The organism is Aquirufa aurantiipilula, from assembly GCF_019923745.1.
GTDB classification, from domain to species: domain Bacteria; phylum Bacteroidota; class Bacteroidia; order Cytophagales; family Spirosomataceae; genus Aquirufa; species Aquirufa aurantiipilula.
Genome location: NZ_JAANOG010000005.1, coordinates 1 through 230686, shown reverse-complemented (window position 1 = coordinate 230686; position 230686 = coordinate 1). Strand labels below are relative to the sequence as shown.

General features: G+C 37.7%; 211 protein-coding genes, 2 tRNA genes and 1 pseudogene. 148 read left to right on the top strand and 66 right to left on the bottom strand.

The window, feature by feature from the left end; translation table 11 throughout:
* Positions 1-244: 244 nt before the first annotated feature.
* Both G9H60_RS07775 and G9H60_RS07770 read left to right on the top strand, forming a co-directional pair.
* Positions 245-3862 (top strand): alpha-L-rhamnosidase, encoded by a 3618-nt coding sequence (locus tag G9H60_RS07775; protein WP_223143488.1) that lies wholly within the window; start codon positions 245-247, stop codon positions 3860-3862.
* Between the two features lie 89 nt (positions 3863-3951).
* A complete protein-coding gene (locus G9H60_RS07770) occupies positions 3952-4404 on the top strand; it encodes an SRPBCC domain-containing protein (RefSeq protein WP_262899981.1) in 453 nt (150 codons plus the stop codon).
* Positions 4405-4456: 52 nt separating this feature from the next.
* On the opposite strand, the gene G9H60_RS07765 is transcribed toward G9H60_RS07770, so the two are convergent.
* The 5 genes from G9H60_RS07765 to G9H60_RS07745 form a co-directional block, all read right to left on the bottom strand.
* On the bottom strand, positions 4457-4987 hold the full coding sequence (locus G9H60_RS07765) for a DinB family protein (RefSeq protein WP_223143487.1): 531 nt from the start codon (positions 4985-4987) through the stop codon (positions 4457-4459).
* Between the two features lie 118 nt (positions 4988-5105).
* Positions 5106-7292 carry a DNA/RNA helicase domain-containing protein gene (locus G9H60_RS07760; protein ID WP_223143486.1) on the bottom strand — a complete coding sequence of 729 codons (2187 nt, stop codon included), beginning with the start codon at positions 7290-7292 and terminating at the stop codon, positions 5106-5108.
* On the bottom strand, positions 7289-7618 hold the full coding sequence (locus G9H60_RS07755; protein ID WP_223143485.1) for a nucleotide pyrophosphohydrolase: 330 nt from the start codon (positions 7616-7618) through the stop codon (positions 7289-7291). Before G9H60_RS07755 ends, G9H60_RS07760 begins: the two co-directional genes overlap by 4 nt.
* A 280-nt stretch (positions 7619-7898) precedes the next feature.
* The gene (locus tag G9H60_RS07750) at positions 7899-8993 is read right to left on the bottom strand and encodes an ImmA/IrrE family metallo-endopeptidase (RefSeq protein WP_223143484.1); all 1095 of its coding nucleotides are present in this window, start codon (positions 8991-8993) and stop codon (positions 7899-7901) included.
* A gap of 22 nt (positions 8994-9015) precedes the next feature.
* Positions 9016-9348: a type II toxin-antitoxin system RelE/ParE family toxin gene (locus G9H60_RS07745; protein ID WP_317197228.1), complete on the bottom strand. Its 333-nt coding sequence runs from the start codon at positions 9346-9348 to the stop codon at positions 9016-9018.
* Between the two features lie 208 nt (positions 9349-9556).
* Between G9H60_RS07745 and G9H60_RS07740 the strand changes: the two genes are divergently transcribed.
* On the top strand, positions 9557-11650 hold the full coding sequence (locus G9H60_RS07740) for an outer membrane protein assembly factor BamB family protein (protein ID WP_223143482.1): 2094 nt from the start codon (positions 9557-9559) through the stop codon (positions 11648-11650).
* Between the two features lie 5 nt (positions 11651-11655).
* Positions 11656-12063 carry a GNAT family N-acetyltransferase gene (locus tag G9H60_RS07735; protein WP_223143481.1) on the top strand — a complete coding sequence of 136 codons (408 nt, stop codon included), beginning with the start codon at positions 11656-11658 and terminating at the stop codon, positions 12061-12063.
* A 13-nt stretch (positions 12064-12076) separates the two neighbouring features.
* Here G9H60_RS07735 and G9H60_RS07730 read toward each other — a convergent pair whose 3' ends face one another.
* The 5 genes from G9H60_RS07730 to G9H60_RS07710 all read right to left on the bottom strand — a co-directional run bounded on the left by G9H60_RS07730 (position 12077) and on the right by G9H60_RS07710 (position 19585).
* Complete coding sequence (locus G9H60_RS07730) at positions 12077-13207, bottom strand: FG-GAP repeat domain-containing protein (protein WP_262899987.1); 1131 nt, start codon at positions 13205-13207, stop codon at positions 12077-12079.
* Positions 13208-13265: 58 nt separating this feature from the next.
* Positions 13266-16124, bottom strand: coding sequence for a PVC-type heme-binding CxxCH protein (locus G9H60_RS07725; RefSeq protein ID WP_223143479.1), 2859 nt, complete (start codon positions 16122-16124; stop codon positions 13266-13268).
* 18 nt (positions 16125-16142) lie between these two features.
* The gene (locus G9H60_RS07720) at positions 16143-16778 is read right to left on the bottom strand and encodes a 3-keto-disaccharide hydrolase (RefSeq protein WP_223143478.1); all 636 of its coding nucleotides are present in this window, start codon (positions 16776-16778) and stop codon (positions 16143-16145) included.
* Between the two features lie 170 nt (positions 16779-16948).
* Positions 16949-18439 carry a DUF1593 domain-containing protein gene (locus tag G9H60_RS07715; protein WP_223143477.1) on the bottom strand — a complete coding sequence of 497 codons (1491 nt, stop codon included), beginning with the start codon at positions 18437-18439 and terminating at the stop codon, positions 16949-16951.
* Positions 18440-18520: 81 nt separating this feature from the next.
* Positions 18521-19585, bottom strand: a complete 1065-nt coding sequence (locus G9H60_RS07710; RefSeq protein WP_223143476.1) for a DUF3500 domain-containing protein — start codon at positions 19583-19585, stop codon at positions 18521-18523.
* Between the two features lie 114 nt (positions 19586-19699).
* Here G9H60_RS07710 and G9H60_RS07705 point away from each other — a divergent pair, with 114 nt between their 5' ends.
* Complete coding sequence (locus tag G9H60_RS07705; protein ID WP_223143525.1) at positions 19700-20146, top strand: DinB family protein; 447 nt, start codon at positions 19700-19702, stop codon at positions 20144-20146.
* Positions 20143-20610, top strand: a complete 468-nt coding sequence (locus G9H60_RS07700; protein WP_223143475.1) for a GNAT family N-acetyltransferase — start codon at positions 20143-20145, stop codon at positions 20608-20610. The genes G9H60_RS07705 and G9H60_RS07700 overlap by 4 nt, the downstream gene beginning before the upstream one ends.
* Here the strand turns inward: G9H60_RS07700 and G9H60_RS07695 are convergent.
* Positions 20607-21008, bottom strand: a complete 402-nt coding sequence (locus tag G9H60_RS07695; RefSeq protein ID WP_223143474.1) for a hypothetical protein — start codon at positions 21006-21008, stop codon at positions 20607-20609. The genes G9H60_RS07700 and G9H60_RS07695 overlap by 4 nt on opposite strands.
* 10 nt (positions 21009-21018) lie before the next feature.
* Positions 21019-21987: a glycoside hydrolase family 43 protein gene (locus G9H60_RS07690; RefSeq protein ID WP_223143473.1), complete on the bottom strand. Its 969-nt coding sequence runs from the start codon at positions 21985-21987 to the stop codon at positions 21019-21021.
* A gap of 70 nt (positions 21988-22057) precedes the next feature.
* Between G9H60_RS07690 and G9H60_RS07685 the strand changes: the two genes are divergently transcribed.
* The 5 genes from G9H60_RS07685 to G9H60_RS07665 all read left to right on the top strand — a co-directional run bounded on the left by G9H60_RS07685 (position 22058) and on the right by G9H60_RS07665 (position 26991).
* Complete coding sequence (locus G9H60_RS07685) at positions 22058-23317, top strand: YeiH family protein (RefSeq protein WP_223143472.1); 1260 nt, start codon at positions 22058-22060, stop codon at positions 23315-23317.
* 51 nt (positions 23318-23368) lie between these two features.
* Complete coding sequence (locus G9H60_RS07680; protein ID WP_223143471.1) at positions 23369-23821, top strand: nuclear transport factor 2 family protein; 453 nt, start codon at positions 23369-23371, stop codon at positions 23819-23821.
* 6 nt (positions 23822-23827) lie between these two features.
* Positions 23828-24997, top strand: a complete 1170-nt coding sequence (locus G9H60_RS07675; protein WP_223143470.1) for a chromate transporter — start codon at positions 23828-23830, stop codon at positions 24995-24997.
* 106 nt (positions 24998-25103) lie between these two features.
* Complete coding sequence (locus G9H60_RS07670; RefSeq protein WP_223143469.1) at positions 25104-26105, top strand: ThuA domain-containing protein; 1002 nt, start codon at positions 25104-25106, stop codon at positions 26103-26105.
* Between the two features lie 7 nt (positions 26106-26112).
* Complete coding sequence (locus tag G9H60_RS07665; protein WP_223143468.1) at positions 26113-26991, top strand: alpha/beta hydrolase; 879 nt, start codon at positions 26113-26115, stop codon at positions 26989-26991.
* Here the strand turns inward: G9H60_RS07665 and G9H60_RS07660 are convergent.
* A complete protein-coding gene (locus G9H60_RS07660; protein ID WP_262899980.1) occupies positions 26988-28154 on the bottom strand; it encodes a LacI family DNA-binding transcriptional regulator in 1167 nt (388 codons plus the stop codon). The two genes, G9H60_RS07665 and G9H60_RS07660, sit on opposite strands and share 4 nt — an antisense overlap.
* Before the next feature lie 210 nt (positions 28155-28364).
* On the opposite strand from G9H60_RS07660, the gene uxuA reads away from it, so the two are divergent.
* The 3 genes from uxuA to G9H60_RS07645 are packed head-to-tail and all read left to right on the top strand — an operon-like array spanning position 28365 to position 31602.
* Positions 28365-29546: a mannonate dehydratase gene (gene uxuA / locus G9H60_RS07655; RefSeq protein ID WP_262899979.1), complete on the top strand. Its 1182-nt coding sequence runs from the start codon at positions 28365-28367 to the stop codon at positions 29544-29546.
* 14 nt (positions 29547-29560) lie between these two features.
* Entirely contained in the window at positions 29561-30319 is a 759-nt protein-coding gene (locus G9H60_RS07650; RefSeq protein ID WP_223143467.1) for an SDR family NAD(P)-dependent oxidoreductase, read from the top strand.
* Entirely contained in the window at positions 30319-31602 is a 1284-nt protein-coding gene (locus G9H60_RS07645) for an MFS transporter (protein WP_223143466.1), read from the top strand. The genes G9H60_RS07650 and G9H60_RS07645 overlap by 1 nt, the downstream gene beginning before the upstream one ends.
* On the opposite strand, the gene G9H60_RS07640 is transcribed toward G9H60_RS07645, so the two are convergent.
* The 5 genes from G9H60_RS07640 to G9H60_RS07620 form a co-directional block, all read right to left on the bottom strand.
* Positions 31603-32445 (bottom strand): VOC family protein, encoded by an 843-nt coding sequence (locus G9H60_RS07640; RefSeq protein WP_223143465.1) that lies wholly within the window; start codon positions 32443-32445, stop codon positions 31603-31605.
* Positions 32446-32506: 61 nt separating this feature from the next.
* Positions 32507-32998 (bottom strand): hypothetical protein, encoded by a 492-nt coding sequence (locus tag G9H60_RS07635; protein WP_223143464.1) that lies wholly within the window; start codon positions 32996-32998, stop codon positions 32507-32509.
* A gap of 222 nt (positions 32999-33220) precedes the next feature.
* Entirely contained in the window at positions 33221-34756 is a 1536-nt protein-coding gene (locus G9H60_RS07630) for a phosphatase PAP2 family protein (protein ID WP_223143463.1), read from the bottom strand.
* A gap of 13 nt (positions 34757-34769) precedes the next feature.
* Positions 34770-35657, bottom strand: a complete 888-nt coding sequence (locus G9H60_RS07625; protein ID WP_223143462.1) for a hypothetical protein — start codon at positions 35655-35657, stop codon at positions 34770-34772.
* A gap of 72 nt (positions 35658-35729) precedes the next feature.
* Positions 35730-36251: a hypothetical protein gene (locus tag G9H60_RS07620; protein ID WP_223143461.1), complete on the bottom strand. Its 522-nt coding sequence runs from the start codon at positions 36249-36251 to the stop codon at positions 35730-35732.
* 155 nt (positions 36252-36406) lie between these two features.
* Between G9H60_RS07620 and G9H60_RS07615 the strand changes: the two genes are divergently transcribed.
* Genes G9H60_RS07615 through G9H60_RS07600 form a run of 4 tightly spaced genes read left to right on the top strand, consistent with a single transcriptional unit; the run spans position 36407 to position 39426 of the window.
* Positions 36407-36739 carry an ArsR/SmtB family transcription factor gene (locus G9H60_RS07615; protein ID WP_223143460.1) on the top strand — a complete coding sequence of 111 codons (333 nt, stop codon included), beginning with the start codon at positions 36407-36409 and terminating at the stop codon, positions 36737-36739.
* 53 nt (positions 36740-36792) lie between these two features.
* Positions 36793-37638: an arsenite methyltransferase gene (locus tag G9H60_RS07610; RefSeq protein WP_223143459.1), complete on the top strand. Its 846-nt coding sequence runs from the start codon at positions 36793-36795 to the stop codon at positions 37636-37638.
* Between the two features lie 10 nt (positions 37639-37648).
* Positions 37649-38107, top strand: a complete 459-nt coding sequence (locus G9H60_RS07605; protein WP_223143458.1) for a DinB family protein — start codon at positions 37649-37651, stop codon at positions 38105-38107.
* Between the two features lie 11 nt (positions 38108-38118).
* Positions 38119-39426, top strand: a complete 1308-nt coding sequence (locus tag G9H60_RS07600; RefSeq protein WP_223143457.1) for an MFS transporter — start codon at positions 38119-38121, stop codon at positions 39424-39426.
* Positions 39427-39428: 2 nt separating this feature from the next.
* Here the strand turns inward: G9H60_RS07600 and G9H60_RS07595 are convergent, their stop codons facing one another.
* The 4 genes from G9H60_RS07595 to G9H60_RS07580 all read right to left on the bottom strand — a co-directional run bounded on the left by G9H60_RS07595 (position 39429) and on the right by G9H60_RS07580 (position 47738).
* Entirely contained in the window at positions 39429-41111 is a 1683-nt protein-coding gene (locus G9H60_RS07595; RefSeq protein WP_223143456.1) for a helix-turn-helix transcriptional regulator, read from the bottom strand.
* A gap of 313 nt (positions 41112-41424) precedes the next feature.
* Positions 41425-42321: a glycoside hydrolase family protein gene (locus G9H60_RS07590; RefSeq protein WP_223143455.1), complete on the bottom strand. Its 897-nt coding sequence runs from the start codon at positions 42319-42321 to the stop codon at positions 41425-41427.
* Positions 42322-42642: 321 nt separating this feature from the next.
* Complete coding sequence (locus tag G9H60_RS07585; RefSeq protein ID WP_223143454.1) at positions 42643-44412, bottom strand: RagB/SusD family nutrient uptake outer membrane protein; 1770 nt, start codon at positions 44410-44412, stop codon at positions 42643-42645.
* 68 nt (positions 44413-44480) lie between these two features.
* The gene (locus G9H60_RS07580; protein WP_223143453.1) at positions 44481-47738 is read right to left on the bottom strand and encodes a SusC/RagA family TonB-linked outer membrane protein; all 3258 of its coding nucleotides are present in this window, start codon (positions 47736-47738) and stop codon (positions 44481-44483) included.
* 347 nt (positions 47739-48085) lie between these two features.
* Here G9H60_RS07580 and G9H60_RS07575 point away from each other — a divergent pair, with 347 nt between their 5' ends.
* Together G9H60_RS07575 and G9H60_RS07570 are read left to right on the top strand one after the other, a co-directional pair.
* The gene (locus tag G9H60_RS07575) at positions 48086-48967 is read left to right on the top strand and encodes a pirin family protein (RefSeq protein ID WP_223143452.1); all 882 of its coding nucleotides are present in this window, start codon (positions 48086-48088) and stop codon (positions 48965-48967) included.
* A 5-nt stretch (positions 48968-48972) separates the two neighbouring features.
* Positions 48973-49368, top strand: coding sequence for an OsmC family protein (locus tag G9H60_RS07570; protein ID WP_223143451.1), 396 nt, complete (start codon positions 48973-48975; stop codon positions 49366-49368).
* Here G9H60_RS07570 and G9H60_RS07565 read toward each other — a convergent pair.
* Complete coding sequence (locus G9H60_RS07565; RefSeq protein WP_223143450.1) at positions 49365-50399, bottom strand: sialidase/neuraminidase family protein; 1035 nt, start codon at positions 50397-50399, stop codon at positions 49365-49367. The two genes, G9H60_RS07570 and G9H60_RS07565, sit on opposite strands and share 4 nt — an antisense overlap.
* Positions 50400-50533: 134 nt before the next feature.
* Here G9H60_RS07565 and G9H60_RS07560 point away from each other — a divergent pair, with 134 nt between their 5' ends.
* The 3 genes from G9H60_RS07560 (at position 50534) to G9H60_RS07550 (ending at position 53591) form a co-directional block, all read left to right on the top strand.
* Entirely contained in the window at positions 50534-51820 is a 1287-nt protein-coding gene (locus G9H60_RS07560) for a M28 family peptidase (RefSeq protein WP_223143449.1), read from the top strand.
* Positions 51821-51837: 17 nt separating this feature from the next.
* Positions 51838-52548, top strand: a complete 711-nt coding sequence (locus tag G9H60_RS07555; RefSeq protein WP_223143448.1) for a 6-phosphogluconolactonase — start codon at positions 51838-51840, stop codon at positions 52546-52548.
* A gap of 62 nt (positions 52549-52610) precedes the next feature.
* On the top strand, positions 52611-53591 hold the full coding sequence (locus G9H60_RS07550) for a sterol desaturase family protein (protein WP_223143447.1): 981 nt from the start codon (positions 52611-52613) through the stop codon (positions 53589-53591).
* Between the two features lie 12 nt (positions 53592-53603).
* Here the strand turns inward: G9H60_RS07550 and G9H60_RS07545 are convergent, their stop codons facing one another.
* The 4 genes from G9H60_RS07545 to G9H60_RS07530 all read right to left on the bottom strand — a co-directional run bounded on the left by G9H60_RS07545 (position 53604) and on the right by G9H60_RS07530 (position 59461).
* A complete protein-coding gene (locus G9H60_RS07545) occupies positions 53604-54110 on the bottom strand; it encodes a hypothetical protein (RefSeq protein ID WP_223143446.1) in 507 nt (168 codons plus the stop codon).
* Positions 54111-54170: 60 nt separating this feature from the next.
* Entirely contained in the window at positions 54171-55982 is a 1812-nt protein-coding gene (locus G9H60_RS07540) for a glycoside hydrolase family 2 protein (protein ID WP_223143445.1), read from the bottom strand.
* A 77-nt stretch (positions 55983-56059) separates the two neighbouring features.
* Positions 56060-57256, bottom strand: coding sequence for an AraC family transcriptional regulator (locus G9H60_RS07535; RefSeq protein ID WP_223143444.1), 1197 nt, complete (start codon positions 57254-57256; stop codon positions 56060-56062).
* A gap of 681 nt (positions 57257-57937) precedes the next feature.
* The gene (locus G9H60_RS07530; RefSeq protein WP_223143443.1) at positions 57938-59461 is read right to left on the bottom strand and encodes a sulfatase family protein; all 1524 of its coding nucleotides are present in this window, start codon (positions 59459-59461) and stop codon (positions 57938-57940) included.
* Positions 59462-59628: 167 nt separating this feature from the next.
* On the opposite strand from G9H60_RS07530, the gene G9H60_RS07525 reads away from it, so the two are divergent.
* The 4 genes from G9H60_RS07525 (at position 59629) to G9H60_RS07510 (ending at position 63684) form a co-directional block, all read left to right on the top strand.
* Positions 59629-60510, top strand: coding sequence for a sugar phosphate isomerase/epimerase family protein (locus tag G9H60_RS07525; protein WP_223143442.1), 882 nt, complete (start codon positions 59629-59631; stop codon positions 60508-60510).
* A 99-nt stretch (positions 60511-60609) separates the two neighbouring features.
* Positions 60610-61116 carry a gluconate 2-dehydrogenase subunit 3 family protein gene (locus G9H60_RS07520; RefSeq protein WP_223143441.1) on the top strand — a complete coding sequence of 169 codons (507 nt, stop codon included), beginning with the start codon at positions 60610-60612 and terminating at the stop codon, positions 61114-61116.
* A 3-nt stretch (positions 61117-61119) separates the two neighbouring features.
* On the top strand, positions 61120-62823 hold the full coding sequence (locus G9H60_RS07515; RefSeq protein WP_223143440.1) for a GMC oxidoreductase: 1704 nt from the start codon (positions 61120-61122) through the stop codon (positions 62821-62823).
* 12 nt (positions 62824-62835) lie between these two features.
* Positions 62836-63684, top strand: a complete 849-nt coding sequence (locus tag G9H60_RS07510) for a sugar phosphate isomerase/epimerase family protein (protein ID WP_223143439.1) — start codon at positions 62836-62838, stop codon at positions 63682-63684.
* A 31-nt stretch (positions 63685-63715) separates the two neighbouring features.
* Here G9H60_RS07510 and G9H60_RS07505 read toward each other — a convergent pair whose 3' ends face one another.
* Entirely contained in the window at positions 63716-66145 is a 2430-nt protein-coding gene (locus G9H60_RS07505; protein WP_223143438.1) for a TonB-dependent receptor domain-containing protein, read from the bottom strand.
* A 209-nt stretch (positions 66146-66354) separates the two neighbouring features.
* On the opposite strand from G9H60_RS07505, the gene G9H60_RS07500 reads away from it, so the two are divergent.
* Together G9H60_RS07500 and G9H60_RS07495 are read left to right on the top strand one after the other, a co-directional pair.
* Complete coding sequence (locus tag G9H60_RS07500) at positions 66355-67089, top strand: LOG family protein (RefSeq protein ID WP_223143437.1); 735 nt, start codon at positions 66355-66357, stop codon at positions 67087-67089.
* 131 nt (positions 67090-67220) lie between these two features.
* Complete coding sequence (locus G9H60_RS07495; protein ID WP_262899978.1) at positions 67221-69008, top strand: hypothetical protein; 1788 nt, start codon at positions 67221-67223, stop codon at positions 69006-69008.
* Positions 69009-69015: 7 nt separating this feature from the next.
* Here G9H60_RS07495 and G9H60_RS07490 read toward each other — a convergent pair whose 3' ends face one another.
* On the bottom strand, positions 69016-69384 hold the full coding sequence (locus G9H60_RS07490) for a hypothetical protein (protein WP_223143436.1): 369 nt from the start codon (positions 69382-69384) through the stop codon (positions 69016-69018).
* 68 nt (positions 69385-69452) lie between these two features.
* Here G9H60_RS07490 and G9H60_RS07485 point away from each other — a divergent pair, with 68 nt between their 5' ends.
* A complete protein-coding gene (locus tag G9H60_RS07485) occupies positions 69453-70358 on the top strand; it encodes a patatin-like phospholipase family protein (RefSeq protein ID WP_223143435.1) in 906 nt (301 codons plus the stop codon).
* A complete protein-coding gene (locus tag G9H60_RS07480; protein WP_223143434.1) occupies positions 70348-70728 on the top strand; it encodes a hypothetical protein in 381 nt (126 codons plus the stop codon). The genes G9H60_RS07485 and G9H60_RS07480 overlap by 11 nt, the downstream gene beginning before the upstream one ends.
* 10 nt (positions 70729-70738) lie before the next feature.
* Here G9H60_RS07480 and G9H60_RS07475 read toward each other — a convergent pair whose 3' ends face one another.
* The 6 genes from G9H60_RS07475 to G9H60_RS07450 form a co-directional block, all read right to left on the bottom strand.
* The gene (locus G9H60_RS07475) at positions 70739-71056 is read right to left on the bottom strand and encodes a hypothetical protein (protein ID WP_223143433.1); all 318 of its coding nucleotides are present in this window, start codon (positions 71054-71056) and stop codon (positions 70739-70741) included.
* Between the two features lie 23 nt (positions 71057-71079).
* Positions 71080-71610 (bottom strand): YceI family protein, encoded by a 531-nt coding sequence (locus tag G9H60_RS07470; RefSeq protein WP_223143432.1) that lies wholly within the window; start codon positions 71608-71610, stop codon positions 71080-71082.
* 36 nt (positions 71611-71646) lie between these two features.
* Positions 71647-72366, bottom strand: coding sequence for a pirin family protein (locus G9H60_RS07465; protein WP_223143431.1), 720 nt, complete (start codon positions 72364-72366; stop codon positions 71647-71649).
* Positions 72367-72511: 145 nt separating this feature from the next.
* Positions 72512-77212, bottom strand: a complete 4701-nt coding sequence (locus G9H60_RS07460) for a hypothetical protein (RefSeq protein WP_223143430.1) — start codon at positions 77210-77212, stop codon at positions 72512-72514.
* Between the two features lie 898 nt (positions 77213-78110).
* Positions 78111-78695: a Crp/Fnr family transcriptional regulator gene (locus G9H60_RS07455; protein ID WP_223143429.1), complete on the bottom strand. Its 585-nt coding sequence runs from the start codon at positions 78693-78695 to the stop codon at positions 78111-78113.
* A 5-nt stretch (positions 78696-78700) separates the two neighbouring features.
* On the bottom strand, positions 78701-78994 hold the full coding sequence (locus G9H60_RS07450) for a Dabb family protein (RefSeq protein WP_223143428.1): 294 nt from the start codon (positions 78992-78994) through the stop codon (positions 78701-78703).
* Positions 78995-79385: 391 nt separating this feature from the next.
* On the opposite strand from G9H60_RS07450, the gene G9H60_RS07445 reads away from it, so the two are divergent.
* The 9 genes from G9H60_RS07445 (at position 79386) to G9H60_RS07405 (ending at position 97597) form a co-directional block, all read left to right on the top strand.
* Positions 79386-82454 (top strand): SusC/RagA family TonB-linked outer membrane protein, encoded by a 3069-nt coding sequence (locus tag G9H60_RS07445; RefSeq protein WP_223143427.1) that lies wholly within the window; start codon positions 79386-79388, stop codon positions 82452-82454.
* A gap of 10 nt (positions 82455-82464) precedes the next feature.
* Complete coding sequence (locus tag G9H60_RS07440) at positions 82465-83967, top strand: RagB/SusD family nutrient uptake outer membrane protein (protein WP_223143426.1); 1503 nt, start codon at positions 82465-82467, stop codon at positions 83965-83967.
* 39 nt (positions 83968-84006) lie between these two features.
* Positions 84007-86868 (top strand): PSD1 and planctomycete cytochrome C domain-containing protein, encoded by a 2862-nt coding sequence (locus tag G9H60_RS07435; protein WP_317197227.1) that lies wholly within the window; start codon positions 84007-84009, stop codon positions 86866-86868.
* 32 nt (positions 86869-86900) lie between these two features.
* On the top strand, positions 86901-88337 hold the full coding sequence (locus tag G9H60_RS07430) for a DUF1501 domain-containing protein (protein WP_223143424.1): 1437 nt from the start codon (positions 86901-86903) through the stop codon (positions 88335-88337).
* Complete coding sequence (locus tag G9H60_RS07425) at positions 88337-90670, top strand: PSD1 and planctomycete cytochrome C domain-containing protein (RefSeq protein ID WP_223143423.1); 2334 nt, start codon at positions 88337-88339, stop codon at positions 90668-90670. Before G9H60_RS07430 ends, G9H60_RS07425 begins: the two co-directional genes overlap by 1 nt.
* A gap of 4 nt (positions 90671-90674) precedes the next feature.
* A complete protein-coding gene (locus G9H60_RS07420) occupies positions 90675-92132 on the top strand; it encodes a DUF1501 domain-containing protein (RefSeq protein WP_223143422.1) in 1458 nt (485 codons plus the stop codon).
* 10 nt (positions 92133-92142) lie between these two features.
* Entirely contained in the window at positions 92143-94314 is a 2172-nt protein-coding gene (locus tag G9H60_RS07415; protein ID WP_223143421.1) for a c-type cytochrome domain-containing protein, read from the top strand.
* 101 nt (positions 94315-94415) lie between these two features.
* Complete coding sequence (locus G9H60_RS07410; RefSeq protein ID WP_223143420.1) at positions 94416-95069, top strand: hypothetical protein; 654 nt, start codon at positions 94416-94418, stop codon at positions 95067-95069.
* Positions 95070-95173: 104 nt separating this feature from the next.
* Positions 95174-97597, top strand: a complete 2424-nt coding sequence (locus G9H60_RS07405) for a bifunctional YncE family protein/alkaline phosphatase family protein (RefSeq protein ID WP_223143419.1) — start codon at positions 95174-95176, stop codon at positions 97595-97597.
* A 148-nt stretch (positions 97598-97745) separates the two neighbouring features.
* On the opposite strand, the gene G9H60_RS07400 is transcribed toward G9H60_RS07405, so the two are convergent.
* The 3 genes from G9H60_RS07400 to G9H60_RS07390 all read right to left on the bottom strand — a co-directional run bounded on the left by G9H60_RS07400 (position 97746) and on the right by G9H60_RS07390 (position 100925).
* Positions 97746-98171, bottom strand: a complete 426-nt coding sequence (locus tag G9H60_RS07400) for a hypothetical protein (RefSeq protein ID WP_223143418.1) — start codon at positions 98169-98171, stop codon at positions 97746-97748.
* Positions 98172-98424: 253 nt separating this feature from the next.
* Entirely contained in the window at positions 98425-100155 is a 1731-nt protein-coding gene (recJ, locus tag G9H60_RS07395; RefSeq protein ID WP_223143417.1) for a single-stranded-DNA-specific exonuclease RecJ, read from the bottom strand.
* Positions 100156-100364: 209 nt separating this feature from the next.
* The gene (locus tag G9H60_RS07390; protein WP_223143416.1) at positions 100365-100925 is read right to left on the bottom strand and encodes a sugar transferase; all 561 of its coding nucleotides are present in this window, start codon (positions 100923-100925) and stop codon (positions 100365-100367) included.
* Positions 100926-101110: 185 nt separating this feature from the next.
* Here G9H60_RS07390 and G9H60_RS07385 point away from each other — a divergent pair, with 185 nt between their 5' ends.
* The 47 genes from G9H60_RS07385 to G9H60_RS07155 all read left to right on the top strand — a co-directional run bounded on the left by G9H60_RS07385 (position 101111) and on the right by G9H60_RS07155 (position 148893).
* Positions 101111-101650 (top strand): ArsR family transcriptional regulator, encoded by a 540-nt coding sequence (locus tag G9H60_RS07385; protein WP_223143415.1) that lies wholly within the window; start codon positions 101111-101113, stop codon positions 101648-101650.
* A gap of 6 nt (positions 101651-101656) precedes the next feature.
* Positions 101657-102919: a nucleotide sugar dehydrogenase gene (locus G9H60_RS07380; protein ID WP_223143414.1), complete on the top strand. Its 1263-nt coding sequence runs from the start codon at positions 101657-101659 to the stop codon at positions 102917-102919.
* Between the two features lie 394 nt (positions 102920-103313).
* The gene (locus tag G9H60_RS07375) at positions 103314-104504 is read left to right on the top strand and encodes a lipopolysaccharide biosynthesis protein (protein WP_223143413.1); all 1191 of its coding nucleotides are present in this window, start codon (positions 103314-103316) and stop codon (positions 104502-104504) included.
* Positions 104505-104594: 90 nt separating this feature from the next.
* Positions 104595-105746: a LegC family aminotransferase gene (locus G9H60_RS07370; RefSeq protein ID WP_223143412.1), complete on the top strand. Its 1152-nt coding sequence runs from the start codon at positions 104595-104597 to the stop codon at positions 105744-105746.
* Positions 105736-106386 carry a NeuD/PglB/VioB family sugar acetyltransferase gene (locus G9H60_RS07365; RefSeq protein WP_223143411.1) on the top strand — a complete coding sequence of 217 codons (651 nt, stop codon included), beginning with the start codon at positions 105736-105738 and terminating at the stop codon, positions 106384-106386. The genes G9H60_RS07370 and G9H60_RS07365 overlap by 11 nt, the downstream gene beginning before the upstream one ends.
* On the top strand, positions 106383-107408 hold the full coding sequence (gene neuB, locus G9H60_RS07360; RefSeq protein WP_223143410.1) for an N-acetylneuraminate synthase: 1026 nt from the start codon (positions 106383-106385) through the stop codon (positions 107406-107408). Before G9H60_RS07365 ends, neuB begins: the two co-directional genes overlap by 4 nt.
* Positions 107402-108565 (top strand): UDP-N-acetylglucosamine 2-epimerase, encoded by a 1164-nt coding sequence (neuC, locus tag G9H60_RS07355; protein ID WP_223143409.1) that lies wholly within the window; start codon positions 107402-107404, stop codon positions 108563-108565. The genes neuB and neuC overlap by 7 nt, the downstream gene beginning before the upstream one ends.
* Positions 108562-109443: a formyltransferase family protein gene (locus G9H60_RS07350; RefSeq protein WP_223143408.1), complete on the top strand. Its 882-nt coding sequence runs from the start codon at positions 108562-108564 to the stop codon at positions 109441-109443. Before neuC ends, G9H60_RS07350 begins: the two co-directional genes overlap by 4 nt.
* A 1-nt stretch (position 109444) precedes the next feature.
* Positions 109445-110116, top strand: coding sequence for a PIG-L deacetylase family protein (locus G9H60_RS07345; protein ID WP_223143407.1), 672 nt, complete (start codon positions 109445-109447; stop codon positions 110114-110116).
* The gene (locus tag G9H60_RS07340) at positions 110113-111159 is read left to right on the top strand and encodes a nucleotidyltransferase family protein (protein ID WP_223143406.1); all 1047 of its coding nucleotides are present in this window, start codon (positions 110113-110115) and stop codon (positions 111157-111159) included. Before G9H60_RS07345 ends, G9H60_RS07340 begins: the two co-directional genes overlap by 4 nt.
* Positions 111159-111872: an acylneuraminate cytidylyltransferase family protein gene (locus G9H60_RS07335; RefSeq protein WP_223143405.1), complete on the top strand. Its 714-nt coding sequence runs from the start codon at positions 111159-111161 to the stop codon at positions 111870-111872. Before G9H60_RS07340 ends, G9H60_RS07335 begins: the two co-directional genes overlap by 1 nt.
* Positions 111869-112789 carry a Gfo/Idh/MocA family protein gene (locus tag G9H60_RS07330; RefSeq protein ID WP_223143404.1) on the top strand — a complete coding sequence of 307 codons (921 nt, stop codon included), beginning with the start codon at positions 111869-111871 and terminating at the stop codon, positions 112787-112789. The genes G9H60_RS07335 and G9H60_RS07330 overlap by 4 nt, the downstream gene beginning before the upstream one ends.
* Positions 112782-113522, top strand: a complete 741-nt coding sequence (locus G9H60_RS07325) for an oxidoreductase (protein ID WP_223143403.1) — start codon at positions 112782-112784, stop codon at positions 113520-113522. The genes G9H60_RS07330 and G9H60_RS07325 overlap by 8 nt, the downstream gene beginning before the upstream one ends.
* Before the next feature lie 43 nt (positions 113523-113565).
* Positions 113566-114711, top strand: a complete 1146-nt coding sequence (locus tag G9H60_RS07320) for an N-acetyl sugar amidotransferase (RefSeq protein WP_223143402.1) — start codon at positions 113566-113568, stop codon at positions 114709-114711.
* Positions 114708-115319 carry an imidazole glycerol phosphate synthase subunit HisH gene (hisH, locus tag G9H60_RS07315; RefSeq protein ID WP_223143401.1) on the top strand — a complete coding sequence of 204 codons (612 nt, stop codon included), beginning with the start codon at positions 114708-114710 and terminating at the stop codon, positions 115317-115319. Before G9H60_RS07320 ends, hisH (G9H60_RS07315) begins: the two co-directional genes overlap by 4 nt.
* The gene (locus G9H60_RS07310; protein WP_223143400.1) at positions 115319-116095 is read left to right on the top strand and encodes a HisA/HisF-related TIM barrel protein; all 777 of its coding nucleotides are present in this window, start codon (positions 115319-115321) and stop codon (positions 116093-116095) included. The genes hisH (G9H60_RS07315) and G9H60_RS07310 overlap by 1 nt, the downstream gene beginning before the upstream one ends.
* 9 nt (positions 116096-116104) lie before the next feature.
* On the top strand, positions 116105-116611 hold the full coding sequence (locus tag G9H60_RS07305; protein ID WP_223143399.1) for an adenylyl-sulfate kinase: 507 nt from the start codon (positions 116105-116107) through the stop codon (positions 116609-116611).
* A gap of 8 nt (positions 116612-116619) precedes the next feature.
* Complete coding sequence (locus tag G9H60_RS07300; RefSeq protein ID WP_223143398.1) at positions 116620-117699, top strand: sulfate adenylyltransferase; 1080 nt, start codon at positions 116620-116622, stop codon at positions 117697-117699.
* 29 nt (positions 117700-117728) lie between these two features.
* Positions 117729-119162, top strand: coding sequence for a pyruvate kinase (pyk, locus tag G9H60_RS07295; protein ID WP_223143397.1), 1434 nt, complete (start codon positions 117729-117731; stop codon positions 119160-119162).
* A gap of 46 nt (positions 119163-119208) precedes the next feature.
* Positions 119209-119943: a sulfite exporter TauE/SafE family protein gene (locus G9H60_RS07290; RefSeq protein ID WP_223143396.1), complete on the top strand. Its 735-nt coding sequence runs from the start codon at positions 119209-119211 to the stop codon at positions 119941-119943.
* A gap of 4 nt (positions 119944-119947) precedes the next feature.
* Entirely contained in the window at positions 119948-120757 is an 810-nt protein-coding gene (locus tag G9H60_RS07285; RefSeq protein WP_223143395.1) for a 3'(2'),5'-bisphosphate nucleotidase CysQ family protein, read from the top strand.
* A gap of 3 nt (positions 120758-120760) precedes the next feature.
* The gene (locus G9H60_RS07280) at positions 120761-121735 is read left to right on the top strand and encodes a sulfotransferase domain-containing protein (protein ID WP_223143394.1); all 975 of its coding nucleotides are present in this window, start codon (positions 120761-120763) and stop codon (positions 121733-121735) included.
* Between the two features lie 29 nt (positions 121736-121764).
* Entirely contained in the window at positions 121765-123030 is a 1266-nt protein-coding gene (locus G9H60_RS07275) for a hypothetical protein (protein WP_223143393.1), read from the top strand.
* A 223-nt stretch (positions 123031-123253) separates the two neighbouring features.
* Positions 123254-124483, top strand: coding sequence for an MBOAT family O-acyltransferase (locus G9H60_RS07270; protein WP_317197226.1), 1230 nt, complete (start codon positions 123254-123256; stop codon positions 124481-124483).
* On the top strand, positions 124483-125532 hold the full coding sequence (locus G9H60_RS07265) for a hypothetical protein (RefSeq protein WP_223143391.1): 1050 nt from the start codon (positions 124483-124485) through the stop codon (positions 125530-125532). The genes G9H60_RS07270 and G9H60_RS07265 overlap by 1 nt, the downstream gene beginning before the upstream one ends.
* A 70-nt stretch (positions 125533-125602) precedes the next feature.
* The gene (locus tag G9H60_RS07260) at positions 125603-126337 is read left to right on the top strand and encodes a class I SAM-dependent methyltransferase (RefSeq protein WP_223143390.1); all 735 of its coding nucleotides are present in this window, start codon (positions 125603-125605) and stop codon (positions 126335-126337) included.
* Between the two features lie 20 nt (positions 126338-126357).
* Positions 126358-127575 carry a glycosyltransferase family 4 protein gene (locus tag G9H60_RS07255; RefSeq protein ID WP_223143389.1) on the top strand — a complete coding sequence of 406 codons (1218 nt, stop codon included), beginning with the start codon at positions 126358-126360 and terminating at the stop codon, positions 127573-127575.
* Positions 127576-127581: 6 nt separating this feature from the next.
* On the top strand, positions 127582-128334 hold the full coding sequence (locus G9H60_RS07250; RefSeq protein ID WP_223143388.1) for a class I SAM-dependent methyltransferase: 753 nt from the start codon (positions 127582-127584) through the stop codon (positions 128332-128334).
* 34 nt (positions 128335-128368) lie between these two features.
* Positions 128369-129151: a glucose-1-phosphate cytidylyltransferase gene (rfbF, locus tag G9H60_RS07245; RefSeq protein WP_223143387.1), complete on the top strand. Its 783-nt coding sequence runs from the start codon at positions 128369-128371 to the stop codon at positions 129149-129151.
* On the top strand, positions 129136-130209 hold the full coding sequence (gene rfbG / locus G9H60_RS07240) for a CDP-glucose 4,6-dehydratase (protein WP_223143386.1): 1074 nt from the start codon (positions 129136-129138) through the stop codon (positions 130207-130209). Before rfbF ends, rfbG begins: the two co-directional genes overlap by 16 nt.
* Positions 130206-130658, top strand: a complete 453-nt coding sequence (locus G9H60_RS07235; protein WP_223143385.1) for a dTDP-4-dehydrorhamnose 3,5-epimerase family protein — start codon at positions 130206-130208, stop codon at positions 130656-130658. Before rfbG ends, G9H60_RS07235 begins: the two co-directional genes overlap by 4 nt.
* A gap of 6 nt (positions 130659-130664) precedes the next feature.
* Positions 130665-131621, top strand: coding sequence for an NAD-dependent epimerase/dehydratase family protein (locus G9H60_RS07230; RefSeq protein ID WP_223143384.1), 957 nt, complete (start codon positions 130665-130667; stop codon positions 131619-131621).
* Between the two features lie 66 nt (positions 131622-131687).
* Positions 131688-132956 (top strand): hypothetical protein, encoded by a 1269-nt coding sequence (locus G9H60_RS07225; RefSeq protein WP_223143383.1) that lies wholly within the window; start codon positions 131688-131690, stop codon positions 132954-132956.
* 57 nt (positions 132957-133013) lie between these two features.
* Positions 133014-133778 (top strand): glycosyltransferase family 2 protein, encoded by a 765-nt coding sequence (locus tag G9H60_RS07220; protein ID WP_223143382.1) that lies wholly within the window; start codon positions 133014-133016, stop codon positions 133776-133778.
* A gap of 38 nt (positions 133779-133816) precedes the next feature.
* Entirely contained in the window at positions 133817-134812 is a 996-nt protein-coding gene (locus G9H60_RS07215) for an NAD-dependent 4,6-dehydratase LegB (RefSeq protein WP_223143381.1), read from the top strand.
* Between the two features lie 2 nt (positions 134813-134814).
* A complete protein-coding gene (locus G9H60_RS07210) occupies positions 134815-135516 on the top strand; it encodes a sugar phosphate nucleotidyltransferase (RefSeq protein WP_223143380.1) in 702 nt (233 codons plus the stop codon).
* The gene (locus G9H60_RS07205; protein WP_223143379.1) at positions 135513-136376 is read left to right on the top strand and encodes an NAD-dependent epimerase/dehydratase family protein; all 864 of its coding nucleotides are present in this window, start codon (positions 135513-135515) and stop codon (positions 136374-136376) included. The genes G9H60_RS07210 and G9H60_RS07205 overlap by 4 nt, the downstream gene beginning before the upstream one ends.
* Positions 136369-137499: a hypothetical protein gene (locus G9H60_RS07200; RefSeq protein ID WP_223143378.1), complete on the top strand. Its 1131-nt coding sequence runs from the start codon at positions 136369-136371 to the stop codon at positions 137497-137499. The genes G9H60_RS07205 and G9H60_RS07200 overlap by 8 nt, the downstream gene beginning before the upstream one ends.
* On the top strand, positions 137500-139386 hold the full coding sequence (gene asnB, locus G9H60_RS07195) for an asparagine synthase (glutamine-hydrolyzing) (protein WP_223143377.1): 1887 nt from the start codon (positions 137500-137502) through the stop codon (positions 139384-139386).
* Positions 139387-139396: 10 nt separating this feature from the next.
* A complete protein-coding gene (locus G9H60_RS07190; protein WP_223143376.1) occupies positions 139397-140536 on the top strand; it encodes an N-acetyl sugar amidotransferase in 1140 nt (379 codons plus the stop codon).
* Position 140537: 1 nt separating this feature from the next.
* Positions 140538-141173, top strand: a complete 636-nt coding sequence (gene hisH, locus G9H60_RS07185) for an imidazole glycerol phosphate synthase subunit HisH (protein ID WP_223143375.1) — start codon at positions 140538-140540, stop codon at positions 141171-141173.
* A gap of 2 nt (positions 141174-141175) precedes the next feature.
* A complete protein-coding gene (locus G9H60_RS07180) occupies positions 141176-141952 on the top strand; it encodes an AglZ/HisF2 family acetamidino modification protein (RefSeq protein ID WP_223143374.1) in 777 nt (258 codons plus the stop codon).
* Between the two features lie 15 nt (positions 141953-141967).
* Positions 141968-144088 (top strand): bi-domain-containing oxidoreductase, encoded by a 2121-nt coding sequence (locus G9H60_RS07175; RefSeq protein ID WP_223143373.1) that lies wholly within the window; start codon positions 141968-141970, stop codon positions 144086-144088.
* A 1-nt stretch (position 144089) separates the two neighbouring features.
* Entirely contained in the window at positions 144090-145178 is a 1089-nt protein-coding gene (wecB, locus tag G9H60_RS07170; protein ID WP_223143372.1) for a non-hydrolyzing UDP-N-acetylglucosamine 2-epimerase, read from the top strand.
* Between the two features lie 4 nt (positions 145179-145182).
* Complete coding sequence (locus G9H60_RS07165; RefSeq protein ID WP_223143371.1) at positions 145183-146823, top strand: heparinase II/III family protein; 1641 nt, start codon at positions 145183-145185, stop codon at positions 146821-146823.
* Positions 146824-146827: 4 nt separating this feature from the next.
* Positions 146828-148009: a glycosyltransferase family 4 protein gene (locus tag G9H60_RS07160; protein WP_223143370.1), complete on the top strand. Its 1182-nt coding sequence runs from the start codon at positions 146828-146830 to the stop codon at positions 148007-148009.
* Complete coding sequence (locus G9H60_RS07155) at positions 148006-148893, top strand: NAD-dependent epimerase/dehydratase family protein (RefSeq protein WP_317197225.1); 888 nt, start codon at positions 148006-148008, stop codon at positions 148891-148893. The genes G9H60_RS07160 and G9H60_RS07155 overlap by 4 nt, the downstream gene beginning before the upstream one ends.
* A gap of 1 nt (position 148894) precedes the next feature.
* On the opposite strand, the gene G9H60_RS07150 is transcribed toward G9H60_RS07155, so the two are convergent.
* Positions 148895-150367, bottom strand: coding sequence for a capsule assembly Wzi family protein (locus tag G9H60_RS07150; RefSeq protein WP_223143369.1), 1473 nt, complete (start codon positions 150365-150367; stop codon positions 148895-148897).
* Positions 150368-150597: 230 nt separating this feature from the next.
* Between G9H60_RS07150 and G9H60_RS07145 the strand changes: the two genes are divergently transcribed.
* The 4 genes from G9H60_RS07145 (at position 150598) to G9H60_RS07130 (ending at position 154309) form a co-directional block, all read left to right on the top strand.
* A complete protein-coding gene (locus G9H60_RS07145) occupies positions 150598-150828 on the top strand; it encodes a phosphopantetheine-binding protein (protein ID WP_223143368.1) in 231 nt (76 codons plus the stop codon).
* A complete protein-coding gene (locus G9H60_RS07140) occupies positions 150807-151994 on the top strand; it encodes a cytochrome P450 (protein ID WP_223143367.1) in 1188 nt (395 codons plus the stop codon). Before G9H60_RS07145 ends, G9H60_RS07140 begins: the two co-directional genes overlap by 22 nt.
* A gap of 1 nt (position 151995) precedes the next feature.
* Complete coding sequence (locus G9H60_RS07135; protein ID WP_223143366.1) at positions 151996-153366, top strand: MBOAT family O-acyltransferase; 1371 nt, start codon at positions 151996-151998, stop codon at positions 153364-153366.
* 118 nt (positions 153367-153484) lie between these two features.
* On the top strand, positions 153485-154309 hold the full coding sequence (locus G9H60_RS07130; RefSeq protein WP_223143365.1) for a hypothetical protein: 825 nt from the start codon (positions 153485-153487) through the stop codon (positions 154307-154309).
* 6 nt (positions 154310-154315) lie between these two features.
* Here G9H60_RS07130 and G9H60_RS07125 read toward each other — a convergent pair whose 3' ends face one another.
* The 3 genes from G9H60_RS07125 to lptB all read right to left on the bottom strand — a co-directional run bounded on the left by G9H60_RS07125 (position 154316) and on the right by lptB (position 157730).
* Positions 154316-155725: a capsule assembly Wzi family protein gene (locus G9H60_RS07125; RefSeq protein ID WP_223143364.1), complete on the bottom strand. Its 1410-nt coding sequence runs from the start codon at positions 155723-155725 to the stop codon at positions 154316-154318.
* A gap of 87 nt (positions 155726-155812) precedes the next feature.
* Complete coding sequence (locus tag G9H60_RS07120; RefSeq protein WP_223143363.1) at positions 155813-156940, bottom strand: trans-sulfuration enzyme family protein; 1128 nt, start codon at positions 156938-156940, stop codon at positions 155813-155815.
* Between the two features lie 58 nt (positions 156941-156998).
* The gene (gene lptB, locus G9H60_RS07115; protein ID WP_223143362.1) at positions 156999-157730 is read right to left on the bottom strand and encodes an LPS export ABC transporter ATP-binding protein; all 732 of its coding nucleotides are present in this window, start codon (positions 157728-157730) and stop codon (positions 156999-157001) included.
* Between the two features lie 139 nt (positions 157731-157869).
* Between lptB and G9H60_RS07110 the strand changes: the two genes are divergently transcribed.
* Positions 157870-157942 (top strand) — tRNA-Phe (locus G9H60_RS07110).
* A gap of 295 nt (positions 157943-158237) precedes the next feature.
* Here the strand turns inward: G9H60_RS07110 and G9H60_RS07105 are convergent.
* The 9 genes from G9H60_RS07105 to G9H60_RS07065 all read right to left on the bottom strand — a co-directional run bounded on the left by G9H60_RS07105 (position 158238) and on the right by G9H60_RS07065 (position 163344).
* Complete coding sequence (locus tag G9H60_RS07105; protein ID WP_223143361.1) at positions 158238-158555, bottom strand: hypothetical protein; 318 nt, start codon at positions 158553-158555, stop codon at positions 158238-158240.
* A gap of 348 nt (positions 158556-158903) precedes the next feature.
* Positions 158904-159473, bottom strand: a complete 570-nt coding sequence (locus G9H60_RS07100; RefSeq protein WP_223143360.1) for a hypothetical protein — start codon at positions 159471-159473, stop codon at positions 158904-158906.
* Between the two features lie 18 nt (positions 159474-159491).
* A complete protein-coding gene (locus G9H60_RS07095; RefSeq protein WP_223143359.1) occupies positions 159492-160004 on the bottom strand; it encodes an outer membrane protein in 513 nt (170 codons plus the stop codon).
* A gap of 61 nt (positions 160005-160065) precedes the next feature.
* Positions 160066-160293 (bottom strand): helix-turn-helix domain-containing protein, encoded by a 228-nt coding sequence (locus tag G9H60_RS07090; protein ID WP_223143358.1) that lies wholly within the window; start codon positions 160291-160293, stop codon positions 160066-160068.
* Positions 160294-160347: 54 nt separating this feature from the next.
* Positions 160348-160809 (bottom strand): JAB domain-containing protein, encoded by a 462-nt coding sequence (locus G9H60_RS07085; protein ID WP_223143357.1) that lies wholly within the window; start codon positions 160807-160809, stop codon positions 160348-160350.
* 36 nt (positions 160810-160845) lie between these two features.
* Positions 160846-161085, bottom strand: coding sequence for a hypothetical protein (locus G9H60_RS07080; protein ID WP_223143356.1), 240 nt, complete (start codon positions 161083-161085; stop codon positions 160846-160848).
* Positions 161086-161090: 5 nt separating this feature from the next.
* Positions 161091-162059 carry a DUF3871 family protein gene (locus G9H60_RS07075; RefSeq protein ID WP_223143355.1) on the bottom strand — a complete coding sequence of 323 codons (969 nt, stop codon included), beginning with the start codon at positions 162057-162059 and terminating at the stop codon, positions 161091-161093.
* Positions 162046-162900 (bottom strand): ATP-binding protein, encoded by an 855-nt coding sequence (locus G9H60_RS07070; RefSeq protein WP_223143354.1) that lies wholly within the window; start codon positions 162898-162900, stop codon positions 162046-162048. Before G9H60_RS07070 ends, G9H60_RS07075 begins: the two co-directional genes overlap by 14 nt.
* A gap of 66 nt (positions 162901-162966) precedes the next feature.
* The gene (locus tag G9H60_RS07065; protein WP_223143353.1) at positions 162967-163344 is read right to left on the bottom strand and encodes a hypothetical protein; all 378 of its coding nucleotides are present in this window, start codon (positions 163342-163344) and stop codon (positions 162967-162969) included.
* 826 nt (positions 163345-164170) lie between these two features.
* Here G9H60_RS07065 and G9H60_RS07060 point away from each other — a divergent pair.
* From G9H60_RS07060 to G9H60_RS07040, 5 genes are all read left to right on the top strand, one after another.
* Positions 164171-166963: a type I restriction endonuclease subunit R gene (locus G9H60_RS07060; protein ID WP_223143352.1), complete on the top strand. Its 2793-nt coding sequence runs from the start codon at positions 164171-164173 to the stop codon at positions 166961-166963.
* On the top strand, positions 166960-168237 hold the full coding sequence (locus G9H60_RS07055; RefSeq protein WP_223143351.1) for a restriction endonuclease subunit S: 1278 nt from the start codon (positions 166960-166962) through the stop codon (positions 168235-168237). The genes G9H60_RS07060 and G9H60_RS07055 overlap by 4 nt, the downstream gene beginning before the upstream one ends.
* 1 nt (position 168238) lies before the next feature.
* Positions 168239-169735, top strand: a complete 1497-nt coding sequence (locus G9H60_RS07050; protein WP_223143350.1) for a class I SAM-dependent DNA methyltransferase — start codon at positions 168239-168241, stop codon at positions 169733-169735.
* Between the two features lie 5 nt (positions 169736-169740).
* On the top strand, positions 169741-170676 hold the full coding sequence (locus G9H60_RS07045; RefSeq protein WP_223143349.1) for a DUF4268 domain-containing protein: 936 nt from the start codon (positions 169741-169743) through the stop codon (positions 170674-170676).
* A 182-nt stretch (positions 170677-170858) separates the two neighbouring features.
* Positions 170859-171065 (top strand): hypothetical protein, encoded by a 207-nt coding sequence (locus G9H60_RS07040; protein WP_223143348.1) that lies wholly within the window; start codon positions 170859-170861, stop codon positions 171063-171065.
* A gap of 22 nt (positions 171066-171087) precedes the next feature.
* Here the strand turns inward: G9H60_RS07040 and G9H60_RS07035 are convergent, their stop codons facing one another.
* The gene (locus tag G9H60_RS07035; RefSeq protein ID WP_223143347.1) at positions 171088-172203 is read right to left on the bottom strand and encodes a tyrosine-type recombinase/integrase; all 1116 of its coding nucleotides are present in this window, start codon (positions 172201-172203) and stop codon (positions 171088-171090) included.
* 52 nt (positions 172204-172255) lie between these two features.
* Between G9H60_RS07035 and G9H60_RS07030 the strand changes: the two genes are divergently transcribed.
* The 3 genes from G9H60_RS07030 to G9H60_RS07020 all read left to right on the top strand — a co-directional run bounded on the left by G9H60_RS07030 (position 172256) and on the right by G9H60_RS07020 (position 175919).
* Positions 172256-172327, top strand: a tRNA-Phe gene (locus tag G9H60_RS07030).
* 218 nt (positions 172328-172545) lie between these two features.
* On the top strand, positions 172546-173493 hold the full coding sequence (locus tag G9H60_RS07025) for a sugar phosphate isomerase/epimerase family protein (protein ID WP_262899977.1): 948 nt from the start codon (positions 172546-172548) through the stop codon (positions 173491-173493).
* An 8-nt stretch (positions 173494-173501) separates the two neighbouring features.
* Positions 173502-175919, top strand: coding sequence for a glycoside hydrolase family 95 protein (locus G9H60_RS07020; RefSeq protein WP_262899976.1), 2418 nt, complete (start codon positions 173502-173504; stop codon positions 175917-175919).
* A gap of 123 nt (positions 175920-176042) precedes the next feature.
* Here the strand turns inward: G9H60_RS07020 and G9H60_RS07015 are convergent, their stop codons facing one another.
* On the bottom strand, positions 176043-178061 hold the full coding sequence (locus G9H60_RS07015) for a TonB-dependent receptor plug domain-containing protein (RefSeq protein WP_223143346.1): 2019 nt from the start codon (positions 178059-178061) through the stop codon (positions 176043-176045).
* A complete protein-coding gene (locus G9H60_RS07010; protein ID WP_223143345.1) occupies positions 178051-180513 on the bottom strand; it encodes a bifunctional YncE family protein/alkaline phosphatase family protein in 2463 nt (820 codons plus the stop codon). Before G9H60_RS07010 ends, G9H60_RS07015 begins: the two co-directional genes overlap by 11 nt.
* Before the next feature lie 130 nt (positions 180514-180643).
* On the opposite strand from G9H60_RS07010, the gene G9H60_RS07005 reads away from it, so the two are divergent.
* Positions 180644-181054 (top strand): GNAT family N-acetyltransferase, encoded by a 411-nt coding sequence (locus tag G9H60_RS07005; RefSeq protein WP_223143344.1) that lies wholly within the window; start codon positions 180644-180646, stop codon positions 181052-181054.
* Positions 181055-181056: 2 nt separating this feature from the next.
* Here G9H60_RS07005 and G9H60_RS07000 read toward each other — a convergent pair whose 3' ends face one another.
* On the bottom strand, positions 181057-182796 hold the full coding sequence (locus G9H60_RS07000; protein ID WP_223143343.1) for a T9SS type A sorting domain-containing protein: 1740 nt from the start codon (positions 182794-182796) through the stop codon (positions 181057-181059).
* 245 nt (positions 182797-183041) lie between these two features.
* Here G9H60_RS07000 and G9H60_RS06995 point away from each other — a divergent pair, with 245 nt between their 5' ends.
* The 5 genes from G9H60_RS06995 to G9H60_RS06975 all read left to right on the top strand — a co-directional run bounded on the left by G9H60_RS06995 (position 183042) and on the right by G9H60_RS06975 (position 189901).
* On the top strand, positions 183042-184430 hold the full coding sequence (locus tag G9H60_RS06995) for a DUF6056 family protein (RefSeq protein ID WP_223143342.1): 1389 nt from the start codon (positions 183042-183044) through the stop codon (positions 184428-184430).
* 64 nt (positions 184431-184494) lie between these two features.
* A complete protein-coding gene (locus G9H60_RS06990; protein WP_223143341.1) occupies positions 184495-187500 on the top strand; it encodes an amidohydrolase family protein in 3006 nt (1001 codons plus the stop codon).
* A gap of 11 nt (positions 187501-187511) precedes the next feature.
* Positions 187512-188810 (top strand): amidohydrolase family protein, encoded by a 1299-nt coding sequence (locus G9H60_RS06985; protein ID WP_223143340.1) that lies wholly within the window; start codon positions 187512-187514, stop codon positions 188808-188810.
* A gap of 208 nt (positions 188811-189018) precedes the next feature.
* The gene (locus G9H60_RS06980; protein ID WP_109324460.1) at positions 189019-189225 is read left to right on the top strand and encodes a helix-turn-helix transcriptional regulator; all 207 of its coding nucleotides are present in this window, start codon (positions 189019-189021) and stop codon (positions 189223-189225) included.
* Positions 189226-189325: 100 nt separating this feature from the next.
* Positions 189326-189901, top strand: coding sequence for a hypothetical protein (locus G9H60_RS06975; protein WP_223143339.1), 576 nt, complete (start codon positions 189326-189328; stop codon positions 189899-189901).
* On the opposite strand, the gene cysM is transcribed toward G9H60_RS06975, so the two are convergent.
* From cysM to bshC, 4 genes are read right to left on the bottom strand one after another with little or no spacing between them, the layout of a single operon-like run.
* The gene (gene cysM, locus G9H60_RS06970) at positions 189887-190762 is read right to left on the bottom strand and encodes a cysteine synthase CysM (protein ID WP_223143338.1); all 876 of its coding nucleotides are present in this window, start codon (positions 190760-190762) and stop codon (positions 189887-189889) included. The genes G9H60_RS06975 and cysM overlap by 15 nt on opposite strands.
* 1 nt (position 190763) lies before the next feature.
* A complete protein-coding gene (locus G9H60_RS06965; RefSeq protein ID WP_223143337.1) occupies positions 190764-191567 on the bottom strand; it encodes a serine O-acetyltransferase in 804 nt (267 codons plus the stop codon).
* Between the two features lie 18 nt (positions 191568-191585).
* Positions 191586-192611: a tRNA 2-selenouridine(34) synthase MnmH gene (mnmH, locus tag G9H60_RS06960; protein ID WP_223143336.1), complete on the bottom strand. Its 1026-nt coding sequence runs from the start codon at positions 192609-192611 to the stop codon at positions 191586-191588.
* Positions 192604-194166: a bacillithiol biosynthesis cysteine-adding enzyme BshC gene (gene bshC, locus G9H60_RS06955; RefSeq protein WP_223143335.1), complete on the bottom strand. Its 1563-nt coding sequence runs from the start codon at positions 194164-194166 to the stop codon at positions 192604-192606. The genes mnmH and bshC overlap by 8 nt, the downstream gene beginning before the upstream one ends.
* Positions 194167-194273: 107 nt before the next feature.
* Here bshC and G9H60_RS06950 point away from each other — a divergent pair, with 107 nt between their 5' ends.
* Complete coding sequence (locus G9H60_RS06950; protein ID WP_223143334.1) at positions 194274-195410, top strand: PorP/SprF family type IX secretion system membrane protein; 1137 nt, start codon at positions 194274-194276, stop codon at positions 195408-195410.
* 2 nt (positions 195411-195412) lie between these two features.
* Here the strand turns inward: G9H60_RS06950 and G9H60_RS06945 are convergent, their stop codons facing one another.
* Positions 195413-195877 (bottom strand): NADH-quinone oxidoreductase subunit A, encoded by a 465-nt coding sequence (locus G9H60_RS06945; protein ID WP_223143333.1) that lies wholly within the window; start codon positions 195875-195877, stop codon positions 195413-195415.
* Positions 195877-196494 (bottom strand): DedA family protein, encoded by a 618-nt coding sequence (locus G9H60_RS06940; protein ID WP_223143332.1) that lies wholly within the window; start codon positions 196492-196494, stop codon positions 195877-195879. Before G9H60_RS06940 ends, G9H60_RS06945 begins: the two co-directional genes overlap by 1 nt.
* 114 nt (positions 196495-196608) lie before the next feature.
* Here G9H60_RS06940 and G9H60_RS06935 point away from each other — a divergent pair, with 114 nt between their 5' ends.
* The 3 genes from G9H60_RS06935 to G9H60_RS06925 are packed head-to-tail and all read left to right on the top strand — an operon-like array spanning position 196609 to position 202488.
* On the top strand, positions 196609-196992 hold the full coding sequence (locus G9H60_RS06935; protein WP_223143331.1) for a hypothetical protein: 384 nt from the start codon (positions 196609-196611) through the stop codon (positions 196990-196992).
* Between the two features lie 44 nt (positions 196993-197036).
* Positions 197037-201365: a CusA/CzcA family heavy metal efflux RND transporter gene (locus G9H60_RS06930; protein WP_223143330.1), complete on the top strand. Its 4329-nt coding sequence runs from the start codon at positions 197037-197039 to the stop codon at positions 201363-201365.
* Positions 201358-202488: an efflux RND transporter periplasmic adaptor subunit gene (locus G9H60_RS06925; RefSeq protein WP_223143329.1), complete on the top strand. Its 1131-nt coding sequence runs from the start codon at positions 201358-201360 to the stop codon at positions 202486-202488. Before G9H60_RS06930 ends, G9H60_RS06925 begins: the two co-directional genes overlap by 8 nt.
* Here the strand turns inward: G9H60_RS06925 and ispE are convergent.
* From ispE to G9H60_RS06905, 4 genes are read right to left on the bottom strand one after another with little or no spacing between them, the layout of a single operon-like run.
* Positions 202485-203294, bottom strand: a complete 810-nt coding sequence (gene ispE, locus G9H60_RS06920) for a 4-(cytidine 5'-diphospho)-2-C-methyl-D-erythritol kinase (RefSeq protein ID WP_223143328.1) — start codon at positions 203292-203294, stop codon at positions 202485-202487. The genes G9H60_RS06925 and ispE overlap by 4 nt on opposite strands.
* 1 nt (position 203295) lies before the next feature.
* Positions 203296-204288 carry a VWA domain-containing protein gene (locus tag G9H60_RS06915; protein WP_223143327.1) on the bottom strand — a complete coding sequence of 331 codons (993 nt, stop codon included), beginning with the start codon at positions 204286-204288 and terminating at the stop codon, positions 203296-203298.
* Positions 204285-205145 carry a hypothetical protein gene (locus G9H60_RS06910; RefSeq protein ID WP_223143326.1) on the bottom strand — a complete coding sequence of 287 codons (861 nt, stop codon included), beginning with the start codon at positions 205143-205145 and terminating at the stop codon, positions 204285-204287. Before G9H60_RS06910 ends, G9H60_RS06915 begins: the two co-directional genes overlap by 4 nt.
* Positions 205145-206017: a DUF58 domain-containing protein gene (locus tag G9H60_RS06905; protein WP_223143325.1), complete on the bottom strand. Its 873-nt coding sequence runs from the start codon at positions 206015-206017 to the stop codon at positions 205145-205147. The genes G9H60_RS06910 and G9H60_RS06905 overlap by 1 nt, the downstream gene beginning before the upstream one ends.
* Positions 206018-206117: 100 nt before the next feature.
* On the opposite strand from G9H60_RS06905, the gene G9H60_RS06900 reads away from it, so the two are divergent.
* The 7 genes from G9H60_RS06900 (at position 206118) to G9H60_RS06870 (ending at position 211832) form a co-directional block, all read left to right on the top strand.
* Entirely contained in the window at positions 206118-206459 is a 342-nt protein-coding gene (locus G9H60_RS06900) for a DUF4296 domain-containing protein (protein WP_223143324.1), read from the top strand.
* Positions 206460-206503: 44 nt separating this feature from the next.
* Positions 206504-207355: a glycerophosphodiester phosphodiesterase family protein gene (locus G9H60_RS06895; protein ID WP_262899975.1), complete on the top strand. Its 852-nt coding sequence runs from the start codon at positions 206504-206506 to the stop codon at positions 207353-207355.
* On the top strand, positions 207355-208887 hold the full coding sequence (locus G9H60_RS06890; RefSeq protein ID WP_262899974.1) for a GH3 auxin-responsive promoter family protein: 1533 nt from the start codon (positions 207355-207357) through the stop codon (positions 208885-208887). Before G9H60_RS06895 ends, G9H60_RS06890 begins: the two co-directional genes overlap by 1 nt.
* Positions 208888-208891: 4 nt before the next feature.
* A complete protein-coding gene (locus G9H60_RS06885) occupies positions 208892-209344 on the top strand; it encodes a GatB/YqeY domain-containing protein (RefSeq protein WP_223143322.1) in 453 nt (150 codons plus the stop codon).
* A gap of 1 nt (position 209345) precedes the next feature.
* The gene (gene rlmN, locus G9H60_RS06880) at positions 209346-210407 is read left to right on the top strand and encodes a 23S rRNA (adenine(2503)-C(2))-methyltransferase RlmN (protein ID WP_223143321.1); all 1062 of its coding nucleotides are present in this window, start codon (positions 209346-209348) and stop codon (positions 210405-210407) included.
* Positions 210408-210416: 9 nt separating this feature from the next.
* A complete protein-coding gene (locus G9H60_RS06875; protein WP_223143320.1) occupies positions 210417-211001 on the top strand; it encodes a precorrin-2 dehydrogenase/sirohydrochlorin ferrochelatase family protein in 585 nt (194 codons plus the stop codon).
* A 228-nt stretch (positions 211002-211229) separates the two neighbouring features.
* Positions 211230-211832, top strand: a complete 603-nt coding sequence (locus G9H60_RS06870) for a transposase (protein WP_223143319.1) — start codon at positions 211230-211232, stop codon at positions 211830-211832.
* A gap of 231 nt (positions 211833-212063) precedes the next feature.
* Here the strand turns inward: G9H60_RS06870 and fbaA are convergent, their stop codons facing one another.
* On the bottom strand, positions 212064-213146 hold the full coding sequence (fbaA, locus tag G9H60_RS06865) for a class II fructose-bisphosphate aldolase (RefSeq protein ID WP_223143318.1): 1083 nt from the start codon (positions 213144-213146) through the stop codon (positions 212064-212066).
* Between the two features lie 532 nt (positions 213147-213678).
* Here fbaA and rplC point away from each other — a divergent pair.
* The 31 genes and pseudogenes from rplC to G9H60_RS06710 all read left to right on the top strand — a co-directional run.
* On the top strand, positions 213679-214296 hold the full coding sequence (gene rplC, locus G9H60_RS06860) for a 50S ribosomal protein L3 (protein WP_109324432.1): 618 nt from the start codon (positions 213679-213681) through the stop codon (positions 214294-214296).
* A gap of 42 nt (positions 214297-214338) precedes the next feature.
* Positions 214339-214968 carry a 50S ribosomal protein L4 gene (gene rplD / locus G9H60_RS06855; RefSeq protein WP_109324431.1) on the top strand — a complete coding sequence of 210 codons (630 nt, stop codon included), beginning with the start codon at positions 214339-214341 and terminating at the stop codon, positions 214966-214968.
* Between the two features lie 37 nt (positions 214969-215005).
* Complete coding sequence (gene rplW, locus G9H60_RS06850) at positions 215006-215293, top strand: 50S ribosomal protein L23 (RefSeq protein ID WP_109324430.1); 288 nt, start codon at positions 215006-215008, stop codon at positions 215291-215293.
* Between the two features lie 47 nt (positions 215294-215340).
* Positions 215341-216168 carry a 50S ribosomal protein L2 gene (gene rplB / locus G9H60_RS06845; protein WP_109324429.1) on the top strand — a complete coding sequence of 276 codons (828 nt, stop codon included), beginning with the start codon at positions 215341-215343 and terminating at the stop codon, positions 216166-216168.
* A gap of 3 nt (positions 216169-216171) precedes the next feature.
* Complete coding sequence (rpsS, locus tag G9H60_RS06840) at positions 216172-216450, top strand: 30S ribosomal protein S19 (protein ID WP_109324428.1); 279 nt, start codon at positions 216172-216174, stop codon at positions 216448-216450.
* Between the two features lie 39 nt (positions 216451-216489).
* Positions 216490-216867 carry a 50S ribosomal protein L22 gene (gene rplV, locus G9H60_RS06835; RefSeq protein ID WP_109324427.1) on the top strand — a complete coding sequence of 126 codons (378 nt, stop codon included), beginning with the start codon at positions 216490-216492 and terminating at the stop codon, positions 216865-216867.
* 23 nt (positions 216868-216890) lie between these two features.
* Positions 216891-217718 carry a 30S ribosomal protein S3 gene (rpsC, locus tag G9H60_RS06830; RefSeq protein WP_109324414.1) on the top strand — a complete coding sequence of 276 codons (828 nt, stop codon included), beginning with the start codon at positions 216891-216893 and terminating at the stop codon, positions 217716-217718.
* Positions 217719-217761: 43 nt separating this feature from the next.
* On the top strand, positions 217762-218181 hold the full coding sequence (gene rplP, locus G9H60_RS06825) for a 50S ribosomal protein L16 (protein ID WP_109324413.1): 420 nt from the start codon (positions 217762-217764) through the stop codon (positions 218179-218181).
* Positions 218182-218220: 39 nt separating this feature from the next.
* Positions 218221-218412: a 50S ribosomal protein L29 gene (rpmC, locus tag G9H60_RS06820; protein WP_223143317.1), complete on the top strand. Its 192-nt coding sequence runs from the start codon at positions 218221-218223 to the stop codon at positions 218410-218412.
* 69 nt (positions 218413-218481) lie between these two features.
* The gene (gene rpsQ / locus G9H60_RS06815; protein WP_109325446.1) at positions 218482-218739 is read left to right on the top strand and encodes a 30S ribosomal protein S17; all 258 of its coding nucleotides are present in this window, start codon (positions 218482-218484) and stop codon (positions 218737-218739) included.
* Positions 218740-218785: 46 nt separating this feature from the next.
* The gene (gene rplN, locus G9H60_RS06810; RefSeq protein WP_109324411.1) at positions 218786-219154 is read left to right on the top strand and encodes a 50S ribosomal protein L14; all 369 of its coding nucleotides are present in this window, start codon (positions 218786-218788) and stop codon (positions 219152-219154) included.
* Between the two features lie 41 nt (positions 219155-219195).
* The gene (gene rplX, locus G9H60_RS06805; RefSeq protein WP_166229553.1) at positions 219196-219531 is read left to right on the top strand and encodes a 50S ribosomal protein L24; all 336 of its coding nucleotides are present in this window, start codon (positions 219196-219198) and stop codon (positions 219529-219531) included.
* A 44-nt stretch (positions 219532-219575) separates the two neighbouring features.
* Positions 219576-220130, top strand: coding sequence for a 50S ribosomal protein L5 (gene rplE / locus G9H60_RS06800; protein WP_166229555.1), 555 nt, complete (start codon positions 219576-219578; stop codon positions 220128-220130).
* Between the two features lie 39 nt (positions 220131-220169).
* Positions 220170-220439 carry a 30S ribosomal protein S14 gene (gene rpsN, locus G9H60_RS06795; protein ID WP_109324408.1) on the top strand — a complete coding sequence of 90 codons (270 nt, stop codon included), beginning with the start codon at positions 220170-220172 and terminating at the stop codon, positions 220437-220439.
* Positions 220440-220515: 76 nt separating this feature from the next.
* Entirely contained in the window at positions 220516-220911 is a 396-nt protein-coding gene (rpsH, locus tag G9H60_RS06790; RefSeq protein WP_109324407.1) for a 30S ribosomal protein S8, read from the top strand.
* Positions 220912-220972: 61 nt separating this feature from the next.
* Positions 220973-221530, top strand: coding sequence for a 50S ribosomal protein L6 (gene rplF / locus G9H60_RS06785; RefSeq protein WP_109324406.1), 558 nt, complete (start codon positions 220973-220975; stop codon positions 221528-221530).
* 45 nt (positions 221531-221575) lie between these two features.
* Positions 221576-221923, top strand: coding sequence for a 50S ribosomal protein L18 (rplR, locus tag G9H60_RS06780; RefSeq protein WP_109324405.1), 348 nt, complete (start codon positions 221576-221578; stop codon positions 221921-221923).
* Positions 221924-221931: 8 nt separating this feature from the next.
* The gene (gene rpsE, locus G9H60_RS06775) at positions 221932-222450 is read left to right on the top strand and encodes a 30S ribosomal protein S5 (protein ID WP_109324404.1); all 519 of its coding nucleotides are present in this window, start codon (positions 221932-221934) and stop codon (positions 222448-222450) included.
* A 35-nt stretch (positions 222451-222485) separates the two neighbouring features.
* Positions 222486-222665: a 50S ribosomal protein L30 gene (rpmD, locus tag G9H60_RS06770; RefSeq protein ID WP_205753085.1), complete on the top strand. Its 180-nt coding sequence runs from the start codon at positions 222486-222488 to the stop codon at positions 222663-222665.
* Positions 222666-222710: 45 nt separating this feature from the next.
* Entirely contained in the window at positions 222711-223157 is a 447-nt protein-coding gene (rplO, locus tag G9H60_RS06765; RefSeq protein WP_109324402.1) for a 50S ribosomal protein L15, read from the top strand.
* 17 nt (positions 223158-223174) lie between these two features.
* A complete protein-coding gene (gene secY / locus G9H60_RS06760; RefSeq protein ID WP_109324401.1) occupies positions 223175-224494 on the top strand; it encodes a preprotein translocase subunit SecY in 1320 nt (439 codons plus the stop codon).
* A 1-nt stretch (position 224495) separates the two neighbouring features.
* A complete protein-coding gene (gene map, locus G9H60_RS06755) occupies positions 224496-225302 on the top strand; it encodes a type I methionyl aminopeptidase (protein ID WP_223143316.1) in 807 nt (268 codons plus the stop codon).
* Between the two features lie 9 nt (positions 225303-225311).
* Positions 225312-225530, top strand: a complete 219-nt coding sequence (gene infA / locus G9H60_RS06750; RefSeq protein ID WP_092013982.1) for a translation initiation factor IF-1 — start codon at positions 225312-225314, stop codon at positions 225528-225530.
* Between the two features lie 28 nt (positions 225531-225558).
* Positions 225559-225675 carry a 50S ribosomal protein L36 gene (rpmJ, locus tag G9H60_RS06745; protein ID WP_109324399.1) on the top strand — a complete coding sequence of 39 codons (117 nt, stop codon included), beginning with the start codon at positions 225559-225561 and terminating at the stop codon, positions 225673-225675.
* 43 nt (positions 225676-225718) lie between these two features.
* On the top strand, positions 225719-226096 hold the full coding sequence (rpsM, locus tag G9H60_RS06740; RefSeq protein ID WP_109324398.1) for a 30S ribosomal protein S13: 378 nt from the start codon (positions 225719-225721) through the stop codon (positions 226094-226096).
* Between the two features lie 45 nt (positions 226097-226141).
* Positions 226142-226537, top strand: a complete 396-nt coding sequence (rpsK, locus tag G9H60_RS06735) for a 30S ribosomal protein S11 (protein ID WP_109324397.1) — start codon at positions 226142-226144, stop codon at positions 226535-226537.
* A 103-nt stretch (positions 226538-226640) separates the two neighbouring features.
* Entirely contained in the window at positions 226641-227246 is a 606-nt protein-coding gene (gene rpsD / locus G9H60_RS06730; protein WP_109324396.1) for a 30S ribosomal protein S4, read from the top strand.
* Between the two features lie 71 nt (positions 227247-227317).
* Positions 227318-228307, top strand: a complete 990-nt coding sequence (locus tag G9H60_RS06725; protein ID WP_129027430.1) for a DNA-directed RNA polymerase subunit alpha — start codon at positions 227318-227320, stop codon at positions 228305-228307.
* A 90-nt stretch (positions 228308-228397) separates the two neighbouring features.
* Positions 228398-229015, top strand: coding sequence for a 50S ribosomal protein L17 (rplQ, locus tag G9H60_RS06720; RefSeq protein ID WP_223143315.1), 618 nt, complete (start codon positions 228398-228400; stop codon positions 229013-229015).
* An 89-nt stretch (positions 229016-229104) separates the two neighbouring features.
* Entirely contained in the window at positions 229105-230205 is a 1101-nt protein-coding gene (gene carA, locus G9H60_RS06715; protein WP_223143314.1) for a glutamine-hydrolyzing carbamoyl-phosphate synthase small subunit, read from the top strand.
* Positions 230206-230288: 83 nt separating this feature from the next.
* Positions 230289-230645, top strand: a pseudogene (locus tag G9H60_RS06710) (IS3 family transposase); the annotation flags it as partial.
* Positions 230646-230686: the final 41 nt, after the last annotated feature.

The following is a 230686-nucleotide window of genomic DNA, read 5'->3' as shown; positions in this document are numbered from 1 at the left end:
GAAAGTAATAATTAATAATAGTCATAGCAATATCTATATTAAACAGATATCTGAGTCACTAGAAACAATGATACAAGTGGCTGAGGTTCTCGAAGCCACACCCTTGAGGCTCCCGAAGCCACCATGAATGCCACACTATCCTTATCAACCTAAGGATAATTTTATCGCTTAAAACCTAGCTTTCATCGAATTAACTTTCACAACTAAAAATTTGGTTTCATATTGAATGAAAATGTCCCTATTGATGAAAAAACATGTATTATACGTATTACTGTGCTTATTAAGTATAGTAAATCTGCAAGCTCAAAATTCCTTGCAACAATTGAAAGTGGAATATCAATCCCAACCTATTGGTTTGGATGAGCAACATCCCCGATTTTCTTGGCAAATGCAGTCCAAAGATAAATCTAGAGGAAATCAACAACAGGCATATCGGATTGTTGTTCGTGATGCCAAAAACCAAGTGGTGTGGGATAGTAAAAAAGTAAATTCCTCCTTGTCTTTAGGAATCAATTACGATGGTTTGGCTTTACAAGCCTCCCAAAAATACCAATGGGCCGTTCAGGTTTGGGATCAACAAAATAAAATTACTTCGGCTTCTTCCTGGTTCGAAACAGGATTATTAAATACAAGCGCACAAGCTTGGAACGGTGCTGAGTGGATAGGCGAAAATGACCTGCCGCTCTATTCACATTATTTATCCATGTACAAAATCCAATTTGGTATACAGTTGGATGAAGCATCTAAATCCACCAAAGCATCTTTTGTTTTTGGAGCCAATGACCCTCGTTTGCAAAACAAAAACTTAAACATCATGGATGTGGCTAGTGGCCCAAATGCTTCTTACATTCAATTGGAATTGGATATCAATCGTGTTGCGGAGTCTGATTCAGGATTAGCCCTCTTAAATATTTATCGCGTAGGTTACGACAAAAAGGATAGTCCATCCAAGGTTTTCGCTAGTTTTAAAATAGCTAAATCGCTCATTTCACCTGCAAACAAATATCAGAAACACACTATTTTTGCTCAGTGTAATTTTGGCGTTTTTGATTTTTATTTAGACCAAGTTGACCCCGCGCACAAAATAAACGGTGCACCTGCTGGAGCTGCCGCTGCACCCAGAGGAGGCCAATCAGGACTTAACTTGAATCCAGTTGGAAGAGGAAATAACTTTATCAGTTTCCCAATGTTATCCGAAATTGGTTTTCAGGTTCCAGCCAATCAAAAAGCCCTATTTTCAGGGGTATTGATTAAAAACTACCGCTTCCCAAGTAATACCTTATTTGATGCCGCTGAAAACCCAAGCCTATTTACGCAAGGGGCTATTCAGTGGGATGGAAAACAATTCCAAATTACAGCTTCTTCTGGAAATGTATTGGTTTGTGCCAATCCAAGCAGATTTGCTGCTCCTATGTTACGCACGCAATTTGCTAGTGAGCCAAATAAAACCATCAAACAAGCACGTATTTATTCAACTGCTCGGGGTATTTATGAATTATACCTCAATGGTGAGCGAGTAGGAAAAGACTTTTTCAATCCGGGTTTGACGCAATACAATAAAACACATTTGTACCAAACTTTTGACGTAACGAAACAGATTAAATCAGGAGAAAATGCTTGGGGTGCTTGGTTAAGTGAAGGTTGGTGGAGTGGTAATATTACCTTCAGTGGTGATAGTTGGAACTTCTTTGGAGATCGCCAGTCGCTATTGGCTAAATTAGTGATTCAATACACCGATGGTACGGAGCAAATCATTACCACGAATCCAGAGAAATGGACATATAACAGTGATGGTCCAATTCGTTACGGAAGTTTCTTCCAAGGTGAAGTCTATGATGCACGTAAGGAAGCCGCTATTGCGGGTTGGTCTACTGCATCATTTCAAGCTAAAGGTTGGAAACCAGCCGCCAAAATTCCTTTAGAGGGAACGGCCTATGTAGGCGATGTGCCTAATTCCTTAAACTATGCTGGCATGCATTTGGTGGGTCAATTGGATGATGCCGTTCAAGTAAGAAAAGTGATGCAAGCGAAGTCCATGCATGAGCCAAGAAAAGGCGTATTTGTCTACGATATGGGTCAAAATATGGTGGGTTTTCCTAAAATATTCATTCCTAATGGAAAAGCGGGTCAAACCATTACTTTGCGTTTTGCCGAGGTGCTTTACCCAGATTTAGCGGAATATGCTTCACAAAAAGGGATGATTATGTTGGAAAACATCCGTGCAGCATTGGCACAAGATGTTTATATCTTAAAAGGTGGGGATGAATACATTCAGCCTCGATTTACTTTTCACGGGTATCGATATCTAGAAATTACAGGTTTGGATCAAGCACCTGCATTAAGCCAAGTGGCTGGTCTAGTGCTTTCTTCCATTCAAGATATTGGTTCCTACTATGAAAGCTCTGATCCTTTGGTGAATAAATTGTGGAATAATATCACGTGGTCCATGCGAGGAAACTTCCTCTCTATTCCAACTGATACCCCAGCTAGAAATGAAAGAATGGGTTGGAGTGGGGATATCAATGTGTTTTCCAAAACGGCCACATATATGGCTCCAGTGAATAATTTCATGCGCCGTCATTTATTGGCAATGCGTGATGTGCAACGGGCAGATGGCCGCTTTACCGACGTTGCTCCTATGGGCGGAGGCTTTGGTGGAACTTTATGGGGGAGTGCGGGTATCATTATTCCTTGGGAGACGTACCAACAATACGGAGATAAGAATATGTTAATCGAACATTACGATGCCATGAAACGCTATGTTGCATTTTTGGAAACGAAAGTTGATCCAGCCAATGGCATTGTCAATGAAGGACCACTAGGAGATTGGTTGAGTCCAGAAAACAACAAAAATGACAATACCCTATTCTGGATGACTTATCAAGCATATAACTTGAAAATCATGTCGCAAGTGGCAGGTATTTTAGGAAATAAGTCGGATGAAAGCGCTTATCTGGCTCAATACGAAAACAAGAAGAAAGTAATCAATAGCGTGTACATCGACCCCAATACCCACAGAACGGTGAAATCGGGAGTAAGAGCAGCCCGCATGGGCCCTCCAGGTGCGGCACCGGCAGCACCTGCCACGCCACCTGTTTCCGACAAGGGACAATTGATGGATACGCAGGCTTCTTATGCCATTCCTTTGGCATTGGGAGTGATTGATGATAACAACAAACCGTTCATCGTGAAGCATTTGGTGGAGACAGTTCAAAGATCCAACAAAGACGATGAAGGAGTGGCGCGCCCTCCGTATTCCTTAATGACCGGATTTATTGGAACGGCTTCTATCGCCGATGCACTATCTAATAATAATCAGCATGATGTGGCTTATGGATTATTAACGCAGAAAACCTATCCTTCATGGTTGTATTCGGTGGCTAATGGCGCCACGACCATTTGGGAAAGATTAAACTCTTATACCATTGAAAATGGATTTGGTGGAAATAATAGCATGAACTCTTTCAATCACTATTCTTTTGGGGCGATTGCGGCATGGATGTACCAAACTTCCTTAGGGATTCAACGCGATGTAGCTTCACCAGGATTTAAGCATTTCCAATTGCAGCCAACACCGGATTTATCGGGTAAAATCAATTTTGCCAAAGGCTATGTGGAAACTATGTATGGAAAAGTGAGTAGTGAATGGAAAAAGGAAGGGAATGTGATGAGCTATAAATTCACAGTTCCTGCCAATACTACAGCACATCTGAAGCTTCCGGCTAGTTCGGCGAAGGTGACAGAAGGTGGTCAAGATGTTACCAAATCCAAAGGAATTTCAGGCATTAAGCAAGAAGGAAATTTCTTGGAAATGGAATTAAACTCAGGTGTATATGAGTTCAAAGTCAGTCCGCTTAAGTAAAAATACCCCGCCATTAATCAGTCAAGGGCGATTCGCAAGGATCGCCTTTTTTTTAGGGGAAAAGGAGGAGAGGGAAGGATAAAATCAAAATGATTGATAATTTCACGACAGATATACATTCAGATATGACACAAATACAAGTTACAGCCCACATACAAGCAAGCATTCAGCAAGTATGGGATTGTTGGACCCAAGCCGAGCATGTGAAGCATTGGAATTTTGCCAGTGATGATTGGCATTGTCCAGAGGCTCACAATACCTTGGAAGAGGGAAAGGAATTTCATTATATGATGGCTGCTAAAGATGGTTCATTCAGCTTTGACTTTTGGGGCACATTTACTCAAATTGATCCCTTGAAAAACCTAGAAATTACCTTAGGAGATGGGCGCCGAGTAAGCGTACAGTTTATTACAGAGGGAGAAAGTGTAAGGGTCAAAGAGTCTTTTGAGCCGGAAAACCAAAATCCTGAAGAGATGCAACAGATGGGTTGGCAAATGATTTTGGATAATTTCAAAAAGTACGTGGAACAGCTATCTGCATAAAACAAGAAAGGCAACCTTAGAGGTTGCCTTTTCTATGAGTCAAAGGATTTGACTAGAATAATTTCTCTTGTGGAGGTTTTGCCCCTGCCAAACGGATATACACGGTAGTTTGGCCTCTGTGGTGTGCTTGATGCTCTAGGCATTTCGCGATGGCCGCTTCTTTGGTCATGTCGAATCTTCCGAACATTTTCACCGATTCAGCCATTTGAGCGGCAGTCATTTTTTTAACCGAATTGATGACAAAATCGTAGCCATCCATGACCAATTTGGTCACATTAGCTTTTGATTTGTCAGTTGCTTTTTCCGAAGCGCCCATGGCAATAGGACTTTTTTCCCCAGATGCAGCCGATGCGAAGCTGTAATTGGCATCGGTTAGGTGCAACATTTGTTCGGCGAAAGAACGCATTTCAGGAGTGGGTTTTAGGGCATAACCTGATTCAGGCATAGCATCTAGGTATTCTTTGGTATAAGCTTTAGATCTTTCCCAATCTTTGACCATAGCATCAACAGACGATTGAGCCACAGCCATTTGGCATAGGCCTAATACAAATAAGAGCGATAAGAATAAACGAGAACGTTTCATGATTTTTTTAGGTTGGTTGAATCGTCAATTTTCCAATAATTAGTCAAATTTCAAAGGAATTGGGGGAATATTGTGGATGATAATTCTCTACTTACTAGCTTTTGGTGATAGTGTTTTTCTATAACACACATTCAAAAATTCCAATAACTTTTAATTCACTTAATTCGTCAGGTTCAATTATGAGGTCATTATATGCTGAATCATATGAAAGAGGTTTTAAAATAATAGCCTCATGACTCCATTGGTCATCAATTGTTGTCTTTTTACTTCTATATTCTTTAATAGTATAACGAGAGCCAAAGTCAGGATCTTGAATATTAGAATGTTCTACTAAAACTATTTGTCCATTTCTTGAACCACCAGAGTACTTTCTAAATAGACAAATAGAACCGTTAGGAATAACCTTGTTCATTGATTCTCCTGTTACGGTACATGCAAATAAATCCTGAGATGGTTTATATCTAGATGGTATTTCCACCCAATCGCAATCAGATACTGTTTGTAATTCACTAAAGTTTCCAGCCGCTACTTTTAAATCATAAATTGGAACGGAATTCACATAAGGTAATACCTCCGGTTTTGGAATTATTAAATCATGTTTCTCTGTCTTGAAATTTGTAATATGTTTTGAAAAGTATTCTCTCAAATTTTTATCACATACATATACATAGGTACCTTTTATACCTCTTAGCATCACTGTTTTGTAAATATTTATTATAAAGGCTTTTAAGTCTTTTATATCAGAGATACCAACACTGCCATTTCTATCAAAATAATTTTCCTTTACAATGACAATCTCATCTTTTGTCTTGTCATATGTAATTTCATTTCCGAAAATTACTCCTGCATAATTTAGATCATAGGCTTGTGTTGTGTGAATACAACCCACTTCATTAATTGCATTTGGGGAATTTATCCAATCGTCTGCTACTCTATTCCATTGTAATTCTTCCCCTTCAATTTTTATGTCGTATAAAGACTTGTCATTTTTAGAAATCCATGGCCACGAAAATCCTGCAATCAACCGAGATAGCCCATTCTCTGATTCCCTTAGTTTAATTTGTGATACCAAATCCGCAATGGTGTCGAAAAGAACAAACTCATATTCTTTGGAATTGAATATTTCAGATTGAGCAGGGATAGAACAATTCAAAATGTTGTCTATATATTGTACATAATCATTACCTCCTTTTACTCTAAATTGGGATTTTAGGGATTCAACTTTTGTATCCTTTTTAAGCTTAATTAAATCAAAATCTTCCTTTTTTACATCGGAAGGTTTTATAGATTGATTTTCATCATAGAACAATATGGATTTACTAGATTGTAAAAGAATCCAATCAAGCTCGCTGCAGGTATATCTGTCAAGATTTAACTTTTCACAAACAATATCAAAAGCTCCGAAATATGCACCCAAATTAACGCGTCTTCTTAGACGATGAGATTCATCTACGACAACAATGTCATATTTTTCCTTTGCAATTTCTGCAGGCCCAATAACCATATTTGAGTTTAAGCCTTTGATATTTTTAAATACTTTTTTAAGAGTATTTCGAAATGAAGACATTGGCACTACTAATGCCATTTTAGGGCTAGGGTATTTGTTTTTTAAATTTTTGATTAGATCTACAAATTCGGACTCATCTTCACCGAATTCTTTGAAATTAAAATCAACATTATTAGTATTCAGTAATTTGAATAAAAATATCGCTAGTATCGTTTTACCTGTCCCAGCTCCGCCTTCTACAATGAAATTCTTATATCCATCATTTAGTAGATTATTTAATATGACTAACAATCCACTTCTTTGCTCAGAAGTTAAAGTTTTGTATGGAGAGTATTTAAATAAGTCAGAGTTGTCAATGTAATCAATGGAATGCTTTGAAACGCCTTCTGCTCTTAATTTGTCCCAGATTGATTTAAAAATATCCCAATAAACTTCTTTCTTTTGATAATAATTATGATTTGCTAAGCCAACATTTCCATTGATTAACTTATATTGACCATCACCAGAAATGTATTTAATAAGATTAGATTCAATATCAAGGGTTGCCGATTTATTGAATTTTTCACTAGTAATCAGATGAACAGAGGAAAGTTTATTTTTGGCATTGCTTTTCAAGTGGCTGTTCATTCGAGCGTATGTATCAGTTGTCTCACCTACATATGCTTCTTTTATTACCCCATCACTTAGGATATAAACAATTGGCCAAAGATCTTTAGCATAATGAAGATTTTGAAACTCATTAAACAAGTTTGAATTGAAATCATATCGCTTTACTTCAAAAACGTTATTCATACTCATAACTCGGTATATTTTTTAGCAGAACCTTTTGCTTTTTCCACTGGATATTTTTTCCCATTTGTTTTGATTTTGTCTAAAACAATTTCCTTAACATCGAAACCATATTTTTCAGCAAGTAAAAAGGCAAATGAAAAAATATCAGCTAATTCTTCTTTTACTTTATCAGTATTTGCATCTTCTGCTTTCTTCCAAAGAAATAACTCTAAAAGTTCAGACGATTCTATGGTAATTGCTAGGGCTAAATCTTTAGGATTATGAAATTGCTCCCAATCTCTTTCATTTCTGAACTTCAAAAGTGCTTGTATAATTTCTTCGCTTTCTTTCATTACAATTTATGTTTATGCATTGACAAGGTAAATTTATATTCACTATTTCCTCTACAATAGTTTGACAAATTATACCATGGCTAATGTTAATCTTTTAAACAGATTAGAGTCCTAGTATTTTTTGAAGATAGAAAATTGAGAGGATAAATCGAAGTTCCTTGTTTAGTTTAAATTAGATATGTGTATTTGAGAATTATCGAAGTTTAACGAACAGTCTTATCTTAGAGCAATCCCCCTTAATTTGCATGTGCTATCCTACTTTTGATATCCAATACTAAATTTATGAATTAAACAAATCAATTTTGTGCCTCAACCCATTACCCACATGAAAAGGAATGAGCCCTACATGTTGCAACCTACCAATGATCACACCTGTTGGCGTTCTGAATTTATTGGCAAAGGCATATATCATATCTTCATCCAATGGAGCTGCATCAATAATTTGTTGTAGTTCATTTTCTGCCAATAAAAGTTTAGCAGCAAAGGCATTGGCTTCCTCTTCCTTATCTTGTTCCATTTCTGTTCCTGCCACATTCTCTAAGAAAATATCCTTTTTGCCATGTAAAATAATGTGTGCTGCTTCGTGGAAAAAGGTAAACCAAAAATGGTCGTCGGTTTTAAACCTATCCGCCATTTGAATGATGGGTTTGTTGTGAAACCAGCGTGAAGCTCCACTGATGGGAGCTTTAGGTAAATTTTCAGTAAACACTAGCGCCACGCCACAGGTAGCACACATATTTTGTAATGTTTGTGTAAAATCTTCAGGCATCAAAAAAGCTAACTCTTTCATTTCGGTCATTGCTTCTTTGAATTTCTTTTTATCAAACTCGGCTATGTCTAATTCCTTGGCTTGTAATTCACCTTGGCGTAACCAGGCTGAAATAGCATGAGGACTTTGGGTGTGTGCTAATGATATTTTGAAAGCAACAGAAACCTGTTTATCTAAATAAATCCGCTTCCATTCCTCAGCTGATGCGACACTAAAAAATTTCAAAAGCTTGTCCACCACCAGATGCTTCTCTTTCGTGTTGGGTAACCATCCCAATTTTCGCATTTCATCGATTGGAAATGCATCCAGCCAATCAATTTCTTTTTCTAGTTCTTCTCTTTGTTGTAATTCGTATAGTTCTTGTCGGTAGGTATTTTCTCTGGTAAGCCAAAAACTAGCCGCTATGCCCAGCACTTTTTCCAATTGAAAGGCTGTGGAATTAGAAATGGGCTCTCTTCCTTTGATGACATCATTGATTTTTTCCTTGGGTCTTCCCATTCTTTCGGCCAGTTCAGCTTGGCTCATGCCTATGAAATCAATATGTTCCTGAATCGTATCACCAGGAGGGGAAAGTAATGATTTGGCTATTTCGAGTGCTGTTGCCATGTTAATTCTTTTCTTATTTGTTTTAGTGGTAGTCCTCAATTTCCATAATCCGAATTTTGGTAACCTTTTCCCAGTCTAAACCTCCTCCCTCTTTTTTCGGGATGGGTTCATGATTTGGCTCAAATATCAATCGGTAATTAGTAGAAACACTCACGGCTAATTCTCCTTTTCGGTCTCCCGCCAGCTCGTGGCATCTAGCAGCAGGCAGGGTTCGCATCATTGCTAAATTTTCCGCAGCGCTGAGGTCTTTAAGCCTTTGATTGATTGTGCGAGCCAACAGCCCAAAGGATTTTGACATCTCTCGTGGGTCGGTTAATTGCTTTTCAAGTTTTCTGCTTTTGTAATTGATCTCCACCGCAAATATAAAAATTATTAACGAAAAAGGTTAATGATAAATATTTATTATTTTTTAACTTCTTTGGAAAATTAGGTCGACAAAAATGGTAGTTCTCCCATTATGTGCAATTAAAAATAAACCCCTAGCTACTCAAATTTTACAACATCTTAAAGCATACCTATCCATTTTCCCACCGAAACCCTTACATTTGACAAAATCCAAACCCATGAAAAAGCTGCAGCTCATGTTGGGGATATCCATCCTAGGAATCTTGCTGGGGTTTGCCTCTTGGCAAAATCGGATGCGGGTGGATTGGCCAGCGTATCATGGGGGTAATCATCGCAATCATTTTTCTCCTTTAAAACAAATCAATACCTCCAATGTAAATCAATTATCCCTAGCTTGGGATTACGATGCGGGCGGGGCGGATACCCTTACCAATGGGACCCAAATGCAATGCAATCCCATCATCATCAATGGGATTTTATACGGTGTTTCTGCCAATACCCAGGCTTTTGCGCTGGATGCTAAATCAGGCGTGGAACTTTGGAAAACCAACATCAAGATTAAAACCAACAGCACCACCAGTCGAGGCCTAAGCTATTGGTCCAGCGGCAAAAAATCACGCATCTTTTTTGGTTATGGAGCCTATTTATTCGCCTTAGATGCCAAAACGGGCAAAGTCATTCCTAGCTTTGGTCAAGAGGGTAAAGTCAATTTATTGCCCGGTATCCAACGAGAAGGCTCAGATGAATATGTCTCCTTAAATACACCTGTGACCATTTTTAAGAATATCCTAATCGTGGGTACTCGAGTTTCTGAATCCGCTACAGCTCTGCTGGGCGATATCCGGGGCTATGATGCCATTTCTGGAAAATTATTGTGGACTTTTCAAACCATTCCCAGACCGGGGCAATTTGGATATGATTCTTGGGAGAAATACAATTATAAAAACCTTGGTGGCGCTAATAGCTGGATGGGGATGGCATTGGATGAAAAACGAGGCATTGTTTATGCGCCTACAGGTTCCGCGGCCTTTGATTTTTATGGGGGAAATAGAAAGGGCGACAATCTATTTGCCAATTGCCTGCTGGCTTTGGATGCTACCACTGGAAAAAGGCTTTGGCATTTTCAGACGGTACACCACGACATATGGGATCGGGATATTCCTGCGCCTCCCAATTTGTTTAGCATCAACATTCACGGAGAAAAGAAAGATGTTGTTTCTGTCCTAAGCAAGCAAGGCTTTATGTTTGTGTTTGATCGGGTCACTGGTAAGCCTATTTTCTCTATTGTGGAAACTCCTTTTCCTGCTTCCGATGTTCTTGGTGAATTGGCTTCTAAAACGCAACCTATCCCCACTTGGCCAGAGCCATTTACGCGACAAAGTTTTTTCGAAAAGGACATTAATCCTGAGGTGTCTAATCCAGAGGTGATTAAAAAGGAATTCTCCATGTCAAAAGCTGGCCATGCGTATATACCAGTAGGTAAGGAAAGAACCATCTTTTTTCCAGGAACTGATGGGGGTGCACAATGGGGTGGAGCAGCTGTAGACGAGCACCAAGTAATGTACATTCCTGCCAAAGAAAATCCGGTGTATACGTCTTTGATTCCCAATTCCAAAAGTCTAAAAATGACCACCGCCAGTGTGGTGTATGAGCAACATTGCATGAGCTGTCATGGACCCAATAGACAAGGGAGTGAAGATGGATCAGTGCCTTCTTTGTTGCAGGTCCAAAAGAAATATAAGCTCAAAAGCTTTTTGGAATTATTGAATCAAGGAAGAGGAAGAATGCCTTCCTTGCAGCATATTAGTCAGGAACAAAAAGAGGCGATTTGGTCTTTTCTCCAAGGAGAAAATGTGGCCGTAAAAGGCTCTAGTAATTTGTCTATTTCCGATTATTTGATGACGGGCTATAACCGTTGGTTTGATTCAAATGGGTATCCGGTAAGTCGTCCACCTTGGGGAACCCTGACCGCTATCAATATGCATTCAGGAAAAAGGCTGTGGCAAGTGCCTTTAGGGGAATATCCAGAGCTGATGGCCCAAGGAATCCCAAGAACAGGGACGGATAATTATGGTGGCCCCGCCGTAACTGCCGGTGGCTTGGTATTTATTGCGGCTACTAAAGATGAGTATTTTAGGGCATTTGATCGGGCAACAGGGGAAGAATTATGGCGTTATAAATTACCTGCGGCAGGTTATGCTTCGCCCTCCGTGTATGCAGTAGATGGGAAAGAATTTGTGGTCATAGCCTGTGGAGGTGGCAAGTTGAAAACCAAGTCGGGTGACCACTACCTCGCTTTTTCCTTAAATTAAGTTTCATGCAAATTCAAGAAATTCCTATCCAACAGGTATTATTGATTCGTCAACAGGTCATGTGGCCAGATAAAGACTTGGATTTTGTCAAAGTTCCAGGCGATGATGTGGCGATTCATTTAGGGCTAATCGATGATGGTCAATTGAAGTCCGTTATTTCGCTTTTTCAGGAGAATCAATCCATGCAATTCCGGAAATTTGCCACGCTAGAATCGGAACAAGGCAAAGGCTACGGTTCTAATTTATTGAAGCATGTTTTTGAACAATGTAACCAATCTGATATCCAGCTAATTTGGTGCCACGCGCGAGTTTCCAAAGCCAAATTTTATGAGAAATTTGGTATGAAAAAAGTAGGTGAAGCATTCCTGAAAAATGGCATCGAATATGTGAAAATGGAGAAAAGTATGTCTTAAATTTCTTCCAAATTTACCGCCTTTTTTTGAGTTGATTTTCGAACAAAAACACGCCATTTTTATTGGAAATAATGATGTCTGGTTTCTTGTCTTTATTGACATCCATCACTGTAATATTTAATCCTGCTCCAGAATCCTGATCAATCAAATGCTCTTTCCAAAATGAACTAGTATCTTTTTCATTGAAATCAAAATAGAATAACATAGCTGGGTCACTATCTCCAGCATCCCTACCGTGGTGGGCTAAAAAGCGTTTACCCGTAATGTATTCTTTTTTGCCATCTCCATTTAAATCGGCCATAATTGATGCATGGGTTTGGGCCGTCCGTGTACTCATCAAGTGAGTTTTAAAGCTAATCTCTCCATGTTGGTTCACTTGCTCATGCCACCAAACTCCCAAAGCATGTGCCGATGCGCTAACTACGTCGTTTTTGCCATCTCCATTGACATCCATCACTTGCATGTGCGAGCAGACTTCTCCTAGATTGGTCGGATGAAAAGTCCAATCTCCTGATTTTACATCTTTTTTACCCTCAAACCAGCCTTCGCGAATGACCACATCAGGAATTCCATCCATGTTGATATCTCCCATGCCTATCCCATGCGAGAAACTTTCTGTTCCCGGTACTTTTTCTTGACTTAAAGCATGCCTTTGCCATTCAGTTTCCCCTTTTTGAGTGGGCGCTTGAAGCCAAACAATTTGTTTTTTGTCTTTATCTCCACATAAAATATCCAATCGACCATCTTGATCCACATCAATAAAACCCGGAGATTCATTGCTGATACCCATTCCTTGGGCAATGATGTGTTTGGTCCACTGCTCGCTTTTATTTTTGGGATTTTCAAACCAAAATCCAGCTTTACCTGGGAAATCAATAATCACGACATCATTCCAACCGTCTAAATTGACATCCAAACACAGGTTTAGAAAGGATTCAGAATACTCTTTTCTAGGATCAAAAGTTCTGGATGGAGCCATTTCATGTTTTACCCAATAAGGAGCTTCAAACCAATAATATCCCGCAATAATGTCTATTTTCCCATCTTTATTTAAGTCGCCAGCGGCTACTCCCTCCGAAATAAAATCTCCCGTTATTTTTGTTTTTTTAAAGTCGGACGGTGGCTGCGACTGAAAGGCCAGCATGAAAAAGAGTAGGAGTAATTCCAATCCTAAAATGGGGCTATATTTTTTCATTTGAGGGCTATTTTTGGCTTAATATTTTATCCAATAACATACTCACTTCATGGTTCTCATGGGAATGCCCCAATTTGGATTGTAAATCCTTCAAAGAAGCAATGGCCTCATCTGATTTCAAGGCAGCTACGCGCTGAATGGTGTAGTTTAAAAACTTGGGCATTTTAGACTTTACACCCAACTGAATAGCGCGCTTGACATCCAAAGTAGCCAATGGTTCGGCTGCATACCAAAGCATTAATGGCAAATTATGGTCTGCTTGATCTTCTGTTTTTTGAACTAAAGCATCCAATACATTCCAACGCTGTGCAGGATCTAAACGCAATAAGGCAGATACTAAATACAGTCGGACTTGTGCCGACTTATCCGTACGAGCCATGGACTCAAATTGACGCAAAATATCAGCGGAAACCTGTTTCTTTTCGGCGACCAATTGTATCGCCCAGCTTCGAACATTTTCATCTGGATTAGTCAATAATTGGGCGACATCTTTTTCTGTTAAACCTTGAGTAACATGTAATGTCCATAAAGCTCTCAGTTTTCGGGTCACATCGGGGTTTTTATCAATGATGTTTCTCAAGGCAGCATGAACTTGAGGATTGGGCCCTCTTTCTTGTAAAATAGTTCTCGCCTGTCTAACATACCATTCATTGGCATGCAGTTGGTAATTCACTAAATCCATGTCGGTCGCTTTATGTAAATCCACTTGAACCCATTTATCGTTTTCATGTGTGATTTTAAAGATTCTTCCCATGGTTTTATCATGAACGTCCGGGTTAGAGCTATGACATTGGTTTTTATCGTACCAATCGATGGCAAAAACGGAACCACTTGGGTCATATTTAAAATTGAGCCATTGCGACCATGAGTCGTTCATGACAATGAAGTCTTTTTTATGTGAGGCATTGTAGCCTGAACCTTGCCTATTGAGCTGATCTACATTCAATCGAGAGCCATTGATGTTGTTCATGAAGATGTTATTTCGGAATTCTTTAGGCCACGTATTTCCTCCTAAATATATCATAGCACCGGCATGTGCATGGCCACCCCCAGCGGATGCAGAGCGGAAATTACCTGCATGTGGACCTCTGTCGCCTACGTAATGCCGATGGTCAGCAATGGTTTTTATGTCTTCGTAAGTGTATGGATTAAAATGTTTTCCGGCTTGCCGCTCGTATCGTGCTCCTTGTATGATGTGAAACATGTGGGGAATCACACAAACGGTAATGAAAGGATGTCCATAGTCATTGAAGTCGATTCCCCAAGGATTGCTCGTTCCTTCTGCAAATACCTCAAACTGATGACTGATAGGATGGAATCTCCAGACGCCAGCATTAATTTTAGTTCGCTGCTGATCCGAGGCACCCGGTTTTCCTACATTGGAATGAGTAAATACTCCATGATTACCATACAGCCAACCATCGGGTCCCCAACGTAAACTATTTAAAACTTCGTGTGTGTCTTGTACTCCCCAGCCATCCAACAGTTTTTGGACAGGTCCCGTGGCTTTATCCGTCTGAAAATCCGTTGGAATAAATAGTAAATAAGGTGCTGCCCCTAGCCAAACTCCTCCCATGCCCACTTCAATGCCACTGACCAAATTCAGACCTTCCATGAAGACTTTTCTTTTATCCAAGGTTCCATTTCCATCGGTATCTTCAAAAATCAGAATGCGATCTTTTCCCTGTCCTTCGGGTGCAGGAACGGGATAGGTATGTCCTTCTACCACCCATAATCTTCCTTTGGCATCAATGGTAAAACTGATAGGACGAACTATGTCGGGTTCTGCGGCAGCTAAATTAATTTTGAATCCTTTGGGCAAGGTCATGGCTTCCGCCGCTTTTACACCAGACAAGCCAGCATTCAGCACAGGATCTAATGGGGGCAATACAATGATGTCTTTTTGGTGTAATTCATTCGGGTAATTAGGCCGAGTTGCGTGGAATTGAAAGTTGTCAAAATTGATATGAGCCAATTTATCATGCGCCACGTAAGGAATGGGTGTGATACCCGTTTCATTGTCGATGATGCGGATGAAGATTTCTTGTTGCAAATAAGGTTTAAGGTTCGCAACTACGGGTTGTAAAGTGGCACGCCCTTGTCCAGTAGAACGGAAAATGACTTTTTTGCTTTTAGCTGATACTAGTTCTACGCGAGTATCTTGTAACGCTCCTCCAGAAACCCAAAAACTAGCAAAAGGCTGTGTAATTTTAAAGGGTACAGAGGTTAAAGTACCCGTTAAGGCATAGTTTTTTGTGCCACCGCTCGAGATGAAATGAGTTCCTTCTGGACCAATTTTCATGGTCTTATCATGTACAGGAGAGGGGTCTTGATTAAAAATGGGATTTGCAAAGGCTTCTCCTTCCGCTTTCCAATCGTCCAGATTTCCTGTTTCAAAATTTAAGTTTAATGGTTTCCCGTTTTTGGAAGGACGAATACCTTTTACTATTTCAGCGCTAATTGTCCCTTCTACAATTTCAAATTTCCCCACCATGCCAGCCGCTCGGTGACCTGGTATGGAACAGAAATAGGTATCGTTTGACTGAGCAATAAATACAAGGCTGGTGCTGGATCCTTTATCTAAAATAGTAGAACTCTTGATACCCAGTTTTTCCATGGAAATATCATGAGTCATTTGTTCACCATTGACAATGGTAATTCTTACCTTTTTACCTTTATTGGCTTTTAAGGTAGGATTTCGCGTACCATCTTTGGAGAAATAGCCTAACATAGTGGCTTCTAAAGTATAGTCAAAGTCGACTTTTGAAGTATCTTGTTGTATAGTAATTGAGCTTATTGCCCAAGTGGGAATCACAAGAAAAAGACTTAAGATTAGACCTAAAAAATAGCTAACAGATTTGTTCATAGATGTATAGAAATTGTTTTAAGGTAATTCTTGAATACTAATATCTTTTACGGCCACTTGAGCCTTTCCTCCACCATGAATTTGTATCCCAATCAAACCAGATTGAGGAATGGAGGCATCCATTTCAGTATAATCCACACTCATGTGACCGTTAATGTATAATCGGATACGATGGTCGATTGCTTTTATTTCATAGTCATTCCAGTCATTGAATTTGATCCAATTCAGCACTTCTTGGTCATTGGGTTTTACAAGTGTTTTATTTCTTCTTGATTCATCATAGAGACTCGCCCAATAATCTTTTCCAAAATCCGCTTGATATCCAATCATTTCATAGGTAGGATTGCTTAGTCGTTTACTGCGAAATTGAACTCCGGAATTAATAAAACCTTGGTCACCCGTCAGTTTTATTTTGAGTTTAAGAATAAAATTGGAATAAACTTTTTGGGTGCAAAGGAAGTCGTTGTGAGGAACGGTGTTTGTTAAAGAACCTCCTACCAACATCCCTTTTTCAATACGCCAAGTATGTAGGGTATCACCTTCCCAGCCTTGGAATGTTTTTCCATCAAATAAGGACACAGTCTTAGGACCTTGTGCGAAACAAATTGGAATACAGATGAACGATAGGAATCCTATCCAGATCAATGATTTCATGGAGGGAAAGGAATCAATTAATCCTTAGACTTTTGTTTTAGTCAGGATGCGTAGATTCGTTTTTTAGGTTTAGCTTAATTTGAATCTCAATATAAGAGAAAAAACCATAGCTTAAACCTAAACAAGCCCAATAATGTACTATTTATTATTGAAAGCGTACAAAATTATCCTTAAAGAATATTGACCACCACGCGTCGATAACCTGTCAATTCCGGTGTTCCATTGTCTTTTCCTTCAATGATGACGTGGTAAGTTTCCCCAGCTTTTGCGGTGTTTGGTATTTTAACCATGGCTTTATTTCCTGAAATTTGGATGTCTGCTGCACCATTTCCTGCTTCTTTGTAAGGCCAAGCACTCAGTGCAACGGCATGTTTATCTGGGTCGATAGCCAGTAAATTCAGAGAGATTTGTTGTCCCGCTTTGGCATAGACTTTCATCCCTTCTCTCACGGTAATTTGAGGAGCGTGGTTAGCGTCTTTAAAGTCCTTGATGCACCAATCGGCCCTAGCAGCGAAATCTTGTTGAAGGGCAATCAGCCAACGAGTTTGGGCATAATTTATATCCAGTTTACCCAATTCTGGATTGAAATCAGCCGCTTCATCATTGTCTTCGAATCGGTAAGGATTATCTTTCGCTTGTGCAAATCGACCACCCCAACCGCCGTAAGAAGGGTTATTTAAATTGTTTAGGCCCACATCCACTAAATGTAAAAATGCAGGAGAATCTCCTTCGGAAATGAAATCATAAGGTACAAAACTACCCCATTGAGCATTTTTAAGTTTATTCGGATCTCCGTGTATATGTTCATCATCGCCCACTTGTTTTTGACCATCACCATAGGCATAATACATTTTCAATAATGGGCCGTGATTTAGGATGATGTTCTTTGACATGTAGAGTCCTTCAAAATAGGGCTGAGCAGCTTTGGGCATGATTCTTTTCCAAGGATAAGCAAAACTTCCAAATTGGTGGGCATTATAAAATACCCGAATTTTTGGCCAATGTAGACCGATGTATTTTTTATAGGTGGCATCTTGGTCCATGACCGTATAGATGATGGCTTTTTTCGATATTTTTTCTTGAATGATGGGCCAATCTTTTTGTTTGGAATAGGCCTCTTCAATAGATTTTAAAGCTCGAGCAATGGTATTGGTTCCTCCCCAAGCCTGTAAAAAAATAGGCTGAGGATCATTGTCTAATAATTTAGCTTTTATCCATTCGGACCCTGGGGTGATTTGTTCCATTTCTCCCTCGAAGTCGATGTTCCCTACTTTCACTAAACTGTTTAAATAGCTAGGACTAGGATAGGTCTTGGAGTTTTGGCTGAGTTTGGGATAAACTTCTCCATAGGCTTTTAATAAATCTTGGATCCAGTTGACACCCGGCCAGCGAAGGTCAGTTTTAGCTCCATACATTTTCTTGGTCATGTCCATTTCTGAAGTAAACAAAGTACCTTTCCCATCCCCTTTATAATGCCACATGGAGCTAGAGTAAATTAAACCTTCCAAATGAAATTCATTCGAATACAAGAGCATCCGTATAAAGGTGTCCACATCATCAATTTCTCCATCTGTGGTAACAATGGTTCTTGGTAAATTTTCTTTGGCAAAAATGGGCGAGGCTAGTCCCATGAAGAGCATAAAAATGAATATTTTTCTCATTTTATGAATGGCGTATTAAAAATGGAAGAAGGTTATATGGCTTTGTTTTATGTGGAAAATGATGGTTCATATTCCACTTAATCAATGTTTGGATTCAAGATAGTGCATTTTTAGTAAATCTGCGCCAAAATCATTCCCTTTCTCTCGCAAAATAGCATGAATGTGGTTTCCATCATTTTGGAATCCAACATTGTCATATTCAATTAAGAAGTCTGGCCCGTTGATGATGTAATAATGCGACTTATTATTTTCTAAACTGCCTACCCAAGCAAAATGAATTTTATCCATTCCTGTCGCAGCAATTTTGTCCATCATTTGATGTGATTTTTCATGTTCAAAATTGTGGACGTATTCTTGTATCAACATTTTCAATACGGCTTTTTGGGCATCCGTAAATTCTTTTACGGCGATGCCATAATAGGTGTCAATGCGCTGTTGGCTATTCGGATTGGTAATGATGTCTTTAGGAACAGCTTGCTGTAGGATTGCTTTCGATTTTTGTGCATCTGAGAGCATATTGATTAGCATAAAACCATAATCTTCTTCTTTGCTTAACACACGTAAACCCGCATATTTAGAGGATTTTACTTCGGAAGGATCTGTGCCAATGAAATAGGGCGACATGCTTATTTTTTTACCATCAGAAGTTAGGCTGAGTGCCATGTGATGGCCACCAAAATTCATTCCCCAAGGAGCATCGCCAGGTTTGCCAAAGATTGAAATGTAGTAATTTCCATGCGCCCAATTTAGTTTTTGCATTTGGGTTAAGAACTCTTTTTTGATTTCACCCTTATCGTATGCTTCTTGATATAAAGTATTCAAAATATCATCCAACTGCATGATGCTGGTGGTTTTTAAATAACCTTGAGAACTTAATAAAGCACTTAACACGCGGTGAAAAGCCAGTCGACTTTTGTCGGACATTGAGCCATATTGAATGCCAGGTCTGGGAACCATCCCTACTGGTAAATTGGTCCATTTTTTGCGTACACTATCTTGAAATGAATAGTTTACTTTTTTCAGTTCATCCTGATTTAGGCTGGCTAAAAAGGCATTGGCAGCCTGATTAATCCTTATGCTATTTTGTGAAAATAGGCTCAATGGTAAAAATAGAGCAATAAATAGGTAGGTTGATCTTGTTTTCATGAGAAGGAATTTTGATAAAAGTATTCATTTTTAATTAAGATACTAATGCAAGACTCCGCATTTTAGCATACTATTTTATTCTATATTTGATTTTTAACACCTAAGAATTTGAAAATGATAACGGAAGATGTATTAACCCTTTTTTGTCGAGATTTAAACCGCTTAAAAAGTGAAATTTCTCAATATACCGATGAGACCAATTTATGGAAAGTAGATGGGGCTATTTCTAACTCAGCAGGTAATTTATGTTTGCATTTGATTGGGAATTTGCAAACCTATTTTGGGTCTGTGTATGGAAATACGGGCTATGATCGAGATCGTGAAAAAGAGTTTTCTGATAAGGATGTACCTAGAGAGCAATTACTTGTGATGATTGATCAAACGGAAGCCATGTTAAAACAAGTATTACCAAGCATTAGCGAGGAACAATTGGAGGAAGATTACCCGATGCCTGTGTTTGATCATGCCATGAAAACAAGGTATTACTTTATTCATTTGACGGTTCATTTGGGCTATCATTTGGGACAAATAAATTACCATCGCCGTTTATTGGACAAATGATGACTCAAATTCGAATTACTCATTTTGAGCCGGAATATCGAGATGCCATTCGAAAATTAAACTACGAGTGGCTGGAAAAGTATTTCCATTTGGAAGACATAGATAGGGAAGTTTTATCGCATCCTGAGGAGGTAATTTTAGCTCCTGGAGGTAAAATTTTTTATGCTTGGTATGAAGATCAAATTGTGGGAACGGTTTCTTTAATGAAGTTGGAAGAAAGCGTTTTTGAGTTAACCAAAATGGCGGTATCGGAAAAATTTCAAGGATTAGGCATTGGTAAACGTTTGATGGAATACAGCTTGGATTTTGCTAAAAATGCAGGGATTAGGCAGATTATTATTTATTCCAATCGACGATTGGAAAGAGCGGTGGATATGTACCGAAAATTTGGTTTTGTGGAAATGGATTTAGGGCCTGTTATTTACCAAAGAGCTGATATCAAAATGTGTTTGAATATGAGCTAATGAGGAATTTTCTCCAAAGCTATTCGTAAACTTATTAGAGTCAACACCAGGGTGATGGGAGTGAAAATGAAGCGTTCCATGGGGTTCAGTGCCTGCGAATTTCCTAAAGTGTTCAAGAAAAATAGGAGAGGAATGAGCCAAATTACATAGTCGGTTAATTTCGCAATTTTGAAGAAAATCCAACGTGCTTTTATGGCAATGATTAGCGCCATGAAGACCAAGATGATGAGGGAAATGGATTCCATTTTGATTAGTTCATCTTGACTTTGCAAGCGGCCGCCCCATACGATATCAGGAGGCACCAAGCCAGCCATGACCAATAATTGAAACAGAATGGCTAAAAAAATGAATCCCAAAAAGATTTGAACAGAAAGCTTAAATGAGATCCATTTTTTCATCAGTATAACATCATTTGATTTTTTGTGCTTTTACTCCTTCAAAACTAAGTTTTACGGGTAAAATATCCCCTTTTTCATCAAAATACATGGGTTCAATGCAAGTCACCCGATGATTTCTATCTGTTTCATCCAAGGGTCTACGGTGGTAAACGATATACCATTGATCTGTATGAGGTACTTGAATGACGGAATGATGCCCAGCACCTGTAGCCACTTGTGGATCTTGTTTTAATATTTTTTCTTTTCTTTCAAATGGTCCAAAAGGACTATCCGCAACGGCATAGGCCACCGAATAATTTGGACCAGTCCAGCCACCTTCACTCCACATGAAATAGTATTTATTATTTCGGATAAACATGATAGGGCCTTCTACATAACCACTCGGAGTGATTTCCTTAAACAGGTTACCATCTTCAAAAGGGATGATGGATTTAAAGTCTGGACTTAAGCGTGCTATGTTGCAATGCTTCCATCCACCATAAATGATGTAGTATTGACCATCTTTATCTTTAAATACAAATTGATCGATAGGCTGGGCACCATGTTGAAATTGACTGATCAATGGCTTACCAATCAAATCTTTAAATGGCCCTTGAGGCTTTTCTGCCACAGCTACCCCAATACCGCCAAGTTCTTGATTACTTTGGATGTCATTGGCTCCAAAAAACAGGTAGTATTTTTTGTCTTTTTGAACAATGGCAGGAGCCCACATGGCTTTTTTCGCCCATTTGATAGCAGATGTATCCACGATTTTAGCATGCTTTTTCCATGTTATTAGATCTTTAGATGAAAAGGCATCGAAGTATACCTGCTTTTGATACACATCTGAGTAGGTAGGGTATATCCAATATTCCTTATTGAAAATGGTGGCTTCGGGATCCGCATACCAACCAGGGAAGAGGGGATTTCCCGAAGTTTTTTGTTGGGCTTGAACCGAGTGGATTAGAATTAAAAAAATCGAATAGTATATTAATTTCATAGAGTTTTTAATAACTTGTCTGGGCAAAGTTAAAATACTCTTTTAATTTACCTAAACTTATCATTCAACTATGTCAAACAACAAAACGTCATTTAGCTTAACAGAAGACTGGACCGTCGTGGTCTTTGGATTTTTAATTATCGCCCTAGCCCTATTCGGAATAAAAATACCAAGTCCCGTTTTTGCTTGGGAAAACTCAGCAGAACTATTGGAAAAAGTAGTAAACGCTGATAATTTATTGAATGTAGGAAAATTGTTTTTGTGGGTTTATGCCAATGCTATTTTAGCTACCAAAGCCTTGGGAAAAGACGTATCAGCCACGATTAAAGGTTTTCCTATCGTCTTTATTTTAACGACTTTGGCACTTATATTAGCGGGTAATTCTTTTCTCAAAAATTGGAATTTAGAAGCGGTTATTTTCAGCTTAACTATTGGTTTAATTATCAGTAATTTTTCTTCTATTCCTGACTGGTTAAGAGATTCATTATCAACGGAATTATTTGTTAAAATAGGATTAGTTTTATTAGGTACCAGCATCATTTTTGGAGATATTTTAAAGGCAGGATCTTTGGGATTGATTCAAGCTCTTTTGGTGGTTGTTTCTGTTTGGTATTTCGCATTTTGGGTCTCTAAAAAATTAGGGATTGACGAGGAAATGGCCATCATGATATCCAGTGCCGTTTCTATTTGTGGTGTTTCAGCAGCCATAGCTACAGCAGGCGCTATCAAAGGAGATTCTAAGAAGCTTTCTTATGTCATTTCCATCGTCCTCATTACTGCCATTCCCATGATTATCTTTATGCCGATCATCGCTAAAGCCCTAGGTTTATCTGAAGCAGTAACGGGTGCATGGTTGGGAGGTACTATTGATACGACGGGTGCAGTTATTGCTTCTGGGTCACTCATTGGAGAGGAGGCATTGAAAATTAGTACGATTGTCAAATTTTCGCAAAATGTTTTGTTAGGTTTAGCAGCATTTGGGATTTCTATCTATTGGACTTATACTAATAATCAGTCGGAAGTAGCCAAAGAATCCAAGCCAACTTTAGGGATCATTTGGGAGCGTTTTCCCAAATTTGTCATCGGTTTTGTAGCGGCATCTTTGTTGTTTTCATTCGTCATTTCTGGTGAAGTTATTTCGGAAGTAAAAGGCGGTTTAAAATCTCTTCAAGGCTTGTGGTTTGCATTAGCATTTACCAGTATTGGTTTAGAGACTAAGTTTGCTGATTTATTTAGTAGCGAAGGAAAAAAACCTTTGTATGCCTTTCTTATTGCACAAGGATTTAATGTGATCGTTACCTTGGGAATTGCATATTTCTTATTTAAATAGACGACTAAGCTCAAGACTTATTGGGCTTATTTTTCTAGGAATTCATAACCTATGAAAACTCTTTTTTGCAGTTTCTTTTTCATGGCAATTGGTTGGACTTCTTTTGGACAACAAGGAAAATCGACGGAATTATTCCAACGAATTGCCCATCTCGATAGTGCCATGTTTCAAGCTTATAATCAGCGAGATATGCTCACATTTAAACAATACTTTACATCTGATTTGGAGTGGTTTCAAGACAATGGAGGCTTACTTCGGTATGAAACGGTGATTGCTAATTTTCAAAATATCTTTAATCGTGATTATGTATTAACTCGAAAATTAGTTCCAGGTACTTTGGAAGTACACCCCATTCAAAACTATGGGGCTATTCATATTGGTCGACATACCTTTTCTCATATCGAAAATGGCAAATTAGAAGTAGGGGAATTCAAGTTTTTGATGATTTGGGAAAATGATCAAGGAAATTGGAAAATATCCAGAGTGGTAAGTTATGATCACTAAACTTTGATGGAAGAAAAAGCACCTTATTCTTTATGGCAAATAAGTACCTATTTCCTCCATTTAGGTACGACGGGTTTCGGTGGTCCTGTGGCTTTGGTGGAGTATATGAGGCGGGACTTAGTAGAAATTAAACAGTGGATTTCAGAAGAAGAATTTAAACAAGGTCTAGCCTTGGCTCAATTGGCACCAGGGCCTCTTGCTGCACAGCTAGCTATTTATTTAGGTTTTGTACATTACCGTTATTGGGGGGCAACTTTAGCAGGTATCGCCTTTGTCATTCCTTCTTTTATCATGGTGGTTTTATTGGGAATGGCCTATCAAGCTTTTGGTGGTTTACCTTGGATGCAAGCAATCTTTTATGGAGTAGGCGCTGCAGTTATAGGTATCATTTTTCTCAGTAGCTATAAATTAACCACCAAAACCATTGGTTCCATTAGCCTTGCTTCTTTTCGAAAAGATGTCTGGTTATGGTTATTCTTTTTGGTAGGGGCATTGATCACATATATCACTCAAAAGGAAGGTATACTTCTGTTTATTGGTATTGGAATTTTCTATATGTTGTTAAAAGCCCCGCCTAAAGGCTTGAATAAACAGTCCAATTCTTTTTTATTGGCAACTTTCTTTTCATTTGAATATGATTCCAATATACTGTGGAAAATGGCCTTATTCTTTTTCAAAGCTGGGGCCTTTGTGTTTGGCAGTGGTTTAGCCATTGTTCCCTTTTTACAAAGTGGAGTAGTTCAAGAAAACCATTGGTTAACTGAGCAACAGTTTTTGGATGCCGTAGCTGTAGCTATGATTACTCCTGGTCCAATCGTCGTTACCGTGGGATTTATAGGTTATTTGGTGGCTGGTTTCCCTGGCGCAGTTGTCGCTGCTTTAGCTACATTTTTGCCTTGTTATTTATTTACCATATTACCGGCCCATCATTTCAAGAAAATTGCCAATAATGTATCTATTAAGGCATTTGTAGATGGAATAACGTCGGTGGTAGTGGGTGCTTTGTTTGGTGCCGTTTTGGTTATTGCCCAAAGAACCTTATCGGATTTAATAGGTGTGGGAATAGCTTCGTGTTCATTGCTAGTATTGATTTATTTCAAAAAACTGAAAGAACCATATATCTTGTTGGCTGCAGCTGTTTTAGGGTTATTTTTAAAACTGATAATTCAAATCTAAGCTACCCATATGGGTATTTTGAAAATGCACAGAATACTTGTATCTATGTATTGTTTAAGTATCTGATTGAAACAACATTTTATACTCATTCCCAACCATAGAACTAATGAATAAATTTTCTCAATTCTCGCTATTTTGTTTTGTCTTCATGCTGGCAACTTTTTCTTTCCTTGGGGAAAGTTACGCAAGCGCTAAGCCAGCAGCTAAATCCAAAGTGATTCGTACATTGATTGTTGATGGACAAAATAATCATGATCAATGGCCGAAAATCACCTTTATGATGAAGGATTTATTGGAGCAATCGGGAAAATTTAAGGTAGATGTACAGAGATCTCATTTTACTTGGAATGCAGCGGATTTGATTCCCAAATACATGTTGCCAGGTCTAGAAAATACAGTGGCATTGCCCAAGCCCAAAGCCGATTCTAGTTTTCACCCTCAATTCTCAGATTATGACCTAGTGATCTGCAATTTTGGTTGGAATGCAGCACCTTGGCCAGCAGAAACCCAAGTAGATTTTGAGAAATTCATGAAAAAAGGCGGTGGTTTAGTGGTTATTCATGCTGCTGATAACTCTTTTCCTCAATGGCCCGCCTACAATGAAATGATTGGTCTAGGAGGCTGGGGCGATCGTACGGAAAAAGATGGACCTTATGTCTATTATGATTTAGAAGGGAAATTGGTCAAAGATACACAAGCCGGAAGGGCAGGTTCACATGGACCACAAAAGGAATACCAAATAACCATTCGTAACGCTGATCACCCCATCACAAAAGGCATGCCTTTAACTTGGATGCACACCCAAGATGAAATGTATGATCGCTTACGTGGGCCAGCCGTCAATATGGAAATTTTGGGAACCGCTTTTTCTGCGAAGGAAAATAGAGGAACAGGTCGCCATGAGCCAATGTTGATTGTCACTCAATTTGGTAAAGGTCGCATATTTCATACCCCTATGGGCCATGCGGATTATTCGGTTTCTTGTGTAGGTTTTACCACCACCTTATTAAGAGGTGCACAATGGGCGGCAACAGGAAAAGTTGATATCCCAATTCCTGCTGATTTTCCAAAAGCCGACGTTTCTTCTAAACGCGAATACACTAAATAAGCTTTCGATGAAACGTGGTCTTTTCCTTAGTTTATTACTTTTGTTGAATATAGGTTTGGCCTATTCACAAGTAAGAATTCCTCTCTATTCAGGTAAAGCCCCAGGCTCAGAATCTTGGGATTGGAAAGAGGCTGAAAGTAGCTCCAATGGTTTTAATACTCGCTTGGTCTATAATGTCGTGGAACCAAGTATCACCGCTTACTTTCCAGAGAAATCCAAGGCAAATGGGACATCGGTCATCATAGCTCCGGGTGGGGCATTCCATATTTTATCTATCGATAGCGAAGGCATTGATGTGGCTAAATGGTTGAATCAACGAGGTATAACGGCTTTTGTGTTAAAATACCGAGTGGTTCATATCCTTTCCAATGATCCCGTGAAAGAATTGAGTACTAAGATGCAGGATTTTAACAAATTGGATAAAATCAATGCACCGGTAATAAAACTAGCCACCCAAGATGGATTAAAGGCGATGGAATATGTACGAAATCATGCTTCTGATTGGGGATTGAATCCTCAAAAGATTGGATTTATGGGTTTTTCTGCCGGAGGAACATTAACCATGTCGGTCTTACAAACGGCTAGCGATGCTAATCGTCCTAATTTTGTAGCTCCTATTTATCTGTATAAAAAAGCCGTATTAGGTACCCAAATCCCTAGTAATTGGATCCCTATTTTTATAGCTGCAGCCAGTGATGATAATCTAGGATTAGCAACGCATTCTGTAGACTTGTATTTGGAATGGCTGAAAGCAAAACAACCCGCTGAATTACATATGTATGTTAAGGGCGGACATGGTTTTGGTATGCGAAAAATGAATACGCCGTCAGATTATTGGACAATGGATTTCGAACATTGGTTACACTTTCACCAATATATTCCTTAGCCCTTTTTTAGAGAAGATTTTCGAATGATGAGTTGACCCTGAACCAGCACATCTTTTTGCTGTCTTGCCTCTTTGTTTGATATAACATCAAACAGTAAAGCTGCGGCGACTTCTCCCACTTTTTGTGGAAATAAATGAAAAACAGTCAAGGCGGGTTCTACAATCTCAGCCAGGTATTCATCCCCGAAGCCTACAATCCCTAATTTTTGAGGAATTTCAATGCCAAGCTCTTTGGCATATTGAATGATTTCTACGGCATTCAAATAATGTATGGCAAAAATGGCGTCAGGTGGCTCAGGTAATTGTTGCCATGCATCTACACTTGCCAAGGCAAACTCCTTACTGAAATCCCCATGCACCATGTATTCTGGTTTTATAGGTAGATCGTGCTTTTCCAAAGCACTGATGTATCCTTCTTTCCTTTTTTGACTAATCAATAATTCGGGAGGCCCTGCTAATATCGCGATGCGTTGATAACCTTGTTGAATCAAATGTTCTACCAATTGGAATGCCCCCTCAAAATCTTCTTGCCTGATTTTAGGAGTTTCCACTTCGCTACAAATTCGATCAAAATGTACCATGGGCAAGCCCTTTTCAAACAAGTTTTTGATTTGATTGAAGCGCGTAGTTTCTTTGGAATGAGAAATTAAAAGACCATCAACATGGCTGGCTAATAGACCTTGGATGTTGGTAACTTCTGTTTCATAGGATTCATTGGATTGGCAAATCATCACACGATAACCATGCTCATTGGCGACTTCCTGAATACCCGATAAAACGCCTGCAAAAAAGGGTCTTTTGATATTGGGAATAACTACCCCAATTGTTTTTGTTTCTCCTCTTTGAAATCCTTTGGCAAATAAATTGGGATTATAGTCGAGCTCCAAAGCCAGTTTTTGAATGGCATCTCGGGTTTTGGGACTGATATCTGCTTTATTATTTAAAGCGCGCGAAACGGTGGCAATGGAAACCCCCATGATTTGCGCAATGTCCTTGATGGTGGTATGAACCTGTTTTTGAGGACTAGCTTTTTCAGTATGTTCCTGGGTAAAATGATAGTCACAAGATTTACAATGAAAACGTACTTTCCCTCGAATCATTCCTGCCCGAATGACGGCTGTTGATGTGGAGCATTTTGGACAGGTTTCCAATATTTGTTTCAAAGTTTACATGGAGGGTATAATATTTCAAAGAATTTCATCACCTATCGGTAACGTTTACGAAGACTTAAATTGAAATAAAACCCCTATATTAAGCTCAAATTAGGACATTTTCCTGATAAAAGCCTATTTTATGTTTGAAAAATATATGTAATTGCTTTCAGTATAATGTGGCCATATTTGACTTTTTACAAGAAATAACCTCATTGAATCATGCTACATACCATGCGCTGGTTTGGTCCACATGACCTAGTTTCTTTAATGGATATTCGCCAAGCGGGATGCCAAGGTGTAGTGACAGCATTGCATCAAATTCCCGTGGGAGAGGTATGGTCACAAGAAGCCATTCAAGAACGAATTGATATCATTGAGCAAGCTAATCTTCTGTATTCCCCTCTTCATTGGTCTGTCGTAGAGAGTTTACCTGTCCATGAAGCAATTAAAAAAGCATTGCCCGAACGAGAGCAATACATCGAGAACTACCGAATTTCTTTATCAAATTTGGCAGCCAAGGGAATAAAAACAGTATGTTATAATTTCATGCCCGTATTGGATTGGTCCAGAACAAAACTCGATTTTGAGATGCCTGATGGAGCTAAGGCCTTACGATTTGTATGGACAGATTTTGCCATTTTTGATTTATTCATCTTGAAGAGGCCCAATGCCCCGATGGATTATTCAAAAGCCGTTCAAGAGGCTGCAAAATTGAAATTTGAAGGTATGACTAATGCTGAAAAAGCAGAGTTACAAAATACGGTTTTATTGGGCTTGCCTGGTTCTGAGGAGGCCTTTCATCTTGAAAATTTTCAAAGTTTATTGGATCAATACCAGGAGATTGGGGCAGATTCTTTACGAGAAAATTTACATTACTTTATTCAGCAAGTAGCTCCTTTGGCTCAAGAATTGGGGATCAATTTATGCATTCACCCAGATGACCCTCCTTTTCCACTATTGGGATTGCCTAGGGTGGTGAGTACGGAGAGTGATCTAGCTTCATTGATGGAAGCTTCGCCTGTTCGTGCGAATGGTATTACCTTTTGTACAGGTTCTTTAGGAGTTAGGCCAGACAATAATTTGCCATCCATCATCCGAAGATTTGCCGATCGGATTCATTTTATACATTTAAGAACGACAAAAAGAGAGCAGGAAGATCCTCTGATTTTTCATGAAGCGCCCCATTTAGTAGGTGATGTCCCTATGTTTGAAGTGATTAAAGCTATTCATGAAGAGGAAGTAAAACGAGGAGGGGAACAAATTCCCATGCGTCCAGATCATGGACATCAAATGCTGGATGATTTACATAAAAAAACCTATCCTGGATATTCGGCCATTGGTCGTTTGAGAGGATTAGCAGAAATACGAGGCATGGAATTGGCCATTGCTCGAATGACATAATGAATTAATAGAAAATGGAGAACAAATTTTCATTGGCCGGAAAGGTGGCTTTAATTACTGGAGGAGGGACAGGTATCGGTTTTGATATAGCAAAATGTATGTTGGCTAGCGGAGCGAATGTCATCATTACAGGTAGAAGAGAAAATGTCTTGCAAGAAGCCGTTAATAATTTGGGTGCAGGTGCATTTTATTTTGTGCATGATATGGCAGATGTTAGTGCTACGCCTAGTTTGGTGGCTGATATTATAAGTTCTCATGGTAAAATAGACATATTGGTCAACAATGCAGGAATCAACATGAAACGTCCGGCTATAGATGTTTCAAACGATGATTTTGCACAAATTATCCAAGTCAATTTAAATGCGGTGTTTGTGTTAAGTCGAGAGGTAGGTAAGCATATGTTGGAAAGAAAATCAGGATCCATCATCATGATTTCATCCATGGCGGCATATTATGGAATAGATCGAGTGGCGGCTTATGCGTCTTCTAAATCAGGATTGTACGGTTTAGTTCGAGTATTAGCTTCTGAATGGTCGGCCCATGGGGTACGAGTAAATGCCATTGCTCCAGGGTTTATAGAAACAGCCATGAGTAAAACAGCCATGAATTCAGATCCTGATCGTAAACATAAGGCTATGGATAGGACGCCAATGGGCTATTTTGGTAAACCAGAAGATGTGGCATGGGCGGCAGTATTTTTAGCCTCCGATGCGGCTGGATATATTACAGGTGTTTCAATTCCCGTAGATGGGGGTAATTCAATTGGATTCTAATGAAAGAAAAAGTAGGAAATTTTCGCTGGGTAGTAGTAGCCTTATTGTTTTTTGCTACGACCATCAATTACTTGGATCGTCAAGTGATTGGATTACTAAAGCCAACTTTAGAAAAGGAGCTGAATTGGTCTGAAACAGATTATAGTTTCATCGTGATGTGCTTTACAGCCTCTTATGCTATTGGCTTGCTGTTTTTTGGAAAGATTATTGACCAAATTGGTTCCAAATTAGGCTATACCATTTCAATAATTATCTGGTCCATAGCAGCCATGTTTCATGCTTTGGCCAAAAGCTCATTCGGTTTTGGAGCAGCTAGAGCGGTATTGGGCTTAGGAGAAGCTGGGAATTTCCCTGCTGCCATTAAATCAGTAGCTGAATGGTTCCCTAAAAAAGAAAGAGCCTTTGCCACTGGGATTTTTAATTCCGGAGCCAACATTGGCGCGATGGTTGCGCCCATCATGGTTCCATGGTTATTGGGAGCATATGGCTGGCAAGAGGCATTTTTAATTACCGGAGCCATAGGATTTATTTGGCTTATTTTTTGGTGGATTTTCTACGAAATCCCCTCTCGGAAAAAAGGAATTAGTCAGTCCGAATTAGATTATATTCAAGAAGATGACCATGAAGATAATACGCCTATTGCCTGGGGCAAGTTGTTTACCATTCCCCAAACTTGGGTGTTCATCGTTGGGAAGTTTTTTACGGACCCCATTTGGTGGTTTTTCCTTTTTTGGTTACCGTCTTATTTCTCTTCCACCTTTTCTTTAGATCTAAAAAAACCGAGCATTCATTTAGCGGTATTGTTTACTTGTACCTCCATTGGTAGTATTGGAGGAGGCTATATTCCAGGTTGGTTAATGCGCAAAGGTTGGCCAGTACATAAAGCCAGAAAAACAGCGATGTTATTTTTTGCCTTGTTAGCTTTGCCTATCATCTCAGCTCGTTGGGCTACGGATATTTGGCAAGCCGTTATATTAATTAGTATTGCTGCTTCGGCGCACCAGGCTTGGTCGGCCAACATTTTTACCTCTGTTTCGGATATGTTTCCTAAAAATGCCATCAGTTCGGTGGTAGGTATAGGTGGATTAGCGGGTTCTTTGGGAGGGGTTATTTTTCCCTATTTTATTGGAATCATTTTAGATACCTATAAGGCCAACGATAATTTATCAGGAGGATATAATTTAATCTTTTTGATCTGTGGATCGGCCTATTTATTGGCCTGGTTACTCATACATTTTATTTCGCCAAGAATGTCACCGGTAGGAAAAACCAATCCTGAATAGTTAGCCCTTAACGGCCGTTTCAAGAGCTTGAATGTCAATTTTTCCCATGTTCATGAATACCTTCATGAATGTGGGATTATGGGAATGACGCATCAATTGCCCCATATTTTTGGGGATAATTTGCCAGGAAACACCGAATGGGTCTTTGATCCACCCACATTGGCTTGGACTTCCCCCATCTCGAATAAAGCTATCCCAATAAAAGTCAATTTCAGCTTGATTTTGGCAAGTTATCACGAAGGAAATGGCATCATTGAAGATGAATTGATGCATGTATGAGCTTTCTAGGGCAATGAATGACTGCCCATTTAATTGAAATTGAGCGTGTTGAATATTCCCTTCTTCATCCCCGCTTCCTTTGGCATAGCGATCTAATAAATTAATCTGAGAATGAGGGATTAAAGAAGTATAATACCGAATGGCTTTCTCCGCTTTCCCATTATTATGTTGAGTAAATAAAAGTGCAGGTATTATTTTATCTGGAAGGGTATCATGCATCATCAGTTGCCAACTAATGCCATTTTTATCTTCACACCAACCGTATAAACTACTCCAAGGGTAGCTGTTTAATTCCATCAATGTTTTACCCTCATTTGATAAAGCTGACCATTTTTTTTCCAGCTCTTCCGTAGAATGAAAAATGAGAAAAAAGGAAATGGAGGGATTAAATGATACTTGTTTGGCTCCTCCTAAAAAAGTAAAGTTCCGACCAAGAATTTGAACAGAGCTAAGCATTGGATTTTCGGATTGCACAACAAAATCCTCAAAAATCGATTGGTAAAATTCCCTTGCTTCTTGAGCTGTTTGTTTAAACCAAAGACAAGTATGAATGGAGCTTGACATAAATCCCATGTTAAATGTTAGACACAGGAATTTTACGAAAATTATTTCAGAAACCCATTATTTAGAAGGCTATTCCTAATTGAATTGTCAAATTCGCCGAAACGGGTCGATCATTTCCAAAACGTATAGGCATTGGAATGGCTAAGTAATAATTGCTGAATTTATTTTTTTTCAAGACTTTATTTAAGACAGGAGTAATACCATATCGACCGCTTGTTTCAAATGCTACTCGACCAGCAAAGGTGTAGCCTTTACCCAATCGATATAAGATACCGGGGTGAAATGTTACATTATTGACTTTGTGACTACCATTTTCACTGCGAATGGCAGGGATGACCTCAAAAGAAAAGCCTACTTTTTCTGTTTTCCAAATATTGAGAGCAATAGGAAATCCAACCGAATAAGAATTCCCGAAATTTCCTGTTGTACTACCATCAGAAACAGTAATGATGGAATGGGCAATACCAATATGTCCAGCAATTTTTGGAAAATGTTCTTGAGAAAATGCCGTGAAGGGAAATACTAAAAATGAGAGATAGATAAATTTTTTCATAACACAGGATATAAAATCTATGGTTTAAATAGACAAATCAAAATTAGCTCATATTAATTGGTTTAGCAAGGATTTTAAAATAGAATTTGTGTCTAAGGATTTATGTCGTTTGAAATAAAGTATTGGTTTGAAACAAAAATAGCCGACTGAAAACATGTCAGTCGACTATTAAAAATTACCCCTTAATTATATTTTTATAGGCGGATTAAATAAAGATTAAGCTTAAAGCGCACCATCTTGGCTAGCTCGTTTAACGGCATATTGGCCTATGGCTTTTCCGTGTTTTAAGCCCATGGTGCAATCTAATCTCCAATGAATTAGTCCATAAACTCGCGAATCAGAAGCTTGCTGGGCATAGGAATTAAATGTGCTGGCTTTTTGTGGAAAGAAGGCGGATAAAACTTCAGCCCCTGCTGCGGAAAATGTAGAGTGTCCGGAGGTATAGCTGGGAAAGTTGGGTAAACCCACTGAAGTTTTAAGGCCATATTGCTGTGGGCGAGGGCTATAATAATAGAATTTGGTATCCCAGCAGCCTATTCCTGCATCCATTTCTGCTGTACCTAAATAGGCCAACATTCTAGCCATGCGCACTTCACTGTATTTAGCTTCAAAACCTGCATTGGCTCCATAACGATGCCAATGTCCAGGAGGAGTATAGGTTCCAGGACCATCTGCCCAAAAATTAGCAATGGCAGCTTGCTCGCGGGTTTGATTTTTATCGATGGCTACAAGTTCCTCGTAATCTTTTTTGAACTCTGCAGATCCTTCTATATAAGGAATGGCTGGGCGGATGGCCTCAAGGGTGGCACGGTCAAAGTTCCAAGTTTTTACATTTCCGAAAGTCGGAAGCATCGGAGGTCTAGCTGGACTTTCTTGGCTTGTCCAAACGGTAGTGAACCCTAAAGATTTGGAACGAGTTATCATATCAGCTGTAGCAGCTTGATTGTTGGCAGCTCCCATACCATCTGCTCGAGCTCTAACCATTACTTTGGCTGCCACGGCTCCTCCCAAACTAACTCCAGCATTCAGGTCCGAACTTACATTCATACCAGCCCAAAGTCGCGCGTTTTTACACTCTTCCAACTTGGATCTTAGGAAGGGTCCTTCACCAGGAAACATGGCTAATAAAATGACATAGCTGGCTTGTGCTACCACGGCATCTTCTGAAGGATAACTTGGTAAATTACTTACTGGTAATAAGGGTTTAATGGCTTTATCCACTACACTTGGCGACTGGCGGTTGAATTGGTATTTGTATTTCCAGGCGCTAACTAAGGCATCAAATTGGGCCACGCTTAAATAAGCCAAAGCTCTCGATACATATGGAGGATTAGCAAAAGGGAATTTTGGGTCAGCTAATGGATTGGCAGCATCGGGTACGGGATATTTTCCTTCAGCATTAGCGGCTGGTGCCGAATTATATCGAGCAGATAATTCTCTGGCTAATTCATTCCAACGATATACTGCACCTGCTCCCCAATAGGCAACGATTTGTCTTTGCTCATTAGTTAAATTAGGGGCAACAATATTTTTTAACGAATCAATTTCTTTTTGGTAAGTCGGGTCATTGGTTCCTGCGGGAGAGGCAATGCTTACTTCTGTTGGGGAACTCAAGATAAAGGTTTTCCAAGAACCTGCATTTTCATCAATATTGGCAGGTATATAAGGAGCAATTAAAGCTTCTGATGCTGAGTTTTCACAAGAAAGTAGAAAACCAAAGCACAGAATAGTTATCAAATAGTATATATATTTTTTCATGATGTTCGAATGATTATTTAACCTTAAATAGGTACAATAAACCAACAGTTACGTTGGTACTTTGTCCTGCATTTTGCCCGTCTAGGACATACGATACTTTGGCGCTTACTCCAATTGATTTTGGCTGGTATTTGGCATAAGCACCTACAGCTGTCATGGTCATGTCATTGGTCAGAAATGGCATGGAATTACGACGAATATTATCACCTCCTGCACAAGAGAAATGCTCAGCGAAAAGCTCTAATTGGTTTTCTTTTTTGAGATAACCCAAACGAAACATGGCATCAAAAGCATTGGGAACACTTACAGAACTAGAGTTTACTAGTCTTTCTCCATTCAAATACGAGTCGCGATCTACCGTGACAGAACTTCTGACAATGTAGGAGCTAGTAGCACTAATGAATAAGTTGGATGGTAGGTTATAGTGTAATATGGCTCTTGCACTGAAAGTTTTAGCCCCAATTCCGATGGACATTGGCATGAATTCGGTCACGTAATTACTCATGGGAGTACTAACTCCCAATGTAGCATGTCCGTGTAATTGTTTATAGTTAAAAACATTGGCTTTTAACCAAAGACTCACATCTTGTAAGCCTTGCTGGCCCATTAAATTACCTCGGCTTGCCTGGGTTTTTACATAGGGAACCATGACTAACGCATTCACTTTTTTAGTAATGCCATAGGCAATCATGGCGGATAAGGATTCGGTGCTCAGTTTACCGATGTTGGGATTATCTCTTTTTAACGAGTTTTCCCAATAATTGGTCCATGAGGAATTCCCATACATCAGGGCTCCACAGGCAATATTTTTGTTCATGTAGATTTGATCATGAGGCATTTGTGCCATGATCGTATTCATACTCACAAAGGAGATGAATACACACAGTAAAGTATGTTTCATTTTGCTTAATTAATTTGAAATACAACAAACGTGAAAGAAGGGAATTCTTTCAGGCTATTTTTCCAGATTTAATTAAGCTTGCCGTGGAGGAGAAAATAAGGCATCCTGGAATGAGGATGTCTGTAATGGTACATGTTGAGGAGTTGTAGTTTCGTTAGGCCATTCTAAGATGTAGAATACCCAAGCACTACTAGATTGACAATACTCTTTAACGAGCGTTTGAATTAATTTACTTTTTGCAGGAGTTTTTTCTGGCTGATCACCTAAATGTTCATTGACTAAATCTGCCAAATCCAAAAATTGATCTCGAGCGTTTCTATCATTAACAACACGCGTATACAAGGTGTCATTTTCAATCTTTTGATCTAACATTTGATAGAACTCATCCCCTTGCTGCAGGGCCCCTGAAACCTCTTGAGGTATTTCCCTATTGCTAGGATAGGGCAAAGAAATAGGTATTTTCACCACATAGGAATCACTTTCTGACTCACTATTGACAAATTCCGTATCTGAATTGGCTACATAACGCAATGCAAATCCACCCGCCTGATAAAGGAGGATAAATAATAGCATTATGGAGGCCAGTCTTTTCATGAATTCGCAAAACTAGCATAAACTAGTATAATTCCAACTATTAATATGGATTTTGTGTCATCGAACATACACTAGGTCAAGTTTTTTCCAAATATGAAAAGAATTTACAGGTAAATTTTTTAATTCGACATATTCATCGTAATATTGCGATTGATATGGGAGCAAGTAAACTAATTAATTATACTGAAGAGCAGATTTTAGTAGCCAAGTATGCCAAAGCTTTGTCGCATCCTGCGCGCATGGCCATAATGCAATTGTTGTTGGCCAAACAATCTTGTATCTGTGGTGATATCGTCGATGAGTTGCCTTTATCTCAGTCGACCGTGTCACAACATTTAAAGGAATTGAAAGAAGCTGGTTTGGTTCGAGGTCAAATTGATGGTGTTTCGATTTGTTATTGCATCAATGAACCTGAGTGGGCCAAGTTAACGGACTTGCTGGGTCATTTTTTTGAAAAAAGGCATGTAAAAACAAGTAGTTGTTGTTAAATTTTTTTGTTTAAATCAATCGTAAAATTACGATTAATAAAAATCAATATATCATGAAAACAGAACAAGAATTAAAGGAAATTGTGAAACAAAAATATGGCGAGATTGCCATGCAAGGAAAAGAAGAAAATATGGCTTCTTGCTGTGGAGCGGGAGGTTGTTCGACCGAGGTGTATAATATCATGTCGGAAGATTATACCACTTTAGAAGGATATAATGCGGATGCTGATTTGGGATTGGGATGTGGATTACCGACGCAATTTGCCAAAATGAAAGAAGGCGATGTGGTTGTGGATTTAGGTAGTGGGGCCGGGAATGATTGTTTTATTGCTCGTCATGAAGTTGGGGAAAAGGGCAAGGTAATTGGTGTAGATTTTACACCCCAAATGATTGAAAGAGCAAGAATCAATGCTGAGATTAGAGGATTCAATAACGTGGAGTTTCGTCAAGGGGATATCGAAAACATGCCTATTTCCGCCAATGTAGCTGATGTTATTGTGAGTAATTGTGTTTTGAATTTGGTGCCCAATAAAGCTGGAGTATTTCAAGATATTTATCGGGTGTTAAAACCTGGAGGTCATTTCAGTATATCTGATGTCGTGCTTGTAGGCGAATTACCTTCTGGATTACAAAAAGATGCGGAAATGTACGCGGGATGTGTAGCTGGAGCAATACAAAAAGAAGAATACATGCATTTAATCCAAGCGAGTGGATTTGTGAATGTACAGATTCAAAAAGAAAAGGCTATTATTATTCCGAATGATATTTTGAGTAATTATTTGAGCGCTCAAGAAATTGAGGAATTTAAATCAGGTAAAACGGGGATATTTTCAATTTCGGTTTTTGCACAAAAACCAGTCGAGGAGAATGCTTGTAAGCCTGGATCAGGTTGTTGCTAATAAACATTTTATGAAATCAAAGACACAAATTTTACTGGATTTGTGGGTCGAGTCTCGGACTAGATTTACAAAATTATTGGATGGTATTACCGAAGCGGATTTAGCCAAAAAGGTAGGGGATTCACCCAATTCAGCCGGTTTTTTAATTCGTCATATTGGGGATGTGGAATTGCTATTTGCCAAGAATGTGTTTGGAGATACTAGTATTAAGGTTGTGGCAAAAACGGTGATTGATCAGAGGGATTCGGGAGAGTGGACAAATTTGGTTGAGCTAAGGACTTATGTTCAAGATTCGTTTGAAAAATTGCATTCCATTGTTTCCCAGCAAAGTGAAGATGATTGGGAACAAATCATTTCGACCAAAGAATTTGGGACGAAAACAAAATCGGAAGCATTTGGAAGAATTGTTTCACATACGGCTTACCATGCGGGTCAATTGGCCATTGTTTTAAAATACGGTCAAATGTAATTATTCGACATATGGAACAAGTCAAATTGGGTTTGCGCGAAAATTGGAAACAGTTTAGCTTGTTGGTACTAATCAATGCTTTTGTGGGTGGAATGGTGGGATTAGAACGCACCATTTTACCACAAATAGCAGAGAAAGAATTTGATCTTGCAGCCAAAACAGCCATTCTTTCATTTATCATAGTTTTTGGCATTGTCAAAGCCATTTCAAACTATTTCGCAGGAAGTTTAGCCAACCGTTTTGGCCGTAAAAACCTATTGGTTTTTGGATGGATTATGGCCATTCCTATTCCTTTTTTGCTCATGTTTGCTCCCAATTGGAATTGGGTCATTGTTGCCAATGTTTTTTTGGGCATAAATCAAGGATTAGCCTGGAGCTCTACAGTAGTGATGAAGATTGATTTGGTAGGCGAGAAGCAGCGTGGATTAGCCATGGGAATAAATGAATCTGCTGGTTATTTAGCGGTAGCCCTTTTTGCTTTTTTATCTGGATATATAGCGAATCAATTTGGCTTAAGGCCATATCCTTTTTATCTCGGAATTTTGCTCGTCATATTGGGTTTGCTAGGTAGTTATTTTTTCATCAATGATACCCGACAACACGTAATCCAGGAGGAGCAAACGAGTCGTGTACCCCGCCTACAACAAATTTTTTTGGAGACTACCTGGAAGAATCGAAATTTAGGATCAGTAACCCAAGCAGGATTGATTAATAACCTAAATGATGGGATGGTTTGGGGGATTTTCCCCATGTTATTGGCTAGTAAAGGTTTTGAATTGCAACAAATAGGATTGATTATAGCAATATACCCCGCAGTATGGGGATTGGGGCAATTATTGACAGGAAAAATGTCTGATAAATTCTGTAAAAAGGATATGCTTTTTAGCGGGATGTTATTGCAAGGAATAGCCTTAATTTTATTGATTTGGGCCGAAACCATAGTGCAATTCATGGGAATTTCGGCCTTGTTGGGCTGGGGGACAGCCATGGTTTATCCTACTTTTTTGTCGACTTTAGCCGAAAATACACATCCTTTAGATCGGGCAAAAAGTATGGGCATCTTCAGGTTATGGAGAGATTTGGGCTATGCCATTGGAGCATTGATGACTGGCATTTTGGCGGATTACTTGGGGATTCTTTCTGCCGTTATTTTTATCGGTATCTTGACTTGTCTGTCAGCGGTAATTATCAAAGTCCGAATGCGCTGTGGTGAAGGAGATTCTATCAAAATTTGGGATTGGGTAGTGGGGAAGAAAGCCAATTCAACATGTAGTAATTCACACAAATTGATCCAATCCATGGAATACATGGTGGCCTAAATTTAGCCTTTCAAAAAGTGTTGTTTAATGTATTTGCTTGTATAACCTACCCTTTGACTGATCTTTTCGATGGGTACTTGTTTGTTTTTTAAGTCTAGTACGATTTCTTTTTTAATCTGCTTGATTAATTCCAAGGTGTTTTTATCGTGTTTTTTCAATAGTCGATTTAAATGGACACGGGATATTTGGTAATGTTCCGCAATGCTTTCTACACTAATTAAGTGTTCATTTTTAAACATGTCTTCCCTTATTCTTTCAGGAGTTATATCCGTTTTAGGCATACGGTAATTTTCTGGAATTCCTTTATTTCTGTATCGGATAAACACCGTGCTTGCTATGATCACGACGAGAGTAAAGCCTAAAGCAATTGATAGAGACGAATCTAATTTATTTTCGTCCAAAATTTCGGGATCTAATCTCGGTAAAATTTCGTTTATTAATTGCGGGAGATTGATGACATATAGGCCCTCTGTAGAACCTGCATACACTTGTTCATTCCAGCTACTTAAAGCTCTTTTATTGAATTCTACGTTTTCAATAATTTGAAAAACTTCCTTGTTTTGAGTATAGAGAAAAAGCCCTTCAAAACTGGTAATCAAGATATTATTCCCAATAAAAATGGATTGTATGATGTGCTTATGGCGAAAGAGAAGTTGACTTTTTTTGGTTTTTAAATCAAACTCATACAGGCCATCATTGCAGGAAAGAATGATCTGTTCGCCTTTGATGGTGATGTCATAGATAGATGAACCTATGTTGGCAGACTCTAATTTTCTTTTATCAACATCGTAGAGGTATAACTTCCCATTGGCATTGCCTAGTAGGAGCATACTTCCTAGATTTTCCATATCATGAAATTCCGACGTATGCGTAATGACTTTTTTGAGGTTAAGATTTTGCAAGTTAATTGTACCAATAGCTTGCGTGGACTGAAAATATGTCTGATTCCCTATTTTTAGTAGTTTTTTAAAATGTTTGATATCCGTATTCAGTGGAAGTAATTCCCATTGACCATTGCTTAATTGATAAATGGGGTCTGAATTCAAATAATAATGATTGTCAATTTTATTGGTTTCCCCACTGGAAAAATTAGTTCCAGGAATGGGTTTGTTTGAAAAAACTTCATTGGTAGAGTCAATGAATATTCCCGCATATGTGGCTACCACTCGGAAATTGTCATCATGGTAAATATGTCGAATGGATTTGCCACGGTGTTTGATGGAATAAAAATTATGAATTCGGTATTCCAATAGGATTCCATTGTAGGCTAGGTAATATAAATTTCCGATGGATGCTTCCGTCATGTTGTATTGGTCATAACCTGGTAGAATGGTTTCCAATCTACGGTGTTTGACTTGATGGCTCTCTGGAAACTGCAAGGTGCTATACGTCCCGAATACGTCTTGTTTGTCGTTTTTACTTATCCATGTAAAACGGTCGTTCTCTTGTGGAGTAAACTTTAATTCGTCAAAGCGACCAGCGTTGAATTTATATAAGTGATTGTCAGTACGGACAATTAGATTCCTTCCATCTCCATCAATGTTGGCAATTTTTTCAGGTAGGGAATATGTTTTAACAAAAATGGTGTCTTGTGCAAACATATCTTGTGCAGACCATAGGAGAAAGCAAGAGAAGAGTATTCCTTGACAAATACTTAAAACAAGATTTTGAGTATTTAGACGCATTTCATCAAAAGATTCACAAATTTCACTAAAAGTAACACAATTTTACATTTTAGTAACAAATGTTCCTGATTTAGTACTCCTATTTAAAGAATTATTTACGCCCTTTATTTTAATTTTGTAATCCGATTTGTTAGTAATAAAATGAATGAATCGGGAAAAAATAGATTGCATAAAAAAAGATCGATTGTTGGAGGGATTTAAACAACCTTCTTTCATGAAAATTTGATTAATTATTAGAGAAATAAGTAGAACACGGGTTATTAAAGTCTAGACTTGATTCAGGTCTAGGCTTTTTTGTTTTAGAATGCTTGTATTAATTCGACTGATATACATGAACCTGGGAATGCATGGTATATAATCGAAAGCCTTGTTGGGCAGGAACGATGATATTACTGGATTGATTATTTCCAATAATGGGATTTTGAGGGTATTTAGTCCAATGGATAAGGTCTTTTGAAACGGCCACATTACTGGACCATTCACGCCAATCTTTATAAGCGGTAGCGTGATAATAGCCATAATAATAACCTTGGTAGTAGATGACTTGATTCATGGCAACACCATATAAATCATAAGGCTCCGGCCCTTTGTTTAGTACCGGTTGATCTTGTACATTGACCCAGTCAATCAGGTTCTTGGATTTAGCTAACCAAATCCCCAGGTCATCCCGTTCATAAAATAGGTAGTAAAGGCCTTTTACAACAATGACGCAAGGAGTGCCAAAAGACCCTTTTTCGATGGGTTGTCCATTGGTCTTTTTAATGCGAATGTTTCCCAATGCTTTCCAGTTGGTCTTATTTGCAGAAACCAATAGGTGTGTTGTATCACCTTTTCCCTCTGCAAACATATAATATTTACTACCTTTTTTAATGACAAATACATCTTCTATCCATTGCTGGGGATTGATGGGATTGGAAGCATGTCTTTTCCATTGTATTCCATCTTTTGAGGTGGCATAACCTAGATGTTTGACAGGATCGTTTTTAGTATATCCTGTATACCACATGTGATAACCATCTTTTTCTTTTAGGATATATCCTCTTTCGCGAATTTGTTCATCCCAAGTTGGGGACCCCGTGCCTGTAAATATGGCTTCTTGGACCAATGGTTTAAACTTGACTAGTACATCGGGGAATATATATTGACAATGGGCAGCAAATGAGAGGAAGAAAAGGGCAAAAATATAGCGTAATGAATTTTGATTTTTCATGACTTGAACAAGTTTAGAGTAAGCTTCGGCTAATCATCTTGGAAGAAAATAAATCAAAAAAAGTCACATGAATATCAGGTGACTTTTTTGCATTACACTTCATCAACAAACTAAATTCTTAAAATTAATACTCTCAAATTAGATAGATTCTTCTTAATTCACAATAGCTTTTAGGAGAACATTGATTTCCAAACGATAATTTTTTATAAAAATTGTTAAAATCACTCTCAGATTAATGCAAATGGGGAATTTGGCATTAAATCCCTTGTAGATTATAGCAATATTTAAAAAAGAAGCCTACTACATGTAGGCTTCTTTTTTTTACCATCCTGGATTTTGTCCTAGTTTGGGATTAGTAATTAAATCTCCAGCAGGAATAGGGTATAAATAGTGTTTATTTTCCCATTTCCTAGGTATGTTATTGAACCAAGTCAATTCTCCCGAAGTACCATTTGAAAGTAATTGAGGATTAGTCTTTCCACTGATTAGTGGAGAAACCTCTACATAAGTAACTCCTGAAACTTTGGTTGGTAGTTTTTGGTAGAAGGCTACATCCAATTTCCCATCTTCATTTAAGTCTAAAGGAGTATCCAAATTTGGCACATACATTCCATTCCATTCCATTTGCATCAGCTCTCCTCTTCTCCATCTTACAATATCATCAAAGCGGAAACCTTCCAAGCATAATTCAATACCTCTTTCTCTACGTACCTCCAAGATAATCGGATCAGAAATAGCAGGAAAATAGGTTGTTTGGAGGTAAGTGTCAATGACCTTTGGTAAGGTGCTCGTTCCACCTGTTATACCGGCTCTTTTTCTTAATAAGCCAATGCTCGCAGCCCAATCAGCATCAGTTAATGAACCTAATTCTGCTTTTGCTTCAGCATAATTTAGTAATACCTCAGCATAACGGATGATGGAGACAGAGTTGATATTTAAATCTCGAGTATCATAATACATATCATCAAGAGCCCATTTAATAGGTTGATAGCCTGTAAAGGTATAAGAGAACAAAGGAGGAGCTGCTTCTAAAACCCCATTGTTTAATCGCTTGTAATCTCCCGAACGAATGGTTTGTTGTAAACGCTTATCTCGACCTTTTACTTCATCCTTGAACAGCATCGTTTTATATGCAGGATTATTGGTGAAAGGTGTACCATCAATGTTTAAATAAGTATTGATGAAGGAACGAATGAAGTTGGCCTTATCACCATAGGTTCCTGAAGTCCAATACCAGTTACCATCATTTAGGTTATTCAATGCCAAGTCACAAACAGCAGAAAGTATCACCTCGGTTGCTACTGGTGCTGGGTTAATGAACACCTGTCGGTACGATTTATCCACTCCAGCACCATCATATAATTTATAACCAGCTTCATCCATTACCACTTTAGCAGCAGCAGCAGCTTGAGTTAATAGGTTAGCTGAACTGGAAGCTAAATTTAAATTAGTGTGGTATTTTCTTAATGTGCCTTCATAAAGACAAACGCGTGATTTGAAAGCAAATGCCGCATATTTTGTAATCAAACTACGCGTTCCTTCTGTTTTTGCCGTGATATTAGCACAAGCAAAATTCAAATCTGCAATGACAGAGTCCATCACCATGACGCGAGAATCTCTCCCCTTATTTAATAGTTCAGTATCTGAAACATCCAAGGGTTTATTGATCCATGGCACATCACCAAAGCGCTTTACTTTTTCATAATAAAACCAAGCACGAAAGAATCTAGCAATACCAATGTAGTTATTTCGAACCGCTAAAGGAACCTTGGGATCGTTGCAGTTTTTAATGAAATAGTTGATATTTCTTAGATCAGACCAAGACCATCCTGAACTCACCTCCGCACTAAAGTTACCTGGAGTGATGAAAGGTGGGGTGTCTTTTCTGGCTAAATAGTCAGACATCGCATCAGCACGATGTAAGTTTTTCCCATTCATCATGTTGTAGAATGAATTGGTATATAAAATCAGGCCGCTTTCACTACTGAAAATGGGGCCTTTGGTGGTCGTTGCCTCTGGAATTTCTTCCAAACTACATCCAAAAAACAAACTGGATGTGAAAAGTAGGCAGAAGATATAGTTAAGTTTCATGATCTTTTGTTAAAATTTTAAGGTTGTTTTACCGGCTAAGAATTTTCTAATTTTTGACTCTCAGCTCATTAAAATGTAATAGATAAACCAAGTGTTACACTTTTCATCAATGGATAGTTATAACCATCACCAGAGTTTCCTCCGGGAGAGAACACTTGATCAGATGCTACGGCATTTTCAACATCTATATCACGAGTAATATTAAATAGCGGGGAAGCTGTCCAAATATTTTCTGCTGAAACATATACTCGGGCTGCAGTAGAACCAATTTTGGAGGCAACATGACTCGGTAAATTATACCCAATTTGAATGTTTTTTAAACGGATATAACGCACATCTTGCATGTATTTAGTCTGAGGAGCAGAAAGTGTTCCATTGGCATTACTGGCTATACGCGATACGTATCTTGGAAAATAAGCATTGACATTATCTTCTTTCCAAATATTGCCCAATTGGCTTTTTGGAATTCCTCCATAAGGTCGATTGTATTGTCCCCAGAATAAACTAGCCTCTCTACTTGGGTACCAATTTTGTTGGCCTACACCTTGGAAAAATGCAGAGAAGAAGAAGTTTTTCCAATCAGCCCCTAACATGATACCATAAGTATAACGTGGTGTAGAATTTCCGATGATGGATCGGTCTCCAGGATTGCTAACGCGGCTTGTCCCTGGGGTAATACGACCATCACCGTTGGAATCCACAAATTTGATATCACCTGGATACCAAACCCCACTATTGGCACTACGGAACAAATCTTGTTTTGCACTGTTTTTGACATCATCTGCTGAAGTAAAATATCCGGCAGTAGTATATCCCCAAATTTCGCCCATCACTTGTCCTTCATAAAAGTCGCTCAATAATTTTTGAGGATTATTGTATTTTTTTATCACTGCAGTGTAGTCAGATAGCGTTAAACGGACATTGAATTTTAATGGACTAGATGCTACGTTTACTTGATCATTATAGGAAAGTAACATTTCCCATCCTTTAGTTTCTAAGTCAGCATAGTTTCCTTTCGGTGCAGATGCTCCAAATACAGCGGGTAAAGTTAAACCTACGGTAAACATATCAGTAGTAGTTCTGATATAGGCATCTGCATTAAAGTGCAGGCGATTATTCAACATGGAAAGGTCAATACCAATATTTTTTGTAGTGGCCGTTTCCCATGTCAAACCTTCTGGAATGACCGTTGGGTTAGTGGTGAATTGTGGCCTTTGACCGTTCAGCACTAATCCAGATTGAGCAATATTAAACTGCTCTAAATAGGCATAGGAATTGATATTTCCATTTCCTAATGAACCATAGGAAGCTCTTAATTTTAAATCTGTTATTAGCTTTTCTGGTACATTCCAGAATGCTTCTTTGGAAAGTCTCCAACCCAATGAATAAGAAGGGAAGAAGGCAAAACGTTGGTTACTAGGGAATTTAGAAGAGCCATCATATCGGGCATTTACTTCCAATAAATACTTGTCTTTGAATGAATAGTTTAGACGAGAGAACCCCCCCATAATTTTCCAAACTTCCCAACCACCGCTGGTGGTGATGGATTGGCCGAGCGCAAGGTTTATATCATTGGCACCTTCAAAGATTAGTCCATTTCTTTGGGCTGATAATCTTTTAAATCTAGATTCCTCATAATTGTAACCTGCCATCACTTTTAAGTAATGATCTTCATGAAAAGTATTTTCATATTCCGTATAGAAGTTGGTCGTTAGGTAGTTTGTCTCCCTGTATACATCATTGATGAAATTGGTGGTCGTTCCTACATAGGAAATAACCCCAGGTTTTACACTATAAGGAACGGGTACTGCCTTGGTTCTATCATTATTGTCAGTGGTTTGAATGGTGACATCGCCCTTAACACGTAATTTGTTTTTGAAGAAATCAGCTGCAAAACCAGTTGTATTTCTAAACACACGCTTGTCGTTATCAATACCATTTTTTCCATAATAGAAATCTCCAATGTTATAAGCCGCAGAAAATGATAGTGTACCATCTGGATTTAATAATGGAGAAATAGGGTGTCCCTCATCCGCTATATTTCTCCAAATTCCACCACCTTCTCCCACATTGAGTGGATTGTGGTATTTCATGTTAGAGAATTGGGTGAAGTTCGTCACTTTTAACCAAGGATACAGTTGAACGCTTCCCTTTCCTGAGAAATTCAACATTTGGTAGTCGTCCGAATTGTACCTGAATAAACCATCCTGTCCAAAATATCGACCTGTTAATAGGTAACTCGCTTTGTCACTACTTCCAGAGATACTTAGATTATGTTCTTTGGATGTGGTAACCTTTTTATACAAATGTCCATAGTAATCTGTGCTTCCATAATAGACATATTCCCCAGTTACAGGATCAATTTCATAATCGGGTAAACCGCCAACTTCCTTTCTACGCTTAAACTCATTCAAGTAAGCTTGTGAAAACTTTAAAGTTTTATTTACGTTTTGAGGAAAACTTCCTTGGAAGTTGACAAATGACTCCGCAAACATGGAAGCAAAAGTATATCCATCTGTCACTAACTCAGGAACGGCAATCGGGTTTTTCAAGGAATAATTAGATGAGTAAGTAACCGATGTTTTTCCTTTTGTTGGATTTTTTGTGGTGATTAAAACCACTCCAAATACACCTCTTGCCCCATAAATTGACGCAGATGCGGCATCTTTTAATAGCGTTATGCTGGCGATGTCATTTGGGTTTAATAAACTTGGATCACCTTCTACGTTGTCAATCAATACCAAAGCATTTCCTCCTTGACCAATGGATGTGGTTCCGCGAATATTAAAACTTGGGGCTTGATTTGGTTTTCCATCCCCCATTTTGATATTTAAATTGGGCATCACACCTTGAAGACCTTGATTTAAATTGGTTAAAGGTCGGTTATCAAATACTTCACTACTGACTTGATCTACAGCTCCAGTTAGGTTGGCCTTTTTCTGGCTACCATAACCTACTACCACGACTTCTGTCAATAATTTGGTATCAACTTTTAATTTCACGGTAAGAGTGCTTTGACTTCCTACTTCTATTTCTTGGGGGATATAACCCACAAAAGAGAAAGCTAAAATGGATTTTTCATTGTCGACATTGATTTTGAAATTTCCATTAATGTCAGTAGTAGTTCCTCGAGTACTACCTTTTTGCGTAACGGATACTCCTGGAATTGGAGCACCATTTTCTTCCGTAACTTTCCCAGTGACGGATTTGTCAAATGGGGAAGCGCTTGCCCAAGTGGAGTGAACAGCTCCACATAGCAGGACTAAATAGAGAATGCACATTCTCAGGTACGAGACATGTTGTCTCATGGTAAGAGTTTTTTTCATAAAGGATAATTATTAGGTTGATTGGATGTTTCCTGATACTCTAGAATAGAGAAAAGGAAAGGAGGATTAGTTTATATAGTTGGTGTAATTATAGAATATTGAATACAAATTACAGAAAAATAGTAAAATACAAAGATTGATTAGGATAAATTTATTTTTAGGCATGAGGATTGAGGAATTTTCCACAAAAGTGCCTCTGTGATATGAACTAACATGTTTAAGGATATTAAGTAATGGTTAAATTTCTATGGTGGAAGATTCAGGAATTGAATTCATTTTTATTCATCTAGATTAAGTTTTATTCTTTGGCAAAGCCCGTAAATTCGTTGCTATAAATCATATAAGCCATGTCAAATATTCAACTGATTATCGAAGAGCGGGCAGCCAGTATTGGTAATTTTATGGTAGGAAGACTCTTACCTTTTCGTCAAAAAAGAATGATTGGGCCGTTTTCATTTATTGATCACATGGGGCCAACCAAATTAAATGAAAGGGAAAATCTAGATGTTTTGGCCCACCCCCACATAGGTTTATCCACTTTGACTTACTTGTTTGAAGGAAGTATCTTTCATCGGGATACATTAGGTTCCGCATTAGAAATAAAACCTGGGGAAGTAAATTGGATGACCGCCGGTAAAGGCATTGTACATTCGGAGAAGACTCCAGACCATCTGCGCCATTCCGATAAAGTTTTACATGGTTTACAAATTTGGGTGGCCTTGCCTAAAGACTTAGAACAAATGGAACCTTCCTTTGCTCACATAAGCAAAGAAGAATTGCCTACTTGGAATGAGGGGGATTCTCAGTTTACTTTGATTGCAGGAAAAGCCTTTGGGCGTGAATCTGCAGTGCCTGTCTATAGTCCTTTGTACATGATAGAAATCAAGAGTAAAGCAAGAACAGAACTGTCTTTGGGAGATCAGCTTTTTGGAGAATCTGGAATATATATTTTGGAAGGCGGAATTGAAGAAGGGGGAAATACCTTTGGTCCCAAGCAGTTACTCGTAGCGAAGGACCATAGTCTATGTACATTTACGATGGATGCGAATACCACCATTTACATTTTTGGAGGAGAACCTTTTCCAGAAGAACGTTTTATCAATTGGAATTTTGTTTCTAGTGATAAAGCTCTAATCGAAAAAGCCAAAGATGATTGGATCAATCAGCGTTTTGATAAAATTGCTGGGGAGGAGAATGAATATGTTCCTTATCCTAGTTTTAAAAGATAAGTCACATGGGAAAAATTACATCACATCTAGGTAATGCGTTATATCAAGTAGATATTCAAAGTGATTCAGGGAATCGAATAGTAGCGGATGAACCGGTGGAACTCGGAGGGGCTAATTCGGGATTTTCTCCGGATGAACTTTTGAGGGCTGCATTAGCGGCATGTACCACTGCCACTTTACGCATGTATGCCGACCGTAAAGGTTGGGATTTACAAGGTGTGGATTTAAAATTAGATTTTGTTTGGGATAAGGAACTTCTTAAAACCACTATTTCTCGGGAAATACATCTGACAGGGAATTTGGATGAGGCACAAAAAGAAAGGCTTCTGGGAATCGCTAATCTATGCCCTATTCATAAAGTACTTAGCAATCCCGTTGAAATTAAGACTAGTCTAAACTAAGAACCTAGTTTTTGTCCAAATATTTGACCTTGGTTTTCCCAAATAATAAAACCTTGTTGAGTATTGATGGCTTTTATAATTGGAAATCTACCAGCCCCTAAATTTTGAGTGCTTCCTGTCTTACTTGATTTTAGGAAAATTTGTCCCATGTGACTCCAAACCAACCATTGTCCGGAAGAAAGCATGGCGGTAGAAGCATTTTTTCCAGGTCCTATGAGTGTTTCTTCCCCTTTTATTCCAGAGGTATATAGATTTTCTGCTCTGCGCCAAACACTTACAATTTCTCCATTAGGGGCTATATCTAAACTACCTCCATCCATTGGACAAGCATTTAAAACCCAGGTTCCCAATCCCAATTTTTGAGCCTGTCCATAGGTTTTGCCACCATTAGTAGATTGAATCACATACATATCTCTAGATCCTTGTAACCAATTTCGAAACATGATGGCTATGTGATTATCTTTCATCACAATATTGGGCTGGCAGCATTCACAAATGCTTGATTCAGGAGAAGTATATACCAATTGATTTTTTTGCCAGCTTTTTCCTCCATCCAAGGAGGTGCTCGACATTAATTTATTTTTTCTGTCACCTCTTAAATCAAGCCAAATGACTGTGAATTGTTGCTTTTTGTTTGCCGAAATAGCATTAAATCCTTCTTTGGCAATTTCTGGAATATCATTTACTTGGTTTTTTATCCAGCTTCCCGTTTGGGATTTTCTAAAAGCATATACATTGCCTAATTTATCAATCGCTGTAATGATGGTTTCTGATTGAGAGCTTGCGATTCTAGGTCCACGGGAGGCCCCCAAATGTAGTCCAACTAAGGAATCTACTAGACTAGGTTCAGAAAAATGCTTTCCTTGATCTGATGAAAAGGAATAATATAATTTATTTTTTTGGCCAAATACTACCTCTATTTTACCGGATTCTCCAAGACAAAAATCGGGTTGCTGTCCTGAAATGGAGAATAAGGATGTTTGTGCAAAAACGATAGGACTGATCAATAAGCAAAATAGAATTTTGAGCATCTTTTATAGGAGTAGAGTTAGACAAAGAAAATCCATTTACTGCAAAATCGCTAATTAAGCACTAAATCATTGATATTAATTTAATACTTTTAAATCTTGAAATTCATCTAGCTTAGTATAAATCATCCATCAACATGAGAAAAATAAATTTAGTGTTTGTCGGCCTTCTATGTTCCATCACGGCCATAGGTCAGTCGATTGATAAAATTATTAACGTCAAAGAAGTAGAGCGTATTGAACGCTATTTAGCTTCCGATGAATTGGCAGGAAGGAAACCATTTACTCCAGGAATTGAGAAGGCAGCGCAATTTATTTCAGACGAATTTGCTCAATCAAAATTGAAGAAATGGGGGAATTCATCCAGCTATTTGCAGACTTTTCAAATGTATAAACCTACACTCAAGTCCATGCAAGCGAGTTTAAATGGTGAAGTTTTAGATAGTAAAAAAATAGTGGTGATAGGAAAGGAAACGAAAACCATCATCCAAGAAAATACTGACTATGCTCAAGCAACGATAGCCAAAGGAGAAAATTTCTTTCAATCGGCCTATCGATATATTTCAGGTAAAAAACCTACGGTGGTTTGGGTAGATGAGGATTTTGCAGCTTTATTTGCTCGATTGAGTAACCGTAATATGTTGAGAGAGAATCAAGTGAATGTAGCCTTTATTTTATCCAATAAACCAGCCACAAAATTTAAAATTGAAGTGGAAAATGAGATTACCCCCATGCCATTGAGCAATGTAGTGGGAATTATTCCAGGGAAATCGTTGGCGAATGAATACGTTATTTTTTCGGGACATTATGATCATTTAGGGGTGATGCCCAACCGAGCAGTGAAAGGCGATTCCATATATAATGGTGCCAATGACGATGCTGCGGGAACGACGGGTATGATGATGTTGGCCAAGTATTTTAAGAAATGGAATAAAAACGAGCGAACTTTAATTTTTGCTGCCTTTACTGCCGAAGAAAGCGGAGGTTTTGGGGCTACTTATTTTTCAGAGCAGTTTGACCCAGCTGCTGTGAAAGCCATGTTCAATTTAGAAATGATTGGTACAGAAAGTAAGTGGGGAAAAAATAGTGCCTATATCACAGGCTTTGAGAAGACCGATATGGGGGCTATTTTGCAAAAAAATCTGGAAGGGACGGGATTTACTTTTCATCCAGATCCCTACACGGATCAAAATTTATTCTATCGCTCAGATAATGCCACGTTGGCTAGATTAGGTGTGCCAGCCCATACTATTTCTACATCCAAAATGGACAGTGAACCTAATTACCACAAACCGAGTGACCAAATTGAAACCTTGGATTTAGATAATATGACAGCCATTATTAAGTCCATTGCTTTAAGTGCACAAACCATCATTTCTGGTAAGGATACTCCAAGCCGAGTTGATACTTCTCAATTGAAATAAACCTGAAGAATTCCCATATGAAAATTATACCTGTTAAGAATTACGCTGAATTAAGTGAAATAGCGAGTGCAAGTATCGTCCAGTCGGTCAAAGAAAAACCTGATTTGTTATTTTGTGCTGCAACAGGTGGATCACCTACTGGCATGTATGCTCACATGCATCAAGCCCATACTGTAGACCGAAACTTATTTTCAGCCATGCGTACTATCAAAATGGATGAATGGGGTATTATTCCATCCGAGCATCCGGATTCATGTGAAAGCTATTTAAAAAAGCACCTTTTAGGTCCATTGGATATTTCTGAAGATCGTTATTTCAGCTTTGATACCAATCTAAAAGATTATCAAGCAGAGTGTGATCGAGTACAGGCTTATTTGGATGAAGAAGGACCAATGGATATTTGTATATTGGGTTTAGGTAAAAATGGACATATTGCTTTTAATGAGCCTGGAGACTATTTACAGGCGCCATTTCATAAAGCTATTTTAGCTGAATCAACCATTCAGCATGATCCTGCCCTTTCCCAAGGAGCAGAACCTGCATTTGGTTTATGTGTAGGAATGGAAGGAATTTTACAGTCTAAAAAAATCATTTTCCTGATTACTGGAAAGGGGAAGCAAGAGGCTTATAGGACTATCATGGAGAAGAAAATTACGACGAATTGTCCAGCTACTTTTTTGTGGATGCACCCCAATGTAGCGTGTTATGTAGATCAGGAAGCCATATAAATTAGAATTTTTACATCAATTCGCCAGCCATGGTGAATCAACCTATTTAAGAATAAAACAACATGGAAATAGTACAAGCCATAGGAGATTGGATTGTTGGATTTTTTGGATTTGACGATCTCAAGGAATTTCTTTCAACCAAATCATTCGCCGATTTTTTGACTTATGATGGAATCAAAGTATTGATAAGACCTTTATTTCCCATTACGCTAGTATTGGAATTGACTCGAGGATTATTATTCAAAAGCTTTGGTTTGGGGAATTATAAAATCCCATTTTTCAGCTATGTACTGAATGCCTTCATTGGTCGATATTTATCACTAGGAATGACCGCGATTTGCATTGGCTTTTTCGAGCCCAAGGCCCCATTTCAAGTTTCGTTTACCTGGTATTGGTTTATTTATGGTTATATCGTTTGGGAATTTGCCCACTTCATTTACCATTATTTAGCGCATAAAGTTCGCTTGTTTTGGTGTTTACATTCCACGCACCATGCGCCAGAAAACATGAATTTAGCTGTCTCCTATGCCCACTTTTTCTTGGAGGGACCATATGCTGATATCATTCGTGCTAGTATTTGTATTTTGGCAGGACTACCTCCGGCCATGCTTTTTGCCATCATGTTTATTGACGGTACTTGGGGTGCATTTATCCATATTGGGGATCATTTAGTCAAAGATGCTCGCATGGGTAAATTGGGCCATTTTATGTTGAGTCCAGCTCACCATCGAGTACATCATGCTCGAAATGTGCAGTATATGGATACCAATTTTTGTAATTTATTGAATATCTGGGACCGAGTATTTAAAACCTATCAACCTGAATTAGATGTTGTGAAGGTAGAATATGGAATAACCCGTGACATGAAGCCCAATCATTTTTTAGATGCCTATTTTGGAGAAATTGTAGCATTAGCTAAAGATGTATATCATGCACCTGGCTTGCAAAATAAGCTTTTGTATATTTTTATGCCTCCAGGTTGGAGTCATACGGGACAACATAAAACGGCAGCTGCTATGAAAAAAGAGGCAGGAATTGGGTGATTTTGGTTTAAACTATGCCGACTTAGTACGAAAAAACAATGTAGGAATAGATACCAATATATAAATTAGACAGAAACCCAAAATTGAGAATTTCAAGCCGGCCAGCCAGCTTGTCAGGATATATATGATGGGAATGTGAGTTCCTGATAAGGAAATGATCATTCCAGTATTTTCTGCTAGATCACAGAATAGGGCTAAAATTGTCGCATTTTTAAGTAAAACACCTATTTGCTGAACCATCTTACTGCGATGCCTCTGTATGAAAATGGAGAGTGTTATTTGGAAGAAATAGGTGTAAATAGGGATATATAAAAAATCCAGTGCCAAGTTCCAATAAAGCATTTCAATCTCCCAAATGCCTATAATTTTTTCAAAAAGCACTTCCGTTTGGGCAAATTCTAGATGCACAATTCCCATGGGTGTCATGCTATTTTTTAGCGCTGCACCTTGCCATTGCATGAGGTAGGAAAAACCTAGAAATAGGGCAAAACTAAAAATCCATTTTTGATTTAGTTTCATGGGTTAAGTTATTGAAAGAGTCCAAGCAGATTTAAATACTTGGACTCTTTTTATTGTTGATTATTTCAAAGTCTCCCGAATTTCGATATTGGCTTGTCGGATTTTATCTTCCAATAATTTTATCACCTTGCGGTCATAGGTCATCAATCCATTTACTTCAATTTCTACATCCGTGGTTTGGGTATAAACCGCTGCTGAATAGCCAAAAGGAATAAGCTTTTTAAGCTTTTCGGCTAAGTCCACATAGGCCTTAGTTGCTTCTTCACTTGTTTTGTATTGTACATATCCCCAATTGCGATTTGCTTCCCATAGGTGTTGATCCAATGCCAAACCTATGCCACCATATTCGCCTAAAACATTCACACGTTTAGAATCAAACAAGCCCATTTTAGGGTCTGGATAATTGTGCATATCCAGCATATCGCCTACATCATAGTGGTTCCCTCCACTGGCAGGATTAACCAATCGGGAAGGGTCATAATTTTTTGTCCATTCTACTACTTCAGGGGTTTTGAATTGGCCCCAAGCTTCGTTAAAAGGAACCCAAACCACCACGCTTGGATTAGAGAAGGTTAAATCCATGATTTCCTTCCATTCTTTCATGAAGTTTTCTTCAGAAGCTTTGGAGCGGATTAATTCTTTATCATTGAAATAGTTTCTGGTTACCCATTTTGGGTCTTTGTCGCCACTAGGCATATCTTGCCAAACCAAAATACCTTCACGATCGCAGTGAGTATACCATCTAGCAGGTTCTACTTTCACGTGCTTACGGATCATATTGTAGCCAAAATCCTTGGTTTTTTTGATGTCGTAAAGTAGGGCTTCATCAGTAGGTGCAGTATACAAGCCATCAGGCCACCAGCCTTGATCCAATGGCCCTAATTGAAATACATTTTTATTGTTTAATTGAAGGCGATGAATCCCATTGGCATCTATTTTAGTAGAAATTTTGCGCATTCCTACATAGCTTTTCAATTTATCTTTGCTAAGTCCATTGCGAAGAATAGAAATTTCTAGGTCATAAAGGAAAGGAGATTCTGGGCTCCATAATTTGGCATTTGGAATAGCCACTAACACATCTTGACCTACAGCGGCTTTGCCAGAGGAAATCACATTTCCATTTTCTAATACTTTTACTTCTATGATATCAGACGGGATGGTTCCTTCTGTTTTAGATTGTACGCTGATATTTCCTCCATCAATATTAGGTACTGTTTTTAATTGGCTAATGAAGGTTGATTCTACCGGCTCAAGCCAAACGGTTTGCCAAATGCCTGTTACAGGAGTATACCAAATACTTCTAGGGTTATTTACTTGCTTACCACGAGGTTGAAAGCCAAGGTCACTTGGGTCCCAGACTTTAACGACCACTTTTTGTGCTTTATCTTTTTGTAGGAAGGCTGTGATATCAAAGCTAAATGGAGCATATCCACCTTGGTGAGTACCTACTTTAACATCATTCACCCACACATCGGCTTTCCAATCTACTGCCCCAAAATGTAGGATGATATTTTTATTTTTCCAGGTAGCAGGAATAGTAAATGAGCGATGGTACCACAATTCTTTTTGGTCTCCCACTGTTTTTTGAACCCCCGATAGACTGGATTCTACGGCAAATGGCACTAATATTTTGCCTTCAAATTGGCTAGGGATATTGGCTCCTTTGTCTAGTATGGTATAATCCCACAGTCCATTCAAATTTTGCCATTGATCTCGGACCATTTGTGGTCTTGGATATTCAGGAAGTGTATTGTTGGGATCTACTTTTTCAGCCCATGGGCTTTTGATTTTGTTTCCTGCAGGTTTCCAGTTTTGGGCGTCGACAGAGAAAAGCTGCATAGCCAAGGCGGCTATAAATAATAGGTTTTTCATGTTAAGGTATAGATTTGAAAAACCTAAGATATTAAAAAGCTTTTGTTCTTAACTTTTTATAGGATAAAATGATGGTTTTAGTCTGCTTTTTGCTGTTCTGACCAGACCTTTGGGGTACAACCTTCAATTTCTTTAAAGGCTTGGAAAAAGCTGTTTTTGGAAGTAAAACCAGCTTCCTTCATCAATCCCTCCAGTGAAAACCGCTTTTCCTTATCTTTTATTATCAGTTCCTTGACATATTCAATGCGGTATTTATTCTTGATGGTAGGGAAGGGAGTATTTAGTATTTTATTGAAACAGTAAGAAACATGATGTTGTGGTATATTCAATGTCACCACGATATCACGGATGGAGAAACGGGGGTTCAAATAGGGTTTGTCGGTTTCTATGTAGTTTAAAATGATTTGTGAAAGTTCATAGAAGGAGTCATCTACATCTAATTCTGTTTTTTCTGAATTGGATTTTCTCTTTTTCGTTTGAATTAATTCTAGCTCTTCTACTGTTAACTGAGGAATGCCATACAATACTCTCGGAAATAGGAGAATCAATAATGGCATGACAAAAGCAAACATGATGAGTATTCGATAATAAGGTAAATAATCATTCAAATTGCTGAAGTCGCGTTCAGGGCTAAATAGTACTACGAAATTGGACGAAAGTAGAATACTTGCTATGAAAGTGTTGAATGAAACAAAAATAATGAGCCATTGAAAGGTAATACGTTTTTGCATTTCGTATGAATCTACAGATTCTGTCTCTTTTGTTTCACTAGATTTGATCAAAAGCATAATCATCAGCCAGGCATAGTATACGTATAAAAAGTTTCTAACAAAGTCATTGACTAGGCTAGGACTAAATAAATGAATTTGATTGGTATAAAGTTCTCCGGGCTGATTAAGTATTTTGGTCACTAAGGCCAATTTATCTTGGTATGGTTTTAGAAAATAAGGAATCAAGCCTACGATCATATATAGGCTTGGGATAAGGTGCCAAATATCTTTTTGGCTGAGTCCTTCTTGGTCGGTTACGGTGTTACGGACATATATATATGCTGCTGGTCCAATCAGAAAAAACAAGGGAGAAAAATGACCATACAGAATCGCCAATAACCAAGGTAATTGACTATCATAGGTGAATAAATAGTATTTTAAGCTAATTACCCCAATCAGAAAATAAAAAATCGACAAGAAAATAATGCCTCTATTCTTCTTAATATTGAAATAAGCAATGATTATGGAAAAAAGAAGGGATAGAAAGGGTAAGGTTAGGAACATTGATAGGAAAACTTTACTAAACTAGAAATTGAGTTTGCATTTCATTGGATTCCTTCATGAGGTCCTATCATCAGAAAACCGATTAATCAATAAATTGTTAATCGAAATGATGAAAATCATGCAAAAAAATGACTAGTCGTAGTCTGGTTTATAAATTTAGAACGGTAATTTGTTTTTAATGCGTTTAAGTTAGATAAGCTTCGCTGGAGCTAGATTTCTTTGCTTCAATCCTTTGTCCTATTATTCAAAACTTGTACCTAATTTATTAGCGGTTGTTAAAAAAGAAAAAAATAATTTTTTAAAATTAGCCATTATTTTGATAATAAAACTATCCTCTTGGCTTAATTTTTTTATAAAATAGTAAGATGCCTAACCATTAACTCAATTGTTTCTACAGACTTCTTCTTGAGTCAAGCGAGATTAATTAGTATAGAATTATTAAATTATACTAATAATTGAGTTTTAGTTGAAATTTTTATAAGATTTCTCCTACTTTTAGGCTACCGATTTAAAAATAAGAATCATTGATTCAAGAAATTTTAAAAAGGGAATGTTTATAAAATTCATTTTTGAATGATGTAAGCATAAGTTAAGATTAAAGACAGTATACAATTATAGAACACAGGAATGCAAAAAGCCTATCGTTATTAGCGATAGGCTTTTTTATCCTGTGAAACTTTCTTATTGGCCTTTTTGGTATATTTCTAGGGCTTCTTTATCATCGTATTGATTCATTTTTTGCACGAGTTGTTTTTTCAAATCGGCAATAATTTGCGCATTTTCTTTTTTATCGTAGATATTGTGCAAATTTTTAGGGTCTTTTTTGATATCATATAATTCCCAGAAATCTTTAGGCCCATAAAAACGTACCAGAGTATATTGGGCCGTTCTTAAACCAAAGTGTGGATACACATGATGTGGTTGAGGATATTCATAATAGTGATAATAGGATTCATTCTTCCAGTTTTTGCCTTGGCCTTTCAATACTGGCAGAAATGACTTTCCTTGAATTTCAGAAGGTATTTTAGTCTGAGCGATATCAAGTAAGGTTGGAGCCCAATCCACATTGGAAACTACTTGGCTAACTTTAGTGCCAGGTTTGATGGCTCCAGGATAACGAATCACAAAGGGAGTCTTTAATGACTCTTCATAGATGAAGCGTTTATCAAACCATCCATGTTCTCCCAAATAAAATCCTTGATCTGAAGTATAGACTACTACGGTATTTTTGGCTAATCCTGATTTATCTAGATAATCTAGTAATTCTCCTATATTTCTATCTAGCGAGTTGGCAGTAGAAAGATAGTCTTTCATGTAACGCTGGTATTTCCATTCTGCTAGGGCTTTACCACTAAGTTTTTTTTCTTCAAACTCTTTACTGATTTTATTCTCATAATAGTCATAAAAAGCTGGTCTTTGTTGTGGAGTGAAGCGATTGTAATTTCCACCATCTCCTGCTCCTTCATATTTACCATGAATTTTTAAATCTTGACTAAGGATCATGGTTTTATCAATGGTCATGTCCTGATCTGCAGCCGCTAGCCTTCCCGCGTAATTATCATAAAAGGTATCTGGAATTGGGAATGTCACATCATCATAGGCTCCTAAATCTTGAATATCAGGTAACCATGAGCGGTGAGTTGCTTTATGTCCAACCACCATGAAAAACGGTTTATTGGGATCTCGCTGATTTAACCATTCTTTTGACAATTGAGTGATTACATTAGTAACATAGCCTTCATGGCGGGTGGTTTTATTCTGGCTATCTACGAAGTCAGAATTGTAATAGCTTCCATGACCAGGAAGGATATTCAAATAATCAAATCCATGAGGCAATGTTCCTAGGTGCATTTTACCTACCCAAGCTGTTTGGTATCCATTTTTTTGTAACTCTTCAGGAAAAACAGCTTGTTCAATATCAAATTTCTTTTCATTGAATTTATAGCCATTTTTATGACTGAATTTTCCTGTCAATAAGGTGGCTCTACTCGGGCCACATATGGAATTTGTCACCACATTATTGTACAGGATAGCCCCTTCTCTCGCAATGCGATCAATGCTGGGGGTCTTGGCCAATTTACTTCCATAGGCACTAATGGCTTGCGAGGTATGGTCGTCAGAAATAATAAAAATGATGTTGGGTTTTTGCTTAGCTTGTCCCCAACTATAAAAGCTAATTAGGAGTAGAATAAGTGATTTTTTCATTTGATTTGTTTCCTTGGTAAAGTTTTAAATAATTAAATAGAATTTTTCTTACATGTATTTCTGGTTTTTTTACTGTTTTGTATAGGTAAAATACTGATAATTTTCATTTAATTTGGCTGAGTTGTCATGTTCTTTATCCAATTTTCTTCTTATAAAAACCAAACCTCATGAAAAAAATATACGCTTTTTGCCTTTTAGGCTTATGTCTTAGTCTATCTCAAAACAATTTGGCTAAACAGCCAGATAAATATGTACATAAAAAATTAAATACAGTAAAAAAGGCCCCTAAAGATTGGAAGCTAGGAGTAGCCCTTTACACATTTAATCCTTTTTCATTTCCGGAGCAATTGGCCAAGGCTGACAGTGCTGGACTTCATTATATTGAAGGTTATACTTTTGGTAAAGCGGGTGCTGCTTTGAAGGATTCTGCTGTGATGAATTTGTCAAGTACTGGAGTCAGACAATTAAAGCAAATGATTAAAGAAAAAGGATTCAAGATGGAATCTATTTATTTGGTAGGGGGTAAAACCATCGATCGTTGGAAGAAGGAGTTTGATATAGCTAAAGAGTTAGATGTCAATTATGTTACTGCAGAACCCCCAGTACATTTATGGGATGGAGTAGATAGTTTGGCAGGCATGTATAAAATCAAAGTGGCCATACATAACCATTGGAAAGGAACCAGTGTATATTGGACTCCAGACTCCTTACTAATAGCGATGAAAAATCATCCAAACTTTTATGCTTGTCCCGACTTAGGTCATTACCCAAAAAGTGGGATAAATCCGGTGGATGCTTTGAAGAAATTGGAAGGGAGAATTATTGCTATCCATTTAAAAGATATCGCTGAGTACAATAATCCAAAATTAAGGGATGTCCCTGTTGGAACCGGGGTGGTGAATTTTCCGGAGGTTTTTGCAGAACTAAAACGACAAGGTTTTCAAGGAAATATCAACATTGAACGGGATACTCAGGAGAAGCCCAGTAATCTACCTTCGGTGATTCGGACGGTACAATATTACCGAGAACAGCTAAACAAAATAAAATAGGACTTGATCATTTCCTTCATTGGACTTTGTGTAACATCAGGGTAGTGAATGGTAGAAATTCTTGTTTTTTCAAGCAAATTAAATGTGTAATATTTTCCCATGAAAAGAAGAAAGATTTTGCAGTCCATAGCCATTTCAGCAGGTGCTATGGTGATTTTACCTAGTTGGGCTCAAGGCTGGAGTAGAGAAAACCTGTCTACTTCTCAGGTTTTTACCTTAGAGGAAAAGGAGATGCTTCGAATGATAGCTGGAACTTTCATTCCTGAGGGAAAGTCCAAAGGAGCTATTGGAGTAGGTGTGGAGCTTTTCCTCGATAAGCTTTTTAGTGATTGTTATACGGCTGAGGACCAACAAAAAATCAAATTGGCCATTAAAGCATTATCACTTCAGGCCAATTTAAACCATCATCTGGCATTTGGAGCATGTAATACTGCTCAGCGAGAAGCCCTTTTACAGGATTTAGAGAAATCGGCCGAACACCTTTGGGCATATACCACCTTACGAGCTGAGACTATTCGAGGTTATACTAGCTCTGAATATGTTTTGACGGAGCATTACCAGTATATCATGGCACCAGGTTTTTACCATGGTTGTGTAAATATTTAAAATATGGCCAATTTGAATCTAAACATAGCAAAGAAAAACACGTATGATGTGATCGTCATAGGATCAGGTGCTAGTGGAGGCTGGGCCGCAAAGGAGTTTTGCGATCGAGGATTAAAGACCTTGGTTTTGGAACGAGGCCGTCAAGTGAAACATGTGGAAGATTATCCCACTGCTTCTAAAGCCCCCTGGGAATTTGAGCACCGAGGAACAGTAAGCTTGGCTGATAAGCAAGGTTTTTCTGGGAGTGGATTTATGCGGGAAGAAACCAAACATTGGGCATTACCTGATGACGAACAACCAGTAGTTTATGAAAAACCTTTTCGTTGGACCAGGGGATACCACGTTGGAGGGAAGTCGTTATTGTGGGCAAGACAAACCCAACGCTGGTCCGACTTTGATTTTGAAGGACCTGTTCGTGATGGATTTGCTACGGACTGGCCCATTCGATATAAAGATATAGAACCCTGGTATGAGCATGTAGAGAAATTTGCTGGCATTGCTGGTTTTAATGATAATTTGGCAGAATTACCCAATAGTCTGGTACAACCGGGCTTTGAGCTAAACTGTTTGGAACAACATTTTAAAGAAACGTTAACCAAAGTTTACGGTAACCGTTGGGTTATTTCTGGACGATGTGCTCACCTAACAGACCCTCAGGAAATACATTTTCAGCAAGGGCGTGGCCGTTGTTTAAGTCAGCGGCAATGCAACAGAGGATGTAATTATGGAGGATATTTTAGTAGCAATGCCTCCACTTTGCCTTGGGCAGCTAAAACAGGAAATCTAACTTTACGACCTCATTCGGTAGTTCATTCCATTATCTATGATGATAAAAAAAGCAAAGCCATTGGGGTGAATGTAATTGATTCCAATAGCCATGAAATGATTCCTTTTTATGCCAAAGTGATTTTTGTGAATGGCTCTACCATCAATACCAATGCCATTCTCATGAATTCCTTATCCAATCGTTTTCCGAATGGCTTAGGAAATGATTCAGGACTTTTAGGAAAATTCATTGCTTGGCATAATTACCGCGGTACAGCCAATGCCAGTTTTGATGGATTCAAAGACAAAAAAACGGCAGGGGGCAATCCAAGTAATGCCTATATTCCTAGGTTTAGAAATGTGCAACGTCAGGATACTGATTTTTTACGTGGCTATGCGGTGGGTGTAGGTGGAGGAAGAGGAGAGTATTCCAGGCAAATAGGAATTGGAGATACCTTACGGGATAACTTACTGAATCGCCAGTGGGGTAATTGGAATATATCTGCTTGGATGATGGGAGAAACAGTTCCTACAGAGCAAAATCACATTCGATTGCATGGAGATTTAAAAGATAAATACGGAATACCGCAGATAGTATTCTCTTGTGGCTGGACTGAAAATGACGTCAAGATGGTCAAGGATTTTAGGGAGCAAATGCAGGAAATGTTTGAAAAAGCTGGCTTTCAGCAGATTAGAACGGCCGATTCTAAGTCGGCTCCTGGAGCTGATATACATGAAATGGGGGGAGTACGCATGGGTAAGAATCCTGCTACTTCATTATTGAATGAATGGAATCAGTTACATGCTTGCAAAAACGTATTTGTAACAGATGGCGCCTGTATGACATCAACAGGAACGCAAAACCCCACCTTAACATTCATGGCTTTGGCAGCGCGTGCCGCGAATCACGCCGTAGATGAATTGAAGAAAAAGAACTTATAAAACAAAATACACATGAAAAAGAATCGATTGATGATTGCCCTTTTGGGGATTGCCCTCAGTTTTGGAGCTTATGCCCAAAAAGTTTACACCTATCCTTTAGGAGTGCAGGCTTATACATTTAGAAAACAATTTCCACAGGACCCACTTAAAACACTAGATGTTATCAAAGGGATGGGTTTTACGGAACTTGAAGGAGGTGGTGCCAAAGGAATGACATTGCAAGAGTTTAAACAACAATGTGATGCTCGAGGTATTTCCATTCCATCTACGGGTGCTGATTTTGGAGAATTGGAGAAGGATCCCATGGCTGTAGTTCAAAAGGCAAAAGTGTTAGGAGCTAAATTTGTGATGTGTGCTTGGATTCCTCACAAAGGAAATGATTTCACCTTGGAAGATGCTCAAAAAGCGGTGAATGTATTTAACCAAGCGGGAAAGGTTCTGAAGGAAAATGGTATTACTCTGTGTTATCATGACCATGGTTATGAGTTTCATCCATTTGAGAAAGGAACTTTATTGGATTACATCATTCAAAAGACAGATCCAGCATATGTGTCTTTTGAGATGGATGTACTATGGACTTTACATGGTGGGGGAGAGAAAATGCCAGTTAAATTATTGAAAAAATATCCAGGCCGTTGGAAATTGATGCACGTAAAAGATTTGCGCAAAGGAGTGGTGGGAGATTTAACGGGACATACCCCTGCTATCAATGATGTACCTGTAGGAACAGGACAAGGCAACTGGAAAAAAATCATTCAATTAGGTAAAAAAGCAGGAGTGGAACATTGTTTCATTGAAGACGAAAGCGACAATGAGCTGGTCAATGTGCCATTAAGTATTCAGTACTTAAAAGCGTTATAATGCAAGAGCCCCAAAATTAGGGGCTCTTTTTTTAGAATTCTTTTTCGCCGTATTCCGTTTTGGTCGATTTTGTTTTTTGTCCTCGATCATTGATTCGGAAACCAAAACTTAATTGGATTACTCGGTCCCATTTACGGTAATCTGTACTGCTGTAAAAACTAGGTGTTTGTGTAACTATCGTTTGAATATTGGTATTGAACACATTGAGGCATTGTAAATTCACATTGGCCTTATTTCCCCAGAGACTATATTTTAAGCTGACATTGGAAAGTAATAAGTCAGAGTCATAGCCTTGCGTAGTGACAGATTTGGATAAATAAGTAAAATCCCAAACAAACCGAAGTTTCGGACTTAGATCTAGGTTGGTATTTCCATTGACATTGTAATTAAAACTACTTTGTTTCGTTTCTATGCCTCTAAAACTACCCTGAACATCAAATTGATAAAGGTTTCCTGAAAGGTAGATTTTCCAAATCTTACTTGGCCTTATTTCAGTCAAAAATTCCACACCCGTGGATTGTGAATTTCCGGCATTGGTATAAGTCCTACCCAAAATGGTCCTACTATAAATTTCGTTTACTCGGAAGACTTTATCTTGAAGGAAGTTCACATATGCAGTAGCAGTAAATGAAATATGATCAAATCCTTTACTTAAGCCAATTTCCAATACATTCGCAATCTCAGGCAATAGGTTAGGATCACCAGTCTCTACCGTTTCGGCATGTCGGTGATTTTTAAAGGGTGACATGAGTTTGCTGGTGGGCCTTTCTATTCTTCTACTATAACCAATTCGTAAAGTCTTCTCAGCATCTAATTTCCAAATACCTTGCAAGGATGGGAATAGGTAAATTTGATTAAGCGAATAGACTTTTCCAGGTTCCCCCGCATGTGTTAATGTGCGGTCCATCCATTCGGTACGTAATCCTACAGCATATGAAAATTGATTGTTACTGCCGTTTAATTGAATATAAGGAGCATGGATACTTTGAACTAATTCCATGTTGTCTGTATAATTTGGATCAGAGACCCATGTACTCGATCCAGCGGAATATCGTTCAAATAGGAAATCCCCACGGTGATTAATATGCCTCCAATGGTACCCAAATTCCAACTTGTTTTTATTACGAAGTGGAAGGCTATAATCCAATTGAAATCTCCATGCACTCAAAGGGCTAGTCTCTGTAGATCTTTCCCAAAGCAAAAGTTTATTGCTTCCTTCATAGCTATCGTAATTGTTTAATGGACCACCCAGTTTAGAGAATTCATATAGACCTAAAAGACTCAGCTTTGCCTGATTGGCATAAGTATGAGAATAATCGATGTTGTAGGTTTGAAATTTACCCGAACGCACAAATAAGTTTTGGTTAAAAAATTGCCTGTATGGATTTTGAGATACACTAAAGGGAGAAAATAAGTCATTCCCTGCCTTGGTTACGATATAGTCTTGGTAATGCAGGTTAGCGGTGCGGTCTGTTTGTTTTTCACCAATATAAGCGGACCAATTCCATTGATCTGCCGAACTAGCTTGAAAAGTACCTCCAGCGCGCAGAGAGTATTGGAAATCCATGTAGTTTCGAACACCTTGGGAGGGCATGTAACTTAGTGTGTCTTGAAATTTAGTTCTAATTTCTCCTACCCGAAAACCATCGATATCATATCTGCGGTAGTCTGCGGCAGCAAAAACACTCCATTTTTTGTCGGTAAATGTCCACTGCACATCACTACCAAATCGTAGAGGTAAAGTACCTCCATTCATGATATTTCCTGACCAAGCCGTTCCAATCCGGGTATTCTTCTTGGTAATGATGTTGATCATGCCTGCTTTACCATCCGCATCATATTTAGCCGAGGGACTTGTAATAAGCTCAATACTCTCAATAATATTAGCAGGTATTTGGGCTAAAATATCAGCAGGAGTTCGAGTGGATGGTTTACCGTCTACTAAAAGTATGAATCCGGTACTTCCTCTTAAGGCAATTTCCCCTTCTGTATTGACAGTAACGGCCGGTAGCCGTTGCATGAGATCCATTCCTGTACCATTGGCAGCATTTTGGAATTGCTTCGTCTGGAAAGTTTGCTTATCCATTTGCAGGCTTGCCACGGCTTTTTCTCCTGTCACCACTACCTCATTCAAGGTCTTGTTTTCAGGACTTAACAGGACTTCGTTGGATGCACTTTGTGCAAAATCCCCCAAGGATATCGTCTTGGTTTTATAGGATAAAGCTTGGAATTTTAGGTAAGTAATGTTTGCTGGAACCTCAGTAAAAACAAATTTACCAAGAGTATCACTTAGTGTGCCTTTCCATACGGTTGAATCTTTTTTCCACAAGCTGACGTTGGCAAATTCAATCTTTTGACGACTTTGTTGATCAATCAATTGACCTGAAATTGTCTTGCCTTGGCTAAACGCTGTGGAAAGACGAATGACTGTCAAAAGAACGATGAACAAGAAAGTTTTCATAAAGGTTAAGAGCTGTGAGGGGTAATAAGGTACCAAAAGATAGTCAAAACTAATTCAATTTATATCCTAACATATGAGCTTGGAATGAGTTTTTAGAAAAATTGGTTAATCACTCCTTATATACTGAATTTGGTCAGGAAAAATAGAAAAGATTTGGCCCTACTAATTAAACATGTAAATTCGTTTCTTCTGAATACAAGGGATTTACTATGAAATGGACAAATGAATTTGATTTTTTAAAAGGGCCACGGGCCCGATGGAAAGAGCTGATTTTTTCCATTGAAGTACTATTTCAATACATCAAAGGTTTTCGTAACCTTCACTTCATAGGGCCATGTATTACCATTTTTGGTTCAGCCCGATTTGATTCAGAACATTCTTATTATCAAACAACAGAGAAACTGGCTGGTGAGCTTTCCAAGTTGGGCTTTGCCATCATGACTGGAGGAGGACCCGGTATTATGGAAGCGGCCAATAAAGGCGCTACTTTGGCGGGAGGAGTATCTTTAGGTTGCAATATAGAATTACCTTTTGAACAACACGCCAATCCCTATCTGGATAAATTTGTGACCATTCGGTATTTTTCAGTCAGAAAAGAATTGTTGCGTAAATACTCTTCGGGCTTTGTGGTGATGCCAGGAGGTTTGGGTACTTTGGATGAATTTTTTGAAGTGATTACTTTGATTCAAACAGGTAAAATTAATCACTTTCCTGTTGTGGTCATGGGTTTAGAATACCATGAAAAACTGATGGCTTATTTTGAGTCTTTGGTCAATGAGCAGACGGTTGGTCCAAATGATTTTGATTATATCTTGTTTACAGATGACATTCAGATGGCCCTCCAGCACATTCAAACCAAATCAGAAAAACGAGTCCCATCTCGGGAAAATCCAAATAAGCCTTTGTGGATTTTGGGAGAGAAAAGGATTTACAAAAAACGCTAACTCTTAGGTATAAAGCTGTGATTTAGGGGTAAATGCTTATTATAGTGGCATTTAATTAGTTAGCATACCTGACGAAGGTCATAGTTATTTGGTGAATGAGGGCGGAACTTTGCGACAAACAACATTAGATTATGTCTAAAAAGCTCGCACATTCATTCCATATCCCCGTCATGGGATTAGGCTTTACCATCGATACTCCTATCAAAGTGGCTCATTTAGGAATTTCTTCTGTTATTTCCATCATGGATGATCATCTTGTGGAGGAAATGAGAGAAGTACATGCCAAAGCCAATGGCAGGGAGTTTAGTCCAATTTTGAAAACAGAAGCAGATTACCGTGCCAAGCGTATTCAAGCCTATTTGAATTTGGTGAATGATTTGGTCAATGAAAAGATGGAATCTATGCGCCACCAATCCTGGGAAGCGGGTACAGATTTATACCGCTATTTTGAGCTATTACCTGAAACTTCTCTATTGAAACAAACTTATCTTTCCTGGCTTTTGACAAAAGATGAATCGGTAGAAAATTACTTAAGAGAAAGCATTATTCCAGGTTCTATTGACGTGAATATCATGTCAAAAGTAAATAAGACTAATTATAGCAAAGACGGAGAAGCATTGGAAAAGGAATTTGCTGATGCTTTGTCAGCACTTCGGGGATATGCAATGAGTAATCTACAATCATCTGTTATTTTTTCAGCGGGGTATAATCCTTTGTTGTATAGTTATATTGAGCAATTTGAAGATTTCTTCCCCAATGCCCAAGGAGCATTAAAGAAGCAAATCATTTTAAAAGTGAGTGATTTTAGAAGTGCTTTGACCCAAGGAAAATTATTGGCAAAAAAAGGACTTTGGATTTCTGAATTTCGAATTGAGTCAGGATTAAACTGCGGAGGCCATGCCTTTGCTACGGATGGTTTATTATTGGGTCCCATTTTGGAAGAATTTAAAAGTAGTAGAAATGATATGAAGCAGGAACTTTTTGATATGTGTCAAAAAGTTTTGACTGAAAAAGGAGGGATAAATTATAGCGAAATACCTGAAATGCGGATTACAGTCCAAGGAGGAATTGGCACAAGTGAAGAGAATGAGTTTTTATTAGATCATTATCAAACCCAAGGAACAGGTTGGGGAAGTCCTTTTTTGTTGGTTCCTGAAGCCACCAATGTGGATGAGGCCACATTAAATGCCCTAGCTACAGCAGAAGAGTCTGATTATTATATGAGTCATGCATCGCCATTGGGAGTTCCGTTTAATAATTTCAGAAAGAGTAGCTCTGAAAAACAGCGCTTAGAAAGAATCGAAAAGGGAAGGCCGGGTAGTCCATGTAATTTGGAGTATTTGTCTACCAATACCGAATTCACAGAAAAACCGATTTGCACGGCTTCTCGTCAGTATCAACATGCCAAAATCAAAGAGCTAGAGGCTCAGAATTTACCTAAAAATGAGTTTCGCACTCTATTTGATAAGATTACAGAAAAAGCTTGTTTGTGTACTGGCTTGGGTACTTCGGTATTAAAAAATCATGGAATCAAACCCAAGCACCATTTGAATTCCATTGCAATTTGTCCTGGCCCCAATTTGGCTTATTTCTCGGGAGTATATTCCTTGAAAGAAATGGTGGATCATATTTATGGACGTATCAATATTTTGAATACGAATAATCGACCCAATTTATTTGTTAAGGAACTGGGCTTATATGTTGATTACCTTAAAAATGAACTGGCTGAAAGTGTAGAAAACATTAATGTGAAGCAAGAGCGGTATTTGAAGACATTCAAGCAAAATTTATTGGCAGGAGTGGAATATTACAAATCTTTACCTTTTCCCAATTGGAATGATATGCTACCCGATTTGAAACAAATGGAAAGCCGTATTGAGGCTTTGGTTATTCCGAGCTTGGAAAGAAATATGGCCTAAAGTTCGATTAAGGGCATACTTCAATGAAGAGTTTTTTGCTTGGAGTGGGACTATAAGCCAGGCATTGAGCACAGGTATTTTCTTTAGGCGGCTGGATGATTTTAAAGGAAAAGCTATCGCCCTCTTTGATATTGGAAGGAAAAGTGCAGGTACTGGCTAAGGCAAAAACGTGTTGATAGCTTTTACCTGAAGCAGGATTTTTCCATTCAAGGGCCACCTGTGAGGTATCCATGTCTTTATTGACCGCTTCAATTACATAATTCATGCAAATTCCTTGCAACACGAGTTTCCCCTTGTAACAGGTTGGACTGATATTTTCAGCACTTTTGCAGTGCATGAGTAAAGGAAATAAGAGTAATATTGCGTAATGTTTCATCGTTTTAATGGCTAATAAATTACGTTTTTCATTAGGCATTTATTGTATTCAGTAGAAAATTGTTTTCCATGAGTTTAAAGAAAAAAGTACATCTGGTTTTAGGAAGCGGAGGGGCAAGAGGCTTTGCGCATATGGGAGTCATTGATGTACTAGAGGAGCATAATTTTGAGATTATCAGTGTAACAGGCTGCTCCATGGGTGCTGTGGTGGGAGGTATTTATGCAGCAGGTTTTCATGAGGCTTATAAAAAATGGGCTTTGGGATTAACGAAATCCAAGGTATTTAGTTTGTTGGATTTTACCTTAGGCAAGCATGGTTTTGTCAAAGGGGAACGAATTTTTGACGTATTATCTCAGTTTATCAATGTTCCTCAAATCGAAGATTTTCGTATTCCTTTTACGGCCGTTGCGGCAGATATGCATACCAAAAAAGAAGTCTGGTTTCAGTCGGGGGATTTGTACCGAGCACTTCGAGCATCCATTGCAATTCCTGGCATTTTCACCCCTGTTATCGATGGTGAGCATGTGTTGGTGGATGGAGGAGTACTGAATCCTCTTCCTTTGAATGTAGTGAACAGGCAAGCGGGAGAAATGATTGTTGCGGTTGATTTGAATGGAGATGCTCCCTTTTTCGTGTTACCAGAAAAAAATGAATCAGAGGATTTAGCCCTTTTGAAAGGAATCAAAGAATGGCTAGGTAAAAACTGGCCTAGTCCAGCTCCTACAGATTTGTCCACCTTGGCAAGTACAAAATCGCTGAGTGATATTTTATTTTACTCATATGAGATGACGCAGGATAGGGTAACTGAAATGATGGTAGATAAATACCGTCCGGATATATTAATTGAGATACCTAAATCGATTTCTTCTATATTTGAGTTTGACCGAGCGGAAGAATTGATTGAATATGGTCGAGAGGCTTGTTTAAAGGCAATTGTTGCATCGGAGAAAACGATTAATAATCATGAAAAATAAGGTAGAATTTCTGAGTCTTTTACTAGCTATGGGCCTTTTATCCTCTTGTAAAAGAGAAGAATTGTCTAAGACAACCTGCCTAAAAGGGAGATTGGCTCTTAAAGGAATTTGTATGAATTATGTAATTGAGGTGGTAGAAGGGCAAGTAGATAGTAGCCAGGTAGAAATGCTTTGGAAGAATCCTATGAGTGGTAAAACATATACTCAGGCTTTTGCATTGAAGAGCATTTGTTCCTTTCCAGAAAATATCAAGGAGGGAGATGAATTTTATTTCAGTATTTCTCCTTTACCTGAGGATAAAATGTGTGCGCAATGCAAGGCCTTTAGTCCGGTACCAGCCAAGGGGCTTTCCATTGAAATTTGTGAATGATGTTTGTAGCTTAAATGCCCCCAAGTTCTCGATCTAGAACTTGGTTTAATTCTGTTTTGAGTAAGCCACTACCTCCCCCGAAATGCTCCACCGTTTTCAAGTTTGGATGAAATTGTTTAACTAGTTGTTTTACTTCATTTTCCTGATTTAAGCTCAATCCACTACTGATTAGTAAGATGTCGACAGGGCTTATTTGGCAGATACTCGAAATATCTTCTAGTTTACAAGTACCCAGAGCGAAGAGCTCGGGGTACTTATTCACTAGTTTGATCAGCAATTCAACGATTGCTTCGTTCTTTCCTACTACTAAGACATTTTGTATTTTCATGTTGAGTATAGGACAATTACTCCTTAGGCTTTTACTAATTGTATTTCACCAGCGATTTTGATTTCCTCGCTAACTAAGACTCCACCAGTTTCTAAAGCCGCATTCCAGTTTAAGCCGAAATCAGTACGGTTAATTTTAGTATTGATGGTAAAACCCGCCTTTAAATTTCCCCAAGGATCTTTCGCAACTCCACCAAATTCTACATGAATTTTTACGGGTTTAGTCACATCTTTGATGGTTAAATTTCCCAACAAGTTAAACTCGTCATTGCTTGACTTTTCGATACCCGTAGAGTTAAAAGTGATACTTTCAAATTTATCAGCTTCGAAAAAGTCTGCGCTAGCAAGGTGAGCATCACGTTGTTCATTTCCAGTAGTAATGCTTGCCGCTTTGGCTGTGAAACTGATTTTTGCATCAGTGAAAGATTCGTCAGAGCTTTCTGCATTAACATTGAAATCAGTAAATCCACCTGTCACATTTGTGATCATTAAGTGTTTTACTTTAAATTGAATTTCCGAGTGAGTTGGGTCTAATGCCCATGTTAAATTTGCCATGTTTGTTTGTTTTTTTTCGTGTATATCAATTATAAATTAAATGTTCATGGGAACTTCCATAAGAAGGATTTTGGCGTTTTCGGATTTTGCTTTCAGGTCAAAACCTTCAAGCTCCCAAAGTCCTAGTCCATCCCTAGGGTCTAAATCGTAACCTTCGATGGAGAATTGCCCTTCTAGTATAAAGGCATAAACGCCATTTCCTGGTTTTTTTATTGGGTAATGAGCGCTTTTCCCAGCCTCAAAATGGCCTAGGTGAAACCATGCATCTTGATGTATCCATACTCCTTCGTCCTCTGGATTGGGGGAAAGGATTTGCTGCAATTGATTCAGGCTATCCTTATTTTCCAAGGTGATCTGGTCATAACGTGGAGTCACATTTTTCTTATTTGGGAATACCCAAATCTGTAAGAATTTAACGGCTTCTTCTTTATCATGGTTGTATTCACTGTGATAAATACCTGTTCCGGCACTCATTACCTGAATATCTCCTTGACGAATAACCGCCACGTTACCCATACTGTCTTTATGTTCTAAATCTCCTTCTAATGGAATGCTGATGATTTCCATGTTATCATGTGGATGCTGGCCAAAACCCATTCCACCTTTTACCATATCATCATTAAGTACTCTTAGTGCGCCAAAATGAATGCGAGTGGGATCGTAATAATTGGCAAAACTAAAGGTATGAGAGCTTTGCAACCATCCATGATTGGCTTTGCCCCTCGAGTCTGCTTTGTGTAAGATGCTCTTTGTCATATTGTTTCGAATTAACAATACAAAGGTCCGAACGAAATGTCCCCAAAATCATAATCTAGATTAAGAAAGCAAAAGCGGTGAAATCCCTATAAATACAAAGCCCGTTCAATTGAACGGGCTTTGTTAATCATTAGCATGTTGATTATTATTCTCCTACAACCTTACCGCGGATAATTTGTCCTGACTGTTGGAACAGGTAGATGTAAGTTTGTAATCCAGAACCACTTGGAACAGTATATTCCACTTGTTGTTCTTGATTTTCTGACATCTCTCCATCAAATAAATCCGCAACTTTAAGTCCAGATAGGTTATACAAACCTAAGGTAGCACGTCCATTTAATTTGGCTTTAATTAAGAACGATACTTTATTTACAAATGGATTTGGATAAGCAACTACAGTTGAAATCACATCCTTATTCTCTGTTTCAGTACGGAACATGGTTTCATCAGAAGTAGAAGCCGTTTTGTATGTACTTGGAGCCTCTTGACTTACCAAATAGCGGCATTGATCAAAAGCATTATTTATTTGATCAACCGTGTTGAAAATGTCGCTTAATGAAGGGTCACTTCCACCTAATGATCCACCTAGGGCTCTATTAGCTAATTTCAATAAGTCGTTTACGCTATATCCAACCAAACTAGGAGTTACTGTTGTGGTAGAAGCACTTAAACCATCAATTTTGGTAGTACCGCAATCTGGTTTCACCGTTTTGAATGATTTTGGTAAAGTCCATGATCCTAATCTAGAAGATGTTTGGATATTCAGCCAAAGGGTGATCGTTTGAGATAATAAATTGTTGACGATTTTACCTTTGTTGTTTACCGGGCTTTTCGAATCGCTAGATGCAGTGGATGTCCAACCATTGGCATTGGTATTTAAGCTGGTAGGGGTACCTCCACCTGGAAGCATTTTAAAGATATTGCTTGAAGTGCTCGCTACATCACTAGCACGGAAGACGAAGAACTTGCCTTTTGAACGATCTCCGAAAGTAACATCTGAAACGCCTGCATTATTGAACGCCGATTTTAAACGTTCTAATGTTGTGCTCTGTCCTAATGAATTTCCCGTTTCTGGATCAATACCATTACAACTCATACCACCTGTATTTCCATAGTATCCTTGTGTGTAAGTACAAAGAACTTGGCAATTCGATACGTTGATGGTGATGGTAGTTGAATTGCTGCAAGATCCATTCGAATACTCGTAACGTAATGTCACGTTTTCGGAAGAACCTCCAGCAATATAATTACCTCCGTTGATACTTCCACCACCACTAATTACAGACCAGGTGCCATTGGCAGGAGATGCTCCCGCTAAACTTAAGGAGATGCTGTTATTGGTACAAACGGTGAATGAAGATCTAGAGACAGACACAGAAGGGACTGGATTAACCGTTACTGTAGCTACGGCCGTACCAGTACAACCATTGGATGTTCCAGTTACAGTATAGGTAGTAGTAGAACCCGGTGAAACCGTAATACTTGAACCCGTAGATGAGTTTGACCAAGAATAGGTAGTTGCACCACTGGCTGTTAAGGTTGTGGAACCTCCAGCACAAATTGTCGTACTATTTACAGAAACAGTCGGAGGGTTATTGACAGAAACGGTTGTAGTCGCTGTGCTGGTACATCCATTAGCAGCAGTACCTGTAACGGTATAAGTTTTAGTTTCAGTAGCTGTGAATTCTGTTCCATTAGTGATACCATTATCCCAAGCGTAGGTAGCAGCACCTGAACCAGATAAGGTTACTTTAGTTCCTGCACAAACAGTTTGACTTTGAGTGGCAGTAACACTTGGTAATTGATTGACCGTAACAATTGTAGTCGCTGTGCTAGTACATCCATTGGCAGCAGTACCTGTAACGGTATAGGTTTTGGTTTCAGTAGCTGTGAATTCAACGCCATCCGTGATGCCATTATCCCAAGCATAAGTAGAAGCACCTGAACCAGATAAGGTTACTTTAGTTCCTGCACAGACAGTTTGACTTTGAGTGGCAGTAACACTAGGTAATTGGTTGACCGTAACGGTTGTAGTCGCTGTGCTGGTACATCCATTAGCAGCGGTACCTGTTACTGTGTAGGTTTTAGTTTCGGTAGCTGTGAATTCAACGCCATCCGTGATACCATTATCCCAAGCATAAGTGGAAGCACCCGAACCAGATAAGGTTACTTTAGTTCCTGCACAAACAGTTTGGCTTTGAGTGGCAGTAACACTTGGTAATTGATTGACCGTAACAGTTGTAGTCGCTGTGCTAGTACATCCATTGGCAGCAGTACCTGTAACGGTGTAGGTTTTGGTTTCAGTAGCTGTAAATTCAACGCCATCAGTGATACCATTATCCCAAGCGTAAGTAGAAGCACCCGAACCAGAAAAAGTTACTTTAGTTCCTGCACAAACGGTTTGACTTTGAGTAGCCGTTACACTAGGTAATTGGTTGACCGTCACAGTTGTAGTCGCTGTGCTGGTACATCCATTAGCAGCAGTACCTGTAACGGTGTAGGTTTTAGTTTCAGTAGCTGTGAATTCAACGCCATCCGTGATACCATTATCCCAAGCGTAAGTAGAAGCACCCGAACCAGATAAGGTTACTTTAGTTCCTGCACAAACAGTTTGGCTTTGAGTGGCAGTAACACTTGGTAATTGATTGACCGTAACAGTTGTAGTCGCTGTGCTAGTACATCCATTAGCAGCAGTACCTGTAACAGTATAAGTTTTAGTTTCAGTAGCCGTGAATTCAACGCCATCCGTGATACCATTGTCCCAAGTATAGGTAGAAGCACCTGAACCCGATAAGGTGACTTTAGTTCCTGCACAAACAGTTTGGCTTTGAGTGGCAGTAACACTTGGTAATTGATTGACCGTAACAGTTGTAGTCGCTGTGCTAGTACATCCATTGGCAGCAGTACCTGTAACTGTGTAGGTTTTGGTTTCAGTAGCTGTGAATTCAACGCCATCCGTGATGCCATTATCCCAAGCATAAGTAGAAGCACCTGAACCAGATAAGGTTACTTTAGTTCCTGCACAAACAGTTTGACTTTGAGTAGCCGTTACACTAGGTAATTGGTTGACCGTAACAGTTGTAGTCGCTGTGCTGGTACATCCATTAGCAGCAGTACCTGTAACGGTGTAGGTTTTGGTTTCAGTAGCTGTAAATTCAACGCCATCAGTGATGCCATTATCCCAAGCATAGGTAGCAGCACCTGAACCAGATAAGGTTACTTTAGTTCCTGCACAAACGGTTTGACTTTGAGTGGCAGTTACACTAGGTAATTGTTTGACCGTCACAGTTGTAGTCGCTGTGCTGGTACATCCATTGGCAGCAGTACCTGTAACGGTGTAGGTTTTGGTTTCAGTAGCTGTAAATTCAACGCCATCCGTGATACCATTATCCCAAGCATAGGTAGCAGCACCTGAACCCGATAAGGTGACTTTAGTTCCTGCACAAACAGTTTGACTCTGAGTGGCAGTAACACTAGGTAATTGGTTGACCGTAACAGTTGTAGTCGCTGTGCTGGTACATCCATTGGCAGCAGTACCTGTAACTGTGTAGGTTTTGGTTTCAGTAGCTGTGAATTCAACGCCATCCGTGATGCCATTATCCCAAGCATAAGTAGAAGCACCTGAACCAGATAAGGTTACTTTAGTTCCTGCACAAACAGTTTGACTTTGAGTGGCGGTAACACTAGGAAGAGCATTTACGGTTACTAGTGCAGTTGCAGTTGCAGTACAACCATTTGCATCTGTTCCAGTAACCGTATAGCTTGTAGTAGTGGTAGGTGAAACGGTAATGCTGGCTCCTGTTGCGGAGTTAGACCATGTATAAGTAGATGCTCCAGATGCGGTTAAAGTTGCGGAAGCTCCTACACAAATGGTAGCGTCATTCACCACTACTGTTGGTAATGTATTGACTGTCACAGAAGCTGTTGCTGAATTACTACATCCATTGGCACCTGTACCTGTTACAGTATAGGTAGTTGTTGAACTTGGAGAAACAGTGATACTGGCACCCGTAGCTGAATTCGACCAAGAATAGGTGTTAGCTCCACTGACTGTTAGCGTACCGCTAGAGCTAGGACAAATGGCAATATTAGAAACGTTTAGAGTTGGAATGTCTTTAACTTGTAGGTTATAAATTTCTATTTTTCTACAATTGTCCGTGTTGTAAATGACTTTGTATTCTCCAGCTGTAGAAACAGAAATGCTAGAAGTGTTTTCTTGGAATTTGTTTCCATTAAGATACCATTTATGGCCATTGCCACCTTCAGAAGAAATGGTAGCAGATGAGTTCTTACAAACATAAACTGTTTCATTTGTTTCTACTGGTGTAGGAACCTGTATTGCAACTTGTCCACAAGTAACGGTTCCTGCTTTTCCTCCCCAACGTAGAATACTAAATCCGTCAGTAGGTAAAAAATGACCATTCAAGGTTAAACGATAATAATTGGTAGTTCCACCGCCATTGTAATTGAATTTCAGCAGGGATCCAAATCCGGTTTGACATTCCGTAGTACTACCATCTGTCGTGTTCATTTTGTCGGCAGAGATCGTCTCCCACTCATTGGTTCCATTAGGGGAATTTTCCCCTTTAATACCAGAACCGGTTGGTAGACAAAAGTTTTGAATGACAAAATGGCTTAAGCCAGTTTGCTGCCCTTCCTTCTGAGTAATCTTGTACAAGAAAGTGGATTTGTTCGTGGTGCTGTTGTATGAGCTACTTTCAAGCGATACATTGAAACCAACATCAGCTACCTGCTTATTGGCAGCTAACGATTGAATCGTAGTTGCCAATAACAATAGCACATTTAGAACATAGAGATAGGAATACTTAGTAAAATTGTTTTTCATCGAATATAAATTTTAATAACACAGAGCACTCTTTTATCGGAAAATTCATGGAGCAACAAATGCTCAATGACAAAACCCTTTCAGATTTTTTATATTATAATCACACGTGGAGGATTAAATCGGACTAGGTTCCTTCACAGAATTTGTATTCCATGGTTAAGAGATGAACCTTGTCGTCTTTAATAAGACGGATATTGATTATAATTTAGAAACACGTTGAGAAATTGCACTTTTTGGTGTTTGTATATCAGGCTTTTCGCAGTTTTGTATTTTTCAAAGCCCCAACAATTTAGGTAACCCAGTTGAAAGATACGTTAGGAGATTTTGCCCTCTATTTTCTCAAGTGTGCAAATATAGTATCATAAAAATGATAAACTGTATCTACTAGGTCGGAACGGTAGACTTTATGTGCTCTTAAGTAAGCTTGTTATTTTAAAAAGAGAACAATTGCTGGAATGAGCCACGTGATTATGTCTGATTTTGAGCTATTTGGGCAATTTTTTTCTTGAAATTTGAAGATATTTATTTTTGATTTGTATTTAAAATCTAGCACAAATTTTAATTTGTTGGAATATGTTTATACGAATTTGCCTACTCTCTTTCATTTTATAAAAAAAGTGTCGGTTTGATATTTACCATCAAAAAAGACCGTTTTCTGGGGGCCAAATTATTCAAAAATAGCTTTTTAGATTATGATTTTTGATTTTCCCAATGAGTTGACTCAGTCAAATATATGAGAATTATCAGGTTTGCATTATTCTTCTTTCACTTGAAATGGCCATATTCTCTACCATGATTTACGATAGAAATAGAATTTTTCTTAGATAGAAAGGAAAGGGACGCAGGGTGAAATGAAGGAAAATCAGGTTAGAAAATAGTGGAAGGTTCCCTATTAGATTTACAAGTTTCGTAAATACTCGCTGCGCATTTTGCTAAGAAACTCCGGAGTAACTCCAATGTAGGCCGCAATTAGCTTTTGAGGGATATCATTGATTAGCGTAGGAAAGGTTTGGCAAAAATTGGCATAACGCTGCTTGGCACTTAAGCTCAGATTGTCTATCAGCCTTTGTCGATATGCTACCAGGGAATTTTCTGTCAAAATCCGAAAATATCTTTCCAAAGCCGGTATTTGGTCAAAAAGCATTAATTGATCTTTCCTGCTGAGTAAAACTACTTCGGAATCCATGATGGCCTGAACACTGAGATCACCAGGTTTTTGGGAAATAAAACTGTACATGTCGGTTATCCACCAATTCGACGGGGCAAATTGCATGATATGTTCAAATCCATTTTCATCCAATGAAAAGGATCTTAGGCAACCAGAAATGATCAATGCTGCATCTTTAGTCACTTCCCCGCGTTCAAATAGAAATTCTTTTTTAGCGAGTTTGACCCTTCTCCAAGTATGTTCAATTAAATCGCAATCAGCCTCACTCAAGTGAATGTGTTTTTTGATGTTGAGAAGGGCTGGATTTTCTGACATGTGTTTTAAGGAATGATGGTGTAATCTATTTCCTGAAAATTAGCTACCGATGGTATCCATACGTTCTCTACAAAATGAACATGGTCAGGGTGCTGGGTATATGCTTCATAGATCTGTTCGGTTTCGAACTGCATGATTAATCCATATTCAAATGAATTTTTAGGACTTATCTCTTGAAGACATTGAAAGGATTGGACTCCTGGAATATGAGCTAATTTTTTAGCCTCTGAAAAGAAAACATCTTTTTGCTCCTGGTGTATATTGGCCTTGAATTGAAGAAAAACAGAATGGTAGATCATACATATAAATTAATGATCAAAGGTAGAAATATTTTATATATCTCAGTTTTGAATCTTGAATAGATGCTATTTTTTCTAATATGCGTTGGGTCATAATAGCAACCTATTTTCTAGGTCTAAATCAGTTATTTCATTTTATTTTGAAAAAATTGGACTATTTCTTTTTGAGTATTCTTTGATCGCTAACCGTATAATCATCATTTATTCGCTTTTGCCTGATTATCAAAAAGATACAATAGTTTATAAATAATTTTAATAAGGATAGTTAAGGACGGTTGACTTTACTCAATTGAGTTAGTTGGGTGTAATAATAGTATTGATTCTATAAATAGTACTATTTGAAAAGCTAACATTATACAACCCATTTACAACCAAACTCAAACCTCTTATTATGAAAAAACTATCATTACTAATTTTTTGTATGCTCCTGGTTTACCAAGGACTTGCTCAAAGTGTGCAAGTCCGAGGTAAGGTAAGCACAACCGGTGGAGTAGGCGTTCCCGGCACTTCGGTGTTAGAGAAAGGAACGAATAACGGTGCAGTAACCAACGCAAGCGGAGAGTATTCCATTCGGGTATCCTCCAAAAATGCGATTCTAAATTTTTCATCTGTAGGATTATTACCTAAGTCGGAATCTGTACAAGGTCGTACGGTAATCGACGTCCTATTGGAAGAAAATCAAAAAGAATTGACTGAAGTGGTGGTCGTAGGATACGGTTCTCAAAGAAAACAAGATATTACTTCCGCCGTTTCGGTAATTGGCATGAAGGATATCGGGGAACAGCCTGCAAGTAACATGAACCAATTATTACAGGGCCGAGCCTCTGGGGTAGTGGTGAAACAAAAAGCAGGAACACCGGGTGGTGCTTTTGAAGTACGTGTCCGTGGTATAGGTTCATTAGGAGCTGGTAGTGATCCATTGTATGTAATCGACGGATTTCCTGTTGGAACAAACGTAGGAACCAACTTCAATCCTAATGATATTGAAAGTATTTCTGTTTTGAAAGATGCGGCTTCTACCGCAATTTATGGAGCAAGAGGATCAAATGGGGTGGTTTTAATCACAACAAAAAATGCACAAGAAGGCAAAGTGAATGTTAACTTTTCATTGGATTATGGGGTAAACAGTATTCCTGATTCTCGTCGTGTAAAAATGTTGAATGGTCAGGAGTTTGCTCAATTTAAGAAAGACATCTTCATGGATGCCATACGAATTTTGCAAAAAAGAGAGCCTAGTATAGAAGAGGTACCTATTGGATATCGTTTTCCTGAGCAGACTAAATATTCTACCGATTGGTTCGGTGCTATCCTGAATAAGAATTCAGCATACCAAGATGCTAACCTGACCATTAGTTCAGGTAAAGGTCCAATCAAATCAATGTTTTCTGTGGGTTACTACAAAGAAGATGGTACCATCATGAATACAGATTATGATCGTATCTCGATTCGTTCAAACAATGGTGGCCAGGTAAACAAGTTTTTAACAGTAGGTTTAAATGTTAATGGTAGTTTGACCCGTCAGAATGTAGCTAATACAGATGGACGTAGTGCCTTGGTGGGTGGAGCTTTATTAATGGATCCACGTGAGCCGATATACAATGCTGACGGATCGATGCGCCCTTATATCGGTGGTGTTGATGGAGCATTTGGTTTTCCTAACCCGGTGTTTTTATTGCAAAATGTTATTCGTAAAAGAAATATTTCGGATGTGTTAGCCAATGCATTTGCGGAGTTCACCATCATGGATGGTTTGAAATTTAGATCTTCCGTCAATGGAAAAATGAATTTCAACCGTTTTAAAGAGTATGTGCCTTCGACTATTGGAGCATCAGTTGCTTCAGGTACAGCCGGAGCGCCTCCAAGAATCGCGACAGCTCGTGATATTTCAGAGCAATTACAAAACGTATCTTTTGATGAATTACTAACCTATTCTCCAAAATTAGGCGAAGAGCATAAATTGGATGCGATGCTAGGTTTTACTTCTCAGAAAGAGCAAGTGTATGGAATAGATGGATCGGCCAATACCTTTCCAGATGATTTAGTGCCTTATTTAGGAGCAGGTTCGATTCGCTCATCCAATTCCTATGAATACAGTTGGTCATTAATGGCTTATTTTGCTCGTGTCAACTACGCGTTGAAAGATAAGTATTTGTTCTCGGCATCTTTCCGTAGAGAGGGAAGTTCTCGATTTGGAGAAAACAATAAATTTGGAGATTTCCCAGCGGCTTCAGTAGGTTGGAGAGTTTCTGAAGAGCCATTCATGAAGGACCTTAGCTTTATCAATGACATGAAACTTCGCGCTAGCTGGGGTGTTACAGGTAACAATAACATTGGTAACTATCCAAGTTTAGCATTCGTAGGAGCCAACAATTACATTTTAGGAAACAGCTTCGCTCCAGGTAAAGTGATCAGTAATTTCGCCAACTCATCATTGAAATGGGAAAAGTCAGATCAGCTTGATATTGGTTTGGATTTAGCGACTTTCAATAATAAGTTGACTTTCACCTTTGAATATTATAAAAAGGTAACCAACGACATGTTATTACCAGTTTCAATTCCAGCAGTTTCTGGTTTTACCACCAGTTTGGATAACATTGGTCAAGTTCAAAATACAGGTATTGAATTAAGTGCGGATTATCGTACCAGCTTTGGTCCTGTAAATTTCAGAACGAATATGAACCTAACCATGAATGAAAGTAAAATATTGGCTATCAAAGGAGCCAATGATATACTTTGGTATGGTAGCTTTTATGGAGGTTACAATGTCATGAAAGTGGGTCGTCCTATCGGTATGATTTACGGTTACAGAAAAGAAGGTATTTTCAATACACAAGCTGAAATTGATGCTTGGGCTAAGCAAGACGGTGTTATTCCTGGAGGTATGAAGTTCAAAGACATGAACGGGGATGGTGTTATTTCGTATGATACCCAAGACATGACAGAGATTGGAAATCCAAACCCTGCCTTTACTTGGGCATGGACCATGGCAGCGGATTATCGCCAGTGGGATTTGAACGTATTGTTTGTAGGTGCGCAGGATTTTGATATCTACCGTAATATTGAAGCATCTACCATGAACATGGACGGTGTATTTAACGTGTTAGATAAAGCTAAAGATCGCTGGAGATCAGCCACTAATCAAGGAACGAATCCAAATGATAAAAACTCACAAGGAGGAACAAGTTATTTCAAATGGTCACGTGAAAGTAGTGAGCGTTATGTATATGACGGAAGTTATGTTTGGTTAAAGGCCGTGACTTTAGGATATAAACTTCCTAAAATGAGTAATATATTCAGCGAGTCTAGAGTATTCTTTACTGCGAATAACTTATTCTTATTCACTAATTACCCAGGAAATAACCCAGATGCAGGTGTTAGAGGTGGTACGGAATTGAACAATGACGATGAGTCATATCCAGTTCCTAGAACAGTGGCTCTTGGTGTTAAATTAAACTTCTAATTCTACCAAAATGAAAAAAATAACAGCTTCAATATTATTATCCTTTTGCTTCATCCAGTTCTCTTGTCAAGAAGACTTTTTGAAGACAACAGACCCTACGAGGATTGGTCGAGATTTGTTTTATCAAAACGAAACTCAATTCAATCAAGCTTTGAATGGAATATATGGCCAATTGCAGACTATTACGAGCTCGGCATATATTCAACAGGAATTTATGTCCGATAACACAACCCTAGACTTTAATCCATTGGATCGTGGAGGTGCAGCAGGTTGGGAGGCATTTGAATTCTCTACCGTAAATCAGGGAAATGGCGAAATAAATGCACTTTGGAATAACCATTATGCCACGATGTACAACATCAATTATGCCTTGGAAAAATTAGCGGCTTCCACTATTGATGCCACAGCTAAGGCGGCCATAGAAGGACAATTGAAATTTATTCGGGCTTACCATTATTTCAATTTGACACGTTATTTCGGAGATGTGGTATTAGCCACTAAGACTTTGTCGAATCCAAATGAGTCTTTTGCTTTGGTTCGTTCACCTCAAGCGGAGGTTTACAAGCAAATCGAAACGGATTTAGCTGATGCGGTTAAGTTATTACCTGCATCTTATCCAGCTTCTGGAAGAGGTAAAGTAACCAAAGGTGCGGCCGTAGCTTTATTAGGTAAAGTATATTTAACTAGAAAGAATTACGCAGCAGCAGCTACTACCTTAAAGGATATATTAAGTCTAGGGTATTCGTTGAATGCGAATTACAAAGACAACTTTGATCCAGCAAGGAAAAATGGACCAGAATCGATTTTTGAGGTTCAATACCAAGGTGGTAACGACTTAGGGGAGCAAAGTAACTTTGTGTATGTTTTTGCACCTCGTTTATCTCAAGGAGCAGTAACAGGTTATGCTAACACCACGCCAAGTGGTAGAAATATTCCAACTCGTGATATGATTAATGCCTATGAGGCAGGAGATTTACGTAAGGATATTTCTTTGAAAACAGGTTATACTTTGAATGGTAATTTTGTGGGTATTCCTTTTGTAGCTAAATACCAATATCCTCATACGATCTCTGGTCGTTCGGATAATAACTGGCCAGTATTGCGTTATTCAGATGCCTTATTGATGTTAGCAGAATCCATCAATGAATCAGCGGGTCCTACAGCGGAAGCCTTAGGCTATGTGAATGCAGTTCGTAAAAGAGCAGGCTTAGCTGAGTTGGCTGGTTTATCCAAAGAAGGATTACGTGCAGCTATCATGCAAGAGCGTCGCGTGGAATTAGCCTTTGAAAATCACCGTTGGTTTGATTTACAAAGAACTATGACTCCATCTGAATTGACCACCTACATGAATGCGCATGGTGCTAGAGAAAAAGCTAATCCTACCGTTCAACGTGGAGGTATTGCCTTCAATGCGTTGGATTATGTGTATTCTGATTTCGAATATTATTTACCAATTCCTGCTCCGCAGATTTTGATTAACAGTAAATTAACCCAGAACCCAGGGTATAACTAAGGGATTTTTTATTTAGATTAATCTTTGTAAAATTGCCGAGTGCACGGACTTGCTCTCCGTGCCTCGGTAATACAAAGAGATAAACCTATTATAACACTCATTTCTGTGCAAACTAGTACTGAACTTATAACCTTTTTCGGTCGATTACACCCTTTAATTGTCCACTTTCCCCTAAGCTTATTATGGGTAGTATTCCTACTGGAAGTAATTTCCTGGAGGCAGTCTTCCCAACAATATAAACCGGCTATTCATTTGATGCTATGGGTAGTTAGTATCTCTGCCTTATTGGCCGTAGCATTTGGTTTGATTCTTTCCAATCAAGATGATTATGCAGGTAGCACTGTAGTATGGCACCAATGGTCTGGAATAGCTACCTTGGTTTTAGCTGCTTTGGCTTTGCTTGCCTTTAAAGCGGATGAAACTAAATCCTATCGAGCCTTATTAATACTCTCTGTTTTTGGAGTATCTTTTGCGGGTCATTATGGAGCTATGCTGACTCATGGCGATGATTATTTAAGCTCTGCTTTGAACCCTGAAATGACGAAGGACTCCATTGCTGTGGCGCCCAAAATTGATGTTAAAAAATTGCAAGGTGATATCAATGTAGACCAAAAAGAAGCTCTGGCTATTGAAGCTAGAAGTATTTTGACCAAACATTGTACCAATTGCCATGGTGCCAAAAAAGTAAAGGGGAAACTTCGTTTAGACGAATTGAAATATGTCCTAAAAGGTGGAGAGAATGGAGATGCCTTAATCATCGGACACCCTGAAAAAAGTGATATCATTCATCGAATAAAATTACCTGCCAGTCATGACGATGCCATGCCTACCAAAGGCAAGCGCTTGACGAAAGCTGAAGTTGAAGTATTAGAAACCTGGATTAAACAAGGAGCACCTTGGCCTAATTCTCCGAATACAACACGTCCTTTAGCCTTACCTGAAGAAAAGGAAAAGGATATAGCTGTTTCCAATGATTTACCTACAGGACCCGTTCCGGCCGCCTTTCAAGAAGGGGAAAATGCCCTAGCAAGTCCCGCAGTACAAATCTTAAACACGAATCAAGTAGATGAGTTGAACATCAAAGTTCGGACTATCTTAGCCCATAATTGTTACAGCTGCCACAACGCCACCAAAACCAAAGGAAAACTTCGTCTTGATAAGAAAGAATTTCTTTTCAAAGGAGGCGAAAATGGTCCTATTTTAGTTGCCGGCAATCCTGAAAAAAGTGACATGATTCGTCGGGTTAAACTTCCCGAAGGTCATGATGATGCCATGCCTACCAAGGGTAAGCGTTTAACCAAAGAAGACATTGCCTTGCTGGAGTTTTGGATTAAGCAAGGTGCTCCTTGGCCAACAGGTCCAGAGAAGAGCTTGTACCGAGTAGCTGCTCTGGAGCCTCGTTTACCGAATCTTCCTTCGGCCAATTCCCAAGTACAGCAGCCCATTGATTTATTCGTAGATCAATATTTCAAGAAAAATAAAATTGCTTGGAAAAAACCTGTGGATGACGCCACCTACATTCGTCGGGTTTATTTAGACGTTCAAGGATTGTTACCTAACCCACAAGCAATACAGAATTTTATTTCGGATAAACGTGCCAACAAAAGAGAGCTTTTAGTTCAATCATTATTGAGCGATAACTCAGCTTATGCCCAGCATTGGTTTAGCTTCTGGAATGATGCACTGAGGAATGATTATAGCGGAACAGGTTATATCACAGGCGGTCGCTTCGGAATTTCAAAGTGGTTGTATGGTTCTTTGAAAAACAACAAACCTTATGATCAATTTGTTAAAGAATTAATCAGTCCAAACAAGGAGTCGGAAGGATTTATCAAAGGGATTAAATGGAGAGGAACGATTAATTCCAGTCAAAGTACGGAGATGCAAGCCGCCCAGAACGTGGCTCAAGTATTCTTAGGCTTGAACTTAAAATGTGCATCTTGTCACGATAGTTTTATTAGTGATTGGAAATTAGATGATGCCTATGCTTTCGCCAATGTTTTTGCAGATCAAACCTTGGAGATTCATAAATGCGATTTACCTACCGGCCGTATGGCTGGCCGTGGTGTATTGTATAATTCATTGGGTAAAATCAAAGAAACGCCAATTACAGCAGATCGCTTGGTTCAATTGGCAGATATTTTGGTTCAAAAGAAAAACGGTCGACTTTACCGAACTTTGGTGAATCGGGTATGGGCACAGTTAATGGGCCGCGGTATTGTGGAGCCTGTAGATGTGATGGACAACGAACCTTGGAGTCAGGATTTATTGGATTATTTGGCCTATGATTTTGCCAACAATGGGTCGGATATGAAGCGGTTGATGTTCCAAATTTTGACATCTAAAACCTATCAATTACCAACGGTTGGTTTTAAAGAAGTCTCTATGTTGACTGCTTCTAATTATGTCTTTAAAGGTATGACGAAACGTCGTTTAACTGCGGAACAATTTGCCGATGCGGTAAGCCAATCCTTCTTCCCACTATATTCAGATTCTGCTTTAGCAGTCAAAATGTTGCCTGCCGATATCAAGAAAGAAATTCCTTTTGCGCGGGCCGCTTTGGTTAAAAATGATCCTTTTTTAACGGCATTAGGTAGACCAAACCGAGAGACTGTTTCTACCAGTAGAACTTCACAAGCCAATTTATTACAAGCATTGGAATTAACGAATGGAGTTAAATTCAATTATACGTTAAATACAGGGGCTAAGATTTGGGTAGCCAAATACAGTAGTAGTGATGCCTTGGTCAATGCACTATATCGTCAGGCTTTGGGACGCAACCCAAGTTCTCGCGAGATGGAATTGGCGATTCGGTATTTGGGTAAAAAGCCAAGTATTGAAGGAGTTCAGGACTTTGTGTGGGCAATAACCTTACTTCCTGAATTTCAATTAATTATCTAAGTTTAGAAATAGAATATCGTGTATTTTTGTATATGAAGACGCAATACAACAGAAGGGAATTTTTACAGAATACGAGCATGGCCACTTTGGCAGCTATGGGAATGAACTCGCCAATGGCAAGTTTACTCGCTGGTGCCAATAACCCGATAGCCCAGAGGGCTGCTTCGGCAGATACCGTTATCTTATTATGGATGGCTGGTGGCATGGCACATACCGAAACTTTTGACCCAAAACGCTACACTCCCTATGAAAAAGGGATGGAAGGGAATCGTGTGTTAAGTACTTTTAAGTCGGTGCCAACAAAATTGGACGGGATTCATTTTTCAGAAGGATTGGAGGGTATCGGAAGTGTGATGGATAAAGGAACTTTAATTCGTTCCTACGTGGCTGCGGACTTAGGGCATATCTTACATACTCGCCATCAATACAATTGGCATACTTGTTATGAGCCTCCTCAAACTGTGGCTGCTCCTCACATGGGTGCTTGGATTGCCAAGGAATTAGGTCCTAAAAATCCTGTGATTCCGGCTTTCATTGATATTGGTCAGCGATTTACGGTGGGGGAAGGAGAAGAGTTAAAAGCCTTCCACTCAGCAGGTTTTTTGGGGAATGAATTTGGACCATTTTTTATTCCAGATCCAAGCCAAGGATTGGATAGTGTGCGCCCACCTGTGGGAATGAACATGAAGCGTTTTGAGGGTAGGAATAAGTTATACAATGATTTAATCAGTAAAAGCCCCTTCGGAGATTTTGGAAGTGATTATCAAAAAGAATCCCTTCGTCGCTCCATGGAACAGGCCTATATATTATTGAATTCACCCGAATCCAAGGCCTTTAATCTTAGCTCGGAACCTAAAGAAAGCTATGATATCTACAATACAGGTCGCTTTGGATTAGGTTGTTTATTAGCCCGTCGATTGACGGAGCAAGGCGCTCGATTTATTTCCGTAACTACTGAATACGAACCATTCTTTGGTTTTGATACCCATGAAAATGGTCATACGCGTATGGTAGGTATGAAAAAACAAATTGATGGCCCTGTTTCTCAATTAATTAAGGATTTGGATAAAACAGGTCATTTAGATAGAACCCTAGTCATTGTGGCTTCCGAGTTTAGTCGGGATATGATGGTAGAGGGTCGTCCTGACCAAACGGTGAAGGAGCAGGTTAACCAGCCGGAGATTCTGAACGACATGAAGTTTTATGGAATGCACCGTCACTTTACAGATGGTTGTTCCATTCTGATGTTTGGTGGAGGTATTAAACGTGGACATGTATATGGCAAAACAGCGGATGAAAGACCTTGTAAAACCATTGAAAACCCAGTAAAAATTGCGGGAATTCATCAAACCATGTATCATGCTTTAGGTATCAAAGCTGATACGCAGTATGAAATAGAGAAAAGACCATTTTACACCACGCCAGATGGCAAAGGTCAGGTGGTCAAAGATTTATTGATTAAAGCATAATGAAAGGAATCCACGTTCTTTTAACGTATAGTTTGGTATTGGGTTTGGCCATGGCTGTAGGTTCATGTTCATCCTCCAATGCTTCCCAAATTCAGGAAGAGCCCATTCCCGAATTAGTCAGTTATAATTTTGATATACGTCCTATCTTATCGGACAAATGTTCCGCTTGTCATGGACCAGATGCCAACAAACGCGAAGCAGGTTTACGTTTAGATGATTCGGTGACTGTGTTCAAAGCACTAAAAGAACATCCGAATGCTTACGCTTTAGTACCCGGAAAGCCCGAATTATCAGAAGTATTTCTACGAATCACGACAGACGATACCACCAAAATGATGCCGCCCAAAGCCTCTCATTTGAAGTTATCAGCTCGGGAAGTGGACCTCATTGAGAAATGGATTAAGCAAGGAGCTAAATATGAAAAGCACTGGGCTTTTGTGGCACCTAAAAAACCGGCACTTCCTGAAGTGGATCAGAAAGAGTGGGTAAAAAATGAGATTGACTATTTTGTGCTTCATAAAATGGAGCAGAAGGATTTAAGTCCCAACGAGGAGGCTGATAAAGAAAGACTCTTAAAACGCGTGGCTTTAGACTTGAATGGTTTACCACCAAGTTTGAGCCAAATGGATCGTTTTCTGGCGGATAAATCGCTCAAGGCCTACGAGAAAATGGTCGATGAGCTGTTGAGAAATCCTAGCTATGGCGAAAAAATGGCTGTTTATTGGTTGGATCTAGCCCGTTATGCCGACTCCCATGGATACCAAGATGATGGATATAGAACACAATGGCCTTGGAGAGATTGGGTCATTCATGCGCTTAACAAGAACATGCCTTACAGTCAGTTTGTCACTTGGCAGCTAGCCGGCGATTTAGTTCCTACTACTAATCCAGCTCAAGCTAAAGAACAATTATTGGCAACAGGTTTTAACCGTAATCATAAAATTACGGAGGAAGGTGGCGTAATTCAGGAAGAATACCGGGTCAGTTATGTAGCTGATCGCAGTGATTTATTTGGTAAAGCTTTTTTAGGGGTGACGATGGAATGTGCCCGTTGCCATGACCATAAATATGATCCAATCACACAAAAGGATTATTATCAAACCTTTGCCTTTTTCAATAATGTTAAGGAAGTTGGGATAGAATCGGTGATTGGAGGTCCTGAAACGTATGCTAAAAAGCCTTTGATGGAAATCAGCAATGAAGACGTGAAGGGAATTCTGAAGTTTATCAATAAGCAAGATACATCGCGTTTGATTGTGTCTGTCATGAGTGATTTAGATACGGCTCGTGTCAGCACGATTTTAAAAAGAGGAAATTATGATGCACCGGGAGATGTGGTACTGCCTGCCATGCCTAGTGTTATTTTACCATTTGCCAAAAACCTTCCCAAAAATAGATTAGGCCTTAGCAAATGGCTTTTTGATCGAAATAATCCACTGACTTCCCGTGTATTTGTGAATCAGATGTGGCAAGAGTTTTTTGGTAAAGGAATCGTAAAAACAGCAGGAGATTTTGGTATGCAAGGCGAATTACCGACCAACCCAGCATTGTTGGATTGGCTGGCCGTTGACTTCATGGAGCATGGCTGGAACATCAAACGATTGGTGAAACAAATGGTGATGTCGGCAACCTACCGTCAATCGGCCAAAATGAGTCCAGAGAAATTGGCCAAAGATCCTGAAAACACCTATTTATCTCGTTCTTCCCGTTCCCGAATCAATGCTGAATTTGTTCGAGATGTAGTTTTGTCGAGCAGTGGACTATTAGTTCCAATGGTTGGTGGACCTAGTGTGAAACCTTATCAGCCTCCGGGGCTTTGGGAAGGGGCTACTTCTGGACGCGGATTATTGTCGATGTACGTGCAAGACCACGGCGCCAGTTTATATCGTAGAGGAATGTATACGCTGATTAAGAGAACGGTTCCTCCTCCAACCATGAGCATTTTTGATGCGAGTAATCGCGATGTTTGTGAAGTAAGAAGACTGAAAACCAATACTCCTTTACAAGCTTTGGTGATGATGAATGACCCTACCGTTTTGGAGGCGTCACGGGTTTTGGCAGCGAAATTATTGCAAGAAAATAATCAGGTTTCAGATAAAATCAACAAGGCTTTTCGGATGATTGTTTGCCGGAAACCTACTGAGAAGGAAATGGGTATTTTGACTGCATATTACAGCAAAGAGCTGAAAAAAATCAATTTGAAACAAGCCAATAAATTATTGGCCGTAGGGGAGTATCCTATTCCTAATCAAATAGATAAACAGCTATTGGCTGCATTAATGCGGGTGGTTAATACCATTTATAATTTAGAGGAAACCATTACTAGAACCTAAGCTGATGTTAGAAAAAGAAATATTAGAGCACGGGCTAAGTTTTAATCGGAGGAGATTCTTGTCGACGATGAGTTTAGGACTAGGAAGCGTAGCCTTAGGGTCTTTGTTGGTTCCCAGTTTATTGAATGGTGGCGACCAAGATGGGGCGGATTTTACTCCAGGGATTCCACATTTTGCACCGAAGGCGAAACGTGTTATTTACCTTTTTCAAAATGGGGCACCATCTCAGCTAGAGACTTTTGATTATAAGCCGAAACTCTGTGACATGATGGGCTTGGATCTACCAGCTTCGGTACGTGGTACACAGCGTTTAACGGGAATGACGGCCAATCAGGCTAGCTTTCCTTTGGCACCATCGTTTACTAATTTCAAGCAATATGGTCAATCAGGGGCATGGATAAGTGACATCATGCCTTATACGTCCAAGATCGTCGATGATATTTGCATTATTCGATCCATGTATACTGAGGCGATTAACCACGATCCAGCTTTAACGTTTTTCCAAACGGGTTCTCAACAAGGCAATCGCCCTAGTATGGGTTCATGGCTAAGTTATGGTTTAGGAAATGAGAATAAAAATTTGCCTGATTTTACCGTTTTGCTATCTCGTGGAATCGGAAATGGACAAGGAGTATATTCCAAATTATGGTCGAATGGCTTTTTAGATTCCATTCACCAAGGAGTACAATTTAGTAAAGGAGAAGATCCTGTTTTATACTTGAGAGATCCAGAAGGAATGGATCGCAAGGAGCGAAGAGAGATGTTGGATCATTTGGCGGAGCTCAATGATTTGTCCTATCAGGAATTTGGTGATCCTGAGATTTCGGCGAAGGTAAAGCAGTATGAAATGGCCTACCGCATGCAAACTGCCGTGCCAGAGGTCATGGATTTATCAAAAGAGTCAGATGATATCATCAAATTATACGGCCCTGATTGTTTAGTTCCAGGTACATTTGCTGCCAATTGCTTATTGGCAAGAAAGCTATCTGAAAATGGTGTTCGGTTTGTGCAGTTGTACCATCAGGGATGGGATCAACATGGTAATTTACCATTTGAGATTCAAAGTCAGGCAAAAGATACCGATCAAGCCTCTGCGGCATTGATTACCGACCTAAAACAACGCGGATTATTGGATGAAACATTAGTGATTTGGGGTGGAGAATTTGGGCGGACTTGTTACAGTCAGGGCAAATTGACCCTCGAAAATTATGGTCGAGATCACCATCCTCGCTGCTTCAGTATTTGGATGGCTGGTGGTGGCATTAAACCAGGCATGGTGTATGGTGAAACGGATGAATTAGGATATAATGTTCAGAAAAACCCTGTCCATGTGCATGATTTCCAAGCCACAGTATTGAATCAATTAGGTCTAGATCATGAAAAATTAGTGTATAAACATATGGGTCGAAGGTTCCGTTTAACTGATGTATCAGGGAAAGTGGTTCGAGATATCATTAGTTAAGGGAATAATAATGAATAGTAAGCTTAGCGGCATTTTAGAACAGATTTTATTAGCCTCCTTTTTCTTTGTAGGCTTTTTGCTGGTATTTGAAAGTGACTTGCAGATACCTTTGTTTTTGCAGCCTATCGGCCGACTACATACCCTTGTATTACACTTTCCCATCGTATTACTTTTGTTGGCCATGTTGATGGAATTTTTCCGTTTTCATACTTCTTTTCAAGAAAACCCAACTTACCTACAGTTTACCCAATGGTTAATTTTAGCGGGGGCTTTGAGCTCCGCTTTAACGGTCATCATGGGTGTTTTTTTAGCCAAAGAACCGGGATACGGAGGGGGTGATTTATATTGGCATCGTTACCTAGGGGTGGCCACCTATCTCTTGGCATCTTTGATTTATTGGATTCGAAATAAGGATTGGTATCAATCACTTGTGGCTAAAAGCACTTCTATTTCCATGTCTCTTTTATTGATCCTTGTGGGTCATTTTGGAGGAAATTTAACACATGGAGGAAACTTTGTATTGGAACCTTTGATCAAAGCTCAGGCGGTACCTTTGGAGGAGGCAGTAGTATTTCAGGATTTAGTACAACCCATTTTAGAAAAGAAATGTGTGGCTTGTCATAATCCCGATAAAATTAAGGGAGAGCTTTTATTGACCGATGCTAAATCCATAGCCAAAGGAGGAAAAACGGGTCCCTTGTTTGTATCAGGAAAACCTGAATTAAGCTTATTAATTCAGCGCGCGCATTTATCAATTGATGATAAAAAACACATGCCTCCTATTGGGAAGCCACAACTTACGGATGATGAATTGCAATTATTAAGTTGGTGGGTAAAAGAGAAAGTTTCATTTACCAAAAAAGTGGCGGATTTGGCTTCCAATGATTCGTTGAGAATTTTATCGACCAAATTACTGGCTTCGGCTTCAGGTCCGCTAGTGGAGGCTTATGACTTCCAAGAAGCAGATGAAGAAACGATTCAAAAGCTTTCAAATGAGTATAGGACTATCATGCTCTTTGCCAAAGATTCGCCAGCTTTATCGGTGAATTTCTTTAATAAAGCTCAATACAAATCCACGCATTTGGATGAATTGAAGGACATTAAGGAACAAATAGTCACCTTGAGTTTAGCTAAAATGCCTGTTCAAAATACCGATTTGGTATTTGTGAAAGTCTTTGAACATCTGCACACCTTGAATTTGAACTTTACGGATGTTACGGAAGCTGGCTTGAAAGAATTAGCAGGAATGAAGGAATTGATGGTCTTATCCCTTTCTGGAACCAAGTTAAAAGCAGCTGGATTGTCTTCAGCTTTGAAATCTATATCTAGCTTAAAAAAGGTTTATGTTTGGGATGCAGGATTAAGTCGAGAAGATATTTCATTGCTTCAAAAACAGCTGAGAGGCATTCAGGTAATAGGAGGTTTTCAAGATGATGGTAGCAATCCATTAAAATTGAATCCACCACAAGTTAAAAACCCATCGACCATTTTTGATGAGTTTATTGTGGCCCAATTGGAACACCCTATCAAAGGAGTTGAAATCCGATATACAACCGATGGAAGTGTCCCTGATAGTGCCCAATCACCTATTTTTGCAGGTAATTTACGCTTGAATCAGAATACATCCATTCGAGCGAGGGCGTTTAAAGCAGGTTGGATAGGAAGTGACGAAGCCATTTTTGATTTTTATAGGGGTCATTTTAGGCCAGATAGTTCGGTATTATTGACTCCACTTAATCGGGTTCATCAAGCTGCTGGAGCCAAGACTTTTTTTGATGGTAGATTAGGATCATTTAATGCCAACAGCCCTGCTTGGGCGAATAATTGGGCAGGCGTAAGAAATAATGATTTGGTTTTAGTTTCTATGTTTAAGCAAGCCATTTCCTTGTCCTCTGTAGAGTTAAGAATCATGGTGGAAACACAAACAGGGATTTTCCCTCCAGAATTAGTAGAAGTTTGGGGAGCAACGGTAGAAAACCAATGGAAGTTATTATCCAAGTTTAAACCAGCCATTCCAAAGGAAAATTTCCCTCATACGCTGCCATTAATTGGGACAAAATTCAAGACCTCAAGCGTTAAATATATCAAAATAGTGGTGAAGCCATTAGAGAAGATTCCAGGATGGCACCCAGCTAAAGATAAGCGGGCCTTATTTTTGGTTGACGAGATGTTTTTTAACTAGCAAAACAATTTCATCCTGTGGAATTTGGGGTTTTGTCGCTTTATGCTTGATTCTGAGTAGTTTATTTTTGTGGTCAACAATTCCCTTTTATCTTTGTCGCCATGAAAAATGGCCTTTTAATTTTAGTATGTACCCTATTACTTAGTGTTACATCGTTTGCTCAGCAGTCTAGTCCCCCACCAGCACCCATTCCGGTTGAAGTGATGTTTGGAAATAATCGAATGAATTTTCAATTGATTCTCAATAAACCCATCGATGCCAAAGGAAAATTCACTTTTTTCAATGTGACGAATGGTGCGGTAGATTATCATAATAAAAATGAAGAAACGGAGATTGTGGTGGTGAATTCCATAAACTACGATTTGGGGAATAATTTCAAGGCTGGTGCAGGAGCACAGTGGCATTTTAAATTGGGTTTAGTGCCTTTATTGGGTGTTCAATATTTTAAGGCAAATCCTACTTGGTTACTTTTGGTATCTCCGAATATCTGTCTTTTGCCAACTACCAATATGGAAGTTGTAAGTTTGGTGGAATTTAAGCCCTCTTTGGGACCTAAAACTCGCCTTTATACACGAGGACAATTACTGTATAATCAGGTTTTAGATGGAGGAGTACATGCCCGTAGTGGATATACATTTCGGGCGGGAATTAGTCGACAGAAGTTTACGTATGGCATAGGAATGAACTTCGATTATTATGGACCGTTCAAAGCTGAAAAATTGAATACTGGAGCCTTCGTTAGAATAAGCTTATAGATTGATTTTGAGGAGTATAAGCGTTTTTAACAAACAGTTTATATACGCTTATTGGTATTGCTAGGGACTTCCCTTAACTTGCTAATCTAAACCTCCTTGAAACCATGAAAAAGCTCTGTTTATTATTAAGTATTTGCTGCTTTTCTTTTCTTTCTTATTCCCAGCATATAGGTGCTACCGTTTCTTTACCTAATGGATGGAAATTAAGTCCTGCTGGGAAATCATTCCCCTTAGGAGACTTACCCTTAAATATGGTGATTAGTCATTCCAAAAAATGGGCGGCAGTGACTAATAATGGTCAAAGTAAGCATAGTGTTTACCTCATCGACATAGCTAAGCAGCAAGTGGTGGATTCCATGGTAGTTGCCAAAGCTTGGTATGGATTAGCCTTTAATTCCGATGATTCCCAATTGTATGTTTCAGGTGGTCATGACAATAAAATACTTCGTCTTGGACTTTCTGGCGGGAAACTAAGTTTATTAGGAGATATCAAATTAGGGGATGCTTGGCCCAATCGAATTGCTCCATCGGGATTAGCTTTTGATGATGCTCGTCAGCGCTTGTATGTTGTTACGCGTGATAATCGAAGTTTATACATCATAGATGCCAAAAGTAATCAAGTCTTGAAGCAATTTGGCATGGATGGCGAAGCCTATATGTGTGTATTGAGTCCTTCTAATAATGAATTATATATTTCTTGCTGGGGTTGTAATCAGGTTTTGGTATTCGATTTAAAGACAAATCTTTGGAAAAAATCGATTGAAGTGGGAGATAATCCCAATGAAATGGTGCTGCATCCGAATGGAAAAACATTGATGGTTTGTAATGCCAATGACAACAGCGTTTCCGTGATTGATTTAGCATCCCAAAAAGTTATTGAAACATTGGATGTAGCCTTGTATCCAAATTCACCAGCAGGATCTACTACCAATGGATTGGCCATTGATCCTAAAACCAAATATCTATACATCGCCAATGCAGATAATAATTGTTTGGCTGTTTTTGATGTCAATATTACAGGAAAAAGTCAGGCCAAAGGGTTTATTCCAGTGGGCTGGTATCCAAGTAATGTCAAGGTAATCAATAATCAAATTTGGGTTATCAATGGAAAAGGAAACACTTCCATGGCGAATCCTTATGGACCTAGACCGATACGAAAGGGAGAGGAAGTGAATTTGCATGCTGGAGATTCCAACGCCCCTAAAGAAGTACAATACATCGGTTCGATGTTTAAAGGTACCATGAGTGTGATTCCAAGACCTAAAGCTCAAGAATTCCCTGTTTATACGAAGGCAGCTTACCAAAATTCAGCCTATCAGCCAGCAAAATCGGAGATGGCAGATAAGCAGGCTCCGGGTTTACCTATTCCCATGAAAGCAGGTCAGGTCTCACCTATTAAATATGTGTTTTATGTGATCAAGGAAAACAGGACCTATGATCAGGTTTTAGCCGATGTTAAAGGTGGAAATGGGGATACTACTTTATTGCTATTTGGTAGAAAATACACGCCAAATCAACATGCTATTGCAGAGTCATTTGTGCTGTTGGATAACTTTTATGTAGATGCAGAAGTGAGTGCTGATGGACACCATTGGACCATGGGAGCTTATGCGACAGATTACATGGAGAAAAGTTGGCCTACTAGTTATGGTGGACGCGGAGGAGGAATTTATGGGGAGGCTGAGCGGAGTGTATCTCAAAATAAGAATGGATATATTTGGGATCAATGTAACCGTTATGGAGTATCATTTAGAACCTACGGGGAGTTTGTTACTAATGGAAAAGCGAATATCCCAGTATTGAATAATCGTTTTCATCCAACTTTCCCAAGCTACAATTTAGCTATTCAAGATACCACTCGTTTGGCTATTTGGAAGAAGGAATTTGAACAAATGGTTAAGGAGAATCGTGTGCCAAGATTTAATTCTTTACGTATGGGAAATGACCATACGGAAGGTTTACGTATAGGCAGGCCAACACCTTATGCACACGTGGCCGACAATGATTTAGCGGTAGGTCAATTGATAGAAACCTTGGCAAAAAGTCCTATTTGGAATGAGACAGTGGTATTTATTTTAGAAGATGATGCCCAAAATGGGGCAGATCATGTAGATGCGCATCGGAGTACGGCCTATGTGGCGGGAGGTTTTGTAAAAAGGAATTTTGTGGATCATACCATGTATACAACTAGTTCTATGTTACGCACGATGGAACTGATTTTAGGATTACCTCCAATGACCCAGTATGATGCTGCGGCCATGCCAATGTGGAGAAGTTTTGATTCAGTGGCTAATCCCTTTGACTTTAAAGCCATCGTTCCTCAAATTAACTTACTGGAGAAAAATGTGGTTCGTAATGAATGGCAAAGGCAATCGGAGCTCTTTAATTTTGAAAAAGAGGATGCCAATAACGATGTGGCATTTAATCGAGTATTGTGGCATGGATTGAAGGGAAATATTCCTTTTCCTGGACCTAAAAGAGCCGCCTTTATCTTTCCTGTAAAGAAAAAGGATCAGGATGAAGATTGATATATTCAAAGGTGGCTGAGGCTCTCGAAGCCACCTTTGATTATTATACGGAGACTTCGAGAACCTCGGTCACCTTGTAAGTTTAATCAGATAGTTATTACACGGAGACTTCGTGTATCTTAGGCACTTTTGAATTATAAGGACAAGGTTATTCCACGGTGGCTGAGGCACTCGAAGCCACCGTATGAGCCTCACGGACAAACCAAGCAGTTGATAAAAGTGCCAGGTTTTTGATGATGTATTGTCCTATTAAAGTTGGCGTAAAAATGAATTGCCAAGTGTCATTTGGAAGAAAAATGGTAGGAAGAAAAGTCGTGATGAGGTGCAATATCAGCGCGTAAAATGCCCAGGAAGTGAGTGCTGGGAATAGCCAAATTAGGCCTAAAGCACATTCAATAAATCCAAAATAAAAAGAGAAAGTATCTAAGCCTAATGTTTGATGTAGGGTGGCTTCATACAGATGTTCGACTAATTTTTCTGCAGGCGAAATCCCAATAACTTTTAGTGCACCAAACCAGAAGTAGATGATAAATAAGGAGAATCTACTAAACCAAATGATTGTTTTTCTTTCCATAATCTAAATCCTTTGCTTCAAAACTAAGTGAAGGGGAAAGAATTAAAAATGATTATCATCAGCTCTCTGGTGGTGGCTTCGAGAGTCTCAGCCACCTTTGAATTTTAGGTACAAGGTTATTATACGGTGGCTGAGGCTCTCGAAACCACCGTACCTGAGGCTCTCGAAGTCACCATTATTGCGGAGTGAAAATTGTTATTTAGGTGGCTGAGGTTCTCGAAGCCACCGTACCTGAGGTTCTCGAAGCCACCTTTTATGCCATATCCAAAGCTCTCAACTGTAATTTTCGATTGCCTCTAAACTCATTCACTTCCAAATGATAGACCAATGAAATGGGCTTTTGATTCAAATAGGCATCCATCAAACCTTCATAGAAATCCGCTCGTAAGTTAAAAGCAATCACTTCCATCACCGGATTTTCAGGTTTATCTTGGACAAATAGTTTCAGATGCGCTTCTTTCATGATGGTGGGTGGAGCTGTTTGAAAAAGTTGATTGCTTTGAAAAAGCGGAATCATATTTCCTGGTCCAAAGGGAGAAAGTCGAATCAATAATTTATCATGAAAAGCAAGATTCAGGGCAGAAAGGGGAACTTCCATATCAATCAATAATTCCGCTTGAGGAGGGTTTTCTGTTAACCCTTTTTTCACTAACTCATCGAACCGTTGTATAAAGGCAGGTAAATCCTCTGGTTTGAGATGTAAGCCAGCTGCATGGGTATGTCCACCAAACTGAACCAACAAATCCGCACAAGATTCTAAAGCTGCGTGAATGTCAAAACCTTTGACAGAACGGGCTGAACCAACCAAATGGCCATTTGATTCTGTTAAAATGATAGTCGGACGGTAATAATGCTCTTGTATTTTACTTGCCACAATTCCCACAACTCCTTTATGCCATGAAGGATGAAATAGGACTGTAGAAAAGGCTGTTGGAAGAAATGAATCTTGTTGGAAGATTTCTATGGCCTGTTGAACGATTTCTTTTTCTACTTCTTTCCGACTTTGATTTTGTTTCAATACAGCCTCGGCTAATTGGCTTGCTTCTAGTGTATCAGATGCCAACAATAATTTAACGGCACCATGTGCATGGTCCATTCTACCGGCTGCATTAATGACCGGAGAAATAGAAAATACGATATCTGTAACTTGAATGGGAGCAGTTCTTCCTGCGTTTTGAAGTAAAAAGGCTAATCCTGGAGAAGCATTGTTGCTTAGTTTTTCTAGTCCAAAATATGTAAATATTCGGTTCTCGCCTGTGATGGGAACCATGTCAGCCGCTATACTACAAGCCAATAAATCGATACGTTCCCAGAGTGGTTCAGGTTCTAAAAAATTGGCTTCAATGAAAGCTTGTAGGAGTTTAAATCCAACCCCGCAACCCGTTAATTCCTTGAATGGGTAGGGACAATCTTTCCTTTTTGGATCCAAAACAGCCAATGCCTCAGGCAATTGCTCCTCGGGTAAATGGTGATCACAAACGATAAAATCGATACCTTGTTCATTGCACCAAGCGACTCTTTCATGAGCTTTGATACCACAGTCCAATGAAATAATTAGACTGTAGTCATTGTCTTTGGCATACTGAACACCAGCTTGAGAGACACCATAGCCCTCTGTGTATCGGTCGGGAATGTAATAGTCGCAATCCGCCCCAAGAATTTCACTTAGATATCCATAAACCAAAGCGACAGAAGTGGTCCCGTCCACATCATAATCACCATAAATCAATATTTTCTCACCTGTTTCCAAGGCTAGGCCTAAACGCTCTACGGCCTTATCCATATCTTTCATTAGGAATGGATCATGAATCAATGATATTTCAGGCAACATGAATGCCTTGGCTTGGTCAAAACTTTTTATGCCCCTGGATAATAGTAATTGTAAGAAAAAAGGATTTTTAACGGTACTTAATTCTTGAGAAAGCTGTTGTAATGCTTCTTTTTCTGGAGGAGGCAACAGCGTCCATTTCTTTTTAGGCAACATAAAGGGTCGGCTTGTAGAGGTACAAAATAGTATGACTGTTTTTTATAATAAGGCTTAGAATGGAAGAATAGGAGGATGTTTCAATTAGGAATTTATTAAACAGGTTTTTAATCATCAAATCTCATAATAAATCTCCAAATTAAATGGCAAATTAGCAGATTATCATAAACATGATATATCCCACTAATCACTATAACTAAACACTAAATCTAATGAGCCACTCCATCCCGTTTCACCACCTTCCAAGCAGTTAAACACATGATTTTTAGATCAAAGAAAAAGGATTGTCTTTGAAGGTATTCGGCGTCGAAAGCCACTTTTTGTTCATTGGGAATTTCATCCCGGCCATTCACTTGGGCCCAGCCGGTTAAACCAGGAACCAATGTATGAACAGATGCTTCGGTTCTTGCGGTATTAAGATCGGTTTGGCTAGGTAGTGATGGACGTGGACCAACGAAGGACATATCGCCATTTAATATACACCACAACTGGGGGATTTCATCTAAACTCGATTTTCTTAGGAAGGAGCCAATCGGAGTTAGAAATTGATCGGGATTGGTCAATAGATGTGTGGCCACCACGGGGGTATTGGTCAACATGGTTCTGAACTTGGGCATGGGGAAAGTAACGTTGTTTTTGCCCATGCGGGTAGACCAATAGATGATGGGACCAGGGGAGGTAATTTTGACCAATAAAGCGATGAAAATAGCTGGAATAGCAAAAATCAGGCTCAAAATGAGGGCTAAAAGTAAATCAAATAATCGCTTCATAATTTGTAGTACCCTACAAATATACGGATTTTGAAACCTAGGGAATAATATTTAAGTGCCATATAATAAATATTGCTTCTGTATTTAAGTTAAAAAGTTTATTTTTGTTACTCAATTTTGTATCAGTCTGCTCACGCAATATGTGAGTCAGGATGGCGAAGCCGTAGCAAGCCAATCCTTTTTTCATGCAGTTAGATTCTATTTTTTCCGGTAAAATTCGTGTCAAGCTATTGACCAAACTCCTGCTGAATCCAGCCAGTAAGGTATACTTACGTGGTTTAGAAAGGGAGTTAGGGGTGAGTAGTAATACGGTACGTTTGGAATTGAATAAGTTGAATGAAATGCACCTGATAAAAGTTCAGGTGGATCCGGACAATACCAAGGTGAAGCATTATGCCGTCAATACGGCACACCCCATGTTCAGTTCCCTTCGTGGAATTATCATGCAATTTGTGGGTTTGGATCAAATCATTGAGCAAGTCATAGATAAATTAGGGAATGTGGAGAAGGTTTATTTGACTGGAGATTTGGCAGAAGGGAAAGATTCTCCTTTTGTAGATTTAGTGTTGATTGGTGACGTGGATAAAGACTATTTATATCAATTAATTCAGAAGGCCGAGGGACTAATTCCCCAAAAAAAAATACGAGTAGCGGTTTATGCCAGCCAAGAGCAACATACTTTCTTGGACAATTTTAATGGACCGTATTTTCATTTATTAAATTAGATTCAAATGCATTTAACAGATAAGAAAATAGCAGTTATTGGTTTGGGTTATGTGGGATTGCCATTGGCTGTAGAATTTGGAAAAATTTATTCCGTATTAGGCTTTGATATTAACTCCCAAAGGGTGAAAGAATTAGCCAATGGAATAGATAGGACATTAGAGTCTAATGAAGAGGAAATTAAGTCTTCAGTAAATTTGAAGTTTTCATCCAACAAGGAAGATTTAAGTCAGTACAATGTTTTTATTGTCACAGTACCGACCCCTATCGACCAGTTTAATGCCCCTGATTTAAAGCCATTATTATTGGCGTCTGAAATGTTGGGAAGCATTTTAAAAAAGGGAGATATCGTGATTTATGAAAGTACCGTATATCCAGGCTGTACTGAGGAAGATTGTGTTCCTGTATTAGAAAAATTTTCAGGGTTGAAGTTTAACCATGATTTTTATTGTGGTTATTCTCCAGAGAGAATTAATCCTGGCGATAAAGTAAATACCCTAACTAAAATTATGAAAGTAACTTCTGGCTCAACTCCAGAGATTGCTGAAGTAGTGGATCAGTTATATAAAAGTGTCATTTTAGCGGGTACTCATAAGGCTCCAAGTTTAAAGGTAGCAGAAGCCAGTAAGGCTATAGAAAATGCCCAAAGGGATGTGAATATCTCATTTGTTAATGAATTGGCTTTGATTTTTGACAGAATGGGAATAGACACGCAAGATGTGTTGGAGGCAGCAGGAACAAAGTGGAATTTTCTTAAATATAAACCAGGTTTGGTAGGCGGACATTGCATCGGTGTAGACCCCTATTATTTGGCACATAAGGCAGAATCATTAGGATATCATCCTCAAGTGATTCTTTCAGGACGGAGGGTGAATGATAACATGGGGATGTTTGTGGCCAACAAAGTGGTCAAATTGATGATACAAAAAGGAAGTGTCATCAAAGGGGCGAAGGCACTGGTTTTGGGAATAACTTTTAAAGAAAATTGTCCAGATATTAGAAATTCAAAAGTGATTGACATCTATAAAGAACTAAAGCAATTTGGATTGGAAGTAGATGTATATGATCCACATGCCGATTCACAGGAAGTAGAAAAGGAATATGGGCTTCGAATTACTTCGGAACTTGGAAGTTATAATGCCATAGTTTTAGCTGTATCCCATAATGAGTTTTTAAATCTAGACTATCAAATGCTTAAAGCGGATGCCAAAAGTGTCATTTTTGACATTAAATCTTTTTTAAATAGAGGATTAGTGGATTCGAGGTTGTAGTGAACAAATCCATAGAAACGAGTCTTTAAGAAATGTGTTCTGTAAATCGATTTAAGTTTTGAAGAATAATTTTTCCAGGAACTACTTTAAAATATACCTCTGGCAGTTTATCTCAATAGGGCTTAACTTCGTTTCGATGTTTATTGTAATCCCCTATTTAACTTCCAATCCTACTATTTACGGGATTTATACAGTTTGTATTTCCATATCTTCCTTTCTCGTATATGCTGATCTTGGATTTGTCAGTGCAGGTCAAAAGTATGCATCGGAGTATTTCGCTAAAGGAAATAGGGATGAAGAAATACAGGTCATTGGGTTTACCAATTTCATTTTAATCGTTTTTTTAATCTTAATGTCATTGGTCTTCTTTTATTTGAGCTTTAATCCCGACTTATTGATTAAAAAACTTGCGACGGGAAATGAATTAATAATAGCGTCTCAGTTATTATTCATTTTAGCCATTTTTACGCCAGTTACTATGTTGCAAAGATTATCACAGATGATTTTTGCGGTAAGATTGGAAGACTACATCGTTCAAAGAACTAATATCCTAGCAAATTTAGGGAAGATAATATCCGTGGTATATTTTTTTAGAGCGGATCATTACGACATAGTCGGATATTTTTTATTTACGCAAGTCCTTAATTTTCTAGCTATTTTAAGTGTATTGATTATTGCTAAAAAAAGATTTAAATATGATATCCTAGGGCTATTTTCCTCTATCAAGTATAATCCTGCTGTTTTTAATAAAACCAAAGGTTTGGCTCTCACAAGTTTGTTTTCTTTGGCTTCATGGATTTTGTATTATGAATTAGATCCAGCAGCTATTGGCAAATGGATAGGGGCAAAGGAGGTCGCTTTATTCGCCATTGGATTAACTATCATGTCCTTTTTTAGAAGTATACTCGGAACTATTTTTGGCCCATTTAGTGTCAGGTTTAACCATTTTATAGGATCAAACGATCAAGAAGGATTAAAAGAACTTTGTTTCACCATCACTAAGGTTACAGCGCCGCTAATCATTTTGCCTATTGTTACTTTGATTTTGATGTCGCCTTCTTTGATTGTAAGCTGGGTAGGAATACAGTATATGGAATCCATCATTCCTGCCAAATTTTTAATCGCTTGTAATATATTTGCGTTTATCTCATATCCAGGCTCATTACTTTTAATGGCGCAAGAACGGGTAAAATTAATGTACTTTGTCAACGCGCTACTTCCTATTATCTATTGGTCTGGAATAATAATAACTTACTCTACATTTGGTTTGAATTCATTCGCATTTTTCAAATTTTTGGCATTCAGTATTAATGCGTTTGTATATGCGTTTGTACTTATTAAATTTTTCAATTTGTCCTTTTTTCAATTCCTAGAGAATTATGTAAAGCCTATTATTTTGCCAATATTCTTTTTGACTTTGGCTTATTATTTATTGTCAGACTTTCTCCCAATGGAAAAATCTAAATGGAATTTAATGGTGGTTGGAGCTTATGCTTTTTCTATGTTATCAATGGCTGTTTTAATTCTTTTTTATACTTCTACATTGTTTAAAAATCAGATTAAAAAAATTATTTCATTAGTTTAATCGATTGTAATTTTTCAACTAATTCTATAGTATAAATTCCACCCCCATAGTATAATTTGTTATGCTAGAAATAGATAAATTAAAGAGTAAATGCAGATAACACTTTTCGAAAATATTGTCAATTTTATCAAGGAAAAATTCCCCTCAAAAGATTTTATTCCATTACACGAACCGATTTTTAGAGGAAATGAAAGACAATATGTGAATGAAACCATTGATTCTACTTTTGTATCTTCTGTAGGTTCATTTGTAAGTCAATTTGAAGAGATGATGTGTAAAATCACAGGTTCTAAATATGCTGTTGCAATTGTTAATGGAACTAGTGCTTTACATATGGCATTACTTTTATCTAATGTTAAGAAAGGTGATGAAGTATTGACTCAAAGTTTAACATTTATTGCTACATGTAATGCAGTTTCTTATTTGGGGGCTTCTCCTATCTTTATTGATGTAGATATAGATTCCTTGGGTATGTCACCTAAATCCTTGTTAAACTATTTGAAGAATAATGCAGAAATAAGAAAAGATGGATATTGTTATAATACTCTTTCTGGAAAAAGAATAAAAGCTTGTGTCCCAATGCACACTTTTGGATTGCCATGTAGAATAGATGAATTGTTGGAAATATGTCAAGAATGGAATATTAAACTAATCGAAGATTCGGCTGAATCTATAGGAAGTTATTATAAAGAAAAGCATACGGGCTCATTTGGGGAAATTGGAGTATTTAGTTTTAATGGGAATAAAACTATTACCTGTGGAGGAGGTGGAGCTCTGATTACTAATAATAGAGACTTGGCTATTAAAGCAAAGCATTTAACAACCCAAGCTAAACTTCCACATCAATGGGCATTTATACATGATGAAATTGGGTATAATTATAGAATGCCAAATTTAAATGCTGCTCTAGCATGCGCTCAACTTGAACAATTATTTGAATTTGTAGAGAATAAGAGGGGTCTAGCTAAAGAATATTCAAACTTTTTTTCCAGTATAAATTTAAAATATATAGATGAAATTGATCAAGCAAAGGCAAATTACTGGTTAAATGCTATTTTATTTAGAAATATAGAGGAGAGAGATGATTTTTTGAAATTTGCAAATAATAATGGAGTTATGTCTAGACCAGCATGGGAATTAATGCATAAACTCCCAATGTTTGAGAATTCTCTTAGAGCTGATCTATCAAATAGTGAATGGCTTTCTGATAGACTTGTAAATATTCCAAGTAGTGTTAGATAAACAAAAAAAAGGTATCGTATTAATTGGAGGTGGAGGACATTGTAAGTCTGTCATAGATATTATTGAAGATAATCACGAATTTAGAATTGAAGGTATTATAGATGTAAAAGAAAAAATTGGGTCTAATTTATTTGGAATTCCATTTATTGGAACTGATCAAGAAATTCCATCATTGGTAAAAAGATATACATATTTTCACATCTCACTTGGTCATATTTTATCTAATGTAAATAGGGTAAGAATATTTCAATTGGTATCTGAACTTGGTGGAGAATTTCCTATTATCAAAGCAAATGATGCTTATGTCTCTACATTTGCAAGTATAAAAGCTGGGACATTTATTGGGCATAAAGCAGTAATTAATGCAGGGGCCCAAATTGGGTTAAATAATATTATAAATACTGGAGCAATAATAGAACATGATTCTATTATTGGTGATAATTGTCATATTTCTACCATGGCAACAGTTAATGCAGATTGTGAAATTGGAGATAGTACTTTTTTGAGTAGTCACGCTGTGATAAATCGAGGTATTAAAATACCTGAGCAATCTATAGTTTATTCGGGGGCAGTAGTTACTAAAACTTTTATTGGATTTGGATTAGCTCTACGAGGAATCCCAGCTCAAATTATATCATGAAACCAGTTATTATTATTGCAGAAGCGGGTGTAAATCACAACGGAGATTTGTCTATTGCAAAAAGATTAATTGAGGCAGCGGCAGATGCAGGAGCAGATTATGTTAAATTTCAAACTTTTAAAGCAGAAAATTTAGTAACAAAATCAGCACATAAAGCAGCATATCAGGTTAAGAATATCAACGATGGCGACAATTCTCAGTTTCAAATGTTAAAAAATTTGGAAATGCCATATGAATGGCATTTTGAATTAAGAGATTATGCAAAGAGTCTTGGGATTAAATTTCTTTCTACGGGATTTGATGAAGAATCAATTGATTTTTTGGAAGAATTGGGAATTGATTTATTTAAAATACCATCTGGCGAAATAACCAATAAGCCATATTTGATTCATATCGCAGAAAAAGGAAAGGAGGTTATTTTTTCAACGGGAATGGCAAATATGAAAGAAGTTTCAGATGCCATGGAAGTCTTTATTCATGCAGGTATTGATAAAGATCGTATTACCATTTTACATTGTAATACCGAATATCCTACACCGATGAATGATGTGAATTTGACAGCGATGAATAAAATTCATATGGATTTAGGAGTTCAAGTAGGATATTCAGATCATACCTTAGGAATAGAGGTGCCAATTGCCGCAGTTGCATTAGGTGCCAAGGTAATCGAGAAACATTTTACTTTAGACAAAAGTATGCCTGGCCCAGATCATATTGCATCCTTAGAACCATTGGAATTAAAAAACATGATAAAAGCCATTCGAAATATTGAATTAGCAATTGCAGGAACTGGATTTAAGGAGCCAAGTCAATCAGAGATAAAAAATATCGCAATTGTTAGGAAGAGTTTACATTTCAGAAATGATTTACCTATTGATCATATCATATGCGCTCGTGATTTAATTGCATTAAGGCCAGGATTTGGTGTTAGTCCTATGGACATTGAAATGTATATTGGGAAGAAATTAAACCAAAATGTAAATGCTTTTTCTATGGTTGATCATACTCAATTTATATGGTAAAAATTTGCGTTATTACGGGTACAAGAGCTGAATATGGTCTATTATTTTGGACGATGAAAGCGATTCAGGAACACCCTAATTTTGAGTTATCCGTTTGTGTAACAGGGATGCATTTATCTCCGGAATTTGGCCTAACTTATAAACAAATTGAATCTGACGGTTTCCAAATAGATGGTAGAGTAGAAATGTTATTGTCTTCAGATACTTCAGTTGGAATTACAAAAAGTATGGGATTGGGTTTAATCGGATTTGCCGATTTTTTTGAAAGAAGTAAGCCTAATTGGATTTTGGTATTGGGAGATAGATTTGAAATATTTTCAGCAGTTACTGCCGCTATGATTGCTCGTATCCCTGTTGCTCATTGTCATGGGGGTGAAGCAACAGAGGGTTTAATTGACGAAGCAATCAGGCATTCAATAACAAAAATGTCTCATTTACATTTTACATCAACAAGTGAATATAGAAATAGGGTAATTCAATTAGGAGAACAACCAAAAAGTGTATTTCAAGTTGGAGCATTAGGAATTGAAAATATAAATCGACTGAAATTATTAAACAAAGAAGATTTTGAATCATCGATAGATTTTCAACTTTCAACTTTAAATTTTTTAGTTACATTTCACCCAGTAACATTAGATTATGCCTCTGCAGAGCATCAATTTAAAGAATTATTGAATGCATTATTAGAATTTAAAGAAGCTAAAATTATTATTACAAAACCCAATGCTGATCATGATGGAAGAGTAATCATTCAATTAATTGATGAGTTTATAAGAAAAAATAGCGGTAATGCTATTTCATTTGTTTCATTAGGTCAATTAAGATATTTATCTGCAATTAAGCATTGTCAAGTCATTATTGGGAACTCGTCAAGTGGTCTAATTGAAGTGCCAAGTTTCAAAAAGCCTACTGTAAATATTGGTGATAGGCAACAAGGTAGAATTGAAGCAAAAAGTGTAATTTCTTGTGAACCAGAAAAGAATGCTATTATCGAATCCATTCAGTTAGCACTTTCAGATGAATTCCAGCAACAATTAAAGAAAATAGAAAATCCATATGGTAAAGGGAATTCATCGATTAAAATAGTAGAAGCTATTCAAAATTCCCTCACAAGAAATATTTTAAAAAAGGAGTTTTTTAATTTACCCAACAGATGAGAATTATATTTATAGGATCTGTTTATTTTTCAAAAGTGATGCTTGAAAAGTTAATTGAACTAAATGCTCTAGTTGTTGGTGTAATAACAAAAGAGAAATCATCTTTTAATGCAGATTTTGAAGATTTATCATCTATTGCAATTAGAAATAGAATTCCTTTTAACTATGTTCAAAATATTAATGAATCATCTAGTATAGAATGGATTAAAAATTTAAATGCAGATATAATCTTCTGTTTTGGGTGGTCAAATTTGATAAAAAAGGATGTTTTAACTACCTGTCCACTTGGTGTTATCGGATTTCATCCATCGCTTTTACCCCAAAACAGAGGAAGGCATCCCTTAATTTGGGCAAAAGTTTTAGGCTTAAAGAAATCTGGAACAAGTTTTTTTTTCATGGATGAAGGAGCAGATACTGGTGATTTATTAGATCAAAAAGAATTTGAGATATTGTTTGAAGATGATGCAGCAGTTTTGTACGAAAAAATGATATCTAATGCTCTTCAACAAATTCAGTCGTTTTTACCAAAATTGCAAAATGGGACTTTTTCAAAATGCAAGCAGTCGAATTTGGGTAATATATGGAGAAAAAGAAATGCAGCAGATGGGTTGATTGATTTTAGAATGACTAGCGAATCAATTTGTAATTTAGTAAGAGGCCTTTCTAAGCCATATCCTGGGGCTCATTGTCTTTTTATGGGAGAAGAAATTAAAATTTGGAATGTCGAATTATCAATTTCACATGAAGAAAATTTGGAACCAGGTAAAGTTTTGGAAGTTAATGAAGCTAATATAAAAGTGAAAACATTTGATGGTGCAATTATTTTAACAAAACATGAATTTATAACTATTCCCCCACTAGGGTCATATTTAAAGTAGCATGGCAAAAATAATAGTTATCTCGGCTCATCCTGATGATGAAATTTTAGGTGCAGGAGGGACACTTTTGAAGCATGAAAATAATGGAGATTCATTAGCTTGGCTAATTGTCACGGGTGTTTCCGAAGAATACGGATTTACTAAAGAGAGAGTGAATTCTCGTAAAGTTGAAATTGATCAGGTAGCGAAAATGGTAGGATTTACTTCGGTATATCAATTAAATTATCCTACTATGAGCTTAAATTCAGACATAGTAAATGAAATGATTCCAAAAATTTCATCTATATTTTTGGAATTTGAGCCAGAAGTAATTTATGTTATGAATCGATCAGACGCTCATTCTGATCATAGGTATACTTTCGATGCAGTAATGGCTTGTACTAAATCATTTAGATATCCTTTCATTAAAAAGGTTTTGATGTATGAATGTATTTCTGAAACAGAATTTGCTCCTCAACTTCCTGAAAAAGTATTTATTCCAAATTATTTCGTAGACATTTCTGATTTTTTTGATAGAAAATTAGAAATAATGCAGATTTATCAATCAGAGTTAGGAGAACATCCATTTCCAAGAAGTAATAGAAATATCGAGTCATTAGCGACTTTTAGAGGGGCTTCTGTTGGGGTAAACTATGCTGAGTCATTTCAAATTATTAAATTTATAGATAAATGATTTCATATAAGGATCATCTAATTAATGTTGGTAGTTCGATAGAAAATGCTTTAATACAGTTAAATAAGCTTGGTAAAGATGCTATACTTTTTGTTATCAACGACAAAGGAATTTTAGTGGGTGCTTTGACTGACGGTGACGTAAGAAGAGGATTAATAAAAGGAGTATCGATTTATCAAAATATTGAACTAATCATTCAAGCTAATCCTAGATTTATCCGAAAGGGAGAATCTGATATTAATAAAATAATAGAATACAGAGAAAGTAATTACAGAATAATTCCAATATTGGACAATGAGGACAAAGTAGTTAATGTTATAAATTTCAGAGAGTTAAAATCTTATTTGCCTATAGATGCTGTGATTATGGCGGGTGGTAGAGGCCAACGATTAATGCCATTCACTGAGTTTGTACCCAAACCATTACTTAGAGTTGGAGATAAGCCAATTATTGATCATAATCTTACACGATTAACTGTTTATGGAATAGATGATTTTTGGATTTCTGTTAAATACTTAGGAGAACAAATTGAAGAATATTTTGGAAATGGGGAAAATAGAAATATTCATGTGAATTATCTTTGGGAAGATGAACCACTCGGAACTATTGGTGCAGTTTCAAAAGTTAGTAATTTTAAGCATGATTATATTTTAGTAAGTAATTCAGATGTGCTAACTAATTTAGATTATGAACATTTTTTTCTTGAATTTCTTGATAAAAATGCAGATATGTCTGTTGTAACTATACCATATCAGGTAAATATCCCATATGCTGTTCTTGAAACAGAGAATGAAAACATATTGAGTTTTATTGAAAAACCAACATATACGTATTATTCGAATGGGGGAATTTATTTAATTAAAAAATCAGTTCATGAATTAATTCCTAAGAATAAATTTTTTAATGCTACTGATTTAATGGAATTATTAATTAATCAGGGGTATAAAGTAACATCATATCCACTTGCTGGTTATTGGTTAGATATTGGCAACCCACAAGACTATCAAAAAGCACAAAACGACATCAAAAACATTAAATTTTAATGGAAATTTTAATTACTTTATGTGCCAGAGGTGGATCTAAAGGTATACCAGGTAAGAATATTAGATTAATTAATGGTATACCATTAATCGCTTACAGTATTGCTCATGCAAATGCATTCTCATCAAAGTATAAAGCTGATATCGCTCTGTCTACTGACAGTGACGATATTCGTAGCGTAGCTAAATTTTATGGAGTAGAGACTGATTATATAAGACCTGAAAATATCTCTTTGGATAGCACAGGTAAAATGGAAACTATTTCTCATATTTTAAATTTTGAAGAAAATAAAAAAAATAAAAAATATGATTTTATCATTGATCTAGATATTTCATCTCCTCTTCGCAATTTAGAAGATCTACTGAAAGGATTTGAAATAATCAGAAATGATGAAGAGGCCATGAACTTGTTTTCGGTAAACCCAGCTCAAAGGAATCCATATTTTAATATGGTTGAGAAGAAAAATAATGGGTACTTTGGATTAGTAAAAGAGGGCAATTTTCTTACTCGGCAATCAGCTCCGGATATTTATGATTTAAATGCTTCATTTTATTTTTTTAGAAGAAGGTTTTTTGATCAGATAAATCCAAAAACAATTAATGATAAGTCACTAATTTTTGTAATGAAGCATATTTGCTTTGATCTTGACCACCCAATTGATTTTGAATTTATGGAGTATTTGATTTCAAATAATAAACTTGATTTCAACATTTGAAGGTATTAATAGTAGGACTTGGGTCCATCGGACGAAAACATGTAGATGGCATATTAAATTTGTCACCTAATGCTCAGATTTATGCATTAAGGTCTGGGATAAACTTAGAATTTTACAAATCAGTTATTAATGTACACCATAAAAATGAAATTCCAGTAGAGTTAGATTTTATTGTAATTTCTAATATTACTGCCTACCATGAATCAACTATTTTGGACTTAATTGATTTTAAGTGTCCTATGTTTATTGAAAAACCGGTATTATCAGATATAAAAAATTCAGAAAGGATTTCAAATCTATTAAAAGATGCAAATATTATAACTTATATAGGTTGTAATATGAGATTTCATCCATCAATTGAGTTTATTAGGGGCTATCTTAAGGACAATGTATTGAGAATTAATGAGGTAAATATTTATTGTGGATCTTATCTTCCTTCTTGGCGTCCAGGGAAAAATTTTCGTGATATATATAGTGCAAATAGAAAAATGGGAGGAGGAGTCCATCTTGATTTAATACATGAAATAGATTATTGTTGTTGGATTTTCGGAAACCCAATATCATCTGAGAGCTTACAAATGAGTTGTTCCTCTCTTGAAATTGATGCAATTGATTCTGCTAGATATTTCATGAAATATCTAGATTTTTCAACAAGTATTACACTTAATTATTTTAGAAGAGATGCAAAACGTCAAATTGAGATTGTTACATCTGAAGATACGATTATAGTTGATTTACTTTTGAATACTATTAAGAGTGTTATAAAGGATGAAATATTATTTCAAGGGGATTTTGATTTATTGGATACCTACACCAAACAAATGAGTTATTTTACCAAGCAAATTAAGTTAGGAGAGTCTACAATGAACACATTTGATGACGCAGTAAAGATTTTGAAATTGGCAATTAATGAATAAGTTAGAAAATAAGGTCATTATCGTGACTGGAGGCAATGGATTGATTGGGAGGGCAATATTAAAATATATTAGATCATCTGGAGCTATTGGTATTAATGCAGAATTACATGGTCCAAATGATTTAGAAAAAGGTTCGATTTGTTGTGATGTTACAAGTCTCGAATCTGTTAAAGAAGCTTTAAAAAATATTTACCAGAAATATGGGAAAATTGATGGATTTGTAAACAATGCTTATCCTCGAACTCCAGATTGGGGATTAAAATTCGAAAATATTCCAGTTGATTCATGGAGAAAAAATATAGACTCTCAAATGAACAGTGTTTTCATTTGTTCTCAGGCTGTGCTCGAGATAATGAAAATCCAAGGAACTGGGTCAATTGTTAATATATCTTCTATATATGGTACAGTTGGTCCAGATTTTACTATTTACGATGGTACAGAAATGACTATGCCTGCGGCTTATTCAGCTATAAAAGGAGGAATTGTTAATCTTTCTAGATACTTAGCGTCATATTATGGTCCTCATGGAATTAGAATAAATTGCGTTTCTCCAGGAGGAATTTATGATAACCAAATTGAATTATTTGTCCAACAATATGAGAAAAAAGTGCCCATGAGAAGGATGGGGCAACCTGAGGATATTGCACCTGCTGTAGGATTTCTATTAAGCGACGATTCTGGATATATTACAGGCCAAAATCTAATGGTTGATGGAGGGTGGACATCAATCTAATTACCAATTCTAATTTTCAAAGTTACTTAAATATACTTAAGCTATGAGCAGTAAAAAAATAACATGGTGTAAGAATTGCTTAAACATGTCAACTAGGCCACGAATTTCATTCGATGAAAATGGATGGTGTAATGCTTGTCAATGGATGCAGGAAAAGAAAAACATGGATTGGAGCAATAGGCAATTTGAATTACAGAGCTTAATAAATAAGTATAAATCAAAATCAGGCAGTTTTGACTGTATTGTTCCAGTAAGTGGGGGAAAGGATGGTTCATATGTTGCATATCAATTAAAGCATAAATATGGAATGAACCCTCTTTGCGTAACAGTTAGGCCTGCTTTATCTCTCGAAATTGGCGATAAAAATTTATTAAATTTCATTTATTCAGGTTATGATCATATACATATCACTCCCAATCCTAAAGTATTAGATCGATTAAATAAATATGGATTTATAGAAAAGGGCTTTCCCTATTATGGTTGGTTAATAGCAATCCATACTGCTGTTATTAAGACAGCTGTTAACTTTAAAATTCCATTAATATTTTATGGTGAAGACGGAGAGATTGAGTACGGTGGTAGTACAGAAAGCAAAAATAATCCTTTATATGGAATTGATTACATGAAGAAAATCTATCTTGAAGGAGGGCATGATATTGTTTTTAATCGAATCAAGGAAGATGGGGATATATCAGATGCTGATTTAGCGTTTTTTAATTTTCCTAAAAAGGAAGAAATTTCAGATATAGGACTTTCATTTACTCATTGGTCATACTATGAATCATGGGATTCATATCGAAACTATGTAGTAGCAAAAGAGAAATGTGGTCTAATCGAAAAGGATGAAGGGAATGCCGATACTTTTACAAATTTTTCTCAAAATGATCAAGCATTGTATGCACTCCATGCCTATTTGATGTATCTAAAATTTGGATTTGGAAGAGCGACTCAAGATGCAGGAATTGAAATTCGTAGAGGGGCAATGAATCGAGAACAAGCATTGAATTTGGTAAATATGTATGATAACTCTTATCCTGAAAGTTTAATTGATACCTATTTAGATTACTATAAAATGACAAAAGAAGAATTTGATGCAGTTTTAGATAAGTATGCCAACAAAGAATTATTTCAAAAAATTGATGGGATTTGGCAACCTAAATACGTACCAGGAGAAGATTTTGAAATATGAATGTTGTAATTGTTGACTATGGAATGGGAAATATTCGATCACTAGTTACTACTCTAAACTATTTGAATGTTCAAAGTATAATTTTATCTAATAAGATAGAAGATTTTGAAAAAGCGGATAGAATAATTTTACCCGGTGTTGGTAATTTTGGTAAAGCGATTCATCAAATCAAAGAAAATAGAATAGATATAGCATTGAATAAATCCGTTTTAGAACAAAAAATCCCGATTTTGGGCATATGTTTAGGGATGCAACTTTTGGGGAATTCTTCTTCAGAATCTGGTTATAATAATGGTCTTTCTTTTATAAATGGAGAAGTAAGAGAGTTTGATCGCTCAAAAGTTAAAGTGCCGCATGTTGGTTTTAATCAGGTAAAGGTCAATTTTAATAGTAAACTATTTGATGGGATAAAGGACAATTCAGATTTTTATTTTACACATAGTTTTCGAATGCATTCTAATGATAATATAAATCAAAGTATCTGCAATTATCAAAATGATTTTATCGCAGGTTTTGAAAAAGCGAATATCTGTGGTGTTCAATTTCATCCTGAATTAAGCCAGTTTAATGGTTTACATCTTTTTAGAAACTTTTTAAATAATTTTTAATGTTAAGAAAACGAATAATTTTCACATTAATTTATTCTGAAGGGTTTTTTATGCAAAGTAGAAATTTTCGACTTCAGAAAGTGGGGAATTTAAATTGGTTAGAGAAGAATTATAAGTTTCAAAATATATCTTTTGCATTAGATGAATTGATTTTATTAAATGCAAGTAAATCAAACAAAAATATATACGAATTTGCGAAAACGGTAAGTAATCTCGTTAATGATGTCTTTATACCAATTGCTGCAGGCGGAGGAATAGAAACATTAGAAGATGCAGAATTACTTTTTAAAAGTGGCGCAGATAAAATTGTTATTAATTCATTATTGGTTCAAAATTCAATAATGGTTCAAGATTTGATTAGGAATTATGGAAGTCAAAGTGTTGTCGCAAGTATAGATTGTAAATCTAATGGTGAATGTTATGAAGTTTTCATTAAAGATGGCACGGTAAAAGTGGATTTCTCATTATCAGAATATATTAAGTATTTAGAAGATTTAGGCGTAGGAGAAATCTATTTAAATTCAATAGATAAAGATGGAACAGGTTTTGGATATGATGAAACATTAATTGAGAGTATTAACAAAATCACCAGTTTGCCATTAATCATTGCAGGTGGAGCTGGGAATGAGAGTCACCTATTAAAAGGTCTTCAACTTGTAAATGTTAGTGCTGTAGCCACTGCAAATTTATTTAATTTTATTGGCAATGGGTTGCCTAATGCAAGGAATTTGATTTTGGAATCAGGAGAAAATATTGCTAATTGGAATAAAGACTAAGAGATAATTATGGTTATTTGGATAACAGGCCTTTCCGCTTCAGGAAAAACGACTTTGAGTCAAGAATTTGAAAAAAAATATAAAAATAGTATTCCTAATATGGTTTTACTAGATGGGGATGTAATTCGTCAATTATATGGTAATGATCTAGGTTACAAAGAAACAGATCGTGAAATTCAAATTAAAAGGATGCATAATTTAGCTGCATTTTTAGAAAAACAATCAATAATTGTTCTAGTAGCCGCACTTTATTCAAATGAGCAATTATTAGAAAATAATAGAAAAGAATTTAAAGAGTACTTTGAAGTGTATTTAAAAGGTAACATAGATCAATTACAAGTTAGAGAAATTAAAGGCTTATATAAACAAGCCTTAGAAAATAAAATAGTAGACGTTGTAGGTGTAGATATTCCATGGAATGAACCTATTAACCCAGAGCTAATATTTGATATTTCAGAGGGATTATCTCCAAATGAAATGGCAGAAATTCTTTATAGAAAAGCTTTCAATAAATAAAAGAATAGATGAATAGTATTTCTTTAACGCTTAGGCAAGATCAATATTTAGAACTTGAAAAAATTGGGATTGAGGCATTTTTGCCATTAGATCATTTTATGACAGAATCAGAATTTATATCTGTTACTGAAAAAATGAGATTACCTTCAGGTTACCCATTTCCTATTCCAGTGATATTAGATGTTAATAAAGAAACCGCAGAGATGGCCTCAAATGTGTCTCACATTGATTTAATTTATAAAGACATTTTAGTAGGTAAAGTTTATCCCGAAAGTATTTATACATGTGACAAGGAAAAAGTAGCTAAATTAATATATTCAACATCTGAAATTGAACATCCTGGCGTTTCACGATTTTATAGTCAAGGAGATTGGTTTATTGGAGGGAAAACGATTTTCTTAAAACAAGTAAAAGAAGGAATCAGTAGTCTAGAATTAACTCCTGCAGAAGTAAAGAAGAAATTTGCCGAACTTGGTTGGAATTCGATAGTGGGTTTTCAAACGCGAAATGTTCCTCATAGAGCTCATGAATATTTGCAGAAAGTAGCACTAGAGCATGTGGATGGGTTATTTATCCAGCCTTTAGTTGGTCAAAAGAAAAACGGGGATTATACACCTGAAGCAGTTATGACTGGGTACAGAGCTTTAGTTGATGGATTTTATCCAACTGACAAAGTTGTACTTGGAATCCTATCAACATCAATGCGTTATGCGGGCCCTCGTGAAGCAGTTTTTCATGCTATTATTAGAAAAAATTATGGTTGTACTCATTTTATAGTTGGTAGAGACCATGCAGGGGTTGGTAATTATTACGAAAAATATGCTGGGCACGATATATTGCATATTTTTGAAAATGAAATAGGAATAAAAATAATGTACTTACATGGGCCATTTTATTGTGAATCTTGTGATGGCATAGTAACAGAGCACACATGCCCACACTTTAAACTCAATCCTGAAGTTACTAATCAAATCAGTGGTTCTATGATGAGAGAAATTTTAAGTGGAGGGAATAAGCCAGATAAAAAATATTTTCGCCCAGAAATCTTAGAAGCACTTAAGGGGTGCGAACTTTTTATAAATGAATAATTTTAAAAATTCTTTTAAATAATATTATAATGAATAATACAAGAATAGTTGCCACAATAGGTCCAGCTACCAATAATGCAAAATCATTATTGGAATTAAAAAAAGCAGGAATGAGTATTGCCAGATTAAATGGTTCTCATAACTCTCTTGATTGGCACAAAGAAGTTATTTCACTTATTCATCGTGTTTTACCTGATACACCCATTTTACTTGATATTCCTGGCAGGAAGATTCGAACTACTCAATTGGCATCTGAACCACAATTTGATATTGGGGATATAATAATTTTAACAACTGACATATCATTTGATGGAAAAGAAAAAGTACCTGTGAATTATGAAAATCTGCATAATGACTTAGAGGCTGGTCAAACTGTTTTAGCAGATGATGGTACACTTAAGTTTACAATTACAAAAATTACAGGGAGAGATATTTATTTAAAAGCTGAAACCCCAGGGTGTCTCAAAAGTAAAAAAGGCATTAATGTTCCATATGTAAAATTGAATACAAAACTAGTTACTGAAAGAGATCGATTAATGTTGAAATTTGCTCAAGAAAATGAGGTGGATTTTATTGGGCTAAGTTTTGTAGAATCAAAAGAACATGTTCAGGCAATAAGAGACATTATTAATCCACTTAGTTATCCAAGAATTGTAAGTAAAATTGAGAATCAAGGTGGTATTAATAATATGGAGGAAATAATTGAAGTTTCTGATGCAATTATGATTGATCGAGGAGATTTGTCTATGGAAACTGAACTTGATTCAATTGCTTTAATGCAAAAAGAAATTATTCTATCTGCACGAAGATATGCAAAGCCAGTTATTGTTGCTACGGAGTTATTACATTCTATGATTGAGAACAGCTTTCCTACTAAAGCAGAGGTTTGTGATATAAGTAATGCCGTTTTGGATGGTTGTGCAGCAGTGATGTTATCCGGGGAAACGGCTATCGGTAAGAATCCAGTTGAAGCAGTTAGTCTTATGACAAGGGTTGTCGCAAAGTCAGAAAACTATTTGCGAAAAAAGGAAAATGTAAAATTATTAAATTCCACAAAATTGACATCAGCAATTCCCGTTGCTATTGGAGATGCTATTGAAGTAATATGTAATGAAGCAATCGTCACAAAAATTGTAGCAATAACTCGTTCTGGTTTTGCTGCCAAAGCACTATCTACTCGTAATTTAACTCAGCCTATTCTTGCAATAAGTGATGAGGAAATGTCTGCAAAAAGTTTCAATTTTTTCCCAGGTGTTAAAGGAATTTATTTTCCAGAAAAATTCCCTAAAGATAACCTAGATCATGTAATTAAAATATTAGAATTTCTTAGAAATTCCAATGAGTTAACCGATGAAGATTTAATATTAGTAACAGCAGTTGGTTATCCAAATTCAGGAAGCAGAATGAATATGATACAAACACATCTAGTTAAAGATTTAGCAAAAACATTTCATTGGAAGTAAAAGATACTTTAGTAGACTCATTTTTTCTTTAACTCAAAAAATAAGCATGTTTCTTCCATTTGATATATTAGCTGTAATATTTTTTGTTGCTTTATTGCAGTCAATTTTCGGAGTTGGTGTTTTACTAGTGGGAACACCCTTATTAATGCTTTTTGGTTATTCATATTTTGACGTACTCAGCCTTACACTTCCCACTTCTCTAATAATTAGCCTCAGTCAAGTAATAAAGCATTACAAATTCATCAATATTTCACTTTTTAAAAAATCATTCCCAATTGTTATAACAATGATAATAATTGGGATGTTTTTAGCGAAATATCTGGGTGGATTTGTTGGAATAATTATGGGATTATTCCTATTTATTACATCATTTAAAGCAACAGTTAATGCCATCTTACCCCCAAATTCTTCAAAACAAAGATTGTCAATTGTTATTTTTTTTATGTGTCTTATCCAAGGCACAACAAGTCTTGGGGGGGCAATATTACCTACTATTGTCAGTCAAAAATGTCACGATAAAGAACAAAAATTAGGAACAACTGCGGCTATTTATGTTTTATTTCAATTAACTCAAATAGCTTTTATTTTGCTAAATAATTATCAATTTAATTTTTCAAAGACTGGAATATGTATGTTCATAGGTTTTATTTCCTATTCATTAATTGGGAAAAATTTGTTCCAGGCTATAAAAAGTGAAGGTTACGCTAAATATTTAAGGTTATTTATTCGTGTTGTGGCAATCCTATTAGTGGCAATTAAAATTTATTATTTAAATCATTAAAATATTGAATGAATTAGACAAAAAAAGCTTAATTAAGCTTGCGTATTTGGCAATTGATGCAGCAAAATTAGCAGGGAACTTAATATTGGAACATTATAAGAAAGATATTGAGATAAAAATCAAGAAAGATGGCTCTCCTCTTACAATTGCAGATAGGAGCTCTAATCAATCAATTGTTAAATCATTAAGTAAAACTAATTTCCCCATTGTATCTGAAGAAGAACGTGAATTGCCATTTGAGTCTAGATATTATTGGTTAGTCGACCCTTTGGATGGTACTAAAGATTTTTTGGATTTTAATGATGAATTTACAATTAATATAGCTTTAGTCGATTTCGATACACCAATTATTGGTATAATTTATGCCCCAGGCCTAGACGAATTATATGTAGGAATTTTGGGTAAAAAGGCTTGGGCAATAATACGTGGTATTAAAAAAACAGTAAAGCTATTGCCCAAGAGGAAAACTTTGAAAATGGCAATTAGTCGATTTCATAATCATGCTGATGCAAATAACTTTGCCTTAGAAAATGAAATATCACAATGTGAGGCTATTGGTTCTTCTCTAAAATACGGAAGATTAATTTTTGGGCATGTTGATGTATACCCCCGATTAGTAGGAACCTCAGAATGGGATACAGCTGCTGGTCAAGTAATTATGGAATCTGGTGGAGGTAAATTGCTCGACTGGAATACAAAGGAACCATTACGGTATAATAAAATCAATAGAAGGAATGGTCGATTTATTGCTTTTCGCAGCCCATATGTAATAAGTGATTTTAAACTGCAGCAATTTAAAACAGAATTAATTTAAAAAATGAATATATCAAAATCACCTATTTTTGCATTACAAGAAAATGTTTCAAATAATGTTGTATTCGTAGATGGGATTACTAGGTGTGGAAAATCATTGTTTTCAAATATTCTGCCTACTTTAAAAAACACAGAGCAATTACAATTTTTTGTTTTGTTAGAACATATTGTCCCAGCTCTTTCTTTTCAAATGATTAGTCCTGAATATGCGAAATCAAGTGTTCGGACTATTATGAACGAATTAGCTTACAATCAATTACTTTCAAGAAATGCGAACTTTAGACCTGGAGATCAAACAAGTGTACTAAAACATCCCAATGCGGAACAATATTTTAAAAGACTGTCAGCAGAAGAGGGAGATAGTATAATTGATGAGTTGAGGAAAAGAAATCGATTATTCCCATTCATGACGCATGATATGATGGTAAATTTGGAATTTCTAGACTTATTAGAAATTGACTATAAAATGATTCATGTTTTAAGGCATCCAGTTGATATGATTCATTCTTGGTTTATAAGAGGATGGGGAGAACGATTCTTGAATGATCCTCGATCATTTACACTTTCAATTGATTTTGAAAGTAAAAACCTACCATGGTACTGTAATGGTGTTGAAAAAACTTGGCTTAAGTTAAACCCAATGGAGCGCTGCGTATTTACAGTTCTAAATTTAATTGAATGTACTATTAATCAATATAATAAAGCGAAATATCCTTCAAAAATACACAATGTAGTCTTTGAAGATTTTGTTCAAGATACTCAAATTGAAATGGATAAAATATGTCAATTTTTGGGAACTGAGCCAGGATTTGCTTTAGGAAATGCACTAACTAATGCCAGATGTCCGCGAGTGTTAGATATTTCTTTAAGGATGAAAAAAATGAAGGAGTTTAAAAATGGGATTTCAGAGGAATTATACGTTAAATTATTAGCGATTTCTGATAGATATGAAAATCAAATATATGGATTCAAAAAGTAAAAGCTATTTAGGAATTAAAATTATAAGTTTTGAATAAGTCGATTTACATAGTATTATATCCATATAAATTTACTGAGCATATTTATAATTATTTGGAATTAGATGTCTTTAAGAAATTCTCTAAAGTTGAGGTTTGGGATCTTTCTCCACTATTAACGGCTAAATTTTCAAATTCATATTCGGCTGAAAGATTTGAATCAAATGAAATTTGTCAAATAAAAAATTTTTCTGAATTTATTATTAAGCTAAGAAGGTTAAATTCTCAAATTGGAAATGCTAAAATTTGTATTTATAATGCTATACCGAATCAATCTTTTAAAGATTTAATATGTAATTTTTTAATTTATGTATATTTGAAAAAACCTTCATTGTCCATTTTGAAGGCCTATTTTGGAGGAATACCCACACATTTTAATATTGGAAACGAAAGTTCGTTAATTGAAAAAGGTTATTTTTCAAGGATCAAAAGGTTATTAAAAACTAGTACATCTTTTCAGGAAATCAAAAGAAGAATATCTTCCCTATTTTTTTCTAATTTTGCTAGGTTATTGCCTAGTACAGCTACGCACCTTTTGATAGCAGGAGAACATTATTTAGAAGAAGCAATTTCAGATAAAACGGTGAATAAGACGGCTCAAAAAGTTTTTTTACACTGTCAAGACTACTCCAATTCATTGCTTAAGAGGAATATTTCACAAATGGGAAATCTATCTGAAGTTAAATATGCCGTTTTATTGGATGCACCAGGTCCCATGTTTACTAGTGATTATACAATACTTAAAAGAAAAGTATTTTTAACCACGGAAGTTTGGTATCCAACATTAACGGCATTTTTTGATAAATTGGAATTAGATACAGGTGTTAAAATAAAGATTGCTGGACATTATAAAGCAAAACACCCTTTTATTGCACCTTGTTTTGGGAATCGAGAAGTTTATTATCATAAAACATCAGACCTTGTGAAAAATTGTGAATATGTAATTACAAGATCTAGTGCCGCAACTTCTTATGCTGTTATGTTTAATAAACCAGTTTTATTTATTTATTCTGATGAACTCCAAGGTGATGACTTAGCTATGCATGATATTTATGGAATGGCTCATTTATTGGGAACGAATCCTATAAATATTAACCAATATCCCGATAGTTTTAATCAATTTTTAAAAGTTAATGAACAGCATTATCATTATTATAAAATGGCTTGTTTAACGTCAACATTGTCCCAACGTCCGAACGTCCAAACTATTTTAGAAGATATAATGCATATTGATACTAAAGGAGTATTTGAATTATAGTATGCAATTTAACTCATATAGTTTTGCTATATTTTTACCAATAGTTTTTCTATTTTATTGGTTCGGAACTAGAGGCAATTTGAAGCTTCAAAATATCTTACTTTTAGTTTCAAGTTATTTTTTTTATGCATGTTGGGATTGGAAATTTCTGTTTTTATTGATTTTTTCTACTTTGCTTGATTACTATACTGGTATAATGATATACCAGTCAGAAGCGCAAAAAATGAAGCTTTTTTGGCTTTGGTTAAGTATCATCGTTAATTTGGGGTTTCTTGGCGTTTTCAAATATTATAATTTCTTCGCTTCTTCATTTGTCAATTCATTAGCCCAGATAGGTTTGAATGTCCATGTAGAAACCTTAAATATCATATTACCTGTTGGAATTTCATTTTATACTTTTCACGGTTTATCTTATGTGATTGATATTTATAAAAGTAAGATAAAGCCAGAACGTCATTTTATTGATTATTCTTTATTTGTTAGTTTTTTCCCGTTATTGGTTGCGGGACCCATTGAAAGAGCGACACACCTATTACCTCAAATCATTAAAAAACGCGAGTTTAATTATTTAAAAGCGGTTGATGGTTTGAAACAAATATTGTGGGGTTTATTTAAAAAGATAGTCATAGCAGACAATTGTGCGGAATATGCCAACGTTATTTTTAATAATTCTACAGAATATGCTGGAAGTACTTTAGTCTTAGGGGCTTTATTTTTTACATTTCAGATTTATTGTGATTTTTCAGGTTATTCAGATATTGCACTTGGAACTGCCCGTTTATTTGGAATAGAGCTTTTAAGAAACTTTGCATTCCCATATTTTTCAAGAGATATTGCAGAATTTTGGAGGCGGTGGCATATTTCCTTATCATCTTGGTTTAAGGATTACCTCTATTTCCCATTAGGAGGAAGTAAATCGGGAATGCTTGTCAAAATTCGAAATACCTTTGTGATTTTTTTAGTAAGTGGTTTATGGCATGGAGCTAATTGGACTTTTATAGTATGGGGACTTCTCAATGCTTTATTTATCATGCCTTCAATCATTTTTAATACGAATAGAAATAACCTTGACATAGTTGCTAGCGGAAGAAATTTTCCAAGTTTGAGCGAATTATTATCCATAGGAATTACATTTAGTTTGACTGTTTTTGCATGGATTTTCTTTCGGGCTAATGACGTGAGTCATGCGTTTAGTTTTATTTCTGAGATATTTTCCAGTTCTCTTGTGAGTATCCCTTATTTTCGAGGAATTAGCAAAGCAGTAGTAATCGTTCCTATAATTTTCCTTTTTATTCTGATAGAATGGATAGGAAGAGAAGGGCAATATGCCATTTCGCATATAGGTATTACCTGGAAAAGACCAATTCGGTATATTTTTTATTATGTGCTATTATTCATGATTCTTTGTTTCGGGAATTATAATGAAAGTCAATTCATTTATTTCCAGTTTTAATGATGAAGACCTTTATTTTAAAAACCATTTTTTTCGTCACTCCATTTTTGGGAATTCTAGTTTTTGTCAATTATTTCGGAGATGCTGCCAGATTATTTGCCAATGATTATGAACAAAAAATGGCTAAGATTATTGGGTCTGGAAAATATGTAACGAATTTTGGAAATTATGATGAAAGATTATGTCAATTGGAATTAATTAAGCTGAAATCAATTAGTCCTAAAACAATTATCATTGGCTCTAGCAGAACCATGCTTTTCAATTCAAGTCATTTTCCCGGAACAACGTTTTTTAATAATTCAGTGAGTGGGGCAAGTATGGAGGATATTGTTAGTATTTATCAAATTTACAAAGAGTATAAAAAGGTACCCAAAAAAATAATTATTGGTATTGATCCTTGGACATTCAATGATTTAAGTGATCAAAATCGGTGGAAGTCGATTGCTACATATTATAATAGATTTATTCAATTGGAGTCTCAGGAAGGGTATGAATTAATGAAATACAAAGAGCTATTTTCATTCTCGTATTTTCAAAGCTCATTGAAGCTCATGCCCAAATTTTTAAAGGGTGATTTAGATCCAACTCCTACCTCTAACTCGCACAATATTTCGGCCACTAAATTAACAGATGGAGCTTTAGTTTATGATCAATTGTTTAGACAGTCAAGTGTTAAAGAAATTGACAATAGAATACATGAATATATATCTAAGGATTTATACAGTATTGAGAATTTTAAAGTTTTTTCTAAGAGAAGTTGGATAACATTCAATAAATTGATAAAGGAATTAGAAAAGAATCATGTTGAAATTGAATTTATATTTTCTCCATTTCCTCCTCTTGTTTATGAAGTTATTGAAAGTAAATATCCTTTGGTATTAAGTACAGAAGTTAAAGTTAATGAATTCGCCAAATTGCATAAAATTTTGGTACTCGGCACTTTTAATCCAAATAAATTAGGAATGGATAATTCATATTTTTATGATGGGATGCATTGTAAAGAGGATGCTTTAAAAAAGATTATAGAGAGTAAAAATAAGAATAAGTAAAACGAATATATCCAAATTTGATAGCATCAATAGAATTTGATAATCATAATTACCATTTTAATAAAAAATCATGAAAAATATCATTTCTGAATTATTCAGTAAAATCATCTATCATATCAAGCGAGGGATTCATGAAAGGGTATTGTTTAAAATCTCCTCCAGAGAATCAGTATTTACGGGTATTTATAAGTCCAATTATTGGGAAAATGCAGAGAGTGTTTCTGGGCTTGGTTCAACCATTCAGCAAACAGAATTATTGCGATCAAAATTTCCTGAACTTATGAAAACTTATGATATTAAATCTGTTTTTGATGCTCCTTGTGGAGATTTGAATTGGATGCAATTATTACTTGAATCAAATGATTTTGATTATATAGGAGGGGACATCGTTAAAGATATTGTAACCAATAATGCTGAAAAATTTGGACATCTTAATGCTCAGTTTGTTCATTTTGATATCACTAAAGATCAATTTCCAAATTCAGATGTTTGGTTGTGTAGGCATGTATTATTTCACCTTTCTAATAAAGATATATACTTAGCATTAGAGAACTATTGTAATTCGAATGTCCGATATATTTTAACTACGAATTGTATTACGGGACCAAATCACATCAATCAAGATATCTTAACGGGTAATTATAGAGACTTAAACCTGAAATTGGCACCATTTAATTTCCCAGTTTCACCATTATGGGAGATTAATGATTATGTGGCCCCTGCACCACCTATGACGATTGCCCTTTGGAAATTGGAGGATATTCAAATGATATTACCAGAGATTAAGAAAAATCTTAACCTATAGGTAAAAGGAAAGACCCTTATATGAAAATCGCTTTTTTTACTGAAAATTCATACAAGGGGGGATTGGACACGTTCTTAATTAATCTATTTAATGCCTGGCCAGACGAACAAGATGAATTAACTCTTCTGTGCAATCAGTCACATCCTGGTCTTAAAACCATTAAAAACCAAACAAAGAGGAGTATATTCATTGAGGAATATACCTATTTTTATACTACTTCATTAGCCCTAGGTCAAAGTAAGCTCCCGTTTAGTAAATGGAAAATCGTTAGAGCTCTTTTCGTATTGAGTTATCGATTATTGGCCTACATCATTTTATTACCTTGGTATGTTTTGACCTTAGCTATTAAATTTAGGTATAGTAATTACGATCGACTAATGGTCGTGAATGGTGGATATCCTGCCAGTTTATTATGTAGATGTGCCGCTATAGCTTGGAAATTTTCTGGGAAAAAATCCAAAGTAATATTCAACTTTCACAATTATACTGTTCCGATAAAATGGTATCAAGCATTTTTTGAAAATGTCATAGACCGAGAAGTAGATAAGGCTTCTTCCTATTTCATTAGTGTTACTAAACATTGTCTACAAAGTTTAAAGTTGAGGCCTACTTTCAACAAGGAACAAAAACTAAGGTATATTTACAATGGAATAGAGAACCCTAATCCACATCAATGTAAACCCAATTACCATCCAGAACATCCCTATTGTTTGATGTTGGCCACCTATGAACCAAGGAAAGGACATTTGTTTTTGCTTCAAGCCTTTAAAAAAGTGTTAGAAAAAGAACCTGATATCAAGTTAAAGGTTTATGGGTATTCAGGTAAAAAACATGAAAGAGAGCGAGTAATCAATGAAGTGAGAAGATTGGGTTTGGAAAAGAACGTAGAGCTTCACGAGTTTCATGAAGATAAAATATCCTTACTGGCTCATGCGTCCTTGTTAGTGGTCCCATCACAGTCTGAGGAGTCTTTCGGACTGACAATTATTGAAGCGATGGCCTTGGGAATACCGGTTGTTACAACTGATGTGGGAGGAATGCCAGAGGTTATGGAAGGAAGTGGTGCTGGAATGGTATGTTTTGCTAGTAATGCTGATGAATTTGCAGAGGCCATGTTAGACATTTTACAAGATCCTAATATAGCTGCCGAAATGGGAGAAAAGGGGATGATTACATTTGCAAATAAATATGATGCCAGTCTAATGGCTAGAGAGTATAATACCATCATTAAAGAATAATAAATTATGGATCAGAGTCTAGGTGTTGAAAGCGAAAAGAATGTACACTTTGCAGGCAAATACTTTGAAGAAATCGAAGAAATTTCAGAGTCAGATAATTATTTTGTTCCTGTATTAAAAGATCTTGCCAAATGGGTTGATTTGAAGAACTCAACGGTCCTAGATGTAGGATGTGGAACAGGATTATTCATGAAACATATATTGAATGAAGGTTGTACACAGTGTTATGGAGTAGATGGTCATACTGATTTTGCAGACCTTGCCATTAAAAGGGGATACAAAGAAGTAAAACAAGTTGAAGATTTGAATGTCGATAAAATTCCTTTTCATGATGATACATTTGATGTCATTGTATGTAAAGATGTTTTTGAACATTTATTGAATCCTACTCATACTGTTTCAGAAATAAAAAGAGTACTTAAGCCAGGTGGAGTTTTCTTATTGCATGTCCCTAACCATTTTCCATTAAGTGCTAGGGTCAAATTTTTATTTACCAATGATATAGATACCTTCTCGTTTTTTAAAAATGAAAGTAGGTGGACTTTCCCGCATATTCGATTTTATGAATTTAATGATACCTTAAACGTATTGGAGAAGTTGAATTTTTCTCTTGTCAAAGATTTAAGTTATCATTTTGGTTCTATCCCATTCTTATCGAGATTTGGATTTATGAAAGGTTTGGTGAAACGCTTAACCAACAAGTACCCAAATCAATTCGCTTGTGGATTTACATTACTTGTTCGTAAAGAGGGGGTATAATTTATACTGTATTATTTAATTAAATGTTTATAAAATGAAAGTAGTTATTCTTTGTGGCGGTCAAGGAACTCGAATTCGAGATGTCGCCGATAATATTCCGAAGCCTATGATTCCCGTTGGCAATTATCCCATATTGTGGCATATTATGAAATATTATTCCTTATTTGGACACAAAGAATTCATCATTTGTTTGGGTCATCAGGGGAAGGTCATCAAAGAGTATTTTTTAAATTATCAGATTAATACCTCAGATTTCACGCTTCAATTAGGGAAGAAAGAATCGATTCAATTTAAGAATGAGATTCAAGAGAGTGATTGGGAAATAACTTTTGCAGAAACAGGGGATAAAGCCATGACAGGTTCTCGCATCAGGAAAATTGAGCAATACATTGGAGATGATCCTCAGTTTTTATTAACCTATGGAGATGGTTTAAGTGACGTAAATATTGATAAATTAATAGCCTATCATCAGTCTCATCATCGGATTTTAACTTTAACAGGAGTAAGACCTGCAGGACGATTTGGTGAAATTATGTGTACAGATGAAGGAGTAGTCTCTGAATTCAATGAAAAACCTCAGGCTGCTGAGGGCAGAATCAATGGTGGTTTTTTTGTGTGTAATAAAGAATTGTTTGATTATTTGCCCGATAATGATGATCTGGTTTTTGAAAAAGAACCTATGATGAATTTGGTAAAGGATCAGCAATTGATGCAATTTAATCATGATGGTTTTTGGCAACCCATGGATACCTATCGGGAATTTATCTTATTAAATGGTTTGTATGAAAACAACAATGCCCCATGGAAAAAATGGTAATGAATCAATTTTATCAAGGTAAACGAGTTCTCTTAACAGGGGATACTGGATTTAAGGGCTCTTGGTTAGCTTTGTGGTTGCATTCTATGGGTGCAAACGTGCTGGGTTATGCTTTAGCCCCCACTTCAGAAGATGATCATTTTAATCTGTTGAACTTGTCGAATGATATTGAACATATTGACGGCAATTTATTAGATAGTCAATTGTTGAATGATGTTTTTGAGCGATTTCAACCCGAAATAGTATTTCATTTAGCGGCACAAGCGCTGGTTCGCCTGTCTTATGATGATCCAAAAACGACTTTTGATACGAATGTATCTGGTTCGGTGAATGTGTTAGAAGCTGTTCGAAAGACAAAATCAGTTAAATCATTGATTTACGTAACCAGTGATAAATGTTATAAAAACAATGAATGGATTTGGGGTTATCGTGAAAATGATGCTTTAGGAGGGCATGATCCTTATAGTGCTTCAAAAGCTGCAGCTGAGCTTGTTTTTTCATCCTATATTGATTCTTTTTTTAGTAAAAATGAAGCCATTGGAGTAGCCAGTGTACGAGCTGGTAATGTGATTGGAGGAGGTGATTGGGCTTTGGATCGAATTATTCCAGATTGCATCCGTTCTATTTCAAGAAATATCCCAATTGAAATAAGAAGCCCTAATTCAACAAGACCTTGGCAACATGTTTTAGAGCCACTCTCTGGTTATTTATTATTAGGTCAAAGGCTATATGAATCGCCAAAGGAATTTAGCGGAGCATGGAACTTTGGTCCTGAGTTTGGTTCAGTCAAAACCGTATTACAATTAGTGGAATCATGTATCCAAGTATATGGTAGTGGAGAAGTAATGGTAGGAAAGACCGATGGCACAAAACATGAAGCAGGATTATTGCATTTGAATTGCGAAAAAGCCAAGCATGGATTAGAATGGCATCCAGTTTGGGGGTTTGAGCAAACAGTATTTCAGACCATCTCTTGGTACAAAGATTTTAAAAATGGAGCTAACCCAAGAGAAATCTCTATGAATCATATACGTAAATACTTAGAAGATAAAAAATGATAGAAGGAGTTAAAATTACAGCCAAAAGAATCATCCCAGACGATCGTGGAAAGATCATGCATATTATGAAATCTTCCGATGAGCAGTTTTCGGCCTTTGGAGAAGTTTATTGTTCTACGGTTTACCCTGGAGTAGTAAAAGGATGGCATATGCACAAAAAAATGACATTAAATTATGTTGTTTTAAAAGGTAATATCAAGTTTGTCTTATATGATGACCGACCTGATTCTCCTACCTACCGAGAAATTCAGGAGTTTGTGATGGGAGAAAATCAATATGTGATGGTGACGGTTCCACCTTTTGTATGGAATGGATTTAAAGGTGTTGGATTAGAAGAAGCGTTTGTCATCAATTTTACGGATATCCCTCATGACGCGGAAGAGATTGTTAGAATGGACCCACATGAAAATGATTTAATTAAGTACAATTGGTCATTAAAAGACAGATAAACATACATGAAAATTCTAATTACGGGTGCTAATGGTTATGTAGGTGCAAGGCTAGCTTCTTATTTTGCCAAGCAAGGACATCAAGTAATTCCGCTGGTCCGAAAATTAGATAAGAATCATCTTGTTTGGGCATCTCAAATGTTTAATGTCATAGAAGGAGATATCAAGGAAGAAGAAACCATTCAACGTATTGCGAGTATAGAAGCGGATGTTATCATTCATTTAGTATCATTGGATCATCGCCAATCAGAAGCAGATCCAAGTATAGTTAATGAAGTGAATGTTTTGCCTACTTGGCGTTTATTGCATGCCTGTATCCCCAATGGACTAAAGAAATTTATCTATTTTTCTACAGCTCAGGTTTATGGAGGAAAAATGACTGGTGAAGTAGATGAAACTTATGCCATCAATACCGGAAATATTTATGGGTTGACACATTTCCTAGGAGAAAACATTTGTCAACATTTTAATACTAATTCAAGCTGTAATGTCATTTCTGTTCGACTTTCTAACAGCTATGGAAGTCCAGTTTTCGAAGAAAATAATTGTTGGTGGCTTGCCATTAATGATTTATGTAGGTCGGCCTATTATCAGAAAGAAATTAGATTATTGTCAGACGGTTCTCCACAAAGAGATTTTATTCATGTCGATGATGTTTGTCAGGCACTGGATTTGGTGATTGGATCAGCTGACAAAATAAGGGATAATGTTTACCATATTTCTTCTGGTAATACTATTTCTTTATTAAGCTTAGCCTGTAAAATACAAGAGGTTTATGAATTTCGTTTTGGAATTAATTTGCCGATTTATAATATCCATGGATTGGTTGATTCGAAACAAGTAAATGAAATACCTTCTCAATTTATAATTAGTAACAAAAAGCTTCAAGACCTAGGGTTTTTGCCTCAAATGACCCTAGAAGAAGGTATTAATGAATTGTTTGTCTATTTCGAAAAAGAATGAAATACTACATTGGTTTGAAAATAGTAAAAAACTGGATTTCCCAGTGTAGCAAATCTGAATAAATGTATGAAATTCTTTACAAGAAATAGCCAGACTCTTCAGAATCGGAATTCTTATTTCATCATGTTTTTGTTTTTTTCTACTCTGATATTTCAAACTACAGGTTTGAAATATATTTGGTCTTTACTCACAATTTCCACATTTGTCAATTTTTCGATATTAATCAGTCTTCTTTTGATTTCATTTTATGTTATCCAAGGTACTTCATTTTCAGTAGCAACATGGAAACAGTATTTAATACCTGCTATCATGATTTTCGGTGGAATGGCAGCTAATATTATTTATTATTCGTTACAAAATATTAAAATAATTACACAGTTGGGGAATACCTTGCCCTGGTTGTATTGTCTATCAGTTCCCTATTTTATCAAGAAGAAAGCCATTAATATCCAACAATTATGGAAATGGTATTATTATTTTTTTGTTATCATTAACCTGTTTAGCTTATTAGAATATTATTCCATTTATTTGGGAAACTTGAATTTTCAATATTTAGAAACTCCTTATGGCCCATTTTTGGCCAATAAGATTTCATGGCTTTACATGATGCCAGATGGATTACCGCATTTGCGATATTATGCTTGTTTTTATGAACCTGGGACATTGGCCATGTTTTTATTACCAGCCATATCTTATGCTTTTTTTCATAGAAAATACATTGGGATATTAATTTTATTGGGGGTATTTTATTTTACTTTTTCCTTGGGAGGAATGATTAGTTTATTCTTATTGGCGCTAGTCATTATTTTTATCAGTTTTGCCAAGAGCAGTAAATTCTTATTCGTGTCTATATTCATTACAATTTTGATGGCATTAGTTGGCTGGTTTAATCTGAGGGATCAGTTTATCACAGAATATGAAGAAAAAGGTAATTCAAGTGAAGTTAGAGAACAGAGTTTTGTAAGGACTATTGAGAATATTCCTGTGATGTTATTAAAATATCCTTTTGGTATAGAGCAAGCAGAAAATACGATTGAACTTGAAAAAAAGGAAAATTATATCCCTGCAAATTTCATTGTTGGATATTATATCAATACAGGAGGATTTTTAGCCTTAATTGGCTATTTAGTAATCACATTAATGACACTAATTATATCCATTGGTGCAGTGTTGAAAGGTAATTTATTAAAGGAAGAAAAGGTCATTTTCTCTTCTTTGATTGTATTATTTCCATTTATCTTCCAACGAAGCACTATTTGGGAAAGTGGATTGTTTGCCTTGATGTATGCACCTTCTTTATTACAGTATTTGAACAAATACAAGAGAATATTTTAAATTTCGGGATTCCTTATTTATTAATAATTCCTCTGCATTAGATTTCAATATAGTTTTATGCCATTAATTAGTATAATAGTAACTACATACAATCGGGAATTATTATTAAAAGAGACAATTCTTTCAATATTGGCTCAAAGTATCGTAGATTTTGAATTAATCGTTGTAGACAACTTTTCTAATTATGATTTTTTGAAATTTATGTCAACGTTTAACGATAAAAGAATTAAATCAATTCAAAACCAAAATAATGGAATTATAGCAGTAAATAGAAACGCGGGAATACAAGCAGCCCAGGGTAAATATCTCGCTTTTTGTGATGATGATGACCTATGGGAGTCCAATAAATTAGAATTGCAGCTTCCATTGTTAGAATCAAATTCAGCTGATTTAGTGTATTCTGGAACACTTTTATTCAATGAATTTGGTATGAATAAAGTTCATTGTTATCAACCCGTGAAATCATTGGCTCAATTTTTTGGATATAATCCAGTTACTTTATCAAGTGTAATATTGAGAAATTCAAATGATATTTTATTTGATGAAAATATAGGTTTTGCGGGTATTGAAGACTATACTTTATGGATAAATTTGTGGATGCGAGGGTTAAAGTTTCATATGATAGAAAAGCCTTTGGTGAAATTTCGAGTATCCAATACCTCATTTAGCAGTGTGTCTAGATCAAATAATGAATATAAAATTATCAAGTTTAAGATGTCATTGTTTGCGGAGGCATTAAGTTGGAAAGAAAAACTGGCTTTAAAGTTTTTCACAGGATTCAGTATAGCTCGTTTCATACTTTTGAAATTGTTAAACAGGTAATGCAATAACAATCAAATTTTAATTAGAAATAACAATTTATGAAAATAAAAAGTAAGGTTTTGGTCACGGGAGCAGATGGTTTTATAGGAAGTCATTTAGTAGAATTACTATTAATTGAGGGATATCAAGTAAGAGCATTTGTGTATTATAATTCATTTAATAGCTGGGGTTGGTTAGACACACTACCTAAAGAAAAGCTGGCACAGATTGAAGTAATTGCTGGAGACATCCGTGACCCCAATGGTGTCAGAGTGGCCATGCAAGGGTGCAATGTAGTTTTTCATTTGGCAGCTTTGATTGCAATACCATTTAGCTATCATTCTCCAGATTCTTACATTGATACCAATATCAAGGGAACGCTAAATGTAGTTCAGGCGGCTAGAGATTTACAGGTTGAACGGATATTGGTCACTTCAACTTCAGAAGTGTATGGTACAGCAAAATACATTCCGATTGATGAAAACCACCCAAGACAACCCCAGTCGCCCTACTCAGCCTCTAAAATTGGTGCTGACTGCATTGCAGAGTCATTTTACAGAAGCTTTGATCTTCCTATTACAATTGTTAGGCCATTTAATACCTATGGTCCAAGGCAATCTGCTAGAGCTGTCATCCCGACCATAATAACCCAATTGCTAAACGGCGTAGAAGAAATTCAATTAGGAGATTTAACACCTACTAGAGATTTATTATACGTGAAGGATACCGTTTCGGGATTTTTAAAAATAAGTTTGTCAGAAAAACTAATTGGAGAAGATTGTAACATAGCGACACAATCTGAAATTTCAGTGGAGGAAATTGCCAATGAATTGATTTTGCAAATTAACCCCAAAGCCAAAATTAAAGTTGACCAGCAAAGATTACGACCAGAGAAATCAGAGGTCTTTAGGTTATACGGGTCCAATCAGAAAATCAAGGAGAATACAGATTGGACTTTAACCTATGATTTTAAAGAGGGAATAAGAGAAACGATTGACTGGTTCAAAAAACCTGAAAATTTGATCAAGTACAAACACGATTTATATAATATTTAAATATGGGTAAAAGAGCTATTATACTTGCTGGAGGGAAAGGTACTAGATTAAAACCATATACGATTTCTTTGCCAAAACCACTTGTTCCTATTGGGGATGTTCCTATTCTTGAAATAATCATCAGGCAGTTAAAAAAGGCAGGATTTAATCATGTGACCTTAACTGTTAATCACATTGCTGATATTATTCAGGCCTATTTTGGTGATGGAAGTAAATGGGGAATTAAAATAGATTATTCGTTGGAATTAAAGCCCTTGAGTACTATGGGTCCTTTGACTCTTATTCCCGATTTGCCAGAAGATTTTTTAGTGATGAATGGAGATATCTTGACGGATCTTAATTTTGAAGAGTTTTATCATTCGCATATTGCAAATAATTCCAACTTTACCATTGCATCTTTCTTAAGGAAGGATAAGGTTGAATATGGCGTATTAATTCGAAATGAAAACTCTGAACTCATACAATTTCAAGAGAAACCGGAAAATGATTATTTGGTCAGTATGGGGGTATATATGATGAGTAAAAAAAATGTAGATCTTATACCAATTGATACTTTTTTTGGTTTTGATCATTTAATGAATGCATTGATCGAGAAAAAACACTACCCGAAAATCCATGAATTTAATGGGTATTGGTTAGATATTGGACGGCCTGATGACTATGAAAGAGCTGTAGAGGAACTTCCACAAATTAATAATTTATGATGAAACGGATTTTGGTATCAGGTAGTAATGGTTTTATAGGGAAAAATTTATGTCAAGCATTGAGTAGAAGGAATTACCAAGTTATTCAAATTCCTTCAAGTTCCGAGTTTGATTTATGCGACATTACCAATGTTGAAAATCTTCCAGATGTAGATATAATTATACATTTGGCAGCGAAAAGCTATATCCCTGAATCGTTTAAAAAGCCTAGTATATTTTATCAAAATAATGTATTATCAACTTTAAATTTATTGGAGAAGTCCAGAAAGAATCAATCAAAATTTATTTTTATAAGTTCTTATGTTTATGGAATTCCACAATATCTACCTATTGATGAAAAGCATCAAAGAAGTGCATTAAATCCGTATACTCAATCTAAAGTAATATGTGAGGATCTTTGCCATGCATATTCTAGGGATTTTGGATTGAATTCGGTCATATTAAGGCCATTTAATGTGTATGGGCCAAATCAATTAAGCTCTTTTTTATTGCCATCTATTATAAGCCAATTAAACAATGAAGAAATTTTTCTTCAGGACTCTCGTCCAAAGCGGGATTATATTTTTATTGACGATTTGGTGGAAGCCATTTTACTATCAGTAGATTTAGAAAAAGAAGGTTGTAACAGTTATAATGTGGGCTCAGGTTCATCTTATTCAGTCAGTGAATTAGTAGATATGTTAATACATATTTCTAAATCAACTGCTAAAATAAGATATGCCAATATTGAACGAAAAGGGGAGGTTTTAAATACTATTGCGGATATTAAAAAAATTAATTCTGATTTAGGGTGGTTCCCTTTAGTAGATTTGCATGAAGGTTTAATTAGAACGTTTAATTCAACCAAGAATAATGAATGATATTGATAGGTCACAGATGAGTGAAAATGTGATTATTTTTTTAGGTAATGCTAGGGATTTTCATGCCATTGATTGGTATAGGATGATCAAGAAAATTTGTCTTAACAGACAAGTTCTATTTGCAACTGATTTAATAGAATCTGAGGGGCATACAAAATTAGTGAATGATGAGGACCATATTCTTCGCTTAGTTAATATTGACAAACTCTTATTAAATAGTCAAACATCATTTGGTAATATTTGGAGAAATGTAATTAAGCTATTGTTTTTTCCACTTCAAGTATTGAAACTTAAAAGATTAGCTAAACAATACCCCAATGCCGTCTTTCATGCTCATACGATGTATTATCTTTTTATTAGCTGGCTAGCCAATATTAAATATATAGGATCGCCCCAGGGAGATGAAATTTTAATCCGACCTTTTCAATCCAAATTGTATCATTTTTTTTCCATAAAAGCACTATTAGCGGCAGAGCATATCATTGTAGATTCAATGAATTTAAAAAATGGAATTAAGAAACTTTGCGGAAAAGAAGCTGATGTAATCCAATATGGGATAGATGTGGCAAGTATACAGCAAATTGTATCAAATAAATTTGATAGAGAGTTGATTGTTTCGATAAGGGCCTTATATCCATTATATAGAATTGAGGAAATTCTAGATGGCCGAGATACTAGTAAGTCAAAATCTCCCATTGTTATGTTTTATCCGTTTTGGGAGCAACATTATAAAGACATAATACTGGCTAAATTAAAACCGACGGATACTCATTTAGGTAGATTACCGTCAAAGAATGACATATACCAAGTATTGTCCAAAAGTAAAATGGCAATTTCTATACCTATGAGTGATTCATCACCTAGAAGTGTTTATGAATCCATCTTTTGTGGATGCTGTGTCGTAGTCACGTATAACCCTTGGATAGAAAGTGTTGCAGCATGTATGCGTGAAAGAATTTTTGTAGTTGATTTAAAAGATCAAGATTGGTTTGATAAAGCGCTTGATTATTCGAATGAAATTGTAAAAAAACCGTATGTGCCTTCAAAAGAAGCCTTGGAGTTGTTTGATCAGGAATGCTCCATGAGATTAGTTGCAAAAAAATATTATAATTTTCAGGAATAGATGTGTGGAATTATAGCAATTAGCTCTTCCCAAAATGGACAGTTTGATATCAATGCAGCCATCCAAGCCATTCACCATCGAGGGCCAGATGATGATGGTATATTTCATTCCAGAGAGGGAGATGCTCATTTAGGTCAGGTTCGATTATCCATCATTGATTTAAGTGCGGCAGGTCATCAGCCCATGCAAGATTCGTCAGGGAGATATGTGATGACTTATAATGGCGAAGTCTATAATTTTCTAGAACTTAAATCCTATTTAGAATCAACCTACGGACCCATAGCTTGGAAGTCAAGTTCTGACACCGAGGTGATTTTGGAGGGATTTGCTCGAGAGGGATATGCCTTTTTATCCCAGTTGAACGGGATATTTGCTTTAGCGATTTATGATCAAGAAGCAAAAGAATTACACGTTTTGCGTGATCCCATAGGGATTAAACCCTTGTATTTTTCTGACCAAGGGGACTCCGTGTTTTTTTCTTCTGAAGTGAAAGGCTTACTAGCTTTTAAAAATTTAAAAAGAACCGTCAGAAAGCAATCTTTGGTAGAACAGCTGGCCTTTATGTATGTTCCTGAACCCTATACCATGTATGAGGAGTTTATGAAAGTGCAGCCAGGGATATATCATCGATATTCGGAAGGTAAATTAGTTGATTCCAAACCACTTTTTAATCATTTACAATCGCCAATCAGTCAATGCTCAGAGGAAGTCTTGACTGAGCAATTGCATGCAACCTTAGAAAAAGCCGTTAGAAGGCAACTGATAGCCGATGTTCCCATTTCACTTTTTTTGAGTGGTGGATTAGATTCATCTTCCATTGCTTTTGAAGCAGTTCAGGCAAAAGCAAATATTCAATCAGCTTATACGATTTCATTTTCTAAGGAAGATAATTCTTTAGATGGACAAAGCTCAGATTTGTATTATGCATCCTTAATGGCCAAGAAATTAGGTTTAAAATTGCATATCATTCAAGCGGAATCAGAGTTTTTAAGTTTGCTCCCAACGCTCATTGATTTCATGGAAGATGGCATTTCTGATCCAGCAGCCATTAATACATTTTTAATTTGCCAAAGTGCTCGAAAAGACGGAGTGAAAGTCATGCTAAGTGGACAAGGAGCAGATGAATATTTGGCGGGCTATCGTCGCTATCAGGCAGAAAAAATGATTTTAGATATGTCAACTTTGACAAAGAAGACATTAGCCACCATAGGAAGCGTATTGCCATCCACAATATCTGGAAAATTTAGCACCATTTACAGGAGATTTAAAAAATTGGCAAAAGCAGCTGGGCAACCCTCCCATGAACGCATAGCCAGCTATTTTATGTGGGGTGGAGGAGAACAGATTAAGTCCTTGTTTGTGGAACAGCAAGTGGAAAAACCTGGACAGGATTTAGTGGAATTTTTAGATCAACATGCTCATGTAGATACCTTCTCAACCATGTTACAAGCAGATCAACAATTTGATTTGCTTGCATTGAATTTATCTTACACAGATAAAATGAGCATGGCGGTGGGGTTAGAAGTTCGAGTGCCATTTTTGGATTTTGAAATGGTACAATTGATGAACTCGGTTCCGAGGAATCTCATGTTGAAAAATGGACAACAGAAGTATATTTTAAAGAAAGCGATGGAGCCTTATTTACCTAAAGAGGTGATTTATCGAGAAAAAGCAGGATTTGCCCTTCCCATTCGATCATGGTTTTCCAAGAGAAACGCTATCATTAATCATTATTTTGATCAACAGAGATTAGAAATTCAGGGGATTTTTCGTCCACAGCAGGTACAACAATTGTTGAACGAACAATTTTCGGGGAAAGAAGATCATTCTTATTTATTGTTTTCGATGCTTTGTCAGCAAATATGGCTTGACAAGAAAGGCATATAAACTTCATTTTATGAGTAATACTAATTATCAGATTTGTACGAATTGTGTCATGGATACTTCTGACTCCCAAATCGTATTTGATGAAAAAGGAGTTTGCGATCACTGTAACACTTATTATACCCACACTTTACCTCATTGGGATACTGGAGAAAAGGGGATGAAAGAGCTACAAAAAGTGGTTGAAAAAATTAAAAAAGAGGGAGAAGGGAAAGACTTTGATTGTATCATAGGAATGAGCGGAGGTATTGATAGTTCTTATTTAGTTTATGTAGCTAAAGAGGTACTAGGATTAAGACCTTTAGTATTTCACGTGGATGCAGGCTGGAATTCACAAATTGCTGTGAATAATATCGAACGTATTGTAGATCATCTCAAGCTGGATTTGTATACAGAAGTGATTGATTGGGAAGAAATGAAAGATCTCCAGTTATCCTACTTTAAGGCTGGAGTTCCTCATATTGATACCCCACAAGACCATGCTTTTTTTGCCACGATGTACAATTTTGCATCCAAGTATAAGGTGAAATATATATTGACAGGAGCTAATTTCTCTACGGAGTGCATCCGCAACCCGATTGAATGGATGTATTATCAATCGGATGTAATTCAGTTGAATGATATCCATCAAAAATTTGGTAGAAAGCCTTTGAAAAAGTATCCGTTGACGAGTATCCTTTGGCATAAATTATTTCTACCTTATTTAAGAGGAATTAAAGTCATTAAGCCACTGAATTATGTGCCCTACATTAAAACGGAAGCCATGCAATTATTGCAAGATAAGTTTGGTTGGCAACCATATCCTCAAAAGCATTTTGAGTCTAGATTTACGAAATTCTATGAGAGCTATTGGTTGCCAAAGAAGTTTGGTTATGATGTTCGAAGGGTTCAATATTCTAGTTTGATTGTGACTGGGCAAATGAAACGCGATGAAGCTCTCGAAAAACTGAAATGTAGTCCTTTTGACCCATCTGTGATTCAGCATGATTTTGAATATATAGCGAATAAATTGGGGATCCCAACAGAGGAATTGCAAGGTTATTTCGATGCACCTAATAAGACTTATAAGGATTATAAATCGCAAGAAAGCATTTATAAAATCGGTGCCAAATTGTTTAAAATGTTGGGGATAGAAAAAGCAGGGAAAAGATAAAATGGATCTTAATAAAAAGGCTAAAATAGGAATAGTGAATTATGGATCTGGAAATATTTTTTCCATTTCTAATATTTATAAAAAGGGGAATATTGACTTTTTTATTTCTTCTGAGCCCAAGGAATTGGTCAAAGCAAGTCATTTAATATTACCAGGAGTAGGGGCATTTGATGAAACCATGAAAACATTGAATGATTCAGGTTTAAAAGTATTTTTAGACGAAATGGTTTTAGGAGAGAAGAAGCCGATTCTAGGTATATGTGTAGGGATGCAATTATTAGCAGAAAATAGTGAGGAAGGGAATCTCCAAGGATTTGGTTGGATTAAAGGTAAAGTGAGGAAATTTGATGAATCGGTATTTAAGCAAAAGCCTTATTTACCTCATTTAGGTTGGAATACAGTTAATATTAAACAAGAGCACACCATTCTCAATCAGGTAGACCCTGAAGAGGGATTTTATTTTTTGCATAGTTATTATTTTGATTGTCAAAACACACAAGATATCTTAAGTACTACCGACTACGGAATTTCATTTGCGTCTGCTGTACACCATGAAAACGTCTATGGGATGCAATTTCATCCAGAGAAGAGTCATCAAAACGGCATCAATATTTTTTATAATTTTTCCCAAGTATAAATATGCTAAGACCTCGGATCATACCTTGTCTTTTAATTCGAAATAAAGGCTTAGTTAAAACGGAAAAGTTTAAAGAAGGGAAATATGTAGGAGACCCATTAAACGCGGTTAAAATATTCAATGAGAAAGAGGTAGACGAACTCATGGTATTGGATATTGATGCCTCAGTAGAGCAAAGAGAGCCAGATTTTGAGTTGATTCGCATGTTGGCTATGGAGAGTCGGATGCCCTTATGTTATGGAGGAGGTGTACAGACGATCGAACAAGTAAAAAAGATCATTTCTTTGGGGATAGAAAAGGTAGCCATAAGTTCCGCTGCTGTTGAAAACCCCGAAATTATTCAATCCATGGCCCATGCGGTTGGTTCACAGAGTATTGTGGTCGTCATTGATGTAAAAGCTAAAGGTTTATTTGGCAAACAAGAGGTGGTAACCTTAAATGGGAAAAAATCTCATGGTCTTTCCCCAGTAGAATTTGCTAAAAAATGTCAAGACTTTGGTGCTGGTGAAATTGTGATTAATTCGGTGGACCGTGACGGGCTGATGTCGGGTTATGATATCAAACTCATTAGAGAAATGCGTAAGCAATTGACGTTACCCATGACTGTCATAGGAGGAGCAGCAACCTTAGCTGATTTATCCAATTTAATGAAAGAGTTTGGGGTCATTGGTGCAGCGGCAGGTAGTCTATTTGTTTTTAAAGGGAAATACAAGGCGGTATTAATCAATTACCCTAATAAGTTGGAGAAAAGGGAAGTTTTAAGAAAGGGCAATTTTTAATTACATGAATATTATATGCTTCAAATAATTCAAGATTTAAAAAAGGGAGATACCCTCTTAGAAGAAGTTCCTGCACCATTGGTTAGGAAAGGAGCTGTTTTGATAAAAACAAGACGTTCATTAGTTTCTTTAGGAACAGAAAAAATGCTGGTGGAGTTTGGGAAAGGGAATCTCATTTCAAAAGCAAGGCAACAGCCCGATAAGGTAAAACAGGTTTTAGATAAAATTAAAACGGAAGGTTTAATCCCAACCTTGGAGGCTGTTTTTAATAAATTAGATGAACCTTTACCTCTTGGGTATTGCAATGTGGGTGAGGTGGTTGCTGTAGGAGAAGGGGTAAAAGATTTTGCCATAGGCGATCGTGTAGCCAGCAATGGGCATCATGCCGAAGTGGTGTGTATTCCACAAAATTTAGTAGCCAAAATCCCAGATAATGTCAGTGATGAAGAAGCAGCGTTTACTGTCATTGGTTCGATTGGCTTACAAGGAATCCGCCTAATCAATCCAAGTTTTGGAGAAACAGTTGTTGTAATCGGATTAGGTTTAATCGGCCTGATTACAGCAGAATTACTTTTGGCCAATGGTTGCCAAGTGATTGGTTTTGATTTTGATATACAGAAAGTTGAATTAGCCCAAAAGAAAGGGGTTCATGCCTTCCAATCCAATCATACGGATGTGGTGAAAACGGTGGAGTCCCTAACCCACCAAGTGGGAGCTGATGCTGTTATTATTACTGCTTCCACCAAAAGTGACGAGGTCATCAGTCAAGCTGCTCAAATGAGCCGGAAGCGTGGTAAAATAGTCCTAGTGGGAGTCATCGGATTGGATATACAACGTGCCGACTTTTTCAAAAAAGAGCTAAGTTTTCAAGTTTCTTGTTCTTATGGTCCTGGAAGATATGATGAAGATTATGAACAAAAGGGTGTAGACTATCCCATCGGCTATGTTCGTTGGACAGAAAAGAGAAATTTTGAAGCCATATTGACTGCGTTAGCTACCAAAAGATTACATGTAGCCGATTTAATTACAGAAAGAGTTCCTTTGGCGGATTATTTGCAGATTTATAATAAAATGGGAGGAGGCTCCATTGCCTCTATTTTAGAATATCCTGACACCATTGATTGGAACCAGACGGTCGTTTCAGGCAAGGCTTATGTAGCTCAAAAGTCATCGGGGGTGATTGGTATTATCGGGGCAGGAAATTTTACTAAAATGACGATGATGCCTGCCTTGAAAAATAGCGGAGCTCAGTATAAATATATTTCAAGTGCTGGTGGACTGACAGCCAAATCATTGGCCAATAAATATGGGTTTGAATTTAGTACCACAGACTACCACCAAATATTACAGGATGAAGAAGTAGACTTGGTTTTAATCACAACCAGACATGATGCACATGCCCAGATGGTGAAGGAATCATTGCAAGCTGGGAAACACGTTTTTGTGGAAAAACCCTTAGCTATCAACGAGGAACAATTGGAAGACATTAGACAAGTCTATCAATCAAAAGAAGCGTCTTTGACCTTAACCGTTGGATTTAATCGCAGATTTTCTCCCTTTATTAGACAAGCAAAAACATTACTAGGAGGAAGTACAGATTCGTTGAATATCATTGCAACGATGAATGCAGGCTTTATTCCTGCCGATGTATGGGTTCAGGACTTGCAAGTTGGAGGTGGGAGAATTGTGGGGGAAGCATGCCATTTTATCGATTTGATGGTGTATTTAACTGGAAGCAAGGTGGCAGAAGTGACCATGAGCGCTTTAGGCAAAAATCCAACGGAACAGACCGATAATGCGATTATTACCTTGAAATTTGAGAATGGATCGCAAGGGGTCATTAATTATTTTGCTAATGGTAGTAAGGCCTATGCCAAAGAGCGGATAGAAGTTTATTCACAAGGGAGAACATTAATTGTAGATAATTTCAGAAAGCTTAGTGCTTATGGATTTAAGGGTTTTAGTTCCATGGGTGGAACTTTAGATAAAGGTCATAAAGACCAATTTAAGGGGTTGATAGAAAGTGTCAAGCAAGGTAAAGGGCCACTAATCCCATTTGATGAAATTTATAACACAACGAAAGCTTCCTTCGCGGCATTAAGGAGTTTACGAGAAGGAACTTGGATTACCGTTTAATATGAAAATAGATTTAATAGCAGGTGCAAGACCGAATTTTATTAAAATTGCATCCATCATCCATGCGATTAAGCAGGCACAAGCGCAAAAACTAGATATTCAATTCCGATTGATTCATACAGGTCAGCATTTTGACCGAAATATGAGTGATTCGTTTTTTGAGCAATTAAATTTACCTGAACCTGATGTTAATCTAGGCGCTGGCGGTGGAACCCAAGCGGAGCAAACCGCTAAAATTATGATGGGTTATGAAAAGCTCCTACTAGAAGAGTCTACTGACTTATGTTTGGTGGTAGGAGATGTGACTTCCACTATGGCATGTGCCATTGTAGCCAAAAAATTACAAATTAAAGTCGCTCACGTGGAGGCAGGTATTCGGTCGCATGACATGAGTATGCCTGAAGAAGTAAATCGATTGTTGACAGATAGTATCAGCGATTATTTTTTCACTACTTCTGAGGTAGCAAATGAAAATCTTAGAAAGTCAGGGATATCAGATGATCGAATCTTTTTTGTCGGTAATACGATGATTGATACCTTATTATTAAATCAAGCTAGGTTTAAAAAACCAGATGTTTGGGATAAGTACCATCTAGAAAAAGGGAAGTATTTGGTGATGACATTGCATCGTCCAGCCAATGTGGATGAAGAAAGTAAGTTAAAAGAATTAATTGATCAAATAGTGATTCATTCGAATCAATTGCCTTTGATATTTCCAGTGCATCCTCGTACGAAACAAATATTGAATCGATTAGAAGTAAACTATGATTCTTTAATTCAAATAGATCCAATGTCTTATTTAGAGTTTAATTATTTGGTTAAACATGCTAAAGCGGTCATTACTGATTCGGGTGGAATTACCGAAGAGACTACCATGATGGGAGTACCTTGCATGACATTGAGAAATAATACAGAAAGACCCGAGACGATTAGCCTTGGAACGAATGAATTGTTGGGTGTTAATCCCAAAGCAATAGCTCCTGCTCTAGAAAAGTTGTTTCAAGGAGATTGGAAGAAGGGCGGAATTCCTCCTTTATGGGATGGAAAAACAGGAGAGCGCATTATACAAAAGCTGATTCAATTAGGTTAGCATCATGTGGCGTAAAATTTCTTTACTATTTCATACGATTAAGTTCTTAAAACCGACCCAGTTGATAGGTCGGTTTATTCATTTTTTACCTAGAAGTATTCGAGAGGTAACTATACATCCCGAAATCTCTACCGAAACTTCTTATCAAGGGTTTATTACTAAACAATCCTGTACCAAAGATCTGGATTGTTTTACCTTCTTATCCGAGACCAATTGTTTGTCATCCACTGGCTGGGACCATCCTGAAGTGTCTAAATTGTGGAGATATAATCTACATTATTTTGATTTTATTAATAGTTCCTGTGGAGAGGAAGGTTCAAGAGTTCAAAAAGAACTGGATCTGATACATCAGTGGATTGATGAAAACCCATTTGGGAAAGGAACAGCTTGGGAGCCATATCCAAGCTCTTTGAGAATTATCAATTGGATAAAATGGCATTGGCGAACAAAATCGTTGACAGACAAAGCGCTGATCAGTCTTTGGAATCAAGTACGGTATTTAGGTGATAGACCAGAATATCATCTTTTGGGCAATCACTTATTCATTAATGCCAAAGCATTGATATTTGCAGGGGTATTTTTTAAAGGATTAGAGACTCAGAAATATTTGAATCAAGGTCTAGAGATCCTTAACCAAGAGTTGAATGAGCAGTTTTTAGAAGATGGAGCCCATTTTGAATTAAGTCCTATGTATCATGCTTTGGGGATGGAGGATTTATTGGATCTATTTGCGATTTGCCATGCAAACATACCAACTTTCCCTAGGGGTGAAGTAGCTCAAAAAATTCAATTGGGATTAACCTGGTTACAGCTCATGTCTTATGCTCATGGAGAATTGGCTCATTTTAATGATTGTGCCAATGGTATTGCCCCAAGCCTGGGGCAATTGGAATCTTTTGCCTTCGATTTGGGGATTCAAGTCAATAAAATAGAGGGGGAGTCTACTACTAAGTTATTAAAGTCATCAGGCTTTTTTGTTTCTGAATGTAAGGAATTTAAGCTGATAGCTGATGTTGGGGAGATTGGCCCGACATATTTACCTGGACATGCACATGCTGATACATTGTCTTTTGAATTAGCCTTACATGGAGAACGTGTCATTGTTAATTCAGGAACTTCCCTGTATGGTCTGAGCCCAGAAAGGTTAAGGCAGCGAAGTACCAGCGCTCATTCAACGGTGGAAATTAATGGAGAAAACTCATCGGAAGTGTGGTCTGGATTTAGAGTAGCACGTCGTGCTGAACCGATGGATTTGAATTGGAATCAAGAAGGAGTTGATTTTACACTTGCTTGTTCGCATACGGGTTATCAACGATTTTCAAAAGATATAATTCATCGAAGAACTTGGACTAAGCAAGGGCGAAAATTAACGATTCAAGATAGAGTACTAGGGAAAATCAGATCGGCAAAAGCGAGGTATTTCTTGCACCCTGATATTACGTTGAGGGAAGAAAAGCAGCAACTATCCATGCTTAAAAATGGGAAAATTTTAGCGACTATAACGGCGGAAGATGGTCAGAAAATGATGGATATAAAGCAAGTGAAATCAACTTATCATCCTAATTTTGGGCTTTCTGTTCCATCTATTTGTTTGGAGGTAGCATTGCCAGAGTCTCAAGAAATAATTTTGAATGTAACATTTTAAGCACTTGAAAAGAATTGTCTATTTAACGTTTTACTTTGAACCGGATTTGTGTGCAGGATCTTTTAGGAATAGTCCTTTAGCCAAGGTTTTGGCAGAAAAGGTAAAGGAAGATTGTGTGGTAGAAGTTTATACCACCATGCCTAATCGATACGACACTTACCATGCTGAGGCGAGTTCTTATGAAGAGAGAGAAAATTTGATTATTCATCGAATTCCTTTGCCAGCTCATGAAAGTGGTATGATGGATCAAATAAAATCCTTTTATACCTATTTTAAAGAGGTTATTAGGTTAAACAAAGGGCAAAAAGCGGATTTAATATTTGCTTCTTCTAGTAGACTTTTTACCGCATTTTTGGGATATGTTTTATCGATCAAGTATAAAAAACCGTTGTACTTGGATATTAGGGACATATTTGTGGATACGATTAGTGATGTTATCAAATCGCCCATCATTAAGTTATTTATGTTGCCCGTGTTAAAGCTGATTGAGTATCAAACCTTCTCCAATGCCGTACACATTAATTTAATTAGTGGGGGATTTAAGACTTATTTTCAACAATTTAAGGGCGTAGAGTTTTCGGAATTCACGAATGGGATTGACGATGAGTTTTTACAAGTGAAATCGAATCCTGTAAGCTTAAGAAAGGAACACAATGCAGTCAAGACAATTGTTTATGCTGGGAATATTGGAGAGGGGCAAGGTCTTCATAAAATTATACCTCAAGCAGCAGTGATGTTAGGAGAAGGGTATCAATTTATCATCATTGGAGATGGAGGCGCAAAGGGTAAGTTATTGTCGGAATTACAAAAAAGGCATGTAACCAATGTAGAAATAAGAAAGCCGATACAAAGGAATTTGTTAATTGAAGAGTACCAAAAAGCGGATTATTTATTTCTTCATTTGAATGACTTAGATGCGTTTAAAAAAGTATTACCCAGTAAAATTTTTGAATTGGCCACGTTTGATAGTCCCATGATTGCGGGTGTTTCTGGCTATGCTAAAGAGTTTATTGAGAAGGAAATTACTTGTTCATTTGTTTTCTCTCCTTGTGATGTGGAGGCTATGGTTAGAGGCGTGAAAGAATTCAATGAAGGTAAAGAAATAGACCGAAAGGAGTTTTTTAGCAAGTATAATAGAGATCACATTAACCACGCCATGGCGGAATCAATCATTCAATATTTGTGAAAATATTTATAACAGGAGCTTCTGGATTTGTAGGAAAAAATGTCATTGAAAGCCTTGCGCCTACACATGAATTCCATGTTTTTGACCGAGAGAATTTCAATGTTGAATCCGATGTTGTTCTTCATTTAGCTGGGAAAGCACATGATCTTAAAAAGGTTAGTGAGCCTGATGAATATTATGCCGTCAATACGGAATTAAGCAAGCGCATGTTTGATGCGTTTTTGAAATCAACAGCATCTACGTTTATTCTTATGAGCTCAGTTAAAGCTTCTGCGGATGCTGTGGAAGGTATTTTAACGGAGGAGGTCCTTCCTAATCCTCAAACACATTATGGGAAAAGTAAGCTTTTGGCAGAGGAATATATACTAAGTCATGCCATTCCAGATGGGAAAAGAGTCTATATCTTGCGACCGTGTATGATTCATGGTCCAGGAAATAAGGGAAATTTGAATTTGTTATTTGAGGTAGTTCGTCGAGGAATTCCTTGGCCTTTAGGAGCATTTAGTAATCACCGTTCTTTTTGCAGTATAGACAATTTAGTATTTGTCATTCAAGAACTAATTGACAGAAAAGATATACCATCAGGGATTTATCAAGTAGCGGATGATGAGTCGCTATCAACGAATGAATTAATCCAATTAATGGCTCAATCTGCAGGGAAGCAAGCATCCATTTGGAATTTGCCTAAAGCAATTATTTCTAGAATGGCCCAATTGGGAGATTGGATTCATCTGCCTTTAAATTCAGAAAGATTGACAAAATTAACCGAGAGCTATGTGGTCAGTAATGAAAAAATTACCCAAGCTATTGGAAAAAAAATGCCATTAAGCTCTCGTGAAGGGATATTAAAAACGTTGACATCATTTTCGAAATCTTCAATATAGTTTAGAATAAGCTATATTTGATGCCTAAGCTTCCTCCGAGTGTGTTCTTCACTCTACGACCTTCATCGTATCCAAATTGAAGGTTTAAACTGCATTTTTCATTCAGTGTTTTTTGGAAGGAAATCATACCTGAAAACTGGGATATGAAGTCACTTTCTGATAATCTTGGTAACAAGTGATTTCTAGGACTAGCATAATATGAGCTTGAAATTCGGGATTGCCAACTTAGCGTTTTTGTTATACTTCCTGAAAGCCCAAGGTAAAATGATTTTACGGCATTTAGGGTAAAATTATATCCTCCGCCCTGTTGACTTTCACGGTCAATGATAATCAATGGCGTCCCAATTCCCTTTCCCCAATATTGCCATCCACCCCGGCCATTGTAAAAATAGGATTCAATTTCTATTTGATGTGGATCTTTGATTTTTAAGAATTCAGCTAATCCTGAAATATAATTGCCTTGGTTGGCCGTGTATAAATATTCTAAAGTAATCTTATCAATGAATCTACTTGATTTATTTTTGATGGAAATTCCTGTTAATCCATCATTAATTTGGGTCAAAGCAAATCCTCTACCTGTTTCATAGGCAGATTGTTTATATACTAAAACTTCCCAACCTTTGGGTTGAAATTTAACAGCCAAATCAAAGGAGCCTAGATGGTTACCAAATTGGTTACCCAAATCATCGTACCTACTAATGGTATCTGTTGGCACAATCTCGCGATCTTTGAGTACTGTAACCACATAAAAATAGGTATTCAAACTACTGGGATAGTAATCATAATCTCCACCTGTTTTTACCTTGGCTTCTCCTCCCCACATTACTTGGTGGTTTAATCCAGCAAATACGTTGATAAAGCTTTCTGGTTTTCCAAATCGACCATAAAGGCTCTTCTGATGTAAAAATCCATTTAATGTTGGACCCTGATTATCCATCCAGCCATGAGAAAATGTCATGTGTACTCCTAGCCACCCTTTAGCTAAGTTTATATAGTCTCTAGTTCCGATTTGAACTTTTGGTATTGGAACAGCATTGCCTGACCAAGCATAAAATCCTCCTGTTAGGCTAGAATCGCCTAATCCGTATATTTCTTTTCTTCTACCTGCCCATAGCTCCCATTTGCCTCGTCTTCCACTGACATAGGCTTGGGTAAACCAAAAATCATTCTGTTTACCTCCCCAGCCAGTTGCTTCCAACTCATATTTCCAGTCGTATTTTTTCTTCCATTGATAATTTTTCCCTGCCCAAGCTCGCACAACAGCTCCTGGGTTTTCTAGGGGTACTTGACCGTATTGTAAACTGCGCATCCAGAAAGGAGTAATACCCGTATCGGAGGCATATACTTGTGCTTCAATCCTTGCATGGAAAGAAGTATCTTGTTGACTTTTTACATTGAAATGTATTACAACCTGAATCCCAATAGTAAATAAAATGCCAATGTAATTAAATATGTTATTTCTTGATTGGAACATATCGTATTTTGTCCAAATTTGTGCTAAAGTAAATCAATATTTAGTTGAAAGACAAAGCATTAAATGTCTACTTATTTAGCGGTAATTGAAATTATAAACCTCGAAAAGTGTAGATTCTTTATGTGAAATAATTGGTAGTTTTTAATTTAAGGAATAGATTTTATAGGAAAAATACGTCTAAAACATGATTCATTGAGTAAATTTACTTTTCATCAGATTTACACTAAGTAATGAATTTTAAGCATTGGTTAATCCAGCAAATTGCCTCAGAGGCATCTATTTCGGAGAAGGAGGTTGATTGTGATGCAGCATTTGAGCATTTTAATTTAGATTCATTGTCGATAGTTTCACTTTCTTTTGAAATGGAAAGTAAATTTCAATTGGAAAATGTCGATCCTTCCTTATTTTCGGAGTACAATACGATAAACAAGCTTTGTGTATGGATGGAAAATCAACAATAAAATGGAACCCTTTTGCTCCTGATTATTTTAATGACCCCTATCCTATTTATGAGCTTTGTCGCCAGCATAACCCTATCCAAAAAGACAGTTTTGGGAATATTTTTTTGTTTAAATATCGTGATGTTGCGACTATTTTAGAATCACCGAATTTTGAGGTGAGTACATTAGCAGTTTATTTCGAGAGTAAAGAAAATTATATTTTTAAGAATAGTCCACAATGCCCTTTCTTAGCCAAAACTACTAGTAAATGGCTGATGTATTTGAATGGAGAAATTCATAGAAAATTGAGAATTGCTTTGGGCAAGGTGTTATTTAGCTATGATTATGACAGGTTAATTCAAGAAGCGGTAAAGGATTGTATACGCCATTTTGAAGATGTTAAGGAATTAGATATAGTCGATTTTTCTAAATACTTCATCTACCATATTTTATGTCATTTTATTGGATTAAAGGACTTTGCAAGTCTAGAGAAAGTAGTTGAATTTTCTAATCTTGCGGCAAAAAGTCAAGATATATTTGTTTCAAAACAAATGTATCTCAAAATAAATGAATGTTTTATCGAAGGGAAAGGGCTTTTTGCAGAGTCAAATTTTAAGTCCAAATTAATCAGAGAATTAGATGGATTGGAATTTGATGAGGATGATTATTACTCTCTTTTGGCAGTGACATTAATGGCATTTTTTGAAACTTCCAAAGATAATTTAACCATCACTCTTTATACTATATTATCAAATCCAAACTTAAAAGAATTTGTTATTCAGGCTAATCAAAAAGAAATTAAGTTATTAACGGAAGAGTGTATACGTTACGTTTCTCCTTTGCAATTTACTGTCAGAATTAATAAAAATGATGAGACTATTTTTGGCCAGCATTTTTTGGCAGGAACTCGATTTATTTTGGGAATAGCTAGTGCCAATCGTGATGAGGAAATATTTGACTCTCCTGATGAAATTAATCCCAATAGGCAGGTTAATCCACATCTTGCATTTGGAGCAGGAACGCACCTTTGTTTAGGTGCATTGATTGCCAGAAAAGAAATAGAATTTGGCCTTAAACCTATGGTAAAGTTCCTTCAAAAATTTGACATTGATTCAACACAACCTTTAGAATGGGGGAATCAAATATTTATGAGGACTTTAAAAAGTGCCAAGATTACATTGAGATAATATGGCGCAAATTGGACTTTTTTCTAGTGTTCTTTTTTTGCTAATCGCTTTTAGTTCCATATTCATTTTTAGAATTCAAGTATGGAAATCCTTATTAATTAGTTCTATTTTCACACTTGGTATTTTCATGCCGTTTACTTTGGTTTTTTTGTTATTGGGTACCGCTATTACCTATCAAATAGGAAATAAAATTCAATCATCATTTCCTTTGACAGGATTAGGTAACGGTATTCTCATAGGATTTTTGATCGTATATAAACTAAAAGAATCTTGGATTGATCACTTCATTTTATTGGATGTGGAAATTTGGGAGGAAACGGGCATTTGGCAAATTGTGGGTTTAAGTTTTTTTGTTTTCAATGCCATAAGTTATTTGATGGACATTAAAAAAAAGTTCATTAAGCCGACAGATTCTTTCTTCAAATTAATGCTCTATTTGCTGTATTTCCCCACATTGCATGCTGGTCCTTTACATCGGTTTAGTTATTTGAATAGTCAGTTTGAACAAGCAAAAATCACAGAAGCATCATTTACAAATGGAATGAGGTTGATCCTGTGGGGTATATTTAAAAACTTTGTTTTAGCACAACGATTAAACCAGTTATTAATTTCACTGAAAGGGAGTGAAATAGCAGGTTGGTGGACCTTGTTAATTGGCTTGGTCTTTTTCTTTTACATATATTTTAGCTTCAGTTCATTTGTTGATTTTTTTCAAGGGATTTCAGAAATCTTTGGTATTAGACTAAAAGATAATTTTCATAAGCGGGTTTATTTTTCTTCTAACCGACATGAATTTTGGAAAGGTTGGCATATTACCTTAAATGAATGGTTCAGAGATTATTTTTTTTATTGGCAAATTAAGTTTCAGTTCTGGAGAACTAAGCCTTATCTACTTCTATTGTTAACGTATATGCTTATTGGTTTATGGCATGGAATTAGCTGGCAATACCTATTTTGGGGATTTTTGAATGGGGCATGGATTCTACTAGAAAAAGCTTGGCAATTGCCTAAACTTAGGCAAGGTGGGTTATTGAAACAAAGTATGGGTATAGTATATCATATTTTAGGATGTTCATTTATTGCGCTTGTCTTTATTTATCCTACTCTTGGGGATTTATGGAACAAAATTAAAATGCCTACTTACTTCCCCATTGAAGTATGGTTTATTCAACGGAGAAATATATTTATATTTTTTGTGATGTTCTTTATTGTCGATTTATACCATCTCTGGTCTAAAGATGAGAGAATGGATTCTTTTCTAGAAAGTGTATCACCATGGGAAAGGCGTTTAATTTATACTCAGCTTGTTGTAAGTCTATTCGTTTTTGGGGATTTTAGTGGAGGTCTTAATAATTATTATTTAGCATTTTGAGATGAGACTTGTACTAAAGCTCACTTTTTGGATATTCGTAATGCTACTATTTGCAAGTGCTAGTGTACTTTTTAGTAGGTTTTCGGGAAAATCAAATATCTCAACATTAAGGCAATCAATGGCTAAGATTGATTCGAATTCAAAATCAATTTTCTTTTTAGGATCTAGTAGAATACAGCGAAGTGTTAATTCAAAGTTGATTCAAGATTCCCTTACAACCTGGCGAGTGTATAATATGGGTCTTTTAGGAAATACTTTGGCTCAGAATCTATATTTGGCTCAGTTTATTAAGAATTTGCCAGGGAACAAGGTTGTTTTTGTCGAATTGACATCCTATTTAGTTAATTATCCAGAATCATTTGAATCTGCTTTAGAATATTTGGAACTACCTGATTTTCCTAATTCATATTATAAATTTTTAGGCAAACCAATACCCTCATCCAAAAATTATGGTTTTTTAGATGATTTTGAGGCAGTATTTTGGAATACCATGATTCAAAATCAAAATGTAATAAAGAGAATAGCTTTTAGAGATGAGTATAATGGATATAATGAAATAGGCTATTCTCCGACGAATAGGAATGATGTAGTTTCGAAGGAGTCTTTTTTGAACCAAGAAAATTTGCACGTTTTTGCATTAAGTAAATTAGATATGAATGCGTATTCACGAGTAAATCAAGCCCTTAAAATGCAACAGCAAAATGAATTTAAAGTGGTGTTTTTACTCCCAATTACCTCCAACAATAAAGATGATTTTGAAATTAAAATCCCCATTTTTAATAAAATACCAAAAGAGTCTAAGTGGGAATATACCGGGCAATTTTTACAGGAAATGGCTAATCCTAGGTATTTGGAGAATAAAAATCACATGAACAGTCAGGGTGCAATGATTTACTCCCAAGGACTAGTCAAATACATCAAAGCCAACGAAAAAAATTGGTAAGTTTTTCTACTGGAATCGATACTTCATTCCTAGCATGCCACCTAGGGTATTTTTGATTCGGTCTCCTTGGTCAACAGCAATCTGAATACTAAGTCCCAGTTTTTTATTGACTTGCTTTTGTAGATTCAAAGAGGCAGAAATTTGCTTTAAATAGCTTTCTGGATTATTGGCTGGGATTACGGGATAGTCATACGAAGTGGATGAGAGCCTTGCCATCCAGTGAATTTGTTGAGGCAATGTCCCCCGAATTCCAACATACATGGACCTCACTGCATTATAAGCAAAACTTAGTCCGCCTCCTTGTTGACTTTCTTTGTCCATAATAATTAAAGGCGTACCTAATCCTCTTCCCGAGTAAATCCATCCATCTCGCCCACGTACATTTAGATAATTGACCATATTGGGGTAATCATGATCTTGTTTATTCAATAAGCTCCCTAATATGGACTGGTATGTACCTTGGTTTCCCGTATATAGGTATTCTAAACTTATACCTTCAATGATATTGGGTTCTTTCATGGTGAATGAAAGTCCGGTTAATCCATCATTAATGGTATTTAGTGACCAAATTCTATCTGATTCATAAGGGTTTTGGCGGTAAAGTAGGACTGACATTTGGTCGTTTTGATATCGTATGCCCAAATCCAAACTTCCCAAATGATTACCATATTTATTGTTCTCGTCATCATCAGGAAGTATTCCTTCCCCAGCGCCTAGAAGAACTTTGGTAAAGGCATTGAAATCTGATGGATACACATCATAAAAGCCTCCCTTAGGATCTCGCCTACTACCTCCCCACTGCGCTTGGTGGTTGAATCCCACAAAAAGATTAAGACTTGAAATAGGTTGACCTAAACGAAAATAAAGAGATTTTTGATGAAGATAAGAATCACCTATTGACCCTTGATTGTCAAACCAGCCATGGGCAAATTGGAAATTGATTCCCACCCAATCATGAAGTACGTTCACATAATTTCGGGTACCTACATGAACTTTAGGTAATGGAAGGGCATTGCCTGACCAGATGAAAAAACCAGCCGTCATCGTGGTGTCTCCTAAGCCAATAACTTCTCTTTTTGATCCCCCCCAAATTTCAAAGGCCCCCTTTTTTAGTCCAAGGTAAGCTTCTGATAATAAAAATTTGGATTCTTTACCCAGCCATCCAGTTCCTTCAACCTGGTACATCCAGTCAACATCTTTTTTGGGGTTGTACCATTTGCCATTCTTTATACGGATTATCCCAGTTGAATTTTCTACGGGAACGGTACCATATTGTAAACTTCTGGTCCAAAAAGGATTGATACCATTGGTAGAACCAACAGCCATGACATCCACGGTAGTGTGTCTGAGTGTGTCTTTGGATAAGGATGGACTAGAAAAACCAATAAATGTACTGAGTAATATAGAAAGAAGCATGTATAGAACTGATTGGTATAGACAGAAAAATTAATTAATCTATACGGTTAATTTACTAATATGCTCGAATAAACGAACATCTTCCTTTTATAATTTATTTAACGCAGCATGTAGATCATCCCATAAATCGTCGACATGTTCTAAACCGATGGAAAGACGCAATAAATTTCCTGGTGTACTACTTTGAGGACCCTCAATAGATTTACGATGTTCTATTAAACTCTCAACTCCTCCTAAACTAGTAGCCTGTTGGAATAAAGTTAGGGTAGATGCGAACTTTTGAGTAGCATTTTCTGAAGCTTTTAGCTGAATGGCTATCATGCCACTTTGTCCGTTTGGCATTTGCGTCTTCGCCAATTCGTATTGAGGATGACTAGGTAGTCCTGGGTAGTGTACCTTTTCTACTGCAGGATGATTTTCTAGTTTTCCTGCCAAAATGGCGGCATTTTTACTGTGTTCCCTCATCCTAAGAGGTAATGTTTTTAGTCCTCGAGCCAACAAGTAGCAATCCAGCGGATTGGGCGTAGCACCCATTAAAATCTGAACTCGTTGTATTCTTTGTGCCCATTCATCCTCTTTTTTTAGGATAATAGCTCCACCTAATATGTCAGAATGTCCACCAATGTATTTGGTGGTCGCATGCATCACGATATCCGCTCCAAGGGCAATTGGGTTCTGTAAAATGGGGCTAGCCAAGGTATTATCAACACCTACTTTAATACCTAATTTACTGGCAATTTGGCAGATTGCTGCTATGTCGCTAATACTCAACATAGGATTCGCGGGGGACTCCACCCAAATCAATTTGGTGTTGGGTTGAATCGCATTTTTTACCGCATCTACGTCCGTCATATCCACTTGGGAAACTTCTAAACCCCAGGGACCTAAAATTTCTTCCGCTAATTTATAGCTAGCATAATAACCAACAGCAGGCATAAGCACATGATCTCCTGTTTGTAGGCATTGAAAAACAGCATTTACCGCCGCTAAACCCGAGCCAAAAGCAAAAGCTTTTTCTCCACCTTCCAAAGCAGCCAAGGCTTTTTCTAAGACATCTCTATTAGGACTAGAATTTCTAGCATACATGTGACCTTTTGGATATGTTCCATCTTCAGAACGCTCAAAAGTGGTACTTAGAAAGATGGGAGCAGCAATGGACGCTGCCGTTTCATCTTTTAAGTTGCTACTGTGTATGGCTAGTGTTTCTTTTTTCATATATAGAAATTCTACATTCCTCATTCAATATCCCTAATAACTAATCCCTAATAACTATTTAGTTCTTCTTTCTTAATTCGAAATTCTTACCTAAATACAGTCGACGAACCTGTTCATCATCAGCTAATTCTTGAGGCGTGCCCGCTTTTAGGATTCTACCTTCAAATAACAAATAGGCTCGATCCGTAATGGAAAGGGTTTCATCCACATTGTGATCAGTTATTAAGATACCAATGTTGCGGTATTTTAGTTTAGCCACTATGCTTTGAATTTCTTCTACGGCGATTGGGTCAACTCCAGCAAAGGGTTCATCTAATAGGATAAACTTGGGGTCTACGGCCAAAGCCCTCGCGATTTCTGTCCTTCTACGTTCTCCTCCTGATAGTACTTGACCTAAACTTTTTCGAACATGCGTTAAAGAAAATTCCTCTAAGAGTAATTCTGTTTTTTCTTTTTGTTCTGCTTTGGTCAAAGCCGTCATTTCTAGTACGGCTAAAATATTTTCCTCAACTGTCAATGTCCTGAAAACGGATGCTTCTTGAGCCAAATATCCAATTCCTAACCTGGCTCGTTTGTACATAGGAAGGTGGGTGACATCTAAATCATCTAACCAAACTTTACCTTCATTGGGCTTAACTAAGCCTGTAGCGATGTAGAATGAGGTTGTTTTCCCAGCACCATTAGGTCCTAGAAGGCCAACAATTTCTCCTTGGGCAACCTGATAGCTAATGTGGTCATTGACCAATCGTTGGCCATATTTTTTTACCAGATTTTCTGTTCTTAGGATCATATTTCAAAAATAGGGAAAAGAGTTGGGGTCAGCAAGTAGAATACACATTCCAAGCTTTTTCCATTTTTTTTATTTTGGGGATTGCCATTTTTAAAAAATATTCCTACTTTTGCAATCCCGAAAGCAATCGGGCAATTGAGGTGGAGTAGCTCAGTTGGTAGAGCATCGGACTGAAAATCCGTGTGTCCCCGGTTCGAGTCCGGGCTCTACCACTTCAATTTTAGAAAGACCCTGACGAAAGTTAGGGTCTTTTTTTATGCTCTAGAGCCTATTTAGCCACTTTTCCCAGATAGAGTAGTGAAAAAATAGTTAGTAGTTCAAAGGTTACCTTTAAACTCTACAAAGGTAAATATACTGAAAAATGGGGCAATTTAAGTACCATTTTGACTCACTTTTGACTCACGGGGTGAAGTTATAAGAGACCTCTTTTTGTGCCCTAGGGCGGCCTATTGGCCACATTTGCAGACTTGCAGACTTGAAGCCTAATATTAAATTTGACTCACCTAATTACTTCCAGTGATTTTCAGGTACAAGCTCTACAATCTCAGCAGTTATTAACCCATTTTCAATGTACTTACCCAGTGGCCGAACTATGTTATTTTCCACTAAAAAGCTTAGCACCCCTTCATTCTCACTATAGTCTTTGATAATAAGCTCATTCTTTCCTAAAGCAATTTCGGGTATTGAAATGGAAGCTGTAAGAACAGTTGAGCCATCAAGTGTGCTAATCAGCTCCAAAGCAGTTTGGCTGTTTTTATATTCTCCTACTTGAGGAAATACCTGATATGTACTTCCATCCGAGGCAGTAAATATGTAAGTTTTCATGGGGTATTTGTTTAAGAAAAAAAGTCTATAGCTATTATATGTGTACTTTAGCCCTAAAAATTAACAGCTCGAGGTACTTATAAAAGTCTGGTGTTTTGAGGTATCACCTACAGACAGACTCATGTAAAGTTGTTACTTTATTTTGAAGTTTAGACAATTAACCATTCCTTGAAGCTGGCAAATTTTTCAACTAGATGGTCTGCCCAGAGCTAATAAAACTAAGGTGTTACAAACAAAAAAACTTAGAGCCAGTACAATTTAACTGCACCAGCTCTAAGTTATCTCAAAAATTAGGGAATGTCATTTCAGAAAGGACAATTCTCTCATGCACATTAAGGCAGTAAAGTATTACTTAACACTAAAGCAAAGTATGCTAGTTGGTCCTACCACACTTTTTAGTGCTCCTCCACCACCAACATTCTTTTTCTCGCTTTCAAGTACTAGTCCATACTCCCCTGGTTTAACATCTTGCAGGGTTAAAATGTACGAGCTTACTCCATACTTTGTCCCTACAAAGGTCAAGGTTTCCATTTTAGTACCTTCTTTCATTCTACCAAAGTTACCTAGCTTCATATACTCTACAATCCTGTTTTTAGCATTACTGTTCAAGCGGAAAACCTCAATAGAAGAACTAGGAGATAGTGAGTTATCTTGCACTTTGACAAGTAATTTTACAGTTCCTGCCTTAGTAGAAACATTAGAACAGCAGCCATTAACCACAATATTCAGTCCTACAGCAGACCAGTACATTCTAGTTTCAATGTTTACCTTATTCTTTTCTAAAGAGACTGCCTGAGTGTCATTTATAAGTAGGCCTTCTCCTACAAAATCTGGTTCCTTTAAAGCAAGGTCTTGCCCATTTGTAGTATGAAACAGCCCCATTAAGCATAGAATGCCTAGTGTCAGTATATTTCTCATGTACGTAATTGTTGCTATTTAGTTGATGTAATAATGTATACCAAATCCTAAGTTTAACCCAGCTATGCTCAGGCCATCTTCCACATTTAGCTTACCATATCCTAAGTCCAAAGAAAGCTCTAAGTTTTTTGTAGGACGGCCTGATAGACCTCCTCCTGCATTATAGCCAAAGAATGAGCCAGAGATATCTTTTACATAGCCACTAGTCAGTTTAGCCAATTCATATTTATAGCTTATAATACCTGCCCCGGCAAAAAGATATGGAACAATGTGATCTCCCCCCTCAGCAAAGTTGTAATAATACCTTCCACCATAGAAGTTTAAATTAAGGTTGTTAGTAGATATTGGGTTTATTGTAGCTTGAATAGCTGAGTTCATGTTAATATTGTACTTAGCACTTAGACCGTATGTCAATGTCTGATACTGTAGACCAAAGGCTAATTTCTCATTTTGTGCAGAAGCACGGTGTGTGACAAACATACTTATCACTACAAGAACTAAGATGGATGTGTGTGAAATGATTTTTTTCATGGATAAATAAATAGTAAAATAGTTAGTGCCTACTCTGTCATGGGATTTTCGGCATTCTCCCTTACTTGTGTAAATCAGTAAAAAGCTCTGGAATGGGTGTTTGGAGACAGTGTGCTATCTGGTAGACATGAAAAATGCTGGTGTTTATTTTACCTAGCTCAATTCTACTTAGCTGAGAATATTCCAAATTTGCTTCATTGGCAAGCTCTTCAATTGTCAACCCCTTTTCTGTCCTAGCTTTCCTTATTTTACTGCCTACCCTTTTGCAAACCTCTTTTTTTTCAAGCATAACTCTACAAAATTGAGCTATCAGAGAAATCTTCACAATGGCAAATTTGCCATATTACAGCAGACCTTGGTCCGCAAAACTGTAGTAGGAAGGTTTGTCTGGGCTAATGACAATGTGATCTAGAAGCTTAATGTTAAAGTACCCCAGTGCCTGCTTTAGCTCTTGGGTAATGTCTTTGTCTCCTCTTGAAGGTTTAATGTTACCTGATGGGTGGTTATGACAAATAAGGACATTGCTACAAGCACTTTTAAGGGCTGTAGCTGCAATCAACTTGATGTCCACCACAGTTCCAGATACAGAGCCTTTAGAGTGGAAGTGATAACCTATTACTTCACAACCATAATTCAGGTAGACAGCAAGGAACTCTTCTTGCAGTCTGATGGTATCAGGGTTAAAGAGTTCAAAAACAAAGCTGTAAGCTTCAGGTGATGTTACTATTTTACCCAAGCTAGTGACCCTCTTATTTTTAGGGACGTACTTTAGCTGAATTTCAGCTACAAAATGTTCTTTTTTCATAATAAGAAAAGCCACCCATTTCTGAGTGGCCGTGTTTTAGTTAATTACATTAATGTGAAAGTAAGGAAGCCATTTACCTAGAACCAAATACATGATTTTGTGCTCCTTGGATTGCATAATAGCCTCTATCCATACTGTTGTACCCCGTTGTAATGTACCTGACTGCTCAATTACAACTCCCTTGATGGGAGTGAAAAGCTGAATTAGCAAGCCTTGAGGTGTTACAAGCAGAAGTAAGTTTGGATGGAGAGCTCCAACTTGTTGTTTATTCTCCATAAATGCTAGCTTAGATACCAGCTCTCCTGCTTCCCTTGTACTGCATTTGCTATCTGCTGGGTAAAATCGTAGGCATTTACAGCTCTACCAAGGAACTGATCAATGTAGCTTGCCTTATTGGAGTTCGTTAAAAGGTTGAAAACTTTCCACAAGCTTATATCCCCCTGCTCATTTCTACAAAAGCTCTTGTCTTGGAAATAGTCCTTGGCTACATTACTTATTTGTGTGTCGGTATACAGCAAAGGGGGGATTTGCTTTTTGAGGGCATAGGGTAAGAAATTGTACAACCTAGCTCTTCCAAGCATCAATGCGAATTGCTTTTCAGTCAAATAGTAATTAGTAAAGCTATTTAACTGCTCAATATGCTCTTGGGGATTGTAGTTGTTGAGCATTTCCATGGTAGTGTCCATGAGCTCACCAATGGATCTTACCTTGACTCCCAGCTTAGTTCCATCTGTCCAAATGCACATGTTGTTGCAGACTTTTACTTGGAAACCCACAAATAGCTTGAAGGACTCAAGAGCACCTTTCTTGGCATTGAAATTATCTTCACTGTAGGATTTCACTCCCCCAATACTTAAGTGCATTGGCTGGCCATCAATTTCTTGGGTAATAGAAGGGATGTCTATGACAAACATAGCTCGTTCGTAAAAGATGGTCTTTTCATGTTCCAGTAATTCAGAAGCTTGCTTGTGCCTTGCCTCAGGTATACGACCTTTGATAGGGTGGCTCAGAAGAATGCTAGGAGCAAGGATTTCTTCTCCCTCAAGGTAATGTTTCACCACGTCATATGTAGATTGAACAAAGTCTCCAATACTTATTAGAGGCTCTAGATCTTTCGTATAGCTTGGTACAATATGATTATGCTGTATTTCTGCCAAAGAAGCCTCTATGGTATTTGCTCCAATAAAGCATTTGCTACTGCTTGTAACTTGTTCTGTTGCAATTTCTTGTATGATATTATCTGTTAACATGTTCTTGCTGTTTTTTGGGGGTTATTTGATGTGACAAAATCTCCTGCTTTCTACTCTCAAAAAATGGTAATAGCAGGTCTCTAAATTCAGGGTACTGGTTGTAGAGCCCTAAAAGCTCAAATGAAGTATTGCAACCACTAATTCGTGCTTTGATGTGCTCTATTCTTGGCTGTAAGTCCTCCATGGCCCATTTTGCAATTTGCAATCCTGCGAGGGGGGTAATTTTAAACTCAGGTTTTTCAATGAATAAGCCTGTTCTATCCTTGCTAGCTGTGGCATTGTGTCTGATGTCAAGGTCTAGTACAATAACGAACTCGTATTCAATGTTCTCACGTTGTATACTTTTCATGCCTACTTTCTCTGGCACCATTTTACCATTCTTATCGGCCAACACATATTCTGTCTTGGTACGAGTAGTAGCAATGATATGTACAGGTGCTTGAAGCATTTTCTGTATGAAAGCCTGATGGCGTGGATTTACCTTCCCCCACGCAGTAAAACTGTTCCCTGGTAGAGAGGAATGATATTCCAACAAGTACTCCCACTCATGTGTAATTGAATCCAGTATAATTACTTCCATGCCTTTGGAAACACAGAGCTCAATGGCTTCTATATACCTTTCGGGGGTGAATGGTGCACTAATACTGACAACCTGATAAGGGCCAAGGTGTGAATACAGGTGAGCACTTTCATTTTCTGTATCAATGACTGCTATTTTGGAGTAGTCTGGATACAGGCCACTAGCTAAGAGTATACTTGAATAGGTCTTACCTGAACCCGAAGGTCCTGTAATGCACATCTTGATCTTAGCCTTTTTCTTTTCTGCTGTAATAAGTTCCATGTAATAAACTTTAAAAGGTTAAACAAAAGAGGTGTAACAGATAAGTGCTACACCTCGTTTTACTAATTAACGTTTCAAAAGAGACAACTTCCTTGCACCATTCTCTGTAGAAGTTTCGGGCTTTTGAAATGTTTCTGTTGGCATACTACCTGCTGGAAAGTATTCATAACGGTGTGCCAATCTAATGACTTCTCCTGTATCAGGAATGACATAATCATAGGGCTCAACCTCTACTCTTTCCAGTGAGCCATTCAGCTCTTTACCAATCATCTTTTGGGCAACCTCTTTAGTGAAAGTTGAACTGATGCGTGTTCGACGACTAGTGGCATACATCTTGTTTGTTGTCTTTGACTGAACAAGCTCTAAGTCTCCTGATAATTCAAGAGCAATGTAGTGCTCTCCTTGAGCATTTTCCAGCTCAATGTAATCTGTGATAATAACCATGATAATATTGTTTATAGGGTGAAAGGGAACATGAGTTTGACCCTCTAGACTGAGTCGGGGTATCCCTCAAAATCATTCACAGGGAGGGGAAGGGATGGCGGCGGCCTAAACAGAGCTAAACACGCAAGTGCCAATTTTCCGGGGAAATTTTTTGGGGAGCTTGTGTGAAAAGTTATCAACACATGTGCAAAACTTTATGTTGCTATTGATTGCCTCAGTGGGTAATTTTGTATATATTATAATGTACTAGTAGCATAGAAATGCTATTACAGCCTATTAAGGTCCAGGGGATATATAGAGGTTCAGAAGTCGGATAGTATTCTGCAGCATTGAAATAACATGCAAGGATAGTGGAAGAGGTTTCTCCGATAGGTACGAAAATGGTTGCCATATAAGGCAAGTGGATGGGCTCAAAACACACGGGTAAGGTGTCCTGAATTAACAGGGGGTTTAGAGTCCATGTAGGTGTAGGCGAAAGCTAACGTACGGCACTGCTGAAATTGTCAACTGATCCAGTTAGATAGGCTTTTTTTCTAAGCCTTAGGGGAACCTTTGCCTTTTTTCAAGGAAGGTAGTTAACAAATGTTAGTAAGCAGATACAGAGTAAATATGTAAACAATGGTTACCGCAAGGTAATTATTTCCACATAAATACCCTCCACCTCTATAGCTTTCACTCTACATATTCACATATATTATAAATTTGGTTGTAACTTAGGCATAAGTACATCCTATAGGAATATGGCATGTACCTCTTAAACCTATTGCAGAAAAAGCCAGCTTGAAATAACCTGCGGTTAACTCTGCGTGACAATTGTGTTTGTAGTATGCTAATAAACCAGAACCCAGAGCAACAAGCTAGAGATAACATTGACAGGCAATTATTAGCCTGCGGTTGGCTTATTCAAGATAAGAAGACGCTTAACCTTGTAGCAGGGATAGGTGTAGCTGTACGTGAATACTCGACCAATGTAGGGCCAGCTGATTATGTGCTTTTTGTCAATCAAAAGCCTGTAGGTATAATTGAGGCCAAGCGTGAGGAGGAAGCAGTTAAGTTTTCCACCCATGAGAGTCAAATAGAAGACTATGCCAAGGCCAAGCTTAAGTTAATTGACCATCAACCACTACCTTTCCTATATCTGAGTACAGGTGTCCTGACAAAATTTTTGGATAGTCGAGATCCCAGCCCAAGGTTTAGGGAGGTATTTACTTTTCATAGGCCTGAAACCATGGCTAAATGGCTTAGAAAAGAGGCTTCTATTAGGAAACGTATGGCAGAGAATTTTCCTGCTTTAGACCCAACTGGCTTACGAGAATGCCAAATAGATGCCATTAACAACTTGGAGGCTTCCTTTAAGAAGAGTAAACCAAAGGCCTTGGTTCAAATGGCAACTGGCTCAGGAAAGACCTTTACGGCTATTACTTCTGTATATAGGTTACTCAAGCATGTCAAGGCAGAAAGGATATTATTTTTAGTAGACACAAAAAACCTTGGGGAGCAAGCTGAAGGAGAGTTTAGGAAATACCTTCCGCAGGATGACAACAGGCTATTCCCTGAATTGTATGGGGTTAGCAGATTAACCAGTTCATTTATTCCAGAGGATAGCCAAGTATATATTAGTACCATTCAGCGTTTATACAGCATATTAAAAGGTGTGGAACTTGATGAAAGTGCTGAACAAGATAACCCCAATGAGCAAAAGTCTTTTGCAAAGGAGGCATTACCTGTGGTGTACAGTGAAAAACTGCCAATTGAGTTCTTTGACTACATAGTGATTGATGAATGTCACCGAAGTATATATAACCTGTGGAAGCAAGTATTGGACTACTTTGATGCATTTCAAATAGGCTTGACAGCTACCCCTGATAACAGGACATTTGGTTACTTTAACCAGAATGTTGTATCAGACTATGGCTATGAAAAGGCTGTTATTGATGGGGTTTTAGTACCCTACAATGTGTATACCATAGAGACTCAAATTACCAAAAATGGTGCAGCCATCAAGATGGGCGAAATGGTGGATAAGCGGGAAAGGCTTACACGTAAGAAGTTCTGGGAAGCCATTGATGAAGATGTGGAGTATCACGGAAAACAGCTTGATAAGGACATAGTCAACCCAAGCACAATACGCACCATTATTAGGGAGGTAAAGACCCAACTTCCATCTATGTTTCCTGATAGGATTGACAGCAAAGGAGAATTTGAAGTGCCTAAGATGTTGATATTTGCTAAAACGGACAGCCATGCAGAAGACATTATTGACATAGTTCGGGGGGAGTTTGATCAAGGAAATGACTTTTGTAAGAAGATAACCTACCAAAGTAAGGAAGACCCCAAGACCATATTATCACAGTTTAGAAATGATTATTACCCCAGAATAGCTGTAACTGTAGACATGATTGCTACTGGTACAGACATCAGACCCTTGGAAGTTTTGCTTTTTATGCGTGATGTCAAGAGTCGAAGTTACTATGAACAAATGAAGGGTCGAGGGACGAGAACTTGTACGCTGGAGGAGTTGCGAGCTAAAGGTACACCATCTGCTAAGTTCAATAAGGACCATTTTGTTATCATTGATGCCATTGGAGTTGAGCAGTCTCAAAAGACGGATAGTAGGCCTTTGGAAAAAGCACCAACTGTTTCATTGAAGGAGGTGTTACAAAGAATAGCTGTGGGTGACAGAAGTGAGGAAATGATGTCTACATTAGCCAACAGGCTACTTAGGTTAGACAAGCAGATAAATGAGCACGAGAAGCAGTTATTTGAGGAAAAAGCAGAAGGTAAAGGTATTACAGAGGTTGTAAGGCAATTATTGTATGCACATGACCCAGATACCAAGGATTCTATCATGAAGAGTATTCTGGTATATAATCCCGGGATAGCACCTAAGCTGTTGGAAGAACAAGCAGAGAAACAGCATCAAGCCATTTTAGAACATGCTGTAGCTGTATTTCATAACCCCGAGCTAAGGGAGTTTATTGTGGATGTTCGTAAGAAGTATGACCAAATTATTGACTCAGTTAATATTGATACCGTTATTAACCAAGGCTGGGTAAAAGATAAGAAGGCGGAAGCAGAGCAGTTAATCATGGACTTTAAGACATGGATGCTGGAGCATAAAGATGAAATTACAGCCTTGCAGATATTCTATGATCAACCATACAGAAGAAGGGAGCTTACTTTTAAAATGCTGAAAGACTTGGCTGAACAGATTATTAGGAACAAGCCATTGATTGCCCCTCTAAGGGTATGGCAGGCTTATGAGCAATTGGAGGATGTAGCAGGTCAACCTAAAAATGAGCTAATAGCTTTAGTGTCTTTAATTAGAAGGGTCGCTGGCTTAGATACCACTTTGACAGCTTTTGACAAAACAGTGGACCAGAATTTTCAACAATGGGTGTGGAAGAAACATCAGGGTAATGCCACCAAGTTTACCCCAGAGCAGATGCAGTGGCTTCACCTTATTAAGGAGCATATTGCCACTAGTGTACACTTGGATGTGGAAGATTTGGATTTTACTCCATTTGACTCTTTGGGTGGAAGAGGTAAGCTTAGCCAGTTGTTTGGAGCAGATATGCAGGTAATTATTGAAGAACTAAATGATGTGTTGGTAGCATGATAGAGGAAAGTTTGCCTGATGGCTGGGAGCTTGTACATTTTGGTGATGTAATTGACATTATTAGTGGTAAAAACCAGAAAAATGTTGAGAGTAATAAAGGGCAATATCCAATATATGGTAGCGGAGGTGTAATGAGTAAAGCAGACCAGTATTTATGTGAAGCAGGGACAACAATAATTGGCAGAAAAGGCACTATTAACTCTCCAATTTATGTTAATGAAAGGTTCTGGAATGTGGATACAGCCTTTGGCCTTTCACCTTTTGGAGTGCATAAAAAGCTATTCTACTATTACTGTTTATTCTATAACTTTAAGAAGCTAGATAAAAGCACTACAATACCCAGTTTAGCAAAATCTGACTTGTTACAAATAGAGTTTCTCCTCCCACCCCTTGCAGAACAGCACCGAATTGTAGCCAAGATAGAAGAGCTTTTTAGTGAATTGGACAAGGGTGTTGATTTACTTAAAACAGCACAGCAACAACTTAAGGTATACAGACAATCTGTTTTAAAGTATGCCTTTGAGGGTAGGTTAACCAACCCTGATTTACCAGAAGGGGAGTTGCCAGAGGGGTGGGGTAAAAAAAGTGTGGAAAGTGTTTGTGAGCTACTTAATGGGTTTGCCTTTAAAAGCTCAGATTTCTTAACTTCTGGAATAAAGGTTGTTAAAATTTCCAACATAGGGTATTCACAGTTTTTGTATAAAGACCAACAATATCTACCTGAGTCATTTTTGTTAGCGCACAGTAAGTATATAATAAACAGTGGAGATCTCTTATTCGCGCTTACAAGGCCCATAACTAATAATACGACTAAAATTTGTTTCTACCCCAATAATGATTTGAGTGGTTTACTCAATCAGCGTGTTGCTTGCTTCAAGGATATTACTTGTCTGCCCAAATATATTTTCTATTTCTGTATGACTGAGGAATTCAAAAAAGCTATAAAGGCAAAGTTTACTGAAACCTTACAGCCAAACCTCTCCCCAAATGACCTAAAGAAAGTGTTGATCCCTATTCCAGAGTCGCTAAAATTACAGGCAGAAGTTATAAATGAAATAGAGTTCCGGCTTTCTGTTTGTGACAAGATAGAAGAAAGCCTAGAAGAGGGTCTACAACAAGCAGAAGCATTGCGGCAAAGTATACTTAAGAAAGCTTTTGAGGGTAAGTTGGTACCCCAAGACCCCAATGATGAGCCTGCCTCAGTACTTCTAGAGAAGATAAAGGCTGATAGAGCTGCCCTACAACCAGCGAAGACAACTAAAAAGGTAAAATAATATGAGCACAGAAGATAATAACACATCCAGCATTATTAGTAAGGTATGGAGTTTCTCCACAGTACTTAGAGATGATGGTGTAGGATATGGAGATTACCTAGAACAATTAACTTACCTGCTGTTTTTAAAAATGGCGGATGAGTTTAGTAAGCCTCCATATAATAGGCCATTACACATTCCAGCAGGCTATGATTGGCAGACATTGGTAGATAAGCGTGGTGCAGAATTAGAGGAGCATTACACTCAGACATTACGTGAGTTAGCTAATGCAAAGGGCTTCCTTGGACAGATATTTACCAAGAGTCAGAATAAGATACAAGACCCTGCCAAGCTCTTTAAGCTCATTGACATGATTGCCAAGGAGCAATGGAGCACCATGGGAGCCGATATTAAAGGTACAATTTATGAGGGTTTACTTGAAAAGAATGCACAAGATACAATAAGTGGTGCGGGTCAATACTTCACTCCAAGGGCATTAATTAGAGCCATGGTGGAATGTATTAGGCCAGAGCCTATGAAAACCATAGCAGACCCAGCATGTGGAACAGGTGGTTTTTTTCTAGCGGCTTATGACTTCATAGCCAACCCTGCCAATTATTCATTGGACAAGGAGCAGAAGCAGTTCCTCAAGATGAAGACCTTTTATGGCAATGAGATTGTAGCTAGCACCAGGAGATTGGCATTGATGAACCTTTTCTTACACAACATTGGTGACTTTGATGTAGACAGTCACATTAGCCCAGCTGATGCATTAATTTCTGACCCTGGGTACAAGGTAGATTACGTACTGGCTAACCCTCCATTTGGCAAGAAAAGTAGCATGACTTTTACTAATGAAGAGGGAGAGCAGGATTCAGAAGATTTGACCTACAATAGGCAAGACTTTTATGTGACAACAAGTAACAAGCAACTGAATTTCATGCAGCATATTAAGACCATGCTTAAAACAGATGGTAAAGCTGCAGTTGTACTTCCTGACAATGTCCTTTTTGAAGGGGGTGGTGGTGAAACTGTAAGGAAGAAATTATTGGAAAGCACCAATTTACACACCATACTTAGGTTACCAACTGGTATATTTTACAAACAAGGTGTAAAAGCTAATGTATTGTTTTTTGACAATAAGCCTACTACCAAAGACCCATGGACAAAGGAAGTATGGTTCTATGACTTTAGGACAAATATCCACTTCACGCTCAAGAAAAACCCTTTGAAGTTTGAAGACCTTAGAGACTTTATTACCTGCTATAACTCTGAAAATATCAGTAAGAGAGTTGAGACCTACCACCCTGAAACCAACCCTGAGGGAAGGTGGAGAAAGTTTACTTATCAGGAAATTGTGGAAAGGGATAAAACCAGCTTAGACATTACTTGGCTCAAGGACAAAAGTCTTACTGACTTAGACAACCTACCTGACCCAGATGTGTTGGCAGAAGAAATTATTGATAATCTTCAAGCAGGTATAGACAGCTTTAGGGAGATAATGTTGAGCTTAAAATAAGGCATATGACCATTAAACTTGCCCGAATTACCAAGGTAAATCCCCGAGAGGTCTGGAAACATGAGGCACTTGATTTCACCCAATGGCTTGCTAAGGATGAAAATATTGCTGTACTCTGTGAGGAACTTGAGTTGAACCTTGAAAATATAAAGCCTGAGGCAGCAGCAGGTAGATATAATGTTGACTTGGTGGCGGATGATATTGATACTAAGCGTAAAGTTATCATTGAAAATCAGCTAGAACCCACAGATCACAAGCACTTAGGGCAGATTCTTACTTATGCTTCCTCCTATGATGCAAGTGTTATCATTTGGGTGGTAACAGATTACACAGAGGAACACAGACAGGCCATTGACTGGTTTAACAGGAATATCAGTGAGAACATTAGTTTTTTCTTGGTACAGATAGAAGTGTATAAAATTGGTGAGTCTGACCCTGCACCCAAGTTTAACATTATTTGTGAGCCAAATAACTGGGGTAAGACACTTAAAAGCTCAGGCTCTGGTGATACCGTAAGTGCTACCAAGCTTCTACAAATGGAGTTTTGGGAAGGATTAAAGGAGTATGCCACAGCAAGAGGTTCAAAGGTAAATTTCTCACACTCTCCAAAGCCTAAGAATTGGTTTAATGTGTCCATTGGTTCAAGTAAGTGCCATGTGACTCTTACCTTAAATACCCAGAAACCCCATATTGGTTGTGAGTTGTTTATTATGAATGATAAGGCTTTATACAGCTCATTGTTTCAAAGTAAAGCAGAAATAGAAAAAGCTATTGGCCTTGAGCTAGAATGGAGAGAGTCCCCTGATAATAAGTCATCTGTTATACAAGTGACATTAAAGGGCAATCCTAAAGACCGCCAACATTGGAACAATTATTTTGAGTGGTGCACCAATACAGTTGAGGTATTTAGTAAAACCTTCAAGAGGTATATCTCAAACTAGGATGTAGAGGTTCTGTCATCAATATGAGTGTCATAATAGAGCCTTAAAAACCTGTCATGGTCACTTATGTATTTATCTGGTAGATGATCCATAAGTAACCTGAACAGCCACAGCTTAAATAGTTCTTCCTTATTAATAGGTATTCTATTTAGCACAGCTTTCCACTCATTAATGTCAAAAGCATGTTCAGACACCCAGTTGTCTTGAGTAAAATTTTGGCTATTGAAGTGATTATCAAAGGTCCTTTCATAACCCCAGAACTGGTATTGGGTATTTTGGGTATCATTATCAAAGGGGTTTTCTTCCTCTCCTTTGAAGTACTTAAACATGCTGTATTGATCCATAAGTACAGTTTCCGCTATTCAGCAAGTAATGTCTCACTTTTTTAGCTGAAAAAGAAGTCTGGCTACCTTAAAAATTAAGTTGGGGTAATTCGTCCAGTGTACCTACCTGCTCCATACCTAAACTACGTAAGTACTTTAAGCTTGTTAACATGGATTGGTGGGAGCATAATCTTTGTACTAAGTGTAGGTCTTTATCTCTTTTAAACACAGAGCAAACTGCTGTATGTCTGAATGAATAGAGAGTATGATATTGGGTAATAAAACCTTCTTTTAAAAGCTTGCTCTTTACTCTTGACCATGCAGTTGAGAAAAAGGACTCATTTAAGGGCACTAATTGATGTGTGAAAATATTATACTCACTAGGTAATTGGTCAACACCACCTTCCAATAGAAATATCCTGATGATGTCTGGGACAGGAACAGCTCTTACCCTCTTGGACTTATTCTCCCTGCCTGATAATATGAGTGTCTTTAGCTCTTCATCAAAATTTCCTCTCTTGAGTAGCCTAACTTCTTTGTGAGGTCTTAGGAGCATACAATACATAAATAATGAACACAGATACAGGCGCTTGTTTCCATTTTTTACCTTGACAAGCACATCTTCTAACTGGCTGTCAGTAAAAGCTTGATTATGTACAGCTTCAACTCTTTTGGTAGATGTACTTAAGGCTGGATTTTTTTCAATGATGCCTCTACTAACTAACTTACTGAAAACAGCCCCTAATGTTCTTCTTTTGATGGCATAATAGGCATTGGAAGAGTTATACCTTTTAAGGAATATTTCTATGGCCTCAGGGGTTAGAGCACTTATTTCAGAGGCTAACAAGTCTCTAGTTTGGCAGTACTCCAATAACTCCTTTATAACAATGGTACAGTCGCGGATGTACTTCTTAGAATATGCTGATTGGTGGTATTCTTGTACAAGGTTAGTAAACAGTTCTTCTATGTAATGCGTGACATGACCAGGTATCCAGCCATTTCTTAGTTCATCCTGTACTAGGGTCTCTAGCTTGATAAGTTCTTTGAATCTAGCCTTTGCTCCCCTTACCTGATTGGGGGTACAAGCCTTGCCAAATACTGAAGCATTATAAATTCTGTACCTTTTTTTATTGATGTAAAAGTACACATATGACCTCTTGGAAAGGTCTTCACTAAAAAAAATGGAAGTACTAGAAATTTTCATGTTTGACTCATATTTGACTCACTCAGGTGAAATATGAGCTAAAAGTGGCCTTAGAGCTTAATAGAGAGGGTAGAGCATCGGACTGAAAATCCGTGTGTCCCCGGTTCGAGTCCGGGCTCTACCACTTCAATTTTAGAAAGACCCTGACGAAAGTTAGGGTCTTTTTTTTTATCCAATATTAGGCTAGATTTGTTAATCATTGTCAAGATTTGCGGCAAGATTTTTGTTTAGGTTCACCCCTAGATTTGTCAACTTTTCAAAAGTTGACAAATCTAAGCCAAATGAATCAATTTTGAACGCAATTGATATAAGTAAACTGATTTTAACCTAGCTTAATAACCTATGAAAATGAGTCGTCGGGATTTATTGAAGGCATCGGGCACCACCGCAGGTATGGCCCTTGTTCCTCAGCTTTCTACCGCCCAAAATACCCCATCCAAAAACACATTCCGTTTAAGTTTGAACCTAAGTACCATCATGGGTCAAAACTTAGGTTTTATTAAAGAATTAGAAGTAGCATCTCAAGCTGGATTTAGATCCGTAGAAATTTGGATGCCAACCCTCGAAAAATATTTAGCGTCTGGAGGAACCATCGCTGATGCCAAAAAACGCATCGCAGACTTAGGTCTTACCATAGAAAATGCCATCGGATTTGCTCAATGGATTGTGGATGACAATACTACTCGGACGAAAGGCCTAGAGCAATTAAAGCGAGAAATGGGTTTATTAGCAGAACTAGGCTGTAAGCGTACTGCGGCACCCCCTATGGGTGCCACTGCTGAGCCAGGCTTGAATTTAAAAGCGGCTGCAGAACGATATAGAACTATTTTGGAATTAGGTGTGCAAATGAACGTCATTCCTCAATTAGAGATGTGGGGTCATTCCAAAAATTTACATCGTGTAGCTGATGTGCTTTTTGTGGCCGCTGAAAGTGGACATGCCAAAGCTCGATTGCTTTTGGATGTATTTCATATTTACAAAGGTGGTTCTAGTCATGAAAGCCTTCATTTGGTTGGCGAGAATTCCATTGATATTTTTCATATTAATGATTATGTCACAAGTATAAAACCAGATCAAATTAAAGATGCAGACCGTATCTATGCTGGTGATGGAGAAGCTCCCATTGATAAAATCGTACATGCTTTAAAGCCAAGTGCTCAGCCTGTAGTTCTTTCCTTAGAATTATTTAATAAGCAATTGTATGCTCAAGACCCTTTAGTTGTGGCTAAAACTGGTTTAGAAAAGATGAAAGCTGTAGTAAAACGAGTAAACGCTCAATATAAAGTATAAATACCTTCTTGAAAAAATTCAGTTTACTAGCAGCTCTTTTGTGTGGAATATCATTTGTACAATTAGCCGCAGAACCAACTACCAAATCCACTTCCCCAAAATTAAAACTTTGGTATAATAAGCCAGCTAAATATTTTGAAGAGGCATTGGTCTTGGGTAATGGTCGGATTGGAGCCACGGTTTATGGTGGTACCGATACCGATAAAATTCACCTAAACGATATCACACTTTGGTCTGGAGAGCCGATGGATCCATACATGAATCCACAAGCCTACAAACATCTTCCAGCCGTTCGAGAAGCTCTCAAGCAAGAAAATTATAAACTAGCCGATTCATTAGTCAAGAAACTTCAAGGTAAATTTTCAGAGTCCTATGCACCTTTGGGCGACTTATATATCGATTTTAAATCTAGTCAGGTAACGAATTATTACCGTGAGTTGGACTTGGAAAAGGCCATTGCTTCTGTCAAGTATGATGCAGGTAATCAAACCATTTCGAAAGAATATTTTGTGTCATATCCAGACAAAATTCTAGTGATTCACCTAAAAAGCTCTCAAGCAAAAGGGCTTAATTTTAGTGTAAGATTTGGCTCTCAATTGAAATATAAATCAAAATCTACCATCAATCACTTGCATTTTCAAGGGGTAGCTCCTGTGCGAGCAGAACCAAATTATGTTAGAAAAAAAGGGAATCCAATTATTTTTAAAGAAAATCAAGGAACTCGCTTTTCAGCCGATGTTTTATTACAATCCACTGATGGGCAAGTTGCTAGAACAGATAGTACAGTTAGTCTTTCCAATGCCACAGAAGCCACTATTTTGGTTTCATTAGCTACAAGTTTTAATGGGTTTGATAAAAACCCTCAAAGCCAAGGTCTAAATGATGATGCCATTGCACAAGAGCAATTGCAAGTGGCTAGTCGGAAAACCGTTGTGGAAATGCGTGCTAGACATATTCAAGACTATCAGCAATATTTCAAGCGAGTGAATCTTCGCTTAGGAGGCGAGCAGGCTCCTGAGCTCCCTACGGATGATCGCTTAAGAAGGTATGCCAAAGGTGAGAAAGACCCTTATTTAGAGACTTTATATTTCCAATTTGGTCGTTATTTATTGATTTCAAGTTCTCGGACTTTGGGTGTTCCTGCCAATTTACAAGGTCTTTGGAATCCGCATATCCAACCACCTTGGAGCAGTAATTATACCATGAATATCAATGCAGAGGAAAATTATTGGCTGGCAGAAAATACGAACTTGTCAGAAATGCATGCCCCTTTTTTAAGCTTCATTGAAAATTTAGAGAAAACAGGAAAAATTACAGCCAAGACTTTTTATGATGCTCCAGGTTGGACTGTGCATCATAACTCAGACATTTGGGCTATGACGAATCCCGTTGGCGACTTTGGGAATGGATCTCCAAGCTGGGCAAACTGGTATATGGGTGGTGCTTGGGCTGCTACTCATTTATGGGAACATTATAGCTTTACTAAGGATGATAAATTCTTGAAGGAAAAAGCTTATCCATTAATGAGAGGAGCAGCTGAGTTTTGTCTGGCCATGTTAATTCAAGATAAAAAAGGCAATTTGATTACCTCTCCTTCAACTTCTCCAGAAAACAGGTTCATCACACCAACGGGTTACCAAGGGGAAACCGCTTATGGGGGTGCTGCAGATTTGGCCATGATTCGTGAACTATTTCAAGATCTTATAGAAGCGGATAAAATATTAAAACAAGATGCATATTTTAGTCAACAGCTACAAGATGCCCTTAAAAAATTATATCCGTATCAAGTAGGTAAAAAAGGTAATTTACAAGAATGGTATTTTGATTGGGAAGATGTAGAACCTACCCACCGCCACCAAAGTCATTTATTTGGTTTGTTCCCTGGAACACATTTGACTGTCGAGAACACACCTGCATTAACCAATGCCGCCAAAAGGACCTTGGAAATAAAAGGTGATGAAACGACAGGATGGTCTAAAGGCTGGCGAATCAATTTATGGGCAAGGTTAAAAGATGGAAATCATGCCTATAAAATGTACCGTGAATTACTGAAATATGTAGAACCAGACGGAGTTAAGATTGAATACCGCCGCGGTGGGGGAACATATCCTAACCTGTTTGATGCTCATCCTCCTTTCCAAATAGATGGAAATTTTGGCGGCGCTGCTGCTGTGGCCGAGATGTTGGTACAATCTGATATGAACAAAATTTATTTACTTCCTGCAATTTCTGATGATTGGAAAGTGGAAGGGGAAGTTAAAGGACTAAAAGCAAGAGGGGGATTTGAAATTGATATGGCTTGGAAAAATGGCAAGGTTGTTCAGTTATACATCAAAAGTGTTCCGGGTGGAAAAACCACCTTATTTGTTAATGGTTCTTCCAAAGAAATTCAGATTGCTAAAGGGAAGAAAGTGAGAATTTTATAGGGAGAGAAGAATGTAGAATGTAGAGTTTTTCAGAAAAAGACTCACTTTCAAATGGGATTAATGAAGTTAACAGTTAAATGTAAATTAATTTTTCACTCCATTCTACATTCTACATTCTTCATTCTACATTAATACAAGAAACTGCGCCCAAACACTTCTACCAACTCCGTTGATGCCTGAACCATGCATGCGGTAATCCACATCACCCAGGTTTTGCAGTTGAAGACTCAATTGCCAATGCTTACGGGCATAAGTAGTTTGTAAATTCAAAATGCCCCAACCAGCTGTCCCCAAAGGATTCATTCGGTTGTCAGATTTATCCCCAGCACTTAGTCGTTCCTGACTTAGAGCAAACACATGTTCAACTTGGGAGGTAAATCGACCTGTTTGAATCAGGTATTGGATTGAGCCATGCAAAGGTGGAATTCGTCGCATAGGTTCATTTTGTGTCAAATTTTGACCGAAAACATAAGATATTTGCCCTTGCAAAGCACTTTTGGTATTGATTTTATACAATCCTGACCATTCTCCTCCAGCCAAATAGCTTTCTTCTACATTCCTTTTTTCATAGACAGGATAGCCTTGAATCAAATTGCTTGTTTTCACCCGGGTAATTAAATTACTAAGGCCCGTTCTGAAAACGGAAAGCTGTTGCCGAAAACGATAGTTTTCAAATTTATAACCCACTTCTAGATTCAAAGAATATTCAGGCTTTAATTGATAGGCCGGTTTTTCATACCTAAAATCAACAATACCAAGGCTTCCTAAATCATCCAAATTGGGTGAGCGAAAACCAGAACTGCTGGAAAGGTATAAGCTAGAGTTTGGACCAATGAAGCGACTTATACCTGCTGTATAAACCAATGCTTGATTTTGAACAATACTTAATCCCAAAGTCGTATCGGGTAAAGTAGCTTTTACTTGATGCCAACGCATTCCTAGTTCAAGTTGATACTGGTTCATCCGAATATGGTGCAATGTAAAAAGTGAGCTTTGCTCATAGGTAGATTGATCAGGATATAAGCCTCTCAAGGCTGTGGTTTTTTGTGTAGATTGATTGATATCTGCACGGGAACTACCCACCCAATCATGATATATCTCAAAGCCAGAGGTAGAAGACCAGTGTTTTGTCCATTGGCTCTCAACATCCAAACTGAAGCTTCGAGTATTCACTTGATCAGATTCTACTCGTAAGGTTGGACTTCCATTTTTCTGGGCTCTTCTATTCTCTACACTAGATTGAAAGGCCACAATTCCCGTAATTTTTTGTGCCCAAGCATGTAGAGTTCTAGCAGTACCTTTCCAATAAATTCGTTCATATTTTTGCTTTTCCATTTCATTAATGGCAAAGTTTTCTAAGACAATTTTATGGTAAACGGGTACATTATTTTGTAACATTTGTTGATAGCCTACTTCCCATTCAAATGTCTTACTTGCCTGATGTCTAAATTTAAACATGGAAGAACCCTCTTGATAGCCACTTGGGCTTTGTGCCCCTAATTGGTTGCCTCGAATTAAATCGCCAAATTTTTTGCTAGATCCCGATACCAATAAACTCCAGTTTTTTTGTCCATACATGATTTTCCCTTGATAGGCATTCTCCATGTCGCTACTAGCCCATCTTTTTTGAAGTCCTACTTGTAAAAGAGGCTTAGAGCTAAACTGAGGTTTTTGACTATACAAATGAACAACACCCGTTAAGGCATCTGATCCATACTGAACCGCCCCAGAACCCATGACACTTTCTACTCGCTCCAAGGTAAAGGGGTCAATTGTATTCAAATATTGATTTGGACCATATCGAAAAGTGGAATTGTTGAACCTTATTCCATCCAACATCAAAAGAGTTTGATTCCCTGTTAATCCCCTGACAAATAAAGATCCTCCGCCTTGATTTGTTTTTTGAAGAAAGATTCCTGGCATATTCATCAAAAGCTCTGGGCTTGTTCTAGCACCTTTTTGACGAATACTTGAATCTGTCCAGACTTGTGTTGAATAGGGGATTTGTAGAGCAGTTTGTGCTTTTCTACTCGCACTGACTACAATATTTTGTAAAGTGTCGCTAGCCGCCTTTTGGGCAAAAAGCGACACCCTTTGACTCACTAAAATCAGTAAAATAAAAACGCCAATCCTAATCTTCATCTTCCTCGTCCTCTTTCGTATTTAAAATGGCAGCTCTACGTGGTGCGGGCATTTCAGAATGTTCACCACGTACCGACTTCCAAATGATCTGGTTCAGCACCAAATCAGGGATAGCGTCTTCTTTTGAGAAATCCAATTTTTCACTGAGACGAGCACTAGCATTATCTGCTACGTTCTTTTCAAATATATCTACTTGTGGCGCTATATGCTGGAAAGGTCTAACATCCGCTTTTGATGTAAAGCATTTGTACATAGGCGTAGCGGCTGCATCATATTGACTCATTGGGGGAATGCCCAAAATCAATTCCATCGTTCTTAACATGGATGAAGTAGAATATGGGGTATGATCGACAAATCCACGTTTAACAAAACCTCCTGCTACATAGGCAGTGGTCCGGTGTGCATCCACGTGGTCAGAACCATTTTGAGCATCATCTTCTACAATAAATATGGCAGTTTCTTTCCAAATTTTGGATTGGGATAAATGCTCTACAAACAAGCCAATGGCATAGTCATTTTCCGCTACAAAGGCCGTAGGAGTGTAAGAACCTAATTTTTGTCCCTCCGTATGGTCATTGGGAAATCGTAAGGAATTGAAATGTGGAACTTGGTTTTTTGCTAATAAAACATCAAAATCTTTCTTCCAACGATTGAATCGAAGTGTATCCATGATTTTCTGATCGAAGGAAGGAAAATCTGGACAGAAATGGCCCGCAATAGAAGGAATATTAGGTTTGAAATCATCGGCAAATTCTCCATAAGTACGGTAAGAAACGCCGGCTTTTTTGCAGAAGTCCCAAATGAAACCATTTTTTGGATTTGCGATAGCTCTATTTCCTTCTCCATCATATTTACCACCTCTTCCACCATAACCTGTAGGCCAAGTCTTTTCTAAATAATCTGTCGCATGAGCAGATGTAGACCAATTGTGACCATCCGAACTTACTTCTCCATCCACATAAAAATTATCTAGCAAAACAAAGTCTTTCACTAGTTTATGTTGATTAGGCGTTACTTTTTCTCCAAATAACAGCAAGGATAAATCTCCATTTCCTCCTTTTACATCGGCTAATACCTGATCATAGGTACGATTCTCCTTTAGGATATAAAACACATATTTAATAGGTGACTTACCGCCGATCCTGGTAGGGATTGGATTCCCCTTTTCACCTTTTGCTTGAAGCTCAATCTGCTTATTGTAAGGGGTGTTGGTATATACCGCTTTGGACAAAATAGCTAATTCAGCACTATTGGGCTCTTGAAATAAGGACATGGTCCCTTTCATCAAACCTCCAATGTATTCTACCTTGGCTTTTTTCTCATTATCAGCTTGCTGATAAGTAACTTTTTGGATTTTAGCCATTGGGTTTGGCCCCTTTGGATTTGCAAAGGAGGAAAAGCCTTTACCATTGGCAACATAAACTGTTTTACCAATCACTTTCACAGCAGTGGGATACCAACCTACAGGAATGAAGCCCAGCGATTTTGATTTTCCAGGATTTTCAACTTCAAAAACCGCTAAACAGTTATTGTCGGCATTTGAAATATACAATCTCTCTTCATCTTCAGACAGAGCCAAGCCATTCGTGGAGGAACCCTCCAAAGCATTTGGGAATAGAGCGGCATTTAACACCTCAATGACCTGGTTGGTACGCGTATTAATGACAGATACCGAATTATCATTGGCATTGGCTACAAATAACGTGTTCCCGTTTTTAGTCAGTAGAATTTCATTGGGATGATCGCCAACGGGGATACCTTTATCAAAGCTTTTTGATTGACAATTGAAGGGTAAAATTTGCGCACCTCCCCAAATGGAGATGTATAATTTATCCTTTTTAGGGCTTAGTAAACAAGTAAATCCCTCAGCTGGTAAAGGAAAAGTATCTGTCACCTTATTCTCGCGAATATCTACCAAATACAGCTTGTTATTATCTTTAGAAACTACATATAATACCCCCCGCTCATCGTCTAAAGCCATTCCAGTAGGAGAGATGATGTCCTTAGCTTTTTCAGTGAGGGAAATAGAACCTTTAGCGATTAATTGTTTATTGCTTATTTCAAACTTCAGTACCTTATTATCATTTCCACCAGAAGCGTAAACAGTTTTATTGTCTGAAGAAATCGCCAATCCATACCAAGATTTTGCTACTTCAATACTGTGAACAACCTCATTGGATTGAACATCAATTAATTGTAAACTTTGAATGCTTTGTCCATTGTTGGTGGCTACCATCCATTGCTTATTAGCAGAAACAGCTAAATTTAAAGGTAAATCGCCTAGTGCCAATGATTTCCCATGAGGCGATAATTTCCATCCATTGGGAAGACGGACTCTCTTTTTCTGTAAATCTTGTTGTAATTTGCTCGTGCCTTGAGCGAATGAGTCATGACCCAATAATAAAGCGCAAGCTAAGCCCAAGCATAGGCTTTTAGAAAAATGGATTTTCATAGTGAAAGGTTTTGATGTCTCAATTTACAAGCATTTTTATATAAATGAATCTTGGTTTGATATTTTAATGATTTGGTAAAATAGTCTTCAACTAGGAAAAGTAGTTTTGAAGAAATTAAATGTTGATATAATGGTTATTACGTATAAAGAAAATCCTTCCATTTCCCTGGGGGAATTTATTGAAATTTTAGATAAGTCAACTTTAGGCCAAAGGAGACCTTTGGATGATTTGGCTGCCATGGAAATCATGTTAAACCATGCCAATGTATATGTGGGAGCTTATGATGGGGAGAAATTAATCGGTTTAGCCAGAGGTATGACGGATTTTGTATTTTCAACTTATCTAGCAGACTTAGCTGTAGATGAAGCCTATCAGCATCAAGGCATTGGAAAACAATTATTGAAAATAGCCAAAAACATGCATCCCCGAGCTAAATTAATTCTTTTAGCAGCCCCAGCTGCCAGAGAGTATTATCCTAAAATTGGAATGCAAAAACACGATTATTGCTTTTTCATCGATGATGTCAATGAAATACACTAGCACTATTTAACAACAGCTAATCGTTTGGTGATGGTGGAGCCATCTAATCCTGTAGTACTCAAGAAGTAATTGGCAGCAGGTAATTTGGACAAATCCACATCTTTAAAAAATACCGCTAGATAAGTGTCTTCAAAGACCACATTTCCCTTCATGTCATAAATTTTCAAGGTGCCTGTCGACATATTTTGCCAACGAATGGTGATTTTGTCAACAGCAGGATTAGGTCCAATACTGAATTCAAAGTTTTGGTCTAATCGAACAATGGGGATGGCAGAAAAAGCAAATGCTCTCATTCCAGCCTTGTTTCTAATAAATGGTCCAGGGAATGGGGATTTGTTAAAGGTATAAAACTCTCTAAAATAGTCGGGTAAATAACTGATGATCTCGCTGGGGTATTCTTGATTCAAATTCAGTATGACTTTGTTTCCCTCAACTTCAATGTTGTCGATGAATTTGGCGGCACTTACCGCATTAATCCCATCATAAAAGAAATTATCCTTCATGATTCGTTTCTGGGTTTTACCCGCAGGGTCTATAAAAGAGGTATCCGTAGGAGCGACCATCATTTGCCCCTGCTCAAATTCTAAATACAGTTTTCTAGTTTCTGTTTTCGATTTGAAATAGGCTTTAACTACGTTGGGGCTGTATACTTGTTTATCCCATGGTCGTTTATATACTTCAGCAGAAATAATTCTGAATAGCTCAAATCCGCTTTGTCTATAGCCCTCATTTCCATAGTGAAGCCCATCAAATTGTTTGGTTCCTACCGTAGCAAAAGACTTGACATACAGGTCATTGGTGTATTGTGCACGTTGGTTTTCACGCACCAATGCGGCCGGGGAATATTGAAATTCATATACGTTGGTTTGTGGACAAAAAACGTATTTGGCACTGGGGAAGAACTTTTTGTATTTGGTTTTTAACTGGTCAAATTTCCACCACCAATCAAATGGGCTACCTACAGGAAGAGTCGATTCCGCTTCCCCTTGTCGGTATATGATGGCCTGAACCTTGTCTAACACCCCTGCTTTCGTGGCTTTATAGAGCATGATGTTGCCACCATATGGCGCCTTCAAATCTCCGTCTAATATCAAATGGAAATCAATAGCTGAACCACCTGCCGCTGAATTGATGAAACAAAATGGAATTTTTTCGGATTCGATTAAGTATTTGGCTATTTCTGAAACCCAAGGACCCACCCGTGCTTTATCAGTAGCAAGCGACCAGAGCGTATCCGCTAAATTATAGGGACCGTAATTGTCGGAACCTTGCACTGCACCAAAAGACCGTAAATATTCTCCTTGAAAAACTTTATCGTCAATGGGCCCAATCCAGGCATTCGATTGACCACTGACTAAAAAGGCATCACCCGCTACGATGTTTTTTCTTTTAACTACTAAACTCGAATCCAGTCCAACAAACTGGTAGATTTCCAAATCATATTCGGCTAGTTCGGCATTGATGGCTAGGTTGTTTTTATAAGGATTGTTGGCTGTAACCGCACTTTTGACATATTTAAATAAGCTACCATTGCGTAAAACTTTAACCGAAACGGCCGTTACGGATTTATTGGTAATATCCGCCGCAATGACGATATCCGCTTTGTTTTTATCGTCTCTTGGATAAAAATGGTAGTTCTGAGGTAATTTATTGAATACAAAATCGCCAATTTTCTGTGCACTCAATTCTGTCTGGAAACCTAAACTTAAGAGGCAACAAAAAATTAAAATTCGATGAATCATGGATTTGCTTTTTCTTTTCCTAGCTGAAAATTTCTGACAAATATATTTAGGAAACCAAGTACAAGGTATCAATATTTTTAAATTTATTCATTCCTTTCAATTCAATAGCTCATTAAATTATTTGCAAAAGAAGGAAGAGAATCCGTATTTCTTCAGGAGATTCCTTCAGACTAGGGTCTAATTTTTTTATTTTTTCTGCGTATTTTTAACCTTTCCCTTTCCAAAATAGGGTTCTTTATACCATCATGATGCCAAATTCCATAACTCCAAAGACCGATGTGAAATCTTATATCCTGCTTCTTTTAGGATTGGTATTTTGGGGAATGATGGCCTATTTAATGGGAAGTATGGCTATCGCCAATGGACCCAATATCACAGATGATTTTTGTTTTGCTTGGGTAGGGAAGGAATATGGAATCTTTGGAGGCGCTTACCAATATTACATTGGCTGGAGTGGCCGTTTCTTCGGTAATGTAATCTTGCACTTAAATCCATTAATCTTTAGTCCTGATTTTGGGTATTTTAAATGGGGTACTTGGATAGTTATGGCCTTGAGTTTGGCCAATACGCTCTATTTGTCGAAAAACATTTTTCAAAAACCTTGGTGGAATCCTACCGTATTGTGGAGCGCACTTATTTTTCAAGCCATAGGTTGGTACACCATTCCAGGATTTTATGAATGGTATTTTTGGTTTTCGGGGCTTTTTTATCCTTTATCCTTCCAATTAGTCATTTTATTCTTCAACCTCTATTATTTTGAAAAAGCTAAGTGGATTCGGTTTTTCATTTTGCCTCTTGTTCTATTTCTTTTGATCGGAAGCAGTGAAATTACCATGATATTCTTCTCGGCCGTTTTTGGCTGCCTGCAACTCTATCGAGTCATCCAAAATAGACGCATCGAGCCAGAGCTTTGGATTTTGGGAATTGTCTGGGTGATTGCTTTGGCCTTGGTAATTTTGGCTCCCGGGAACGCAATTCGTGCCACCAAGCACATTGCTTTACTGGATGGATTAGTTGAAGCTGCTAAGAATGCCATGCATCAGTTCTATTTGTTTTTAAAAGAGCCCTTATTTTGGCTCATGAATATTTGGATTCTTTTATTTGGAACAGGAAAAAAACAAGAGTATCCTGTGTCTTGGCCACTTTTTTTAGGACTTTTCGGCATTTTGGTTCTAGGCTATTACCTTAGTTTTTTGCCGATTTCTTTAGCTTTAGACGAAACAGGCATTCCCAACCGTACTCTGAGTCTATTGTTCATGTATTTATTAATGGGCTCTAGTTTTTTGAGTTTTGTTCTACATCAAAAATTGGCTTGGTCCCTCCCTAGTAAAGCTCATTTTCCTGTTCAGCTAATCATCATGTTTATGATTTTGCCCAACATGCATTTTAGTAAAAGTGCCCATTTGATGGCTACAGAAATTAGCTCAGGTACTGCATTACAATTCGCGAAGGAACAAAAAGCTAGGTTTTTGGCGCTTCAAGAAAATAAGGACGAATTGGTTGAGATACCAGCCATACAAACAAAATCTGCTTTCTTATTTAATGAGGAAATTTCTACTGATTCTAGTCATTTGTGGTGTAAATGCATCGCCAAGTATTACGACAAAAAGCATGTTCGACTAAAAAACAATTAAATGATAAATCAGGTTAAAAAAAGCCTACCAGTGATTACCTTTAAAATTCATTAACAAACTTACCATGAAACACTTTTTTACTCTTGGGGCTTTAGCGCTCATGTGGGTCATCCGAATTCCGTTGCTGGCCCAAATTACCTACCCTGTAAATGATGTTGCCAATCCCCGACAGGGATATTATGCCTTTACGCATGCGACCATCGTGAAGGATTCTAAAACAACGCTAACTGATGCTACACTAATTATTCGTCAGGGAAAGATTGAACAAGTAGGAAGCAATATTGCTATTCCAAAAGAAGCGGTCGTTTTAGATTGTCAAGGTAAATATATCTATCCTTCATTTATAGATATGTACAGTGACTATGGAACTCCTGCCATGGGAAGTGGTGGTTCAAATTTTCGTAGTCCTTCTCAGATGCTCTCCAATACCAAAGGTCCCTATTCATGGAATCAGGCTTTGAAATCGGAATTGGCTCATGTGAAAATGTTCAATGTGAATGAGACTAAAGCTAAAGAATTAAGACAATCAGGTTTTGGTGTTGTTTTAACTCACCAAATGGATGGAATTTCAAGAGGAGCGGGGACCCTTGTTACCTTAGCCAATCAGAAAGAGAATTTAGTAATTCTAAAAGAAAAAGCCTCTGCTCATTATTCATTCAGCAAAGGCTCGTCTACCCAAGATTATCCAACCTCGCTGATGGGGAGTGTGGCTCTACTCAGGCAGAATTTCTTGGATGCCAAATGGTATAAATCGAAACCATCTAAGGAAGGAGTTAATTTGAGTTTATCATCCTTTAATGAGAACTTATCCTTGCCTCAAATTTTTGAAGTAAGTGATAAATGGTCTGTCTTACGTGCTGATAAAATTGGAGATGAATTTGGGGTACAATATATCATTAAGGCGGCTGGTGATGAATACCAACGAATTGAAGATATTAAGTCAACAAAAGCAAGCTTCATTTTGCCCTTGGCTTTTCCTCAAGCGATGGATTTGGAAGACCCTACTGATGCCCGTTTTGTTAACGTGGCCGAATTAAAGCATTGGGAATTAGCCCCAACTAATCCAGCTACTTTCGAAAAGGCGGGAATTCCATTTGCTATCACTGCACATGGATTGAAAGAGTCAACGTCTTTCTTAACAAACTTGAAAAAGGCCATTCAAATGGGACTTTCCGAGCAAAGAGCAATGGATGCACTAACCACAAGTCCAGCGCAGCTTTTAGGTGTTGCGGATCAGGTTGGAACTTTGGAAGCAGGGAAATTGGCGAATTTTCTCATAACTACTGGTCCTATTTTCCAAGATAAAACACAAATTGTGGAAAACTGGGTACAAGGAAATGGTTATGGAGTACAAATAGATGCTTGGTCCAATCTATCAGGGAAATATGCATTTCAATTAGGCTCAGAGAAATATACCTTAGTGGTTAAAGCAGATTTTAAAGCAACTTTACAAGGTGCTGATACCATTCAGGTAGAACTGAGCCAAAAAGATCAATTGGTCAATTTAGTATTCTCTAAAAAAGGTGAAGCTGGAAAACGTGTTCGTTTGACAGGAACACAGCAAGGTGCCAATTGGTTAGGAACAGGACAATTAGCTTCAGGGGATTGGGTTAGTTGGAAAGCAACTCGTGAGGGTGCTTCGGAAGAAAGTAAATCAGATAAAAAGGAAAAGAAAGCAGAAGAGGAAGCCTTAGGTGCTTTGGTGTACCCTTTCAATGGATTTGGCCAAAAAAGTATGCCAAAACAAGAAACTATTTTGATTAAAAATACCACAGTTTGGACCAATGAAAAACAAGGAATTCTGAAAGAAACGGATGTTTTGGTGAAGAATGGGAAAATCGTTTCAGTAGGGAAAAACCTTAAAGATGCTTCAGCTAAAGTAATCGATGGAACCAATAAGCATGTTACTGCAGGAATCATTGATGAGCATTCACACGTGGCTGCTGCTGGAGGCATAAATGAATGTTCCCAGTCAGTAACCGCTGAGGTGCGAGTAGCCGATGTGATTGACCCAGAAGATGTGGACATTTACAGACAATTAAGCGGAGGCGTGACTAGTAGTCATATTTTACATGGAAGTTGTAATACCATAGGTGGTCAAACCCAATTAATTAAGTTTCGTTGGGGACAAAATGCGGAGCAAATGAAGTTTGCCAATTGGGATCCTTTCATCAAATTCGCTTTGGGAGAAAATGTGAAACGTTCTTATAATACAAGCAACAACCGTTTTCCAGATACTAGAATGGGCGTGGAGCAAGTTTTGGTAGATGCATTTACCCGCGCTAGAGAATATGAAAAATTAGGACCAGGCAAGCGAATTGATTTGGAATTGGAAACCTTATTGGAAATTCTAAATAAAAAGCGATTCATCACCTGTCACTCCTATGTGCAGAGTGAAATTAATTCCATGATGAAAGTGGCAGAAAGCTTTAATTTCTCCGTAAACACGTTTACCCACATTTTGGAAGGCTATAAAGTAGCAGACAAAATGAAACAGCATGGGGCTAATGCTTCTACTTTCAGTGATTGGTGGAATTATAAAATGGAAGTTCTGGATGCCATTCCTCAAAATGCCTTTTTAATGCAGAAAAATGGGGTTAATGTAGCCATCAATTCGGATGATGCTGAAATGGCTCGTCGATTGAATCAAGAAGCTGCGAAGTCCGTGAAATATGCAGGTATGAGTGAGGAAGATGCTTTGAAAATGGTCACATTGAATCCAGCTAAAATGCTGCATGTGGCTGACCGTGTAGGCAGTATTAAGGAAGGGAAGGATGCGGATTTAGTACTTTGGTCGGCACATCCTTTAAGCATTTATGCCAAATCTGAAAAGACGATAGTGGATGGCATGATTGTATTTGACCGCGAATTGGACGCTACATTACAAGCTAATTTGAAAGCTGAGAAACAGCGTTTGGTTCAAAAAATGGCAAATGCTAAAAAAGGAGGAGCAAGTACTCGCCCGGCGGCACCCACTTTCAAGGAATTGAATAATTGCGAAGAAGATCACCAACACGACAAAAGTCTTTGGGAGCGTATCCAATCACGCATGGTATTGACTGAAAATTAATCGACATCAACATGAAAAAAATATTCATAGCTATACTTAGTATGATTTCCCTAGGGCTTCAGGCTCAGGAAACCATGCACCCGTCTCCTGCACAGACAAAGAAAATTGTCATTACTGGAGCAAGCATTCACGTAGGAAATGGCCAAGTGATTGAGAAAAGTAATTTGATCATTGAAAAGGGGAAAATGAAAATTGAAACGTCAAATCCTAGTTTAGGAGCTGATGTGGAACACATCGATGCTACTGGTAAGCACATCTATCCAGGAATCATTGCTCCCAATACTAATTTAGGTTTGGTAGAAGTTAGTTCTACCCGAGCAACCGTAGACTACGTTGAATTAGGGGATATTCATCCCAATGTTCGTTCATTGGTGGCCTACAATACAGATAGTAAAGTAATCAATACTTTACGTACCAACGGTGTTTTATTGGCGCAGATCGTTCCTCAGGGAGGTTTAATTTCAGGAAGCTCAAGCGTTGTCCAATTGGATGCTTGGAACTGGGAAGATGCAGCTTATTTGGTTGACGAGGGGATTCATATGACTATGCCTGCTCTAATTAATCGCCCAAGTAATACGCGTCGTGGAAATTTACCTGGAGGTGATCCTGTAAGGGCAGGATTGGCGAGAATTGAACAGGCCAAAGGCTTCTTTAGAGAAGCGAAAGCTTATTTAAATGAAAAGACTCATGCTGAAGTTAATTTGAAATTTGAAGCGGTGAAGGGCCTATTTGATCGTAGTCAATCTTTGTACATTCATTGTGATTTAGTCAAGGAAATGTTGGCCGCCATCGAGTTGAATAAGGAATTCAATTTCAAATTGGTGATTGCAGGTGGGGCAGATAGTTGGATGATAGCCGATATTTTGAAGGAAAATCAAGTGAGTGTGATTCTTTCAGAGCCACATAGTTTACCTGCTACGGAGGATGATGCTGTGGATCAACCATATAAAACGGGTGCCATGTTATATAAAGCAGGCGTTTTGGTTAGTATTAGTCAAGATTCTGGTGACGGTTATACCCAACAACGGAATTTGCCTTTTATGGCAGGAACTTTAGCAGCTTATGGTTTGACAAAAGAGGAGGCACTACAGGTTATCACGCTCAATCCTGCTAAGATTTTGGGAATAGATAAGAGAACAGGGAGTATCGAAAATGGAAAAGATGCCAATATCCTAATTTGCCAAGGTGATTTATTGGATATGAAATCCAGTGTTTTGAGCCATGCTTTTATCCAAGGTCGAGCGGTAGATTTACAAAACAAACATACTCAATTGTTTGAGCGCTATAAATATAAATATCAAATCAAGTAATGATCGGGCCTGTGATCTTTTGACACAGGCCTTTTTTTTGATTTTACTACTAAGCCTGAAATTCTCTTTTCAGGCTATATTTTTGCATAATAAGTAGGGCCAATATCAAAAAAATCATAAAATAGGATATTTTTTTTGATGGCATTTGTAAATTATACTTCAATTCGAAACATTTGAATTAATAAGTATCACCTAACCAATTAATAGTATGAAAACCAAACATTTATTCTCTGTGGCTTTGATCAAATCAAGGCAATCTTTGCAACTCACCCAACAACAAGTCGCCAGTGCAGTAGGAGTAAGCCAAAGCGCTTACAATTATTGGGAATCTGGTAAACATTATCCTAACGCGACTAAGATTTTTCAATTGACCAAAGTGCTCAAAATTCCTTTGGAAGAAGTGATGGCCAGTTGAACAATATCCAGAATAAGCCGGTTTTTCAAAAGCCGGCTTTTCTATTTCATATTTAGGGATTATCCGTACCTTTATACCACCATCAAACAACGTTCTTGTTTTGAGAAACTCTAATTTATATACCCGTCAATTTGTACCATTATTCTGTTTATTGACAGGCTTATTATTTATTTCATGTGCTGATACGGCAAATACGAGTCCCAAAAACACCTATTTCGCTTGGGCGGACTTACTCAATTCTCACATTAAATCGTTTGAATTAACTAAGCCTAAAGTACATAAAACCGTATTTTTGGACGGAGTTAAAGAAGTAAAAGTGGTGTCTGATATAGATTGGAATAAAGAATGGTCACTTTTCTTAGAAGCTGATTTGAATAAACCAGCCTTTGAAAAAAGCTATGATAATCTTTCAGAACCTGATTTGATTTGGTATTCCTTGAAATTAGGAGAGAGTTTGCCAGTTAAGAAATTCATGGTTCATATGGATGAACTCAACAGACCTACTCGAGTGGAGATTGAGGTATCTCAAAAAAATTTCCTATTTGAAACCAGCAAAAACATGCACATGACTTTTTCAGACGGCCATGTGCAAACATATTACATTGAAGGAAGTCAAAAATTGCGCTGGGGGAAACCCACGCATTATAAGCTTTTGGGAGTATTACTCTCCAAATAGATTACTGGAAAGGTATCGGTCACCTCGATCGCATATAATGCAAACAATGACTCCTTCCTTTAATTCCTCGGCCAAACGAATACTGGCAGCTACTGCTCCACCACTGCTCATACCTCCAAAAACCCCTTCTATTTTAGCTAGTTTTCTAGTCATAGCCACAGCCTCATCTTCAGAGATGTCCATGATACGGTCTACACGTTCAGGTTGGTAAATTTTTGGACGGTAAGCTTCAGGCCAGCGACGAATCCCTGGTATGGAAGAACCCTCAGTAGGCTGGCAACCGACTATTTGAATGTTGGGATTTTGCTCTTTTAAAAACATGGAAGTTCCCATGATAGTACCTGTGGTACCCATTGAACTTACAAAATGAGTAATTTCTCCCTGTGTATCTCGATAAATTTCTGGACCCGTGCTTTTGTAGTGGGCCAAATAATTATCGGGATTTTCGAATTGATTTAATAGAATATATTCACCTGTGGCAGCCTTAGCCACGGCATAATCTCTAGCTTCTTCTATACTTTTGGTTAGGGTAACTTTCGCTCCAAACGCTTCCATCGTTAGCACTCGCTCACGCGTAGAATTTGCGGGCATAGCTAATTCAATTTCCAATTGATACAAGCAAGCAATCATGGCTAAGGCAATACCTGTGTTTCCAGAGGTAGCCTCTATGAGCTTCATACCGGGTTGTATATCTCCTCGTTTAAGCGCCGACTCAATCATGTTTTTCGCCGCCCGATCTTTTACTGAACCCCCAGGATTGTTACCTTCAAGCTTACCATAAATGCGCACATTTTTATTGCTGTGCAATTTATTTAATTCTACCAAAGGGGTATTCCCAACTAAGTCTAATAGCGTGCTCATGTTAGTCTAAGATTACTTTTGTATTTTCTTGATGGTATATTTTGGTATTGGGGGCCACACTTCTAGTTAGCCAAACGTTTCCTCCGATAACTGAATTTCTTCCTACGGTTGTATCACCACCTAGGATTGTGGCACCAGAATAGATCACCACATCATCCTCTATGGTAGGATGTCTTTTGGTAGATGCCATGCTTTTGTCGACCGATAATGCCCCTAAAGTTACACCTTGGTAAATTTTCACGCGTTCCCCGATGATGCAAGTTTCTCCTATGACAATTCCTGTTCCATGGTCCATAAAAAAGTATTTGCCAATGCGTGCACCTGGGTGGATGTCAATACCCGTTTTAGAATGTGCATATTCGGTTAATATCCGAGGGATTAATGGAACGCCCAAGGCACAAAGTTCATGAGCCAAGCGATAAAAAGCCATGGCATAAAAGCCTGGATAGGTTCGAATTACCTCAAAATCTGTATTTGCTGCAGGGTCTCCATTGACCATAGCTTCTACATCCGTCAGTAAGGTATCATACACCTGAGGAATACGGGCCATATAGGCCTGGGTTAAGCTATGAGGGTCCGTTGGCAATTCGTTTTTCATCGAGTGTAACATGGATTCCAATCCATTTTCGATGCTTTCCCATACAGCGACCAATTCTTCCTTTTGAGAGAAATGCTTTCGCGTTTGCTCAGGAAAAAGGGTCAGAATAATCTTCGTAAATAGTTTTTTTATATCAGAAGTAGCAGGGAAATCACGAGTTTGCTCGTGTTTAGCTAGTATGGCATCTAAAAATTCGGAAGGTAACATGTGCTTCGGTTAAGTTTTTTAGGCGTTCATTAAATGTGGTAAAATAGCATCTACTTGTTTTTGGGTATCCAAGGAATGGACCTCTAATCGGTGGATTTTTTGAGAGTTCCTTTGTTCCAATCCATGTAAATATGCTTTATCATAATACTGTAAGGTTATAGCTGCTACTTCCTCAAATTCACCCAAATCTAAACAATCAAGGGCTTTTTGATAGTGTTGGCCACCTAATCGTTTCTTTATTTTTTCGATGGCTTCTGCTAACAACTCTTTAGGATATTGTGCATATACTTTGACCAAATAGGGTAAGCGATATTGGGCATCAATATCCAAAAATAATACGGGAGCATCCCGAAGTTGGTTATAAAATTCCAAATTCATGAATACCTTACCAATGTGTCTACTTTCATCTTCCACCCAAATGGTTTTTTGTAAATCCAATTGGCATAATTCATGAAAAAGCACATTTTCGAAATGTTCACTACTTGGCTGAGGGGCTAATCCCAAATGACCAAAAGCAGAACCTCGATGATGAGCGATGCCTTCTAAATCAATGACCTGAAAGCCTCGCTTTTTCATTTCTAATAATATTTCCGTCTTTCCACTGCCTGTCTTGCCTCCCAAAACTCGTAAAGGAATGGGATTTGCCAATGAGTTTAATACCAAATGCCGGTAGGCCTTATAACCTCCTATCAGTAATTTAACCTGCAATCCAGCTGTTTCCAGTAACCAGGCCATACTTCCACTGCGCATACCGCCACGCCAGCAATGAATCAATACAGGTTTTCCTTGAGAAAGTTTTTTAGCTGATTTTACCCAGGTAGCTAATTTGGGTCCAACGATCGATAGACCTAATTCAACAGCTTTATCTTTACCCTCTTTTTTATAACATGTTCCCACAGCCGCTCTTTCCTCATTATTGAACATAGGGAATGAAATGGCACCAGGTATATGGGCTCTTTCAAATTCTCCAGGAGAACGGACATCTAACATCACCCCTTCTGCAGAAGCGGAAATAAAATCCAAGGGGCTAAGTTTTTCAGGCATTGGGAGACTGTAAAGGAATCACGTAAAGTTCAAAATTTAATGGATCAAAACTGTCCAATAAGTCCTGAATTAAACGGGGCTTATCTAAGTAAAAATCTAATAGGTTATCGTATCTTTCTTGCCAATGACCCTGTGGGAAAAGACGTTCTTTCACTTGTTGGATTTGGCGAATGGCTGTTTCATGATTTCTTTCCTCTGCACGTTTTAACTTTTTTGCCATGCGTTCTAAACCATTGATCCATCGTTGTCTTTCGGCCAAAATACTGCCTTCTAGTGTAGGATCTACTTGTTTGGCTTTTAAAACCATTTGTTCTAAAATGGGAGTAACGTCTTCTATTTCTTGCTTAAAATCTAAGCTATTCACGGAATTTTCAAGCACATATTTTCGGACTAACGATGCTTCTGGAAGGAATAAATCACTGATTTGAATGCCTAATTTCTCCACTCTTTTTTGCTCTACAGAAGGTAGAAGTAAAGCAAAGTTTCTAGGTAAAACTATTGGATAAGGTATCTGATGATGGTCGAAAATTCCTTTTAATTGTAACCAATAAGCTACCTCAGCAGGCCCACCTAAATAAGCAAGATTGGGTAAAATACACTCTTGGTAAAGAGGGCGAAGCACCACATTTGGGCTAAATCTCTCCGGATGAAGTTGTAATTCGTTTTTTAGTTCTTCAAGGCTAAATCGAATGCCCTGATTCAATACTTGGTAATGATCTCCTTGTTTTTCAATGCGTTCTCTACTGCCATCCAATAAATAAAATAAATTGATTCCACGGGCATTGATCTGGGTTTTATATCCCAACTCATTTATATGTTGGTTTTGCTTTTCTACCAAAGTTTCATGCACCTGGTCTACTAAGTCAGCTTCCATCATAGGAAGGAAAAGTGATTTTAATCGGGCATCATCGGCATCCAAGCAGACCAATCCTTCGGCACCAAAAAGTTCATGCATGTAACATCGAACAGCTTCTGATAAGCTTGAACTTTGGGTATAGGCTTTTTGGAAAATGGGCAATGAGTATGGCAAAGAGCTAAGAAAATCACTTATTCCATTCAAGTTAAATCTACCCACAGCTCCTTGTTGTTCTGTTTGCCAGGTGTAAGTCTTTTGGTTTAAATTCACATGATTTATTTCATCCCAATCATGGTCCTCAGTTGCCATCCAATAAACGGGAATAAAGTGATATTCGGGGTATTCTGCTTTTAATTGTTTAGCCAAATTGATGGTAGAAACAATTTTATAGATGACATACAAAGGGCCAGTCATTAGGTTGAGCTGATGGCCTGTTGTCACAGTAAACGTATGATCATCGAGTAATTTTTCGATGGCCGGAGCGTTTTCAAGACTTTGATATTGATCTTGAAGCACTTCTACTAATACTTTTCTATGCTTAATCGAAAATGATTTTTTATCAGCTAATTGATTTTTAAAGCCGGTGATTTTCGGGCTATTTTGGTATAAGTTTTTTAATTTGGGTTCCTCGACTAGATAGTCCAACAGTAAAGAACTGAAAGCTTCAATTTGAGATAGCGGGTAGCTTTGGATAGGCATATGGTTGAGTAGAAAGGGCTGTTAATATATAAAAACCCAACTGTTTTCCAGAAAGTTCGAGCGAAATTAAATATATTTAACAGATTTTTGAGGTTCTAATTTTTCAAATGAGGTTTTTCGTCTTTCTTTTCTTATTACTAGTTGCGCATTTGGGCTTTGCCCAACAAACACCTCAAGTTACTCAATTCATGATGAATCGTTATCTGTACAATCCTGCTTTTGCTGGATTTGAGGATTTTACGGACATAAAAGTGGGCTATAGACAGCAATGGCTTGGTTTATCAGAGGGGATGAAAACCTTTTATGCCACAGCCAATTGGGCCATTGACAAATCCGATAGAACTTCTACTGGACCTACACCTTATATGTCCAAAACGATACGTAGATCATTTAATCCAACAAAACGTAGAAAGAAAGACTACCGTTGGGAATTTCACCAAGGCTTAGGTCTACAAGTTCAGGCGGATCAACTTGGCCCTATGTCGACTTTCTCAGTAGCCGGCTCTTATGCATACCATGTTTCTTTAGGAGGAGAAGATAAGTTGTCTGTTGGAGCTACAGCCGGTTATTATTCTAGAGGCTTGAACATGAATAACTTTGATGTTAAGGATGGAGGAGATCCTCTCATTTTATATTTGGATCCTCCGGCAGGAACGGCCATTACCTCAGCTCCAACTCCTTATGGCTCACTTACGGCTGGACAATTATTGGCCAATGTGGGAGTATTATATTACAACAGAGAATTTTTCTTAGGCTTATCTGCCAATCAATTAATATTTGAGAATTTCACTTATGAGCGCTCGGACCCTGCTGCTTTGGATACTTTGAGTAGAAGGTATTATTGGCCTAATAATTCGGATTTTGATAATGACAAAGTCATGACTAGGGCTTTATATTCCGGTACCATGAAGCCCAATTTATTTGCTATGTTGGGCTATCATATTAGAACATCGAAGTATTTCACCGTTTCACCTGCAGCTTTGGTGAAGTTTTACAAAGCAGGCACGATGTCCATTGAGGCGAATGTGAAAGCCGATTTTAATCAGCAGTTTTGGATGGGCTTTGGATATCGACATAAGGAATCTTATTCTGCCATGTTTGGAGTTCAGCTTCGGCATAATATGCACATGTCCTATTCCTATGATCTAAATGCGAATGGATTAGCCAATCAATCCATGGGTTCACATGAACTGGTCTTGGGGATCACGATTAACAATAAGATCGGCGTTCCTACGCCACATTAATCTTATTTCGAAACGTATTTATCACGAATTTTTTGGTAAGCTTGATCCGGAATCGGGCTGTCGTTTGGAAGGCTAGGCGCTATGGGTTTTTCCCAATTTAAATAGCCCTTCACCCACGCTAATGCAAGGCCTAAGGCTAAAATACCAATGAAAATGAACATTTCAACCAAGGCATAGCTAGACCATACTGGACTTGCTTTTTCTAAGTCTGGATGATGAAAAACAGAAGCCCAAGGGAAAAGGAAAATGAGTTCTATTTCAAACAAAACAAACATCAAAGCAATTAAATAAAATCGAGGATTAAAGCGAATATTCGCATTTCCCATGGGTGCTTCTCCCGACTCATATGTGCTTAGTTTTTCTACATTAGGACGATTAGGCCTAATCCATTTGGCAAGGGTTAAAATGAAGGCAAGGAATAGAATCCCTGCTATCAAAAAGGCCGCTACGTATGCAAATGCTTCCATTATTGCCGCATTTTTAAATAACCTTTAATAACAGTAAAGGTAGTTATGCCCAAGAAAAACAAAATAATGTAATGGACGTAATTAATAATCCAAGGGAAATGCTGGCCAAGGTAATACCCCGAAGTAACCAAAATGCCTACCCACAAGCCACCTCCCACGATATTCAATAATAAATAACTATACCAAGGCATTCTACTAATACCGGCCAAGATGGGGGTGAAAGTTCTAACCACAGGTAAAAATCGACTGATAACTAAGGCCATAAAGCCATATTTATCAAAAAATTCTCTTGTTGAATCCAGGTGTTTTTTCTTGAAAAAGAGACTATCAGGTCTGTTTTCGAGGGATTTCCCGAAGAAACGTCCCGACAAATAACCGACGAGAGAACCTATAACTGCGGCTAAGAATATACTAGCCAATAATCCTGATAAAGGTTCTTTTAGGACACCTGTGCCCCCAAAAACTCCTGTTAAAAAAAGCAAATAATCCCCTGGAAGAAAAAATGCAAAGAATAGCCCGTTTTCAGCAAAAACAATCAACGTGATTACAAGTAAGCCAGAGCGAATGATGGTTTCAGAATCAGTTAACTGATGCCATAAAATATTTATTTCATCCATAATAGGGGCTATACTCGCTTATTAATCGTTGGTTTTTAGGCTTTTGTCTCAAAAAAATGTACATTGAGAGTATAAATATCCATTAAAATTTCCATTTTTTCCTACATTTGAGCTATGAAAACTTGGCTAGCCTCCATCCTTTTTGTGATTATCTTTTCGGGATCCTGGATTCCGAAGGTGGGAATGGAACAAAGTTTTAAGGCAAATGAATTGCTAAAACACTTCCAAGATCATAAACGTCAGGCACCTGCAGGATTCAGTTTTATGGATTTCCTTTGGATGCATTATGCTGCAGATTCTAAGCATGCAAAAACGACGAAGCATCCTAGTTTACCAAGTTTTGATTTTAGTGGTGTCAGTGGTTATGTACTTCCATCCATTTATTTAGTATTTATCGTACCTCTTCTTTTTGTGTTACCTCGTCGCCAGTTAATCAATTGGCAAAATCTATATCGTTTTTCATTAGCGAGAGTGCTAATCGCACCTCCTCGGTTCTAGGGATTTGACATTCATTTCCTTACGTTCACCTTTTCCATTGAAAAATGATTAATTCGATAATATATTTTAGTATTCGAAATAAACTCATTGTTGGTTTATTCGTCTTAGGTCTAGTGGCATGGGGAGGCTATTCTCTCACCCGTTTGCCCATTGATGCATTGCCTGACATTACCTCCAATCAGGTACAAGTCATTACACAATCTCCCGCTTTAGCTGCGTCTGAAGTTGAGAAATTTGTCACCTATCCCTTAGAGATTTCGTTGAGAACCATCCCTAATGTGAAGGATATTCGTTCCATTTCCCGCATGGGCTTATCCATCATTACTGTTGTCTTTGAAGATGAGGTAGCTATGGAAGTAGCCCGACAGCAGGTTTCGGAAAAACTAAAAGCAGCTGAGCCATATTTGTTACGAGGCGCTGGTATTCCTGAAATGGCTCCCATTACCACAGGTCTTGGCGAGTTTTATCAATATACCTTGGACGTTGATCCTGAATTCAAAGATCAATATTCATTAGCGGATTTACGTACCTACCAAGATTGGATTGTCAAGCGTCAATTGCTCGGCATTAAAGGGGTGGTTGAAGTCAGTTCTTTTGGGGGCTATGTCAAACAGTATGAAGTAGCCGTTAATCCGGAGCGTATTCGTGCCATGAACATCAGTATCGATGAGCTTTTTACCGCTTTGGAAAATAACAACTCCAATTCAGGAGGTAGTTATTTAGAAAAAGGAACCGATGCTTATTTCATCCGTTCCGAGGGGATGATTCAGTCCTTGTCGGATATTGAAAATACGGTAGTCAAACAGCGCGGATCAGGAGGATTGCCTGTTTTTGTCAAGGACGTAGCCAAAGTTCAATTTGGGAAAGCGGTTCGTTATGGTGCTATGACCAAAAATGGCAATGGAGAAGCGGTAGGTGCTGTGATGCTTTTGTTAAAGGGTGCTAATGCCAATACCGTAGTGAAGGATGTGAAAGACCGAATGGAATTGATTCAAAAAACACTTCCACAAGGAATTCACATCAATGCCTATTTAGATCGAAGTATATTAATTGGAAAAGCTATTAACACGGTTGAGAAAAACTTAATCGAAGGAGGTTTAATTGTTGTCTTTATTCTAGTACTGCTTTTAGGAAATTGGCGGGCAGGTTTAATAGTAGCCTCCATGATTCCTCTCTGTTTGCTATTTGCCTTTGCCATGATGAATATCTTTGGTGTTTCTGCTAATCTAATGTCATTAGGGGCCATCGATTTTGGTTTGATCGTGGATGGGGCAGTCATTATTGTGGAATCCATCATTCATCGACTTCATTCCAGGAGGAAAGGAGAGGTGCTGAGTCAACATGAAATGGATGAGGAGGTCAATATCTCAGCCCAAGCCATTTTTAAATCGGCTGCTTTTGGAGTAATCATCATTCTGATTGTGTATTTACCGATTATGGCCTTAGGGGGGATTGAAGGTAAAATGTTTAGACCAATGGCCCAAACAGTATCCTTTGCCATTTTTGGAGCACTATTGCTTTCCTTAACCTATGTCCCTATGATGTCTTCCTTATTTTTAAGTAAGAAAGTTAGTCATAAGGTCACTTGGGCTGATAGGATTATGAACTTCATGTATGGCAAATACAGCCCTATGGTCAATTGGGCACTTAGAAATCGCAAGAAAGTGATTGTGGCATCGCTTATTCTACTAACAGGGAGTATCGGATTGTTTACCACCTTGGGAGGGGAATTTATTCCTGAGCTTAATGAGGGCGATTTTGCGGTAGAAACCATTTTGCCAACGAATGCTTCTCTTTCACAGAGTATAGCTGTCAACAATAATGCTCAAGCTTTATTACTCAAAAAATTCCCGGATGAAATCAAGCAAGTGGTGTCTCGAATTGGAGCATCAGAAATTCCAACCGACCCTATGGGAATTAATGCTTGCGATTTAATCATTATTTTAAATGAGCCAAGTGTTTGGAAAAAAGCCGAAACCATGGAAGAATTGGAAGAAAAGATGGATCGTGAGTTGGATGCTTTCCCCGAAGTCAACTTTGAATTTACACAGCCAATTCAAATGCGTTTTAATGAGCTAATTGCCGGTGTTAAATCTGATGTGGCCATTAAAATATTCGGTGAAGATCTACAAATTTTGTTTGAGAAGGCAACCGAGGCTGCTCGGTATATTCGGAAAATCGAAGGGGTAGGAGATATCAAAGTACAACAGATTGATGGAGTACCTCAATTAGTCGTTCATTACAATCGGTCTAAAATGGCACAGTATGGTTTGCGTATTCAAGATGTGAATCGTCGTGTGAAAATGACATTTGCGGGAGAAACAGCAGGTTTAGTAATGGAAGGAGAGAAACGCTATGATCTTGTGGTTCGTATGGATTCAGCCCATCGAGCTGATATTCAAAACTTGAAGGAGCTATATTTAGATTTACCCAATGGTTCACAAATTCCTTTGGAGGAAGTAGCCACAGTAGATTATCAAAATGCACCAGTTGAAATCTCCAGGGATAATACCAATAGAAGAATTACCATTGGTATCAATGTCCGGAATCGTGACGTACAAAGTGTGGTGACAGATATTGAAAAGGTAATGAAGAACAAAATCACTTTGCCAGCAGGTTATTATGTCAAGTATGGTGGAACCTTTGAAAATCTTCAAGCCGCAAAATCCAGGTTGTCATTAGTAGTTCCTTTAGCATTAGCACTGATTTTTGCTCTCCTGTTTTTTACTTTCAATTCGATGTTGGAAGCGGCCATCATTTATTTAGCTATTCCGCTTTCTGCTATTGGAGGGATTTGGGCACTCTACATAAGGGGAATGCCTTTTTCAGTTTCCGCAGGTATCGGTTTTATTGCTTTGTTTGGAGTGGCAGTGTTAAACGGGATTGTACTTTTATCCTTTTTTAAGCAATTAGCAACAGAAGGGTATTCGGTAGCTGAGCGACTAAAAAAAGGTTTGGAATTGCGTTTCCGTCCAGTTATCATGACTGCCTCGGTGGCTTCTTTGGGTTTCTTACCCATGGCATTGAGTCATTCTCCTGGTGCCGAGGTGCAGCGTCCATTAGCCACTGTGGTTATTGGGGGATTGATAACCGCTACTTTTCTAACTTTAGTGGTTATTCCTGTGGTTTATTCTTTAGTTATGACACGAAAAGAAAATAAGTTGAAGTCGCAGCCCATGATTGTATTGGTGATTTTAGCGGGCTTAATGTTGAGTTTTTCAAGTTTGGGTCAAGGTTTTAAACCAGTTTTAAACTTGTCGAACTGCATGCAAGAAGCATTACAGCACAATGCTTTATTGAATACCGGAAATCTGGAAATTCAAAGTGCGGAGGCATTGATTAATTCTGGTAAAGATTTGCCCAAAGGAAGTATCGACTTTCAATATGGTAAAACGCAGACCTATTTTAGTCAGGATTACACAGTCATTGCCTCCCAGAGTATTCCATGGCCTACCTTATTAAGAGCCCAGGTGAAAGCGTTGACATCTCAAAAAATGTTGGCAGAAAAAAGGCAAAAGATTACCCAAAATCTGGTGTTATCTAGTGTCAAATGGTATTATTATCAATTGCTTATTCAGAAAAAGCATGTGGAGTATTTACATCAACAAGATAGTATCTATTCCCAGATGTTGAAAGCAGCAAGTGTTCGATTTAAGCAGGGAGAAACGAATCGATTGGAGGTGGTCGCAGCTGAAGCTCGTTTAAGAGAATTTCAACAGAAGCAGCTATCCTTGCAGGCAGATATTCAAGCGAATTATCAAAATTTGGCCTATTGGATGAATAGAAAAGAGCCTTTTGAGATTCAAAAAGCCAATACTTTGACCATGCAAATTCCACCCATATCAACAGATTTGGCTAAGAATCCTACCTTACAGTTATTGGATGAACAAGTGGTTCATGCTAAGCTTCAAACAGAGGTGGAAAGGAATAAATTGAAACCAGATATTCGTGTTGGCGCTACTACCCAAAGTATTGAAAATTATGGGGGTCAAAATTTCGTGCAAGCAGGATTAGCTTTACCCATTTTTGCCAAAGGCCAAAAGGCACGTATTTCAGCGGCTCAGAAGCAAGAACAAGTGTTTGCTAGTCAAAAAGATCAGGTTTACAGTCAAATAAGTACGGATTTGCAAAATGCACAAATATCCTTGGGGAAGTTTGGGAATTCATTGAAGTACTATCAGCAAACTGCCTTACCACAAGCAGAATGGCTGGTCCAAACGGCATTGAAAAGTTATCAGCAAGGGGAAATTGAGTATGTAGAAATGCTCCAAAATACCCAACAAGCCTGGCAGATTAGAGAACAATATTTACAAGAAGTTTTGGCATATAATCAAAACATCATTCAAATTGAAACCATTTTAGGAAATGAATAAGCGCATCATATATCAATGTATTACCCTATTTTTCATCGGCAGCATGTTTGCTTGTGGAACGAAAGAAACGGAGACCGCAGTAACTGAAACGGCTGTTTCAAATATTAAGTTAAGTGCTGAGCAAAAGCAAAATGCAGGGATTGTATTAGGAGAATTGGAAGAAAAAGAAATGGCATCGGAAGTATCTTGCACCGGTTTGGTGGATGTGCCTCCCATTTCATCGGCATCTATTTCGCTACCTATGGCTGGATATGTTAAATCCACATTTGAATTATTACCAGGAAAGCAAGTGCGAAAAGGTCAGATCTTGGCTACGATCACGAGTTTGGATTATATTCAAATGCAACAAGAATATATTCAGGCATTGAGTCAACAAACCTATTTGACTTCTGAGAAATCCCGCCAGCAGGTGTTGAATTCGGAAGAAGTGGGGTCTAAAAAGAAATTACAAATGGCGGAGGCTGATTATTCAAATGTGCAGGCCCAGGTGAAATCTTTAGGCTTGAAATTGGAAATTTTAGGATGTGATTTAAAATCTCTTGCTAAAGGAAATATCTCCTCCTATTTGGAATTGAAGGCTCCAATAGATGGATATATTGTGGATGTATTTTTATCGATTGGTAAATATGTTCAACCTACGGATGAATTAGTTAAAATGGTAGGAATTGCTCATAAGCATGTGGAATTGAAAGTGTTTGAGAGGGATTTGGGTAGTCTGCAACTGGGCCAAACGATACAGTTTGAGGCAGAAGGAATGCAGGGAAGAGGGAAAGTGTTTCTAATTGGTAAGCAAGTGGATTTAGCTACAAGAACCACTTCCGTTCATGGTCATTTCAACAACGAATCTGATGAGCTACGATTTACGGTAGGTCAGTTTATCAATGCAAAGATTTTAGTGGGGAATCAAAAAATGAAAACGATACCTCAGGCTGGTTTAGCCCGAGTGGGTAAAGGAGGATTTATTTATGTAGAAAATCCTCAAGGACTGATGGAACAGGTTCCGGTAAAAGTGATTAGTTCCAATGAAGCCTTTGTAGGAGTTGAGCCTTTAAAATCGTTACCAGCAGGTAAAGTAGTTATTAGTGGGGCCTCTGCTTTAGAAGCCATATTTGCTAAGGATTAAGAAATTAGGCCTTGAAAAAAGGTGAAGTCGGCCCAGCGTTCTGCTAGGTCGACTTCTTTTTTAAATATACCAAAGATGGTGGATCCAGAGCCACTCATGGCTGCATAAATGGCACCTTGGTCATATAATTCTTGCTTGATTTGATTCAGAATAGGGTATTTAGGGAATAAACTGAGTTCAAAATCATTGGAAATCTGATCTTTCCAATGTTCTATCGGCTCCTGAATGGATTGGGTCAAATTGTAAGTGGCTGTTTGCGGCTTAACTTGAGAATAGGCTTCCTGAGTAGAAATACCAAAATTAGGATAAATAAGCACCACATGATATCCTTGAAGAGAACAAGCTATCGGGCTTAATTCATCTCCTTTTCCCTTGCCCATTTGGGCCTGTTGAAATAGGAAAAAAGCACAATCGCTTCCTAATTGCTGAGCGTAAGGGACTAGTTGTTCTTTTGTAAGAGGTAAATCAAATAAATCTCGTAAACCCATAAGAGTAAAGGCTGCATCAGCAGATCCTCCACCTAAACCTGCTCCCATGGGTATAATTTTGTGTAAATGTAGGTGTACAGGTGGAACGTGAAAATCCTTTGCTAAGGCATAGTAGGCTCTTAGGCATAAATTATTTTCTATTTTCCCAGAAATGGGTAAACCTGAAGAGGAGAATTCAACTTTTGGGTTTGGTGTGATTTCAAGTATATCTGTCCAGGGTACATGAAAGAAACAGGTTTCCAATTCATGAAAACCATCAGGTCTTTTGGCCACAATGTGAAGGCCTATATTGATTTTGGCATTGGGGAAAAGGACCATATTAATCTTCTAAAATATTACTGATCGGACTGAGTTTTAGGAAAAGCCCCAAAAAGAAAAGAATGAAGGCAAAATCAAAGAAAAATTTACTTTGATCTTGGTGTTCTTCCCAATAAATTTCTTTCACTTTGCTTGACTCCATTTGATTGATTTCGTCAAAAATGGCATTTAAGCTTTTTTGGTCAGTGGCTCGGTAAAATTTCCCTTTACTTTTCTCTGCGATAACACGCAATGTGCTTTCATCTACGGGATCAAGGGAAGGTTTTAGGCTACCTACGGCAATGGTATATACTTTGATACCAAAGGTTTTGGCTAGTTCAGTGGAAGTTAATGGATCAAGATTTCCAGCGGTATTGTTTCCATCGCTGATTAAAATACTGATTTTTTTAGGGTTAGGGGAGTCGCGTACTTGGTTGATGCACATGCCTAGGGCGTCGCCTAGAGCGGTCCCTTCCTCTTTAATGAGTTTGGAATCTAGTCCTAATAAGGCCTGTTGCAAATAAATAGAATCGTTGGTGATGGGACTTGCTAAATATGGAGCACCAGCAAAGGCAACTACAGCGATGAAATCATTTTTTCTTTGTTTGACAAAAGAAGTGGCTACTTGTTTGGCAATGACTAATCTAGAAGGACTAACATCACGATTTAACATGGAGGAAGAAATATCAATGGCTAGCGCCATGTCAATTCCATCGGGCTGAATTTTTCTTTTAGGGTTGATTTTATAGGGTCCAGCTAGTGCTACAATGATGCTTGTGAGGAGCATGATTTGAACAATATCGGGGATAAAACTGATGAAACGGATTAATCGATTTTGAATTAAGGGTTTGGTAAAGGATAGGGTGATTCTGGCTTGATTTTTTCTATTTAACAAATAACGGATTAGGAATATGATTAAAGGAAGGGGTAGAAGAAACAGAAAAACCTCATGTTCCCAATGGTAGGAAAAAAGGGAAACAAATTGCTGCCAAGAAAAGTATAACTGGTATTTCATGACTTTTTGATTTCCTGAGAAATGATTATTCTTTCTTCTTGATAAATGGAATTAGCTATTTCCACTAGCATGTTGACTGATTCCGTAGTTTTGCCAGAAAAGTTTCCACCATAAATGGCTGAATCTAATTCATGCAGGGCTTTGGCTAATTTTTTATTGGCTAAAGTATCCACCATTTCTTTAGTAGTAAAGGTGGTAAATGGTTTGGAGGTAAGGCTTTCGATGTATTTTTTCCAAAGCGAAAAGGCTCGTTCTAAATTTTGTAAACCTATTTGATTATTCTCGATGTTTCGCGTAAATCTTTGAAATGTTCGACGGAAGTCAGCATTTTTCCTCCATAACACATAGAGTTTAAACCACTTTTTTAAGCTAGTGCCTAAGAACCAATAGATTAATCCTGTTAAGATAAGCAGGCCTAGTCCCCAAATCACCACATTTTTCAGGTCGGTTTTTGGCTGTAAAGGAGCAATTGGGACATGTTGATAAAGGGAATCTACATTGATTTTTTCAGGATGAGGGATTAATCGTTTTAAAAATATATGGTCTTTAGCAGGGAAGATTTTGGTACAATCAGCCTCCTGCATTAGGTAAACTGGTATGGCTAAACTATGTTGATTTTCAATTCGAAAAAGTTGGAAGGTGTAAACTGCCGAATCAATACTGCCCGTGGCATCCGTCTTGGTTGGGAAATAGGTCCTTTCTACGGCCTGAAATGCACCAAAATTTTGATTTACGGAGGGAAAGAATATTTCTTGATTTTTACCATGCCGAACCGAAAGGCCATAGTGAATCTGCTGTCCGATTTTGACAGAGTCCTCCAAGAATTGGCCTTTGATTTGAATGGGTTTTTGTTGCATTATTTTCTAACGGTAAACAATTTTACTAGGGTTGGTACAAAATCCTCTCCTGCCCGAATACTGATGTAATCAGCTTGCCATTGTTTACATAATTTTTTGAGCTCTTCGGCCTTTTGGGTCCCTTGCTCTTTTTGTAGGTTTTTGAAAAATTTAGAACTGGTATTCACCCAGGTGGTTCTTTTTCTTTCCGGGTCAAAAATGGGTATTATGCCCAAAGAAGGAAGTTTTATTTCTTGCTTATCCAATACTTGAATCACTACTAAGTCGTGCATTTGAGACATAGCACGCAATAAGTCATAGTAATTCTCATCGATAAAATCAGAAAGCACAAAAATTAGACTTCGGCGTTTTAATACTTGTAAAGTAAAGCCTAAGGCTGCCTTTAAGTCAGTTCCTGAACTTTCGGGATCCATTTTAAAAAGCTCTGTAATAACTCGGTAAGCATGTTTTTTGCCAATGGCTGGGGGCATGAATTTCTCGTTTTTGTCGGAAAACCCACAAAAACCCAAATGACTAGCTTCCTGCATGGCTGAGAATGAAAGTACTCCAGCTACCTCTTTTAGCGTCTTGAGTTTGGATTGAGAATTTCTGCCTACTTGTTGGGATGCACTTACATCCAACAGAAAAAAAACGGTTTGTTCTTTTTCTTCTTTGAATAACTTGACAAAAGTACCATGGCCTTTGGCGGTGGTGTTCCAGTCGATATGACGTACATCATCGCCATAATGGTATTGACGTAGATCACTAAATTCCAATCCAGACCCTTTGAAAATGGACGAAAAATTCCCGTGCATTTGGGTATTTATCGCTTTTCTGATGCGAATTTCCAATTGAACAACATGGGAAAGAAAGGAATGAATGTCCGAATCCATGGAATGAATGAGGGCTTAGAATCGTGCTAAATTACCTATTTTTTGAGCAAGTCGAATGAAAAGCCACAAAAGCTTTCTAAATTAAGGGTAAATTTGAACCATGAGAAAAATTTATTTCCTACTATGTTTGGGATTCTTAGCATGCAGGGAATCATCCACATCCAAACTCATTGAAGAGGATAAATTAGCTGAGATATTAGTCGATATTCACATCGAGGAATCCAAGGTTTCCAATATGCACTTTGGTAGCATTGACTCATCTTTGTTGGCATACAATTACCAAGAAAAGCGTATTTTTAAAAAATATGGGGTGGATTCTTTACAGTTCGCGAGCAATTTTGATCGCTATGTGCAGGAGCCCAAGGATTTTTTGCGCTTGTATGATAAGGTAAACCGAATCATGGAAAACCGATTTAAAAAGTCTGAAAATTCCCACCGATGAGACTAGTAGGATTATGTTTTTTATGGTTAGTAAACTGTATGGCTATGGCGCAATCTCCTTTTATTCAAGGACATCGAGGTTTTAGGGGGCTTTACCCAGAAAATACTATTCCTGCATTTGAGCATGCTTTACAAGTGGGAGTTCAAGTATTGGAGATGGATGTATGCATTTCAGCAGATGGGCAAGTTGTAGTTTCACATGAACCATATATGAATTCATCATACAGCACCAAGCCTGATGGACAACCAGTTACTAAGGAAGAAGAAAAGAAATTCAATCTTTTCCAGATGAACTATGAACAAATTAGGCAGTTTGATACAGGAAAAAGAGGTAATGCTGCTTTCTCAGAGCAGCATGCTATGGCAGCACATAAACCATTGCTTTCTGAAGTGTTAGCCTTAGGCGAAGCATTTAGAAAAAAATACAAAAGGGATATATATTATAATATTGAAATTAAGTCGGTGGAAGCAGAATATGGGATTTCTCAACCAAAGACCGTTGAGGAATTTTCTGAGAAAGTTTGGGACGTCATTGCCCAGCAGGTAAAACCAGCGTTTATCATGTTACAAAGTTTTGATTTCAAAGTATTGAAATATTGGAATAGGGCTATGTTAGAAGGTAAATTCCCTAAGCAAATTCAGCTTTCAGCTTTAGTATCCAGAAAAAGTCCAGAGAATACCATCAAGGATTTGGGTTTCACCCCAGCAATTTATAGTCCCAATTACCAAGCTTTAAGTCCTGAGTTTGTAGTATATAGCCATAAAAATGGAATGAAAGTGGTGCCTTGGACGGCTAATGAATCTGAAGAGATTAGCCGTTTGGCGGAAATGGGTGTTGATGCTGTTATTACCGATTACCCCAACCGTGTTCCTCAATATTTAAAACCTGTGCATTGATGGCAAACGGAATTTCCTTATTCAATGAAACGCTTTTATGGTTCATGAAACGACGTATGTCGAGGATTGAGTCCATTTATACACGGCCTTTGGATTTGCAGGAAATTTGTTTGAAAGATTTGGTTCAAGCCGGCCGCCAAACTGAATGGGGAAAGGAATTTGGCTATGGTCAAATTTCGAATTATGCAGCATTTAAATCTCAGGTACCCATTTCTACCTATGAGGAAATTTTTCCTTACATCGATCGGGTGATGCAAGGAGAACAGCAAATTCTTTGGAATAGCCCTGTAAGTTGGTTTTCAAAATCATCAGGGACTACGAATGCACGAAGTAAGTTTATCCCTGTTTCCAAAGAGTCTTTGGAATCTTGTCACATGATGGGGGGCAAGGATATGATTACCTTATTGATTAATAATCGGCCAGAAACTAGGGTTTTTGAAGGGAAAGGCTTGTCTATTGGGGGTAGTTTATCCTATTGTCCTACTAATCCCAATGTCCTTGTTGGGGATGTATCGGCAGTTATCATGAAGAATTTGCCTGTTTGGGCTCAAATGATTCGTACTCCTTCTTTGGAAGTAGCCTTAATGGATGATTGGGATCAGAAGATAGAAAGGATGGCCTTGGAGACTTCCAAAGAAAATGTCACAAGTATTTTGGGGGTCCCTACGTGGACCTTGGTGTTGATAGAGAAAATTTTGGAAATCACAGGCAAAAAGTCCATACTGGATGTTTGGGAGAACTTTGAATTTATGATTCATGGAGCGGTTGCTTTTGGGCCTTATCGGGAACTCTTCCAAAAACAGGTTTTCCGTGATCAGGGGGTGGGTTTTCTGGAAATTTATAATGCATCGGAAGGATTTTTCGGCATACAGGATGATTTGACATTGCATGATGAATTATTGCTAATGCTTGATTATGGAATCTTTTATGAGTTTATACCCATCAATGATGAGGGGGAAGAGCAAGATACGATTGTTGATTTAAGCCAGGTTGAATTGGGTGTTAATTATGCTTTGGTGATTAGTACGAATGCTGGTTTGTGGCGATATAAAATTGGAGACACGGTTCGTTTCACGTCTTTAGACCCTTACAGGATTAAAATTTCAGGTAGAACAAAGCATTTTATCAATGCTTTTGGGGAGGAAGTTATCATGGAAAATGCTGAAATGGCTATATCTAAAGCCTGTTTGATGACAAATTCCATCATCAAAGAATATACGGCTGCACCAAATTACATGAATGGAGGCCAAAGGGGTAGTCACGAATGGATTATAGAATTTTCAAAAGCACCAAAAGAAATGCGTACCTTTGTGGAGGTATTGGATCAAACGCTACGCGAGGTTAATTCAGATTATGACGCTAAGCGGTCTTATGATTTAGTATTAGGCCCACCCATTGTTCATCAGGCTCCACAGGGAACTTTTTATGCTTGGATGCGTGAAAGAGGGAAGTTAGGAGGCCAGCACAAAGTCCCACGATTGAGTAATAATCGGGAGTTTTTGGAGGGAGTCAAAGCTCATTTTAAAGAATAAAAACATGTCATTAAAACTTACCATTGAGAACGGGATCAAAGACGCGATGCGTGCTAAAGATGCCGATAGATTACGTGCATTGCGTGCTATTAAATCACTTATCTTATTAGAAGAAACTTCAGGTTCGAATGCAGGAGAATTGTCCGCTGACACAGAAATGAAGATTTTGATGAAAGCTGCCAAACAGCGTAAGGATTCATTGGAAGTGTATGTAGCACAGAATCGTCCAGATTTAGCGGAGAAGGAGCAAGCTGAATTGAGTATTATTGAAGAGTTTTTGCCAAAGCAATTGAGCGAGTCTGAATTGACAGAAAAAATTCAAGCGATTATAGTTCAAGTAGGGGCTAGTAGCCCTGCAGATATGGGGAAAGTTATGGGAGTGGCAAGTAAGCAATTAGCAGGTTTAGCTGATGGCAAAGCCATTTCTACCAAAGTAGGAGAACTTTTAAAGAAATAAAGTGTCAGAAATAGCCAAGAAAGAGGAATTGGGAGCAATAAGAAAGCTCAGTTTGGACGAGTTGAAGCAATTAATGATTCAGCATGGGGATCCTGCGTTTCGGGCTAAACAAGTTCATGAGTGGATCTGGAAAAAATCTGCCCGTAGTTTTGATGCGATGGGCAATATTCCAAAGACGACTAGGGAGTGGTTGAATCAACATTTTTCTTTGCAATGCGTTCAAACAGATGATATGCAGGTAAGCTCGGATCGGACAATCAAATCCAGTTTTAAGTTGCATGACGGACATTTAGTTGAAGGAGTTTTAATCCCAACCAGAGAAAGAATGACGGCTTGTGTGTCATCACAGGTGGGATGTTCATTGACTTGTAGTTTTTGTGCTACGGGTTATATGGATCGGAAACGAAATTTAGAATCATTTGAAATTTACGATCAGGTAGTGTTGATTCGTGATCAGGCACAAGAAAAATATGGCATTCCCTTGACCAATATTGTATATATGGGAATGGGTGAACCATTGTTGAATTATGCCAATGTATTGAAATCAATTGAAGAAATTACTTCTCCTGATGGCTTGGGCATGTCACCTAAGCGGATTACGGTATCTACTGCCGGTATTGCTAAAATGATTAAGAAGTTGGGAGATGATCAGGTCAAATTTAATTTGGCACTTTCTCTTCATGCGGCTAATGATACCAAAAGAAATCAGATTATGCCGATCAATGAGACGAATACATTGGTGGCATTAGCGGAGGCATTGCGGTATTTTTATGATAAGACTGAGAATGAGATTACCTTGGAGTATATCATGTTCAATAAGTTTAACGATTCGGTGGAGGATGCAAAGGAGTTATGGGAGTTTGCTAGAAAGTTGCCATGTAAGATTAATATCATCGAGTATAACCCAATTGCCCAAGCTTCATTTGTGAATGCAGAAGCAGATGCATTAGCGAAGTTTACGGCATTTCTAGAAAGCAAAAAGATGATTGTCAATGTTCGTCGATCTAGAGGAAAGGACATTGATGCAGCTTGTGGACAATTGGCGGGAAAGAAAACAGCATAAATTTATTGGATGGAAGCGCAGAATAGGCTATTTCCTATATTTCTTAAATTGGAACAATTGGATGTTTTGGTTGTGGGAGGCGGGAATGTTGCTTTGGAAAAAGCATCGGCTATGTTACGAAATGCTCCTGATTCAAAGATAAGCATGGTGGCTCCATTTTTTAGAGAAGAGACATTGGCTTATTTAAAGGATTATCCACAGGTACAATTGATACACAGAGTCTTTGAGGAGCAGGATTTGGATGGTAGAGATTTGGTGATATGTACGACAGATCAATACGACTTACATGTAGAGATTCGTGAATTAGCTAAGCAAAGACATTTGTTATGCAATGTGGCTGATACTCCTGCATTATGTGATTTTTATTTGGGTTCAATCGTTCAAAAGGGGGATTTGAAAATTGCGATTTCTACCAATGGCAAGTCACCTACTTTAGCTAAGCGCATTCGAGCATTTTTAGAAGAAGTTATTCCAGATGATATTCAGACCTCTTTAGATTCTCTTGAGACATTGCGTAAGGAACTTAAGGGAGATTTTGCATCTAAGATTCAGGCGTTGAATGAATTAACGAAGGGCCTAATTTTCAAAAAATAATTGTGAGTATTTATCTTTAAAGATTTTTAAAGATTTGACAACTTTTTAAAAGTTGTCAAATCTAAGCACTCTTAAGACCAATCTATTTATAGGAATTTCTTTTCCAAAGGTAGTATCAAATTCTTTCGATTTTCTTGCTTGAACAATTTTATCAACTTATTGATATTCTGCCAAATAAGCTGATTTAAGTAGTGCATTTTGGTTAGGTTCGTTTTTAAATTCCTTTTCATGGCCTATGTAGAGCATTATTACACACAATTTTATTCTGGAGAATATTACCACCTGTATAATAGAGGAGTTGATAGGAAATCAATTTTCAAATCAAGATCTAACTATTCTTATTTCTTAAGACAATGGATTAAATATTTAGAGGGCTATGTAAATGTGATTGCTTTTAGTCTAAATGATAATCATTTTCATTTTTTAGTTCAAGTGAATCATTTTAGCGAAAGTGACCTGGATGGGAAATCTGTACATGAGCTGATTTCAAGTAGGCTAAAAAAGTTCTTTCAATCATATACTATGGCATTTAATAAACAACATGGTCGCGTAGGTACACTATTTCAAACTCCCTTTAAAAGAGCAATAGTTACCAAAATAGAGGACCTTTCTACGTTAATTGCCTATATACACTTGAATCCCCAGAAGCATGGTCTAATTGCAGATTTCCGGCAATGGGAATGGAGCTCTTATGGGAAGATTTTACAATTCAAGAAGAGTTTCGTTGAAAAAGAATTTGTATTGGAGTGGTTTGGAGGAAAAAAACAGTTTATTGATTTTCATGCAAGAGAATTTAAAGAAATTGATATTCTTTCATTGATAGATGAATAGTGCGTGTGTATTTATCATTTGATTATTAGCTTTAACAAATAGCTTTGACAATTAGATTTGACAACTTTTTAAAAGTTGTCAAATCTTAACCCTTAACCCTTAACCCTTGAACCCTTAACCCTTACCCCTAAACTTAATCTATCCCTAACCCCCCAATCATCCTCACCAAAAGAAATAAATCAATAAAAAGGGGGCTCATTTGAGCCCCCTTTTTATATAAGGTAATCAATATTATAAATATTGATTTGCATTGTTGGCATTCAAATCTTCAAAAGCGGATTTTAAACGTGCCACAAATGTGTCTTCACCTTTACGTAACCATACGCGTGGATCATAGAATTTCTTATTAGGAGCATCATCGCCAGATGGATTACCAATTTGACCCTGTAAGTAGGCTTCTTTCTCTTTGTAAAAATTAAGAATACCTTCCCAGAAAGCCCATTGTAAATCTGTATCAATGTTCATTTTGATGGCGCCATATGAAATAGCTTCACGGATTTCTTCACGTGAAGAACCTGAACCACCGTGGAAAACGAAGTTGATTGGCTTTTCTGCAGTTAATGCATATTTATTGCGAATGAAATCTTGAGAGTTCTTCAAGATAACTGGTTGTAACTTTACATTACCAGGCTTGTATACACCGTGAACATTTCCAAATGCTGCTGCAATCGTGAAACGATGAGAAATAGCATTTAATACTTCATAAGCATAAGCTACTTCTTCTGGTTGAGTATATAATTTGGAAGAATCAACATCTGAATTATCAACACCATCTTCCTCACCACCTGTTACACCTAATTCAATTTCAAGTGTCATACCAATCTTAGCCATACGGGTTAAGTATTTAGCACAGATTTCTAAGTTTTCTTCCAAAGGCTCTTCTGACAAGTCAATCATGTGCGAAGAGAACAAAGGTTGTCCAGTTTCAGCATAGAATTTTTCACCTGCATCCAATAGGCCATCTAACCAAGGAAGTAATTTTTTAGCGCAGTGGTCAGTATGAAGAATTACTTGCACACCATATACTTTAGCTAATTGGTGTACGTGATAAGCACCAGAGATTGCTCCAGCGATGGATGCTTCTTGGTTTCCATTAGGAAGAGATTTTCCAGCGTAAAATTGAGCACCGCCATTCGAGAATTGAATGATAACTGGAGAATTAACCGCTTTAGCAGCTTCTAATACACCATTTACAGTGTCAGTACCAGTAACGTTTACCGCAGGTAATGCAAATTGATGTTTTTTAGCAATTTCAAATAATTCCTGAACGGCATCTCCGTGCAAAACACCTTTTTGGTTAGTTAAACTTGACATAATGATTTTTTTTCTTGGGAAATAAATAAAAACTACCTGATTAACAGGTGAGTAGGGCACAAATTTAGTAAAAATGCACAAATTCTAAGGCCTAATTCCGAATAATACACAGACTCAGAGGATTAGCTAAAAAATATTTTTAATTGTGCTATTGGATGTGTTAATATTTTTCCTACCTTTGCACTCCCGTTCGACAAACGCAGTTTTTTATTCAGAAAGAGGTTGGCAGAACTTCTCGAATTTATTTAAAACATCAAAAATGCGTGTCGAAATGGTTTAAATTGAGGTAAGCTCGATTTTTGTGTTAGAACTGGTATTGATTAATGAATGTTGAATGCCCAACCCATTGATTGAATATTAAGCTACACAAGGTGTTTTTCGCTGTTATCCACAGCGCCTCCATCTTGTCGCTTTACGCCAATCTGCATTTTTTATTGATTCTTCGTCATTGTTCGCAATGATTTATGAATAAAAGTCTCACAACAAGCCATAGTTAGCCTTGTGAGCATAATTTTTTTAAACAAAATATTATATGTCTGGAATTATTGGTAAAAAAATCGGAATGACCAGCCTATACATGGAAGACGGTAGATCCGTTGCATGTACGCTGATTGAGGCCGGCCCTTGTGTTGTTACGCAAGTGAAAACTGTTGAGAACGAAGGCTACAATGCTGTTCAAATCGGTTTCGGTGAAAAGAAAGAGAAGCACACAACAAAATCTTTGTTGGGTCACTTTAAGAAAGCTAACACAACTCCAAAGAAAAAATTGGTAGAGTTTCGCACGTTCGAGCAGCCATTGAACTTAGGAGATGTATTAACAGTAGAAATGTTAGAAGTTGGAACCTTCATTGATGCGGTAGGAACTTCTAAGGGTAAAGGTTTTCAAGGTGTTGTAAAACGTCACGGATTTGGTGGTGTGGGTGGTCAAACTCACGGTCAGCATAACCGCGGTCGTCACCCAGGTTCTATTGGAGCTTGTTCATTCCCATCACGTGTATTCAAAGGCTTACGTATGGCTGGACGCACAGGAGGAAATCGTGTTAAGGTTCAAAACTTAGAGGTTTTGAGAATTTATCCAGACAAAAACCTTTTGGTGGTATCAGGATCAATTCCTGGAGCGAAGAACTCATACGTAATTATTGAAAATTAAAACCCATAAAGGCGCGAGCCTTTAACAATAGACATTCTGATTATGGAATTAGCAGTATATAACATAGCAGGTAAAGATACCGGAAAGAAAGTAACCCTTTCTGACGAGATCTTTGGCATTGTTCCAAACGAGCATGTGGTTTACTTGGATGTGAAGCAATATTTGGCGAACCAACGTCAAGGAACACACAAGGCGAAAGAGCGTGCAGAAGTTTCACGTTCAACGCGTAAGATTAAAAAACAAAAAGGTACAGGTGGTGCACGTGCTGGTTCGATGAAATCTCCTTTGATGAAAGGTGGTGGTCGTATCTTCGGTCCACGTCCACGTGATTACCATTTCAAATTAAACAAAAAGGTGAAGTCATTGGCTCGCCAGTCAGCTCTAGCTGCAAAAGCACAGAGTGGAGATATCGCAATTTTGGATTCAGTGGCGTTTGACACTCCAAAAACTAAAGCGTATTTGACTATGTTGAAAGCTTTCTCTTTAGATAATACAAAAACATTATTGATCACTCCAGAAGTTGACAAGAATGTAGTGTTGTCAGGACGTAACGTTCCAAAGGCAAAAGTTTCGACAGCATCTGATGTGAATACTTATGATTTAGTAAATGCTACTAAATTATTGATCACAGAAGCAGCGATCCAAAAAATTGAATCATCTTTTAGTAAATAATTTTCAGAACCTAGTTCTGTTATAAACGAAATATACCATGGGCATTATTAAACGTCCGGCCTTGACTGAAAAGTCGCAAGCCATGCAAGAAAAAGGCAAGTATGTATTTGTGGTTGAATTGACTGCAAACAAGATTGAGATTGCCAAGGAGGTTAAAAAAATGTACGGAGTAGAGGTATTGGATGTAAAAACCATGCGTCAAATTGGAAAGAAAAAATCCAAGAGCACTCGTACTAAGATTACTTCTGGACGGACTTCTACCATTAAGAAGGCAATCGTTACAGTAGGTACAGGAGAAGTGATTGACTTCTACCAAGGAATTTAATTAGAATGTATTAAGGGGGTTCATCCCGATAATTTGAACTAAAATAAATGGCAGCTATTAAAAAATTAAAACCAACAACTCCAGGCCAACGTCAGCGCATTGCGCCAACGTTTGAGGAGATTACTACGGACAAGCCGTATAAGCCCCTTTTGGAGCCTATCAAGCGTACAGGTGGTAGAAATGCAGATGGTCGTCGCTCGATGCGTTACATCGGAGGTGGTCACAAGCGTCGTTACCGTGTGATTGATTTTACTCGCTCTAAATTTGATGTATCGGCTACTGTTTTGACAGTAGAATACGATCCAAACCGTACTTCACGTATTGCTCTTGTTGAGTATACCGATGGAGAAAAGGCTTATATCTTAGCTCCGCAAGGAATTCAAGTAGGTCAAACAGTTATCTCTGGTGAGTCAGTGGCTCCCGAGATTGGAAATACATTGCCTTTGGCAAACATCCCATTGGGTACTTTGGTACACGCAATTGAGTTGCAACCAGGTCGTGGAGCTGAAATGGCTCGTTCGGCAGGTACTTACGCTCAGTTGTTAGCACGTGATGGTAAATACGCCACGCTTAAGTTACCTTCAGGTGAAATGCGTATGGTATTGGCTCGTTGCTTAGCAACAATCGGTACTGTTTCGAATGCAGATCACATGAACGTGAACTTAGGTAAAGCAGGTCGTCATCGTTGGTTAGGTCGCCGTCCACGTGTTCGTGGTGTGGTGATGAACCCAGTAGATCACCCGATGGGTGGTGGTGAGGGCCGCGCTTCAGGAGGTCACCCACGTTCTCGTACCGGTTTATTGGCTAAGGGTAAGAAAACTCGTAATCCAAAGAAACACACTAATCGTCTTATCATCAGTAGAAGAAAAAAATAGTAGATGGCACGTTCACTAAAAAAAGGTCCTTACATTGATTACCGCCTTGACAACAAGGTACAGGTGATGAACGAATCCGGCAAAAAGTCGGTGATCAAAACATGGTCAAGACGTTCAATGATTTCTCCAGATTTCGTAGGCCACACGTTTGCGGTTCACAACGGGAATAAATTTATTCCGGTTTATGTAACTGAAAACATGGTAGGTCATAAATTGGGTGAGTTCTCGCCGACCCGTAACTTCCGTGGTCACATAGCGAAAAAAGACAAGGGTAAAAAGTAAAGATATTGACCTACGGGTCTTATAATCAGAAATTGAAAAATGGAAGCTATTGCTAAATTAAGAAATGTTCCTACTTCGCCTCAAAAGATGCGTTTGGTAGCGGATATGGTACGCGGACAAAAAGTATCTAAGGCTTTAGGTATTTTAAAGTTTGAGCCTAAAGTGGGTGCTAAAGCAATTGAAAAATTGTTATTATCAGCAGTCTCTAACTGGCAGAACAAACATGAGGACGCTAAAATCGAAGAAGCTGATTTATACATCAAGACTATCTTCGTAGATGGAGGTTCATCTATCAAGCGTTTACGTCCTGCTCCTCAGGGAAGAGGTCACCGGATTTTGAAAAGATCCAATCACATCACTTTAGTAGTGGCTTCTTCGGCAGCACCTGCTTTAGAGGAAACAAATTCAGCTGAATAATTAACTATTAGATATAACAAGAAATGGGACAAAAAATTAACCCCGTTGGATTAAGATTAGGTATCGTAAGAGGTTGGGATTCTAACTGGTACGGTGGTAAGACTTTCGCGGATAAATTGGTTGAGGACGAGAAGATCAGAAAGTATGTGGCTGCTCGTATTCCAAAGGGATCTATCTCTAAAGTTATTATTGAACGTACTTTAAAGCGTATCACATTGACGATCAATACAGCTCGTGCTGGTGTCGTGATTGGTAAGCAAGGTGCCGAAGTAGATAAGGTAAAAGAGGAGTTGAAAAAGATCACTGGAAAAGACGTTCAAATCAACATTTTTGAAATTAAACGCCCAGAAATCGATGCTAAATTAATTGGTGAAGCTATTGCTCAACAATTACAAGCTCGTATCTCTTTCCGTCGTGCGATGAAACAAGCTATTGCTTCTGCGATGCGTGTAGGAGCTCAGGGTATTAAATTGAAATTATCAGGTCGTTTAGGTGGTGCTGAAATGGCACGTTCTGAAGGATACAAGGAGGGACGTATCCCATTGCACACATTGCGTGCTGATGTGGATTATGCCATCTCTGAAGCATTAACTGTTTACGGTAAAATCGGTATCAAAGTATGGGTATTCCGTGGAGAGGTTTTTGGAAAGCGTGATTTATCTCCAAACGCAAACATGGGCTTGCAATCTACTTCGGCAGATTCTCGTCCTGGTGATCGTGGCCCACGTGGTCGTGACGATGACCGTCGCGGAGGAGGACGTTCTCGTCGTCCAGAAGGAGCAGATCAAGGTGGTGATCGCAATAAACCAGGTGCTGGTGGTGCAAACCGTGGCCGTGGAGGAAAGCGCTAAGCATCCATAATAATTTTGTATTAGATATTAGACTTATAAGAAGATGTTACAACCAAAAAGAACGAAATTTCGTAAGCAGCAAAAAGGTCGCGTAAGAGGGGTTGCTACCCGTGGCCACGAAATTGATTTTGGATCATTCGCTATTAAATCTTTGGAGCCAGGTCGTATTACAGCTCGTCAAATTGAGGCAGCTCGTATTTCGGTAACTCGTGCCATGAAACGTGAAGGTCAAGTTTGGATTCGTATTTTCCCTGACAAACCTATTACTAAGAAGCCTGCAGAGGTTCGTATGGGTAAAGGAAAGGGAGCTCCTGAGTATTGGGTAGCCAACGTTCGTCCAGGTACTATTTTGTTCGAATCAGCAGGTGTTCCTTTAGCCCTAGCGCAAGAAGCTTTGCGTTTAGCCGCTCAGAAATTACCGATGCGTACAAAATTTGTAGTACGTAGAGATTATTCAGAATAGAGTTTTAGACCCCCGGTTTAAAATTTAAATAGCATCGTTATGAAAAACGCAGAAATAAACAAATTAGGAGTAGCGGAATTGACACAGCAAATTGCTGTAGAGCAGGAGAACTTATCTCGCTTGAAATTGGCTCATGCCATTTCACCGATTGAGAACCCAATGCGTATTCGTGAAACTCGTAAATTGATTGCCCGCTTAGAGACAGCTTTATCGGCGCAAGCAAAAGCTTAATTAATTATTAATTTTTAATAGACCATTTCGGAATTGCTAATGGTCAATTGTTTAACAAGTCCAACAACCATGGAAGAAAGAAACCTAAGAAAAGTAAGGATTGGGAAAGTGGTTAGTGATAAGATGGATAAATCAATCACTATTACAGTAGACCGTAAGGTTAAGCACCCCTTGTACGGAAAGTTCGTACAGAAGACCACTAAATTGATGGCTCATGATGAGAATAATGAGTGCGGAATTGGTGATACAGTGAAAGTGATGGAAACCCGTCCTCTTTCTAAAAATAAGCGTTGGAGATTAGTAGAAGTAATCGCAAAAGCGAAATAATTCTATCTCTTGTTATTCAAAATTTAAAATTTAAAGATCAAAGATAATGTTACAGCAAGAATCAAGATTGGGTGTAGCGGATAATTCTGGAGCGAAAGAAGTTTTAGTGATTCGCGTTTTGGGAGGTACTGGAAAAAGATATGCTTCTGTAGGCGATAAAATTGTAGTTTCAGTTAAGTCGGCTCTTTCCTCTTCAAGCATGAAGAAAGGAACAGTTTCAAGAGCAGTAGTTGTTCGTACGAAAAAAGAAATTCGTCGCAAAGATGGTACGTATATTCGTTTTGAAGATAACGCGGCCGTTTTATTAAATGCCAACGATGAGCCAAGAGGAACTCGTATTTTTGGACCTGTGGCACGTGAATTACGTGAGGCTGGTTTTATGAAGATTGTTTCTTTAGCCCCAGAAGTTTTATAAATAGATAGATATATTGGTTATCCAATAGAAAAAATCATACCATGGAAAATAATACAAGCAAGCAAACAAAATTGCACGTAAAAAAAGGAGATACTGTGATGGTGATTGCAGGTAATGCCAAAGGTAAAACTGGCGTTATCAAGCAAGTGATCGTTGAGAAATCTCGTGCAATTGTAGAAGGAGCTAATTTGCAAACGAAGCACGTTAAGCCTTCAGCAAGCAATCCTCAAGGAGGTATTGAAAAGCGTGAGGGTTCAATCCACATCTCTAACTTGATGGTGGTTGAAAACGGAAAGCCTGTACGTACTGGTCGTAAAGTAAACGAGCAAGGTAAGTTACAGCGCTACTCTAAAGTAACAGGAAAATTTATTGCATAAATAGAATTTAACGCGTGGGTCGGAAATCCACAACATATACAAAAATGGCAGTACCTAGATTAAAAAAACGTTTTGTAGAAGAGGTTGTACCTAGCTTGAAAGAAAAGTTTCAGTACAAGTCTGTGATGCAAGTACCTAAGATTACTAAAATCGTAATCAACAAAGGTGTAGGAGCCGCTGTAGCGGACAAAAAGCTAGTAGATGTAGCTGTAGAAGAAATCACTCAGATTGCTGGTCAAAAGGCAGTTGCAACTATTTCTAAGAAGGCAATCTCTAACTTTAAATTGCGTGAAAACATGCCAATTGGTGTGAAAGTAACTTTGCGTGGAGATCGTATGTATGAGTTTTTAGATCGTTTAACAACGGTTTCTTTAGCTCGTGTACGTGACTTTAAAGGAATCTCAGAAAAGGGATTTGACGGTCGTGGAAATTATACATTAGGGGTTAAGGAGCAAATCATCTTCCCTGAAATTTCTATCGATAAAGTAGCTAAAATCTCCGGTATGGACATCACATTTGTGACTACAGCCAACACGGATGAAGAAGCTTACGCTTTATTAGCTGCCGTAGGAATGCCTTTTTCCAATATTAAAAAATAATTAGCCACCGGCTACTAACACATTTAAAATTTTTACATCATGGCTAAAGAGTCAGTAAAAGCTAGAGAAAGAAAACGCGAAGCAGCGGTTGCTAAATATGCAGTGAAAAGAGCAGCATTGAAAGCAGCTGGTGATTACCTTGGATTGGATAAGTTACCTAAAAATGCTTCTCCAGTACGTCTTCATAACCGTTGTAAGTTGACTGGTCGTCCACGTGGTTATATGCGTAAATTCGGCATTAGCCGTGTTACTTTCCGCGAAATGGCATCCAATGGTTTGATTCCAGGAGTGACCAAATCAAGCTGGTAATATAAAATTTGATTAATTAAATTCATTTTTGTAATTTTGCAGGCCTTTTTAATGGCTTGCGGCAAATTTAAAAACAATGACAGATCCTATAGCAGACTATTTAACCCGATTGAGAAATGCCTTGAAGGCACGCCATAGGGTAGTTGAAATTCCTGCTTCCAACATTAAAAAGGAAATCACGAAGGTGCTTTTTGATAAGGGGTATATTTCAAATTATAAATTTGATGATACTACAGTTCAAGGAACCATCAAGATTGCTTTGAAATATAACGCAGTAACTAAGCAACCTGCAATCATTAATTTGACTCGTATTTCTAAGCCAGGTTTACGTAAGTACAACGGAGCTGAAGAGTTACCACGCGTATTGAACGGTTTGGGTATCGCTATCTTGTCTACTTCGAAGGGAGTAATTACTGACAAAGAAGCGCGTACGCTACACGTAGGTGGTGAGGTACTTTGCTACGTATATTAATAATTAATTGTTTAACGCTGAAAGGAGCTAAGCTCGAAATCTAAGCAAAAACTACATTTTCATGTCAAGAATAGGAAATAAAATTATCAACCTACCTGCTGGTGTAACAGTAGATGTTAACACAGGTAATTTGGTAACAGTGAAAGGCCCTAAAGGAACTTTATCACAACAAGTAGACCAAGATATCATCATCGAAATCGAAGGAAACGTGTTGACAGTAAAGCGTCCAACAGAGCAGAAACGTCACAAGGCTATGCACGGTCTTTATCGTTCATTGATCAACAACATGGTTGTTGGTGTAAGTGAAGGTTTCGTGAAGAATTTAGAAATCATTGGTGTGGGTTACAAAGCAGCAAATCAAGGTAATATCTTGGAATTGAGCTTAGGTTACTCTCACGCTATTTTTATGGCTATACCTGCAGAAATCAAAATCACTACGGCGATGGAGAAAGGTAAAAACCCAATGGTGAACTTAGAAGGTATCGACAAGCAATTGATCGGTCAAGTGGCAGCTAAAATCAAATCACTTCGTCCAGTTGAGCCTTACAAAGGTAAAGGTGTACGTTTTGTGGGTGAGCAAGTTCGTCGCAAGGCAGGTAAAGCAGGTGGTAAGAAATAAATAGAAAGCGTGGGCCGGAAATCCACACAAACAAGTTAAATCAATATGGCAACAACAAAAGATTTACGTAGACTTCGCATCAAACGTGCGATACGTGCGAAAATAAAAGGAACAGCTGAACGTCCTCGTTTAACTGTTTTCCGTTCCAACACAGCGATGTACGCTCAGTTGGTGGATGATTTGAGTGGAAAGACTATCATGTCTGCTACCTCATACAAGAAAGGTAAAGTGAACAACAATGTAGAGGCTGCCAAATTAGTAGGAACAGCTATCGCAGATAAAGCCAAAGCTGCTGGAATCACTAAAGTGGTTTTTGATCGTAACGGTTATTTGTATCACGGAAGAATTAAATCATTAGCTGAAGGCGCTCGCGAGGGTGGCTTACAATTTTAATAAAAGATATGTCGCATTTACAAGCAAAACCAATTAAGGTTAATGAGGGTGAGTTGAAGGAGAAAGTAGTAGCCATCAACCGTGTTGCCAAAGTGGTAAAAGGGGGTCGTCGTTTTAGTTTTTCTGCTATCGTCGTAGTAGGTGATGGTCACGGAATCGTAGGTTTCGGATTAGGAAAAGCAAACGAAGTAACTGATGCTATCACAAAAGGTATCGAAGACGCTAAGAAAAATTTGTTCCAAATTCCTTTGTTGAAGAACACTGTTCCTCACGAGCAATTAGGTAAGTTCTCTGGTGGTTTCGTACTAGTTAAGCCAGCTGCTCCAGGTACAGGATTGATCGCCGGTGGTGCGATGCGTGCTGTGTTAGAATCAGCAGGTGTTCACGACGTATTAGCGAAATCTAAAGGTTCTTCGAATCCTCACAACGTAGTTAAAGCAACAATTGATGCTTTAGTGAAAATGAGAGCTCCACACACCGTGGCTTTCCAAAGAGGAATTTCTGTAGCTAAAGTATTTAATGGATAATCGAGTGCCTTCGTGCCTCTAAAATAGAACATACGATGTCTAAAGTTAAAATTACCCAAGTAAAAAGTGCTATCAAGCGTCCTGAAGTTCAGAAACGTACGATCCAAGCACTAGGATTAGGTAAGATCCGTAAAAGTGTTGAAGTAGAATTGAATCCAGCTATCGCAGGTATGATTCGTGCAGTCAATCACTTAATTGTAGTAGAGAATATATAATTTAATTGCGAGTTGCCCCTAGGGGTAGCGTTAAGCCCAATACACATGAAATTATCTTCATTAAAGCCAGCAGAAGGCTCGGTAAAAACAAGAAAAAGAGTAGGTCGTGGTCAAGGTTCAGGTCTTGGTGGAACTTCCGCTCGTGGTCACAAAGGAGCTCAGTCTCGTTCAGGTTATTCACGTAAGCGTGGATTTGAAGGAGGTCAGATGCCGATTCAACGTCGTGTACCTAAGTTCGGTTTCAAAAACATCAATCGCGTAGAATACAAAGCAATCAATTTAGATACCTTACAAGCTTTAGCTGATGCTACAGGTTTGAAGCAGATCAATTTTGAGACACTTTACAGCCACGGATTAGTATCTAAGTCTGACTTAGTGAAAATCTTAAGCCGTGGAAGTGTTACTTCTGCTTTAGAAGTTACAGTTAAAGGTTTTTCTGGTGCTGCTAAAGCTGCTATTGAAGCAGCAGGTGGTCAAGCTATTGTTGGTTAATCCTCTATTCTAAACGAATGAACAAGCTAATAACAACGTTTAAGCATATCTTCGCGATTGAGGAATTAAGAGGTCGTATTTTCAATACGTTACTTTTTATCGCCTTTTTCCGTCTGGGTTCTTATATCGTTCTACCAGGTGTAGATGCGACTAAATTAACACAAGCCGGTGATGGTGGTCTCTTTGGTTTGTTGAACATGTTTTCGGGTGGTGCTTTAAGTAATGCTTCGGTATTTGCTTTAGGTATTATGCCTTACATTTCAGCATCTATCGCTATTCAGTTGTTGACCATTGCTCTTCCTTACTTCCAAAAGATGCAAAAGGATGGAGAATCTGGTCGTAAAAAACTAAACCAAATCACGCGTATCTTAACCATCTTCGTTACAGCAGCGCAAGGATTTACCTATTTACAAGTTACTATTCCAGCAGAAGCTATCTTGGTTGACCCTTGGTTCTTCCGTCTTTATGGAGTAGCTATCTTAATTGGTGGAACCATGCTTTGTATGTGGTTAGGTGAAAAAATTACCGATAAAGGTATTGGAAATGGTATTTCAATGTTGATTATGATTGGTATCGTTTCTCGTTTTCCTGCTTCCTTGTTACAAGAGGCCGGTTCACGTGGTATGGCCGGTGCTTTATTATTCATCATTGAAGTCATTGCTTTATTCTTTGTCGTGATGGGTGCTGTGATGGTTACTCAAGCGGTTCGTCGAATTCCAGTTCAATATGCTAAGCAAGTTGTTGGAAGCAAGATGTCTGTAGGTGGAGAACGTCAATACATTCCATTGAAGTTGAATGCATCGGGTGTAATGCCCATCATTTTTGCTCAAGCATTGATGTTTATTCCAGGTTTAGTAGCTCAATCTTTTGCAGAGAAAAGCGAATTTGCTCAGTCTGTAGCACAAGCATTTGGTGATTTCACCACATGGCAATACAATGCCTTGTTTGCTTTATTGATTGTAGTATTTACCTTTTTTTACACAGCGATTTCTATTAACCCGACTCAAATTTCGGATGACATGAAACGTGGTGGCGGTTTTGTTCCAGGTGTTAAGCCGGGTGAAGAAACTTCTAATTTTATTGCTAGCATTTTAGATCGCATTACTTTGCCAGGTGCATTGATGTTGTCTATCATCGCTATTTTACCTGCCATTGCCAATTTATTTGGTGTAACTAGAGGTTTCGCTTCGTTTTTTGGAGGGACTTCCCTATTGATTTTGGTAGGAGTAGTTTTAGATACATTGCAACAAATTGAAAGTTATTTGTTGATGCGTAAATATGAAGGTTTGATGCAATCAGGACGTGTGAAAGGACGTTCGGAAATGATTAGCAGATAAGATGATTTATTTAAAGACACCCCAAGAATTAGCTATCATTCAAGCGAATGGTGAAATTTTAGGGAAATGTCACGCTGAAGTTGCCAAAGCCATTCAACCTGGTGTAACAACCTTAGCTTTAGATAAAATTGCCTACCAGTTTATAAAGGATCATGAGGCTCATCCTTCCTTTTTAAATTATCAAGTAGGTGATAAAAAATATGCTTATTCGCTTTGCATCTCAGTAAACGATGTGGTAGTTCATGGATTACCTGGAAGTTTAGAACTGAAAGAAGGAGATATTATCTCCATTGACGCAGGTGTTTACAAACATGGTTTTCATGCCGACAGCGCTTATACCTATGCCATAGGTCAAGTAGGAGAGGATGTTGAAAATTTATTGACAAGGACAAAAGAGTCTTTGTACCAAGGAATTAAGCAAGCAGTAGCTGGAAAACGTATCGGCGATATAGGTTCCGCTGTGCAGACTTATACCGAAGGATTTGGTTACGGAGTAGTTCGGGAATTAGTAGGACATGGAGTAGGTAAAAATCTACATGAAAGTCCAGAAGTTCCCAATTATGGTCGCAGAGGAGATGGACCTAAATTAAAGGAAGGAATGGTTATTGCCATCGAACCTATGGTTAATTTAGGAAAACGTCAAATCACCGTAGATAAGGATGGCTGGACTATTCGGACGGTAGATCGTAAAGCATCTGCTCATTTTGAACATACCGTAGCAGTAGGAAAAAATGAAGCTTTACAGCTGACTACCTTTAGTTACATTGAAGAAGTATTAAAAACATCAACAGTATTGTTGAATATTTAACATAAAATTATGGCCAAACAATCCTCGATCGAAGTAGACGGCATCATATTGGAAGCCCTTTCGAACGCGATGTTTCGGGTGGAATTAGAGAATACGCATCAAGTAATTGCGCATATCTCAGGTAAGATGCGCATGAATTACATCAAGATTTTACCTGGTGATAAAGTGAAGTTAGAAATGTCTCCTTATGATTTGAGTAAGGCAAGAATAGTTTATCGTTATAAATAATAAGGTTTGACCCATAAATTAAACAAATATGAAAGTTAAAGCATCGATCAAAAAGCGTAGTGCAGAATGCAAAGTCATTCGTCGTCACGGAAAGCTTTATGTCATCAACAAGAAGAATCCTAAGTTCAAGCAACGTCAAGGATAATTCGAAAGTATTAAATGATTAATAACAACAATTAATTACCTATATGGCTCGTATTGCAGGGGTTGATATTCCCGACAAAAAAAGAGGAGAAATTGCGTTGACTTATATCTTCGGTATTGGTCGTAGCACTGCTCAAAAGATTTTGACGAAAGCAGAAATTTCGTTTGACAAGAAGGCTGGTGAGTGGAATGATACGGAAGCTAGCGCTATCCGTGCTATTATTGCTGCCGAATTCAAAACGGAGGGACAGCTTAAGTCTGAGGTTCAATTGAACATCAAGCGTTTGATGGATATTGGATGCTACCGTGGTTTGCGTCACCGTAAAGGACTTCCTGTACGTGGCCAAAGAACTAAGAACAATTCTCGTACGAGAAAAGGTCGTAGAAAGACAGTTGCTAACAAGAAGAAAGTAACTAAATAATAACAGGGGATAATTCCTCGACACAATTTTTATTGATTTTATCCAATGGCACAAGCAAAAAGAAAAGATAAAGCGAAGAAAAGAGTGGTGGTAGTTGAGTCAGTAGGCCAAGTACACATCAAAGCTTCCTTTAACAACATCATTATTTCAATTACCAATTCAGCAGGACAGGTAATTTCTTGGGCGTCTGCAGGAAAGATGGGTTTCCGTGGATCTAAGAAAAACACTCCTTACGCAGCTCAGATGGCAGCATCTAACTGTGCAGCAGTAGCTGTTGAAGCGGGAATGAAAAAAGCAGAGGTTTTTGTAAAAGGACCAGGAGCTGGACGTGAGTCAGCTATCCGTACTATCCAAAACTCAGGTATCGAAGTTTCCTTAATTAAGGATATCACTCCAATGCCTCACAATGGATGTCGTCCTCCAAAACGTCGTCGCGTTTAATTTTATTCATGTTGGGTAATTAGTAATTATTTTCTCCAACATCATTTATTCACTTAATTAATTACTTCATTGCCCATAAGAGGGGCATTGACTTTTAAAAAAAATGGCAAGATACACTGGTCCAAAATCCAAAATTGCACGTCGTTTCGGCGAAGCAATCTTAGGTCCGAGTAAAGCATTAGCTCGTAAAAATTATGCTCCTGGTATGCATGGTAAAGGGAAACGTTCAAAAGTTTCTGAATATGCCATCCAATTAAAGGAAAAACAAAAGGTAAAATATACCTATGGTATTTTAGAACGTCAGTTCGAAAATTTGTTTCACAAAGCCGCTGTTAAAGAAGGTATTACAGGTGAGAACTTGTTAAAAATGTGTGAAGCAAGATTGGACAACACAGTATATCGTTTAGGAATTGCTCCTACTCGTCGTGCTGCTCGTCAATTGGTTATCCACAAACATATCATTGTGGATGGTGATGTAGTAAATGTGCCCTCTTACTCATTACGCCCAGGCCAATTGGTAGGTGTACGTGAAAAATCTAAATCTCTTGAGGTTGTTTCTGATTCGCTTGCGAGCCGTTCACCAAAGCGTTTCAACTGGTTAGAGTGGGATGGAGTGGAATTAGTTGGTAAATTTACCGCTTATCCAGAAAGAGATCAGATCCCTGAAAACTTTAATGAGCAGGCTATTGTCGAATTGTATTCGAAGTAATAATCTGGTTAATAATACAATTTTAAAGAGTATCAATAACGTTTTTTCAAGATCATTTTAAGCTACGAAATATGTCAATATTAGCATTCCAAATGCCCGAGAAAGTTGTGATGGAGAAAGCCGATGACTTCCACGGGACATTTGAGTTCAAGCCACTCGAAAAAGGCTACGGTGTTACCATTGGTAACGCACTTCGTAGAATTTTACTTTCCTCTTTGGAAGGTTATGCGATTACAAGCGTTAAGATTTCTGGTGTTTTACACGAGTTTTCAGCAATTGAAGGTGTTCATGAAGATGTTTCTGAAATCATCCTTAACTTGAAGAAGATCCGTCTTAAGAAGGCGCAAGAGATTTTGGAAAATAAAGTAAGTATCAAAGTGAAAGGTCAAACAGCCTTTACAGCTGGAGATATTGCTAAGTTTACGCCTTATTTTACTGTTTTAAATCCTGATTTAGTGATTTGCAACCTAGATTCTTCGAAAGAACTAGAAGTTGAGTTAATCATCGAAAAAGGTCGTGGATATGTTCCTGCTGATGAGCCTCGTGCTAATGAATTAGCTTTTGGTCACATCGCCATCGATGCCATCTACACTCCTATTAAAAATGTTAAATTTAGCATTGAAAATACACGTGTAGAGCAAAAAACTGACTACGAAAAATTAGTGTTAGATATTGAAACAGATGGTTCTATCCATCCAGAAGATGCATTGAAAGGTGCTGCTTATATCTTAATCCAACACTTCATGTTATTCTCTGATCAGACAATGACTTTCGAAACGCCAAAAGCAGAGGAAGACAATGTAGTAGATGAGGAGATGTTACACATGCGTAAATTGTTGAAGACTTCTTTAGCCGATCTAGATTTATCTGTACGTGCTTACAACTGCCTTAAATCAGCTGATGTTCGTACACTAGGAGAATTAGTGAAATTAGAGATTTCTGATATGATGAAGTTCCGTAACTTTGGTAAAAAGTCATTAACTGAGCTAGAACAACTAGTAGAAGAAAAAGGCTTAACCTTTGGAATGGATGTTGCGAAATATCGTTTAGACGAAGATTAATTAATCAATTTTTAAATAAGTAATAGGTGGTGGTCATGTAAAACCCACTAACCGCAGTCCGAAAGGGCTTTTAACTTACGAATTAACACAATGAGACACGGAAAAAAATTCAATCACTTAGGAAGAACAGCTTCCCACAGAGCAGCCTTATTATCTAATATGGCATCCTCTTTAATTCTACACAAGCGTATCGAAACAACTGTTGCGAAAGCAAAAGAATTGCGTAAATATGTTGAGCCTTTAATTACTAAGTCTAAGACTGATAGCACGAACAATCGTCGTGTTGTATTTTCTTACCTTCAAAACAAAGATTCAGTTAAAGAATTGTTTGGAATCGTTTCTGAAAAGGTTGCTGCACGTCCAGGTGGTTATACTCGTATTATCAAATTAGGAAATCGTCTTGGTGACAACGCTGAAATTTGTTTCATCGAACTTGTAGATTTCAACGAAACTATGTTAGCTGCTTCTGCTGAAAAAGCTGGTAAAACTCGTAGAAGTCGCCGTTCTGGTGCAAAGAAAGAAGGCGCTGAAGCTGCTGCTCCTGTAGCAGAAGCTCCATCAGCTGAGGTTGTTGAGGAAGTAGCTGTCGCTGAAGAAGTAGCAGAGGCTCCAGCAGCTGAAGTAGTTGAAGAAGTAGCTGCGGCTGAAGAGCCTGCTGCTGAAGAATCAACAGAAGAGCCTAAAGAAGAAAAAGGAGAAGATGCATAATTCATTTCTCTTTTAATTTTGAAGGGCTTTAACTTTAATTAGTTGAAGCCCTTTTTTTAGATAAAATATTATTCAAACATAGATACATTATGAAAATTACAGAATCGACTCCGGCGGTTTTATTGTTGCAAGATGGTACCCTATTTCACGGGAAAGCATTAGGCAAAATAGGCACACACGGTGGTGAGATTTGTTTCAATACAGGTATGACGGGTTATCAGGAAATTTATACTGATCCTTCTTACGCTGGTCAAGTAATTATCAATACTACTGCACATATTGGTAATTATGGTGTAATGGATGCGGAAGAAGCAGAATCCAAGCAAGTTCAGATTGCCGGAATGGTATGTAATGAATTTTCAAGTGTAAATTCTCGATTTACGGCTACTGGTTCTTTACAAGATTATCTAGAGAATGCGGGAATTGTAGGTATTTCAGGAATTGATACGCGTGCATTAGTTCGACATATTCGTACCAAAGGGGTTATGAACTGCCTAATCTCTTCCGAAATCTTTGATCTTCCTACTTTACAACAAGAGTTAGCTAAAGTTCCTGATATGGAAGGACTAGAGCTTTCTTCCCAAGTTTGTACCCAAGAAACATATTTCTTAGGGGATGCAAATGCTGATTTTAAGGTAGCAGTGCTAGACTTGGGCGTGAAAAAAAGTATTTTAAGTAATCTAACAGATCGTGGATGCTATTTAAAAGTGTTTCCCGCCAAAACTTCTTTTGACGAGATTGCTGCTTGGCAGCCAGATGGCTACTTTGTATCTAATGGCCCCGGCGATCCAGCCGTAATGCCTTATGCCGTAGAAACTGTTAGTCAATTTTTGGCAAGCGATAAGCCCGTTTTTGGAATTTGCTTAGGTCACCAAATATTAGCCCAAGTTTGTGGTTTATCGACCTATAAAATGCACAATGGACATCGTGGTTTAAATCATCCAGTGAAGAATTTGGAAACTGGTTTATCTGAGATTACATCTCAAAACCATGGTTTTGCAGTGCGCATGGAAGAACTTTCAGCTAGTTCACAGGCAACGTTGACTCACATTAATTTAAATGACCAGACTGTAGAAGGATTACGTGTCAATGGGAAAAAAGCATTCTCAGTACAACATCACCCTGAAGCTAGTCCTGGCCCACATGATTCTCGATATTTATTCGATCAATTTATTGACTTGATGAAATAGAAAATAAAAAAGGCAACTTCACAGTTGCCTTTTTTATTAACCTTGTCTCGTCCTGAAATAAGTTGACACCTAATCGACTTATTATGAAAAAAGATCCACGTACTTATCAGAAGCGCAGTCAGCGTGATTATAGTTTAGCTTTTAAGTTGCAGGTTGTGCAGCAAGTAGAAAAAGGCGAGCTAACCTACAAAAATGCTCAGTCTTTTTATGGTATCCAGGGAAGAAGTACTGTGTTGGTTTGGTTAAGGAAACATGGTACCTTAGACTGGTCATTACCCAAACAATACACTTTGGAAAATAACAGTGAACTTACTCCTGAACAGCGGATCAAGCAGCTTGAGACCGCTTTGAAAGAAGAACAAGACCGAAATCTTATTTATAAGACTATGTTTGATATTCTTCAAAAAGAACACGGTATTCAGTTGCCAAAAAAGTCTTTACCCAAGCAATCCAACGGCTCAAAGCCAAAGGAGAAGTAAGT

Bases quoted from the DNA above. Each gene is read 5' to 3' on its own strand.
- G9H60_RS07135 (WP_223143366.1), top strand. From the start codon at position 151,996: ATGGCGCAAATTGGACTTTTTTCTAGTGTTCTTTTTTTGCTAATCGCT.
- G9H60_RS07645 (WP_223143466.1), top strand. From the start codon at position 30,319: ATGAAAGAAAAAGTAGGAAATTTTCGCTGGGTAGTAGTAGCCTTATTG.
- rplR (WP_109324405.1), top strand. From the start codon at position 221,576: ATGGCAACAACAAAAGATTTACGTAGACTTCGCATCAAACGTGCGATA.
- G9H60_RS06925 (WP_223143329.1), top strand. From the start codon at position 201,358: ATGAATAAGCGCATCATATATCAATGTATTACCCTATTTTTCATCGGC.
- G9H60_RS07585 (WP_223143454.1), bottom strand. From the start codon at position 44,412: ATGAAACTTAACTATATCTTCTGCCTACTTTTCACATCCAGTTTGTTT.
- G9H60_RS07640 (WP_223143465.1), bottom strand. From the start codon at position 32,445: ATGTCAAGCTCCATTCATACTTGTCTTTGGTTTAAACAAACAGCTCAA.
- G9H60_RS07470 (WP_223143432.1), bottom strand. From the start codon at position 71,610: ATGGCAAATTTAACATGGGCATTAGACCCAACTCACTCGGAAATTCAA.
- G9H60_RS06905 (WP_223143325.1), bottom strand. From the start codon at position 206,017: ATGGATTCGGACATTCATTCCTTTCTTTCCCATGTTGTTCAATTGGAA.
- rplF (WP_109324406.1), top strand. From the start codon at position 220,973: ATGTCAAGAATAGGAAATAAAATTATCAACCTACCTGCTGGTGTAACA.
- G9H60_RS07485 (WP_223143435.1), top strand. From the start codon at position 69,453: ATGAGTTTAAAGAAAAAAGTACATCTGGTTTTAGGAAGCGGAGGGGCA.
- rpmC (WP_223143317.1), top strand. From the start codon at position 218,221: ATGAAAAACGCAGAAATAAACAAATTAGGAGTAGCGGAATTGACACAG.
- G9H60_RS07545 (WP_223143446.1), bottom strand. From the start codon at position 54,110: ATGAAACTAAATCAAAAATGGATTTTTAGTTTTGCCCTATTTCTAGGT.
- mnmH (WP_223143336.1), bottom strand. From the start codon at position 192,611: ATGCCTGAAAAACTTAGCCCCTTGGATTTTATTTCCGCTTCTGCAGAA.
- G9H60_RS07760 (WP_223143486.1), bottom strand. From the start codon at position 7,292: ATGAGTATGAATAACGTTTTTGAAGTAAAGCGATATGATTTCAATTCA.
- G9H60_RS07630 (WP_223143463.1), bottom strand. From the start codon at position 34,756: ATGAAAAAATATATATACTATTTGATAACTATTCTGTGCTTTGGTTTT.
- G9H60_RS07695 (WP_223143474.1), bottom strand. From the start codon at position 21,008: ATGAAAAAATGGATCTCATTTAAGCTTTCTGTTCAAATCTTTTTGGGA.
- G9H60_RS07320 (WP_223143402.1), top strand. From the start codon at position 113,566: ATGAGCAGTAAAAAAATAACATGGTGTAAGAATTGCTTAAACATGTCA.
- G9H60_RS07700 (WP_223143475.1), top strand. From the start codon at position 20,143: ATGATGACTCAAATTCGAATTACTCATTTTGAGCCGGAATATCGAGAT.
- G9H60_RS07680 (WP_223143471.1), top strand. From the start codon at position 23,369: ATGAAAACTCTTTTTTGCAGTTTCTTTTTCATGGCAATTGGTTGGACT.
- G9H60_RS07730 (WP_262899987.1), bottom strand. From the start codon at position 13,207: ATGCTGGCCTTTCAGTCGCAGCCACCGTCCGACTTTAAAAAAACAAAA.
- G9H60_RS07370 (WP_223143412.1), top strand. From the start codon at position 104,595: ATGCAGATAACACTTTTCGAAAATATTGTCAATTTTATCAAGGAAAAA.
- G9H60_RS07090 (WP_223143358.1), bottom strand. From the start codon at position 160,293: ATGCTTGAAAAAAAAGAGGTTTGCAAAAGGGTAGGCAGTAAAATAAGG.
- G9H60_RS07715 (WP_223143477.1), bottom strand. From the start codon at position 18,439: ATGAGAAAAATATTCATTTTTATGCTCTTCATGGGACTAGCCTCGCCC.
- uxuA (WP_262899979.1), top strand. From the start codon at position 28,365: ATGCTACATACCATGCGCTGGTTTGGTCCACATGACCTAGTTTCTTTA.
- G9H60_RS07475 (WP_223143433.1), bottom strand. From the start codon at position 71,056: ATGAAAATACAAAATGTCTTAGTAGTAGGAAAGAACGAAGCAATCGTT.
- G9H60_RS07325 (WP_223143403.1), top strand. From the start codon at position 112,782: ATGAATAAGTTAGAAAATAAGGTCATTATCGTGACTGGAGGCAATGGA.
- G9H60_RS07105 (WP_223143361.1), bottom strand. From the start codon at position 158,555: ATGAAAACTTACATATTTACTGCCTCGGATGGAAGTACATATCAGGTA.
- carA (WP_223143314.1), top strand. From the start codon at position 229,105: ATGAAAATTACAGAATCGACTCCGGCGGTTTTATTGTTGCAAGATGGT.
- G9H60_RS07025 (WP_262899977.1), top strand. From the start codon at position 172,546: ATGAAAATGAGTCGTCGGGATTTATTGAAGGCATCGGGCACCACCGCA.
- G9H60_RS07515 (WP_223143440.1), top strand. From the start codon at position 61,120: ATGGCCAATTTGAATCTAAACATAGCAAAGAAAAACACGTATGATGTG.
- G9H60_RS07255 (WP_223143389.1), top strand. From the start codon at position 126,358: ATGAAAATCGCTTTTTTTACTGAAAATTCATACAAGGGGGGATTGGAC.
- G9H60_RS07035 (WP_223143347.1), bottom strand. From the start codon at position 172,203: ATGAAAATTTCTAGTACTTCCATTTTTTTTAGTGAAGACCTTTCCAAG.
- asnB (WP_223143377.1), top strand. From the start codon at position 137,500: ATGTGTGGAATTATAGCAATTAGCTCTTCCCAAAATGGACAGTTTGAT.
- G9H60_RS07045 (WP_223143349.1), top strand. From the start codon at position 169,741: ATGACCATTAAACTTGCCCGAATTACCAAGGTAAATCCCCGAGAGGTC.
- G9H60_RS07460 (WP_223143430.1), bottom strand. From the start codon at position 77,212: ATGAAAAACAATTTTACTAAGTATTCCTATCTCTATGTTCTAAATGTG.
- secY (WP_109324401.1), top strand. From the start codon at position 223,175: ATGAACAAGCTAATAACAACGTTTAAGCATATCTTCGCGATTGAGGAA.
- rplN (WP_109324411.1), top strand. From the start codon at position 218,786: ATGTTACAGCAAGAATCAAGATTGGGTGTAGCGGATAATTCTGGAGCG.
- G9H60_RS07465 (WP_223143431.1), bottom strand. From the start codon at position 72,366: ATGACAAAGAGCATCTTACACAAAGCAGACTCGAGGGGCAAAGCCAAT.
- G9H60_RS06950 (WP_223143334.1), top strand. From the start codon at position 194,274: ATGAGGTTTTTCGTCTTTCTTTTCTTATTACTAGTTGCGCATTTGGGC.
- G9H60_RS07385 (WP_223143415.1), top strand. From the start codon at position 101,111: ATGCAGTTAGATTCTATTTTTTCCGGTAAAATTCGTGTCAAGCTATTG.
- G9H60_RS07005 (WP_223143344.1), top strand. From the start codon at position 180,644: ATGGTTATTACGTATAAAGAAAATCCTTCCATTTCCCTGGGGGAATTT.
- hisH (WP_223143401.1), top strand. From the start codon at position 114,708: ATGAATGTTGTAATTGTTGACTATGGAATGGGAAATATTCGATCACTA.
- G9H60_RS06940 (WP_223143332.1), bottom strand. From the start codon at position 196,494: ATGGATGAAATAAATATTTTATGGCATCAGTTAACTGATTCTGAAACC.
- G9H60_RS07565 (WP_223143450.1), bottom strand. From the start codon at position 50,399: ATGCTCAAAATTCTATTTTGCTTATTGATCAGTCCTATCGTTTTTGCA.
- G9H60_RS07535 (WP_223143444.1), bottom strand. From the start codon at position 57,256: ATGTTCCTAACCTTACCCTTTCTATCCCTTCTTTTTTCCATAATCATT.
- G9H60_RS07070 (WP_223143354.1), bottom strand. From the start codon at position 162,900: ATGGAACTTATTACAGCAGAAAAGAAAAAGGCTAAGATCAAGATGTGC.
- G9H60_RS06890 (WP_262899974.1), top strand. From the start codon at position 207,355: ATGGCAAACGGAATTTCCTTATTCAATGAAACGCTTTTATGGTTCATG.
- infA (WP_092013982.1), top strand. From the start codon at position 225,312: ATGGCCAAACAATCCTCGATCGAAGTAGACGGCATCATATTGGAAGCC.
- G9H60_RS06910 (WP_223143326.1), bottom strand. From the start codon at position 205,145: ATGCAACAAAAACCCATTCAAATCAAAGGCCAATTCTTGGAGGACTCT.
- G9H60_RS07590 (WP_223143455.1), bottom strand. From the start codon at position 42,321: ATGAAAAATCAAAATTCATTACGCTATATTTTTGCCCTTTTCTTCCTC.
- G9H60_RS06945 (WP_223143333.1), bottom strand. From the start codon at position 195,877: ATGGAAGCATTTGCATACGTAGCGGCCTTTTTGATAGCAGGGATTCTA.
- G9H60_RS07505 (WP_223143438.1), bottom strand. From the start codon at position 66,145: ATGAAAACTTTCTTGTTCATCGTTCTTTTGACAGTCATTCGTCTTTCC.
- G9H60_RS07120 (WP_223143363.1), bottom strand. From the start codon at position 156,940: ATGAAAAAAGAAACACTAGCCATACACAGTAGCAACTTAAAAGATGAA.
- G9H60_RS07060 (WP_223143352.1), top strand. From the start codon at position 164,171: ATGCTAATAAACCAGAACCCAGAGCAACAAGCTAGAGATAACATTGAC.
- G9H60_RS07615 (WP_223143460.1), top strand. From the start codon at position 36,407: ATGGGAGCAAGTAAACTAATTAATTATACTGAAGAGCAGATTTTAGTA.
- rpsS (WP_109324428.1), top strand. From the start codon at position 216,172: ATGGCACGTTCACTAAAAAAAGGTCCTTACATTGATTACCGCCTTGAC.
- G9H60_RS07425 (WP_223143423.1), top strand. From the start codon at position 88,337: ATGAAAGGAATCCACGTTCTTTTAACGTATAGTTTGGTATTGGGTTTG.
- G9H60_RS07440 (WP_223143426.1), top strand. From the start codon at position 82,465: ATGAAAAAAATAACAGCTTCAATATTATTATCCTTTTGCTTCATCCAG.
- G9H60_RS06935 (WP_223143331.1), top strand. From the start codon at position 196,609: ATGAAAACTTGGCTAGCCTCCATCCTTTTTGTGATTATCTTTTCGGGA.
- G9H60_RS07400 (WP_223143418.1), bottom strand. From the start codon at position 98,171: ATGGAAAGAAAAACAATCATTTGGTTTAGTAGATTCTCCTTATTTATC.
- G9H60_RS07625 (WP_223143462.1), bottom strand. From the start codon at position 35,657: ATGAAACATACTTTACTGTGTGTATTCATCTCCTTTGTGAGTATGAAT.
- G9H60_RS07430 (WP_223143424.1), top strand. From the start codon at position 86,901: ATGAAGACGCAATACAACAGAAGGGAATTTTTACAGAATACGAGCATG.
- G9H60_RS07140 (WP_223143367.1), top strand. From the start codon at position 150,807: ATGGATGGAAAATCAACAATAAAATGGAACCCTTTTGCTCCTGATTAT.
- G9H60_RS07775 (WP_223143488.1), top strand. From the start codon at position 245: ATGAAAAAACATGTATTATACGTATTACTGTGCTTATTAAGTATAGTA.
- cysM (WP_223143338.1), bottom strand. From the start codon at position 190,762: ATGAGCACGCTATTAGACTTAGTTGGGAATACCCCTTTGGTAGAATTA.
- G9H60_RS07010 (WP_223143345.1), bottom strand. From the start codon at position 180,513: ATGAAAATCCATTTTTCTAAAAGCCTATGCTTGGGCTTAGCTTGCGCT.
- G9H60_RS07190 (WP_223143376.1), top strand. From the start codon at position 139,397: ATGAGTAATACTAATTATCAGATTTGTACGAATTGTGTCATGGATACT.
- G9H60_RS06895 (WP_262899975.1), top strand. From the start codon at position 206,504: ATGGCGCAATCTCCTTTTATTCAAGGACATCGAGGTTTTAGGGGGCTT.
- G9H60_RS07390 (WP_223143416.1), bottom strand. From the start codon at position 100,925: ATGAAGCGATTATTTGATTTACTTTTAGCCCTCATTTTGAGCCTGATT.
- G9H60_RS06900 (WP_223143324.1), top strand. From the start codon at position 206,118: ATGAGAAAAATTTATTTCCTACTATGTTTGGGATTCTTAGCATGCAGG.
- G9H60_RS07290 (WP_223143396.1), top strand. From the start codon at position 119,209: ATGTTTCTTCCATTTGATATATTAGCTGTAATATTTTTTGTTGCTTTA.
- G9H60_RS07665 (WP_223143468.1), top strand. From the start codon at position 26,113: ATGAAACGTGGTCTTTTCCTTAGTTTATTACTTTTGTTGAATATAGGT.
- rpmD (WP_205753085.1), top strand. From the start codon at position 222,486: ATGTCTAAAGTTAAAATTACCCAAGTAAAAAGTGCTATCAAGCGTCCT.
- G9H60_RS07270 (WP_317197226.1), top strand. From the start codon at position 123,254: ATGAAGCTTTTTTGGCTTTGGTTAAGTATCATCGTTAATTTGGGGTTT.
- fbaA (WP_223143318.1), bottom strand. From the start codon at position 213,146: ATGTCAAGTTTAACTAACCAAAAAGGTGTTTTGCACGGAGATGCCGTT.
- G9H60_RS07225 (WP_223143383.1), top strand. From the start codon at position 131,688: ATGAAATTCTTTACAAGAAATAGCCAGACTCTTCAGAATCGGAATTCT.
- G9H60_RS07540 (WP_223143445.1), bottom strand. From the start codon at position 55,982: ATGAAAAACCTATTATTTATAGCCGCCTTGGCTATGCAGCTTTTCTCT.
- G9H60_RS07560 (WP_223143449.1), top strand. From the start codon at position 50,534: ATGAGAAAAATAAATTTAGTGTTTGTCGGCCTTCTATGTTCCATCACG.
- G9H60_RS07415 (WP_223143421.1), top strand. From the start codon at position 92,143: ATGAATAGTAAGCTTAGCGGCATTTTAGAACAGATTTTATTAGCCTCC.
- G9H60_RS06930 (WP_223143330.1), top strand. From the start codon at position 197,037: ATGATTAATTCGATAATATATTTTAGTATTCGAAATAAACTCATTGTT.
- G9H60_RS07345 (WP_223143407.1), top strand. From the start codon at position 109,445: ATGGCAAAAATAATAGTTATCTCGGCTCATCCTGATGATGAAATTTTA.
- wecB (WP_223143372.1), top strand. From the start codon at position 144,090: ATGAAAATAGATTTAATAGCAGGTGCAAGACCGAATTTTATTAAAATT.
- G9H60_RS06870 (WP_223143319.1), top strand. From the start codon at position 211,230: ATGGCCTATGTAGAGCATTATTACACACAATTTTATTCTGGAGAATAT.
- G9H60_RS07675 (WP_223143470.1), top strand. From the start codon at position 23,828: ATGGAAGAAAAAGCACCTTATTCTTTATGGCAAATAAGTACCTATTTC.
- G9H60_RS07380 (WP_223143414.1), top strand. From the start codon at position 101,657: ATGCATTTAACAGATAAGAAAATAGCAGTTATTGGTTTGGGTTATGTG.
- G9H60_RS07080 (WP_223143356.1), bottom strand. From the start codon at position 161,085: ATGGAGAATAAACAACAAGTTGGAGCTCTCCATCCAAACTTACTTCTG.
- G9H60_RS07220 (WP_223143382.1), top strand. From the start codon at position 133,014: ATGCCATTAATTAGTATAATAGTAACTACATACAATCGGGAATTATTA.
- G9H60_RS07750 (WP_223143484.1), bottom strand. From the start codon at position 8,993: ATGGCAACAGCACTCGAAATAGCCAAATCATTACTTTCCCCTCCTGGT.
- neuB (WP_223143410.1), top strand. From the start codon at position 106,383: ATGAAACCAGTTATTATTATTGCAGAAGCGGGTGTAAATCACAACGGA.
- G9H60_RS07530 (WP_223143443.1), bottom strand. From the start codon at position 59,461: ATGAAAAAATCACTTATTCTACTCCTAATTAGCTTTTATAGTTGGGGA.
- ispE (WP_223143328.1), bottom strand. From the start codon at position 203,294: ATGGTCCTTTTCCCCAATGCCAAAATCAATATAGGCCTTCACATTGTG.
- G9H60_RS06725 (WP_129027430.1), top strand. From the start codon at position 227,318: ATGTCAATATTAGCATTCCAAATGCCCGAGAAAGTTGTGATGGAGAAA.
- G9H60_RS07405 (WP_223143419.1), top strand. From the start codon at position 95,174: ATGAAAAAGCTCTGTTTATTATTAAGTATTTGCTGCTTTTCTTTTCTT.
- G9H60_RS07685 (WP_223143472.1), top strand. From the start codon at position 22,058: ATGTCAAACAACAAAACGTCATTTAGCTTAACAGAAGACTGGACCGTC.
- bshC (WP_223143335.1), bottom strand. From the start codon at position 194,166: ATGCCTATCCAAAGCTACCCGCTATCTCAAATTGAAGCTTTCAGTTCT.
- G9H60_RS07690 (WP_223143473.1), bottom strand. From the start codon at position 21,987: ATGAAATTAATATACTATTCGATTTTTTTAATTCTAATCCACTCGGTT.
- rplB (WP_109324429.1), top strand. From the start codon at position 215,341: ATGGCAGCTATTAAAAAATTAAAACCAACAACTCCAGGCCAACGTCAG.
- G9H60_RS06915 (WP_223143327.1), bottom strand. From the start codon at position 204,288: ATGAAATACCAGTTATACTTTTCTTGGCAGCAATTTGTTTCCCTTTTT.
- G9H60_RS07450 (WP_223143428.1), bottom strand. From the start codon at position 78,994: ATGATCTACCATTCTGTTTTTCTTCAATTCAAGGCCAATATACACCAG.
- G9H60_RS07525 (WP_223143442.1), top strand. From the start codon at position 59,629: ATGAAAAAAATATACGCTTTTTGCCTTTTAGGCTTATGTCTTAGTCTA.
- G9H60_RS07215 (WP_223143381.1), top strand. From the start codon at position 133,817: ATGAAAATAAAAAGTAAGGTTTTGGTCACGGGAGCAGATGGTTTTATA.
- G9H60_RS06965 (WP_223143337.1), bottom strand. From the start codon at position 191,567: ATGTTACCTTCCGAATTTTTAGATGCCATACTAGCTAAACACGAGCAA.
- pyk (WP_223143397.1), top strand. From the start codon at position 117,729: ATGAATAATACAAGAATAGTTGCCACAATAGGTCCAGCTACCAATAAT.
- rplC (WP_109324432.1), top strand. From the start codon at position 213,679: ATGTCTGGAATTATTGGTAAAAAAATCGGAATGACCAGCCTATACATG.
- G9H60_RS07720 (WP_223143478.1), bottom strand. From the start codon at position 16,778: ATGAAATCATTGATCTGGATAGGATTCCTATCGTTCATCTGTATTCCA.
- lptB (WP_223143362.1), bottom strand. From the start codon at position 157,730: ATGATCCTAAGAACAGAAAATCTGGTAAAAAAATATGGCCAACGATTG.
- G9H60_RS07210 (WP_223143380.1), top strand. From the start codon at position 134,815: ATGGGTAAAAGAGCTATTATACTTGCTGGAGGGAAAGGTACTAGATTA.
- G9H60_RS07085 (WP_223143357.1), bottom strand. From the start codon at position 160,809: ATGAAAAAAGAACATTTTGTAGCTGAAATTCAGCTAAAGTACGTCCCT.
- rfbG (WP_223143386.1), top strand. From the start codon at position 129,136: ATGGAAAAAATGGTAATGAATCAATTTTATCAAGGTAAACGAGTTCTC.
- G9H60_RS07180 (WP_223143374.1), top strand. From the start codon at position 141,176: ATGCTAAGACCTCGGATCATACCTTGTCTTTTAATTCGAAATAAAGGC.
- rplO (WP_109324402.1), top strand. From the start codon at position 222,711: ATGAAATTATCTTCATTAAAGCCAGCAGAAGGCTCGGTAAAAACAAGA.
- G9H60_RS07610 (WP_223143459.1), top strand. From the start codon at position 36,793: ATGAAAACAGAACAAGAATTAAAGGAAATTGTGAAACAAAAATATGGC.
- G9H60_RS07420 (WP_223143422.1), top strand. From the start codon at position 90,675: ATGTTAGAAAAAGAAATATTAGAGCACGGGCTAAGTTTTAATCGGAGG.
- rpsQ (WP_109325446.1), top strand. From the start codon at position 218,482: ATGGAAGAAAGAAACCTAAGAAAAGTAAGGATTGGGAAAGTGGTTAGT.
- rplW (WP_109324430.1), top strand. From the start codon at position 215,006: ATGGGCATTATTAAACGTCCGGCCTTGACTGAAAAGTCGCAAGCCATG.
- G9H60_RS07650 (WP_223143467.1), top strand. From the start codon at position 29,561: ATGGAGAACAAATTTTCATTGGCCGGAAAGGTGGCTTTAATTACTGGA.
- rpsE (WP_109324404.1), top strand. From the start codon at position 221,932: ATGTCGCATTTACAAGCAAAACCAATTAAGGTTAATGAGGGTGAGTTG.
- G9H60_RS07520 (WP_223143441.1), top strand. From the start codon at position 60,610: ATGAAAAGAAGAAAGATTTTGCAGTCCATAGCCATTTCAGCAGGTGCT.
- G9H60_RS07635 (WP_223143464.1), bottom strand. From the start codon at position 32,998: ATGAAAAAATTTATCTATCTCTCATTTTTAGTATTTCCCTTCACGGCA.
- recJ (WP_223143417.1), bottom strand. From the start codon at position 100,155: ATGTTGCCTAAAAAGAAATGGACGCTGTTGCCTCCTCCAGAAAAAGAA.
- G9H60_RS07500 (WP_223143437.1), top strand. From the start codon at position 66,355: ATGAAATGGACAAATGAATTTGATTTTTTAAAAGGGCCACGGGCCCGA.
- rpsH (WP_109324407.1), top strand. From the start codon at position 220,516: ATGACAGATCCTATAGCAGACTATTTAACCCGATTGAGAAATGCCTTG.
- G9H60_RS07570 (WP_223143451.1), top strand. From the start codon at position 48,973: ATGGGAAAAATTACATCACATCTAGGTAATGCGTTATATCAAGTAGAT.
- rpsC (WP_109324414.1), top strand. From the start codon at position 216,891: ATGGGACAAAAAATTAACCCCGTTGGATTAAGATTAGGTATCGTAAGA.
- G9H60_RS07050 (WP_223143350.1), top strand. From the start codon at position 168,239: ATGAGCACAGAAGATAATAACACATCCAGCATTATTAGTAAGGTATGG.
- G9H60_RS07300 (WP_223143398.1), top strand. From the start codon at position 116,620: ATGAATAGTATTTCTTTAACGCTTAGGCAAGATCAATATTTAGAACTT.
- G9H60_RS07605 (WP_223143458.1), top strand. From the start codon at position 37,649: ATGAAATCAAAGACACAAATTTTACTGGATTTGTGGGTCGAGTCTCGG.
- G9H60_RS07620 (WP_223143461.1), bottom strand. From the start codon at position 36,251: ATGAAAAGACTGGCCTCCATAATGCTATTATTTATCCTCCTTTATCAG.
- rpmJ (WP_109324399.1), top strand. From the start codon at position 225,559: ATGAAAGTTAAAGCATCGATCAAAAAGCGTAGTGCAGAATGCAAAGTC.
- G9H60_RS07310 (WP_223143400.1), top strand. From the start codon at position 115,319: ATGTTAAGAAAACGAATAATTTTCACATTAATTTATTCTGAAGGGTTT.
- map (WP_223143316.1), top strand. From the start codon at position 224,496: ATGATTTATTTAAAGACACCCCAAGAATTAGCTATCATTCAAGCGAAT.
- G9H60_RS07490 (WP_223143436.1), bottom strand. From the start codon at position 69,384: ATGAAACATTACGCAATATTACTCTTATTTCCTTTACTCATGCACTGC.
- rpsK (WP_109324397.1), top strand. From the start codon at position 226,142: ATGGCACAAGCAAAAAGAAAAGATAAAGCGAAGAAAAGAGTGGTGGTA.
- G9H60_RS07165 (WP_223143371.1), top strand. From the start codon at position 145,183: ATGTGGCGTAAAATTTCTTTACTATTTCATACGATTAAGTTCTTAAAA.
- rfbF (WP_223143387.1), top strand. From the start codon at position 128,369: ATGAAAGTAGTTATTCTTTGTGGCGGTCAAGGAACTCGAATTCGAGAT.
- G9H60_RS07445 (WP_223143427.1), top strand. From the start codon at position 79,386: ATGAAAAAACTATCATTACTAATTTTTTGTATGCTCCTGGTTTACCAA.
- G9H60_RS07040 (WP_223143348.1), top strand. From the start codon at position 170,859: ATGTTCAGACACCCAGTTGTCTTGAGTAAAATTTTGGCTATTGAAGTG.
- G9H60_RS06885 (WP_223143322.1), top strand. From the start codon at position 208,892: ATGTCATTAAAACTTACCATTGAGAACGGGATCAAAGACGCGATGCGT.
- rplQ (WP_223143315.1), top strand. From the start codon at position 228,398: ATGAGACACGGAAAAAAATTCAATCACTTAGGAAGAACAGCTTCCCAC.
- G9H60_RS07075 (WP_223143355.1), bottom strand. From the start codon at position 162,059: ATGTTAACAGATAATATCATACAAGAAATTGCAACAGAACAAGTTACA.
- G9H60_RS07410 (WP_223143420.1), top strand. From the start codon at position 94,416: ATGAAAAATGGCCTTTTAATTTTAGTATGTACCCTATTACTTAGTGTT.
- G9H60_RS07065 (WP_223143353.1), bottom strand. From the start codon at position 163,344: ATGGTTATTATCACAGATTACATTGAGCTGGAAAATGCTCAAGGAGAG.
- G9H60_RS07765 (WP_223143487.1), bottom strand. From the start codon at position 4,987: ATGAAACGTTCTCGTTTATTCTTATCGCTCTTATTTGTATTAGGCCTA.
- G9H60_RS07305 (WP_223143399.1), top strand. From the start codon at position 116,105: ATGGTTATTTGGATAACAGGCCTTTCCGCTTCAGGAAAAACGACTTTG.
- G9H60_RS07575 (WP_223143452.1), top strand. From the start codon at position 48,086: ATGTCAAATATTCAACTGATTATCGAAGAGCGGGCAGCCAGTATTGGT.
- G9H60_RS07555 (WP_223143448.1), top strand. From the start codon at position 51,838: ATGAAAATTATACCTGTTAAGAATTACGCTGAATTAAGTGAAATAGCG.
- G9H60_RS07175 (WP_223143373.1), top strand. From the start codon at position 141,968: ATGCTTCAAATAATTCAAGATTTAAAAAAGGGAGATACCCTCTTAGAA.
- G9H60_RS07740 (WP_223143482.1), top strand. From the start codon at position 9,557: ATGAAAAAGCTGCAGCTCATGTTGGGGATATCCATCCTAGGAATCTTG.
- G9H60_RS07280 (WP_223143394.1), top strand. From the start codon at position 120,761: ATGAATATATCAAAATCACCTATTTTTGCATTACAAGAAAATGTTTCA.
- rpsM (WP_109324398.1), top strand. From the start codon at position 225,719: ATGGCTCGTATTGCAGGGGTTGATATTCCCGACAAAAAAAGAGGAGAA.
- G9H60_RS07145 (WP_223143368.1), top strand. From the start codon at position 150,598: ATGAATTTTAAGCATTGGTTAATCCAGCAAATTGCCTCAGAGGCATCT.
- G9H60_RS07250 (WP_223143388.1), top strand. From the start codon at position 127,582: ATGGATCAGAGTCTAGGTGTTGAAAGCGAAAAGAATGTACACTTTGCA.
- G9H60_RS07205 (WP_223143379.1), top strand. From the start codon at position 135,513: ATGATGAAACGGATTTTGGTATCAGGTAGTAATGGTTTTATAGGGAAA.
- G9H60_RS07200 (WP_223143378.1), top strand. From the start codon at position 136,369: ATGAATGATATTGATAGGTCACAGATGAGTGAAAATGTGATTATTTTT.
- hisH (WP_223143375.1), top strand. From the start codon at position 140,538: ATGGATCTTAATAAAAAGGCTAAAATAGGAATAGTGAATTATGGATCT.
- G9H60_RS07595 (WP_223143456.1), bottom strand. From the start codon at position 41,111: ATGCGTCTAAATACTCAAAATCTTGTTTTAAGTATTTGTCAAGGAATA.
- rplP (WP_109324413.1), top strand. From the start codon at position 217,762: ATGTTACAACCAAAAAGAACGAAATTTCGTAAGCAGCAAAAAGGTCGC.
- rplE (WP_166229555.1), top strand. From the start codon at position 219,576: ATGGCAGTACCTAGATTAAAAAAACGTTTTGTAGAAGAGGTTGTACCT.
- G9H60_RS07510 (WP_223143439.1), top strand. From the start codon at position 62,836: ATGAAAAAGAATCGATTGATGATTGCCCTTTTGGGGATTGCCCTCAGT.
- G9H60_RS07130 (WP_223143365.1), top strand. From the start codon at position 153,485: ATGGCTAAGATTGATTCGAATTCAAAATCAATTTTCTTTTTAGGATCT.
- G9H60_RS07710 (WP_223143476.1), bottom strand. From the start codon at position 19,585: ATGAAAACAAGATCAACCTACCTATTTATTGCTCTATTTTTACCATTG.
- rplV (WP_109324427.1), top strand. From the start codon at position 216,490: ATGGAAGCTATTGCTAAATTAAGAAATGTTCCTACTTCGCCTCAAAAG.
- G9H60_RS06995 (WP_223143342.1), top strand. From the start codon at position 183,042: ATGATGCCAAATTCCATAACTCCAAAGACCGATGTGAAATCTTATATC.
- G9H60_RS07755 (WP_223143485.1), bottom strand. From the start codon at position 7,618: ATGAAAGAAAGCGAAGAAATTATACAAGCACTTTTGAAGTTCAGAAAT.
- G9H60_RS07735 (WP_223143481.1), top strand. From the start codon at position 11,656: ATGCAAATTCAAGAAATTCCTATCCAACAGGTATTATTGATTCGTCAA.
- G9H60_RS07015 (WP_223143346.1), bottom strand. From the start codon at position 178,061: ATGAAGATTAGGATTGGCGTTTTTATTTTACTGATTTTAGTGAGTCAA.
- G9H60_RS06990 (WP_223143341.1), top strand. From the start codon at position 184,495: ATGAAACACTTTTTTACTCTTGGGGCTTTAGCGCTCATGTGGGTCATC.
- rpsN (WP_109324408.1), top strand. From the start codon at position 220,170: ATGGCTAAAGAGTCAGTAAAAGCTAGAGAAAGAAAACGCGAAGCAGCG.
- G9H60_RS07725 (WP_223143479.1), bottom strand. From the start codon at position 16,124: ATGAACAAATCTGTTAGCTATTTTTTAGGTCTAATCTTAAGTCTTTTT.
- G9H60_RS07350 (WP_223143408.1), top strand. From the start codon at position 108,562: ATGAGAATTATATTTATAGGATCTGTTTATTTTTCAAAAGTGATGCTT.
- G9H60_RS07055 (WP_223143351.1), top strand. From the start codon at position 166,960: ATGATAGAGGAAAGTTTGCCTGATGGCTGGGAGCTTGTACATTTTGGT.
- G9H60_RS07600 (WP_223143457.1), top strand. From the start codon at position 38,119: ATGGAACAAGTCAAATTGGGTTTGCGCGAAAATTGGAAACAGTTTAGC.
- rpsD (WP_109324396.1), top strand. From the start codon at position 226,641: ATGGCAAGATACACTGGTCCAAAATCCAAAATTGCACGTCGTTTCGGC.
- G9H60_RS07770 (WP_262899981.1), top strand. From the start codon at position 3,952: ATGATTGATAATTTCACGACAGATATACATTCAGATATGACACAAATA.
- G9H60_RS07455 (WP_223143429.1), bottom strand. From the start codon at position 78,695: ATGTCAGAAAATCCAGCCCTTCTCAACATCAAAAAACACATTCACTTG.
- G9H60_RS07000 (WP_223143343.1), bottom strand. From the start codon at position 182,796: ATGATTCATCGAATTTTAATTTTTTGTTGCCTCTTAAGTTTAGGTTTC.
- G9H60_RS07580 (WP_223143453.1), bottom strand. From the start codon at position 47,738: ATGAAAAAAACTCTTACCATGAGACAACATGTCTCGTACCTGAGAATG.
- G9H60_RS07265 (WP_223143391.1), top strand. From the start codon at position 124,483: ATGATGAAGACCTTTATTTTAAAAACCATTTTTTTCGTCACTCCATTT.
- G9H60_RS07230 (WP_223143384.1), top strand. From the start codon at position 130,665: ATGAAAATTCTAATTACGGGTGCTAATGGTTATGTAGGTGCAAGGCTA.
- neuC (WP_223143409.1), top strand. From the start codon at position 107,402: ATGGTAAAAATTTGCGTTATTACGGGTACAAGAGCTGAATATGGTCTA.
- G9H60_RS07235 (WP_223143385.1), top strand. From the start codon at position 130,206: ATGATAGAAGGAGTTAAAATTACAGCCAAAAGAATCATCCCAGACGAT.
- G9H60_RS07340 (WP_223143406.1), top strand. From the start codon at position 110,113: ATGATTTCATATAAGGATCATCTAATTAATGTTGGTAGTTCGATAGAA.
- rplX (WP_166229553.1), top strand. From the start codon at position 219,196: ATGGAAAATAATACAAGCAAGCAAACAAAATTGCACGTAAAAAAAGGA.
- G9H60_RS07150 (WP_223143369.1), bottom strand. From the start codon at position 150,367: ATGTTCCAATCAAGAAATAACATATTTAATTACATTGGCATTTTATTT.
- G9H60_RS07670 (WP_223143469.1), top strand. From the start codon at position 25,104: ATGAATAAATTTTCTCAATTCTCGCTATTTTGTTTTGTCTTCATGCTG.
- G9H60_RS06985 (WP_223143340.1), top strand. From the start codon at position 187,512: ATGAAAAAAATATTCATAGCTATACTTAGTATGATTTCCCTAGGGCTT.
- rplD (WP_109324431.1), top strand. From the start codon at position 214,339: ATGGAATTAGCAGTATATAACATAGCAGGTAAAGATACCGGAAAGAAA.
- G9H60_RS07125 (WP_223143364.1), bottom strand. From the start codon at position 155,725: ATGCTTCTTTCTATATTACTCAGTACATTTATTGGTTTTTCTAGTCCA.
- G9H60_RS07095 (WP_223143359.1), bottom strand. From the start codon at position 160,004: ATGAAAAAAATCATTTCACACACATCCATCTTAGTTCTTGTAGTGATA.
- G9H60_RS07495 (WP_262899978.1), top strand. From the start codon at position 67,221: ATGTCTAAAAAGCTCGCACATTCATTCCATATCCCCGTCATGGGATTA.
- G9H60_RS07260 (WP_223143390.1), top strand. From the start codon at position 125,603: ATGAAAAATATCATTTCTGAATTATTCAGTAAAATCATCTATCATATC.
- G9H60_RS07705 (WP_223143525.1), top strand. From the start codon at position 19,700: ATGATAACGGAAGATGTATTAACCCTTTTTTGTCGAGATTTAAACCGC.
- G9H60_RS06980 (WP_109324460.1), top strand. From the start codon at position 189,019: ATGAAAACCAAACATTTATTCTCTGTGGCTTTGATCAAATCAAGGCAA.
- G9H60_RS07335 (WP_223143405.1), top strand. From the start codon at position 111,159: ATGGAAATTTTAATTACTTTATGTGCCAGAGGTGGATCTAAAGGTATA.
- G9H60_RS07100 (WP_223143360.1), bottom strand. From the start codon at position 159,473: ATGAGAAATATACTGACACTAGGCATTCTATGCTTAATGGGGCTGTTT.
- G9H60_RS07480 (WP_223143434.1), top strand. From the start codon at position 70,348: ATGAAAAATAAGGTAGAATTTCTGAGTCTTTTACTAGCTATGGGCCTT.
- G9H60_RS07550 (WP_223143447.1), top strand. From the start codon at position 52,611: ATGGAAATAGTACAAGCCATAGGAGATTGGATTGTTGGATTTTTTGGA.
- G9H60_RS06875 (WP_223143320.1), top strand. From the start codon at position 210,417: ATGGAAGCGCAGAATAGGCTATTTCCTATATTTCTTAAATTGGAACAA.